The 224,904-nt window shown below is 69.9% G+C and carries 211 protein-coding genes, 5 tRNA genes and 4 pseudogenes (1 of these 220 only partly in view); 153 read left to right on the top strand and 67 right to left on the bottom strand.

Going from position 1 to position 224,904, the window contains the following annotated elements; translation table 11 throughout:
- Positions 1-863, bottom strand: partial view of a signal recognition particle-docking protein FtsY gene (gene ftsY / locus AC06E6_RS03995; RefSeq protein WP_104938684.1) — the 5' portion only. 382 nt of this gene lie to the left of the window's left edge; the window shows 863 of its 1,245 coding nt (coding positions 1-863); it begins with the start codon at positions 861-863; its stop codon lies off the left edge, out of view.
- Between the two features lie 111 nt (positions 864-974).
- Here ftsY and AC06E6_RS03990 point away from each other — a divergent pair, with 111 nt between their 5' ends.
- Positions 975-1,274 carry a hypothetical protein gene (locus AC06E6_RS03990; protein ID WP_104938685.1) on the top strand — a complete coding sequence of 100 codons (300 nt, stop codon included), beginning with the start codon at positions 975-977 and terminating at the stop codon, positions 1,272-1,274.
- Positions 1,275-1,388: 114 nt separating this feature from the next.
- Here the strand turns inward: AC06E6_RS03990 and htpG are convergent, their stop codons facing one another.
- Positions 1,389-3,287: a molecular chaperone HtpG gene (gene htpG / locus AC06E6_RS03985; protein WP_104938686.1), complete on the bottom strand. Its 1,899-nt coding sequence runs from the start codon at positions 3,285-3,287 to the stop codon at positions 1,389-1,391.
- A 146-nt stretch (positions 3,288-3,433) separates the two neighbouring features.
- Between htpG and rsmD the strand changes: the two genes are divergently transcribed.
- The 5 genes from rsmD to ggt all read left to right on the top strand — a co-directional run bounded on the left by rsmD (position 3,434) and on the right by ggt (position 7,270).
- Positions 3,434-4,078, top strand: a complete 645-nt coding sequence (gene rsmD / locus AC06E6_RS03980; protein WP_240212690.1) for a 16S rRNA (guanine(966)-N(2))-methyltransferase RsmD — start codon at positions 3,434-3,436, stop codon at positions 4,076-4,078.
- Entirely contained in the window at positions 4,075-4,581 is a 507-nt protein-coding gene (gene coaD / locus AC06E6_RS03975) for a pantetheine-phosphate adenylyltransferase (protein ID WP_104938688.1), read from the top strand. The genes rsmD and coaD overlap by 4 nt, the downstream gene beginning before the upstream one ends.
- A 44-nt stretch (positions 4,582-4,625) precedes the next feature.
- Positions 4,626-5,117, top strand: a complete 492-nt coding sequence (locus tag AC06E6_RS03970) for a hypothetical protein (protein ID WP_104938689.1) — start codon at positions 4,626-4,628, stop codon at positions 5,115-5,117.
- A gap of 126 nt (positions 5,118-5,243) precedes the next feature.
- Positions 5,244-5,528, top strand: coding sequence for a YfhL family 4Fe-4S dicluster ferredoxin (locus AC06E6_RS03965; protein WP_104938690.1), 285 nt, complete (start codon positions 5,244-5,246; stop codon positions 5,526-5,528).
- Complete coding sequence (ggt, locus tag AC06E6_RS03960; protein WP_478060388.1) at positions 5,525-7,270, top strand: gamma-glutamyltransferase; 1,746 nt, start codon at positions 5,525-5,527, stop codon at positions 7,268-7,270. The genes AC06E6_RS03965 and ggt overlap by 4 nt, the downstream gene beginning before the upstream one ends.
- 75 nt (positions 7,271-7,345) lie before the next feature.
- On the opposite strand, the gene pdxR is transcribed toward ggt, so the two are convergent.
- Entirely contained in the window at positions 7,346-8,821 is a 1,476-nt protein-coding gene (gene pdxR, locus AC06E6_RS03955; protein ID WP_478060386.1) for a MocR-like pyridoxine biosynthesis transcription factor PdxR, read from the bottom strand.
- A gap of 136 nt (positions 8,822-8,957) precedes the next feature.
- On the opposite strand from pdxR, the gene AC06E6_RS03950 reads away from it, so the two are divergent.
- The 5 genes from AC06E6_RS03950 (at position 8,958) to AC06E6_RS03930 (ending at position 14,264) form a co-directional block, all read left to right on the top strand.
- A complete protein-coding gene (locus tag AC06E6_RS03950) occupies positions 8,958-10,157 on the top strand; it encodes a benzoate/H(+) symporter BenE family transporter (protein ID WP_478060384.1) in 1,200 nt (399 codons plus the stop codon).
- The gene (locus AC06E6_RS03945) at positions 10,154-10,945 is read left to right on the top strand and encodes a YggS family pyridoxal phosphate-dependent enzyme (RefSeq protein ID WP_478060382.1); all 792 of its coding nucleotides are present in this window, start codon (positions 10,154-10,156) and stop codon (positions 10,943-10,945) included. The genes AC06E6_RS03950 and AC06E6_RS03945 overlap by 4 nt, the downstream gene beginning before the upstream one ends.
- A gap of 68 nt (positions 10,946-11,013) precedes the next feature.
- Positions 11,014-12,279 carry a serine hydroxymethyltransferase gene (glyA, locus tag AC06E6_RS03940; protein WP_104938694.1) on the top strand — a complete coding sequence of 422 codons (1,266 nt, stop codon included), beginning with the start codon at positions 11,014-11,016 and terminating at the stop codon, positions 12,277-12,279.
- A gap of 96 nt (positions 12,280-12,375) precedes the next feature.
- Complete coding sequence (locus AC06E6_RS03935) at positions 12,376-13,266, top strand: MBL fold metallo-hydrolase (RefSeq protein WP_104938695.1); 891 nt, start codon at positions 12,376-12,378, stop codon at positions 13,264-13,266.
- A 161-nt stretch (positions 13,267-13,427) separates the two neighbouring features.
- Positions 13,428-14,264 (top strand): alpha/beta hydrolase family protein, encoded by an 837-nt coding sequence (locus AC06E6_RS03930; protein WP_478060379.1) that lies wholly within the window; start codon positions 13,428-13,430, stop codon positions 14,262-14,264.
- Positions 14,265-14,322: 58 nt separating this feature from the next.
- On the opposite strand, the gene AC06E6_RS03925 is transcribed toward AC06E6_RS03930, so the two are convergent.
- Both AC06E6_RS03925 and upp read right to left on the bottom strand, forming a co-directional pair.
- Positions 14,323-14,610 carry a PsiF family protein gene (locus AC06E6_RS03925; protein WP_409476795.1) on the bottom strand — a complete coding sequence of 96 codons (288 nt, stop codon included), beginning with the start codon at positions 14,608-14,610 and terminating at the stop codon, positions 14,323-14,325.
- A gap of 96 nt (positions 14,611-14,706) precedes the next feature.
- Positions 14,707-15,339, bottom strand: a complete 633-nt coding sequence (gene upp / locus AC06E6_RS03920) for a uracil phosphoribosyltransferase (protein ID WP_104938697.1) — start codon at positions 15,337-15,339, stop codon at positions 14,707-14,709.
- 198 nt (positions 15,340-15,537) lie between these two features.
- Here upp and AC06E6_RS03915 point away from each other — a divergent pair, with 198 nt between their 5' ends.
- The 6 genes from AC06E6_RS03915 to AC06E6_RS03890 all read left to right on the top strand — a co-directional run bounded on the left by AC06E6_RS03915 (position 15,538) and on the right by AC06E6_RS03890 (position 24,972).
- Positions 15,538-18,051, top strand: a complete 2,514-nt coding sequence (locus AC06E6_RS03915) for a TonB-dependent receptor (RefSeq protein WP_478060495.1) — start codon at positions 15,538-15,540, stop codon at positions 18,049-18,051.
- Positions 18,051-19,166 carry a phytase gene (locus AC06E6_RS03910; protein ID WP_478060378.1) on the top strand — a complete coding sequence of 372 codons (1,116 nt, stop codon included), beginning with the start codon at positions 18,051-18,053 and terminating at the stop codon, positions 19,164-19,166. Before AC06E6_RS03915 ends, AC06E6_RS03910 begins: the two co-directional genes overlap by 1 nt.
- A 14-nt stretch (positions 19,167-19,180) precedes the next feature.
- Positions 19,181-20,530 (top strand): purple acid phosphatase family protein, encoded by a 1,350-nt coding sequence (locus tag AC06E6_RS03905; RefSeq protein WP_478060493.1) that lies wholly within the window; start codon positions 19,181-19,183, stop codon positions 20,528-20,530.
- A 10-nt stretch (positions 20,531-20,540) separates the two neighbouring features.
- Positions 20,541-21,152, top strand: a complete 612-nt coding sequence (locus AC06E6_RS03900; protein ID WP_104938700.1) for an inorganic diphosphatase — start codon at positions 20,541-20,543, stop codon at positions 21,150-21,152.
- 251 nt (positions 21,153-21,403) lie between these two features.
- Positions 21,404-21,994: an ECF-type sigma factor gene (locus AC06E6_RS03895; protein ID WP_478060377.1), complete on the top strand. Its 591-nt coding sequence runs from the start codon at positions 21,404-21,406 to the stop codon at positions 21,992-21,994.
- Complete coding sequence (locus AC06E6_RS03890; protein ID WP_478060376.1) at positions 21,991-24,972, top strand: serine/threonine-protein kinase; 2,982 nt, start codon at positions 21,991-21,993, stop codon at positions 24,970-24,972. Before AC06E6_RS03895 ends, AC06E6_RS03890 begins: the two co-directional genes overlap by 4 nt.
- 34 nt (positions 24,973-25,006) lie before the next feature.
- On the opposite strand, the gene AC06E6_RS03885 is transcribed toward AC06E6_RS03890, so the two are convergent.
- The 7 genes from AC06E6_RS03885 to AC06E6_RS03855 all read right to left on the bottom strand — a co-directional run bounded on the left by AC06E6_RS03885 (position 25,007) and on the right by AC06E6_RS03855 (position 29,483).
- Positions 25,007-25,399 (bottom strand): hypothetical protein, encoded by a 393-nt coding sequence (locus AC06E6_RS03885; RefSeq protein ID WP_104938703.1) that lies wholly within the window; start codon positions 25,397-25,399, stop codon positions 25,007-25,009.
- A gap of 55 nt (positions 25,400-25,454) precedes the next feature.
- On the bottom strand, positions 25,455-26,081 hold the full coding sequence (locus AC06E6_RS03880) for a DUF6348 family protein (protein WP_104938704.1): 627 nt from the start codon (positions 26,079-26,081) through the stop codon (positions 25,455-25,457).
- A gap of 220 nt (positions 26,082-26,301) precedes the next feature.
- Positions 26,302-27,006: a hypothetical protein gene (locus AC06E6_RS03875; RefSeq protein WP_321990383.1), complete on the bottom strand. Its 705-nt coding sequence runs from the start codon at positions 27,004-27,006 to the stop codon at positions 26,302-26,304.
- Positions 27,003-27,962, bottom strand: coding sequence for a hypothetical protein (locus AC06E6_RS03870; RefSeq protein WP_104938706.1), 960 nt, complete (start codon positions 27,960-27,962; stop codon positions 27,003-27,005). The genes AC06E6_RS03875 and AC06E6_RS03870 overlap by 4 nt, the downstream gene beginning before the upstream one ends.
- 82 nt (positions 27,963-28,044) lie before the next feature.
- Complete coding sequence (locus tag AC06E6_RS03865) at positions 28,045-28,275, bottom strand: hypothetical protein (RefSeq protein ID WP_104938707.1); 231 nt, start codon at positions 28,273-28,275, stop codon at positions 28,045-28,047.
- A gap of 207 nt (positions 28,276-28,482) precedes the next feature.
- The gene (locus tag AC06E6_RS03860) at positions 28,483-28,968 is read right to left on the bottom strand and encodes a hypothetical protein (protein ID WP_104938708.1); all 486 of its coding nucleotides are present in this window, start codon (positions 28,966-28,968) and stop codon (positions 28,483-28,485) included.
- A gap of 35 nt (positions 28,969-29,003) precedes the next feature.
- Entirely contained in the window at positions 29,004-29,483 is a 480-nt protein-coding gene (locus tag AC06E6_RS03855; protein WP_478060375.1) for a DUF2628 domain-containing protein, read from the bottom strand.
- Positions 29,484-29,814: 331 nt separating this feature from the next.
- Between AC06E6_RS03855 and AC06E6_RS03850 the strand changes: the two genes are divergently transcribed.
- Positions 29,815-30,246 carry a hypothetical protein gene (locus AC06E6_RS03850; protein ID WP_430543620.1) on the top strand — a complete coding sequence of 144 codons (432 nt, stop codon included), beginning with the start codon at positions 29,815-29,817 and terminating at the stop codon, positions 30,244-30,246.
- Positions 30,247-30,319: 73 nt separating this feature from the next.
- Here the strand turns inward: AC06E6_RS03850 and AC06E6_RS03845 are convergent, their stop codons facing one another.
- Entirely contained in the window at positions 30,320-31,342 is a 1,023-nt protein-coding gene (locus AC06E6_RS03845) for a LysR family transcriptional regulator (RefSeq protein WP_478060374.1), read from the bottom strand.
- 125 nt (positions 31,343-31,467) lie between these two features.
- Here AC06E6_RS03845 and AC06E6_RS03840 point away from each other — a divergent pair, with 125 nt between their 5' ends.
- The 5 genes from AC06E6_RS03840 (at position 31,468) to AC06E6_RS03820 (ending at position 38,631) form a co-directional block, all read left to right on the top strand.
- Entirely contained in the window at positions 31,468-31,695 is a 228-nt protein-coding gene (locus tag AC06E6_RS03840; RefSeq protein WP_240212703.1) for a hypothetical protein, read from the top strand.
- 267 nt (positions 31,696-31,962) lie between these two features.
- Complete coding sequence (locus AC06E6_RS03835; protein WP_478060491.1) at positions 31,963-33,123, top strand: efflux RND transporter periplasmic adaptor subunit; 1,161 nt, start codon at positions 31,963-31,965, stop codon at positions 33,121-33,123.
- 112 nt (positions 33,124-33,235) lie between these two features.
- Positions 33,236-36,406: an efflux RND transporter permease subunit gene (locus AC06E6_RS03830; RefSeq protein ID WP_478060373.1), complete on the top strand. Its 3,171-nt coding sequence runs from the start codon at positions 33,236-33,238 to the stop codon at positions 36,404-36,406.
- Between the two features lie 63 nt (positions 36,407-36,469).
- Positions 36,470-37,207 carry an SDR family oxidoreductase gene (locus tag AC06E6_RS03825; RefSeq protein WP_478060372.1) on the top strand — a complete coding sequence of 246 codons (738 nt, stop codon included), beginning with the start codon at positions 36,470-36,472 and terminating at the stop codon, positions 37,205-37,207.
- Entirely contained in the window at positions 37,201-38,631 is a 1,431-nt protein-coding gene (locus AC06E6_RS03820) for an efflux transporter outer membrane subunit (protein WP_478060371.1), read from the top strand. The genes AC06E6_RS03825 and AC06E6_RS03820 overlap by 7 nt, the downstream gene beginning before the upstream one ends.
- Positions 38,632-39,180: 549 nt before the next feature.
- Here AC06E6_RS03820 and AC06E6_RS03815 read toward each other — a convergent pair.
- A complete protein-coding gene (locus tag AC06E6_RS03815) occupies positions 39,181-40,677 on the bottom strand; it encodes an aminotransferase class III-fold pyridoxal phosphate-dependent enzyme (protein WP_293758026.1) in 1,497 nt (498 codons plus the stop codon).
- A gap of 116 nt (positions 40,678-40,793) precedes the next feature.
- On the opposite strand from AC06E6_RS03815, the gene AC06E6_RS03810 reads away from it, so the two are divergent.
- The 7 genes from AC06E6_RS03810 to fabV all read left to right on the top strand — a co-directional run bounded on the left by AC06E6_RS03810 (position 40,794) and on the right by fabV (position 48,528).
- Positions 40,794-41,225, top strand: coding sequence for an Lrp/AsnC family transcriptional regulator (locus AC06E6_RS03810; protein WP_478060370.1), 432 nt, complete (start codon positions 40,794-40,796; stop codon positions 41,223-41,225).
- A gap of 101 nt (positions 41,226-41,326) precedes the next feature.
- Positions 41,327-42,361: a tRNA preQ1(34) S-adenosylmethionine ribosyltransferase-isomerase QueA gene (gene queA, locus AC06E6_RS03805; protein WP_104938715.1), complete on the top strand. Its 1,035-nt coding sequence runs from the start codon at positions 41,327-41,329 to the stop codon at positions 42,359-42,361.
- Positions 42,362-42,428: 67 nt separating this feature from the next.
- Positions 42,429-43,559, top strand: coding sequence for a tRNA guanosine(34) transglycosylase Tgt (gene tgt, locus AC06E6_RS03800; RefSeq protein ID WP_104938716.1), 1,131 nt, complete (start codon positions 42,429-42,431; stop codon positions 43,557-43,559).
- 239 nt (positions 43,560-43,798) lie between these two features.
- Positions 43,799-44,128, top strand: a complete 330-nt coding sequence (yajC, locus tag AC06E6_RS03795; RefSeq protein ID WP_104938717.1) for a preprotein translocase subunit YajC — start codon at positions 43,799-43,801, stop codon at positions 44,126-44,128.
- 60 nt (positions 44,129-44,188) lie between these two features.
- Positions 44,189-46,030 (top strand): protein translocase subunit SecD, encoded by a 1,842-nt coding sequence (gene secD / locus AC06E6_RS03790; RefSeq protein ID WP_104938718.1) that lies wholly within the window; start codon positions 44,189-44,191, stop codon positions 46,028-46,030.
- A 61-nt stretch (positions 46,031-46,091) separates the two neighbouring features.
- Complete coding sequence (gene secF, locus AC06E6_RS03785; protein ID WP_104938719.1) at positions 46,092-47,060, top strand: protein translocase subunit SecF; 969 nt, start codon at positions 46,092-46,094, stop codon at positions 47,058-47,060.
- Between the two features lie 205 nt (positions 47,061-47,265).
- Positions 47,266-48,528, top strand: coding sequence for an enoyl-ACP reductase FabV (gene fabV / locus AC06E6_RS03780; RefSeq protein WP_104938720.1), 1,263 nt, complete (start codon positions 47,266-47,268; stop codon positions 48,526-48,528).
- Positions 48,529-48,598: 70 nt separating this feature from the next.
- On the opposite strand, the gene AC06E6_RS03775 is transcribed toward fabV, so the two are convergent.
- From AC06E6_RS03775 to AC06E6_RS03760, 4 genes are all read right to left on the bottom strand, one after another.
- Positions 48,599-50,674 (bottom strand): EAL domain-containing response regulator, encoded by a 2,076-nt coding sequence (locus AC06E6_RS03775; RefSeq protein WP_104938721.1) that lies wholly within the window; start codon positions 50,672-50,674, stop codon positions 48,599-48,601.
- A gap of 93 nt (positions 50,675-50,767) precedes the next feature.
- Positions 50,768-51,952: a BaiN/RdsA family NAD(P)/FAD-dependent oxidoreductase gene (locus tag AC06E6_RS03770; RefSeq protein ID WP_478060369.1), complete on the bottom strand. Its 1,185-nt coding sequence runs from the start codon at positions 51,950-51,952 to the stop codon at positions 50,768-50,770.
- Positions 51,953-51,978: 26 nt separating this feature from the next.
- Positions 51,979-52,527 carry a YaeQ family protein gene (locus AC06E6_RS03765; RefSeq protein WP_104938722.1) on the bottom strand — a complete coding sequence of 183 codons (549 nt, stop codon included), beginning with the start codon at positions 52,525-52,527 and terminating at the stop codon, positions 51,979-51,981.
- Between the two features lie 60 nt (positions 52,528-52,587).
- Positions 52,588-53,061 carry a YaiI/YqxD family protein gene (locus AC06E6_RS03760; protein WP_240212714.1) on the bottom strand — a complete coding sequence of 158 codons (474 nt, stop codon included), beginning with the start codon at positions 53,059-53,061 and terminating at the stop codon, positions 52,588-52,590.
- A 316-nt stretch (positions 53,062-53,377) separates the two neighbouring features.
- Here AC06E6_RS03760 and AC06E6_RS03755 point away from each other — a divergent pair, with 316 nt between their 5' ends.
- The 3 genes from AC06E6_RS03755 (at position 53,378) to AC06E6_RS03745 (ending at position 55,902) form a co-directional block, all read left to right on the top strand.
- Positions 53,378-53,587 carry a cold-shock protein gene (locus tag AC06E6_RS03755; RefSeq protein ID WP_054665293.1) on the top strand — a complete coding sequence of 70 codons (210 nt, stop codon included), beginning with the start codon at positions 53,378-53,380 and terminating at the stop codon, positions 53,585-53,587.
- Positions 53,588-53,794: 207 nt separating this feature from the next.
- Positions 53,795-55,348 carry a protein adenylyltransferase SelO gene (locus tag AC06E6_RS03750; RefSeq protein WP_104940183.1) on the top strand — a complete coding sequence of 518 codons (1,554 nt, stop codon included), beginning with the start codon at positions 53,795-53,797 and terminating at the stop codon, positions 55,346-55,348.
- Between the two features lie 23 nt (positions 55,349-55,371).
- Complete coding sequence (locus tag AC06E6_RS03745; RefSeq protein ID WP_161614376.1) at positions 55,372-55,902, top strand: adenine phosphoribosyltransferase; 531 nt, start codon at positions 55,372-55,374, stop codon at positions 55,900-55,902.
- A 143-nt stretch (positions 55,903-56,045) separates the two neighbouring features.
- On the opposite strand, the gene dbpA is transcribed toward AC06E6_RS03745, so the two are convergent.
- A complete protein-coding gene (gene dbpA, locus AC06E6_RS03740; RefSeq protein WP_240212716.1) occupies positions 56,046-57,422 on the bottom strand; it encodes an ATP-dependent RNA helicase DbpA in 1,377 nt (458 codons plus the stop codon).
- Between the two features lie 62 nt (positions 57,423-57,484).
- A complete protein-coding gene (locus tag AC06E6_RS03735) occupies positions 57,485-58,540 on the bottom strand; it encodes a YeiH family protein (RefSeq protein ID WP_104938724.1) in 1,056 nt (351 codons plus the stop codon).
- Between the two features lie 97 nt (positions 58,541-58,637).
- On the opposite strand from AC06E6_RS03735, the gene AC06E6_RS03730 reads away from it, so the two are divergent.
- From AC06E6_RS03730 to AC06E6_RS03720, 3 genes are all read left to right on the top strand, one after another.
- On the top strand, positions 58,638-59,543 hold the full coding sequence (locus AC06E6_RS03730) for a LysR family transcriptional regulator (RefSeq protein WP_104938725.1): 906 nt from the start codon (positions 58,638-58,640) through the stop codon (positions 59,541-59,543).
- 24 nt (positions 59,544-59,567) lie between these two features.
- Complete coding sequence (locus tag AC06E6_RS03725; protein ID WP_240212717.1) at positions 59,568-61,469, top strand: ATP-binding cassette domain-containing protein; 1,902 nt, start codon at positions 59,568-59,570, stop codon at positions 61,467-61,469.
- A 157-nt stretch (positions 61,470-61,626) separates the two neighbouring features.
- A complete protein-coding gene (locus AC06E6_RS03720) occupies positions 61,627-62,052 on the top strand; it encodes a VOC family protein (RefSeq protein WP_104940184.1) in 426 nt (141 codons plus the stop codon).
- 10 nt (positions 62,053-62,062) lie between these two features.
- Here AC06E6_RS03720 and AC06E6_RS03715 read toward each other — a convergent pair whose 3' ends face one another.
- Positions 62,063-62,506 carry a barstar family protein gene (locus AC06E6_RS03715; RefSeq protein WP_104938726.1) on the bottom strand — a complete coding sequence of 148 codons (444 nt, stop codon included), beginning with the start codon at positions 62,504-62,506 and terminating at the stop codon, positions 62,063-62,065.
- A complete protein-coding gene (locus AC06E6_RS03710) occupies positions 62,503-62,961 on the bottom strand; it encodes a guanyl-specific ribonuclease (protein WP_240212718.1) in 459 nt (152 codons plus the stop codon). The genes AC06E6_RS03715 and AC06E6_RS03710 overlap by 4 nt, the downstream gene beginning before the upstream one ends.
- 276 nt (positions 62,962-63,237) lie before the next feature.
- Here AC06E6_RS03710 and AC06E6_RS03705 point away from each other — a divergent pair, with 276 nt between their 5' ends.
- Entirely contained in the window at positions 63,238-63,849 is a 612-nt protein-coding gene (locus AC06E6_RS03705; protein WP_161614384.1) for a superoxide dismutase, read from the top strand.
- Between the two features lie 90 nt (positions 63,850-63,939).
- Here the strand turns inward: AC06E6_RS03705 and AC06E6_RS03700 are convergent, their stop codons facing one another.
- Positions 63,940-64,749, bottom strand: a complete 810-nt coding sequence (locus AC06E6_RS03700; RefSeq protein ID WP_104938728.1) for an endonuclease/exonuclease/phosphatase family protein — start codon at positions 64,747-64,749, stop codon at positions 63,940-63,942.
- Positions 64,750-64,896: 147 nt separating this feature from the next.
- Here AC06E6_RS03700 and AC06E6_RS03695 point away from each other — a divergent pair, with 147 nt between their 5' ends.
- Both AC06E6_RS03695 and AC06E6_RS03690 read left to right on the top strand, forming a co-directional pair.
- On the top strand, positions 64,897-66,492 hold the full coding sequence (locus AC06E6_RS03695) for a POT-type proton-dependent oligopeptide transporter (RefSeq protein WP_104938729.1): 1,596 nt from the start codon (positions 64,897-64,899) through the stop codon (positions 66,490-66,492).
- Between the two features lie 2 nt (positions 66,493-66,494).
- Positions 66,495-67,115 (top strand): rhomboid family intramembrane serine protease, encoded by a 621-nt coding sequence (locus tag AC06E6_RS03690; RefSeq protein WP_104938730.1) that lies wholly within the window; start codon positions 66,495-66,497, stop codon positions 67,113-67,115.
- Positions 67,116-67,207: 92 nt separating this feature from the next.
- On the opposite strand, the gene AC06E6_RS03685 is transcribed toward AC06E6_RS03690, so the two are convergent.
- Entirely contained in the window at positions 67,208-67,375 is a 168-nt protein-coding gene (locus tag AC06E6_RS03685) for a hypothetical protein (protein WP_202626399.1), read from the bottom strand.
- Between the two features lie 202 nt (positions 67,376-67,577).
- Here AC06E6_RS03685 and AC06E6_RS03680 point away from each other — a divergent pair, with 202 nt between their 5' ends.
- From AC06E6_RS03680 to cfa, 3 genes are read left to right on the top strand one after another with little or no spacing between them, the layout of a single operon-like run.
- Positions 67,578-67,871: a GNAT family N-acetyltransferase gene (locus AC06E6_RS03680; RefSeq protein WP_478060368.1), complete on the top strand. Its 294-nt coding sequence runs from the start codon at positions 67,578-67,580 to the stop codon at positions 67,869-67,871.
- 57 nt (positions 67,872-67,928) lie between these two features.
- Positions 67,929-68,762 carry a DUF3298 and DUF4163 domain-containing protein gene (locus AC06E6_RS03675; RefSeq protein ID WP_104938731.1) on the top strand — a complete coding sequence of 278 codons (834 nt, stop codon included), beginning with the start codon at positions 67,929-67,931 and terminating at the stop codon, positions 68,760-68,762.
- 16 nt (positions 68,763-68,778) lie between these two features.
- Entirely contained in the window at positions 68,779-69,894 is a 1,116-nt protein-coding gene (cfa, locus tag AC06E6_RS03670) for a cyclopropane fatty acyl phospholipid synthase (RefSeq protein ID WP_240212721.1), read from the top strand.
- 110 nt (positions 69,895-70,004) lie between these two features.
- Here cfa and AC06E6_RS03665 read toward each other — a convergent pair whose 3' ends face one another.
- Positions 70,005-72,173, bottom strand: a complete 2,169-nt coding sequence (locus AC06E6_RS03665; RefSeq protein WP_240212722.1) for a M3 family metallopeptidase — start codon at positions 72,171-72,173, stop codon at positions 70,005-70,007.
- A gap of 151 nt (positions 72,174-72,324) precedes the next feature.
- Here AC06E6_RS03665 and AC06E6_RS03660 point away from each other — a divergent pair, with 151 nt between their 5' ends.
- Entirely contained in the window at positions 72,325-72,807 is a 483-nt protein-coding gene (locus AC06E6_RS03660; RefSeq protein ID WP_478060367.1) for a glutathione peroxidase, read from the top strand.
- Between the two features lie 12 nt (positions 72,808-72,819).
- Here the strand turns inward: AC06E6_RS03660 and AC06E6_RS03655 are convergent, their stop codons facing one another.
- From AC06E6_RS03655 to AC06E6_RS03625, 7 genes are all read right to left on the bottom strand, one after another.
- Positions 72,820-75,231, bottom strand: a complete 2,412-nt coding sequence (locus AC06E6_RS03655; RefSeq protein WP_478060366.1) for an AAA family ATPase — start codon at positions 75,229-75,231, stop codon at positions 72,820-72,822.
- A 109-nt stretch (positions 75,232-75,340) separates the two neighbouring features.
- Positions 75,341-76,123, bottom strand: coding sequence for a ferredoxin--NADP reductase (locus tag AC06E6_RS03650; RefSeq protein WP_161614391.1), 783 nt, complete (start codon positions 76,121-76,123; stop codon positions 75,341-75,343).
- A gap of 134 nt (positions 76,124-76,257) precedes the next feature.
- The gene (locus tag AC06E6_RS03645) at positions 76,258-78,123 is read right to left on the bottom strand and encodes an ABC transporter ATP-binding protein (RefSeq protein ID WP_478060365.1); all 1,866 of its coding nucleotides are present in this window, start codon (positions 78,121-78,123) and stop codon (positions 76,258-76,260) included.
- Between the two features lie 50 nt (positions 78,124-78,173).
- Positions 78,174-78,491, bottom strand: a complete 318-nt coding sequence (locus AC06E6_RS03640; RefSeq protein WP_240212725.1) for a BON domain-containing protein — start codon at positions 78,489-78,491, stop codon at positions 78,174-78,176.
- Between the two features lie 61 nt (positions 78,492-78,552).
- Complete coding sequence (locus AC06E6_RS03635; protein WP_240212726.1) at positions 78,553-79,197, bottom strand: trimeric intracellular cation channel family protein; 645 nt, start codon at positions 79,195-79,197, stop codon at positions 78,553-78,555.
- A gap of 93 nt (positions 79,198-79,290) precedes the next feature.
- On the bottom strand, positions 79,291-79,737 hold the full coding sequence (locus AC06E6_RS03630) for a carboxymuconolactone decarboxylase family protein (protein ID WP_240212727.1): 447 nt from the start codon (positions 79,735-79,737) through the stop codon (positions 79,291-79,293).
- Between the two features lie 38 nt (positions 79,738-79,775).
- Positions 79,776-80,675 carry an RNA polymerase sigma-70 factor gene (locus AC06E6_RS03625; RefSeq protein ID WP_240212728.1) on the bottom strand — a complete coding sequence of 300 codons (900 nt, stop codon included), beginning with the start codon at positions 80,673-80,675 and terminating at the stop codon, positions 79,776-79,778.
- A 232-nt stretch (positions 80,676-80,907) separates the two neighbouring features.
- Here AC06E6_RS03625 and AC06E6_RS03620 point away from each other — a divergent pair, with 232 nt between their 5' ends.
- The 3 genes from AC06E6_RS03620 (at position 80,908) to AC06E6_RS03610 (ending at position 83,557) form a co-directional block, all read left to right on the top strand.
- Positions 80,908-82,425 carry a fumarate hydratase gene (locus AC06E6_RS03620; protein WP_161614397.1) on the top strand — a complete coding sequence of 506 codons (1,518 nt, stop codon included), beginning with the start codon at positions 80,908-80,910 and terminating at the stop codon, positions 82,423-82,425.
- A gap of 76 nt (positions 82,426-82,501) precedes the next feature.
- Positions 82,502-82,822 carry a hypothetical protein gene (locus tag AC06E6_RS03615; protein WP_240212730.1) on the top strand — a complete coding sequence of 107 codons (321 nt, stop codon included), beginning with the start codon at positions 82,502-82,504 and terminating at the stop codon, positions 82,820-82,822.
- A gap of 99 nt (positions 82,823-82,921) precedes the next feature.
- Complete coding sequence (locus tag AC06E6_RS03610; RefSeq protein WP_104938743.1) at positions 82,922-83,557, top strand: glutathione S-transferase family protein; 636 nt, start codon at positions 82,922-82,924, stop codon at positions 83,555-83,557.
- Between the two features lie 66 nt (positions 83,558-83,623).
- Here AC06E6_RS03610 and AC06E6_RS03605 read toward each other — a convergent pair whose 3' ends face one another.
- From AC06E6_RS03605 to AC06E6_RS03590, 4 genes and pseudogenes are all read right to left on the bottom strand, one after another.
- Positions 83,624-84,733, bottom strand: a complete 1,110-nt coding sequence (locus AC06E6_RS03605; RefSeq protein ID WP_161614399.1) for a sterol desaturase family protein — start codon at positions 84,731-84,733, stop codon at positions 83,624-83,626.
- A gap of 158 nt (positions 84,734-84,891) precedes the next feature.
- A complete protein-coding gene (gene arsC / locus AC06E6_RS03600) occupies positions 84,892-85,239 on the bottom strand; it encodes an arsenate reductase (glutaredoxin) (protein ID WP_104938745.1) in 348 nt (115 codons plus the stop codon).
- Between the two features lie 5 nt (positions 85,240-85,244).
- Positions 85,245-86,081 (bottom strand): annotated as a pseudogene (locus AC06E6_RS03595) (phospholipase A); the annotation flags it as partial.
- Between the two features lie 416 nt (positions 86,082-86,497).
- Positions 86,498-86,983 carry a DUF456 domain-containing protein gene (locus AC06E6_RS03590; protein WP_240212731.1) on the bottom strand — a complete coding sequence of 162 codons (486 nt, stop codon included), beginning with the start codon at positions 86,981-86,983 and terminating at the stop codon, positions 86,498-86,500.
- Between the two features lie 232 nt (positions 86,984-87,215).
- On the opposite strand from AC06E6_RS03590, the gene AC06E6_RS03585 reads away from it, so the two are divergent.
- Complete coding sequence (locus AC06E6_RS03585) at positions 87,216-87,425, top strand: cold-shock protein (RefSeq protein WP_054665365.1); 210 nt, start codon at positions 87,216-87,218, stop codon at positions 87,423-87,425.
- 79 nt (positions 87,426-87,504) lie between these two features.
- Here the strand turns inward: AC06E6_RS03585 and AC06E6_RS03580 are convergent, their stop codons facing one another.
- Positions 87,505-87,993: a glycine zipper 2TM domain-containing protein gene (locus AC06E6_RS03580; protein ID WP_104938746.1), complete on the bottom strand. Its 489-nt coding sequence runs from the start codon at positions 87,991-87,993 to the stop codon at positions 87,505-87,507.
- A 109-nt stretch (positions 87,994-88,102) separates the two neighbouring features.
- Positions 88,103-88,534, bottom strand: coding sequence for a cytochrome c (locus tag AC06E6_RS03575; protein ID WP_161614401.1), 432 nt, complete (start codon positions 88,532-88,534; stop codon positions 88,103-88,105).
- A 74-nt stretch (positions 88,535-88,608) separates the two neighbouring features.
- On the opposite strand from AC06E6_RS03575, the gene AC06E6_RS03570 reads away from it, so the two are divergent.
- Positions 88,609-89,400, top strand: a complete 792-nt coding sequence (locus tag AC06E6_RS03570) for a tRNA threonylcarbamoyladenosine dehydratase (RefSeq protein ID WP_104938747.1) — start codon at positions 88,609-88,611, stop codon at positions 89,398-89,400.
- Positions 89,401-89,463: 63 nt separating this feature from the next.
- On the opposite strand, the gene AC06E6_RS03565 is transcribed toward AC06E6_RS03570, so the two are convergent.
- Complete coding sequence (locus AC06E6_RS03565) at positions 89,464-90,234, bottom strand: TatD family hydrolase (RefSeq protein WP_240212732.1); 771 nt, start codon at positions 90,232-90,234, stop codon at positions 89,464-89,466.
- A 3-nt stretch (positions 90,235-90,237) separates the two neighbouring features.
- Entirely contained in the window at positions 90,238-90,468 is a 231-nt protein-coding gene (locus AC06E6_RS03560) for a DUF6116 family protein (protein WP_161614403.1), read from the bottom strand.
- Positions 90,469-90,627: 159 nt separating this feature from the next.
- Between AC06E6_RS03560 and AC06E6_RS03555 the strand changes: the two genes are divergently transcribed.
- The gene (locus tag AC06E6_RS03555; RefSeq protein ID WP_275692545.1) at positions 90,628-91,452 is read left to right on the top strand and encodes a glycine zipper 2TM domain-containing protein; all 825 of its coding nucleotides are present in this window, start codon (positions 90,628-90,630) and stop codon (positions 91,450-91,452) included.
- 214 nt (positions 91,453-91,666) lie between these two features.
- Here the strand turns inward: AC06E6_RS03555 and ppsA are convergent, their stop codons facing one another.
- The gene (gene ppsA, locus AC06E6_RS03550) at positions 91,667-94,045 is read right to left on the bottom strand and encodes a phosphoenolpyruvate synthase (protein ID WP_161614404.1); all 2,379 of its coding nucleotides are present in this window, start codon (positions 94,043-94,045) and stop codon (positions 91,667-91,669) included.
- A gap of 194 nt (positions 94,046-94,239) precedes the next feature.
- Between ppsA and ppsR the strand changes: the two genes are divergently transcribed.
- The 10 genes from ppsR (at position 94,240) to AC06E6_RS03500 (ending at position 102,758) form a co-directional block, all read left to right on the top strand.
- Positions 94,240-95,061, top strand: coding sequence for a posphoenolpyruvate synthetase regulatory kinase/phosphorylase PpsR (ppsR, locus tag AC06E6_RS03545; protein WP_104938752.1), 822 nt, complete (start codon positions 94,240-94,242; stop codon positions 95,059-95,061).
- Positions 95,062-95,107: 46 nt separating this feature from the next.
- Positions 95,108-95,590: a DUF1249 domain-containing protein gene (locus tag AC06E6_RS03540; RefSeq protein WP_104938753.1), complete on the top strand. Its 483-nt coding sequence runs from the start codon at positions 95,108-95,110 to the stop codon at positions 95,588-95,590.
- A gap of 70 nt (positions 95,591-95,660) precedes the next feature.
- On the top strand, positions 95,661-96,149 hold the full coding sequence (locus AC06E6_RS03535) for an NUDIX hydrolase (protein ID WP_104938754.1): 489 nt from the start codon (positions 95,661-95,663) through the stop codon (positions 96,147-96,149).
- A 113-nt stretch (positions 96,150-96,262) separates the two neighbouring features.
- Positions 96,263-96,877, top strand: a complete 615-nt coding sequence (locus tag AC06E6_RS03530) for a CDP-alcohol phosphatidyltransferase family protein (RefSeq protein ID WP_240212734.1) — start codon at positions 96,263-96,265, stop codon at positions 96,875-96,877.
- A gap of 61 nt (positions 96,878-96,938) precedes the next feature.
- A complete protein-coding gene (gene phaE / locus AC06E6_RS03525; RefSeq protein ID WP_240212735.1) occupies positions 96,939-98,012 on the top strand; it encodes a class III poly(R)-hydroxyalkanoic acid synthase subunit PhaE in 1,074 nt (357 codons plus the stop codon).
- Positions 98,009-99,076 (top strand): class III poly(R)-hydroxyalkanoic acid synthase subunit PhaC, encoded by a 1,068-nt coding sequence (gene phaC, locus AC06E6_RS03520; RefSeq protein ID WP_478060364.1) that lies wholly within the window; start codon positions 98,009-98,011, stop codon positions 99,074-99,076. Before phaE ends, phaC begins: the two co-directional genes overlap by 4 nt.
- Positions 99,073-99,447 (top strand): YfeK family protein, encoded by a 375-nt coding sequence (locus AC06E6_RS03515; protein ID WP_240212737.1) that lies wholly within the window; start codon positions 99,073-99,075, stop codon positions 99,445-99,447. Before phaC ends, AC06E6_RS03515 begins: the two co-directional genes overlap by 4 nt.
- 8 nt (positions 99,448-99,455) lie before the next feature.
- A complete protein-coding gene (locus AC06E6_RS03510; protein ID WP_478060363.1) occupies positions 99,456-99,941 on the top strand; it encodes a hypothetical protein in 486 nt (161 codons plus the stop codon).
- A 129-nt stretch (positions 99,942-100,070) separates the two neighbouring features.
- The gene (locus tag AC06E6_RS03505) at positions 100,071-100,286 is read left to right on the top strand and encodes a hypothetical protein (RefSeq protein ID WP_104938758.1); all 216 of its coding nucleotides are present in this window, start codon (positions 100,071-100,073) and stop codon (positions 100,284-100,286) included.
- Positions 100,287-100,400: 114 nt separating this feature from the next.
- Positions 100,401-102,758 (top strand): Tex family protein, encoded by a 2,358-nt coding sequence (locus tag AC06E6_RS03500; protein WP_240212739.1) that lies wholly within the window; start codon positions 100,401-100,403, stop codon positions 102,756-102,758.
- 116 nt (positions 102,759-102,874) lie between these two features.
- Here the strand turns inward: AC06E6_RS03500 and AC06E6_RS03495 are convergent.
- Positions 102,875-102,961 (bottom strand) — tRNA-Leu (locus tag AC06E6_RS03495).
- A gap of 120 nt (positions 102,962-103,081) precedes the next feature.
- Here AC06E6_RS03495 and AC06E6_RS03490 point away from each other — a divergent pair.
- Positions 103,082-103,450: a response regulator gene (locus AC06E6_RS03490; protein WP_240212740.1), complete on the top strand. Its 369-nt coding sequence runs from the start codon at positions 103,082-103,084 to the stop codon at positions 103,448-103,450.
- Between the two features lie 82 nt (positions 103,451-103,532).
- Here AC06E6_RS03490 and AC06E6_RS03485 read toward each other — a convergent pair.
- The 4 genes from AC06E6_RS03485 to AC06E6_RS03470 all read right to left on the bottom strand — a co-directional run bounded on the left by AC06E6_RS03485 (position 103,533) and on the right by AC06E6_RS03470 (position 104,075).
- Positions 103,533-103,608, bottom strand: a tRNA-Glu gene (locus AC06E6_RS03485).
- Between the two features lie 47 nt (positions 103,609-103,655).
- Positions 103,656-103,731, bottom strand: a tRNA-Ala gene (locus tag AC06E6_RS03480).
- Positions 103,732-103,871: 140 nt separating this feature from the next.
- Positions 103,872-103,947, bottom strand: a tRNA-Glu gene (locus AC06E6_RS03475).
- Between the two features lie 52 nt (positions 103,948-103,999).
- A tRNA-Ala gene (locus tag AC06E6_RS03470) sits at positions 104,000-104,075 on the bottom strand.
- Between the two features lie 229 nt (positions 104,076-104,304).
- Between AC06E6_RS03470 and AC06E6_RS03465 the strand changes: the two genes are divergently transcribed.
- Together AC06E6_RS03465 and AC06E6_RS03460 are read left to right on the top strand one after the other, a co-directional pair.
- Positions 104,305-104,667, top strand: a complete 363-nt coding sequence (locus AC06E6_RS03465) for a hypothetical protein (RefSeq protein ID WP_104938759.1) — start codon at positions 104,305-104,307, stop codon at positions 104,665-104,667.
- 1,179 nt (positions 104,668-105,846) lie between these two features.
- Positions 105,847-106,848, top strand: a complete 1,002-nt coding sequence (locus AC06E6_RS03460) for a DNA topoisomerase IB (RefSeq protein WP_478060362.1) — start codon at positions 105,847-105,849, stop codon at positions 106,846-106,848.
- Positions 106,849-106,940: 92 nt separating this feature from the next.
- On the opposite strand, the gene AC06E6_RS03455 is transcribed toward AC06E6_RS03460, so the two are convergent.
- On the bottom strand, positions 106,941-107,114 hold the full coding sequence (locus AC06E6_RS03455) for a hypothetical protein (RefSeq protein ID WP_478060361.1): 174 nt from the start codon (positions 107,112-107,114) through the stop codon (positions 106,941-106,943).
- Positions 107,115-107,224: 110 nt separating this feature from the next.
- Here AC06E6_RS03455 and AC06E6_RS03450 point away from each other — a divergent pair, with 110 nt between their 5' ends.
- The 5 genes from AC06E6_RS03450 (at position 107,225) to ligD (ending at position 113,020) form a co-directional block, all read left to right on the top strand.
- Positions 107,225-108,271, top strand: coding sequence for an SDR family oxidoreductase (locus tag AC06E6_RS03450; protein WP_478060360.1), 1,047 nt, complete (start codon positions 107,225-107,227; stop codon positions 108,269-108,271).
- A 16-nt stretch (positions 108,272-108,287) separates the two neighbouring features.
- Positions 108,288-108,863, top strand: coding sequence for a cysteine hydrolase family protein (locus AC06E6_RS03445; protein ID WP_104938763.1), 576 nt, complete (start codon positions 108,288-108,290; stop codon positions 108,861-108,863).
- 79 nt (positions 108,864-108,942) lie between these two features.
- Positions 108,943-109,842, top strand: coding sequence for a non-homologous end joining protein Ku (gene ku / locus AC06E6_RS03440; protein WP_161615104.1), 900 nt, complete (start codon positions 108,943-108,945; stop codon positions 109,840-109,842).
- Between the two features lie 50 nt (positions 109,843-109,892).
- Positions 109,893-110,501: a GIY-YIG nuclease family protein gene (locus AC06E6_RS03435; protein ID WP_478060358.1), complete on the top strand. Its 609-nt coding sequence runs from the start codon at positions 109,893-109,895 to the stop codon at positions 110,499-110,501.
- Positions 110,498-113,020 carry a DNA ligase D gene (gene ligD, locus AC06E6_RS03430; RefSeq protein WP_478060356.1) on the top strand — a complete coding sequence of 841 codons (2,523 nt, stop codon included), beginning with the start codon at positions 110,498-110,500 and terminating at the stop codon, positions 113,018-113,020. The genes AC06E6_RS03435 and ligD overlap by 4 nt, the downstream gene beginning before the upstream one ends.
- Positions 113,021-113,191: 171 nt before the next feature.
- On the opposite strand, the gene AC06E6_RS03425 is transcribed toward ligD, so the two are convergent.
- A complete protein-coding gene (locus AC06E6_RS03425) occupies positions 113,192-113,539 on the bottom strand; it encodes a BON domain-containing protein (protein WP_478060354.1) in 348 nt (115 codons plus the stop codon).
- A gap of 289 nt (positions 113,540-113,828) precedes the next feature.
- Here AC06E6_RS03425 and AC06E6_RS03420 point away from each other — a divergent pair, with 289 nt between their 5' ends.
- The 3 genes from AC06E6_RS03420 (at position 113,829) to AC06E6_RS03410 (ending at position 115,831) form a co-directional block, all read left to right on the top strand.
- Entirely contained in the window at positions 113,829-114,080 is a 252-nt protein-coding gene (locus AC06E6_RS03420) for a hypothetical protein (RefSeq protein WP_161615100.1), read from the top strand.
- Between the two features lie 138 nt (positions 114,081-114,218).
- Complete coding sequence (locus AC06E6_RS03415) at positions 114,219-114,821, top strand: hypothetical protein (RefSeq protein WP_240212748.1); 603 nt, start codon at positions 114,219-114,221, stop codon at positions 114,819-114,821.
- Between the two features lie 2 nt (positions 114,822-114,823).
- Positions 114,824-115,831, top strand: a complete 1,008-nt coding sequence (locus tag AC06E6_RS03410) for a magnesium transporter CorA family protein (RefSeq protein WP_240212749.1) — start codon at positions 114,824-114,826, stop codon at positions 115,829-115,831.
- 66 nt (positions 115,832-115,897) lie between these two features.
- On the opposite strand, the gene AC06E6_RS03405 is transcribed toward AC06E6_RS03410, so the two are convergent.
- Entirely contained in the window at positions 115,898-116,077 is a 180-nt protein-coding gene (locus tag AC06E6_RS03405; RefSeq protein ID WP_104938769.1) for a hypothetical protein, read from the bottom strand.
- Between the two features lie 208 nt (positions 116,078-116,285).
- Here AC06E6_RS03405 and AC06E6_RS03400 point away from each other — a divergent pair.
- A pseudogene (locus AC06E6_RS03400) lies at positions 116,286-116,732 on the top strand (DUF6766 family protein); the annotation flags it as partial.
- A gap of 194 nt (positions 116,733-116,926) precedes the next feature.
- A complete protein-coding gene (locus tag AC06E6_RS03395; protein WP_240212750.1) occupies positions 116,927-117,982 on the top strand; it encodes an NAD(P)-dependent alcohol dehydrogenase in 1,056 nt (351 codons plus the stop codon).
- A 70-nt stretch (positions 117,983-118,052) separates the two neighbouring features.
- On the opposite strand, the gene AC06E6_RS03390 is transcribed toward AC06E6_RS03395, so the two are convergent.
- Positions 118,053-118,310, bottom strand: coding sequence for a hypothetical protein (locus tag AC06E6_RS03390; RefSeq protein WP_240212751.1), 258 nt, complete (start codon positions 118,308-118,310; stop codon positions 118,053-118,055).
- On the bottom strand, positions 118,307-119,590 hold the full coding sequence (locus AC06E6_RS03385; protein ID WP_478060350.1) for an amidohydrolase: 1,284 nt from the start codon (positions 119,588-119,590) through the stop codon (positions 118,307-118,309). Before AC06E6_RS03385 ends, AC06E6_RS03390 begins: the two co-directional genes overlap by 4 nt.
- A 539-nt stretch (positions 119,591-120,129) precedes the next feature.
- On the opposite strand from AC06E6_RS03385, the gene AC06E6_RS03380 reads away from it, so the two are divergent.
- From AC06E6_RS03380 to AC06E6_RS03365, 4 genes are all read left to right on the top strand, one after another.
- Complete coding sequence (locus AC06E6_RS03380) at positions 120,130-120,720, top strand: sigma-70 family RNA polymerase sigma factor (RefSeq protein WP_478060348.1); 591 nt, start codon at positions 120,130-120,132, stop codon at positions 120,718-120,720.
- A complete protein-coding gene (locus tag AC06E6_RS03375; RefSeq protein WP_240212754.1) occupies positions 120,717-121,358 on the top strand; it encodes a DUF1109 domain-containing protein in 642 nt (213 codons plus the stop codon). The genes AC06E6_RS03380 and AC06E6_RS03375 overlap by 4 nt, the downstream gene beginning before the upstream one ends.
- A 230-nt stretch (positions 121,359-121,588) precedes the next feature.
- A complete protein-coding gene (locus AC06E6_RS03370; protein WP_313249520.1) occupies positions 121,589-122,044 on the top strand; it encodes a thioredoxin family protein in 456 nt (151 codons plus the stop codon).
- Positions 122,045-122,056: 12 nt separating this feature from the next.
- A complete protein-coding gene (locus AC06E6_RS03365; RefSeq protein WP_104938785.1) occupies positions 122,057-122,785 on the top strand; it encodes a cytochrome c biogenesis CcdA family protein in 729 nt (242 codons plus the stop codon).
- Positions 122,786-122,931: 146 nt separating this feature from the next.
- Here the strand turns inward: AC06E6_RS03365 and AC06E6_RS03360 are convergent, their stop codons facing one another.
- Complete coding sequence (locus tag AC06E6_RS03360) at positions 122,932-123,702, bottom strand: class I SAM-dependent methyltransferase (protein WP_478060345.1); 771 nt, start codon at positions 123,700-123,702, stop codon at positions 122,932-122,934.
- Between the two features lie 542 nt (positions 123,703-124,244).
- Between AC06E6_RS03360 and AC06E6_RS03355 the strand changes: the two genes are divergently transcribed.
- Complete coding sequence (locus AC06E6_RS03355; RefSeq protein WP_478060343.1) at positions 124,245-125,651, top strand: serine hydrolase domain-containing protein; 1,407 nt, start codon at positions 124,245-124,247, stop codon at positions 125,649-125,651.
- Between the two features lie 257 nt (positions 125,652-125,908).
- On the top strand, positions 125,909-126,304 hold the full coding sequence (locus tag AC06E6_RS03350) for a serine hydrolase domain-containing protein (RefSeq protein ID WP_478060341.1): 396 nt from the start codon (positions 125,909-125,911) through the stop codon (positions 126,302-126,304).
- Between the two features lie 156 nt (positions 126,305-126,460).
- Here the strand turns inward: AC06E6_RS03350 and AC06E6_RS03345 are convergent, their stop codons facing one another.
- The 7 genes from AC06E6_RS03345 to AC06E6_RS03315 form a co-directional block, all read right to left on the bottom strand.
- Complete coding sequence (locus AC06E6_RS03345) at positions 126,461-127,198, bottom strand: copper homeostasis protein CutC (RefSeq protein WP_478060339.1); 738 nt, start codon at positions 127,196-127,198, stop codon at positions 126,461-126,463.
- Complete coding sequence (locus AC06E6_RS03340; RefSeq protein ID WP_478060337.1) at positions 127,195-128,199, bottom strand: glycosylasparaginase; 1,005 nt, start codon at positions 128,197-128,199, stop codon at positions 127,195-127,197. Before AC06E6_RS03340 ends, AC06E6_RS03345 begins: the two co-directional genes overlap by 4 nt.
- Entirely contained in the window at positions 128,196-129,239 is a 1,044-nt protein-coding gene (locus tag AC06E6_RS03335; RefSeq protein WP_104938802.1) for a glucokinase, read from the bottom strand. The genes AC06E6_RS03340 and AC06E6_RS03335 overlap by 4 nt, the downstream gene beginning before the upstream one ends.
- A gap of 53 nt (positions 129,240-129,292) precedes the next feature.
- Positions 129,293-129,679 (bottom strand): fluoride efflux transporter CrcB, encoded by a 387-nt coding sequence (gene crcB / locus AC06E6_RS03330; protein WP_161614414.1) that lies wholly within the window; start codon positions 129,677-129,679, stop codon positions 129,293-129,295.
- Between the two features lie 68 nt (positions 129,680-129,747).
- Positions 129,748-131,052: a replication-associated recombination protein A gene (locus tag AC06E6_RS03325; protein ID WP_275692559.1), complete on the bottom strand. Its 1,305-nt coding sequence runs from the start codon at positions 131,050-131,052 to the stop codon at positions 129,748-129,750.
- 140 nt (positions 131,053-131,192) lie between these two features.
- Positions 131,193-131,831: an outer membrane lipoprotein periplasmic chaperone LolA gene (lolA, locus tag AC06E6_RS03320; protein ID WP_104938805.1), complete on the bottom strand. Its 639-nt coding sequence runs from the start codon at positions 131,829-131,831 to the stop codon at positions 131,193-131,195.
- A gap of 91 nt (positions 131,832-131,922) precedes the next feature.
- Positions 131,923-134,283 (bottom strand): DNA translocase FtsK, encoded by a 2,361-nt coding sequence (locus AC06E6_RS03315; protein ID WP_478060335.1) that lies wholly within the window; start codon positions 134,281-134,283, stop codon positions 131,923-131,925.
- Between the two features lie 287 nt (positions 134,284-134,570).
- Between AC06E6_RS03315 and trxB the strand changes: the two genes are divergently transcribed.
- Genes trxB through AC06E6_RS03300 form a run of 3 tightly spaced genes read left to right on the top strand, consistent with a single transcriptional unit; the run spans position 134,571 to position 137,602 of the window.
- Positions 134,571-135,548, top strand: a complete 978-nt coding sequence (trxB, locus tag AC06E6_RS03310; RefSeq protein WP_104938807.1) for a thioredoxin-disulfide reductase — start codon at positions 134,571-134,573, stop codon at positions 135,546-135,548.
- 24 nt (positions 135,549-135,572) lie between these two features.
- Positions 135,573-136,466: a metallophosphoesterase gene (locus tag AC06E6_RS03305; RefSeq protein ID WP_478060332.1), complete on the top strand. Its 894-nt coding sequence runs from the start codon at positions 135,573-135,575 to the stop codon at positions 136,464-136,466.
- Positions 136,463-137,602, top strand: coding sequence for a GNAT family N-acetyltransferase (locus tag AC06E6_RS03300; RefSeq protein WP_478060330.1), 1,140 nt, complete (start codon positions 136,463-136,465; stop codon positions 137,600-137,602). The genes AC06E6_RS03305 and AC06E6_RS03300 overlap by 4 nt, the downstream gene beginning before the upstream one ends.
- A 400-nt stretch (positions 137,603-138,002) precedes the next feature.
- On the opposite strand, the gene AC06E6_RS03295 is transcribed toward AC06E6_RS03300, so the two are convergent.
- On the bottom strand, positions 138,003-138,560 hold the full coding sequence (locus AC06E6_RS03295) for a carboxymuconolactone decarboxylase family protein (RefSeq protein WP_409476769.1): 558 nt from the start codon (positions 138,558-138,560) through the stop codon (positions 138,003-138,005).
- Between the two features lie 101 nt (positions 138,561-138,661).
- Between AC06E6_RS03295 and AC06E6_RS03290 the strand changes: the two genes are divergently transcribed.
- The 3 genes from AC06E6_RS03290 (at position 138,662) to infA (ending at position 141,341) form a co-directional block, all read left to right on the top strand.
- Positions 138,662-139,504, top strand: a complete 843-nt coding sequence (locus tag AC06E6_RS03290) for an AraC family transcriptional regulator (RefSeq protein ID WP_313231920.1) — start codon at positions 138,662-138,664, stop codon at positions 139,502-139,504.
- Between the two features lie 772 nt (positions 139,505-140,276).
- A complete protein-coding gene (aat, locus tag AC06E6_RS03285; RefSeq protein ID WP_409476770.1) occupies positions 140,277-141,035 on the top strand; it encodes a leucyl/phenylalanyl-tRNA--protein transferase in 759 nt (252 codons plus the stop codon).
- An 87-nt stretch (positions 141,036-141,122) separates the two neighbouring features.
- Positions 141,123-141,341, top strand: coding sequence for a translation initiation factor IF-1 (gene infA, locus AC06E6_RS03280; protein WP_005409596.1), 219 nt, complete (start codon positions 141,123-141,125; stop codon positions 141,339-141,341).
- 185 nt (positions 141,342-141,526) lie between these two features.
- Here the strand turns inward: infA and clpA are convergent, their stop codons facing one another.
- Together clpA and clpS are read right to left on the bottom strand one after the other, a co-directional pair.
- Entirely contained in the window at positions 141,527-143,806 is a 2,280-nt protein-coding gene (gene clpA, locus AC06E6_RS03275; protein WP_104938812.1) for an ATP-dependent Clp protease ATP-binding subunit ClpA, read from the bottom strand.
- Between the two features lie 298 nt (positions 143,807-144,104).
- Positions 144,105-144,425, bottom strand: coding sequence for an ATP-dependent Clp protease adapter ClpS (clpS, locus tag AC06E6_RS03270; protein WP_161614421.1), 321 nt, complete (start codon positions 144,423-144,425; stop codon positions 144,105-144,107).
- Positions 144,426-144,531: 106 nt separating this feature from the next.
- Here clpS and AC06E6_RS03265 point away from each other — a divergent pair, with 106 nt between their 5' ends.
- The 6 genes from AC06E6_RS03265 to AC06E6_RS03240 all read left to right on the top strand — a co-directional run bounded on the left by AC06E6_RS03265 (position 144,532) and on the right by AC06E6_RS03240 (position 148,787).
- Positions 144,532-145,008 carry a type III secretion system chaperone family protein gene (locus AC06E6_RS03265; protein ID WP_478060326.1) on the top strand — a complete coding sequence of 159 codons (477 nt, stop codon included), beginning with the start codon at positions 144,532-144,534 and terminating at the stop codon, positions 145,006-145,008.
- 11 nt (positions 145,009-145,019) lie between these two features.
- Positions 145,020-145,472 (top strand): NUDIX hydrolase, encoded by a 453-nt coding sequence (locus AC06E6_RS03260; RefSeq protein ID WP_237723511.1) that lies wholly within the window; start codon positions 145,020-145,022, stop codon positions 145,470-145,472.
- Positions 145,469-146,653 (top strand): tRNA 2-thiouridine(34) synthase MnmA, encoded by a 1,185-nt coding sequence (mnmA, locus tag AC06E6_RS03255; protein ID WP_104938816.1) that lies wholly within the window; start codon positions 145,469-145,471, stop codon positions 146,651-146,653. The genes AC06E6_RS03260 and mnmA overlap by 4 nt, the downstream gene beginning before the upstream one ends.
- Positions 146,650-147,273 carry a high frequency lysogenization protein HflD gene (hflD, locus tag AC06E6_RS03250; RefSeq protein WP_104938817.1) on the top strand — a complete coding sequence of 208 codons (624 nt, stop codon included), beginning with the start codon at positions 146,650-146,652 and terminating at the stop codon, positions 147,271-147,273. The genes mnmA and hflD overlap by 4 nt, the downstream gene beginning before the upstream one ends.
- Before the next feature lie 52 nt (positions 147,274-147,325).
- Complete coding sequence (locus tag AC06E6_RS03245) at positions 147,326-148,516, top strand: methyl-accepting chemotaxis protein (protein WP_104938818.1); 1,191 nt, start codon at positions 147,326-147,328, stop codon at positions 148,514-148,516.
- 79 nt (positions 148,517-148,595) lie between these two features.
- The gene (locus tag AC06E6_RS03240) at positions 148,596-148,787 is read left to right on the top strand and encodes a hypothetical protein (protein ID WP_478060322.1); all 192 of its coding nucleotides are present in this window, start codon (positions 148,596-148,598) and stop codon (positions 148,785-148,787) included.
- A 543-nt stretch (positions 148,788-149,330) separates the two neighbouring features.
- Here AC06E6_RS03240 and AC06E6_RS03235 read toward each other — a convergent pair.
- Entirely contained in the window at positions 149,331-152,117 is a 2,787-nt protein-coding gene (locus tag AC06E6_RS03235; RefSeq protein WP_478060320.1) for a bifunctional diguanylate cyclase/phosphodiesterase, read from the bottom strand.
- A gap of 398 nt (positions 152,118-152,515) precedes the next feature.
- Between AC06E6_RS03235 and AC06E6_RS03230 the strand changes: the two are divergent.
- A pseudogene (locus tag AC06E6_RS03230) lies at positions 152,516-153,241 on the top strand (sensor histidine kinase); the annotation flags it as partial.
- A gap of 2 nt (positions 153,242-153,243) precedes the next feature.
- A complete protein-coding gene (locus AC06E6_RS03225) occupies positions 153,244-154,989 on the top strand; it encodes an EAL domain-containing protein (protein WP_478060318.1) in 1,746 nt (581 codons plus the stop codon).
- A gap of 45 nt (positions 154,990-155,034) precedes the next feature.
- On the opposite strand, the gene AC06E6_RS03220 is transcribed toward AC06E6_RS03225, so the two are convergent.
- From AC06E6_RS03220 to flgA, 4 genes are all read right to left on the bottom strand, one after another.
- Positions 155,035-156,186 carry an ATP-binding protein gene (locus AC06E6_RS03220; RefSeq protein WP_104940192.1) on the bottom strand — a complete coding sequence of 384 codons (1,152 nt, stop codon included), beginning with the start codon at positions 156,184-156,186 and terminating at the stop codon, positions 155,035-155,037.
- A gap of 149 nt (positions 156,187-156,335) precedes the next feature.
- Positions 156,336-156,668: a flagellar protein FlgN gene (locus tag AC06E6_RS03215; RefSeq protein ID WP_199776821.1), complete on the bottom strand. Its 333-nt coding sequence runs from the start codon at positions 156,666-156,668 to the stop codon at positions 156,336-156,338.
- Positions 156,669-156,670: 2 nt separating this feature from the next.
- Positions 156,671-156,973 (bottom strand): flagellar biosynthesis anti-sigma factor FlgM, encoded by a 303-nt coding sequence (flgM, locus tag AC06E6_RS03210; protein WP_478060316.1) that lies wholly within the window; start codon positions 156,971-156,973, stop codon positions 156,671-156,673.
- A 65-nt stretch (positions 156,974-157,038) separates the two neighbouring features.
- On the bottom strand, positions 157,039-157,683 hold the full coding sequence (flgA, locus tag AC06E6_RS03205) for a flagellar basal body P-ring formation chaperone FlgA (RefSeq protein WP_104938825.1): 645 nt from the start codon (positions 157,681-157,683) through the stop codon (positions 157,039-157,041).
- 154 nt (positions 157,684-157,837) lie between these two features.
- Between flgA and AC06E6_RS03200 the strand changes: the two genes are divergently transcribed.
- From AC06E6_RS03200 to AC06E6_RS02900, 61 genes and pseudogenes are all read left to right on the top strand, one after another.
- Positions 157,838-158,782 (top strand): chemotaxis protein, encoded by a 945-nt coding sequence (locus AC06E6_RS03200; RefSeq protein ID WP_240212779.1) that lies wholly within the window; start codon positions 157,838-157,840, stop codon positions 158,780-158,782.
- Positions 158,783-158,982: 200 nt separating this feature from the next.
- A complete protein-coding gene (flgB, locus tag AC06E6_RS03195; RefSeq protein WP_161614430.1) occupies positions 158,983-159,381 on the top strand; it encodes a flagellar basal body rod protein FlgB in 399 nt (132 codons plus the stop codon).
- Between the two features lie 10 nt (positions 159,382-159,391).
- Complete coding sequence (gene flgC, locus AC06E6_RS03190; RefSeq protein WP_104938827.1) at positions 159,392-159,799, top strand: flagellar basal body rod protein FlgC; 408 nt, start codon at positions 159,392-159,394, stop codon at positions 159,797-159,799.
- A 23-nt stretch (positions 159,800-159,822) separates the two neighbouring features.
- A complete protein-coding gene (locus AC06E6_RS03185) occupies positions 159,823-160,497 on the top strand; it encodes a flagellar hook capping FlgD N-terminal domain-containing protein (protein ID WP_104938828.1) in 675 nt (224 codons plus the stop codon).
- 34 nt (positions 160,498-160,531) lie between these two features.
- Positions 160,532-161,809 carry a flagellar hook protein FlgE gene (gene flgE / locus AC06E6_RS03180; RefSeq protein WP_478060313.1) on the top strand — a complete coding sequence of 426 codons (1,278 nt, stop codon included), beginning with the start codon at positions 160,532-160,534 and terminating at the stop codon, positions 161,807-161,809.
- A 136-nt stretch (positions 161,810-161,945) separates the two neighbouring features.
- Positions 161,946-162,695 (top strand): flagellar basal body rod protein FlgF, encoded by a 750-nt coding sequence (locus AC06E6_RS03175; RefSeq protein WP_240212780.1) that lies wholly within the window; start codon positions 161,946-161,948, stop codon positions 162,693-162,695.
- 100 nt (positions 162,696-162,795) lie between these two features.
- Positions 162,796-163,581, top strand: coding sequence for a flagellar basal-body rod protein FlgG (gene flgG / locus AC06E6_RS03170; RefSeq protein ID WP_104938831.1), 786 nt, complete (start codon positions 162,796-162,798; stop codon positions 163,579-163,581).
- Positions 163,582-163,604: 23 nt separating this feature from the next.
- Positions 163,605-164,297, top strand: a complete 693-nt coding sequence (flgH, locus tag AC06E6_RS03165; protein WP_293758232.1) for a flagellar basal body L-ring protein FlgH — start codon at positions 163,605-163,607, stop codon at positions 164,295-164,297.
- Positions 164,298-164,308: 11 nt separating this feature from the next.
- Complete coding sequence (locus AC06E6_RS03160; RefSeq protein ID WP_478060310.1) at positions 164,309-165,502, top strand: flagellar basal body P-ring protein FlgI; 1,194 nt, start codon at positions 164,309-164,311, stop codon at positions 165,500-165,502.
- Positions 165,503-165,504: 2 nt separating this feature from the next.
- Positions 165,505-166,704: a flagellar assembly peptidoglycan hydrolase FlgJ gene (gene flgJ / locus AC06E6_RS03155; RefSeq protein ID WP_478060308.1), complete on the top strand. Its 1,200-nt coding sequence runs from the start codon at positions 165,505-165,507 to the stop codon at positions 166,702-166,704.
- Between the two features lie 11 nt (positions 166,705-166,715).
- Positions 166,716-168,599: a flagellar hook-associated protein FlgK gene (flgK, locus tag AC06E6_RS03150; RefSeq protein WP_478060307.1), complete on the top strand. Its 1,884-nt coding sequence runs from the start codon at positions 166,716-166,718 to the stop codon at positions 168,597-168,599.
- Positions 168,599-169,801, top strand: a complete 1,203-nt coding sequence (gene flgL / locus AC06E6_RS03145) for a flagellar hook-associated protein FlgL (protein ID WP_321988816.1) — start codon at positions 168,599-168,601, stop codon at positions 169,799-169,801. Before flgK ends, flgL begins: the two co-directional genes overlap by 1 nt.
- A gap of 62 nt (positions 169,802-169,863) precedes the next feature.
- Entirely contained in the window at positions 169,864-171,102 is a 1,239-nt protein-coding gene (locus tag AC06E6_RS03140) for a flagellin (RefSeq protein ID WP_161614439.1), read from the top strand.
- Between the two features lie 337 nt (positions 171,103-171,439).
- Positions 171,440-172,687 (top strand): flagellin, encoded by a 1,248-nt coding sequence (locus AC06E6_RS03135; protein ID WP_104938837.1) that lies wholly within the window; start codon positions 171,440-171,442, stop codon positions 172,685-172,687.
- Positions 172,688-172,926: 239 nt separating this feature from the next.
- Positions 172,927-174,288, top strand: coding sequence for a flagellar filament capping protein FliD (fliD, locus tag AC06E6_RS03130; protein ID WP_293758220.1), 1,362 nt, complete (start codon positions 172,927-172,929; stop codon positions 174,286-174,288).
- Positions 174,289-174,397: 109 nt separating this feature from the next.
- Positions 174,398-174,817, top strand: coding sequence for a flagellar export chaperone FliS (gene fliS, locus AC06E6_RS03125; RefSeq protein ID WP_104938839.1), 420 nt, complete (start codon positions 174,398-174,400; stop codon positions 174,815-174,817).
- Positions 174,818-174,822: 5 nt separating this feature from the next.
- Positions 174,823-175,131 (top strand): hypothetical protein, encoded by a 309-nt coding sequence (locus AC06E6_RS03120; RefSeq protein WP_104938840.1) that lies wholly within the window; start codon positions 174,823-174,825, stop codon positions 175,129-175,131.
- Positions 175,128-175,712 carry a PilZ domain-containing protein gene (locus AC06E6_RS03115; RefSeq protein ID WP_104938841.1) on the top strand — a complete coding sequence of 195 codons (585 nt, stop codon included), beginning with the start codon at positions 175,128-175,130 and terminating at the stop codon, positions 175,710-175,712. Before AC06E6_RS03120 ends, AC06E6_RS03115 begins: the two co-directional genes overlap by 4 nt.
- Before the next feature lie 85 nt (positions 175,713-175,797).
- A complete protein-coding gene (locus AC06E6_RS03110) occupies positions 175,798-176,430 on the top strand; it encodes a response regulator (RefSeq protein ID WP_104940194.1) in 633 nt (210 codons plus the stop codon).
- Between the two features lie 267 nt (positions 176,431-176,697).
- Positions 176,698-178,110, top strand: coding sequence for an RNA polymerase factor sigma-54 (rpoN, locus tag AC06E6_RS03105; RefSeq protein ID WP_240212787.1), 1,413 nt, complete (start codon positions 176,698-176,700; stop codon positions 178,108-178,110).
- A 13-nt stretch (positions 178,111-178,123) separates the two neighbouring features.
- Positions 178,124-178,507, top strand: a complete 384-nt coding sequence (locus AC06E6_RS03100; RefSeq protein ID WP_104938842.1) for a response regulator — start codon at positions 178,124-178,126, stop codon at positions 178,505-178,507.
- Entirely contained in the window at positions 178,500-179,948 is a 1,449-nt protein-coding gene (locus AC06E6_RS03095) for a sigma-54 dependent transcriptional regulator (protein ID WP_478060302.1), read from the top strand. The genes AC06E6_RS03100 and AC06E6_RS03095 overlap by 8 nt, the downstream gene beginning before the upstream one ends.
- 85 nt (positions 179,949-180,033) lie before the next feature.
- The gene (locus AC06E6_RS03090) at positions 180,034-180,486 is read left to right on the top strand and encodes an FAD synthase family protein (RefSeq protein WP_161614454.1); all 453 of its coding nucleotides are present in this window, start codon (positions 180,034-180,036) and stop codon (positions 180,484-180,486) included.
- Between the two features lie 83 nt (positions 180,487-180,569).
- On the top strand, positions 180,570-182,999 hold the full coding sequence (locus AC06E6_RS03085; protein ID WP_478060299.1) for an FkbM family methyltransferase: 2,430 nt from the start codon (positions 180,570-180,572) through the stop codon (positions 182,997-182,999).
- Complete coding sequence (locus AC06E6_RS03080; RefSeq protein ID WP_478060298.1) at positions 182,996-184,276, top strand: ATP-grasp domain-containing protein; 1,281 nt, start codon at positions 182,996-182,998, stop codon at positions 184,274-184,276. The genes AC06E6_RS03085 and AC06E6_RS03080 overlap by 4 nt, the downstream gene beginning before the upstream one ends.
- On the top strand, positions 184,273-185,787 hold the full coding sequence (locus tag AC06E6_RS03075; protein ID WP_478060296.1) for a glycosyltransferase: 1,515 nt from the start codon (positions 184,273-184,275) through the stop codon (positions 185,785-185,787). Before AC06E6_RS03080 ends, AC06E6_RS03075 begins: the two co-directional genes overlap by 4 nt.
- Before the next feature lie 80 nt (positions 185,788-185,867).
- The gene (locus tag AC06E6_RS03070; RefSeq protein WP_161614450.1) at positions 185,868-186,998 is read left to right on the top strand and encodes a DegT/DnrJ/EryC1/StrS family aminotransferase; all 1,131 of its coding nucleotides are present in this window, start codon (positions 185,868-185,870) and stop codon (positions 186,996-186,998) included.
- Between the two features lie 16 nt (positions 186,999-187,014).
- Positions 187,015-188,277 (top strand): CDP-glycerol glycerophosphotransferase family protein, encoded by a 1,263-nt coding sequence (locus AC06E6_RS03065; protein WP_478060294.1) that lies wholly within the window; start codon positions 187,015-187,017, stop codon positions 188,275-188,277.
- A gap of 5 nt (positions 188,278-188,282) precedes the next feature.
- Positions 188,283-191,795: a glycosyltransferase gene (locus AC06E6_RS03060; RefSeq protein WP_478060292.1), complete on the top strand. Its 3,513-nt coding sequence runs from the start codon at positions 188,283-188,285 to the stop codon at positions 191,793-191,795.
- A gap of 317 nt (positions 191,796-192,112) precedes the next feature.
- On the top strand, positions 192,113-192,475 hold the full coding sequence (gene fliE, locus AC06E6_RS03055; RefSeq protein WP_104938849.1) for a flagellar hook-basal body complex protein FliE: 363 nt from the start codon (positions 192,113-192,115) through the stop codon (positions 192,473-192,475).
- A 13-nt stretch (positions 192,476-192,488) separates the two neighbouring features.
- Positions 192,489-194,132, top strand: coding sequence for a flagellar basal-body MS-ring/collar protein FliF (gene fliF, locus AC06E6_RS03050; protein WP_161614453.1), 1,644 nt, complete (start codon positions 192,489-192,491; stop codon positions 194,130-194,132).
- 13 nt (positions 194,133-194,145) lie between these two features.
- Positions 194,146-195,132 (top strand): flagellar motor switch protein FliG, encoded by a 987-nt coding sequence (gene fliG / locus AC06E6_RS03045; protein WP_104938850.1) that lies wholly within the window; start codon positions 194,146-194,148, stop codon positions 195,130-195,132.
- Complete coding sequence (locus tag AC06E6_RS03040; RefSeq protein ID WP_240212793.1) at positions 195,129-195,776, top strand: FliH/SctL family protein; 648 nt, start codon at positions 195,129-195,131, stop codon at positions 195,774-195,776. Before fliG ends, AC06E6_RS03040 begins: the two co-directional genes overlap by 4 nt.
- On the top strand, positions 195,773-197,182 hold the full coding sequence (locus AC06E6_RS03035; RefSeq protein ID WP_104938851.1) for a FliI/YscN family ATPase: 1,410 nt from the start codon (positions 195,773-195,775) through the stop codon (positions 197,180-197,182). The genes AC06E6_RS03040 and AC06E6_RS03035 overlap by 4 nt, the downstream gene beginning before the upstream one ends.
- On the top strand, positions 197,179-197,631 hold the full coding sequence (gene fliJ, locus AC06E6_RS03030) for a flagellar export protein FliJ (protein ID WP_104938852.1): 453 nt from the start codon (positions 197,179-197,181) through the stop codon (positions 197,629-197,631). The genes AC06E6_RS03035 and fliJ overlap by 4 nt, the downstream gene beginning before the upstream one ends.
- A complete protein-coding gene (locus AC06E6_RS03025; RefSeq protein WP_478060289.1) occupies positions 197,628-198,818 on the top strand; it encodes a flagellar hook-length control protein FliK in 1,191 nt (396 codons plus the stop codon). The genes fliJ and AC06E6_RS03025 overlap by 4 nt, the downstream gene beginning before the upstream one ends.
- A gap of 133 nt (positions 198,819-198,951) precedes the next feature.
- A complete protein-coding gene (locus tag AC06E6_RS03020; protein WP_104938854.1) occupies positions 198,952-199,485 on the top strand; it encodes a flagellar basal body-associated FliL family protein in 534 nt (177 codons plus the stop codon).
- A gap of 10 nt (positions 199,486-199,495) precedes the next feature.
- The gene (fliM, locus tag AC06E6_RS03015; RefSeq protein WP_104938855.1) at positions 199,496-200,512 is read left to right on the top strand and encodes a flagellar motor switch protein FliM; all 1,017 of its coding nucleotides are present in this window, start codon (positions 199,496-199,498) and stop codon (positions 200,510-200,512) included.
- Positions 200,505-200,864: a flagellar motor switch protein FliN gene (gene fliN / locus AC06E6_RS03010; protein WP_104938856.1), complete on the top strand. Its 360-nt coding sequence runs from the start codon at positions 200,505-200,507 to the stop codon at positions 200,862-200,864. Before fliM ends, fliN begins: the two co-directional genes overlap by 8 nt.
- Positions 200,865-200,899: 35 nt before the next feature.
- Complete coding sequence (fliO, locus tag AC06E6_RS03005; RefSeq protein ID WP_161615587.1) at positions 200,900-201,286, top strand: flagellar biosynthetic protein FliO; 387 nt, start codon at positions 200,900-200,902, stop codon at positions 201,284-201,286.
- A 2-nt stretch (positions 201,287-201,288) separates the two neighbouring features.
- A complete protein-coding gene (gene fliP, locus AC06E6_RS03000) occupies positions 201,289-202,071 on the top strand; it encodes a flagellar type III secretion system pore protein FliP (RefSeq protein WP_240213479.1) in 783 nt (260 codons plus the stop codon).
- An 846-nt stretch (positions 202,072-202,917) separates the two neighbouring features.
- Positions 202,918-203,187, top strand: a complete 270-nt coding sequence (locus AC06E6_RS02995; RefSeq protein ID WP_054665837.1) for a flagellar biosynthetic protein FliQ — start codon at positions 202,918-202,920, stop codon at positions 203,185-203,187.
- Between the two features lie 8 nt (positions 203,188-203,195).
- Positions 203,196-203,987 carry a flagellar biosynthetic protein FliR gene (gene fliR / locus AC06E6_RS02990; RefSeq protein ID WP_240213480.1) on the top strand — a complete coding sequence of 264 codons (792 nt, stop codon included), beginning with the start codon at positions 203,196-203,198 and terminating at the stop codon, positions 203,985-203,987.
- A gap of 156 nt (positions 203,988-204,143) precedes the next feature.
- A complete protein-coding gene (locus AC06E6_RS02985; protein ID WP_478060286.1) occupies positions 204,144-206,228 on the top strand; it encodes a putative bifunctional diguanylate cyclase/phosphodiesterase in 2,085 nt (694 codons plus the stop codon).
- 110 nt (positions 206,229-206,338) lie between these two features.
- The gene (gene flhB / locus AC06E6_RS02980; RefSeq protein WP_478060285.1) at positions 206,339-207,469 is read left to right on the top strand and encodes a flagellar biosynthesis protein FlhB; all 1,131 of its coding nucleotides are present in this window, start codon (positions 206,339-206,341) and stop codon (positions 207,467-207,469) included.
- On the top strand, positions 207,466-209,571 hold the full coding sequence (flhA, locus tag AC06E6_RS02975; protein WP_478060284.1) for a flagellar biosynthesis protein FlhA: 2,106 nt from the start codon (positions 207,466-207,468) through the stop codon (positions 209,569-209,571). The genes flhB and flhA overlap by 4 nt, the downstream gene beginning before the upstream one ends.
- A gap of 163 nt (positions 209,572-209,734) precedes the next feature.
- Positions 209,735-211,474, top strand: coding sequence for a flagellar biosynthesis protein FlhF (flhF, locus tag AC06E6_RS02970; protein ID WP_478060282.1), 1,740 nt, complete (start codon positions 209,735-209,737; stop codon positions 211,472-211,474).
- Positions 211,461-212,345, top strand: coding sequence for a MinD/ParA family protein (locus AC06E6_RS02965; protein WP_161615654.1), 885 nt, complete (start codon positions 211,461-211,463; stop codon positions 212,343-212,345). Before flhF ends, AC06E6_RS02965 begins: the two co-directional genes overlap by 14 nt.
- Positions 212,342-213,088 carry an RNA polymerase sigma factor FliA gene (locus tag AC06E6_RS02960; RefSeq protein WP_161615655.1) on the top strand — a complete coding sequence of 249 codons (747 nt, stop codon included), beginning with the start codon at positions 212,342-212,344 and terminating at the stop codon, positions 213,086-213,088. The genes AC06E6_RS02965 and AC06E6_RS02960 overlap by 4 nt, the downstream gene beginning before the upstream one ends.
- Positions 213,089-213,101: 13 nt before the next feature.
- Positions 213,102-213,494, top strand: coding sequence for a chemotaxis response regulator CheY (gene cheY, locus AC06E6_RS02955; RefSeq protein WP_161615656.1), 393 nt, complete (start codon positions 213,102-213,104; stop codon positions 213,492-213,494).
- Positions 213,494-214,117, top strand: a complete 624-nt coding sequence (locus tag AC06E6_RS02950) for a protein phosphatase CheZ (protein ID WP_199776704.1) — start codon at positions 213,494-213,496, stop codon at positions 214,115-214,117. The genes cheY and AC06E6_RS02950 overlap by 1 nt, the downstream gene beginning before the upstream one ends.
- Positions 214,118-214,121: 4 nt before the next feature.
- Positions 214,122-216,101 carry a chemotaxis protein CheA gene (locus AC06E6_RS02945; protein ID WP_478060278.1) on the top strand — a complete coding sequence of 660 codons (1,980 nt, stop codon included), beginning with the start codon at positions 214,122-214,124 and terminating at the stop codon, positions 216,099-216,101.
- A gap of 121 nt (positions 216,102-216,222) precedes the next feature.
- Entirely contained in the window at positions 216,223-216,963 is a 741-nt protein-coding gene (locus AC06E6_RS02940; RefSeq protein ID WP_104938864.1) for a flagellar motor protein, read from the top strand.
- Between the two features lie 3 nt (positions 216,964-216,966).
- Complete coding sequence (gene motD, locus AC06E6_RS02935; RefSeq protein WP_104938865.1) at positions 216,967-217,920, top strand: flagellar motor protein MotD; 954 nt, start codon at positions 216,967-216,969, stop codon at positions 217,918-217,920.
- Positions 217,920-218,702 carry a ParA family protein gene (locus tag AC06E6_RS02930; protein ID WP_104938866.1) on the top strand — a complete coding sequence of 261 codons (783 nt, stop codon included), beginning with the start codon at positions 217,920-217,922 and terminating at the stop codon, positions 218,700-218,702. Before motD ends, AC06E6_RS02930 begins: the two co-directional genes overlap by 1 nt.
- A gap of 17 nt (positions 218,703-218,719) precedes the next feature.
- A pseudogene (locus AC06E6_RS02925) lies at positions 218,720-219,568 on the top strand (chemotaxis protein CheW); the annotation flags it as partial.
- A 149-nt stretch (positions 219,569-219,717) separates the two neighbouring features.
- Complete coding sequence (locus AC06E6_RS02920; RefSeq protein ID WP_104938867.1) at positions 219,718-220,026, top strand: STAS domain-containing protein; 309 nt, start codon at positions 219,718-219,720, stop codon at positions 220,024-220,026.
- Positions 220,023-220,388, top strand: a complete 366-nt coding sequence (locus tag AC06E6_RS02915) for a response regulator (RefSeq protein WP_104938868.1) — start codon at positions 220,023-220,025, stop codon at positions 220,386-220,388. Before AC06E6_RS02920 ends, AC06E6_RS02915 begins: the two co-directional genes overlap by 4 nt.
- 41 nt (positions 220,389-220,429) lie before the next feature.
- A complete protein-coding gene (locus tag AC06E6_RS02910) occupies positions 220,430-222,421 on the top strand; it encodes a chemotaxis protein CheA (RefSeq protein ID WP_104938869.1) in 1,992 nt (663 codons plus the stop codon).
- Positions 222,422-222,672: 251 nt separating this feature from the next.
- Positions 222,673-223,833 (top strand): OprO/OprP family phosphate-selective porin, encoded by a 1,161-nt coding sequence (locus AC06E6_RS02905; RefSeq protein WP_478060274.1) that lies wholly within the window; start codon positions 222,673-222,675, stop codon positions 223,831-223,833.
- Between the two features lie 201 nt (positions 223,834-224,034).
- Positions 224,035-224,904 (top strand): MCP four helix bundle domain-containing protein (locus AC06E6_RS02900; RefSeq protein WP_478060272.1); only part of this gene is annotated, 870 nt, incomplete at its 3' end.

Raw genomic sequence — 224,904 nt, 5'->3', positions numbered from 1 at the left:
GCCTTGCCGGCCTGCAGTGCGTCGAACGCCACCGATGCCGCGTCGGCGTTCTGGCCCTGGGCGATCACCGCCACGCCGTTGCGCTCGCCCCACACCTGCAACTGCGCCACCGCGGCGGCGCGGAAGGTATCGCCGGCGGCCAGCATCAGGCTGTGGCCCTCGTCCTTGAAGCGCTTGGCCAGCTTGCCGATGGTGGTGGTCTTGCCGACGCCGTTGACGCCCACGGTGAGGATCACGAACGGCCTGGCGTCGCGGTCGATGACCAGTGGCCGGGCCACGGGCTGCAGCAGCGCGATCAGGTCGGCGCGCAGCGCGGCGAGCAGCGCGTTGGCGTCGGCGAACTCGCGCGATTTCATGCGCCGGCGCAGGTCTTCGACCAGCGCGGTGGTGGCTGGCACGCCGACGTCGGCGGTCAGCAGCGCGGTCTCGATCTCGTCGAGCAGGTCGTCGTCCAGCCGCGGGTTGCGCGAGAACAGGCCGCCAAAGCTGCGGGCGAAGGCGCTGTTGCGCAGGCGGTCACGCCAGCCGGGCTTGCCCGCCGGGGCGGCCGGGGCGGCGTTGGCCGGGATCAGGCCCGCGTCGGTGGCATCCACGGCCGTCGTCGCTGCAGCGGTCCCGGCCGCCGCGGAGGGTGCGGTGCTGTCTGCGACAGGCGCGGGCGCGGTGATGGCGGGCGCGGGCGCCACGGGGTCCAGGGCCGGCGCCGGGTCAGCGGCGGGCGCCGCGTCGGCGGGGTCGGCCGCCGGCGCGGGCTGTTCGGCCGGCGCGGGCAGGGCGGAGGCCAGCTCCTCGGCGCTGAATTGCGGGGGCTTGCCGACCGCGGGGGCGTCCTGCGGCTTCTTGCGACGGAAAAAACTGAGCATGGATGAGAAAAACCGGGGCAGGGCCACATGCTACCACCGGCGCTGGCGGCGGCCGGTCCGCAGCGGCGGAAAACGGGCTAAAGTCGGCGCCTGGCAGGCCGATGACAAGGCATGAACGCGATTCCCTCGATTGCCGCCTCCGGCATGCGCGTGGCCGTGATGGGCGTGCGCGTGGCGGCGCAGAATATCGCCGTGCAACCGGTGCAGCCGGTGGGGCCGCGGCAGGTGCTGGCGGTGCAGACCCTTGCCGGTGGCGGCGCCAGCGCGCGGGTGTCCGCGGGCGAGGGGGCGCCGGACCTGGCCGCCGACCTGCTGGCGGCCAGGACCTATGAAGTGGCCTTTGCCGCCAACGCGGTGGTGATCCGGCGCAACAGCGAAATGCTGGGGACGCTGTTCGACGCGTTCGCCTGACCACCCGGCTTGCGCCGCGTGCGGGTGGCGCGGCCGGCGTCACGCCCGCGGGCAGGGCGCGGATGGACGCCCTGCCGCGACCGGCCCCCTCCGCCGCGGAGGGGGCGCCCGGCCTCAGGCCGACAGTTCCAGCAGCAGCTTGTTGAGCCGGCGCACGTAAGCGGCCGGGTCCTTCAGGCCGTCGCCGGCGGCCAGCGCGGCCTGGTCGAACAGCACCCGCGCCAGGTCGCTGAAGCGGTCCATGTCCGGCTCGGCGTCCAGCTTCTCGATCAGCGGGTGCGCCGGGTTGAACTCGAACACCGGCCTGCTCTCGGGCACCTTCTGCCCGCTGGCTTCCAGGATCTGCCGCATCTGCAGGCCCAGGTCCTGCTCGCCGATGGCCAGGATCGCCGGCGAATCGGTCAGGCGGTGGGAGACGCGCACCTCGGCCACGTCCTCGCCCAGCGCGGTCTTGATGCGCGTGGCCAGCCCTTCCTTGGCCTTGGCGGCTTCCTCCTGCGCCTTCTTCTCTTCCTCCGAGTCCAGCGTGCCCAGGTCCAGGTCGCCACGGGCCACGTCCACGAACGACTTGCCGTCGAATTCGTGCAGGTAGTTCATCAGCCACTCGTCGATGCGGTCGGTCATCAACAGCACCTCGATGCCCTTCTTGCGGAACACCTCCAGGTGCGGGCTGTCCTTGACCTGCAGGTAGCTCTCGCCGGTGAGGTAGTAGATCTTGTCCTGGCCCTGGACCATGCGGCCGACGTAGTCGGCCAGCGCCACGTCCTGCGCGCCGTCGCTGCCATGGGTGGAGGCGAAGCGCAGCAGCCCGGCGATCTTCTCGCGGTTGTTGAAGTCCTCGGCGGGGCCTTCCTTCAGCACCTGGCCGAATTCCTTCCAGAAGCGCTGGTAATCGGCCGGGGCGTCCTTGGCCAGCTTCTCCAGCATGTCCAGTGCGCGCCTGGTCAGCGCCGACTTCATCGAGTCGATCACCGGCCCGGACTGCAGGATCTCGCGCGAAACGTTCAGCGGCAGGTCGCTGGAGTCGACCACGCCCTTGATGAAGCGCAGGTACAGCGGCAGGAACTGCTCGGCCTGGTCCATGATGAAGACGCGCTGCACGTACAGCTTCAGGCCCTTGGCGGCGTCGCGGTGGTACAGGTCGAACGGCGCGCGGCCGGGGGTGTACAGCAGCGAGGTGTATTCCAGCTTGCCCTCGACCCGGTTGTGGCTCCACGCCAGCGGGTCGGTGAAGTCATGGGCGATGTGCTTGTAGAACTCCTGGTACTCGGCGTCGCTGACCTCGGACTTGGGCCGGGTCCACAGCGCGTTGGCCTTGTTGACCGCTTCCCACTCCGCCGCCGCCGGCGCCTCGTCGCCAGTGGCCTGCTTGTGCATTTCGATCGGCAGGCCGATGTGGTCGGAGTACTTCTTGACCAGGCTGCGCAGCTTCCAGCCATCGGCGAAGCCTTCCTCGCCGTCCTTGAGGTGCAGCACGATGCGGGTGCCGCGTTCGGGCTTGTCGATGGTGGCGACCTCGAACTCGCCTTCGCCGCGCGAGGACCAGTGCACGCCCTCGCTGGCCGGCAGCCCGGCGCGGCGGCTGTAGACGTCGACCTGGTCGGCGACGATGAAGGCCGAATAGAAGCCCACGCCGAACTGGCCGATCAGGTTGGCGTCCTTCTTCTGGTCGCCGGACAGGTTCTTCAGGAAGTCGGCGGTGCCCGACTTGGCGATGGTGCCCAGGTGCGCCACGGCTTCGTCGCGGCTCAGGCCGATGCCGTTGTCGTCGATGGTCAGGGTGCGCGCGGCCGGGTCGGCCTCGATGCGGATGCGCAGCGCGCCGTCGCCTTCCAGCAGTTCCGGCCGGGTCAACGCCTCGAAACGCAGCTTGTCGGCGGCATCGGCGGCGTTGGAGACCAGCTCGCGCAGGAAGATTTCCTTGTTCGAGTACAGCGAGTGGATCATCAGGTGCAGCAGCTGCTTCACCTCGGTCTGGAAACCGCGGGTTTCCTTGTGGGCTTCGGCGGTCATCGTCGGGTTCGCTCCATGGTTGCCAGGCCGCGCGCGGGCGGCCGATGGCCTCACGGATGTGGGCCGGGCGGCGGATTTCAAGTCCGCGGGCGCGGGAAGAGGGCGGGTTCGGCTTATCATGCGGGCCCGTTTCCGCCGCCATTCGCATGCCCCGTTCCCCGCGATCTCCCGCTCCGACCTCCCGCCGTCCCGCGCATGGCGGGGACGGGCAGGTGCGCATCATCGGCGGCCGCTGGCGCAATACGCGGCTGCAGGTGCCGTCGCTGGACGGCCTGCGCCCGACCAGCGACCGGGTGCGCGAGACCCTGTTCAACTGGCTGATGCCGAAACTGCCCGGTGCGCGCGTACTGGATCTGTTCGCCGGCAGCGGCGCGCTGGGGCTCGAGGCGGTGTCGCGCGGCGCCGCTTCGGCGCAGCTGGTGGAACGCGACCCCGCGCTGGCCGCGGCGCTGCGCGGCGTGGTCGAGCGGCTGGGCGCCGCTGCGCAGGTGCAGGTCGCCGCCGGCGATGCGCTGCGCTGGCTGGAAACCGCCGCGCCGATGCAGGCCGACATCGTGTTCATGGATCCGCCGTTCGCCGCCGGCCTGTGGGCGCAGGTGTTCGAGCGGCTGCCGCGGCACCTGGCCGCGGATGCGTGGCTGTACGTGGAGGCGCCCGCGGCCGCGGCGCCGCTTCCGCCCGCGGACTGGCGCCTGCACCGCGAGGGCGCCACCCGCGATGTCGGCTATGCCCTGTACGTTCGCGCCGCTGCTACACTCCGCGGTGACCTGAACGCGACTCCGTCCGCATGACCCCGTCCAACCCGCGCATTGCCGTCTATCCGGGCACGTTCGACCCGATCACCAATGGTCACATCGACCTGGTGCACCGGGCCGCGCCGCTGTTCGAGAAGATCGTGGTCGGCGTGGCGCAGAGCCCGTCCAAGGGGCCGACGCTGCCGCTGGCGCTGCGCGTGGAGCTGGCGCGCGAGGCGCTGGCCCGCCATGACAACGTCGAGGTGGTCGGTTTCGACACCCTGCTGGCGCATTTCGTGCGCTCGGTGCATGCCGGTGTGCTGCTGCGCGGCCTGCGCGCGGTGTCCGATTTCGAATATGAATTCCAGATGGCGAGCATGAACCGCCACCTGATCCCGGAGGTCGAGACCCTGTTCCTGACCCCGTCCGAACAGCACAGCTTCATTTCTTCCTCGCTGGTGCGCGAAATCGCCCGGCTGGGAGGCGACGTGTCCGGTTTCGTGCCGGCCACGGTGCTCGAAGCGCTGCGCAGGGCCCGCGAATCCCGCGCTGGCGCCTGACCCATCCCAACAGCCGTAACGAATCCAATAGAGGGAGACGATCCATGAAGAACACGATGCGCGTGATGCTGGCCGCTTCGCTGGTGCTGGGCTTCACCGCCTGCAAGAAGGAAGAGGCCGCACCGGCCGCCGAGGCGCAGCAGGCGCTGGTGGCCCCGGCCAAGGACGACGATGCCGGCTGGCGCAAGTACCTGCAGGCCGTGGCCGTGCAGAACATGGGCAACATCACCAACAACCCGTACCTGTACTACCTGGTGCCGGAGTCCGACCCGGAGTTCGCCGCCAAGTACGAGCGCCAGGTCGAAAGCGCCACCGCCGCCATCGGCCGCGGCGTGTCCCCCGGCAACATGCTGGCCTTCGGTTCGTCGGCCTCGTCGAAGATGGCCGATCTGATCGAGACCGCGTTCAAGGGCGTGCAGGCCGATTCCATGAAGGGCGTGCGCGTGGTGTACATCGGCGATGCCGCCGACAACGCCCGCGTGCAGACCATCGTGCAGCCGACCGGCGCCGATTACATCTTCGTTGAAGCCAAGTGACCCGTGCCCGGCCGGACGTGCCTTGCGCATGTCCGGCCGCTGCCGGCCCGGAAGCGGGCCGCATCGAGCCGGTGGCGCCGCGCGCCGCCGGCCTGCCGCCGGCAGGCGCGGGCATGGAGCCGTTCCATGTCTCTGAAAATCAATGAGCTCTGCGTCAACTGCGACGTCTGCGAGCCAGCCTGCCCGAACAAGGCCATTTCGATGGGCGAGACGATCTACGTGATCGATCCGGCCCGTTGCACCGAATGCGTCGGCCATTTCGATGAGCCGCAATGCGTGGTGGTGTGCCCGGTCGAATGCATCGACCCGGATCCGGACATTCCCGAAACCCACGACCAGCTGCTGGCCAAGCTGCATGCGCTGCAGCGCGACCACCCCGAACTGTACGAACCGGAGACCCCCTCGGCATGAAACGTTTCGCGCGTTCCTTCCTGTTGTTTGCGCTGGTGCTGGCACCGGCGGCGTGGGCGGCACCGACGCCGCCGCAGGCGCTGGCCGCGCACCCTGACGGCGCGGCGATCGCCAGCGGCCACGAACTGGCGACCAAGGCCGGCATGGAGATCCTGGCCAAGGGCGGCAATGCGTTCGACGCCGCGGTGGCGGTGTCATCCACGCTGGCGGTGGTCGAGCCGATCAGTTCCGGCCTGGGCGGCGGTGGCTTGTTCATGCTGCACGACGCGCGCACCGGCAAGGACGTGATGCTCGACGCGCGCGAGACCTCGCCGGCGTCGGCCACGCCGGAGCGCTTCCTGGACGCCAACGGCGAGCTGGACCGCGACCGTTCGGTCAACGGCCCGTGGTCGGCCGGCATCCCCGGGTTGCCGGCGCTGCTGGTGCAGGTCGCGCGCGAACACGGCCGGCTGCCGCTGTCCGAATCGCTGGCGCCGGCGATCCGCGTGGCCAGCGAAGGCTTCCCGGTGTACGCGCGCATGGCGCGTGGCTATGCCGCGCGGCGCGAGGTGATGGAGCGCTATCCCGGCACCCGTGAGGTGTACCTGCGCAACGGTCGTCCCATCGCCGAGGGCGACATCTTCAAGCAGCCGGAACTGGCGCATACCCTGCGGCTGCTGGCCGCCAGGGGCTTCGATGGCTTCTACCGCGGCGAGACCGCGAACAAGCTGCTGGCCGGGGTGAAGAAGGCCGGTGGCCAATGGACCGCCGCCGAGCTGGCCGGCTACACGGTCAAGGCGCGCGAGCCGATCGTGTTCGACTACCGCGGCTGGAAGATCACCACCGCGCCGCCGCCGTCCTCCGGGGGTATCGCGCTGGCGTCGATGCTGCAGATCCTGGAAGGCTGGGACCTGGCCGCCCTGGACGAGGCGCACCGCACCCACCTGGTGGTCGAGGCCATGCGCCGTGCCTACCGCGACCGCACCTTCTTCCTCGGCGACCCGGATTTCGTGCAGATCCCGCAGAAGGTGCTCACCAGCCGCGACTACGCCCAGGGCCTGCGCGCCACCATCCACCCGGACAAGGCCACCCCGAGCGACCTTCTGTCGGGCAACCCGACCCCGCTGGAGGATGACGAGACCACCCATTTCTCGATCATCGACAGCGAAGGCAACCGCGTCGGCGGCACCCAGACGGTGAACCTGCTGTATGGCTCGGGCTTCATCCCGGCCGGCACCGGCGTGCTGCTCAACAACGAGATGGACGATTTCGCGCTCAAGCCGGGTACGCCCAACGCGTTCGGCGTGATGGGCTACGAGGCCAACGCGCCGAAGCCGGGCAAGCGCATGCTCAGCTCGATGACGCCGACCTTCATGGAGAACGGCGAGAAGGTGATCGTGATCGGCACCCCGGGCGGCAGCCGCATCATCACCATGGTGCTGCTGGGCATCCTCGGCTACAACGCCGGGCTGGACGCGCAGCAGGTCGCCGCGCTGCCGCGCTACCACCACCAGTGGCTGCCGGACGAGATCTCGGCCGAGAGCGGCGCGTTCACCCCGGACGTGGCGCGGCAGCTGCAGGCCATGGGCCACAAGGTCGACCTGCCCGGCGACAGCGCCGACGGCGGGCGTGGTTCCAGCCACGTGTGGGGCAACCTGCAGACGGTGGAATGGGACCGCCGCAGCAACACCCTCAGCGGTGGCAGCGACCCGCGCAACCCGGTCGGCAGCGCCGAGGTGCGCAGGATGGGCAAGGGCGACTGAGCCGCCCGCGCATCCGGATGCCACACCGAACCCCGCCGCGTGGCGGGGTTCCGCGTTTTCGGACACGCCGCGCGCTCAGCGCTCGAGGTTGCGCAGCACGCTGGCCAGCCCGCGTACCGCCGCTTCCAGTTCGTCCGGCGCATGCGCGGCGAAACCCATCAGGAAGCCGGCCTGGTCAGCTTCCCCTGCGTAAAGCCCGCCCAGCCCCAGCAGGTCGATGCCCGCACGCCGTGCGGCGTCCACGGCGCGGGCCTCGGCGATGTCGCGGGTGAGCAGGCAGGGCATCTGCATGCCGCCGGCCGGCACCCGTGGCTGCAGGTAACCGCCCAGATGGCGCCGTACCAGCCGCGCCAGCAGGTCGCGCCGCTCGCCGTAGAGCTGGCGCATGGCGCGCACGTGGGCGCCGAAATGGCCGCCTTCGATGAAGCGCGCCAAGGTCAGCTGCGGAACCGGTGCGCTGTGCCCGTCCAGCAGCGTGCGCGCCACGGTCATCGGTTCCACCAGCGCCGGCGGCAGCAGCATGTAGCCGATGCGCAGGCCCGGGAACAGCGACTTGGTGAAGGTGCCGATGTAGATCGTGCGCTCGTGCGGGTCCAGCCCCTGCACGCAGGTGGTGGGTTTGCCGGCGTAGTGGAACTCGCTGTCGTAGTCGTCCTCGATGATCCAGGCGCCATGCCGCCGCGCCCATTCGATCACCGCCAGGCGCCGGTCCAGCGCCAGCGTGGCGCCGGTCGGGAACTGGTGCGAGGGGGTCAGGAACACCGCCCGCGCCGGTGCCGCGTCGTGCAGCTGCTGCACGCGCATGCCGTCGGCGTCCACCGGCACCGGCACGCAGTCCAGGCCGGCGGCCTCGAACGCGCGCCGCGCGCCATGGTAGGCCGGGTCCTCGATGAAGATGCGGTCGCCAGCGTCGAGCAGCACGCTGGCGCACAGCGCCAGCGCCTGTTGCGAGCTGGTCAGCACCAGCACGCGCTCAGGCGTGGCGCGGGCGCCGCGTTCGAGGTTGACGTAGTCGGCGATGGCCTGGCGCAACGCTTCCATGCCCTGCGGCGGACTGTGCAGCAGGGCGGCGCTGCCGTGTTGCCTGAGCACCTGCCGTTGCAGCCGCTCCCAGGTCTGCAGCGGGAAATGGCGGGTCTCGGGCAGGCCGGGCGCGAACGCGCGCGGGGCAAGGAAATCGCGCACCCCGCCGTCGCGGAACAACGCCGCGCCACGCCGGCTCAGCGCGGCGGCCAGCGGTGCCGGGCCGGCCCGGCGCGCCGCGCTGCGCCGCCGCCGCACGCGCTCTGACACGAAGCTGCCGCTGCCCACGCGGCGTTCGATGAAACCCTCGGCATGCAACTGGCCATAGGCGGCCTCCACCGTGTCGCGGGAAACCCCGAGCGAGTGGGCCAGCGCGCGCGACGCCGGCAATGGCCGGCCCACGTCGATCGCGCCCTCGAGGATCAGCTGGCGCAGGGCGCGCTGGATGCGTGCGTGCAGCGGCAGGCCGGCATGCGCCGGGTCGACCAGCCAGGCCTTGACCGATTCAAGTTGGGCATGACGGAACAATTGGCAGGTATCAAGCGAGAAAAATGGATGGGTAAATCAGTCCATTGCGCGGCTATAAAACAGCCCCGGGATCGCCCCGTCAACTGTCTGGAGCCCGCATCCGCCCATGCCATCGGTCCCTGTCCCTGCGCTGCGCATGCGCGACCTGCCGCACCCGGTCCTGGCCGGGCTGGTATCGGTCATCGTCAACTACGGCGGCACCTTCATCCTGGTGTTCCAGGCGGCCAAGGTGGCCGGCCTCGGGCCGCAGCTGACCGCCTCATGGGTTTGGTCGGTGTCCATCGGCGTGGGCCTGACCGGGCTGCTGCTGAGCTGGCGCTACCGTGCGCCGGTCATCACCGCGTGGTCGACGCCGGCCGCCGCGTTCCTGGTCACCGCGCTGGCGACCACGCCGTGGGCCGAAGCGGTCGGGGCGTTCGTGCTGTCGGCCGCGGGTTTCGTCGTGCTCGGGCTGTCCGGGCGGTTCGAACGGGTGATCCGGCGGGTGCCGCCGGGCGTGGCCGCCGGCCTGCTGGCGGGCATCGTGCTGCAGTTCGGGATCAAGGCGTTCGCGGGGCTGGACGTCGACCCGCTGTTGGCCGGGGCGCTGATCCTGGCCTACGTGGTGCTCCGGCGGGTGAGCGCGCGCTATGCGGTGGTCGGCATCCTGCTGGCGGGGCTGGGCCTGCTGCTGGTGCAGGGGCGCATCGACCTGCATGGTCTGGAGCTGCGCCTGGCCGCGCCGGTGTTCACGATGCCGGTGTTCACCGTCAATGCGCTACTGGGCGTGGCGCTGCCGCTGTTCCTGATCACCCTGACCGGGCAGTACATGCCGGGCATGCTGGTGCTGCGCAACGACGGCTTCCGCACGCCCGCCGATCCCATCGTCACCGCGACCGGGCTCGGCTCGCTGCTGATGGCGCCGTTCGGTTCCCATGCCTTCAACATCGCCGCGATCACGGCGGCGATCTGCACCGGACCCGAGGCGCACGAGGATCCGTCCCGGCGCTGGATCGCCGGCATCGCGGCAGGTGTGTTCTACATCCTTGTCGGTGTGTTCGGGGTAACCCTGGCGGCGGTGTTCCTGGCGCTGCCGGCGACCTTCATCACCACGCTGGCGGGGCTGGCCCTGCTGGGCACCCTGGGCGGCAGCCTGGCCACGGCGGTAGCCGATGCGCGCACCCGCGAGGCGGCGCTGATCACCTTCCTGGCGGCGGCCGCCAACATCACGCTGTTCGGTATCGGCGGCGCATTCTGGGGGCTGGTGATCGGGTTGCTCGCGCACCTGCTGCTCAACGGCCGGCTGCCGGACGGGCGCCCGGCATCGGTCGCCGACGCCGGAGCAACCCGTCCATGATCCCGGCCACCCCGACTTCGCACGACCGCCATGGCCGCTACCCGCAGGCGCTCACGGTCGATGATGTCCGCCGCAACCTGGCCGCGGTGCAGGCGCGCATCGCCGCCGCCTGCCAGCGTGCAGGCCGCGACCCGGCCAGCGTGCGCCTGCTGCCGGTGAGCAAGACCAAGCCAGAGGCGAGCCTGCGCCTGGCCTACGCCGCGGGCTGCCGCCTGCTGGGCGAGAACAAGGTGCAGGAGGCGCACCACAAATGGGAGGCGATGCAGGACCTGGGCGACCTGCACTGGTCGGTGATCGGCCACCTGCAGACCAACAAGGCCAAGCTGGTCGCGCGTTTCGCCAGCGAGTTCCAGGCACTGGACAGCCTGCGCCTGGCCCAGACCCTGGACCACCGCCTGCAGGTGGAAGGCCGCCAGCTGGACGTGTTCGTGCAGGTCAACACCTCCGGCGAGGACAGCAAGTACGGGCTGGCGCCGGCCGACGTGGCTGGTTTCATCGCCGCATTGCCGCGGTTCACGCATCTGCGCGTACGCGGGCTGATGACCCTGGCGCTGTTCTCCGAGGACGCGGCGCGGGTGCGCGCCTGCTTCGTGCGCCTGCGCGAACTGCGCGACCGCCTGCGCCCGCAGGCACCGGACGGCATCGGCCTGGACGAGCTGTCGATGGGCATGTCCGGCGACTTCGAGATCGCCATCGAGGAAGGCGCCACGGTGGTGCGCGTCGGCCAGGCCATCTTCGGCGGGCGCGATACGCCCGACAACCATTACTGGCCGGCCGCCGGCCCGTGAGCCACACGTTTGCCAATCCCCGCCGGGCCCACCGGCCCGGCCCCGATCCACGCCCAGGAGTTGCCCCCATGCATGACCCATCGTCGCGCCTTGCCGATTTCGATCCCGAACTGGCCGCGGCCATCCACGCCGAGGAATGCCGGCAGGAGGACCATGTCGAACTGATCGCCTCGGAGAACTACGCCAGCCCGCGGGTGCGCGCGGTGCAGGATTCGGTGTTCACCAACAAGTATGCCGAGGGCTATCCCGGGCGCCGCTACTACAGCGGCTGCGACAACGTGGACGTGGCCGAGCGCCTGGCGATCGAACGCGCGCGGCAGCTGTTCGGCTGCGACTACGCCAACGTACAGCCACACGCCGGGGCGCAGGCCAACGCCGCGGTGTTCCTGGCCCTGGCCAGCCCGGGCGATACGGTGATGGGCATGAACCTGGCGCAGGGCGGGCACCTGACCCATGGCAATCCGTCCAACTTCTCCGGCCGGCATTACCGCATCGTGGCGTACGGGGTGGATCCGCAGACCGGGCTGGTCGACTACGACGCGATGGAGCGCATCGCGCTGGAGACGCGGCCGCGGCTGCTGATCGGTGGCTTCTCGGCCTACTCGCGGCACAAGGACTGGGGGCGCATGCGGGCCATCGCCGACCGCGTCGGCGCGCTGTTCTGGGTGGACATGGCGCACGTGGCCGGGCTGGTCGCGGCGGGCGAGTATCCGGACCCGCTGCCGCATGCGCACGTGGTCACCAGCACCACGCACAAGACCCTGCGCGGCCCGCGTGGCGGCCTGATCCTGGCCCATGGGCAGGGTGCCGATTTCTATCGCAAGCTCGACTCGGCGGTGTTTCCCGGCGTGCAGGGCGGCCCGCTGATGCACGTGATCGCGGCCAAGGCAGTGGCCTTCAAGGAGGCCCTGCGGCCGGAGTTCAGGGCCTACCAGCGGCAGGTACTGGCCAACGCGCGGGCGATGGCGGCGGCGATCCAGCAGCGCGGTTACCGGATCGTGTCCGGTGGTACCGACAACCACCTGATGCTGATCGACCTGCGCGACCGCCGCTATACCGGCAAGGACGCCGACGCGGCACTGGACGCGGCCGGCATCACCACCAACAAGAACACGGTGCCGGGCGATCCGCGCCCGCCGTCGGTCACGTCGGGCCTGCGCATCGGCACCCCGGCGCTGACCACGCGCGGCTTCGGCGTGGCCGAATGCACGCAGCTGGCCGGCTGGCTGTGCGACGTGCTCGACGCGCTGGGCGAGGGCACGCAGGCCCAGGTCGGCGCACGCGTCCGCGAGCAGGTGGTGGCCTTGTGCCGGGCGCACCCGGTGTATCGCTGAGCCGCCCCCGGGGCCCCGGGAAGCGGCCCCCGGGGGCGGCGCGAGGGCGCGCGTCGCCTTGCGAATATTTAACGCGGCGGCGGTAGAATTTTTCATATGAAACTATGGTCGATCCGTGGCAACAGCCAGAAACTGGACGGTGGCGCGATGTTCGGCAACGCGCCCAAGGCCGTGTGGGAAAAATGGTCGCCGGCCGATGACCTGAACCGCATCGAGCTGGCCTGCCGCGCGTTGCTGGCCAGCCCGCTGGGTGGCAAGACGGTGCTGTTCGAAACCGGCATCGGCGCGTTCTTCGAGCCGAAGCTGCGTGAACGCTATGGCGTGCAGGAACCGCGGCATGTCCTGATCGATTCGCTGCGCGAGGCCGGTTTCGAGCACGAGGACATCGACGTGGTGGTGCTCAGCCACCTGCATTTCGACCATGCCGGTGGCCTGTTGGCGCCGTGGTCGGAAGGCCGCGGGCCGGAGCTGCTGTTCCCCAACGCGACCTTCGTGGTCGGTGCTTCGCACTGGGAGCGCGCCCGCCACCCGCATCCGCGCGACCGCGCCAGCTTCATCCCGGAACTGCCCGGCCTGCTCGAAGCCAGCGGCCGCCTGGAAATCGTGTCGGGCGAACACTCGCGGGCGCTGGGCGAATCGGTGCGTTTCAGCTTCAGCGACGGGCATACGCCGGGGCTGATGCTGGCCGAAATCGTCGGCCCCGAGCGCATCGACGGCCAGCCGCATGGCGGCCTGGTGTTCTGTGCCGACCTGATCCCGGGCCGCTCCTGGGTGCACGTGCCGATCACCATGGGCTACGACCGCAACGCGGAACTGCTGATCGACGAGAAGCGCGCCTTCCTCGAGGACAAGCTCGCCCGCAACGTGCACCTGTTCTTCACCCACGACCCGCAGTGCGCGATGGCGCAGGTGACGCGCGACGAGAAGGGCCGGTTCGGCGTCGCCCACGAAGTCGCCGAACTGCGCGCGCGTTCGCTGGCCGCATGAAGAAGTGACTTCCGGCACCCCGCACGGGTGACTGCCGGCTCCTGCCGGCCGCGGGCGCATCGCGGACACTGGTCCCGTCTTCCAACGCGGGATCTGGCATGAAGAACAACGAGACGACGGTTTTCCAGAGCGGAACTTCCCGAAAGGGCTCGCCGTGCGCCATGCACAGGCGCTCTTTCCTGCGGAGGGTGTTCGCCCTGGCGCTGGCGTCGCTGGCCCTTGCCCAGCACGCCTTCGCCGCGCCCAGCGCCAAGGTGCCGCTGCAGGTGTCGCCCGGACGCGCCACCACGCTGGCCATCTGGGAACCGGCGCAGGCGCGCGGGGTGGTGTTGTTCTCCAGCGGGCATGGCGCCTGGCCGGAACGCTACGAGCGCCTGTTGCAGGCCTGGGCCGATGCCGGTTTCGTGGTGCTGGCGCCGCTGCACGTGGACTCGCTCAAGTACCCGGGGCGCGAAGCGTTCTCGCTGCAGCAGGGGTTCGGCGAGCGCCTGGCCGACATGCGCGCGACCAGCGCCTACGCCCATGCGCATTGGCCGGATGTGCCGGTGGCCGCGGCCGGGCACAGCCTGGGCACGCTGATCTCGGCGATATTGGGCGGCGCCCTGGCCGGACTCGGGCCGCTGCGCGATCCCACGGTGGTGGCGGTGCTGGGCTATTCCTCGCCGGGCCGCATCGCGGGGCTGATCGGGCCCGATTCCTATGCATCGCTGGCGGTGCCGCTGCTGCTGGTGACCGGCGACGAGGACCGCGTGCCGGGCTTCGTCAGCGACCCGGCCGACCACCTGTACCCGGTGCAGACCGCGCCGGCCGGCGACAGGCAGGCGGTGGTGCTGGCCGGCGGCGGGCACAACCTCATCGGCGGCGAGCCGGAAGCGCTGTTCGAGCGCGCCCGGCAACTGGGCACCGCCTTCCTGCAGGCCGAGCTGCTGGACGACCCGCGGGCGCGGCAACTGCTCGAGGCACCGGCCGCGGCGGGCGAACAGCGGGTACGTCGCTGACGCGCGCCGCTGCCGGGGCGTCGACGACGGGCGACGATCCGCCGACCCCCATCCGTCGTCAGTGGCTGCGCAGGCAGTCGCTCATGAAGGTCTTGCGGGCATCCCCGCTCAGGTGTTTGGCCGAGGCATCGGCATTGCACCGGGTCATGCGCTGCTGCGGGGTCACCGCCGCCGTGGCAGCGGCGGGATGGCCGCTGAGGCAGGTGCGTTGGGCGTCCTTGTAGGCATCGCCCTTGAGGCCCTTGTTCTTGGCCGCGCATTCGGCCATGCGCTGTTGTTGCGGGGTGGGCGTGCCGGCGCCGGCCACGAACGGCACGGCGGTGGCCAACAGCAGGCAGGCAAGCAGGGCGGGACGGTACATGGCGCGGCTCCGGGGTGGGTGACGGGCGCAAGCATCCGCCCGCCGGGGAGCAAGCCGTCGTGAAGCCGCGATGTAGTTTTTTTAATGCACCCGGGTGCCGAAAATGCGGTCGCCCGCATCGCCCAGGCCGGGCAGGATGTAGCCCTTGTCGTTGAGTCGCTCGTCGATGGCCGCGGTGTAGATCTCCACGTCCGGGTGGGCCGCTTCGACCGCGCGCAGGCCTTCGGGCGCGGCCACCAGGAAAATGCCCTTGATGCGGCGGGCGCCGGCGCGCTTGAGCATGTCGATGGTGGCGATGAGGGTGCCGCCGGTGGCCAGCATCGGGTCCAGAATCAGCGCGTCGCGTTCCTCCAGGCGCCCGGTGAGGCGCTCGAAGTAGGGCACCGGCTGCAGGGTTTCCTCGTCGCGCTGCAGGCCGACCACGCTGACGCGCGCGGCCGGGATCAGCGACAGCACGCCGTTGAGCATGCCCAGCCCGGCGCGCAGGATCGGCACCAGGGTGATCTTGGCGCCGGCGATGCGCTGCACCGTGACCGGGCCGGCCCAGCCGTCCATCGTGCAGGGCTCGGTTTCCAGGTCGGCGGTGGCCTCGTAGGCGAGCAGGCTGCCCAGCTCGTCGGTCAGCTCGCGGAACTCCTTGGTGCTGAGCGAGGCCTGGCGCATCAGGCCGATCTTGTGCTGCACCAGCGGGTGGCGTACTTCGACGATCTTCATGGTCGGGCGTGCAAAGAGGGGAGGCCATCATTCTGCCGGATCGCCGGGTCGAACCCCAAGCCGGGCCGGGGAAACCGCACGCGTGTCACGGCCATGCAATTTTACGGACATACCGTGCAGACCCATTCTTAACAGGAATGGGGCTTACCAGTGCATATCAAGACTCCGTTGGCCGTTGCCATCACCCTGACCCTGGCGATGGGCGCGACGGCACCCCGGCAGGCGGCCGCACAGCCGGCGCTCACCGCTGCCGGCACCGCGACGGCCGACGCGATCGACCTGGACCGCGTCGAAGTGCGCGCCCAGCTCGAATCGCAGGTCCGCGCGGTCGATCTCAAGCGCAGCAGCGATGCCATCGAGGACGCAGTGTCCTCCGATGCCCTGGGCCAGTACCCGGACAAGAACGTGGCCGAATCGCTGCAGCGCCTGCCCGGCGTCAGCGTGACCCGCGACCAGGGCGAGGGCCGGTTCGTGGTCATTCGTGGCCTGGATGCCAATCTCAACAGCGTCAGCGTGGATGGCATCGCCGTGGGTACCCCGGAAGATTCCAGCCGCGCGGCGCCGCTGGACGTGATTCCCTCCGACTCCACCGAGCGCCTGCGCGTGGTCAAATCGCCGACCCCGGACATGCCCGGTGATGCCATCGGCGGTGCCGTGCTGGTGGAATCGGCCTCGGCCTTCGACCGCGAGGGCCGCAGCCTGCGCGGCAAGATCGAGGGCAGCCACCAGCAGCTGTCCGGCCAGACCAGTCCCAAGGCCGCCTTCAACTACAGCGAGGTGTTCAACGATACCTTCGGCGTAGCGCTGGGCGTGAACTACCAGAAGCGGAAGTTCGAGTCGGACAACACCGAAGTGGAGTACGACGGCGAGGACGATGCCGTCCCCGGTGACGTGACTGCGATCAACCTGCAGCACCGCAAGTACGAGATCGAGCGCAAGCGCATCGGTGCCAACTTCAACCTCGACTGGCGCCCGGACGAGGACAACAGGTATTACCTGCGCACGCTGTACAGCCAGTTCGACGATGCCGAGACCCGGCAGCGCGTGATCTTCAACTTCGACGACGCGGACATGGTCAGTACCGGTGCCGACCAGTACCGCCTGGACGACATGCCGGGCGATGCCATCGACAAGCGCATGCGCTACCGCACCAAGAAGGAGAACACCTTCGCGGCCAGCCTGGGTGGCGAGAACCGGCTGACCAACGCGGTGGTCGATTACAAGGTCGGCTATACCCGTACCGAAGAGCGGGTGAACGATGAAATGGAGGCGCGTTTGAAGCTGGATGGCGAGGATTTCAACGGCACGCTGGACCAGCGCGGCCGCCTGCCGGCCTACAGCTTCGACAACCCGCAGTGGCTGGACAACGGCAACTACGCCTTCGATCGTTTCGTGATCTCGCCCAAGCAGGTGAACGACAAGGAGCACAGCGCACAGGTCAACGTGCGCTTCGACGGCGACGGCAGCAGCATCAAGTTCGGCCTGCTGGGCCGCTGGCGCGACCGCGACGTGAATGTCGATGAGCGCGAGCTGCGGGTCGGCCCGAAGGTGGCGTTGTCGGACTGGACCACCGGCTCGCCCGACCACCGCCACGGCAACATGGGCGATGGCATGGATTCGGATGCGATGCGCGACTACTGGGCGGCCAACGGTGGCCAGTACGGCGCCCGCCCGCAGGATGTGGGCGACAACGCGATGACCTCGCTGGAAGAGGATTACGTGGCCAGCGAGGACATCTTCGCCAGTTATGCGATGGGTACCTGGGACGTGGGCGCGCTGCGCATCATCGGCGGCGTGCGCGTGGAGAACACCCGCTTCAAGGCGGTCGGCAACCAGGTGGACGTGGCTGCGAACGGCCGCAGTTTCACCGTCACCCCGCGCGTGGCCAACAGCAGCTACACCAACGTGCTGCCGGGCCTGCACCTGCGCTATGACGCGGCCGACGACTGGGTGCTGCGCGCCTCGGCCAACAAGACCGTATCGCGCCCTTCGTTCGGCGACGTCTCGCCGCGCGTGGGTTACAGCCGGGGTGACGAGGAAGTGCGCCTGGGCAATCCGGAACTCGATCCGTACGAGTCCAGGAACATCGACCTGTCGGTGGAGAAGTACATCGGCAGCAGCGGCATCGTTTCGTTGGGCCTGTTCCACAAGTCGATCGATGGCTACATCGTGGAAACCGTGCGTACCAATGATCCCGCCTACGGTGGTTTCGACGTGACCCAGCCGATCAATGGCCGCAAGGCCACCGTGCGTGGTGCGGAATTCAACTGGCAGCAGCAGCTGGCCTTCCTGCCGGACGGCCTGGATGGCCTGCTGGTCGGTGCCAGTGGCACCTGGCTGGACACCAAATTCGATGCCGGCATCAAGGATCGGGAGGGCGAGGACTTCACCCTGCCGCGCGCCTCCAAGCAGGTCTACAGCGCGCACATCGGCTATGAAAAATACGGTGTAAGCACGCGTCTGGCGGCGGTGTACCGCAGCGAGTACCTGGACAGCATCGGCAAGGGGCGCGCATTCGACATCTATGTGGCACCCAACACTCAGCTCGATTTCTCGCTGGACTACCGGTTCAGCCCGCGGGTGAGCATGTATTTCGAAGCGCAGAACCTGCTGGACAAGCCGCTTGAGCTGTACCAAGGCACCCGCTCGCGCACCCTGCAGATGGAAGAGTACGGCCGCACCTATGCGCTGGGACTGAAGGTGGCGCTGTGATGGGGCGTAACGTCACCGTCCTGGCCGCCGCGTTGGCGGCCACGCTGGTCGCCGGCTGTACGCCGGCCACCGGCAACGATCCGGTCGCGGGAGCGGTCGCGCCGGCCGCCAGCGGCGAGCGCGTGGTGACCACCATCGCCGAAGCCTTCCTCACGCCGATGACCCCGGCCGACAACATCGATTCGCCCGCGGCCTGGCGCGCGCCGGACGGCGCGCTGTGGCTGATCGCCACCGCCAAGGCCACCGACAAGCTGGTGGTCTACGACGGCAGCACCGGCCAGCACCTGCGTGACGTCGGCAGCAGCGGCACCGCACCGGGGCAGTTCGACCGCCCAAACGGCATCGCGGTGACCGACGACCTGCTGTGGATCGTGGAGCGCGACAATCACCGCGTGCAGGTGCTGGGCCTGCCGGACTTCACGCCGCTGGCGACGTTCGCTGCGGACGACCTGCGCAAGCCGTACGGGCTGTGGGTGGACCGCCGCGCCGATGGCTACAGCGTCTACGTCACCGACTCCTGGGACAACGGCGAGGATGCGCAGGGGCGTGACATCCTGCCGCCGCTGGCTGAGCTGGACAAGCGCGTGCGCCAGTATCAGGTGACCCGCAATGGTGAGAAGGTCGACGCGAAGCTGGTGGCCAGTATCGGCGATACCACCGAGGCGGGAGCGCTGCGCGTGGTCGAGTCGATCTGGGGCGACCCCGGGAACGACCGCCTGCTGATTGCCGAAGAGGACGAGAGCTACGCCAGCGAGTTCAAGGTCTACACCCTGGCCGGACGCTTCACCGGCACCACCTTCGGCCGCGACGTGTTCAAGGCCCAGGCCGAAGGCGTGACCCTGCGCACCTGCGGCAAGGACGGCTGGTGGATCACCACCGAGCAGGGCAAGCAACGCAGCGTGTTCCACCTGTTCGACCGGCACACGCTGAAGCCGGTCGGCGCGTTCCAGGGCAACACCGTGGCCAACACCGATGGCATCTGGATGATGCAGCAGCCCAGCGCGCGCTTCCCGCACGGTGCGTTGTATGCGGTGCATGACGACCAGGGCGTGGTGGCCTTCGACTGGGAGAGCATCGCCAGGCAGCTCGCGCTGCCGCTGGAGTGTGGCGCATGAGCGGGCAGTGTGTGATGCGTACGTTGGCGCTGGGCCTGCTGCTGGCGCTGCCGTCGCTGTCGTTCGCGGTGGCCGAACCGAATACCCAGGTGCCGGAGGGTAGCCGCCACTATGCGGCGACATCGGTGCCGGACCGTATCGTCGCCTCGCCCTCGGCTGATCCCAGCCACGGTTTTGCCGTGGCCTGGCGTACCGATGGCAGCGTGCAGGCGCCACTGCTGGAGATCGCGCTGGCCGCAGATTCGCCAGCCATCGAGGGCATCCGCCAGGTGCGTGCGACGACGCGCGCACTGCAGACCGAGAACGGGCTGTCGCACCACCATCGTGCCGACATCGGTGGCCTGCAGCCGGACACCCTGTACGTCTACCGCGTGCAGGGCAATGGCAGCTGGAGCGCCTGGAACCAGCTGCGCACGCTGGCCGGCGCCGACCAGCCGCTGACCCTGCTGTACTTCGGTGATACCCAGAACAAGAACGTCAGCCATGTCAGCCGCGTGGTGCGTGCCGCGCAGAAGGCTGCGCCGCAGGCGCGCATGAGCCTGTTCGCCGGTGATCTGGTCAGCGGCGGCGACAACATGGACGACAGCGAATGGGGCGAGTGGTTTGCCGCCACCGGCTGGTTGGCGCAGGAAACGCTGGTGGCCCCGGCGATCGGCAACCATGAGTACTTCGAGGAATTCGAGGACACCCCGCAGGAGCGGCGCGTGCTGGGCCGGCACTGGCCCGTGACCTTCGCGCTGCCGGGCAATGGCGCCACCGCCGCACGGCAGACCAGCTACTGGTTCGATGCACAGGGCGTGCGCGTGGCCGTGGTCGATGGTACCTCGGCACTCGACCTCGGCACGGCCAAGGCGCAGGCACAGTGGCTGGACAAGGTCCTGACCGGCAACCCGCAGCCATGGACCATCGTGCTGCTGCACCAGCCGTTCTACTCGCCGCGCGAAGGGCGCGAGAACGCCGCGCTGCGTGACGTGCTGCTGCCGGTGGTGCGCCGCCACAACGTCGATCTGGTGCTGCAGGGCCACGATCACACCTACGGCCGTCGTGGCGAAGGGCAGGCTGCGACGCCGCAGTACGTGGTGACCGTGGCCGGGCCGAAGCAGTACCGGCTCTCCGATGAAGCGCGCAGGACCATGGTCCCGGTGGCCGAGGACACCCAGCTGTTCCAGGTGCTGGACATCGACCCCCGGCGCCTCCGCTACGAAGCGCGCACCGTAACCGGGCGCCTGTACGACGCCTTCGAGCTGCGCCGCGATGCCGAGGGGCGCAAGGAACTCCGGGAGCTTGTCGAAGGGCGCATCGCCCCCCGCGACTGCCCGCGCGCGCAGACCGCCAAGGGCCGCGCCGACCGCTGCTGGGAATGAGGACGCACCGATGACCAGACACCGCCGCATCGTTCCGCTGGCCGCCATCGGCGCGTCCCTGCTGCTGGCCAGCGCAGCGGCCGCCACCGATGCCGTGCTGCATCCGTTCCTGGCCGCACAGCCGGCGCAGGCCCCGCAGGAGGCCAACCTGGCGGTGGAGATCCCGGCCGGCAGCTTCACCAAGTACGAGATCAAGGAGGACGGCCTGGTGCACGTGGACCGCTTCCAGTCGATGCCGGTGGCCTATCCGGCCAACTACGGCTCGATGCCGCGCACGCTGGCCGGCGACAACGATCCGCTGGATGCGCTGGTGCTGACCCGCGAGCCGCTGCACCCCGGGGTGATCGTGCGCTTCCGCCCGATCGGCTACCTGAAGATGATCGACGACGGCGAGCACGACGAGAAGGTGATCGGGGTGCCGACCGACAAGGTCGACCCGACCTATGCGCGCATCCGCGACCTGGCCGACCTGCCGGAAATCGAGCGGCAGCGGATCGAGGCCTTCTTCCGCGTCTACAAGGACCTGCCGCAGGGCCGCAACCCGGTGCAGCTCAACGGCTGGGGCAACGCGGCCGAAGCCCGGGCGCTGATCAGCGAGGCGATGCAGCGTTACGGCAGATAGACGCCGCATGCGCGGCTGGCCGGCCCGTCCGCCGTCGCCGCCCATGCTGGCTGGCGTGGCCGCTGTGCCGGACAAGGCGGGCCGCAGGCCGCGGATCGTTGCCGGCAGTGATGGGCCAGGGGGGACGCACGCACCACGGGCATGGCCGCCGCACCCGTGGCCGCGCGGGCAGTACGCAACCGCGCTGGACGGCAGGCTCCACCCTGGATGCTGTTACGCTTGGCGCGATGGCGGCAAGACGCGACTGGCGCATGGAATCCAGGGAAGACATCGAATACGAGGAGGAGATCGGCCAGCGGCTGCAAAGCCTGATCGGGGACCGGGTCGTGGACCTGTCGCGGCTGATGACCGACATGCAGGGGGAGCTGCGCCAGATCGCGCGCCACCGGCGCCGGCGTGGCTCGGTGGGCGAGACCCTGTCCACCACCGCCCTGGTCAACGAGGCCTACCTTCGGTTCGCCTCCTCGCCGGAACTGTTCGACCGCATCGACCGCAGCCATTTCCTCGCCATCGCCTCGCGGGCGATGCGCAACATCGTCATCAACCATGCGCGCGACCGGCTGGCGCAGAAGCGCGGCGGCGGCGCGGCGCATGAAACGCTGGGCGAGGACCTGCTGGAAGCGGACTTCGCCGAGGCCTCGCGGCTGCTGGAACTCGGCGACGCGCTGGAACGGCTGGAGAAGGTGCGGCCGAGGCTGGCCCAGGTCGTCCACCTGCGCTATTTCGCCGGCCTGAGCGAAGAAGAAACCGGCGAGGTGCTCGACATAGACCGCAGCACGGTGCGGCGCGACTGGCTGAAGGCGCGCGGCTGGCTGTACGAACGGCTGCACCCGGACGCATGAGCGAATCCACGCCCGACGACTGGCGGCGCCGTGAGGCCCTGCTCGATCGCCTGCTGGACCTGCCGGAAGGCGCACGCGCCGCCTTCATTGCCGAAGTGGCGTGCGGCGATGCCGCGGATGCGGCGGCGCTGCGTCGCTGGCTGGCCGGCATCGAACGGTCGGCCGATTATCTGGTGCCGAAATCCGCGTCCGACCCGATCGGCCACGAAGGCGAGGTCGCGGGCAACTGGCGGGCTCTGCGCCTGATCGGGCGCGGTGGCATGGGCGAGGTCTGGCTGGGCGAGCGCGCCGACGGGCTGTTCGACAGGAAGGTCGCCATCAAGTTCATCCGCGGCGACCGCCCGGCGCTGGCGCGCAACATCGAGTCCGAGCGGCGCGTGCTCGCCGGGCTGCAGCACCCGGGCATCGTGCGCCTGCTCGATGCCGGCACGCTCGCCGACGGCCATCCCTACCTGGTCACCGAGCATATCGACGGCTGCACGCTCGATGCCTGGCTCGCCCATGCCCGGCCCGGTCTCGACGCACGCTTGGCGCTTTTCCGGCAGGTCGCCACGGCCGTGGCCTATGCGCATGAGCGCCTGGTCGTCCACCGTGACATCAAGCCGGGCAATATCCTCGTCGACGCCGGGGCGAACGCGCACCTGCTCGATTTCGGCATCGCCCGGGTGCTGGCGGGCGACGCCGATCCGGACGCCGCGGCGACCCAGATAGCGCTGACGCCGGAATTCGCCGCGCCGGAGCTGATCGTCGACAACAGCGCCAGCGTGCGTTCGGACGTCTACGCGCTTGGCGCGGTGCTGTACTTCCTGCTGTGCGGGCGCCCGCCACTGGCGCTGCAGGGGCTGGCGCTGGGCGCGATGGTCGCCCGGGTGCGCGACGAACCGCCCGGGCCCGCCACGGCGCGCGCGCCCGGGGAAGTGGTGCGCGGCGCATCGCAGCCGCTGCTGTCCGACCTGGACGCCATCGTGGACAAGGCGCTGTCCAAGTCCCCGTCCGCGCGCTACGGCACGGTGGACGCACTGCTGGCCGACATCGCCGCGGCGTGCGAACGGCGCCCGGTCGCCGCGCGCGCGCCATCCGCGTTCGATCGCATGCGCCGCTACCTGCAGCGCCATCGCATCGGTGTCAGCGTGGCGGCGGCGCTGCTGCTCAGCCTGCTGGGCGGGATGGCCGGAACGCTGTGGCAGGCGCATGAGGCGCGACAGCAGCAGCAACGGGCCGAAGCGGAGGCGGCGCGCGCCACCGCGCAGGCGCTTACCGCCAATGCGGTGCGCGACTTCCTGATCAGCGTGTTCGAGTCGGCCAACCCCGAAGTCACGCTGGGCCGCACGCCGACCGCGCTGGACCTGGTCGACGCCGGCGTGCGCCAGGCCGGAAGCGGGCTTGCCGGGCAGCCGGCGATGCAGGCGCGGCTGTTCGAAGCACTGGGACGGACCTACATCGGCCTGGGCGAGTACGACAAGGCGAGAGCACTGCTGGAGAAGGCGCATGCCGGAGCGGCGGGACAACTGGGCACCCGCTCGGAGCCCGCCGTCGCGCTGGCGAGCGCGCTGGCCGTGGCGGCGGGCCATGGCGACGGTCCGTATGACGGCGTGATCGCCCTGCTGGAGGACATCGTCGCCGTCGACCCGGGCGCATCGCCGGGGGCGATGCGGCAGTCCGCCATCGCCACCTACCAGTTGGCGGCGCTGCAGAAGCGGGTGGGGCGCCTGGACGCGTCCGAGGCCCATTTCCGCCGCGCGGTGGAGGTCCTGCGCGGGCTGGGCGCACCCGCCCAGGCCGATCTCGCCGAGGCGCTGCACCAGTACGCGGGCCTGGACGAAGCACGCGGCAGGCGCAACGAGGCGATCGCGCGCCTGCGCGAGGCGATCGCGCTGCGCGAGCGCGCCGGGACCGGGTCGGTGGCCGAGATCGATCTGCTGCGCGAGGAACTGGCCAACCTGCTGGGCAGCGCCGGCCACAACGACGAGGCGGTGGCGCTGCTGCGCGGGGTGGTGGCCTCCAGCCATGGCATCTACGGCCAGACGCACCCGCGTACGTTGCTGAGCTCCAGCTGGCTGGCGCGCGCCCTGGTGCGCGAATCGGCCTACGCCGAGGCGGATGCGATCCTCGTGCGGGTCCTGGCGCTTTCGCGCGCGCAGTTCGGCGAGGATGCCGAGACCACGGCGGGCGCGCGGATCGCCCTGGCCGCGTCGAAATTCGCGCAGGGCGACATCGATGCGGCCATCGCCCACGGCGAACAGGTGCGCCGCTATGCCGCCGCGCACGATGGCGAGGACGGCTACCGCACCATCGTGACGACGCAGAACCTGGCGCGCCTGCGCCTGGCCAATGGGGAGTACGCCGCCGCCGGGCGGATCGCGGCCGACGTGCTGGCCGCCCTCGGGCGGATCGGCTCCGGGCAGACCGCCGACGCGCTGGAGCTGATGGGCAACGCGCACCTATACCAAGGCGACGCGGCGCGCGCGCGTGCGCGGCACCGCCAGGCGCTGCAGGTACTGCAGGACAACGGCGACGGCGCCGGCATCGATGCGCAGCTGCTTCGGATCGGGCTGGCCGAGGACGAACGCGACCTCGGCGATCTGGCTGCCGCGCGCGGCCACGCGCATGCGGCACTGGAAGGACTGGGGCGGCTGGACCCGGCAGCCACGGCCGACAGCGTGATCTTCGCGCGCTATCTGTTGGCGCAGTTCGACACCGCCGATGGCCGCTGCGATGTAGCCGGCGCCACGGCCATCCGCGCGCAGATCGCCGCGGCCGGCCGGCAGCCGCGGCTGCCGCCGCACGCGCGTTGGCGCGATGCGCACAGCAAGCTGGTGCTTGGCCTGTGCCTGCGCCAGCAGGGCAAGGCCACGGCCGACAGCGAGGCGCTGCTGGCCGGCAGCGCCCGGTGGCTGCGCCACTCGGCCATCGCCTCGCCGCACGCCCGGCGGCAGGCTGTGGCTGTCCTGCGCGCGCCAGCGCAGGGCGGCGCGTAGCAACACCACACGGCGCACCCGCGCGAGGCGGGCATCAGGCCTGCGCTGGACGCCCCGGGATCGTGCCGGACGCGTAGGCGGCCCACAGCCCGGCCAGGAACGGGGTGTCTATCCCGAGCAGCGCGGCCTTGCCCAGCAGTTCGAAATCGTCGCTGACGCAACCGGCTACCTCGTGCTGGCAGGTGGCGCGGGAGGTCGCCAGGAAGGCCACTCTGCGCAGCACCCTTACCGCGCGCCTTCCCTCCGGTGCCATGCTGCGCGCCGACCAGGCGTGTTCGATCGTATGCCAGCTGGTGACCCACGCATCGTCGAAGGACGCCGACTCGCGGCTGTCCAGGATCGCGTCCAGATCGAGTCCCGCCAAACGGTCCGCGGCAAGCAGTTCCTGATCAAGGATCGAGCGCGTGCATGCCGCGATCCACCGCATCGCGGCGGGTTGCCGCGACCCGGGCCCCGGGTGCGGCGGCCAGTGACGCCCGTCCTCAGCCACGCGCGGGTGCAGGACCGATCAGGACGTACTGCCGGCGTGATTCGAACCCCGCGCCGGGCCAATCGCGTACGTGGGCGCGCAATGCCTCCACGCCCGCCGGCCAGTCCTCGCCGTTGACCCGGCGGTCGGCCATGGGGCCGCCGTCCACGTCGCGGGCGGCATGGAGCCGCACGCCGAACGTGCCGGTGCCATGTAGCTGCGGCGCGAATGTGTTCATGGCCGCGGTGAACAGGCAGCCGTCGCATGCCGGATGCGCCTGCGGACCATTCCCGCAGGTTCCGCTGGCCATGACGCGGGTGACGGCGCCGAGCCGCACGCGGCGTACGGCCACGCCGGGGTTCTGCGCCGTGCCGGGAAAGGTGATGTCCATCCAGGGGCAATGGCCCGGGCCGGGACCGGCCAGGTCGACGAACACGTTCCAGTCGGTGCGGGCCCATTGCGCGAAGCCGTCGCGCAGCGCATCGCCGGCCGAATCCTCGCTGCGGGCATGCTGATACTCGAAGCAGGGCCGGGACAGCAAGGCCGGATGGGCGATGTCCACCGTGGTGGTGAGCAGGGCATCCTCGCCATGCACGTGCTCCACGAACCCGGGCCGCAGCCACAGTGCGTTGTCCGCCACGAGCCAGTCGCCCTGGCGCCGGGCGACGCAACCGGTGGCGGCGAGCGCATCGTGCAGCAGCTCGACCAGATCGATGTCCTCCGACCACCGCTCGATCCCGGCCCGGCTTGCTGAGGGCGTTCGAGGTCGAAGCGTACCCGGGAGGCCAGGCCCGGATTGGCCGGATGGCCGCGGGGCATGGCGCCAGCCGTGTCGGCGGCGCAGGGCGGGAGAGGCCCCGTCATGGCGTCGTTGGAGCGGTTGGAGGGACGTTGCCGGGATCGCCGCGTATCCAACGGAAGCAGCCGTCCATGGCGAACGAGGGCCGCATCGGGATCATCGCCTCCAGGTCGACGCCGAAGTATCGGTCCAGGCGATCGATATCGTCGATGACCCGGTCGCGGAAGTGCTGCCGGATCTGCTCGCGGGTATGGTTCGACCAGTCGTGGTTGCGGCCCGCTGACGGAAAGGCGAAGGCGTGGGCGATCTCCCGCTGCGGTGCGGTCAGCCGTGCGTGGCCCATCAGCATGGCCGTGTGCGCGATGGCCCGCCTGCCCGCGACCAGCGCCGTGCCATTGACGCAGCAGAGCTCGCCGACATCGAGCGTTCCCGCGCAGCCGACGGCGACGGGCAACCGGGCGAACCGTTCGCAGTAGAGGTTCCTTGCGCTCACGTCGCCCTCGACGCATCCATGGAAATAGAGCTCGTCGGCCACGATGTTCCCCAGTATCACCGGGTAGGCCCACATCGACCGGTCCCAGCCGACGCGCGGGAAGAAGTCGAGATCGAGCAGCAGCTTCCTTGCCTTCCTGTCGCCCCGGTAGACGAAGAATTTCCTGTCGCGCAGCGTCCTGCTGCGGCCGGCGGCGAGCCTGAGCGGTGATCCCTCGCTCAGTTCATCCTCGAACTCGGCGAACCGGAGCAGGCGCGGTGCCGGCGCGCTCATGGTTCACCCCGGCACAGGGCAAGGGAAAGCCGACCGGCGTCCTGGCGGCAGATCCAGAAGCGGGATTGACGGTGCTGCAGCAGCCGATAGGCGGACCTGCCACGCGGCATGGCCACCTCCTCCAGCGTCCCGTCGGAAATCGAGAACAGCCGCTGGCGGCCCCTCCACTCGTCGCCGGCGAACATCGGGCTCAGCAGCAGGTACCCGGCGCACGCCATGAAGGCCGCGCGGACGCCGCGTTTTCTGCCGTCGCCCGTGTCGCCGCCGCGCATCAGGACGCGCTCGACCCGGCCGGCGCGGTCGATCCGCGCCAGCGCCCAGTAGTCCATGCCCCACTTCTCGGCGGCCACGCTCTGGCTGCCGGGGACGAAGGCGTACAGGCCGCCATCGGCCGCCGACGCCAGGTGCCCCACCCGTGGAGACAGGCCCTGCGCCGAGGCCGGGCAATCGGCGCTGGGCTGGAGGGAGGCCAGGCCGCGCCACTGCGCGCTTCGTTCGTCCACGCGCCATCGCAGTTCGGCGAAATGCCGCGCCTGTCCCAGGTAGGCCGGCGCCCGTTCCACGCAGACGAACGCAGGGGACCCGGCAGTGGCGGCAACCGAGGCCGCGTGCTTGCGCGCATGCGGCGGGTAGACCTGATGCGGGTCGGCGATGCGCACGTGCAGGGCTTCGGCTTCCGGGTCGGCATGCAGGTGCAGGTCGTCGCGGCCGTCCAGCAGCGCCCAGGCCATGCCGCGGGTGAGCAGCACCGGCCTGTCTTCGCGGTCGTCGGGACGCACATGCGGCAATGGGCGCAGGTGTATCCGTGGCGAATCGGGATGCAGCTGCAGCAGGTTGTAGCCGCAGGTACGGCTTTCGACCAGGGCGATCAGCGTGCCATCGTCCAGCACCGCGGTATGCAGCACGGCGAAAGGAGCGGCGATGGCGGGCCACTCCCTGGCGAGGTGGAGCTTCATGCGCGGCGGGGACGGGCAGGGCGGCGGCATCGGCCGCAGGCGGGAGGAGCCGGAACCGGCGCCATGGGCATCACCGCCGGCGTCACAGGGTGCGCAGCCGCTTGAAGCCCAGCCAGGCGATGCGGCCGAACAGCAGCGCGCCCGCCAGGCCGATGGGGTAGGTGAAAAGTCCGCTGCGGAACAAGGCGAAACTACTGCGGGGGTTCGGGCCGCTGAACAGGATGTACAGCGAGCCGGCGCACAGCAGTACGAGGAACAGGCTCGAAAGGAGGACGACAGGCTTCGACTGGCTGCCCTGCGAGGTATCGGTCATGGTGACTCCAGTGGGTTCGGGATGGGGTGGGGCGCGCAGCGCGGTATGCTGCCGCGGGCGCGGGCAGGGGTGTCCAGTGGCGGATGCAGCTCGGCTGTCGGCAGCTTGCGTTCGCCGCCGGCGGTCGCGGTGGGGGCCTGCGCCGACGCAGGAGCCGCCGGGCGTTCCGGACCGCTGGCGACAGGTGTCGTGCCGGACCGGGGCGCGTCATGGCGTTGCCGGCCGGACGGCCGCGGACAGCGAACGCCAGGCACGGCGCAGCACGTACGCGTAGACCAGGTGTATGGCGCCACGGCAGCACAGGATCAGGACCACGCCGACGGCGAACGCCGCTGCTTCGTCCGGATCCATGGCCGCCATGCGCAGCTGCATCGCATGGAGCACCAGCGCCATGCTGGCGCCGACGAACGCCAGCGCCACGCAGGCCAGCCAGCAGCCGGCGCGACGGCGCCGCAGCAGCAGGACGTCGCCGAGGATGCCGAAGGTCGCGGTACCGTACTGGATCAGGGTTTCGGCGATTGCGTGGGTGCGGTCGTAGTCGCCGATCTCGCCCCGCAGCAGGTTGGCGGTGCCGATGAGGGCGGCCAGGCCGACGACGACGCACAGCGCCAGGTCGATGCCCAGCCACCACCTGACGAAGCCGGGGTACGGCGCGACAGCAGGCAGGGAGCTGGCTGCGTGGTCCGGAGGCATGGGGAAGGATGCTGTCATGGTGAGCGCTTGGACGGTCAGAACGGACGCGACGGCAGCCAGCCCCTGTCGCCGTCGACCATGAAGGCGTAGTAGTCGCGCGGCGCCATGTAGCAGAAGACCGCGCTGCCGAGGAAGTTGACCATGCTGGCGATGGCCTCGCCGCCGATCATGTACAGCACGATGCTGAGCACGAGGATCGACGGGATGAGGATGGCCAGCAGCACCAGCCCTTTCTTCCACATGCCCTTGGCCAGGTAGTAGAAGAAGCCGAACACGAAGGCCAGCACCATGCTGGCCGCCGGCGGCTGGATGTCCTTCATCGCGGCCCGGCGTTTTCCCACGCTCCGCGGCAGCGCCTTGAAGGCGGGAAGCTGCAGCCCTCCCCACCTCTGGATGCCTGCGAAATAGCGCTTCCAGCGCTCGGATACTTGCAGTGTGTCGATGTCGACGGCGCTGGTGCTGGCGACGGCGACGGCGATGGGGGCGGCGGGGGCGGCATAGGGATCGTGGTTCACGCTGGACTCCGGTTCGGGGGAAAGGGGCGGATGCATCGCCCATACGGGAGCAATCACGGAACCGGCGCCGTTTGCGTCATTTATTTCGCGCTGGCTGCCGGGGGGGCTTCGCCGGGTTGGCTGGGGCCTGCGCGGGTCGGGAACGGGCGCACGGCCGCGCGGCGAACGGCGTCGGCTTTCCGTGTTCGGGCGGGTGTGGCTGCCGCCCGCGCTGCCTATACTTGGCCCGGCCCGCCCACACCGCAGTGGCGCGGCGCAACCACCAGGGAGGAACGACATGCGCGCAGGCAGGATCAGGATCGTGACAGGGACAGCGCTGCTGCTGGCGGCCATGGCGGGGAGCGCGCTGGCGCAGCAGCCACCGCTGGAGGAGGAGCAGGTCAATCCTTCCGAGGTCGTGTTCGAGAACGGCCGCCCGTACGTGTACGCCGACGGCGCGATGCAGGCGCTGCGCACGCGCCGGCAGGACGGGGAGACCATTTACTACCGCATGGTCCGCTACGACCCGCAGGAAGGCTATGTGACCGGTGGCGACGGCGCGGCCGTGGCGAGCGCCGCCGCGCAGCCGTTCGCGGCGCCGCAGACGCCGATGCGCTACCACGGCGCCGGCCATCTGTACCGCCCGGATTTCTACAACAGCCCGTACAACCGCGATGCGCGCCAGCGCTACTCCGGCCCCGGTTACTTCGGCAGCTGCAGCCGCTACGACGGCTGCAGGGAAGTGCAGGTGGTGCCGCTGTGGCCCTACGGCCGCGGCAACTGATGCCAATTGGCGCAGGCAACAACGGCGGCCATCGGCCGCCGTTTCCGTTTCCGTCCCGCGACGCGTGCGCGGCTCAGGCGCTGAGCGCCTCCAGCACACGCAGCTCGGGCACTTCCAGGCCGCGCTGGCAGTACGCCGGCTCGCGCTCGACCAGGTGCTTGGCGTTGGGGCACTGCAGCAGCATGTAATTGGCGTCGAGGTTGAGCTTCTCCACCAGGAAATCGACGAAGGCGCGCACCTTGGGCGAGACCATGCCGCCGCCGGCGAACACCGCGCTGAAGTCGTAGTCCGGGCCGGTCCACCCGGCCAGTACCCGGCGCAACATGCCCGACTCGATGAATGGCTTGGCCATCACGTCGCTGCTGAGCATCAGCCCTTCGCCACCGACCAGCATCGAATTCAACGCGGCGGTGTCGTTGGCCACCATCAGCGGATTGACCGGGAACTCGCGCATCTGCCCGCCATCTTCGGCCAACGACCAGGCGAAACGGTTGTTCTGGCCCTGCTGGTGCTTGCGCAGCGCCAGCGTGCGGTGATGCTGCAGTTCGTCCGGATGCCGCGGTTCGCCGTGACGCCGGAGGTAGGCGGGGCTGGCGAATACCTGGGTGCGCAGGCTGCCGAGCTTGCGTGCGATCAGGTTGGAGTCGGGCAGCGGGCCGACGCGCAGCGCCAGGTCGGTCTCGCCGGAGATCAGGTCGAGCATCTCGTTGCCCAGGTGCATGTCAACGCGGATTTCCGGGTACTGCGCCTGGAACTGCCCCAGCAGCGGGGCGATCCAGTTGACCCCGACCGCGTACGGCACGGTGAAGCGCAGCCAGCCGCGCGGCCCGGACTGCAGCTGGCTGACCGCGCTCTCGGCCTGTTCGAGCTCGCGGGCGATGCGTTGGCAGTGCTCGTAGTAGACCGAGCCGGCCTCGGTCAGCCCCAGCCGGCGCGTGGTCCGGTGCAGCAGGCGCGCGCCGAGCCGTTCCTCGAGTTCCTGCACCTTGCGGCTGACCGTGGTCTTGGGCTGCCCGAGCAGGCGTGCGGCGGCGGTGAAACTGCCCTGTTCGACCACCTTGACGAAGATCAGCGTGTCGTTGAGATCGTTGGCCATGGGAGAGGTTCCTTCGGCAGCGGGATTGTGCCGGCGACGGGGCGATTATTCCCTTCAATCCGTACTAATCAAGTATGGATTAGAGGCGTAACTTGGCGGCCTCCGCCCAGATCGGACCTGCAGCCATGCGCCTGCGCCACCTTCCTGCCTTCCAGCCGACGCGCCGCCTGCCGGCGTTTTCCACGGTCGACCGCCGCGCCTGGCGGGACAACGGCTTGAATCCACAGCACTTCGCTGCGCTGCGCGGGATGCGCGCGCCGGCGTCCCTGGCGCCGTCGCGGACGCTGGGTCGGCGCCTGGCCGAATGCTTCGCGGCGGCGTTTGTCCCGCCAGCGGGAGAAAAATTTCCGTGAGCGGGACAGTGGAAATGCCGCTGACGAGCGGCGGCATGGGCGGCAACCGGGTGCGTGCGCGCAGGCCGCGTGCCACCCCGGGTTTCCCGCGCCGCCATCGGCGGCTGCTGACAGCCGCTGTCAGCAGCGCCTGCGCACACTGTCCCGCGCACCCGGCAACGGCCCCGTTCCCTGCCACCCAGCGGCCCCTCTTCCCCCTCCAGGATGCATGACATGAAAGGTATCTCCAGCCCCTCCCGGACCCCGCGACGCATTGCCCTGGCGGGCATGACGGCGCTGGCCATCGCCGTTCTCGCCGCGTGCAGCGGCGGCCACGCCCAGCAAGCCGGTGCGCCGCCGGCGCCGGAAGTCAGCGCGGCGCCGGTGCTGGTCAGGCAGGTCAGCCAGTGGGATGAATTCAGCGGCCGCGTGGAAGCGGTGCAGAGCGTGGAACTGCGCCCGCGCGTGTCCGGCTACATCGACAGGGTCAACTACACCGAAGGCCAGGAAGTGAAGAAGGGCGATGTGCTGTTCACCATCGACGCACGCAGCTACCAGGCCGAGTACGACCGCGCCCGCGCCGAGCTCGCCCGCGCCCGCACCCAGGCCGCATTGGCGCGCAGCGAGTCCGAGCGCGCGCGCCGCCTGGCCGAGCAGCAGGCCATCGCCGCGGAGACCGCCGAGCAGCGCCGTGCCGCCGCCGAGCAGGCCGGCGCCGCGGTGCAGGCGGCGCAGGCCGCGGTGGACGCGGCGCGCCTCAACCTGGAGTTCACCAAGGTGCGCGCGCCGATCGATGGCCGCGCCGGCCGCGCCATGGTCACCGCCGGCAACCTGGTCACCGCCGGCGACAGCGCCAGCGTGCTGACCACCCTGGTGTCGCTGGACACCGTGCACGTGTACTTCGACGCCGACGAGGGCACGTTCCTGCGCTACGCGCGGATGGCACGCAGTGGCGAGCGTCCGAGCGAGCGCGACCAGGCGCTGCCGGTGAAGGTGGCGCTGAGCGGCGAGGCGGGCTTCCCGCATGCGGGCAAGGTGGATTTCCTCGACAACCAGGTCACCCGCAGCACCGGCACCATCCGCGTGCGCGCGCTGCTGGACAACCGCGACCGCCAGTTCACCCCGGGCTTGTTCGCGCGTGTGCGGCTGCTCGGCAGCGGCGCGTTCGAGGCCATGCTGATCGACGACCGGGCGGTGCTGACCGACCAGGACCGCAAGTACGTGTACGTGGTCGACAAGCAAGGCAAGGCGCAGCGCCGCGATGTCCAGCTGGGGCGCAGCGCGGAGGGCCTGCGCATCGTCGAGGCCGGGCTGGCGCCGGGCGACAAGGTGATCGTCGATGGCGTGCAGAAGGTGTTCATGCCGGGCATGCCGGTGCAGGCCAGGGCAGTGGCGATGCAGTCCACGCCGACGCCCGGCGTGGGCCATGACGCCACCGCGCTGAACTGACCCCCCGTTTCAACCTGACGCCGGCCCGGCGGCCGGCCGCCTGGCCTTCGCCCGCATGGGCGGGGGCAGGCGGGCTGCATGCCGGCGCCCGGCCATTGCAAGGATTCCGCAGATGGATTTTTCCCGTTTCTTCATCGACAGGCCGATCTTCGCGGCGGTGCTGTCGATCGTGATCTTCGCCGCCGGCTTGATCGCGATTCCGATCCTGCCGGTCGGCGAATACCCGGAAGTGGTGCCGCCGTCGGTGGTGGTGCGCACGGTCTACCCGGGCGCCAACCCCAAGGTCATCGCCGAGACCGTCGCCACCCCGCTGGAGGAGGCGATCAACGGCGTCGAGGGCATGATGTACCTCAAGTCGGTGGCCGGCTCGGACGGCGTGCTGCAGATGACCGTCACCTTCCGCCCGGGCACCGACCCGGATGCGGCCGCGGTGAAGGTGCAGAACCGCGTGGCGCAGGCGCAGGCGCGCCTGCCCGAGGACGTACGCCGGCAGGGCGTGACCACGCAGAAGCAGTCGCCGACCTTCCTGATGGTGGTGCACCTGACCTCGCCGGGCGGCAAGTACGACACCCTGTACCTGCGCAACTACGCGCGCCTGCACGTCAAGGACGCGCTGGCGCGCATCCCGGGGGTGGGCGACGCGCAGGTCTTCGGCGGCGGCGACTACGCCATGCGCGCCTGGCTGGACCCGGGCAAGGTGGCCTCGCGCGGCCTGACCGCCAGTGACGTGGTGCGCGCGATGCGCGAACAGAACGTGCAGGTTTCAGCCGGCCAGCTCGGCGCCGAACCGCTGCCGGACAGCCGCTTCCTGACCCTGATCAACGCCCAGGGCCGGCTGAAGAGCGAGCAGGAGTTCGGCGACATCGTGCTCAAGAGCGGCGGCGACGGCGAGATCGTGCGCCTGTCCGACGTCGCCCGCCTGGAGCTGGGCGCCGGCGACTACACCCTGCGTTCGCAGCTGGACGGCAAGAACGCGGTGGGCATCGGCATCTTCCAGGCGCCCGGCGCCAACGCACTGGAGATCCGCGACCAGGTCATCGCCAGCATGGACGCCATGCAGAAGACCTTTCCGGCCGACGTGAAGTACGAGGCGGTGTACGACACCACCATTTTCGTGCGCGATTCGATCAAGGCGGTGGTGTCCACGCTGCTGGAGGCGATCGCGCTGGTGGTGCTGGTGGTGATCCTGTTCCTGCAGACCTGGCGCGCTTCGATCATCCCGCTGATCGCGGTGCCGGTGTCGGTGGTGGGCACGTTCGCCGCGCTGTACCTGCTGGGCTTCTCGATCAACACGTTGAGCCTGTTCGGCCTGGTGCTGGCGATCGGCATCGTGGTCGACGACGCGATCGTGGTGGTGGAGAACGTCGAGCGCAACATCGAGGAGGGCCTGTCGCCCACCGCCGCCGCGCACCAGGCGATGAAGGAAGTGTCCGGGCCGATCATCGCCATCGCCCTGGTGCTGTGCGCGGTATTCGTGCCGATGGCGTTCCTGTCCGGCGTCACCGGCCAGTTCTACAAGCAGTTCGCGGTGACCATCGCCATTTCCACGGTGATCTCGGCGATCAATTCGCTGACCCTGTCGCCGGCCCTGGCCGCGCGGCTGCTCAAGCCCCACGGCGCGCCGAAGGACGGCCCGAGCCGGTTGATCGAACGCCTGTTCGGCTGGGTGTTCCGCCCGTTCAACCGCTTCTTCAGGTCCAGCTCGGAAAAGTACGAGCGTGGCGTGGCCCGCATCCTCGGCCGCCGTGGCGCGGTGTTCGTGGTCTACGCGATCCTGCTGGTCGGTACCGGCGTGATCTTCAAGCTGGTGCCGCCGGGCTTCATCCCGACCCAGGACAAGCTGTACCTGATCGCCGGGGTGAAGCTGCCGGAAGGCGCGTCGATCGCGCGTACCGATGCCATGCTGCGCAAGGTGGCGAAGATCGCCCAGGAAACCGACGGCGTGGCCCACACCATCTCGTTCCCGGGCCTGAACGCGCTGCAGTTCACCAACACCCCCAATACCGGCGTGGCCTTCATCCCGCTCAAGCCGTTCAACGAACGCAACGGCCGCAGCGCCGCGCAGATCAATGCCGAGATCAACCAGAAGATCGCCGGCCTGCAGGAAGGCTTCGCGTTTTCGATGATGCCGCCGCCGATCCTGGGCCTGGGCAATGGCAACGGCTACCAGATGTTCATCGAGGACCGCGGCAACCTCGGCTACGGCGCGCTGCAGAACGCGGTGCAGGCGATGCAGGGCGCGGTGGCGCAGACCCCGGGCATGGCCTTCCCGATCACCAGCTACCAGGCCAACGTGCCGCAGCTGGACGCGGAGGTGGACCGGGTCAAGGCCAAGGCGCAGGGCGTGCAGCTGACCGAACTGTTCGACACCCTGCAGACCTACCTGGGGTCGGCCTACGTCAACGACTTCAACCAGTTCGGCCGCACCTGGCAGGTGATCGCCCAGGCCGACGGCCCGTTCCGCGAGAGCGTGGAGGACATCGCCCGGCTGCGTACCCGCAACGACCGCGGCGAGATGGTGCCGATCGGTTCGATGGTGACCATCAAGGAAACCTACGGCCCCGACCCGGTGCTGCGCTTCAACGGCTACCCGGCCGCCGACCTGGCCGGCGAGGCCGACCCGCGCGTGCTGTCCTCGGCCGAGGCGATGAACCGACTGACCGAGATCGCCGGCAAGGTGCTGCCGGTGGGCATGACCACCGAATGGACCGACCTGAGCTACCAGCAGGCCACGCAGGGCAAGGCCGCCTTCATCGTGTTCCCGGTGGCGATCCTACTGGCCTTCCTGGTGCTGGCCGCGCTGTACGAGAGCTGGTCGCTGCCGCTGGCGGTGATCCTGATCGTGCCGATGACGCTGCTGTCGGCGCTGTTCGGGGTATGGCTGAGCGGTGGCGACAACAACTTGTTCGTGCAGGTCGGGCTGGTGGTGTTGATGGGCCTGGCGTGCAAGAACGCGATCCTGATCGTCGAATTCGCCCGCGAGCTGGAAATGGGCGGCAAGCGCATCGTCGACGCCGCGCTGGAGGCGTGCCGCCTGCGCCTGCGCCCGATCGTGATGACCTCCATCGCCTTCATCGCCGGCACCGTGCCGCTGGTGCTGTCGCATGGCGCGGGCGCCGAAGTGCGCTCGGTCACCGGCATCACCGTGTTCGCCGGCATGCTGGGGGTGACCCTGTTCGGCCTGTTCCTGACCCCGGTGTTCTACGTGGCGCTGCGCACCTTCGTCACCCGCAACGGCGGCGGCCAGCTGGTGCGGCATGGCGAACCGACCCTGCACCACTGACCCGACCTTCGGCCGTCGCCTGACACCCTCGGGCGACGGCCCATCCAACCGAGACATGCATCCATGACTACCCAACACAACACGATCGCGCTGGTCACCGGCGCCACCCGCGGCATCGGCCTGGAAACGGTGCGCCAGCTGGCCCGCGCCGGCGTGCATACGCTGCTCGCCGGCCGCCAGCGCGACACCGCGCAGGCGCTGGCACTGCAACTGCAGGCCGAAGGGCTGCCGGTGGAGGCGCTGCAGCTGGACGTCACCGATGCCGCCAGCATCGCCGCGGCGGTGCGCGAGGTCGAACGGCACCACGGCCGGCTCGACATCCTGGTCAACAACGCCGGCGTGCTGCTGGAAGCCCCGGCGCTGCCGCCGTCGGCGCAGCCGCTCGATACCTGGCGCCGGACCTTCGACACCAACGTGCATGCGCTGGTGGCCGTCACCCAGGCGTTCCTGCCGCTGCTGCGGCGCTCGGCGGCCGGGCGCATCGTCAACGTGTCGAGCATCCTCGGCTCGCAGGCGCTGCATGCCGATCCCGGCTCGCCCATCTACGACTTCAAGGTGCCGGCCTACAACGCGTCCAAGGCGGCGGTGAACAACTGGACCCTGTCGCTGGCGTACGAACTGCGCGGCACGCCGATCAAGGTCAACACCGTGCACCCGGGCTACGTGCGGACCGACATGAACGCGGGCGCGGGCGAGATCGACGTCGCCGACGGCGCGCGCTCCAGCGTGCAGATGGCGCTGCTCGGCGCGGACGGGCCGAGCGGCAGCTTCACCCATCTCGGGCAGGTGCTGCCATGGTGAGGGCGGCACTGGCCGCGGCGCTGTCCGGCCTGCTGCTGGCCGGCTGCGTCAGTGTCGGCCCGGATTACCACGCCCCGGCGCAGCCGCCGGTGGTGCTGCGCGGCGCCGCCGCACCGGTATACAGCGCGCAGTCGCCGGTGGCGGGCTGGTGGGCGCAGTTCGATGATCCGGTGCTCGCCCAGCTGATGCATGCGGCGTTGTCCGACAACCTCGACCTCACGCTGGCACTGGCGCGCGTGCAGCAGGCGCGGGCGGTGTTCGTCGAGCGCCGGCTCGACCAGGCGCCGCACGTCACCGCGGCCGCCAGCCAGGAACGCCATCGGCAACCGGATCCGGCGCAGGGCGGCGCACGCGTGTCCGGCGAGCAGTACCAGCTTGGTTTCGATGCCGGCTGGGAGCTGGACCTGTTCGGACGCCAGCGCCGCGCCGCCGAAGCGGCGCGGGCCGACCTGGACGCCGAATGGGCCAACCTGGTCGACGCACAGGTGCTGGTGGCCGCCGAGGTCGCGCGCAATTACTTCGAGCTGCGCGGCACGCAGAAACGCATCGCGGTGGCCGAACAGACCCTGGTCAACCTGCGCGACACCCAGGCGCTGACCGAGACCCGCTGGACCCTGGGCGCGGGCAGCGAACTCGACGTGCAGAGCAGCCGTGCGCGGCTGAAGGCGATCGAGGCCGACATCCCACTGCTGGAACTGGCGCAGACCCAGTCACGGCACCGGCTGGCGGTGCTGCTGGGGCAGCGCCCCGGCACGCTGGATACGCTGTTGCAGCCGCGCCCGGTCCAGGCGTTCGCCCGGCCGCTGCCGCTGGGCGATACCACCGTGCTGCTGCAGCGGCGCGCCGACGTGCGCGCCGCCGAGCGCCGCCTGGCCGCGGCCACCGCGCGGGTCGGCGTGACCACCGCCGACCTGTTTCCGCGGCTGTCGCTGACCGGCTTCGTCGGTTTCCTCGGCGGCGATGCCGGCGGCCTGGTCAATGGCGCCAACAAGGCCTGGTCGCTGGCGCCATCGCTGCGCTGGAGCGCGTTCGACGTCGGCAGCGTGCGCGCGCGGCTGCGCGCCAGCCGCGCCCAGGCCGACGGCGCGGCGGCCGAGTACGAGAAGACCGTGCTGCTGGCGCTGGAGGATGCCGAGAACGCGCTGGCACGCTACGCCAGGCAGCAGGCGCGACTGCTGATCGTGGCCGAACAGGCCCAGGCCGCGCGTCGCGCGCAGGCGCTGGCGCAGGTCCGTTACCGCGAGGGCTCGGCCGATTTCCTGGCGCTGCTCGACGCGCAGCGCAGCCAGTTGGCGGCCGACGATGCGCTGGCCGACGCCGAGGCCGGGGTCAATGTCAGCGTGGTGGCGGTGTACAAGGCGCTCGGCGGCTGGGGCCAGGCCTCGGCCACCGCACCGTCGGTCGCGGTGGTCGAAACGCACTGACTCGCCCGGCAGATGCGCGGCTTGCCTGCATGCAGCCTTGCCGGCCGAGCGCCGTGCCGGGCAAGCCCGGCACCTACGGTGGGTTCTTGCAGCCTTCGCGTTTCCGTGGATGCGGGGCTCGCCCCGCATGGGCCTTCCCCATATGGAAAGAGGCGGCCAGGTGGCCGCCTCTTTCCGCTTTCCGTCTGTCATTTGCCTTGGGCGCACAGGTCTTGCCGGCCGAGCGCCGTGCCGGGCAAGCCCGGCACCTACGGGTGGGCTCCTGCAGCCTTCGCGCTTACGTAGATGCGGGGCTCGCCCCGCATGGGCCTTCCCCATATGGGAAGAGGCGGCCACGTGGCCGCCTCTTTCCGCTTTGCGTCTGTCATTTGCCCGGTGCGTGCAGGTCTTGTCGGCCGAGCGCCGTGCCGGGCAAGCCCGGCACCTACAGGTGGGCTCTTGCAGCCTTCGCGCTTCCGTAGATGCGGGGCTCGCCCCGCATGGGCCTTCCCCATATGGAAAAAGGCGGCCAAGTGGCCGCCTCTTTCCGTTCTCCATCCCTTGCGGCAATCAGGCCGCGTCGGCCTGCTCGCGGCGCGGGCCTTCGGCCAGCGCGCGGCCGACCATGTCCACCAGCAGGTCCAGCTCGGCTTCGTCCATGCCGAAATGCGGGGTGAAGCGCAGCGAGTTCTCGCCGCCATGGATCACGTTGACGCCGTGCATGCGCAGCCATTCCTCGGTGGAGTTGGCGCCATAACACTTGAACTGCGGGGCCAGTTCGCAGGAGAACAGCAGCCCGGTGCCCTGGACCTTGGTGATCAGCCCGCCCAGCCTGGCCTTGAGCGCCTCGAGCTTGCGCACCGCCTGTTCGCCGCGTTCGCGGATGTTGCGGCGTACCTCCGGGGTCAGCCGGGCCAGGGTGGCGCAGGCCACGTCCAGCGCGCGCGGGTTGGTGGTCATGGTGTTGCCGTACACGCCCTTGCGGTACAGGTGCGCGGCGTGTTCGGTGACGGCCAGCACCGACAGCGGGAACTGCGCGCCGTTCAGGGCCTTGGAGTAGGTCTCCATGTCCGGCGGGTCCAGGGTCTCGTAACCCGGGTAGTCGACGAAGGACAGGGTGCCATGGGCGCGCAGCGCGGCCTGGATCGAGTCGATCAGCAACAGGCTGCCGTGGGCGCGGGTCAGTTCGCGGGCCAGCTTGTAGAAGCTCACCGGCACCGCGCGGCCCGGGTCGCCTTCACCCATCACCGGCTCTAGGAACACCGCTTCGATGAACCAGTTGTGGGCCTTGGCGTCGTCGAACACCTTGCGCAGCGCCGCCTCGTCGTACGGGGCGATCGCGATCACGCTGTCCTCGCCGCGGTAGCTGGCCAGGAAGCGGTCGTAGGTCTTGCGGGTCGAGTCCGAATACAGCGCCGGGCGGTCGGTGCGGCCGTGGAAGCTGCCCTTGATGACCACGCGCTTGATCGTGGCGCCGGCGTGCGGCGCGCCCGGGTCGGTCTGCAGCTTGGCATTGATGTCGGCGATGCGCGCGGCCAGGCCGACCGCCTCGGAGCCGGAGTTCAGGCACATGAAGTGCGAGAACGGGCAGCCGCCGCGGGTATGGCCGATCTCCTTGCGCAGCGCCTGCACGAAGCGGCGCTGGGACAGGCTCGGGGTCATGATGTTGGCCATCACCTGCGGCTTGGCCGCGGCGGCCAGCACCTCGGGCGGGGTGTGGCCGAAGCCGAGCATGCCGTAGCCGCCGGCGTCGTACAGCACCGCGCCCTTGAGCGAGACCACCCACGGGCCGCAGGCGGCCAGTGCGATGTACGGCACCACCGCGTCATCGGCGTAGAAATTGACGAACCCGGACTGCATCGCGGCGATCTGGTCCTTCTCGTCCAGGTCCAGCAGGTCGGCCGCCTCGTCCTTGATGCGGGCGTATTCGCTGGCGGCCGCGGCGATCGCCGCGACCAGGTCGGGATGGGCGGCGGCCAGGCGTTCGACGGCGGCATCGTCCAGCCCCGTGGTCAGGCGGGCGCCGGCGTGCGCGCGGAGCGCGGCGAGGGGGCCGAGTACGGTCATGCTCATCTCCAGAAAGGTCTTGTATAGCCATTATCTGGAGATTCTGGTCATATGGCAGCTGTCATTCCGTCGAAAATCGGGTTAATTTCGTCGAATCGACGAAACCGGGCCAAGATGTGAAGACTTCCCCCGCCGACGAACGCCTGTTGTCCGTGCTGCGCGAGGACGCGCGCGCGTCCACCGCGCAGATTGCGCGCCGGCTCGGGCTGTCGCGCACCACCGTGCAGAGCCGCATCGACCGGCTCGAGCAGCAGGGGGTGATCGCCGGCTACACGGTGCGTACCCACGAGGATTACGAGCAGGGCCAGGTACGCGCGCACGTGCTGATCACCGTGTCGCCGCGCAAGATGCCGGCGGTGGTCAAGGCGCTGCGCGAGATCGCCGAGGTGCGCAGCCTGCATTCGGTCAGCGGCGCCCATGACCTGGTGGCGATGGTGGTGGTGGGCGGGGTCGGCGAGATGGACGTGGTCACCGACGCCATCGGCGTGATCGACGGGGTCGAGCGCACCACCAGCGCCATCATCCTGTCGACCAAGTTCGAGCGCTGACGCATCCGGGCGTCCACGCAGGTGCGGGGCAAGCCCCGCACCTGCGGGTATGCGGCGCGCGCCCGGTACAATGGCCGGCTCCCCCGTTCGATGTTCCGGCCTTGAAGAAGTCCGATTTCCACTACGACCTGCCCGAGGAACTGATCGCCCAGGCGCCGCTGGCCGAGCGCTCCGCCAGCCGCCTGCTGGTGGTGCCGCCGGCGCCGGCCGCCTACGACGACCGCCACGTGCGCGACCTGCCCGAGCTGCTGCAGCCCGGCGACCTGCTGGTGTTCAACGATACCCGGGTGATCCCGGCGCGGCTGTTCGGACACAAGGCCAGCGGTGGCCGGGTGGAGATACTGATCGAGCGCCTGCTCGGTGGCCAGCAGGCCCGTGCCCAGGTCGGCGCCAGCAAGTCGCCCAAGCCCGGCAGCCGCATCCAGCTCGACGCCGGTGGCGAGGCCGAGGTGCTCGGCCGCGACGGCGAGTTCTACCTGCTGCGCTTCGACCTGCCCGAGCCGCTCGAAGCCTGGCTGGCGCACGCCGGCCGGCTGCCGCTGCCGCCGTACATCCAGCGCGAGCCGGGCGCCGACGACCGCGAGCGCTACCAGACCGTGTTCGCGCGCGAGGTTGGCGCGGTGGCGGCGCCCACCGCCGGCCTGCATTTCGACGACGCCCTGCTGCAGCGGCTGCGTGCGCGCGGCGTGGCGTTCGGCCATATCACCCTGCACGTGGGCGCCGGCACCTTCCAGCCGGTGCGGGTGGACGACCTGTCGCAACACGTGATGCATCGCGAATGGCTCAATGTCGGTGCCGGGCTGGTGCAGCAGGTGCGGCGGACCCGCGCCGCCGGCGGTCGCGTGATCGGGGTCGGCACCACCGTGGTGCGGGCGCTGGAGAGTGCGATGCGCGAGGGCGAGCTGCAGCCGTTCGCCGGCGAAACCCAGATCTTCATCACCCCGGGCTACCGCATCCGCAGCGTGGACGCGATGGTCACCAACTTCCACCTGCCCGAAAGCACCCTGTTGATGATGATCTCGGCGTTCGCCGGCAGGCAGCGGGTGTTCGACGCCTACGCCCACGCCATCGCCAGCCGTTACCGGTTCTTCAGCTACGGCGACGCGATGCTGCTGTTCCCGCAGCCCGATGCCTGATCCCGCCTTTCCTGCGCCAGCGTCGCCGATCCGCGACAATGGACGGCAGACCGACCGAAGCACACCCATGTCCAGACTGCAGTTCACGCTCCAGGCCACCGACGGCAACGCGCGCCGCGGCCAGCTTTGCTTCCCGCGCGGCACCGTGCAGACCCCGGCGTTCATGCCGGTGGGCACCTACGGCTCGGTGAAGGGCGTGCTGCCCGAGCAGATCCGCGCGCTCGGCGCCGAGATCATCCTCGGCAACACCTTCCACCTGTACCTGCGCCCGGGCCTGGAGGTGATCGGCGACCATGGCGGCCTGCACGGCTTCTGCCGCTGGAACGGACCGATCCTGACCGACTCGGGCGGCTTCCAGGTGTTCTCGCTGGCGCACCGCCGCAAGATCACCGAGCAGGGCGTCACTTTCGCCTCGCCGACCGATGGCGCCCGCGTGTTCCTGGGGCCGGAGGAGAGCATGAAGATCCAGAAGGTGCTCGATTCGGACGTGGTGATGATCTTCGACGAATGCACCCCGTACCCGGCCACCGAGGACGTGGCGCGGCGCTCGATGGAACTGAGCCTGCGCTGGGCGCGGCGCTCGCGCGATGCGCATGACGCGCTGGGCAACGACGCGGCGCTGTTCGGCATCGTCCAGGGCGGCGTGCACCCCGACCTGCGCAGCCGCTCGGCCGAAGGCCTGCAGCAGATCGGCTTCGACGGCTATGCCATCGGCGGGCTGGCGGTGGGCGAGCCCGAGCACGAGCGCAACGCCATGCTCGAGCACATGCACCCGATCCTGCCGGCCGACCGCCCGCGCTACCTGATGGGCGTGGGCCGCCCCGAAGACCTGGTCGAGGGCGTGGCCCGCGGCGTGGACATGTTCGACTGCGTGATGCCGACCCGCAACGCGCGCAACGGCCATTACTTCACCTCGACCGGCACGGTGCGCATCCGCAACGCCCGCTACGAGCGCGACATGGACACCATCGAGCCGGGCTGCGGCTGCCATGCCTGCAGCAGCGGCTACACCCGCGCCTACCTGCGCCACCTGGACCGCTGCAACGAGATGCTGGCGCCGATGCTCGGTACCCTGCACAACCTCTATTACTACGAGAAGCTGATGGCCGACATGCGCGCGGCCATCGAGGCGGGAACCTTCCTGGCCTTCCGCGAGTCCTTCTATGCGGCGCGCGGGGCGCTCGCGCCGGCGCTGTAGCGTTTTTCCTGCCCCCACAGCAGGGTGGCCGCCGGGCCGGGCCGCGCCGGCAGGCCGTCGGCAGGGGCAGGGCGGGCGGACAGGCACGACACGGGCGCCCGGGAGTAGGGCCGTGCGGCAGTCAGCGGCAGGCCCCGCCTTGCAATTGGACCGGCCCGCCTCTATGGCATACTTCCACGCTTGAATCCGTTCCGCGGCGCCGGCCCCGGCAGGCACCGCCCGACAGTTAAGGACACACGATGAACCCGATGGCTATCCTGCTTCCCGTCGCCCAGGCCGCCCCGGCCGCCCCGGGCATGGGCACTTTCCTGCTGCCGATCGCCCTGATCGCGGTCATGTACTTCCTGATGATCCGCCCGCAGATGAAGCGCCAGAAGGAACACAAGGCGATGCTGGAGAAGATCGCCAGGGGCGACGAGGTGCTGACCAACGGCGGCATCGCCGGCGTGGTGACCGACATCGGCGACAACTTCATCACCGTCGAAGTGGCCGACAACGTCCGCATCCGCGTGCAGAAGGGCGCCATCGGCAACGTGCTGCCCAAGGGCACGCTGAAGTCCGCGGCCTGAGCCCGAGTTTCCCTTCCGTCATGACGCGGCGCCGGGACCGGCGTCGCGCAGGAACCCGCAATGCTTGAATTCCCACGCTGGAAGTACTTCCTGATCCTGGTCGTCCTGGCGGTCAGCGCGCTGTATGCGCTGCCCAACGTGTACCAGAAGGACCCGTCCGTGCAGATCACCGCCAACCGCGGCGGGCAGATCGACGATGCCCTCAAGCAGCGCGTCAGCGCGGCGCTGGGCGAGGCCGGGGTCACGCCCAAGTCGGTGGAGAAGGAAGGCGAGAGCCTGATCGTCCGCCTCGGTTCGCTCGATGCCCAGACCCGCGCCAACGACGTGCTGCGCGAGACGGCCGGCGAGAACTACACCGTCGCCCTGAACCTGGCCTCGACCGTGCCGGACTGGCTGGCCGGGCTCGGCGGCAAGCCGATGGTGCTGGGCCTGGACCTGGTCGGTGGCGTGCACTTCGCCCTGCAGGTGGACAAGAAGGCCGCGGTGGACAAGCGCTTCGACGCGTTCGCCGAGGACATCCGCACCACGCTGCGCGACAGCCGCGTGGGCTACCGCGCGGTCGAGCGCCGCGGCGAGAGCGACATCCAGGTGACACTGGCCAATGCCGCCGACGCCGACAAGGCCCGTGCCGCGCTGGTCAAGGCGCAGCCGACCCTGACCTACTCCGGCAGCGGCGAGCGCATCACCGTGACCGTGCCGCAGGCCGAGATGCTGCAGATCGCCTCCGGCGCCATCGAGCAGAACCTGACCACCCTGCGCAACCGCGTCAACGAGCTGGGCGTGGCCGAGCCGATCATCCAGCGCCAGGGCGACGACCGCATCGTGGTCGAGCTGCCGGGCGTGCAGGACACCGCAGAAGCCAAGCGCATGATCGGCGCCACCGCCACCCTGGAGTATCGCCTGGTGGTGGACGGCAACGCGCAGGACGCCATGACCAGCGGCCGCATCCCGCCGGAAGCGCGCCTGTACCGCGACCGCCGTGGCATGCCGGTGCTGCTGAACAAGCGCACCATCGTCACCGGTGACCAGATGGTCAAGGCCGAGGTCTCCACCGACCAGAACGGCCTGCCGGCGGTCGCGGTCACGCTCAACAGCGTCGGCGGCCAGCGCATGTTCGACGTCACCAGCGTCAACGTGAACAAGCCGATGGCCGTGGTCTACACCGAGCGCATTCCGCAGGTGACCATGGTCGATGGCAAGGAAGTGCGCAGCTTCCGGGTCAAGGAAGAAGTCATTTCCGTGGCCAACATCAACAGCCCGCTGGGCAAGAACTTCATCACCACCGGCCTGGAGAAGACCGAGGCCGACAGCCTGGCCAAGCTGCTGCGCGCCGGTTCGCTGGCCGCGCCGATGGACTTCGTCGAGGAATACGTGATCGGCCCCAGCCTGGGCGCGGAGAACGTGGCCCGCGGCGTCAAGGCGGTGGTGTTCTCGTTCGTGTTCACCCTGGTGTTCTTCACCATCTACTACCGCATGTTCGGCGCGATCACCTCGGTGGCGCTGCTGTTCAACCTGCTGATCGTGGTGGCGGTGATGTCGCTGTTCGGCGCGACCATGACCCTGCCGGGCTTCGCCGGCCTGGCGCTGTCGGTCGGCCTGTCGGTGGACGCCAACGTGCTGATCAACGAGCGCATCCGCGAGGAACTGCGGCTGGGCATGCCGGGCAAGGCCGCCATCGCCGCCGGTTACGAGAAGGCCTCGGGCACCATCCTCGACGCCAACCTCACCGGCCTGATCGTGGGCGTGGCGCTGTATGCGTTCGGCACCGGTCCGCTGAAGGGCTTCGCGCTGACCATGATCATCGGCATCTTCGCCTCGATGTTCACCGCGATCACCGTGTCGCGTGCGCTGGCGGTGCTGATCTACGGCCGTCGCAACAAGCTCCAGTCCGTGGCGATCTGACGCGAATCCCTTCGCGAAAGCCCGCACATGCGTGTGCGGGTTTTTTAAGGAAAATCCCTGCATGAAACTATTCCCGCTCCACATCGTCCCGAACGACACCAACATCGACTTCATGCGCCACCGCAGGCCGGTGCTCGCGTTGATGGTGGTGCTGCTGCTGGTGTCGCTGGCGATCATCGGCTTCAAGGGCTTCAACTACGCGCTGGAGTTCACCGGCGGCACGGTGGTGCGTACCCACTTCGAGAAGAGCGTCGACGCCGAAGCGGTGCGCGAGCGCCTGGCCGCGGCCGGCTTCGAGAACGCCCAGGTGCAGAGCGTGGGCGGCGGCAACGACCTGATGATCCGCCTGCCGCCCGATGGCGAGCACAACAACGCCGCCGACGCCGCGCAGAAGGTCGCCGAGAAGGTCCGCGCCGCGATCAGCCTGCCCGGCAACGCCGCTACCGCGCAGCCGGGCGAGTTCGTCGGCCCGCAGGTCGGCAAGGACCTGGTGATGAACGGCATCTACGCGACGCTGTTCATGGTGATCGGCTTCCTGATCTACATCGCCGCGCGCTTCGAGTGGAAGTTCGCGATGGTGGCCAGCATCACCGCGTTCTTCGACCTGATCCTGACCGTGGCCTACATGTCGCTGCTCGGCCGCGAGTTCGACCTGACCGTGCTGGCCGGCATGCTGTCGGTGATGGGCTTTGCCATCAACGACATCATCGTGGTGTTCGACCGCGTGCGCGAGAACTTCCGCAGCCTGCGCGTGGAGCCGCTGGAAGTGCTGAACCGCTCGATCAACCAGACGCTGTCGCGCACGGTGATCACCGCGGTGCTGTTCTTCCTGTCGGCGCTGGCGCTGTACCTGTACGGTGGCGAGTCGATGGAAGGCCTGGCCGAGACCCACATGGTCGGCGCGGTGATCGTGGTGGTGTCGTCGGTCATCGTGGCCGTCCCGCTGCTCAGCATCGGGCCGTTCAAGGTCTCCAAGCAGGACCTGCTGCCCAAGGCCAAGGACGTCGAGGAACTGGCGCGCCGCCCGTAAGGCCCGCCACCTCCCGACCGCGAAAGAGCCGCGCACCGCGCGGCTCTTTCCATTTGCGGCCTGCCCGCGATGACGCCGCCGGGGCGCCGGTTCCATGCGGTGGCGTCGGTTGTTTTCGCTGCGGGCGCACACTACGATCCTCGCGGTTCGGCGCCTGCCCGGCGTGTGCCGCGGCGCTGTTTTCCCGTATCCAACCGAGGTTTCCATGGTCATCAAACCGCGTGTGCGCGGCTTCATCTGCGTCACCACCCATCCGGCCGGCTGCGACGCGGCGGTCAAGGAACAGATCGACTACATCAAGGCGCAGCCCAGGCTCGCCCATGGCCCGAAGAAGGTGCTGGTGATCGGTGCGTCCACCGGTTACGGCCTGGCCGCGCGCATCAAGGCCGCCTTCGGCAGCGGCGCCGCCACGCTGGGCGTGTTCTTCGAGCGGCCGGGCAGCGAAAGCAAGCCGGGCACGGCGGGGTGGTACAACTCGGCTGCGTTCGAGAAGTACGCGCACCAGGCCGGCCTGTACGCGCGCAGCGTCAACGGTGATGCATTCTCCGACGAGGTCAAGGCCAAGGTCATCGAGATCATCAAGGCCGACCTGGGCCAGGTCGACCAGGTGGTCTACAGCCTGGCATCGCCGCGCCGCAAGCACCCGAAGACCGGCGAGGTGATCAGCTCCACGCTCAAGCCGATCGGCGCGCCGATCACGCTGCGCGGCCTGGATACCGACAAGGAAGTGCTGACCGAGACCACCCTGCAGCCGGCCAGCGCCGAGGAAATCGCCGGCACCGTGCAGGTGATGGGCGGCGAAGACTGGCAGATGTGGATCGACGCGCTGCTGGAAGCCGGGGTGCTGGCACCGGGCGCGACCACCACCGCGTTCACCTACGTCGGCGAGGAAATCACCCAGGCGATCTACTGGAACGGCTCCATCGGCGCCGCCAAGAAGGACCTGGACGCCAAGGTCAAGGACATCCGCGCCCGCCTGCAGGGCATCGGTGGCGACGCCCGCGTGTCGGTGCTCAAGGCGGTGGTCACCCAGGCCAGCTCGGCGATCCCGACCATGCCGCTGTACCTGTCGCTGCTGTTCAAGGTGATGAAGGACGAGGGCACCCACGAAGGCTGCATCGAGCAGCTCGACACCCTGTACGACATTCTCTACAACGGGCCGCAGGGCGGCGCCAACGCCGCCGACCACATCCGCCGCGACCTGGTCGACGGCAAGGGCCGCAGCGTCGCGCTGGTGGACGAGGAAGGCCGCCTGCGCGCCGACTACAAGGAAATGGCGCCGGAGGTGCAGGGCAGGGTGGTCGCGCTGTGGCCGCAGGTGACCAACGAGAACCTGTACGAGATCAGCGACCTGGCCGGCTACAAGGCGGACTTCCTGCGCCTGTTCGGTTTCGGCATCGACGGCGTGGACTATGACGCCGACGTCAACCCGGACGTGAAGATTGAGAACCTGGTTGACCTGACCTGATACGCAAAAGGCCGGCGTCCACGCCGGCCTTTTCGCATGCGACCCGGGCCGGCCGCTGGCCGGCGCGGTCTTACGCGTTGAACTCGAAGTTCATCTCCGGGCCGGCGGGGCCGACGAAGTCGCCCTGCACGTAATCCACGCCGGAGGTGAACAGCAGGCTCATCGTCGCCGCATCGGAGACGAACTCGGCGATGGTGCGGATGTCCTGCGACTGCGCGCGCGTGGTGATTTCCTGGATCTTGGGCAGCTGCTCGCGGGCCAGTGCCGGGTCCGCGGTGAAGCTGCTGTCCAGCTTGAGGAAACCCGGCTGGAAGTGGGCCAGCAGCTGGAACGAATCGAGCCCGGAACCGAACTGCTCCAGCCCGACCTTGCAACCCAGCGCCGAGGCCGCGGCCAGGAACTGCTGGGCATTGCGCAGGTGGGTGAACACCTTGGCCTCGGGGACCTGCAGCCACAGCTGGTCGCCGGACACCCCCTCGGCCTGCAGGCCGTCGCGGATCACCGCCAGCAGCTGCGGATCGGAGAACGATTCGGGCGTGATCCGCACCATCATGCAGGTGCGATGGCCGGCGCGGCGGCGTTCGCCCAGCGCCTGGATCGCATGCCCGACCACCCAGCGGTTGATCGGCGCCAGCAGGCCCTGGTCCTCGGCGATCGGCAGGAAGGTCGAAGGCCCGACCATCTCGTTGTTGTTGCGCAGCTGCAGCGAGGTGTCGTACAGCTGGATCGCCTCGCCCATGAGGTTGATGACCGGGCGGAAGCGCAGCTGGAAGCCCTCGCCCTCGAGCGCGCCGCGCATCAGCTCCACCCAGCGCTGGATGCGCTCTTCCTCGACGCGGTCGGCGGCCCCCGGGTCGAACACCTTGACCGTGTTGCCGCCCAGTTCGGTCGCGGTGCGGGTGCAGTCGCTGGCGCGGGCCAGCACCTGGCCGACGCTGGCGATCTTCTCGCCGACCTGCACGCCGCCGATGCTGACGGTGACCGTCGCCGAGCGTGCGCCGATGCTGAATACATGTGAGGCGAAGGCGCCGCGCACGCGTTCGGCCAGCCCCATGGTATGCGCGTAGTCGCCCTGGGCGAGGATGGCGAAGCTGTGCTCGCCGAAACGCGCCAGCGACAGGCCGTCGCCGAGCGTTGCGGCCAGATGCTGGCCGAGCGCGGCAACCAGTGCGTCGGCCGAGTCCAGCCCGATGTCGGGCAGCAGCCGCGCGTAGTGGTCCGGCTCCACCAGCAGGAAGCCGTACTGGCCGTCGCTGCGGCTGACCTGGGCCACGGCGTTTTCCAGGTGCACCATGAAGGTCGGGCGGTTGAGCAGGCCGGTGACCTGGTCGCGCTGGCGCAGCGCCTCGACCTCGCGCGCCAGTTCGGGGTCGAACTCCTCGCGGCGGCGGAACACCACCTGGAAGCAGGACTCGCCCTCGTAGGTGGCGGCGGTGAACTCCATCGTCGCCGGGAAGCTCTCGCCATCCTGGTTGCGCGCATGCACCTCGTACTGCGGCGGCGGCGGCTCGCCCTTGCCCAGCGCCTTGAGCAGCTGCTTGAAATCCTCCACATGCTGCGGCGCGACCATGTCCAGCAGCGAAATGCCTTCCACGTCCTCGAACGCGTCGTAGCCGAACATCTCCAGGTAGGCCTCGTTGGCGCGGATGTGCATGCCTTCGTGGATGTAGGCGATGGGGTCGCGCGAAGAGGCGATCAGCGCGTCGCAGCGGCGCTCGGTCTCGCGCATCTGCGCCTCGATGCGGCGCAGGCCGCGGCGGGCCTGCAGGTCGGTCCATTCGTCGCGCACCACGGCCAGCAGGTGCTCGGGCCGGTGGCGCAGGGCAATGGCGCGGATGCCATTGGCACCCGATTCCACCAGCGTCTGCTCGTCCACCTGCTCGGCCAGCGCGATCACCGGGATGTCCTTGCCGCTGGCGGCGATCTGCTGGCTGAGCAGCAGCTGCGGGATCACCTGCGACGGCGCGCACAGCACCAGGTCGATGGCCTGGCTGGACACGATGTCCGCCAGTTCCGCCGGTGCCTGCGGCCGGTATGGGCGGACGGCGATGCCGCTGTTGCGCAAGGTGCTGACGATCGCCTCTGCGTTCTCGGCGCTGTCATCGACGATCAGCAGGCGCAGGGTTGATTCTTTGCCGTTCTGCATTCAGGACTCCCCTCTGACCGGGTTTAATACAACATGGCCGCGGTGCCGTCCATGAGCCGATCGCTTGCCTGTGACGCGGTTCCTGTGCCGGGCTCAGGCCGCCTGTCCGGCCGCGTGCCCGGAGGCCCAGGCCCACTGGAAGTTGTAGCCCCCCAGCCAGCCGGTCACGTCCAGCACCTCGCCGACGAAATACAGCCCCGGCACCTGCCGCGATTCGAAGGTGGAGGACGACACCTGGCGCGTGTCCACGCCGCCCAGGGTCACCTCCGCGGTGCGGTAGCCCTCGGTGCCGCTGGCCACCAGCGGGAAATCGGCCAGCAATGCCGCCGCCTGTTTCAACTGCGGCTCGTCGAGCTGGCGCACCGGCCGGTCCGGCAGCCAGTGCTCGCACAGGCGCTGCGCCATCCGCTTGGGCATGACCTCGGCCAGCAACGTGCGCAGTTCGGAGGCGCCGCGCTCGCGTTTCATGCCGCGCAGCCATTGCAGTGCGTCCTGGTCCGGCAGCAGGTCCAGGCGCAGGTCGTCACCGGGCTGCCAGTAGGAGGAAATCTGCAGGATCGCCGGGCCGCTGATCCCGCGGTGGGTGAGCAGCATGAAGTTGCGGAACGCCTGCCCGTTGCAGCGCGCCTCCACCGGCAGCGCCACGCCGCTGAGGTCGGCCAGCCGTTCCTGGTGCCTGCCGCTGAGGGTCAGCGGCACCAGCCCGGCGCGGGTGGGCAGCACCGCGTGGCCGAACTGGCGCGCGACCTCGTAGCCGAAGCCGCTGGCGCCCATGCTGGGAATGGACAGGCCGCCGCTGGCGATCACCAGCGACGCGCAGTGGAACAGGCCGTGGCCGGTGCGCACGCGGAAGCCGTCGGCGCCACGCTCGATGCCCTCCACCGCGCAGTCGGTGCGGATCCGCACCGCGGCCTGCTGGCATTCGTCCAGCAGCATGCGCACGATCAGCTTGGAGGAGATGTCGCAGAACAGCTGCCCCAGCTCCTTCTCGTGCCAGGCGATGCGGTGGCGCTCGACCATGGCGATGAAATCGGCCGGGGTGTAGCGGGCCAGCGCCGATTTGCAGAAATGCGGGTTGGCCGAAATGAAGTTGGCGGCGGTGGTGCCGGTGTTGGTGAAATTGCAGCGCCCGCCGCCGGACATCAGGATCTTCTTGCCCGGCTTGTTGGCGTGGTCGATCACCTGCACCACGCGGCCGCGCTGGCCGGCGGTAAGCGCGCACATCAGGCCGGCCGCGCCGGCGCCGATCACCAGCACGTCGCAGTGCTGGGCAGCCATGCACTGGTTCATCGCAAGCGCGCCACTCAAGCCGCCGCGCGCTTGCGCCAGGCGGGGGTGACGTCGAGCTGGACCTGGTCGTTGAGGATCTGCAGCTCGCCGTCCTGGATCAGCACGCTCCAGCGCATCGCCCGCTGGATCTGCTGGCCCCAGCGCTCGACGAAGCCGGCGTCCAGGTCCACCACCGAGAGGTTGCCGAAGCGGGCCAGGCCCTTGCCCTGCTTCTGCCACCAGATGTCCGAGGCGTTGCCGCCGTAGTTGATCACCTGCACCTGGCGGCTGCGGTTGCACGCCTTACGCACCCGCGACTCGTCGGGGTGGCCCAGGTCGATCCACTGCAGGATGTCGCCGGTGTAGTCGTGCTGCCACAGGTCCGGTTCGTCGTCGGTGCTCAGCCCGCGGCCGAACTCCAGGCGGTCATCGGCGTTCAGCGCGAAGGCGAGCAGGCGCACCATCAGGCGCTCGTCGGTCTCGGAGGGGTGCTGGGCCAGGGTCAGGTGGTGGGTCGCGTAGTAGCCGCGGTCCATGTCGCTGATCTGCAGCTCGGCCTTGCGGATGGTGGCGGTAAGGGCCATGGGATCACGGGGCAAAGACCGCCATTCTACTGCGCGGGCGCAGCCGCGACGGGCCGCGCTTCAGCGCTGCCGCGCCAGCCACTGGTCCAGGCGCGCGGCGAAGGCCTGGCGGTCGCGCGCGTGCAGGCTGGGCGGGCCGCCGGTCTGCACGCCCGCGCCGCGCAGTTCGGCCATGAAATCGCGTATCGACAGGCGCTGGGCGATGCTGTCGGGGCTGAACGGCACGCCGCGCGGGTCCACGGCGGCCGCGCCCCTGGCCAGCACCCGTGCGGCCAGCGGAATGTCCTGGGTGACGACCAGGTCGCCGGCGGCCACGCGTTCGGCGATGGCGTCGTCGGCCACGTCCGGGCCACCGGCGACCTGCATGGCGCGGATGAAACGCGAGGGGGGCGTCTGCAGCCAGCGGTTGGCGACCAGGATCACCTCGATCCGGGTGCGCTCGGCGGCGCGGTACAGGATGTCGCGGATGACCGCCGGGCAGGCGTCGGCGTCCACCCAGATGCGGGGGGAGGGGGCGGCAAGGGTGGATTCCATGGCGCGCAGTCTAGCCGCTGCGCGGGCCCGGGACGGGCCGGAGCCGCCCGATGCGGGGCGCCAAGCCAATGAATTTAGCGGGATTGTTGCCGGGAGGTGGGGTTTCGGTGCGGATGAATGCGGTATTTGTCGCTTTTTGCTGGAAAGCCGCGTATCTTTCGCCCCACTGTGCTTGCAAGGGTCACCGTGAATCGTGGCCTGATGCAGCTGATCTCACCGATCCGCTCATCGTTCCGTTTTACCAACGCCTGCAACTCAGTCTCGGCCCCGATCCCCGGCGGCTGCGATTTCCAATCAATAGTTCCAGGAGTTTGTAATGTCTGAGCGTCAGACCGGCACGGTGAAGTGGTTCAACGATGCCAAGGGTTTTGGTTTCATCACCCCGGAAAGCGGCCCCGACCTGTTCGTGCACTTCCGTGCCATCCAGGGCACCGGCTTCAAGTCGCTGCAGGAAGGCCAGAAGGTGACCTTCGTCGCCGTGCAGGGCCAGAAGGGCATGCAGGCTGACCAGGTGCAGGCGCTGTAATCCAGCCCCCGCAACCGCAAGGTCGCCACGACGCCGGAAGCGAAAGCTTCCGGCGTTTTTGTTTATGGCGCCAGCGCTCCCGCCGGTTTTTGCGCCCGCCCTGCACGGCGGCCTCTCCGGGGCCTTCGGCCGGGGTGCCGGAAACCGGGCTGCCATCGCCGCCGTGCTTGTGACCCCGGGCCCAGCCCCCATCTGCTATCGATGACTATCCCGGTGCTGCATTTCGACAACCGTTTCCTGCGCGAACTGCCCGGCGACGCCGAAACCGGACCGCGCCGGCGCGAGGTGCCGGGCGCGGCCTGGTCGCAGGTCATGCCCAGCCCAGTGGCGGCGCCGCGCCTGCTGGCGCATGCGCCGGAGGTGGCGGCGATGCTGGGTTTCGACCGCGCGGCCGTGCAGGCGCCGGATTTCGCCGCGGTGTTCGCCGGCAATGCGTTGTACCCCGGCATGCAGCCATGGGCGGCGAATTATGGCGGCCACCAGTTCGGGCACTGGGCCGGGCAACTGGGTGATGGCCGTGCCATTTCGCTCGGCGAATTGCTGGCCGATGGCCGGCGCTGGGAGCTGCAGCTCAAGGGGGCCGGGCCAACGCCCTATTCGCGCGGCGCGGACGGCCGCGCGGTGCTGCGCTCGTCGATCCGCGAATTCCTGTGTTCGGAGGCCATGCATCACCTGGGCGTGCCGACCACGCGTGCGCTGAGCCTGGTCGCCACCGGCGAGACGGTGGTCCGCGACATGTTCTACGACGGCCATCCGCGCGGTGAGCCGGGCGCGGTGGTGTGCCGGGTGGCGCCTTCGTTCCTGCGCTTCGGCAGTTTCGAGTTGCCGGCGGCACGCGGCGACCGGGCGTTGCTGCGGCAGCTGGTGGATTTCTGCATCGACCGCGACTTTCCGCAGTTGCCGCCCGGCCCCTCGCGCCATGCCGACTGGTTCGCCGGGATCTGCACGCGCACCGCGGTGCTGGTGGCGCAGTGGATGCGGGTGGGCTTCGTGCACGGGGTGATGAACACCGACAACATGTCGGTGCTGGGCCTGACCCTGGACTACGGCCCGTATGGCTGGATCGAGGATTACGACCCGGACTGGACGCCGAACACCACCGACGCGCAGGGCCGCCGCTACCGTTTCGGTGCGCAGATGCAGGTGGCGTACTGGAACCTGGTGCGGCTGGCGCAGGCGCTGTCGCCGCTGTTCGCGGAGGCGGCGCCGCTGCAGGCGGGGCTGGATGCGTTCCAGGCGCGTTACGCGGCCGAAGCCCGCGGCCACCTGGTCGCCAAGCTCGGGCTGGGCGACTACCGCGAGGGCGACGAGGCGCTGATGGCCCGGTTCCAGGCACTGCTGCATGCCGGCGAGATGGACATGACCCTGGCGTTCCGGGCGCTGCTCGACGTCGACCCGCAGCGGCCGGACGTGGCGGCGCTGGAGGGTGCGTTCTATTCGCCCGCGCGCCGCGAGCGGGTGATGCCGGATCTGCTGGACTGGCTGCAGTGCCACGCCGCGCGCGTGCGCGGGGCCGGCCTGGATGCCGCCGCCCGGCGCCGGGTCATGCAGGTGGCCAATCCAAAATACGTACTGCGCAACTGGCTGGTGCAGCAGGCCATCGACCGCGCCGAGCAGGGCGACAGCGGCGGCATCGACGAACTGCTGGAGGTGATGCGGCGTCCCGGCGACGAGCAGCCCGGCCGCGAAGCGTTCGCCCGGCGGCGTCCCGACTGGGCGCGTACGCGCGCCGGCTGCGCCATGCTGTCGTGCAGTTCCTGATTCCTTCCCTTCCGAATGACCCGATGACGAACCCCTATCCCGACTGGTCCAGCACGATCCGCGACGTGGCCGACTTCCCGCGGCCCGGTATCCGCTTCAAGGACATCACCCCACTGCTGGCCGATGCCGATGGCTTCCGCGCGGCGATCGCGGCGATGGCCGAGCCCTGGCGCGCGGCCGGCGTGCAGGCGGTGCTGGGGGTGGAGGCGCGCGGCTTCATCCTCGGCGCCGCGCTGGCGCTGGAACTGGGCGCCGGCTTCGTGCCGGTGCGCAAGCCGGGCAAGCTGCCCGGCGCCACCCTGGCCCAGGAGTACGCGCTGGAGTACGGCAGCGACCGCATCGAGGTCTGCGCCGGTGCCATCGCCCCCGGCACTAGGGTGCTGCTGATCGACGACGTGCTCGCCACCGGCGGTACGCTGGCCGCGGCGCTGCTGCTGGCGCGGCGGCTGGAGGCCGAGGTACTCGGGGCGGCGGTGCTGGTGGAACTGGACGGGCTGGGCGGCCGTCCGCGCTGGCCGGCAGGGCTGCCGCTGCAGGCCACGCTGGTGTATTGAGTCCCGGCTTCGTGGTGAGGCGTCGGTAGGTGCGGGGCTTGCCCCGCACGGAACCTGCCGGTGGAGCCTCGGTGCGGGGCAAGCCCCGCACCTGCGGCCTCATGCCAGCCGGGTCCGCTGGAGGGGCAGGATCGTGTTCTGGCTTACAGCTTGCGCACGCGGAAGCGCCTGCCCTTGATCTTGCCCGCTTCCAGTCGTGCCACCGCCTTGCCGGCGTGCTCGCGGGCGATGGCCACATAGGAGCGGGTGGGGAAGATGTCGATCTTGCCGATGGTCTTGGCCGACAACCCGGCATCGCCGGTGAGCGCGCCGAGGATGTCCCCGGCGCGCAGCTTGTCGGTCTTGCCGCCATCGATCCGCAGCGTGGTCATCGCCGCCTGTGGCAGCTGTGCCGGGCGTGCGGTGGCCAGCGGGGTCTTCTGCCAGTCCAGCGCGCTGCCCTGGTCGGCTTCCAGTGCATCGGCGCGGTGGCGCTCGCGGCCGGCGACCAGGCTCAGCGCCAGGCCGCGGCGGCCGGCGCGGGCGGTGCGGCCGACGCGGTGGCGGTAGGTGTCCAGGTCGCTGGGCATTTCGTAGTTGACCACCGCGGCGAGCTCTTCCACGTCCAGGCCGCGCGCGGCCACGTCGCTGGCGACCAGCACGTTGCAGCTGCGGTTGGCGAACTGCAGCAGGACCTCGTCGCGGTCGCGCTGTTCCATGTCGCCATGCAGGGCCAGCGCCGAGAAGCCGAACTGGCGCAGTGAATTGGCCACCTCGTCCACGTCCTTGCGGGTGTTGCAGAACACCACCGCCGATTCGGGCGTGTACCTGAGCAGCAGCCCGGCCAGCGCCTTCTGCCGGTGCGTCGGCTCGACCTCGAAGAACAGGTGCTGGATCGCCGGGGCTTCCTGCTGGCCGTCGATGGTGACTTCCACCGGGTCATCAAGCAGGGCGCGCGCCAGTTCGCGGATGGCGTCGGGGAACGTGGCCGAGAACAGCAGGCTCTGCCGCTCCTTGTGGGTGCGCCCGGCGATCTCGCGGATGGGCTCCTCGAAGCCCATGTCGAGCATGCGGTCGGCTTCGTCGAGCACGAACGTGCGCACCTGGCCGAGGTTGAGCGCGCGCTTGCGCGCCAGTTCCTGCACGCGGCCGGGCGTGCCCACCACCACCTGCGGGTCGTGCGCCTCCAGCGACGCCAGCTGCGGGCCCAGCGGCACGCCGCCGGTCAGTACCAGCAGCTTGAGGTTGGGGATGCCGGTGGCCAGTTTGCGCAGCTGCCGGCCGACCTGGTCGGCCAGTTCGCGGGTAGGGCACAGCACCAGCGCCTGGGTACGCAGGGTGGCCGGGTCGAGCCGGTTCAGCAGGCCCAGGCCGAAGGCGGCGGTCTTGCCGCTGCCGGTGGGAGCCTGGGCGATCACGTCGCGCCCGTCCAGGATGGGCGGCAGGCTCTGTGCCTGCACCGGGGTCATGGCGGTATAGCCCAGCGCGTCGATGCCGGGTGCGAGGGCCGGGATCAGCGGCAACGAGGAGAAATCGGTCATGCCGTATTTTCGCAGATGCCGGCGGGCCGTGCCGCCCTGGTGGCCGCCGCGGCGCGCCCGATTCAGGACAGCGCACGTACCGCGAGGTTGATCAGCAGACCGCCGCCGAGCAGCCAGGCGGCCAGCAGCGCGGCCAGCAGCATCGGCCGCGGACCGGCCTGGCGCAGGGCCGAGACATGGGTGGTCAGGCCCAGCGCGGCCATCGCCATCGCCAGCAGCGCGGTGTCCAGCTCGACCAGGGCGGCGACCAGCCCGGCGGGCAGCAACTGCAGCGAGTTGAAGCCGACCATGCCGATGAAGCCGAACGCGAACCAGGGCACGGCGATCCTGGAGCGCGTGCCCTGGCGGTCGCGGCGGCCGCGTGCCAGCAGTGCCGACAGGCACACCAGGAACGGCGCCAGCATCATCACCCGCACCATCTTGGCGATGACCGCCGCGTCGGCGGCCGGCTGGCTGACCGCGCGGCCGGCGGCGACCACCTGGGCCACCTCATGCACGGTGGAGCCGGTGAATACGCCGTAGCCGGTTTCGTCCAGCGGCATCCAGCCGGCATGCAGGCCCCACTGGTACAGCAGCGGGTACAGGAACATCGCCAGGGTACCGAACACGACCACCGTGGCCACGGCGATGGCAACCTGCTCGGCGCGGCCCTTGACCACCGGCTCGGCGGCCATCACCGCCGCGGCGCCGCAGATGGAGCTGCCGGCGCCGATCAGCAGCGCGGTGTTGCGCTCCAGCCCAAGCACGCGGGTGCCCAGCCACCACGCCAGGGCGAAGGTGGAGCACAGCACCAGCGCGTCGATCAGCACCCCGGCGACGCCGACCTGGCCGATGTCCTGCACGGTCAGGCGCAGGCCGTAGAGGACGATGCCGGCACGCAGCAGGGTCGCCTTGGAGAAGCCCACGCCTGCCGCCGCGCGCGGCGCCAGCCTGCCGTAGGCGGTGTTGCCCAGGGCGATACCGAGCAGGATCGCCAGCGTCAGCGCACTGATGCCATGGGCCTGCAGCCACGGCAGGGTACCCAGCCACAGGGAAAGCATGGCGATGGCGGCGGTCAACAGCAGGCCGGGGAGGCGATGTGGGTGGGCCGGGGCGTGGCCCTGGAGGGCGGTGTTCATGACGGACGGTTATGAGGAGATGGCCCATCCTGCCGTCGCGCCAATAATCTGTAAAACAGATAATATTCGTATGGATAAACAATATTTCAGGTAAGTAATGCATCTCTCCCTGCGCCAGCTGCAGATTTTCTCCGCCGTCGCCGAGACCGGCACGACCACCGCCGCGGGCGAGGCCATCGGCCTGTCGCAGTCGGCGGTAAGTGCGGCCCTGGGCGAGCTGGAGAGCCTGCTCGGGCTGGCCGTGTTCGACCGCGTCGGACGCCGGCTGGTGCTCAACGGCCACGGCCGTGCGCTGCTGCCCGAGGCACGGGCGCTGCTGGCGGCCGTGGACGATATCGAGCGCCGCTACGGCCGGGCCGGGGAGGCCGCCGCGCCGGTGCGCTGGCGGGTCGGCGCCAGCACTACCATCGGCAACTACCTGATGCCGTCGCGCATCGCCGACCTGCGCGAGCGCAACGACCAGGCCCGGGTCGACCTGGTGATCGGCAATACCCGCGAAGTCGCCGCTGCGGTGCAGCGGCTGGAGGTGGACATCGGCCTGATCGAGGGCCCGTGTCACGAGCCGGGGCTGGACGTGGCGCCCTGGCGCGAGGACGAACTGGTCGTCGTGTTCGGCGATCGCCACCCGCACGCGGCGGCACTGCGGGCCGGTGCGGACATGGCGCGGCTGCGCGGTGCCTGCTGGTTGCTGCGCGAGCCGGGCTCGGGCACCCGCGAGGCGGCCGAGCAGGCGCTGCTGCCGCACCTGCACCGGTTCGCCGAGGTACTGCAGCTCGGCGGTACCGAGGCGATCAAGCAGGGCGCCGTCGCCGGGCTGGGCCTGGCCTGCCTGTCGCGGCACGCGGTGGCCGATCTCATCGCACTGGGCCGGCTGCACGTGCTGGCCACGCCGTTGCCGCCGCTGCGGCGGCAGCTGTGGGTGCTGCGGCACCCGGGCAGGCCGGTGGCGGCCAGCCTGCGGCGGCTGCTGGCGCTGGATCCGGGCACGTTCGCCGACGCCTGAGCGCGGCTCCCGTACAATGCGCGCATGCCTTTGATCACCCTGCAGAACGTCGACTACAGCGTCGGCGGCCCGTTGTTGCTGGAGAAAGCCGAACTGTCGATCGAAAGTGGCGAGCGCATCGCCCTGATCGGCCGCAACGGCGCCGGCAAATCCACCCTGATGAAGCTGATGGCCGGCGAACTGAAGCCGGACGACGGCGAAGTGCGCGTCCAGCAGGGCGTGCGCGTCACCCGCCTGGAGCAGGAGGTACCGCATGGCGCCGCCGGCAGCGTGTTCGACGTGGTCGCCGATGGCCTGGGTGAACTCGGCCACTGGCTGGCCGAGTTCCACCGGCTGAGCCATGCCGACGTGTTCGATGGCGATGCCATGGGCAAGGTGCAGGCCAGGATCGACGCCGCCGATGGCTGGGCGCTGGACCAGCGCGTGTCCGAAACCCTGACCAAGCTGGAGCTGGACGGCGATGCCGAGTTCGGGCGCCTGTCCGGCGGCATGAAGCGCCGCGTGCTGCTGGCGCGCGCGCTGGTCGCCGGGCCCGACGTACTGCTGCTGGACGAGCCGACCAACCACCTGGACATCGAGGCCATCGACTGGCTGGAAGGCTTCCTCAAGGGCTGGAACGGCTGCGTGGTGTTCGTCACCCATGACCGCCGCTTCCTGCGTGCGCTGGCCACCCGCATCGTCGAGATCGACCGCGGCCAGGTGACCAGCTGGCCGGGTGACTGGGACAACTACGCGCGCCGCCGCGAGGAACGGCTCAACGCGCAGGCGCAGGAGAACGCACGCTTCGACAAGCTGCTGGCGCAGGAGGAAGTGTGGATCCGGCAGGGCATCAAGGCGCGCCGCACCCGTGACGAAGGCCGCGTGCGCCGGCTCAAGGCCATGCGCGTGGAACGCAGCCAGCGCCGCGAGCTGGGCGGCAACGTCCGCCTGGAAGCGGCCTCGGGCGAGAACTCCGGCAAGAAGGTCATCGACGTCAGGGACGTCAGCTTCGCGTTCGGCGAGCGGGTGATGATCAAGGATTTCTCGACCACGATCCTGCGCGGCGACCGCATCGGCCTGATCGGCCCCAACGGCAGCGGCAAGACCACCCTGCTCAAGCTGCTGCTGGGCGAACTGCAGCCGGATGCCGGCGAGGTGCGCCAGGGCACCAACCTGCAGATCGCCTATTTCGACCAGTACCGCGCCACCCTGCGCGAGGACTGGAGCGCGATCGAGAACGTGGCCGAGGGCGCGGACTTCATCGACCTCAACGGCAAGCGCAAGCACGTGCACGCCTACCTGCAGGACTTCCTGTTCACCCCCGAGCGCGCGCGGGCGCCGATCACCCGCCTGTCCGGCGGCGAGCGCAACCGCCTGCTGCTGGCCAAGCTGTTCGCGCAGCCGTCCAACCTGCTGGTGATGGACGAACCGACCAACGACCTGGACGTGGAGACCCTGGAGCTGCTGGAGGAGCTGCTGGGCGACTACACCGGCACCCTGCTGCTGGTCAGCCACGACCGCGATTTCCTCGACAACGTGGTCACCTCCACCCTGGTGCTGGAAGGCGAGGGCAGGGTCGGCGATTACGTCGGCGGCTATACCGACTCGCTGCGCCAGCGCCCGGCGCCGGCGCAGAGCGGCATGGCCGTGGCCAGGGCCTCGGCCACGGCGGTACCGGCCGCGAAGCCGGCGACCACGCCGGCGGCCGCTGCCGAGCCGGCGCCGGCCAGGCGCAAGCTCAGTTTCAAGGACGCGCGCGAACTGGAACAGCTGCCGGCGAAGATCGAACAGCTGGAGCGCGACGTGGAAGGCCTGACCGGCGCGATGAACGACCCGGCGTTCTACACCCGTTCCAGCGCCGAGGTCAGCGCGCACACCCAGCAGTTGGCCCGGGTGCAGGCGGAACTGGATGCGGCCTACGCGCGCTGGGAAGAACTCGACGGCTGAGCCTGGCTGCCGCCCGGCCCACCGGTGCTCACGGGTGGGCGCAGCGCCGCGGCGTTCCTCCAGCGCCGCGCCAACCGCGGTTGCGGCCGTGTGACAATCGCCGTGCACGGGCGCCGGTCATCGACCCCGCTTCCCGGGTTTCTGCATGGAGCATGCGATGGAAATGCCGTTTTCGGTGCAGCGCATCGACCATGTGGTGTTCCGCGTGCGCGACCTGTCGCGCAGCACCGCCTTCTACCAGGCCGTGCTCGGCTGCGAGGTGGTCAGGCGGCGCGCGCACCTGGGCCTGGTACACCTGCGCGCCGGCGCGTCGATGATCGACCTGGTCAGCGTGGACGGCGCCCTGGGCGCCCGTGGCGGTGCCGCGCCGGGGCAGGGCGCGCGCAACGTGGATCACCTGTGCCTGCGGGTCGAACCATTCGACGAGGCGGGCATCGTCGCCCACCTGGGGCGCCATGGGGTCGCCGTGCCGGCCGCGGCGGAGGTCAACTTCGGCGCCGAGGGCGACGGACTGTCGCTGTATTTCAGTGATCCGGACGGCAACGTGATCGAGCTCAAGGGCCCCGCGCGGCCGCCGGGCTGACGGCGCCGGCTCAGAGGTCGTCCGTTGCTGCGGCCTCGCCGCCGTGCGGCAATTCGAAGAACGCCCAGAACGGCACGTTGTCCGCGGCCCAGCTGGCCGCGGCTTCGGAGAGGACGTCCAGCAGGGTGTCGAAATCCGCCGGGCTGGCGTCGCGCAGGTCGCCGGCATCGCCGAACAACAGCGCATACCCCCTGGCCGGCAGCCAGGACAGGTCGCGCAGCGCATCGGACAACGCATCCCAGTTGCGGCCGCGGCCCGCCGGGAAATCCAGTTGGGTGCCGATGCGCAGCAGCAGGGTGCGCTTGTCGGTGCATGATTCCAGGTCCACGCGCAGCACCTTGAGCCCGGCATCGCGCGCGGCCGCCGCCAGCCCGCCGAGATCGCCGTGGGCCACGCCATAGACCCCGGCCTGGCCCACGTCCTCCAGGCCCATGTCGAATCCGCTGTCGCTCATTGCGCGCCTCCGTTGGCCGGGACCTGGAAATCACGGAAGGTCTCGTAGTGGTCGTCGGTGTAGTACCAGACGTCGGGCGGATCGCCGCCGGTGACGATCCGCCGCGCGCCGCGGTGGCCGAGGTCGGGCGTGCGCACGGTGTACTCGCGGTAGTAGCCGCGCGGGCGCTGCGGCAGGCGCCGTTCGCGGTTGCCGAACACGCTGCCGTCCTGGCGGTGCGGGAACGGGCCGCCGCGCAGGATCAGCGCGATGGTGTCGTGCGCCTCCGCTGGCAGGAAGGCCGGCAGTGCGTCGCCCGCGCCGGACCGGCGCGGCTCGCCAGCGCGCTCCGACGCCACGGCCTGGCCCAGCGCCGGCGCGAACTGCGGGGGCGCTGGCTGCTGCAGCGTGCGCATGGCCCACAGGCCGGCCACCAGCACGACCACGGCGGTGAGCAAAAGCAACGGTTTGCGCATGGAGCGGGGCCTGTGTCGCGTGCAAAGGGCGATTATCGCGCCTGCGCGCGTTTTTTCTTGAACGCGGGCCATCGGCCGGCGGCGGCGGGCGCTGTGCCGTGCCGGCGCGTGGAACACGCGGATTTCGCGGCGCGCGTGAGGTTTGTACCCACGGCAGGACGAAGTTTCCTTTACATCGACCTTGGTAAGTTGCCGCTTCCTGCCTACCATTGCCGGTGCACTGCCCGGCATGCGCCGGGCCCCCGAACCCAGGCATCACACCCAAGGAGAATCCTCATGGCCTACACCCTGCCCAAGCTGCCCTACGCTTACGACGCGCTGGAACCGTACATGGATGCGGCCACGGTGGAGATCCACTACTCCAAGCACCACCAGACCTACGTCAACAACCTCAATGCGCTGGTCGAGGGCACCGAGTACGCCGACCTGCCCATCGACGACCTGCTGCGCAAGGTCAAGACCCTGCCGGAGAACCTGCAGCAGGGCGTCCGCAACCAGGGCGGCGGCCACGGCAACCACTCGCTGTTCTGGGACGTGATCGGCCCGAACGCCGGTGGCACCCCGGGTGGCGCGCTGGGCAAGGCGATCGACGAGCAGCTCGGCGGTTTCGACAAGTTCAAGGAGGCCTTCACCAAGGCCGCGCTGACCCAGTTCGGTTCGGGTTGGGCCTGGCTGAGCGTGACCGCCGACAAGAAGCTGGTGGTGGAGAAGACCGGCAACCAGGAAAGCCCGCTGATGGAGGGCCGTACCCCGGTGCTGACCATCGACGTGTGGGAACACGCCTACTACCTGAAGTTCCAGAACCGCCGCGCCGAGTTCATCGAGACCTTCTACAGCCTGATCAACTGGAAGGAAGTGGAACGCCGCTACGAGGAAGCCGTGGCCTGACCGGTCGCGGTGATCGACGCGGGCGGGGCAGTGCCCCGTCCCGCGCACGGATGACCAACGAAGCCGGGCGGAAACGTCCGGCTTCGCCGTTCACGGCGCCGATGGATCGGCCGGCGTTTCGCCGATCAGGCGCAGGGTGGTCATCACCCCCAGCACCAGCGGCGCCGGTTCCTCGCCGGTGGGTGCCAGCGCCACTGCCTGCTGGGCCACGTCGGCGAAGCTGCGCACCTGGTAGAGCACGTCCAGGCCATGCGGGCGGCCCCCGGACGTGCCGCCGGCGGCCGGCTGCCGCGCCGACGGGTTCCGCCGTGCCGGCTGGAAGCCCGGCAGTTGCCGGACCAGTTCGTCGGTGGGCGCGGAGAACTCGCCCACGACCAGCGATGGCTGGTCCGCGTCGGTCGCGCCGATCCAGGCGAGCAGGTCCGCCGCCTGCCGCGCCCGCACCTCCGGGTCGTTGCCCTCCGGGGCGATGCGCGCGACGTAGATGTTGACCGCCTGCCGCTGCAGGCGCGCACGCTGCATGCCGGCGGCGGTGAGCTGCCCCGGGCCATGCAGCAGGGTCAGCCCGTCCTCGATCACGTCCAGTCCGGCCAGCAGCGCGCTGCCGCGGCGCTGCGCATGGCTGGGCGGGTCGGCGGTGATGAAGTCGCAGCTGTAGCTGAGCCGGGTGGCCAGCCAACAGGCGGCGTTGGGTGCGCCCGGCGACTGCCGCACGTCCTGCACCGCGATCACGTCCGCGCGCAGGTCCGCCAGCAGTTCCAGGATCCGCCCGCGCTGGCGCTCCCACTGCGCGCTGTCCTGGGGCAGCCGCAGGCTGGCGATCCGCAGCACCGGCGGGGCGGGCTCGGCGGCCACGGCGAAAGACAAGGCGAGCAGCGCCAGACAGCCCCAGTGCTTCATTGCGACGACCAGTACGGACTGGCGGCCATGCTAGCGCGCGGCGCTGTCGAGGGCCCGTGCAGGCGCGGCGTCGTGCGCTGCCGCGCGCGCGCGGGCGGCCGCTTGCGTTACCCTTGCCCCCTTTGCATTCGCAGGATCGCCTTACAGATGACGAGCAACGACGTGGCAGCAGCCCCCGCCGGCAAGGCCGGCATGCCCCGCCAGATTCCCTACATCATCGGCAATGAAGCCTGCGAGCGCTTCAGCTTCTACGGGATGCGCAACATCCTGGTGCAGTTCCTGATCACCTCGCTGCTGCTGCAGGAGTTGACCGCCGACGGCCGTGCCGGCGAGGCCAAGGACATCATGCACAGCTTCATGATCGGCGTGTATTTCTTCCCGCTGCTCGGTGGCTGGCTGGCCGACCGCTTCTTCGGCAAGTACCGCACCATCCTCTGGTTCAGCCTGGTCTACTGCGCCGGCCACCTGTGCCTGGCGCTGTTCGAGAACAGCCGCGAGGGCTTTTTCCTCGGCTTGGGCCTGATCGCGCTCGGTGCCGGCGGCATCAAGCCGCTGGTGGCCTCGTTCATGGGCGACCAGTTCGACCAGGGCAACAAGCACCTGGCCAAGATCGTCTTCGATGCCTTCTACTGGATCATCAACTTCGGTTCGCTGTTCGCCTCGCTGCTGATCCCGCTGGCGCTGAAGAACCTGGGTCCGCAGTGGGCGTTCGGCATCCCCGGCATCCTGATGTTCATCGCCACGTTCGTGTTCTGGCTGGGGCGCAGGCGCTACGTGCTGGTGCCGTTGCCGCCGAAGGACCCGCATTCGTTCGCCAACGTGGTGCGCACCGCGCTGCTGGCGCGCGCACCGGGGCAGGGCAATGCCGGGCTGCTGGTGGCGCTGGCCGGCATCGCGCTGGCGTTGTGGGCGCTGGTGCTGGCGGCGCTGACCCTGGGCGGGCTGCATGAAGGCGGGCTGGGCGTGGTGATCTACCTGTGCCTGGCGCTGGTGGCACTGCTGGCCGGCATCGGCGGCGGCACCATGCTGCAGCTGGACCGCGCCCGCGGCGCGCATCCGGACAGCGCGGTGGAAGGCGTGCGCTCGGTGCTCAAGGTGCTGGTGATCTTCGCCCTGACCACACCGTTCTTCTCGCTGTTCGACCAGAAGGCCTCGACCTGGGTGCTGCAGGGCCAGCAGATGACCATGCCGGCCTGGTTCACCGCCTCGCAGATGCAGGCGATCAACCCGCTGCTGGTGATGATCCTGATTCCGTTCAACAACCTGGTGCTGTACCCGATGCTGCGTCGCTTCGGCTTCGAGCCGACCGCGCTGCGGCGCATGACCGCCGGCATCGCCTTCAGCGGCCTGGCCTGGGTGGTGGTGGGCGGCCTGCAGGTGGCGATGGACGGCGGCGACGCGTTGTCCATCTTCTGGCAGATCCTGCCCTATGCGCTGCTGACCTTCGGCGAGGTGCTGGTGTCGGCCACCGGCCTGGAGTTCGCCTACAGCCAGGCCCCGGCGTCGATGAAGGGCGTGGTCATGAGCTTCTGGAACCTGACCACCACCATCGGCAACCTGTGGGTGCTGCTGTCCAACGCGGCGGTGCGCAACGACACGGTGACCGCGCGCATCGCCGGCACCGGGTTGAGCGAGGCGGCGTTCCTGATGTTCTTCTTCGCCGGCTTCGCGTTCGTCGCGGCCCTGGCGTTCGGCCTGTACGCACGCCGCTACAGGATGGTCGACAACTACCGGGCAGCCTGACCATGCAAGGACCGATAACCCTGTTGCTGATCGCCGTCACCAGCCTGGTCTCGTGGCTGGCCTTCAGCAACCGCAAGCTCGCCGACCGGCTGATCCTGTGGCCGCCGGCGGTGGACCGCCATCGCCAGTACGACCGGCTGGTGACCTACGGCTTCATCCATGCCGATTTCGCCCACCTGCTGTTCAACATGGTCACGCTGTTCTTCTTCGGGCGGCTGATCGAACAGATCATGCTGCGCGTCACCGGCAACTGGTGGACCTACCCGCTGTTCTACGTGGCGGCGCTGGTGGTCTCGATCCTGCCCAGCTACCTGAAGAACCAGAAGAACCCGAACTACCTGAGCCTGGGCGCGTCCGGCGCGGTGTCGGCGGTGCTGTTCGCCTTCATCCTGATTTCCCCGTGGTCGCTGATCTTCGTGTTCTTCATTCCGGCGCCGGCCATCCTCTACGGGGTGTTCTACGTCGGTTACAGCATCTGGATGGACAAGCGCGGCAACGACAACGTCAACCACAGCGCGCACCTGGCCGGTGCCGCGTTCGGGGTGATGTTCATGCTGTTCATGGAACCGCAGGTGCTGCAGGTGTTCCTGGAGCAGCTGATGAACCCGCGCTTCGGGCGCTGACGCGCAGCGCCACCGGCCCGGGACGGTGCGGCGCCGTCACCGGGGCAGGGCCCAGGCGGGGCCGTGGCCAGCACCGGCCGCGGCCGGCCGTACTAGGCGGCGTAGGCCGCCAGCAGGCGGGCGTGCACTTCCTCGTCGATCTTCTTGAACTCCCAGCCCTGGGTCTCGCCGTTGAAAGCCAGTTGGAACAGGCCTTCAAGCAGCAGTGCATCGGGGTCGTCGGGGGGCAGCGGGTGCGAAGCGTCGAACGGTACGGGCATGGGACGGCGAGCGGAAAAACGTCCACGTCCCGCAGCAAACCGCGTGCCAGCCGCTCCGCCCGCGCGTGGCGAAGGGCGACCGGCCGCTGGGCGCCGGGTGGCCGGTCGGAAAGTGACGTCCCGCGGCGGTGCGCCGCGCCTTTCACGTCACACCGGCGCGTGACCGCGGCACAATGGGCTACCCCGTCCAGCGAGCCCTGCCATGAGCCATGATGACACCGCGCTTCCGCCGGTGGCGCACGATGCCGCCGCGTACCGCTTCAGCGTGGTCGTCGACGGCCACCCGGCGGTACTCGATTACCTGCGGCGCGGCGACGCGATGGTGATCACCCATACCGGCGTGCCCGGCGCCATCGGCGGCCGCGGCATCGCCGCGTGGTTGACCCGGGCGGCACTGGCGCATGCGCGCGCGGCCGGCCTCAAGGTGATCCCCGAGTGCAGCTATGCGGTGGCCTTCATGCAGCGTCATGGAGAATATGCGGACCTGCTGGGATAATCCGCGGCGGACGCGGCTCCGGGTGGAGCCGCGCGATCCATCCACAAGGGAAAGGACATGAAAAGGTCGGGACAGGGAGCCTGTGCGGCGGCATTGATCGCACTGGCGATGGCAGGATGCGGGAAACACGAGGCGCAGGCACCGGTGGCCGCGCCGGACGCGGCGCCGGTGGCGGAGGCACCTGCCGATGCCGCGCCGGTGGCGGTGGAGCTGCATGACGTGATCGACACCAATGCCCGCTACGTGCTGGGCATCAGCTACCCGCCTGCCGCCAACGCCTACCCCGGTCTTGCCAAGGCCCTGTCCGACTATGCCGAGCATGCCCGGTCCGAGCTGCTCAAGGCGGTGGACGAGCTTGGCAACGACACCCCTACCGCGCCCTACGAACTGTCGCTGGCCTTCGATATGGCCGTGAACACCCCGAAGGTGGTGGCGGTGTCGGCCGAAGGCAGCAGCTATACCGGCGGCGCGCACGGGCAGCCGCTGGTGGCGCGCTTCGTCTGGCTGCCGGAACGGCAGGAACTGCTGACCGCGCAGGCGCTGGTCGATTCGCCCAGGGGCTGGCAGGCGGTCAGCGACTACACCCGCGACAAGCTGCTGGAGCAGGCGATGGTCCGCGCCCAGGGCGAGGACATGACCCCGGAAGAGCAGCAGGCGCAGGTGCGCAACCTGTCCAAGATGATCGACCAGGGCACCACCGCCGATGCCGCCAACTTCGCGCAGTTCGAACCGGTGATGGACGCCGCCGGGCGCATCGCCGCGCTGCGCTTCGTGTTCCCTCCCTACCAGGTCGGTCCATACTCGGACGGCACCCAGACCGTGGACGTTCCGGCGTCCGTGCTGTTGCCGCACGTGGCCGCCGGTTACCGGGAGCTGTTCGCACACCCCTGAACCGTGGAGGCCAGCGATGGATGCAGGGCTGCAACGACGCGTCGAGGCACTGCTGCACGAGGCGGGCATCACCCCCGGCGGGGGACGCCCGCAGGACATCGACATCCTCGACCCGCGCTTCCACGCGCGGGTGCTGGCCGACGGCTCGCTGGGCCTGGGCGAGAGCTACATGGACGGCTGGTGGCGGGCGCGTTCGCTCGACGCGTTCCTGGCCCACCTGCTGGAGGCGCGGCTGGACGAGCGCGTGCATGGTGGCGGCGAGGTCTGGGACGCACTCAAGGCACGGCTGTTCAACCTGCAGGCCGGGCAGGGCAGCTATGAGGTCGGCAAGCGCCACTACGACCTCGGCAACGACCTGTACCGGGCCATGCTCGGCAAGCGCCTGGTCTACAGCTGCGGCTACTGGCGCGACGCCGGCAACCTCGATGACGCGCAGGCGGCCAAGCTCGACCTGATCTGCCGCAAGCTCGGCCTGCGCCCCGGGATGCGCGTGCTGGACATCGGCTGCGGCTGGGGCGAAGCGCTGAAATACGCCGCGCAGCACCATGGCGTGGAAGGCGTGGGCATCACCATCTCCCGGGAACAGGCCGAGTTCGCCCGCGGACTGTGCGCCGGCCTGCCGCTGGAGATCCGCCTGCAGGACTACCACGAGCTGGACGAACCGTTCGACGCGATCCTGTCGGTGGGCATGTTCGAGCATGTCGGGGTCAAGAACTACCGCGGCTACTTCGAGGTGGCGCAACGCTGCCTGCGCGAGGACGGGCTGTTCCTGCTGCACAGCATCGGCAGCAATGTCAGCCGCGAGCGCACCGACCCGTGGATCGCGCGCTACATCTTTCCCAACTCGATGCTGCCCTCGGCCGCGCAGATCACCGCGGCGATGGAAGGGCTGTTCGTGCTCGAGGACTGGCACAACTTCGGCACCGACTACGACCGTACGCTGCAGGCATGGCGGGACAACGTGGAGGCGGCGTGGGAGCAGCTGGATCCGCGCTATGACGAGCGTTTCCGGCGCATGTGGCGCTTCTACCTGGCGGCCTCGATGGCGAGCTTCCGGACCCGCCATGCGCAGCTGTGGCAGCTGGTGCTGTCGCCGCGCGGGGTGGCGGGCGGGTACGTCGCCCCACGCTAGCCGCCCCCGGCGCGCTCCCCGCCGCCGCGGTCATCGGCGTGCCAGCAGCGCGGCAAAAACAAAGCCGCCCGGCGGACCGGGCGGCTTTGCGCGGAGCGCGGCAGGAGGGCTTACTTGCCTTCGGCGCCGGTCAGGCCACGCTTCTCCAGCAGCGGCCCGATCTGCGGCTCGTGGCCGGCGAAGTTGCGGAACAGTTCCATCGCATCGACGCTGCCACCGCGCGACAGCAGGGTCTTGCGGAAATGGTCGCCGTTGGCGCGCGACAGGCCGCCGTTGTCGCGGAACCACTTCTGGGTGTTGGCGTCGAGCACCTCGGACCAGATGTAGGCGTAGTAGCCGGCCGAATAGCCGCCCATGATGTGGCTGAAGTACGTGGTGCGGTAGCGCGGCGGCACCGGCGCGTAGTAGATGCCGTCCTTGACCAGCGCCTCGTGCTCGAACTTGACCACGTCCTGCGGGGCCGGGACCTGGTCGACGCCGATCTGGTGCCAGCTCTGGTCCAGCATGGCCGCGCCGAGGTACTCGGTGGTGGCGAAGCCCTGGTTGAACTTGGACGCGGCGATCACCTTGTCCAGAAGCGCCTGCGGCATCGCCGAGCCGTTCTGGTAGTGCTTGGCGTAGTTGGCCAGGATGGTCGGTTCGTCGGCCCACATCTCGTTCACCTGCGACGGGAACTCGACGAAGTCGCGCGGCACCGCGGTGCCCGAGAAGTAGGGGTACTTCACGTTGGAGAACATGCCGTGCAGGGCGTGGCCGAACTCATGGAACGTGGTGGTCACCTCGTCCCAGGTCAGCAGCGTGGGCTTGCCGGCCGGCGGCTTGGGGATGTTCAGGTGGTTGGCCACCACCGGCTTGTCGCCGGTCAGGCCCGACTGCGATACGTAGGCGTTCATCCACGCACCGCCGCGCTTGGACTCGCGCGCGTATGGGTCGAAGATGAAGATCGCCAGCTGGCTGCCGTCGGCGTCGAACACGTCATAGACGGTGACGTCGTCGTGGTACACCGGCAGGTCGGTGCGCTGCTTGAAGCTCAGCCCGAACTCCTTGCCGGCGGCGAAGAACACGCCGTTCTCCAGCACGTTCTTCAGCTCGAAATAGGGCTTGAGCTGGGATTCGTCGAAGTTGTACTTGGCCTGGCGCACCTTCTCGCTGTAGAAGGCCCAGTCCCACGGCTGCAGCTCGAAGCCCGGCTTGCCGGCGGCCTTCTGCTCGGCGTCGATCATCGCTTGCAGGTCGGCGGCTTCGCGCTTGGCGTTGGCCACGGCGGCCGGGGCCAGCTGGCCGAGCATGGCGTTGACCGCTTCCGGGGTCTTGGCGGTCTGGTTGCCCAGGCCATAGGCGGCGTAGTTGGCGAAGCCCATCAGCGCGGCCTTCTGCGCGCGCAGGGTCATGATCCGCGAGACCAGCGCGGTGTTGTCGTATTCGCCGCCCTTGCTGCCGCGCGACACCGACGCCTCGTAGATGCGGCGGCGCAGGTCGCGGTTGGTCAGGTTGGTCAGCGCCGGCTGCCCGGTGGTGTTGAGCAGGGCGATGACGTACTTGCCGTCGAGCTTGCGCGCCTTGGCGGCTTCGGCGGCGGCGGCGATCTGCTCGGCCGACAGGCCATCGAGCTGCTTGGCATCGTCGACCACGATGTAGGAGGCGTTGACCTCGGCCAGCACGTTCTGGCTGAACTTGGTGCCCAGCCGCGCCAGCTCGGCGTTCATGTCCTTGAGCTTGGCCTTGTCCGCGTCGGACAGCTTGGCGCCGGCACGCACGAAGTTGTCGTGGTACTTCTCGACCAGGCGCAGGCCTTCGGCGTCCAGGCCGAGCTTGGCGCGGTTGTTGTAGAGGGTCTCGATGCGCGCGAACAGCTTGCCGTTGAGGTTGATCGCGTCGCTGTGGGCGGCGAAGCGGGCCGAGTAGTCGGCCTGCAGCTGCTTGCGCGCGTCATTGGTGTCGGCGCCGATCAGCGAGAAGAACACGGTGGTGGCGCGGTCGAGGATGGCGCCGCTCTTTTCCAGCGCGATCAGGGTGTTGTCGAAGGTCGGCGGCGCCGGGTTGTTGGCGATGGCCTCCACTTCCTCGAGCTGCTGCTTCATGCCGGCGTCGAAGGCGGGGGCGAAATCGGCGTCCTTGATCTTGTCGAACTGCGGGTAGTGCAGGGGCAGCGGACTCTCGGCGAAGAACGGGTTGGCCTGCTGGGCGGTTTGCCCGGTGGCGGCGTTCGCGGCCAGGCTGTAGGCCGGCAGGGCGACGCCCAGGGACACGGCCAGGGCGAGGGCAAGACGGGTGTTCAAGGTCGGAAACTCCGGAAAAATGCTGAACCTTCAGGGTAACCCGGCGGCCCCGCCGGCGGGTGTGTCGAATGGCAGGGTTGCGGCGGAATGCCTGCTGCTGCAAAGCCATGCCGGCGAATGGCGTACGCTGGAGCTCCGCCTGGAGCCTGCCGTGACCGTTGCCACCGATTTCGAACTCACCGCCCTGGACGGCACGCCGTTGCCGCTGTCTGCCTACGCCGGCAAGGTGCTGCTGGTGGTCAATACCGCCTCGCGCTGCGGCTTCACCCCGCAGTACGCGGGGCTGGAGCGGCTGTGGCGCCAGTACGCGGCGCAGGGGCTGGTGGTGCTGGGCTGCCCCTGCGACCAGTTCGGCCACCAGGAGCCGGGCGACGCGGCCGCGATCCAGGCGTTCTGCAGCCTCGATTACGGGGTCAGCTTCCCGATGTCGGCCAAACTGCAGGTCAACGGCGCCGGCGCGCACCCGCTGTGGCGCTGGCTGCAGCGCGAGAAGCGCGGCGCGCTGGGAATCGCCGCGATCAAGTGGAATTTCAGCAAGTTCCTGGTCGGGCGCGACGGCCGGGTGATCGCCCGCTATGCGCCCACCGCGCGCCCGGAGTCGCTGGAAGGCGATGTCCGGGCGGCGCTGGGCTGAGCCGCCGGCCGCTCAGGCCGGCGTCGCGTCGCCGGCGGCTTCCAGCAGGTCCTGGTGCTGCAGCCGGGTGCGGGTCGGGTCGCCATCCTCCGCCATCGCCCGTTGCAGGGCGCGACGGGTGGCGGCGGTGACCAGCGATTGCAGGTCGCGCCCGGAGCGGCCTTCGGTGGCCGCGGCCAGCGCATCCACCACCTCGTCGACGGCGAAGTCCAGCGGTTTGCCGGCCAGCTGCAGGCGCAGGATGGCGGCACGCGCCCCGGCGTCGGGCAGGCCGATCCGGATCTTCCGCTCCAGGCGCGAGAGCAGCGCGCTGTCGATGGCATCGGGGTGGTTGCTGGCGGCCAGCAGGAACACCTGGCCCTGGCGGGTGCCCACGCCATCCAGCTCCTGCAGCAGCTGTGCGACGATCTCGGCGTTGAGCTTGTCCGAACCTTCGCCGCCGCGTGGCGGGGCGATGGTGTCGATTTCGTCCAGGAACACGATGCACGGTGCCTGCGCGCGCGCTTTCTCGAACAGCTGCTTGACCCGTGCGCCGCCGTCGCCGAGGAACTGGCCCTTCACCTCGGTGGAGGACGCGGCGATGAACGACAGCCCGGACTGGCTGGCCAGCACGCGTGCGATCTGGGTCTTGCCGGTGCCCGGCGGGCCATAGAGCAGGATGCCGCGCGGCACCGGGATGTTCATCCGCGCCAGTTCCTCGGCGTGCAGCAGCTCCTTGCCCAGGCTTTCGAACTCGGCGCGGGTGGAGGCGGGCAGGATCACGTCGTCCCAGCCCAGCGCCTGCACCGAGGTCGAATTCTTGCCGCGCAGGCGCGCGATGGCGGCACTGAAATCCTCCGCCGTCGGGCGCCCGGCCGGGTGGGTGGAGACCACGCTGGTCACCAGCGTGGACAGGTCGCGCCCCGACATGCCGCTGGTCTCGCGCACCAGCGCCTCGGTCACCGGCAGCGCCAGCTGCGCCTTGCCGAACTCCGCCTGCAGGATGCGCTCGCGCGCGGTCGCGTCCGGGGCCGGCAGCTCGATGGACACGGTGAAGCGCGACAGCACCGCATCGTCGATCAGTTCGCGGCGATTGGTGGCGCCGATCACCAGCACGTTGCCACCGCCCTGGTTGAAACCGTCCCATTCGGCGATGAAGGTCTGCACCAGCTCGTTGCCGAAATTGTCGGTGTCGCGGCTGCCGCGGCGCGCGAACGCGCTTTCGCACTCGTCCACGAACAGGATCGTCGGCCCCTTGGCGCGCGCCTGCTCCCACAGCTTCTTGACCTTGGGGCCGGTGTGGCCGATGTGCTCGCCCTTCAGGTCGGCGATGGTGACGGCGACGAAGTTGCAGTCCACGTGCCGGGCCAGCTTGCGCGCGATCAGGGTCTTGCCGGTACCCGGCGGGCCCCACAGCAGCATGCCCTTGGGCAGCGGCGGCTGGCCGGCGGCGAACCGGTCCACCAGCTTGACCACCTGCTCCAGGGTCGCCTCGGGAATGGCCACGTCCTGCCAGTTGGCTTCCATCTTGTCCAGCGAACCCAGGCGGGTGAGCAGCGACTGCAGCACCTGCTGCTCGCGTTCGTGCGGCGCGCTGAGCTGCTGCAGCTCGACGATGGCCGGGGCGAACGGCGCCAGCAGCGGCGCCAGCGTGGCGGCCAGCGGCTCCCAGACGGCACGGTGGCCGTCGACTTCGGCACGGACCCGTACGAAACCGCCTGGATGGCCGTTGAGCGGCAACCGGATGAAGATGTCCGGGTCCTTGTCGGCGGCGATGTCGGTACCCAGGCCGACCATCACCGCGTGGGAATTGTCGTGCTTGTCGGCCAGCTGCCAGCTGATGCCCAGCTTCTCCGCCGACGGTGCCGGTGCGCGCACCACCGGGTAGGGATGCGCGCGGCCGTCCTCATGCTTCCTGCCGAAGGCGTTCAGCTGCAGCTGGCGCTTGCCCAGTTCGTCGATCGAGGCCAGCACCGGGGCGGCGTTGCGTCGTACCAGCCGGCGCCGGCCCAGCCACACCAGCGCGGCGTACAGCGGCAGCGCCGGCGGCACCACGGCGCACAGGCCGAACAGCAGGCTCACCGGGAACGGGAAGCGATAGCTGTACAAAGTGAAGATCTGGCTGAGCTGGAAGTACAGCAGCAGGCTGCCGAGCAGGCCCAGCCAAACCAGCAGCCGGAAGCCACCGGTGCCCAGCGCCGCCTTCAGGCTCAGCGCCGGGCCCAGAGTGCCCTTGCGCGCAGCCTGCAGCGCGTCGCGGCGGGCCTGCGCCAGGCCCTGCTCGAATGCCGGGCGCATGGCCTGGGCGGCCTGGCAGGCGGCAGGGTAGGCAGTGCCGAGCGCCTGCTTGGCGCTGTCGAGGCGTTGCCGGCACTGGGCCAGTTCTTCAAGCAGCACGGTGCGCTGTCGGTCGATGAAGCTGCTGCGTGAAGCGACTGGATCCATGAACTGTGTCCTGTAAAGAAAACGGCCGGATCTTCGTGATCCGGCCGGTACGTTAAACGATCGACAGGACGCTTCAAAGGCGCCGGCTGTCGGTGAATTCCCTACAGCCTCACTTCTCCACGAACGCGCGCTCGAACACGTAGTGCCCCGGCGAACCGATCCGCGGCGAGACCTCGAAGCCGCGTGCGTCCAGCACCGTGCGCAGGTCGGCCAGCATCTGCGGGCTGCCGCAGATCATGAAGCGGTCGTTGGCCGGGTCGAACGCCGGCAGGCCCAGCGTGCGCGGCATCTCGCCGGTTTCGATCAGCGTGGTCAGGCGGCCCTGGTTGCGGAACGGCTCGCGCGTGACCGCCGGGTAGTACAGCAGTTTGTCGCGGACGATGTCGCCGAGGATCTCGTCCTCGAACAGCGCCTTCTCGAAGTACTCGCGGTAGGCCAGGTCGCGCTCGTAACGCACGCCATGGCAGACGATGACCTTCTCGAAGCGCTCGTAGGTCTCCGGGTCCTTGACGATGCTCAGCCACGGCGCCAGGCCGGTGCCGGTACCCAGCAGGTACAGGTGCTTGCCGGGGTGCAGGTCGGAGATCAGCAGGGTGCCGGTGGGCTTCTTGCCGACCAGGATGGTGTCGCCGGGCTTGAGGTGCTGCAGCCGCGAGGTGAGCGGGCCGTCCTGCACCTTGATGCTGAAGAAGTGCAGTTGCTCTTCCCAGTTGGCGCTGGCGATGGAGTAGGCGCGCATCAACGGCCGGCCGCCCTCGTTTTCCAGGCCGATCATCACGAACTGGCCGTTCTCGAAGCGGAAGCCATTGTCACGGGTGGTGGAAAAGCTGAAGTAGGCGTCCGTCCAATGACGGACTTCAAGCACCGTTTCGGTGCCGTAAGCGGAAGACATGCCGGGATTCTTCGGGGGGATGTAAACCTGCACATTCTAGCAAACCGCCCCCGGGCGGCCGTAATGCGACCGTTTGTCGCCCCTGCCGGCGGGGGGCGCTGCTGCCGGCAGGGGCGCCGGCGCGCTGCGCGCGCTCAGCGGTAACCGGCGGCCTGCAGCTCGAACAGTTCGGCGTAGCGCCCGCCCTGGGCCATCAGTTCGGCATGGGTGCCGCTGGCCTCGATGCGGCCGTCGGCCAGCACCAGGATCCGGTCGGCCATGCGCACGGAGGAAAAGCGGTGCGAGATCAGCACCGCGGTGCGCTGTTCGGATAGCTCCTTGAAGCGCTGGAACACCTCGAACTCGGCGCGCGCGTCCAGCGCCGCGGTGGGTTCGTCCAGGATCATCACCTGCGCGTCGCGCATGTAGGCGCGGGCGATGGCGATCTTCTGCCATTGGCCGCCGGACAGGTCCACGCCGTTCTTGAAGCGGCGGCCGATCAACTGCCCATACCCTTCGGGCAGGGCATCGATCACCTCGTCGGCCAGCGCCCGCCGCGCGGCATCGCGGATGCGCGCCGTGTCCGGCATCGCATCGACCTGGCCGACGCCGATGTTCTCGCCCGCCGTCAGGTGGTAGCGCACGAAATCCTGGAAGATCACCCCCATGTTGGCGCGCAGGTCGTCCAGGTCGTAGTCGCGCAGGTCGCGCCCGTCGAGCAGGATGCGGCCTTCGTCCGGGTCGTAGAGCCGTGCCAGCAGCTTGACCAGGGTGGTCTTGCCGGCGCCGTTCTCGCCGACCAGGGCGATCACCTCGCCGGCCCTGAGCTGGAAATCGAGATGCCGCACCGCCCAGCGCTCGGCATCGGGATAGCGGAAGCCCACGTTCTCGAACACGAATCCCTGGCGGATCGGGCGCGGCACCGGCAGCGCATCCGGGCGTGAGCGGATTTCCGGCTCGATGGCGAAGAACGAGAACAGGTCGTCCAGGTACAGCGCCTGCCCGGCGACCTGCGAAAAGCCGGTCAACAGGCCTTCCAGCAGCTGCCGCAGGCGCAGGAAGCTGCCGGACAGGAAGGTCAGGTCGCCGATGCTGAAATCGCCGCGGATCGTGCGCCAGGCGATGTAGGCATAGGCGGCGTAGTAGCCCAGCGTGCCCAGCGCCGCCAGCACCGTGCCCCAGAGCGCACGCTTGCGCGCCAGCCTGCGGTTGGCCTGGTAGAAGCGCCCGGCCAGCAGTTTGTAGCGGTCGATCAGGAACCGGTGGAGGTTGAAGATCTTCACCTCCTTGGCGGTTTCCACGCTGGCGCCGACCTGGCGCAGGTAGTCGAGCTGGCGCCGCTCCGGGGTCCAGCTGTAGTTGAGCGAATAGCCCAGCGTGTTGAAGTGCGACTCGCCCAGGAACGCCGGCACCAGCCCCAGCGCCAGCAGGGCGATCAGCCACGGCGCATAGGCGACCAGGCCGGCGGCGAAGCTGATCACGGTGACCATGTCCTGCGCCTGCCCGAGCAACTGGCTCATCAGGTTCATGCGGCCCATGGTCTGGCGCCGGGCGCGGTCGAGCTTGTCCTGCAGCTCCGGGTCCTCGAAATCCTCCAGGTCCAGTTCGGCGGCGTGTTCCATCAGGCGCACGCTGGTGGCGTTGGTGAACAGCTCCGACAACAGGGTGTCGGCATAGCTGACCACCCGCCCCAACAGGTCCGAGGCGATGGCGATGCCCAGCTCCAGTGCCAGCAGCTCCAGCAGCGTGTCCAGCTGGCCGCTGGCCAGCGCCTCGCCCAGTGGCGGCATGGCACCGGCGCCGGCCAGGCGCACCGCCTCGTCGATGATCAGCTTGCCGACGTACAGCATCGCCACCGGCAGCAGCGCGCGCAGCAGGCGCAGGCACAGGCTGGCCAGGGTCAACCCCGGGCTGGTCTGCCATACCTGCCGCAGGAACGGCGGCAGGTTGCGCATGGCGTTCATGCGCTCGCGGAAACTGGGGCGTTTGCCGGAGGCGGAAGCGGGCGACGCGGGCGGCATGCGGGGCTCGTGCGAGGGGGCCGGCTCAGGTTAACCGTTGCCGCCGGGGTTCAGCCGTTCCCGTCCTGGCCGGTGGCGCCGCCGTGCGCGGCACCATCGCCGTCCGGGTCGTCGCGCACCGCACGGCCGTGCGGGCCGAAGGAATGGCTGCCGCTGTCGATGTTGAGGTGGCTGCGTACGCCGCGGACGCCGTCGATCGCCGCCACCGTGGCTTCCACCTGCCGCCTGGTCGCCGCGTCGGGTACGTCGCCGGAGAGCGTGACGTGGCCCTCGCTGACCTGTACCAGCACCTGCGAAAAACGGCCCTGGGCACCCAGCGTGCGCACTACTTCGTCACCGATCAGCGTATCGGAACGTTCCGCGGCCATGGCCGTCTCCTGCGGGAAGGGGGTTCCACCATGGCGCAGGCGGCGTGAGCGCGCCGTCACCTCAGCGGCGTGGGCCTTCCGGCGGCGGCGGGTCGGAGGACTGCAGCGCGACCGGCAGGTGCCAGCCATAGTGCATGGCCATCATCCGCAGCCCGAAGCACAGGCCGGCGCCGGCCAGCGCACACGGCAGCGGCGGCAGCCCGAGCCAGTAGCCGAGCGCCACCACCGCGGCGCCGGCCAGCGCGGCCACGGCGTACAGCTCGGCCTGCAGCACCAGCGGTACCTGCGCCAGCAGCACGTCGCGGGCGATGCCGCCGCCGATGCCGGTGAGCATGCCCAGCGCTGCGGCCATCGGCGGGGCGATGCCGAAGGCCAGCGCCTTCTGCGTGCCGGCCACCGCGAACAGCGCCAGGCCCATCGCGTCGAACATGCGCACCGGGTACTGCAGGCGTTCGATCAGCGGCGCCCAGAAAAAGGTCACGATGCCAGCGGCCAGGGTGATGGCCGGGTAGCGCCAGTCGCTGATCGCCGCCACCGGGGTGGCGCCGATCAGCAGGTCACGGGTGATGCCACCGGCCAATGCAGCAGCGAACGACAGCACCAGCACGCCGAAGATGTCCAGCCGCCGGCGTACCCCCATCGTCGCCCCGGACAGGGCGAAGACGAAGGTGCCGATGAGGTCGAGGATCAGTACCAGGGTTCCCATGCGGCGGTATTGTGCGGCCTGCCGCCGGCGGCGGCCATCGGCAGGGGGCGCGGGCGGAAGCGCCGCCCCTCCGCGGGAAGCGGCCGGGGCCGGTCAGGGCAGCGGCGGCAGCAGGCCGGCGCCGAGACGGTTCCAGGCATTGATGACGGCCACGGCCATGCTCAGGTCGCTGATGCCCTTGGCATCGAAATGCGGCGCCAGCGCGTCGAACGCAGCCTGCGACGGTGCGCCGTCGGGCAGGCGGGTCAGGGCTTCGGCCCAGCCCAGCGCGGCGCGCTCGCGTTCGTCGAAGAAGCGGCTTTCGTGCCAGGCCGGCAGGGTGTCCAGCTTGCGCGGCTCGATCCCGGCCTTGCGCAGCGAGGTGGCGTGCATGTCCATGCAGTAGCCGCAGCCGTTGATCTGCGAGACGCGCAGGAACACCAGTTCCAGCAGGTCGTGCTCCAGCGACGCCGAGTGCACGGCCTGGCTGGTCGCCAGCAGGGCCTTGAACGCATCGGCGGCCAGGCGGGTGTAGGGAACGCGGGGGGAAGTGCTGCTCATCGTGAGGGGTTCCAGTTGGCGGTCGGCAGTGGCCGCCTTCATTGCAAGGACGCGCCCGCGTCGCCGGCCGTGACAAGGGCGCGCAGTTTGTGCGGGTTGAGCACGCTGTAGATGCGCGCGATGCGGTCGCCATCGACCACGATGGTGGTGACCGAATGCAGGTGGTCGCCCTCGAAACGCAGGATCGCCGGCTCGCCGTTGACGCTGCCCAGACGCGCCGGATGGGCGCTGCCGCGGCGCGCGATGGCCCAGAACAGCTGGCCGATGCGCTCGGCGCCGAGCAGCGGCCGGATCGCCGCGGTGACCACCCCGCCGCCGTCGGAGATCAGCTGCGCGTTGGCGTGCAGCAGGGCCTGGATGGCGGCGTTGTCGCCCTGCTGCGAGGCCTCCATGAACCGCGCCAGCAGCCGCCGGTGCTGGCCGGCATCGGCGCAGAAGCGCGGCCGCCCTTCCTGCAGGCGCCTGCGCGCGCGGTGCACCAACTGGCGGCAGTTGGCTTCGCTGTGGCCGAGCAGGCCGGCGATGACCGCATAGTCGTGGTCGAACGCCTCCTTGAGCAGGAAGGCAGCGCGCTCCTCCGGGCCAAGCTGCTCGAGCAGGGCCAGGAAGGCCAGCGACACGTCCTCGGCCAGGGCGTGGACCTGGGCGGGATCGGGTGCGGGTGGAAGGTCGGCGGCGATGTGCAGCGGTTCGGGAAGCCAGGGCCCCACGTAGTCCAGGCGCTGGCGCGTGGCCGCGCGCAGCCGGTCCAGGCCGAGCCGGGTGGTGGCGGTGACCAGCCAGGCCTGCGGATCAGCGATGGCGGTGGCATCGGCCCCGGCCCAGCGCAGCCAGGCGTCCTGGACCACGTCCTCGGCGTCGGCGCGGCTGCCGAGCAGGCGGTAGGCCAGCGCCAGCAGGCGCGGGCGGTGGTGCTGGAAGGTGTCGGTCATGTCCATGCGGCAAGGACGCGGCAGCGCGCGCCGGCGTGACAGCGGGAGCGGTTACTTTGCCTCACCGGCCGGCCGGCGGCCGCGGACGGTGCGTTGCAGAGCCGCCATGGCCCGCAGGGCGGACAGGAAACCGCCGGGAGCGGTTTCCAACATCGCGCGGCGATGGCCCGCAGGGCGCCCGCCATGGATGGCAGGGCGTAAAATGCCCGGCTCAACCCCCGCCAGCCTCGAGCAAGCCGTGACATCGATCAAGCAGGAAGACCTCATCCAGTCCATCGCCGACGCGCTGCAGTACATCTCGTACTACCACCCGGTCGACTACATCAAGAACCTGGCCGCGGCCTACGAGCGCGAGGAGTCGCCGGCGGCGAAGGAGGCGATGGCGCAGATCCTGATCAACTCGCGCATGTGCGCCGAGGGCCACCGCCCGATCTGCCAGGACACCGGCATCGTCACCGTGTTCCTGGAAATCGGCATGAACGTGCGCTGGGACGACGCCACCATGGGTGTGGAGGACATGGCCAACGAGGGCATCCGCCGCGCCTACGCCTACCCGGACAACAAGCTGCGCGCTTCGGTGCTGGCCGACCCGGCCGGCAAGCGCACCAATACGAAGGACAACACCCCGGGCGTGGTCAACGTCAAGGTCGTGCCTGGTGACACCGTGGAGGTGATCGTCGCGGCCAAGGGCGGCGGTTCGGAGGCCAAGAGCAAGTTCGCCATGCTCAACCCGTCCGACTCCATCGTCGACTGGGTGCTCAAGACCGTGCCGACCATGGGCGCGGGCTGGTGCCCGCCGGGCATGCTCGGCATCGGCATCGGCGGCACCGCCGAGAAGGCGATGCTGCTGGCCAAGGAGGCGCTGATGGAGCCGATCGACATCAACGAGCTCAAGGCCCGCGGCCCGTCCAACCGTGCCGAGGAGCTGCGCCTGGAGCTGTACGACAAGGTCAACGCGCTGGGCATTGGCGCGCAGGGCCTGGGCGGCCTGACCACGGTGCTGGACATCAAGGTCAAGGACTACCCGACCCACGCCGCCAACCTGCCGGTGGCGATGATCCCGAACTGCGCCGCCACCCGCCACGCGCACTTCACCCTGGACGGCAGCGGCCCGGTGATGCTGGATCCGCCGTCGCTGGAAGACTGGCCGCAGATCACCTACGACGCCTCCAAGGGCACCCGCGTCGACCTGGACACCATCACCCCGGAAGAAGTGGCCAGCTGGAAGCCGGGCCAGACCCTGCTGCTCAACGGCAAGCTGCTGACCGGCCGCGACGCCGCGCACAAGCGCATGGTCGACATGCTCAACAGGGGCGAGCCGCTGCCGGTGGACCTGAAGGGCCGCTTCATCTACTACGTCGGCCCGGTCGATCCGGTGCGCGACGAGGTGGTGGGCCCGGCCGGCCCGACCACGGCGACCCGCATGGACAAGTTCACCCGCCAGATCCTGGAGCAGACCGGCCTGCTGGGCATGGTCGGCAAGGCCGAGCGCGGCCCGGCCGCGATCGACGCGATCCGCGACAACAAGTCGGCGTACCTGATGGCGGTCGGCGGTTCGGCCTACCTGGTGTCCAAGGCGATCAAGGCCTCGAAGGTGGTCGGGTTCGCCGACCTGGGCATGGAGGCGATCTACGAGTTCACCGTGCAGGACATGCCGGTGACGGTGGCGGTCGATTCCACCGGCGAGTCGGTGCACACCACCGGCCCGCGCGAATGGCAGGCCCGCATCGGCAAGATCCCGGTGGTCGTGGAGTAAGGTGCGGCCGCCCTGGCGGTGTCTTCGAAGCGGCCCGGGCGTATGCTCGGGCCGTTTCTCTTTGAGGCGTGCAGACATGCGTAAAGGGCTGTGGGCGGTGCGGGTGGGCGTCACCCTGCTGATGGCGGGGTGCTCCAGTGACGGCGGGTGGCGCGATCCACCGCGCGACGACCCGGCCGCATGCGTGAACCACTGCCAGAGCGCCTATCAGCGCTGCAACGCCAATCCACGCGGCTACGGCGATTGCGGCCAGGCCAGCCGCGACAACCAGTGCGACACGATCACCAACCCCGAACTGCGCGGCGCCTGCCAGACCTCGCAGGCGTTCTGCCAGAACCGCTCGGCGGCCGCGGTCTGCGGCGAGCGGCTGAACAGCTGCATGGCCGGCTGCAACTGAGCGGCCACCCGCCGCCGCGGGCCTGGGCGGGCGGGGGGCAGTCGCGGCGCGGCGGCCGCGGCGACGCTAAGATGGCGCACCACTGCCAGGGAGAGCCGCATGTCCGTCGTCCTGTATGGATCGCAAAGTACCGCTTCACTGGTGGTGCACTGGTTGTTGATCGAACTGGGCATCGAGCATGAGCTGCACCAGCTCGATTTCGAGCGGCGCGAGCAGAAGTCGCCCGGTTACCTGGCGATCAATCCGGCCGGCCGGGTGCCGACGCTGCTGATTGATGGCCAGGTGCTGACCGAGTCGGCCGCCATCGCCATGCACCTGGCCGACCTGCACCCGCAGGCGGGCCTGGCGCCGGCCCCCGGCACCGCGGCGCGCGGCGCGTACTACCGCTGGATGTGTTTCTGCGTCTACACCCTGATGCCGGCCTACCGGGCGTGGTTCTATCCGCATGAACCGGCCGGCGAGGGCAACATCGACGCGGTGAAGGGGCGTGCCCGGGTGCAGCTGGAGGCGGCCTGGCAGCAGGTGGCCGATCACCTGCAGGACGAGGGGCCGTACATGCTCGGCGCGCAGCTCTCGGTGGTGGACTTCATGATGACCATGCTGATGCGCTGGTCGCGCAACATGCCGTGCCCGAGCGACGCCTGGCCGGTGCTGGCCGCGCATGCGCGGCGGATGAAGGACCGCCCCGCGCTGGCCGAGGTCTACCGCCGCGAGGGTATCAGCGACTGGACCTGAACCCGCGCCGCGGCCGTTGCCCGCCCATGTGGGCGCGCTGCCGGGCACGGGCCTGCCGGGAGCGGCTCAATCCACGTAGTCGTCGAATTTGCGGCCGCCCTGGAACGGCATCAGGTGCTGGCGCACGATGCCCTTGGGCACCGTTTCCAGTTTCATCACGCCGTACTCCTGCGGCCACTGCGCCGGGTCGCGCGGCAGCTTGAAGGTGCCCATCAGCATGTCCACCAGCGGCAGGTGGATGGCGTAGTTCACGTCCACGTATTCCCGCTGCCGGGCGTGGTGCCAGTGGTGATAGCGCGGCAGCACCACCAGGTATTCCAGCCAGCCGAAGCGGAGCCCGAGGTTGGCATGGGCCAGCACCGCCTGCAGCCCGACCAGGATCACGTAGGCGTTCACCGCCGGGGTCGAGAAGCCCAGCACCAGCAGTGGCAGCAGCACCGCGCTGCGGGTCATCACGATCTCGACGATATGGATGCGCGAGCCGGCCAGCCAGTCCATGTGCCGGCTGGAATGGTGCACGGCGTGGAAGCGCCATAGCCACGGGATGTTGTGGTACGCGCGGTGCAGCAGCGCCTGCGCCATGTCGGCCACGAACACCGCGATCAGGAACTGTGCCCAGACCGGCAGCGACTGGATCGCCGCCTTCAGCGCCGGGAACGCGGCCAGCCCGGCGAGGGTGGAGGTGGAGGCGGTGACCAAGATCAGGATGAACTGCACCAGCACGTGGCTCATGAAGAAATAGGCCACGTCGGTGCGCCAGCCCGGGCGCAGCGGCGACAGCATGCGCTTGCCCAGGTAACGCTCCAGCGGCACGAACACCAGCGCCGAGAAGAACAGCGACAGCACGAACCAGTCCAGTCCCAGCGAATAAGGGGTTTGTCCGATCGCGTCGAACTGCACGTTGGTGCCGCCCAGCAACACCGCGAGGGTCGCGCTGCCGACGCCGATCGTGGCGATGCGCTTGTTGCGGTCGCGCAGGATGGCCAGCGTGCCCAGCACGAACGCGGCGGCCAGGCCGACCAGCAGCAGGTGGCGGGCGAACTGTTCGTTGTAGACGGCGCGGAACTCGCGGCTGGTCAGCAGTTCGGGAAAGTGGAAGCAGGCCACCGCCATCAGGCTCAGCAGCCCCAGCAGCGCGGACGCGTGGGCGAAGAAGGAGCGGTGCGGTCGGGCCATGCGCGGACTTCCTGTCGAGGGGCCGCGCGATTCTGCCTGTACCCGGCGAAGGGCCACAAGCCCGGCCCTGCCGGGTGCAGGGCGCGCGCTGGCGGCAGGCGGCGGCATTGCCCGCCGCCGCGGAGGCCTGCGCCGTTGCCGGCGCGTGCCCGCGAGGACTACAGCAGCGTGCGCACCGTCTCCGGCGGGCGGCACAGCGCGGTGCCCTTGGGCGTGCGCACGATCGGCCGGTTGATCAGCGCCGGGTGCATCGCCATCGCCTCGACCAGCGCCGCCTCGTCGTCGAGCCGGTCGGCCAGCCCCAGTTCGGCATAGGCGGGCTCCTTGCTGCGCAGCAGCGCGCGCGCGGGGATGCCCATCTCATCGAGCAGCTGGCGCAGGGTGGCCGGGTCGGGCGGCGTGGCCAGGTAGTCGATGACCTCGATGTCGGCGCCGGCCTGCTGCAGCAGGGCCAGCGCGCCGCGCGAATTCGAACAGCGGTTGTTGTGCCAGATCGTTGCTTTCATTGCCTTCAGAACCATTCCAACAGCGAGACGCCAACGCCGACATAGGTGGCGCGGTGGTTGTAGTCGATCATGCTTTCGCCATAGCCGTCGAACACCTGGACGTGGCCGCGCAGCAGCCGGCTGAGCGGGAAGCCATAGTCCAGCTGTACCGAACCGTGCGAGCGGTCGCCACCGCGCAGCGAATGGCGCGCGGTCACCGAGAACTCGTGGCCGTTGCGGTTGTAGACCACGGTGGCGTCGCCGCGGCCGATGTAATCCTCGATGTCCGGGTTGTTGTCGTCGCGGCCGTTCTCCGGGATGCGATACCAGGGCCGCAGCATGATCGCCCAGTTGTCACGGTCCAGGCCGACGTTCAGGATCACCCGGTTCCAGCTGCGCGACAGCGGGTCGCTGCGGCCATTGGACTGGTGGTTGAGGCTGATGCCGGTCATGCGCCCGTTCCAGCCGAACAGCGAATAGCCGTTGCGGAACACCAGCATGGCCTCGGGCTCGTAGTTGGTCTCGCGGAACGGGCGCGAGATCTCGCTGTTGTAGGCCTGCCAGCGCGAACTCTGGGTATAGCCGACCCAGATGTCGCCGTTGTCGCCGAACAGGTTCTCGGCGACCTTGGTCTTGAAGCTGAGCTGGAACTTCAGTTCGGTGGCGTCCAGGTCCTCGGCCTCGGTCGCGGTGTTGGCCGGGTTGGGCGAGTGCGGCAACCGGTTCGGCTTGCTGCTCCAGAACGCGGGCAGCAGGTACACCGGCTTGTAGGCGCGCAGCTGGAACAGGCCGAGCTTGGAGTCTTTCGCCAGCTCCCAGCGGCTGTCCAGCATCGACCCCCGGCCAGCGTTGGCCACGGCCGAGGCCAGGTCGTCATGGGCGAACAGCTCGTTGCGTCGTGGCAGCGGCTGCTCGGCCTCGCGGGCGCTGGCCTTGGCCTCCTTGAGCGTCTGCTGCGCGGCGCTGGCCGCGGCGTCCGCGGCCCGGGTATCGGCCGGGGTGCGGCCGAGCGCGCTGTCGTAGCAGCTCAGGCGGGCAGCGTCCGAATCCAGGGCGAAACAGGCCTGCGGCGAAGCGGGCGTGGTGATCGACTCCTGCGCCAGGACGGCGGCGGAGCAGCCCGACAGGGCCAGCAGCAGGGCGGGGCGGGCGCGGGAGATGTGCATGCGGGAACGGTCCATCGGTACAAAGGGCAGGCGCCCTGCGGCCAGGGCGTGATCCAGGGGGATTGTCGGTCATCCCCGTGTGCAGCGGGAGTCATGGGTGCCGTACCCGCGGTTCAGACGAACCAGGCGACGGCGAATACCCCGAGCATGGCCACCGCCAGCCCGAGCTTGAGCGCGACGCCCAGCACGATGCCCAGCCAGGTGCCCAGGCCCACCCGGGCAGCCTGGCCCAGCCGGCGGCCATGCAGGTATTCGCCGAGCAGGGCGCCCACGAAGGGGCCGGCGAACAGCCCGACCGGCATGAAGAACAGCCCGACGACGGTGCCCAGCACCGACCCGGCCAGCGCCAGCCGGCTGGCGCCGAGCCGTTGCGCCCCCAGGGTGGTGGCGAGTACGTCGATCACGATGGACAGTGCGGTCAGGGCGCCCAGCACCACCAGCGGCAGCCAGCCGACGTGGGCAAACCCGTCGGTCCAGGCCGCCACCAGCAGGCCGGCGAAAACCAGCGGCAGCCCGGGCAGCGCGGGCAGGATCACGCCGGCCAGGCCGACGAGAACGAGCACGGCCGCTAGCAGATACAATATGAATGAATAGTCCATGCAGGTTCCGGGGGAGGACCAAAAGGGGTTGACAAGATTGTCTTTCCCCGATTGATTTTTGGTTATGGTCGGGTTAAGTTTCAGCCGCTGAGCTTGGCAAGGTCACCGTGAATCGTGGCCTGATGGGTAGATCGCATGATTTGCTGCATCGTTGCACCTCGCTTCCTCCTTGCAGTCAGCCGCCTTCCGGGGCGTATCCATCAAACGAGAGAGCAACAGGGAGTCAGTCGAGATGTCCGATCGCGAAACCGGCATTGTCAAGTGGTTCAATGACGCCAAGGGCTTCGGCTTCATCAGCCGCGAGAATGGCGAAGACGTGTTTGTGCACTTCCGCGCCATCCAGACCCAGGGCTTCAAGAGCCTGAAGGAAGGCCAGAAGGTCACCTTCACCGTGGTGCAGGGGCAGAAGGGCCTGCAGGCTGACGCCGTGCAGCCGGTCTGATACCACACGCGGTACCGCAGAAAGGAAAAGGCCCGCGGATGCGGGCCTTTTCCGTGCGCTCCATGCGGGTGGGCCGGGCTCAGCGCAGCACCACGCGGCCGTTGACCACGCGCACGTAGGTGTTCTCGCGGATGCCGCCCAGGTCCTTCTGGTTGACCACGATCACCCGGCCGTCGTCCATCCGCACCTGGATGTCGTAGGAATTGCCGGTGACGTTCTGCTGGATCTTGTTGCCGGCCAGCGCACCGGCCGCCGCGCCGGCCGCCGCGGAGATGTTCTGGTTGCCCTTGCTGCCGCCGGTGTGGCTGGAGATTTCATGGCCGGCCACGGCGCCGACGATGCCGCCGAGGATGGCGCCGGTGGCCGAGGGTGCGGTGCGGCCCGAGGCCACCGTGTCGATGCGGGTGACGATGCCGCAATCGGCGCAGCGGGTGGTGTTGTAACCGCCGTTGTTGTAGCCGCCATTGTTGTAGCCACCGCCATAGCTGCCGCCATAGCCCGGGGAGGTCGCGCAGCCGGCCAAGGCCAGGCTGGCGATGGCGCCCGCAGCGATCAACTGGATCTTCATGGTGATTCTCCTTGCCAGATGGGTAGCGGGTATGGCCATACCCGGCACGGTGAATCCTCCCTTTTCACGCGTGAATGGCGAGCCAACCACGCGTGAAACCCGGGTCGAATCACCTGAAATCCTGGTGGCAGGCCTTGCAGTCGTTTCCAAGCTGTTCAGTGACCGCGGCCAGTGCGGTGCAGTCGGCCGGGGGCGCGGCCAGGGCGTCGTTCAAGGTCGCGCGGAAGCGGCTTGCATGCTGCTGGAAGCGCGCATCGTCGCGCAGGCCGGGGAAGGCCAGGTCCAGGTCGTTGGTCAGCAGGCGCAGGGTCTGCAGGCGCGGGGTCGAGTCGTTGATCGTGCAGCGGTTCTGCTTGCGGCTGTCGCCCAGCAGCTGGGACTGGCGTGCCATGACATTCATCAGGCTGTGCGGGAACGGATCCTGCCGCGCCTGGATGGCCCGCATCGCCATCACGGTGGCGACCCCGCCGATCAGCAGGCCGGCGATCAGCACGAACAGGTAGCGGGATGCGTTGGACTGGGTGCGGCTGGGTTCGGTCATGGGCCCGGGCTCCTTGGGGAATGCACCGATGGTACGACGCACGGCACGTTTGCGGCCACGTTTAGAATGCGCGGATGAAAGCACAACTGCGCGAACGTTTCGCCGGCATCGACCGGCTGTATGGCGCCGGCGCCATCGAACGGCTGTCCGCCAGCCGGGTGGCGGTGATCGGCATGGGCGGCGTCGGGTCCTGGGTGGTGGAGGCGCTGGTGCGTTCGGCGGTCGGCCACCTGACCCTGATCGACGCCGACGACATCTGCGTGTCCAACACCAACCGGCAGCTGCCGGCGATGGCCGGCCAGTACGGGCGCAACAAGGCGGTGGCGATGGCCGAGCGCTGCCGTGCGATCAACCCTGATGCCAGCATCGAACCGGTGCAAGCATTCCTGACCGCAGCCAACATGGCCGAGCTGCTGGATCGCGGTTTCGACCTGGTCATCGACGCCTGTGACAGCTTCCGGGTGAAGGTGGAGGCCATCGCCTGGTGCCGGCGCCGCAAGCTGCCGTTGATCACGGTGGGCGCGGCGGGCGGCCGCACCGACCCGACCCTGGTGCGGGTGCGCGATGTGTCGCGCACCGAGCACGACGCGATGCTGGCGCTGATCCGCAAGAAGCTGCGCGGCGAATTCAACTTCCCCAAGAACCCGCAACGCTATTTCGGCGTACCGGCGGTGTATTCGCTGGAGAACGTGAAATACCCGCAGGCCGATGGCAGCGTCTGCGGGCTGCGCCCCAACCTGGGTGCCGACGCGGCGCTGAAGCTCGATTGCGGTGCCGGCCTCGGCGCGGCGACCCACATCACCGGCGCGTTCGCTTTCGCCGCGGTCGGCAAGGCCCTGGAAATGCTGCTCAAGCCGAAGGCCTGATCACGCCGTGGCGCGGCAACCGGCATCGGCCCGCGCCGTTGTCATGGTCGCCGGCGCCGCGGATCATGCAGGCGGCAGCTTGAACAGGCGCCGCGCGTTCTCGCTGGTGCGAGCGGCGATCTCCTCCACCGTTTGCCCGCGCAGGCCGGCGATGGCCGCGGCCACGGCGGGCAACCGCGCCGGTTCGTTACGCTGGCCGCGGATGGCGGCATCGGGCTGGTCGGGCGCGTCGGTTTCCAGCAGCAGGAACTCCAGCGGCATGGTCGCCACCAGCGTGCGCAGGCGGTTGGCGCGCGGGTAGGTGAGCGGCCCACCCAGGCCGACCAGGAAGCCCAGGTCCCACAGTTGCCGCGCCTGTTCCGGGCTGCCGGAGAAACTGTGGACGACCCCGCGCAGGCCGCCCACGCGGCGCAGGGTGTGGATCACTTCCTCGGTGGCACGGCGGGCATGCACGATCACCGGCAGCCCGGTCTCCCGCGCCAACTGCAGCTGCGCGTGGAAGTACTGGCGCTGGGTGTCGGCGTCCAGGCCTTCGACGAAGAAGTCGAGCCCGCACTCGCCGATGGCACAGGGCGCCTCGCGCTCCACCCAAGCGCGCAGCGCATCCAGATGCGGCGGGCGATGCTCGGCCAGGAACATCGGGTGCAGGCCGTAGGCCGGATGCAGTGCGGGGTTGGCGGCGCAGGCCTGGCGCAGCCCGGGCCAGCCCGCCGCGGTGACCGCCGGCACCACCATCGCCGCCACGCCGGCGGCGCCGGCGCGCGCCAGCACCGCGTCACGGTCGCCATCGAACGCCGGGGCGTCCAGGTGGCAATGGCTGTCCACCAACTGCATGGTTCAGCGCTTGCGCGGCAGCGCGGGCGGCTCGACGGCGGCAACCGGGTTCTTGCGCCGCTTCCAGTTGGCCAGCAGCAGGGTACCCAGGCCGAACAGGATCTCGTCGATGAAGGGCACCGGGTCAGGCAGCAGCAGGCTCAGCACGAACAGGCCGGCCGTGATCTTGAACAGGGTCGGGTAGCGCAACTTGCGCGCCCATTCCATGAAGGGCAGCAGCAGGGGACTGGACATGGGGGGATCCTTGGCGGCGGGGCGGGGGCGGCAGGTGCAATATTGCGACAGCCGGCCGGCATTTCACGAGCGGCCGGGTCCGTGCGATGCCTTCGTTCAGGTTTATCGTGCTGGAATTGCGCGCAGGTCAACAGGCGGACGACCCGCTGGGAGCAGACGATGAAGAGCAACACGACTACTGTTCTGGTGGCTGCCGGTGCCCTGCTGGTGGGAGGCATCGCCACGGCGGCGTTCATGAGCACCCGTGACAAGGCCTTACCGCTGGCGCCGGGCCAGGCGCCGGTACTGGACAACACCCCGCTGGCCGATGACGCCGCGGCCGGCAACGCGCTGGCGCCGCAGCAGGGCATGCTGGAGTACGCCGACGTACTCAAGGTCGAGCCGGTGACCCGCAGCGAACCGGCCTACGCCACGGTCATCGGCAGCGAGCCGGTCCGCGAAACCTCCACCACCACGGTGCCGCGCGAGGTGTGCGAGGACGTGGTGGTGCAGGAGCGCCTGCCCGAGCGCGATGGCAACGTCGGCGGCACCGTGGCCGGCGCGGTCATCGGCGGCCTGCTGGGCAACCAGGTGGGCAAGGGCGACGGGCGCAAGGCGGCGACCGCGGCCGGCGCCGTGGCCGGTGGCGTGATCGGCAACCAGATCGACAAGCGCCATGTCGGCGGCCGCGTGGTGCAGCGTACCGAGCGCCAGTGCCATACCGAGCAGACCGCGTCGGAATCGTCGCGGGTCACCGGCTACAACGTCACCTACCGCAAGGCCGACGGCAGCACCGGCAGCATGCGAATGGACAAGCAGCCGGGCAGCCGCATCGCCCTGGGCAATGCCAGCCGCACCGTCGGCTATGACGTCACCTACCGTTTCAACGGCCAGGAAAAGAAGGTGCGGATGGATGACAAGCCGGCCAGCGACCGCCTGCCGGTGATCGACGGCCAGGTGGTGACGCAGACCGCCGCGGTGGATGCCGCGGCCGCCCGCCGCTGAGTTCCCCGCGGGAAGGCGTCCGCTTCCCACACCCGCACGCTTCAGGCAGCGCCCCGCATCGGGGCGCTGTTTTCATCTGCCATCGGCGGCGGCAATTCGGCGGCGGCAAGAGTGGCAGTGCAGAGCACGGCGGGGCGGCGAGAAGCCGTAAAAAAAACAGGCCCCGGTTTCCCGGGGCCTGTCATGGATCACGCGGTCGCCCGACGGGCGCGGCTCAGGAGGCGGCCTTGCTCTTGGCCAGCCGCAGCCAGGTATCGACCACGGTGTCCGGGTTCAGCGACACCGACTCGATGCCTTCCTGCATCAGCCATTCGGCCAGGTCCGGATGGTCGGACGGGCCCTGGCCGCAGATGCCGACATACTTGCCCTTGGCACGCGCGGCCTTGATCGCCATCGACAGCAGCTTCTTGACCGCCGGGTTCCGCTCGTCGAACAGGTGGGCGACGATGGAGGAATCGCGGTCCAGGCCGAGCGACAGCTGGGTCAGGTCGTTCGAGCCGATCGAGAAGCCGTCGAAGATCTCCAGGAACTCATCGGCGAGCAGCGCGTTGGACGGCACCTCGCACATCATGATGATCTTCAGCCCGTTCTCGCCCTGCTTCAGGCCGTTCTGCGCCAGGACCTCGACCACCTTGCGGCCTTCCTCCAGGGTGCGCACGAACGGGATCATCACCCACAGGTTGTCCAGGCCCATTTCGTTGCGCACGCGCAGCACGGCCTGGCACTCCAGGGCGAACGCGGCCGAGAAGCTCGGGTCGACATAGCGGCTGGCGCCGCGGAAGCCGATCATCGGGTTCTCTTCATGCGGCTCGTAGTTGCTGCCGCCGATCAGGTTGGCGTACTCGTTGGACTTGAAGTCCGACAGGCGCACGATCACCGGGTTCGGCGCGACCGAGGCGGTGAGGGTGGCGATGCCCTCGGCCAGGCGGTCCACGTAGAAGCTCACCGGGTCCTTGTAGCCGGCGATCTTCTCGTCGATCTTGTTCTTCGTTGCCGCGTCCTGGCGGTCGTATTCGAGCAGCGCGTTCGGGTGCACGCCGATGTGGCTGGCGATGATCATTTCCAGGCGGGCCAGGCCGATGCCGGCGTTCGGCAGCTGGCCGAAATCGAAGGCGCGTTCCGGGTTGGCCACGTTCATCATGATCTTCAGCGGCGCCGGCGGCATGTTGCCCAGGTCGGTGGTCGCGCGCTCGAAGCCCAGCTTGCCCTCGTAGATGAAGCCGGTATCGCCCTCGGCGCAGCTGACGGTGACCAGCTGGCCGTCCTCGATCACCTGGGTGGCGTTGCCCGAGCCGACCACGGCCGGCACGCCCAGCTCGCGGGCGATGATCGCCGCGTGGCAGGTGCGGCCACCGCGGTTGGTGACGATGGCAGAGGCACGCTTCATCACCGGCTCCCAGTCGGGGTCGGTCATGTCGGCGATCAGCACGTCGCCCGGCTGCACGCGGTTCATGTCGTCCAGGGTCTTGACCACGCGCGCCACGCCGGCACCGATCTTGGCGCCGACCGCACGGCCTTCGGCCAGTACCTTGCCGCCCTTCTCGGTCAGCGCGAAGCGCTCGATCTGGGTGGCGTGGCTGCGCGATTTCACCGTTTCCGGGCGTGCCTGCACGATGAACAGCTTGCCGCTGACCCCGTCCTTGGCCCACTCGATGTCCATCGGGCGGCCATAGTGCTTCTCGATGGTCAGTGCCTGCCGGGCCAGCTCGTGCACGTCTTCGTCGCTGATGGAGAAGGTGTTGCGCAGCGCGGCCGGGGTGTCCTCGACCTTGACCCGCTCGCCGGGGACGTCCGAATACACCATGCGGATCGCCTTGCTGCCGAGCGCGCGGCGCAGGATCGCCGGCTTGCCGGCCTGCAGCGTGGGCTTGTAGACGTAGAACTCGTCGGGGTTGACCGCGCCCTGCACGACCATCTCGCCCAGGCCGAACGAGGAGGTGACGAACACCACGTCGCGGAAGCCGGACTCGGTGTCCAGGGTGAACAGCACGCCGGAGGAACCCACGCCCGAGCGCACCATCAGCTGCACGCCGGCGGACAGGAACACGTCCTCGTGCTTGAAGCCGTGGTGCACGCGGTAGGCGATGGCGCGGTCGTTGTACAGCGAGGCGAACACTTCCTTGACCTTGCGCACGACGTCGTCGGCGCCGGTGACGTTGAGGAAGGTTTCCTGCTGGCCGGCGAAGGAGGCATCGGGCAGGTCTTCGGCGGTGGCCGACGAGCGCACCGCCACGGCCACCTCGCCGCCGCCATTGTCGGCGCACAGGCGGGCGTAGGCGTCGCGGATGTCCTTGTCCAGCGCCGGCTGCAGCGGGGCGTCGATCACCCAGCCGCGGATCTCGCCGCCAGCGGCGGTCAGGGCGTTCACGTCTTCGACGTCGAGCGTGGCCAGGCGGTCGAAAATGCGCTTGGACAGGTCGTTGTGGGCGATGAAATCCTTGAACGCCTCGGCCGTGGTGGCATAGCCGCCCGGCACCGAGACTCCCAGGCCGGCAAGGTTGCCGATCATCTCGCCGAGCGAGGAATTCTTGCCCCCCACGCGGGCCAGGTCGGCCAGGCGCAGTTCATGCAACCACAGGATGTTCTCGTTCAAGCGCGATGCTCCGTTGAGGCCATCGCCCGAGGCGGGCTGGTATGGCCACGTCCGTAGGAAGAAGCCAATATGATGCAGTGCACACCTAAGCGGCACAAGCTTGTGACATTACTTTGTCTTGTGCTTGTCTTTCCCGGGACAGCGACGGGTCATCCGCCGCCCCCCGTGCCATCCCCCCTCCAAAGGAGTCCTGCATGACGGCGATCCGGCCGGTGTTCTATGTCTCGGACGGTACCGGCATCACCGCCGAAACCGTGGGCCACAGCCTGTTGACCCAGTTCTCCGGCTTCAGTTTCGTGACCGATCGCATGTCGTTCGTCGACGATGTGGACAAAGCGCACGAGGCCGCGCGCCGCATCCGTGCCGCCGGCGAGCGCTACCAGGTGCGCCCGATCGTGGTCAGCTCCTGTGTGGACTCGGCGCTGGGGCGGATCCTGGAGGAGAGCGGGGCGCTGGTGCTGGACGTGTTCGCGCCGTTCATCGGCCCCCTGGAACAGGAGCTGGAGTCGACCCGGCACTCCAGGATCGGCCAGGCCCACGGCATGGTGGATTTCGACACCTACCACCGCCGCATCAATGCGATGAACTTCGCGCTGAGCCATGACGACGGCATCGCGGTGAACTACGACGAGGCCGACGTGGTGCTGGTGGCCGTGTCGCGCGCGGGCAAGACGCCGACCTGCATCTATCTGGCGCTGCACTATGGCATCCGCGCGGCCAACTATCCGTTGACCGAGGAGGACCTGGAAAGCGACCGCCTGCCGCCGCGCCTGCGACCCTACCGCAACAAGCTGTTCGGGCTGACCATCGACCCCGAGCGGCTGCAGCAGATCCGCCAGGAACGGCGGCCCAACTCCCGCTATGCCAGTGCCGAGGTCTGCCGGCGCGAGGTGGCCGCGGCCGAAACCATGTTCAGGATGGAACGCATCCCGACCCTGAGCACCACCCATACCTCGATCGAGGAGATCTCCAGCAAGGTGCTGGGCACGCTGGGACTGCAGCGGGAGATGTTCTGAACCCGGGGCGCATGCCGCGGCCGGGGGCGCCGTGTAGGATCGGCGCATGAACCAGGCTCTTTCCCGCGTCGATCGCATTCCCCGGCTGGGCCGCCTCGGCTGGCTGATGGGGCTGTACGCGGAAAACTACCAGCACCTGATGCGGCTGTTCGCGCCGGACCGCCTGCACCCGGGGCGTTACGCCTCGTCCATCGGCGACGGCCTGGACCTGTACCTGGACGTGATCGAGTGCCACCGCTACACGGTCGAACTGCGCATGACCTACGGCATCCTCGACCCGCTGACCGGCGAGCCCGATCCGTCGGCCTACGTGCGCCTGTACCGGGATGCGCGGCAGGTGGAGACCACGCACTGCTATGTCGGCCGGCGCTGGCAGGACGTCATGGGCATGTACCCGCCCGCGGACGAACTGGTCAGCCACCGCCTGCGCATGAACACATTCCTCGGCAAGTGGCTGGAGTACCTGGCGGAACGCGGGCATGGCGTGGCCACGCTGCGCCGTCTCGACGAGGCCGGCGTGCTGGTCTAGGACCGGCGCGGCCGTCGCGCCGCGGGGCGATCGGTCATACTGCGGGTTTTCGCCGCGCGCTCCGAGTCCGATGCCTTATACCCCGATTCTCGCCACCCTGGGTTACGTGTTGTCCAAGGACGGTACCCAGGCCCTGATGATCCATCGCAACACCCGTCCCGGCGACATGCACCTGGGCAAGTACAACGGACTGGGCGGCAAGATGGAGCCGCAGGAGGACGCGCTGGCCTGCATGCACCGCGAGATCCGCGAGGAAGCCGGGATCGAATGCGGCACCACCCGCCTGCGCGGCACGCTCAGCTGGCCGGGCTTCGGCAAGCAGGGCGAGGACTGGTTCGCGTTCGTGTTCGTGATCGACGACTGGACCGGTACCCCGTTGCAGTCCAACCCCGAAGGCACGCTGGAGTGGGTGCCGGTGGACCAGCTCGAATCGCTGCCGCTGTGGGAAGGCGACCGCCATTTCCTGCCGCTGGTGTTCGACGCCGATCCGCGGCCGTTCCATGGGGTGATGCCGTATCGCGACGGGCGCATGCAGTCGTGGAGCTATACGCGGCTGTAAGCCGCCGCCGCTCACATGGGCTCACCTGGCCGCACCGGCGCCGTGCGCATCCGACATGGCCGTATTCACGGCAATCGCGCTAGGCTGACGCCGCCATGATCCGGAAACCCGACATGAAACGCCATTTCTCGATGCTGCGCGAGTTCCGGCTCGCGGACTGGTTCACCTTGGGCAACGCCTTCTGCGGCACCGGCGCGGTGTTCGCGGCGATGCGCTTCCTGCAGGACGGCCAGCGCGGTTTCCTGCTGTTCGGCATGGCGCTGATCCCGCTGGCGTTCGTGTTCGACGCGCTCGACGGCCGCATCGCCCGCTGGCGGCAATCGTCCTCCACCCTGGGGCGCGAACTGGATTCGCTGGCCGACGTGATCTCCTTCGGCGTCGCACCCGCCGCGCTGGCCTACGCCTGCGGCATGCAGGGCGGCTGGGACTGGCTGGTGCTGAGCTACTTCGTCTGCTGCGGCGTCAGCCGGCTGGCGCGCTACAACGTCACCGCCGAGGAAATCGCCGGCGACTCGGACAAGGTCCCGTACTTCGAGGGAACCCCCATTCCCACCAGCCTGGCGCTGGTGATCCTGCTGGCGGTGGCGGCGCATTTCGGCGCGATCGGCGCCAACCTGTGGGGCGGCGTCTGGCAGCTGGGACCGTGGCAGCTGCATCCGCTGGTCCTGCTGTTCGCACTGTCGGGCTCGCTGATGATCAGCAAGACCCTGCATATTCCCAAACCCTGACCGCGGCGACGCGGCCGCGTTGCTATCATCGCCGCGACAACGGCGGAGCAGGGCAAGGGCAGTGGCCGACGACAACGACAGCACGGGGTTCGACGCCGGCCTGAAGCGCGCCTGGGAGGCATGGCAGCAGGCCGTGGGCCAGGGCGGCGCGGGCGCCGCCGATGCCTTTCCCTGGCAGGAGGGCATCGCGCAGTGGGCGCGGCTGGTCGGCACCGGCGCCGCGCCACAGGTGCATGAACTCGGCGCGCGCTTCCAGCAGCAGGCCGGCGACTGGCTGGGCACGATGCAGCAGGTCGCGGCGCGTTTCGCCGGCCGCGACAGCAGCGCCGCCGAAGTCGCCGGCGCCTGGCGCGACGCCGTCGAGGGCCAGGGCGACGCCATGATCCGCTGGATGCTCGATGCGGCCCGCGGTGGCAACGCGCTGGGCGACCAGCCCTGGATACGCGATTTCGTCCACGCGCTGCAGGCCGGTCATGGCGAGGACGGTTGGCTGAACGCCCCGGCGTTCGGTCCCGCGCGCGAACACCAGGCGCGCTGGCAGGCCCTGCTGCGCGCGCAGCAGGAACACCAGGCCCGCATGCAGGCCTATGTCGGCTCCATCCGCGGGGTGCTGGACGACGCCTTCCACCGCTTCGAGGCCAAGCTGGCCGAACACGAGGCGCCGGGCAGCCAGCTCACCAGCGCCCGCGCGATGTTCGACCTGTGGATCGACGCCGCCGAAGAGGCCTACGCCACGGTTGCCATGTCCGAGGATTTCCAGCGCATCTATGCCGATCTGGCCAACACCCAGATGCGCCTGCGCGCCGCCACCCAGCAAGAGCTGGAGCGCGCCTGCGAGCTGATGGGGGTACCCACGCGTACCGAGATGGATGCGGCCCATCGCCGCATCGCCGAACTGGAGCGCTGGATGCGGCGCATGGCTGCCGGCAATGCCGCGGCCGCCCCGCCGCCGGCGCCCGCACCCGCGACGCCCCGGGCCAGGGCGAAGTCCGCGCGCAGCGCCGGCACCGCGCCGCAGGACCGGCCCGCGGCAACCAAGGCCAGGAAAGCCGGCAAGGCGGCCGCACCCGGCAGTGCCGGCGCACCCAGCAGTGCGTCCAGCCCGGCCAGGTCGCGGCGTGGAGGCGGGCCATGAAGGGACCGCTCGGGTTCGGCATGGACGACCTGCTGCAGGAAACGCTGCAGCTGCAGCAGAAGCTGGCCGACGGGCTGAAGCTGTTGCCGGGCGTGGAGGACGTCGACTATGGCGTCACCGAACGCCAGCCGGTGTGGCGCGACGGCAAGGTCACGCTGTACCGCTTTGTCGGTGGCGCGGCGCCGTCCGGGCAGCGGCCGCCACTGCTGATCGTCTACGCGCTGGTCAACCGGCCGTACATGGTGGACCTGCAGGATGGCCGCTCGCTGGTGCAGAAACTGCTCGCCGTCGGCCAGGATGTGTACGTGCTGGACTGGGGCTACCCGGACCGTTCCGAGCGGTTCTTCACCCTGGAGGACTACCTGCTGCGTTTCCTCGATGGCGCCGTCGACCACCTGCAGGCGCAGCACGGCGGCCCGCCCAACCTGCTGGGCATCTGCCAGGGCGGGGTGTTCTCGCTGTGTTACGCCGCGCTGCGTCCGCACAAGGTGCGCAACCTGGTCACCATGGTCACGCCGGTGGATTTCCACACGCCCGACAACATGCTCTCGCACTGGGCGCGGCACGTCGACGTGGACCTGTTCGTCGATACGCTGGGCAACATCCCGGCCGACCTGATGAACGCCAGCTACCTGATGCTCAAGCCGTTCCGGCTCAACGTGCAGAAGTACGTGGGGCTGGTGGACATCCTGGACGACCGGCAGGCGCTGGAGGATTTCCTGCGCATGGAGAAATGGATCTTCGACTCGCCCGACCTGGCCGGCGAGGCGTTCCGCGAGTTCGTCAAGCAGTTCTACCAGGGCAATGGTCTGATGCATGGCGGCATCCGCATCGGCGCCGAGGCGGTGGACCTGGAAAAGCTGCGGATGCCGGTGCTCAACATCTACGCCGAACAGGACCACCTGGTGCCGCCGGCGGCGTCGCGGGCGCTGCGCGGACGCACCGGCAGCAGCGACTACACCGAAGTGGGCTTCCGGGGTGGCCATATCGGCATTTACGTGTCGGCGCGGGCGCAGCGCGAAGTGCCCGCCGCCATCCACGACTGGCTGAGCGCGCGGACATGAGCCACGGCCCGCTGCTGGCGGTGTTGCTGGGGCTGGGACTGGCGGCGGTTCCCGCTACCCTGCCGGCCGCGCCGGACGCCACCGCCCGGCAGGAGATCGACGGGCTGATGCAGGCGCTGGCCGGTTCCGGATGCCGCTTCCAGCGCAATGGCAGCTGGCACGATGCCGGCGAGGCGCGCAGCCACCTGCAGCGCAAGTACGATTACCTGCTCAAGCGTGGCCTGGCCGACACCGCCGAGCAGTTCATCGAGCGTGCCGCCAGCCGCAGCAGCCTCAGTGGCAAGCCCTACCGGGTGGCCTGTCCCGGCCACGCCGAGCAGGACGCCGCGCCCTGGTTCCGGCAGCAGTTGCTGCGGCTGCGCGGCGGTTGACGGTTCCAATGCATCTTCCAGGCGGCGCGGCCGCGGGCAGGCACGGGCGCGTGGCGGCATGGGCGCCGCGCCTGGCATGCGTGCTGGGCGCGCTGTGGACGGCGCCCAACACCCTGTTCGGGCTGGTGGCGGGCCTGGCGGGCATGCCGGCCGGAGCGCGGCCGCGCTGGAACCGCCGCGACTGCGCGCTGGTATTCCACCGCTGGCCGTGGGGCCCGGGCGGCGCGATCACGCTGGGCATGGTGATCCTGCACACCGGCGACAGCCTGGACGTGGCCTGCGCGACCTACGAGCACCGCGCCGGCCGCTGCCTGCATCCGCCGGTGCGGCTCGGCGACCATGAGCGCGCGCATGTGTTCCAGTACATGGTGCTGGGGCCGCTGTTCCTGCCGGTCTACCTGGCCTGCGGCGGGGTCAGCGTGCGCAACCCGTTTGAACGCGCCGCCGACCGCTATGCGCTGCAAGGGCGCGGCTGGTGGCCGCGCCTGCGATGAGCGGTGGCCGGCGCCTGTCTTCGGCATGCAACCGGCGCGTCATGGCGCATCAACTTTTTTTGTACATCCTGGTAACGCCCGCCCACCTAGAGTGGGCCCGTTACAGACGCAACAGGAGTACCGGTCACCATGGCAGTCGTTCTTTATATCGGTGGCAGCAAGGATGGCGAGAAGGGCGTGGTGCCCTATGGCTTCAGCAAGACCCGCAGGGATACCGAGGCAGGCCCCGAGATCTACGTGGAACGGGTGATGGACGTCAGCGGCCGCGGCCGCATGCGGGTGATGGTGCTGGAAAGCCTGCGCGACGATATCGCGTTCCAGCGCCTGAGCCGGCACCTCGGCTAGCCGCCGGTCGCCGCGCCGCGAAGCAATCCCGGGCCGGGCTGTCAATGGCTTTCCCCTCCCGGGACGCGCTGCCAGAATGCGGGCTTCCCCAGTAGCGGTAGCCCCCTGGAATCCATGCAAGACAGCAAGCTCGCGCAGCAGATCGCGCAGACCATCGCCGACGAGATCGGCGCCCAGCCCGCGCAGGCCAAGGCCGCCATCGCGCTGCTCGACGAAGGTGCCAGCGTCCCGTTCATCGCCCGCTACCGCAAGGAAGTCACCGGCGGCCTGGACGACACCCAGCTGCGCAACCTGGAAGTGCGCCTGACCTACCTGCGCGAGCTGGAAGACCGCCGCGCCGCGGTGCTGGCCAGCATCGCGGAACAGGGCAAGCTGAGCGACGAACTACGCAACGAGATCCTGGCCGCCGACACCAAGTCGCGGCTGGAGGACCTGTACCTGCCGTACAAGCCCAAGCGCCGCACCCGCGCGCAGATCGCCCGCGAGGCCGGGCTGGAACCGCTGGCCGACGGCCTGCTCGCCGACCCGACCCGCGATCCCCAGGCCTTTGCCGCCGGCTTCGTGGATGCCGGAAAGGGCGTGGCCGATGCCAAGGCCGCGCTGGAAGGCGCCCGCGCGATCCTGATGGAGCGCTGGGGCGAGGACGCGGCACTGGTGGGTGAGCTGCGGCAGTGGCTGGGCGAGGTCGGGGTGATCCGCGCCCGCGTCGCCGAAGGCAAGGAAACCGAAGGCGCCAAGTACCGCGACTACTTCGAGCATGCCGAGCCGTTGGCGAAGATTCCCTCGCACCGGCTGCTGGCGCTGTTCCGCGCGCGCCGCGAGGAAATCCTGTTCCTGGAACTGGACCCGGGCAGCGACGCCGACGCCGGCCACCACTACGCCGAGGGCCGGGTGGCGCGCAGTGCCGGCGTCGCCGACCAGGGCCGTGCCGCGGACCGCTGGCTGCTGGATGCGTGCCGCCTGACCTGGCGCGCCAAGCTGCACATGCACCTGTTGCTGGACCTGTTCAACCAGGCCCGCGAAAAGGCCGAGGCCGAGGCCATCGCCGTATTCGGCGACAACCTCAAGGACTTGCTGCTGGCCGCGCCGGCCGGCCCGAAGACCGTGCTGGGGCTGGACCCGGGCATCCGTACCGGCTGCAAGGTCGCCGTGGTCGACGCCACCGGCAAGCTGCTCGCCACCGAAACCATCTATCCGCACGAACCCCGGCGCCAGTGGGAGCAGTCGCTGCAGACGCTCCGCCACCTGTGCGCCAAGTACAACGTCGAGCTGATCGCCATCGGCAACGGTACCGCCAGCCGCGAGACCGACAAGCTCGCCGGCGAGGTCATCAAGGCCTGCGACAACCCGAAGCTGCAGAAGGTGGTGGTCAGCGAGGCCGGCGCTTCGGTGTACTCGGCCTCCGAGTTCGCCGCGCGTGAGTTCCCCGATCTGGATGTGTCGCTGCGCGGCGCGGTATCGATCGCGCGGCGGCTGCAGGATCCGCTGGCCGAACTGGTCAAGATCGAGCCCAAGGCGATCGGCGTCGGCCAGTACCAGCATGACGTGGACCAGTTCCGCCTGGCCCGGGCGCTGGACGCGCGCGTCGAGGACTGCGTCAACGCCGTGGGCGTATTCGTCAACACCGCCTCGGCCGCGCTGTTGTCGCGGGTGTCGGGGTTGTCGTCGACGGTGGCCGAGAACATCGTCCGCCATCGCGACGAGAACGGCCCGTTCCGGCGCCGTCGCGACCTGCTGAAGGTGCCGCGCCTGGGCGACAAGACCTTCGAACAGTGCGCCGGCTTCCTGCGCATCGCCGATGGCGACGAGCCGTTGGATGCCTCGGCCGTGCATCCCGAGGCCTACCCGGTGGTCGAGCGCATCGTCGCCGCGGCGCAGCGGCCGATCAAGGCGCTGCTCGGCGACGGCAGCTTCCTGCGCGGGCTCAAGGCCGAGCAGTTCACCGACGAGACCTTCGGCGTGCCGACCGTGCGCGACATCCTGAAGGAACTGGAGAAGCCCGGCCGCGACCCGCGCCCCGAGTTCAAGGCGGCGCGCTTCGCCGACGGCGTGGAAGACATCAAGGACCTGCGCGAGGGCATGGTGCTGGAGGGCGTGGTCAGCAACGTGGCCGCCTTCGGCGCGTTCGTCGACATCGGCGTGCACCAGGACGGACTGATCCACATCTCCGCGCTGTCGGATACTTTCGTCAAGGATCCGCGCGACGTGGTCAAGGCCGGCGATATCGTCAAAGTGAAGGTGCTGGAGGTCGACGTCGCCCGCAAGCGCATCGCATTGACCCGGCGCCTGGACGACAGCCCGGCCCCGGCCCGGCGCCCGGACAGGGGCGCGGACCAGGGGGCGGGGCAGGGCGCGGCCGGGCGCCGCGACGGGGGGCGTGGTGCGCCCGCGCGGGGCGCGCGTTCCGGCAGCGCCGCGCCACCGGCCAACAACGCATTGGCCGAGGCGTTCGCGCGCGCGCGTCGCGGTTGATGCGGCGCTGATCGCGCCCATGGCGGAGGGCCTGTCGCCCGGCCTTCCGCCATGCACCCGCGCCAGGGCCAGGAACGCAAAAAAGCCAGGCATCGCTGCCTGGCTTTTTGCTGTGCTGGTGCCGAAGGTGGGACTCGAACCCACACGCTTTTAAGGGCGGCGGATTTTGAGTCCGCTGCGTCTACCGATTCCGCCACTTCGGCTGGCAGGGGCGCAAGTATAACGGAGGGCCTTCGGGTTGGGCAGGTCCGGGCGGCTGTTTTCGCAAAGTGGGCGCGGGTGGCGCTGGCTATACTTCCCGCATCCGAGACCAAGGGATGGCGATGGATCCGCTGCACTCGATGCGTGTGATGATCGTGGAGAACGACGATTTGAACGCGACCCTGCTGCAACTGCAGCTCGAGCGCGAGGGCATGCACGTGGTCGGCGTAGCCGCGACCGTGCAATCGGCGCTGGCCATGATCGACGCACTGCAGCCGCAGGTGGCGTTCCTCGATTTCTGCCTGGCAGACGACGAGGACAGTACGCCGGTTGCCGAGGTGCTCGCGGCGCGCGGCATTCCCTTTCTGGTCGCCACCGGCATGGATGCGGCACGGTTGCCGCGGATATTCGATGCGGGCGTGAAGCTGATCAAGCCCTATGCCGGAAGCGACCTGCGTCAGGCCCTGCACAGGGCCGTGCGGCCGCAGTGAGCCGTCCGGCAGGCCGGCAGCGGCGCGCAGGTCTTTTCCCGAGGCAACAAAAAAGCCCTGCCTAGGCAGAGCTTCCTTGAATTGGCGTCCCCACGGGGATTCGAACCCCGGTCGCCACCGTGAAAGGGTGATGTCCTAGGCCTCTAGACGATGGGGACGCGTATGCTTCGTTTTCATTCAACCCGGACGGCCTAATGTCCGGATTTGGTGGAGCCAAGCGGGATCGAACCGCTGACCTCCTGCATGCCATGCAGGCGCTCTCCCAGCTGAGCTATGGCCCCGTATCCAAATTTTCGAGCGCGGAATACTACCGGACTCTTCGTTGGAGTGGAAGCTTTTTCTTCCTCATTGCCTGTTGGGCAGGGCAATGACTCCAACAAAAAAGACCCTGTGACTGCCTGGGTCTTTGTTTTTCGATGAATGGCGTCCCCACGGGGATTCGAACCCCGGTCGCCACCGTGAAAGGGTGATGTCCTAGGCCTCTAGACGATGGGGACGCGTAAACTTCATCAAATTTTTTCGGCTTCCGGACGGCCTAATGTCCGGATTTGGTGGAGCCAAGCGGGATCGAACCGCTGACCTCCTGCATGCCATGCAGGCGCTCTCCCAGCTGAGCTATGGCCCCGTTGTTGCGTTGTTGCCGAGAACGAAATGATAGCCCGGCTTTTCGGGCCGAGCAAGCCATTTGTGAAAAAAAAATTGCATGCGCGCATCGGCGGGTTGCCTGACCTCGAACCGGGTATCGCGCCGACCCCAGGCGAGGCCGGAAGGCGATGTTTCCGCCGCGTTGCCTGCCTCAGCATTGCCCCGGAAATGGCTGAACGGAGTCGGCGATGGCGACCCTTGGAATCCCCATGGGCATCCTGTTCCTGCTGGCGGCGGCCGGGCCACCCCGGGCAGTGCCGATGCAGGTGTTCAAGTGTCTCGACGACGGCCAGGTGTCGTACCAGTCGTTGCCGTGCGCAGGACCGCCTGCCAAGGCATGGACCGTCCTGCGCCTGCCGCCGGCGGCGCCCTCCGTGGTGGTGCCGCCAGCGGCGAGGGGCGAGCCGCGATCGCGCCGCCTGGCTCCGGCACGGCGCAACGCCCGCGCGGTGGAGAGCGCATGCGCCAAAGCCAGGCGGCAGCGGGAAGCGGCCTTCCGCAAAGCGGGGCTGAAGCGTGGGTTCGCGCTTTCCAGTGAATGGGACAACAAGGTCCACGAGGCCTGCTGGTAGGTCCGCCTGGCAAGGCCGGTACTGCAGCCCGGCCACCGGTGCTGCCTGCAGGCGCCTGCACGTGGCGGTGCGCGCGCCCCGGCAGTAAGCGCAGGGGAGAGGCAGGGCACCACGATGCCGGCGGCGGGAGGAGGGCGCGGGCGGCGTGGCATGCGGCCCGCGCCGGATGCGGGACACGCCGCGGCCCGTGAAAGGGGCGCTCAGTCGCGTGCACAGGCGCAGCGCAGGTGCGTTCCGCGCAGACGACGCCATGCGCGCCGTGGCGGGCGCAACCACCGCCCGCGTGGCGCCGCCACGCCAGGTTGGGCGCCGGTGTTTCGTGGTGGGAATGTCATGGGCGTGATACTGGCGGCCGCGGTCAAGCGGAGGCATTCACGGCACCTGCACCGATCTTCCCGCGCCGGTCACGTCACGGGCGCTATGACAGTGCTCCCGCCGTACCGCAGGAGAAGGGTGATGAAGCGCTTGCTCTCGCGCAGCTTTTCAGCCGTTGTCTACATGTCGCTCGGCGCGCTTGCGGCGATCATGGCGCAGTCGATCTGGTCCAGTGCCGTGGCGGCGTATTGAGCAGCGTACGCGTCACGATGGGGTGGGGATCACCCTGCTGCGCCCTTGGCGGCGCGGATCCGCGTGGGTTGCGACCTGCCTGCCGGCGCCATCATTGCGTGATCCACGTGGGCACCCATCCATGCTTGCCGCCGAGCCGCACCCGCGCCCGGCCACGCTGCCGCAATGGCGGTGCCGCCGCCGGCATCGGGTGTGGTCAACGGTGCATGCAGCGCCCGGAGCCCGCGACGTGCGCGCGGCAGACCTTGGCGCAACACCGGTGTCGCGCGCCACGCCCGCGGCTCCGACGGCCCACGCCGGTACCGCGTGGGCTGCGCGCTGCACCGCGCCGGGTCTGTCGCAGGTCTGCCCCTTCCCGGAGGCGGGCACATCGCGTGCCGACGAACGCCGACGGCCGTGTGTCGCGCTGTCGCCGGCGCGAGCCCCGTATCCGTTGACCTAATGTCATGCCGAGGTGATTCAACAATGAAACGAAGCCACTGGATGTTGCTCATAGGCGCCGTCGTGTTGGCGCTGGTGCTGATGCTCGTCATCCCGCCGTGGTGACCGGCATGCGGCAGCCGCATTGGCCGGGAGCGGTATCGCGGCGTCCGCCGATGGTCCGGCGCGGCGATGGCTGAGGCAGGGCTGCGCCATGTCCACGACCGGCAGCCGGGCATCGCCCGGTTGCGCGTGGGCAAGGGTTTCCGCTACGTCGACGCGGACGGCAGGCCGGTGCGCGATCCCGCGGTGCTGCGGCGGATACGCCAGCTGGCGGTCCCGCCGGCATATACCGACGTCTGGATCTGTGCCCGCCCGGAGGGGCACCTGCAGGCGACCGGCCGCGATGCGCGGGGCCGCAAGCAGTACCGCTATCACCCGGACTGGATGCGGCAGCGCGGTACCGACAAGTTCGACCGCATCCTGGCCTTCGGAAAGGCATTGCCGGCATTGCGCAGGCAGGTGCGCCGGCACCTGGCGCTACCCGGCATGCCGCGCGACAAGGTCCTGGCGCTGGTCATTTCGGTCATGGGCCGCACCTATGCGCGGGTAGGCAACGCGGCGTATGCCCGCAGCAACCATTCCTACGGCCTGACCACCCTGCGCGCGCGGCACGTGAGCCTGCCGGGCAAGCGCGCCGCGCAGATACGGTTCGCTGGAAAGTCCGGCCGCCTGCAGGTGCTGCACATAGACGATCCCCGGCTGGTGGCGTTGATCCGGCGCTGCCACGACCTGCCCGGGAAAATGCTGTTCCAGTACCAGGATGACGACGGGCAGGTGCGGCCCATCGATTCGGGCGACGTCAACCACTACCTGCGGCAGGCCGCAGGCGACGATTTCAGTGCCAAGGATTTCCGCACCTGGGGCGCGACCCTGACCGCGTTGATGGCGCTGGCACGGTTGCCGGTGCCCGATGACGCCAGTCCGGCCCGGTGCCAGTCACTGCAGAACGAGGTCATCGGCGCGGTGGCCGCCATGCTCGGCAACACCCCGGCGGTATGCCGCAGGTCGTACATCGACCCGTGTGTGTTCGACGCCTGGCGCGCCGGACGGCTGCAGCCGCTGGCGGCGCTGCGCGGCATCCGCCAGATGGAGGCGGCGGCGCTGCGGCTGTTGCGTTCCTGCCACCGCTGACCGCACGCCATGGCCGCTGCTGCGGCGCCGTGTACATCGCGTCCACGTTCTTTCACGGTTGACCCGCAGGGGGGCATCCAACAATCCGTGCATCACCCGGCAACCACGAGCAAGGAGTCCGTCATGGCAACCTGCGATGTCTGCGGCAATGCATACCGGAACAGCTTCACGGTCACCCAGGGCGCGGTAACCGGCACCTTCGATTCCTTCGAATGCGCGATCCACGCCATGGCGCCCCGTTGCGGGCACTGCCAGTGCGCGGTCATCGAACACGGCGCTGAGCGCGGCGGCGTGGTGTACTGCTGCGAGCACTGCGCACGCCATGCGCGGGGGTGAGGCGATGACCGGCACGCAGACCCGCGCGGAGGCATGACCGATGGCAACCAGCAGAAAGACGACATCCAGGAAGGCGCCGCCGCGTGCCACCACGCCTGGCGCAACGTCCCGTGGCCAGGCGGCGGGACGGCAGGCGGAACGCACCGCCGAGCGCCAGCGCGACCTGCAGGCGCAGGCCGGCGGGCGCAAGACGAAGAAGCCCGAAGCGAAGCGCGGCGGTGTACAGGCCGGCGCGCGGCGGCAGCCGGCAAAGATGCCGGCGCAGCATCTGGACAAGCCGGGCAACGAACATGAACTGCAGCTGCCACCGCGCTACCAGGCGCCGGACTACCGTGGCAGCGGCAAGCTGCAGGGCATGCGTGCCCTGGTGACCGGCGGCGACTCCGGCATCGGTCGCGCGGTGGCCGTCCTGTTCGCGCGCGAAGGGGCCGACGTGGCGATTCTGTATCTGGACGAGCATGAGGATGCGCAGGTGACCCGGGCGGCGGTGGAGGCGGAGGGCAGACGCTGCCTCGCCATCAGCGGCGACGTACGCGACCCGGTCTTCTGCGACCAAGCGGCACGGCAGGTGCGCGAGGCGCTGGGCGGCATCGACATCTTGGTCAACAACGCCGCCTTCCAGCTGCATTGCCATCGCCTTGAGGACCTGCAGGACGCGCACCTGCAGGAAACCCTGCAGACCAACATCGCCGGTTATGTGCACATGGCGCGGGCGGTGCTGCCGCATCTCGGCCAGGGTGCCAGCATCATCAACACCGGCTCGGAGACGGCGCTGTTCGGCAGCCCGTCGCTGGTCGACTATGCGGCCACCAAGGGCGCGATCCATGCCTTCACCCTGTCCTTGGCGGCGCAGCTGTTGCCCCGCGGCATCCGCGTCAACTGCGTCGCGCCGGGGCCGGTGTGGACGCCGTTGAACCCGGCGGACAAGGCGGCTGCGGACGTGGCCACGTTCGGCAAGGACAGCGACATGGGCCGGCCCGCGCAGCCGGAGGAGCTGTCACCGGCGTATGTGTTCCTGGCATCGCCGGTCACCGCCAGCTACATCAGCGGCGTGATCCTGCCGGTGATGGGCGGCCCCCGGGGTTGAGTCCGGGACCGCGGGCATGGCATCGCGCAAGGCAAACGCGACCGCGTTGATCATCCTGGACATGGTCAACCTGTTCGACTTCGAGGGAGGCGACGCGCTGGGTGCGCGGGCAGTGGCGATCTGCGCCCCCATCGCGCGCCTGCGCCAGCGCTTCGACGCGGCGGCGCAGCCGGTGATCCACGTCAACGACAACTTCGCCCGCTGGCAGGGCCAGTTCAGCGACCTGGTGGACGCCTGCCTCGCGGCCGGCGGCGATGCCGCGGCCACGGTGAGGCGTCTGTCGCCGCGCCGGCATGATTATCACGTGCTCAAGCCGAAGCATTCGGCGTTCCACGCCACGCCACTGGCGATCCTGCTGCACAAGCTGGGCGTGCGGCGGCTGGTGTTGACCGGGGTGGCGGCAGATTCGTGCATCCTGGCGACCGCGCAGGACGCCAAGATGCACGAGTTCGGGCTGTGGGTGCCGGCCGACTGCGTGGCCGCCATCAGTCCGCGGCGCAAACGCGATGCGCTGGCGGTGGTCGCGCAGTCGCTGCTGGTGCCGGTGGTGCGCTCGCGCGACGTGCGCGGTGTGTTCCCGGCGCAGCCGTGAACGCGCCCGGGCGGTTCTTCACGCCTGCTTTAGCCGTGATTGGCGAGCGTTGCCGGCAATCCACCACGGGAGGCACGCCATGGCGCGTCCGATCTGGACGGGAACCCTGTCTTTCGGCCTGCTGAATGTCCCGGTGTCGCTCATGAGCGGCGAACGCCGGGTGGACATCAGCTTCCGCATGCTCGATTCGCGCGACCGCAAGCCGATCCGCTTCGAGCGGGTCAATGCCGAGACCGGCGAGGAAGTGCCGTGGAAGGACATCGTGAAGGCCTTCGAGTACGACAAGGGCAGCTATGTGGTGGTGGACAAGGAGGACATCGCCTCGGCCGCGCCGCAGACCCATGATTCCATCGACGTCGAAGCGTTTGTCGAGCGCGGCGAGATCAGCCTGCGCTTCTACGAGAAACCCTATGTGATCGTGCCCGGGAAAAAGGCGGAGAAGGGCTACGTGCTGCTGCGCGAGACCCTGCGCGACACCGGCCGGGTCGGCATCGCGCGGGTGGTCATCCGCACCCGCGAGTACCTGTGCGCGGTGGTGCCCGAGGGCGATGCGCTGCTGCTGCTGATGCTGCGCTACCCGCAGGAGTTGGTGGACCCGGCCGAGTACCGGCTGCCGGAAGGCAAGCCCGCCGACTACCGCATTTCCAGGCGCGAAGCGGAGATGGCCGCCAGCCTGATCGAGTCGATGTCGGTGGCCTGGCGCGCGGACGATTACCAGGACGAGTTCCGCGGCCGGCTCGAGGCCATCATCCGCAAGCGCCTGAAAGCCAAGGGTGCCACCACCCGGATCGTCGACGAGCATGCCGAGCCGGAGGACGCCGCCACCAACGTGGTCGACTTCATGGCCCTGCTGCAGAAGAGCCTGGACGAGAACAAGCGCACGCCCGCCGGCAAACGTGCGCCGGCCAGGAAGACCGCCGCACGCAAGACGCCGGCGAAGAAGCCCCGCAAGAGCACGCGGCGCACGGGCGCGTCCTGACGATGGCCGGTGGTCGACGCATCGTTCCGCTGGGCAGCATGGGCCGCCGCATGCGGGGCCACACCTGCCTCTACGTGCTGCCCTGCGCCAACGAGGACCACGTGAAGCTGGGCATCGCCGGAGACCCGATGACGCGGATGCAGGCGTTCTCCTCGCGTTACTTCGAGTTCTTCGACCTCGATGCAGGCTGGCTGCTGGAGGCGGGCAGCGAAGCCGAGGCAAGGGGTTGGGAGACCGCGTTGAAGCGGCAGTTGCGCGCCCATGCCGCGCCGCCGCCGCTGCTGGTGCCGGCGCGTGCCGGCGGGCGTACCGAATGGCTGCGTGGAGCGGGCGCGCTGCTCGCCGCCTGGCGCGACGGGCAGGTGGCGCGGGGATTCGTGGCGCACGCTCCACTGCGTGGCTGGGTGCGCCAGCGCCTGATCCAGGCGCATGAGCGGTGGCACCACGACGTGCAGGCGCTGCTCGACCGCTTCGGTCCCGCCGGGGATTGGCCGGCCGCCGACGGCAGCGCGCCGCTAAGGCAGCTGCGCGATGCGATGGATGCACAGGTGCTGCTGGATGCGCGGCCGCCGGACGACGATATTCCCGGCCTGCGCGCATGGCATGCACGCAACCGCCTGGTGGCAGCGCCCGCCTGCCCGGTCCAGGAGCACGCATGAGCCTGCACGAGTACCGCCGCAAACGGCAGTTCGAACGCACCCCGGAGCCATCCGCCAAGGTCCGCCGCGCACCGGCCGCGCAGCCGATCTTCGTGGTGCAGCTGCACCACGCCAGCCACCGCCATTACGATTTCCGCCTGCAGGTGGGCGCTGTGCTGCGCAGCTGGGCGGTGCCCAAGGGACCCAGCCTCGATCCCACGGTGAAACGGCTGGCGGCCGAGGTGGAGGACCACCCGCTTGATTACGCGCGGTTCGAGGGCGACATCCCCGCAGGGCAGTACGGCGCCGGCCATGTCGCCATTTTCGACCACGGCGTGTGGAGCAGCGAGGGTGACCCGGAAGAACAGCTGGCCAAGGGCCACCTGCGTTTCGAACTGTTCGGCGGCAAGCTGAAGGGCAGCTGGCACCTGGTGCGCTCCGGTGGCCGTGGGCGCAAGCCGCAATGGCTGCTGTTCAAGGCGCGCGACCGCTACGCCGCGAAGCAGGAGGCAGACGACCTGCTGGACCAGCCCGCGCCGGCGGCGCAGCACGCCGCGGGCAAGCGGCGGCGGCTGGCCGCGGCGACCGCGCGGATCCGGCGCCTGCTCGACAGCGTCGCGACGCTGCCCGGCGCCCGCCGCACCCGCCGCGCGCCGGCGTTCCATGCGCCGCAGCTGGCCACGCTGGCAACGGCGGTTCCGGCCGGCGAGGGCTGGCTGCACGAGGCGAAATGGGACGGCTACCGGTTGCTCGCCCAGCTCGACGGCGGCAAGGTGTGCCTGTGGTCGCGCAACGCGCTGGAATGGACCGCACGCCTGCCGGCGATCGTGCAGGCGCTGCAGGCACTCGGCGTCGAGGCGGTGCTGGACGGCGAGCTGGTCGCCGGCGCAGGCCGCCAGCAGGATTTCGGCCTGCTGCAGGCCACCTTGTCCGGCGAACGCGCCGCCCCGCTGTCCTACGTGCTGTTCGACATCCTGCAGCTGGGCGACGTCGACCTGTGTGGTTGCCATCAGGAGGCGCGCAAGAGCGTCCTGGCCACGCTCCTGGGGCAGCCGGAGCCGCCGCTGGTGTACAGCTCGCACGTGAGCGGGGACGGCGAGCGCGCCCTGGCCATGGCGGTGGAACGCGGGCTGGAAGGCATCATCTCCAAGCGGGCCGCGGCACCGTACCGTGGCGGCCGGGGCGACGACTGGCGCAAGATCAAGCAGCGCGCTTCGGAGGAGTTCGCGGTAGTGGGTTACACCGCGCCCAAGGGCAGCCGCAGCGGCCTGGGTGCACTGCTGCTGGCGGCACCGCAGGGACGCCACGGCTGGCGTTATGCCGGGCGCGTCGGCAGCGGCTTCGACCAGCACACGCTCGCCGACCTGGTGCGGCGCCTGCGGCCGCTGGCCCGTGACACACCCACGGTGGCGACCGGCGCGGCGGTTACCACCGTGGGCCAGGTGCAGTGGGTGAAGCCGGCCATGGTGGTCGAGGTGTTCCACCACGGCACCGGCAACCAGGGCCTGCTGCGGCAGGCGTCGTTCAAGGCCATTCGTGCCGACAAGACGGTCGCCGACCTGCGCGCGGCCGGGTCGGCCCCGCCACCGGAGGTTCCCGTGCCGCACACGCCCGCCCCATCCGCCCCCCGCGCCAGCGCCGCCGCGGTGGTGCTGAGCAGTCCGACCCGGGTCGTGTACCCGGATGCGGGCATCCGCAAGCAGGACGTATATGCGTATTACGACGCGATGCTGCCGTGGCTGCTGCCGGAGATCGCCGGCCGGCCGTTGTCCGTGGTCCGTTGCCCGCAGGGCATCGCGCGCCCGTGCTTCTTCCAGAAACACCTGCCGGCCGGCATGCAGCATGTCGATGCGGTCGCGATCGAGGAGGAGGACGGCACCCGCGCCGATTACATCGTCGTGCGCGACGGCACCGCGCTGCTGGAACTGGTGCAGTTCAACGCACTCGAGTTCCACCCGTGGGGCGCGCACGCCGAAACCCCGGACAGCGCCGACCGTATCGTGTTCGATCTCGACCCGGGCGCGGGCGTGGCCTGGACACGGGTGGTGGCCGCGGCACGCTGGGTGCGCGACCGCCTGGACGAGCTCGGCCTGGCATCCTTCGTCCGCACCTCCGGCGGCAAGGGATTGCACGTGGTGGTACCGCTGCGACCGGCCTGCCCGTGGCCGCGGGTGAAGGCGTTCGCGCGCGCTTTCGCCGAATCCATGGCCGCGTCCGACCCGCTGGCCTACGTGGCCACGGCCAGCAAGCGCGTGCGCAAGGACCGCATATTCGTCGACTACCTGCGCAACGGCCGTGGCGCCACCAGCATCGCCTCGTTCTCGTTGCGTGCCCGGCCCGGTGCACCGGTGGCGATGCCGCTGCGCTGGGAGGAATTGTCCAGGGTGCGGCGTGGCGACGCCTACGACATCGTGTCGGCGCCACGCCGGATGAAGCGGTTGAAAGGTCACCCGTGGGGCGACATCGAGCGTATCCACCAGGACCTGGGCCAGGTCACCGCACAGCTGGCCGGGCGCAGCCCGCGCGGTCGCAGGCGCTGAGCCGGCGGGCGCCGGGTATCCCGCGCATGCCATGCCGGGCGTCGCCCGTGCGTCGATCCCATGGGCACGCGCGCCGACCGCGCTGGCTGCAGGCGGCCTGCGGCCCGAGCGCGCCCTGCAGCGCGCAAAGGCGGCCGTCTGCCCCGTGGGCCGAGCGGCCGCCCGGGGCGGTTACCTGGCGCCGCGGACCATCAGCCGGTTATCCACGCGGCTCACGCCCTTGATGCCCTTGGCGACGGCCACGGCCTTGTCCGCCTCGGTCTGGCTGTCGACGTCGCCGCTCAACGACACCACGCCGTTGACGGTCTCCACCTTGATCGCCATGCCGGGGATGTCCTTGCTGGCGAGCAGGTCCGCCTTGACCTTGGTGGTGATCCAGGTGTCGCTGCCGGGCTGCGCCGAATCATGCCCCTGGGTGCCGTGCGCCTGTGCGCTGGCAGGGCCGGTGGCGAGGGCACCCGCGCAGGCGGTCGCGACGATGCCCAGGAGCAGGAGATGCTTCATCTTGCTGGTGTCCATGTCGATTCTCCACGCGGAGCGGAAGTGCTCCGGGGGTCATCCTCGCCGGCCGGGAATTAAGAGCGTGCAGCAGGTCGGTGACGGCCACGTACACGGCGATCACCGCGCGCGGTACGTGATGCGGCGCCGCGCCGCACCCGAAGCATGTACGCCGCGGGCGCAGGCACCGGCATCGGCGTGATCCACTTCATAGTTTCACGCCGCGTCCGCATGGTGCAGGCAACGGCTTCACCCCGCGCGCGCTAAAGCAGGCATGCCGGGGCGGGAATAACCATGAGGAAATCTTGCTGTGAAAGGTGTTCAACTCTATCTGGTGGGACCGGGACAAGAGCGTCGCCCGGTCAGGCGCATCGCCACGGAGCTGGCCGACATCAAGACCATGGGCATTCCCATCAGGAGCGCGCCTGCGGCCGCCAACACACTGATCGAGGTCAGCACGCTGGCGGACGACCAGGGCAACCTTGCCCGGCAGGTCGACTGCGAAGGATTCCGCTACAAGTTCACTGGCTCGGAGATTCCCTGGTCCCTGGTGGTCGGCTGATGTGCGCGGCAGGCCTCCCCGCGCGGGAGGCCTGCCGCGCCGGCCACGCGCCGATACGTGCGCTTCACACCCGATCACGCGCTCGTTTCGATTGCCTGCCTATACCGGTGGACCCTCATCCCACCAGGAGCACTGTCCATGACCTCGAAGCCCAACGCCGCGCATGTCCGCGAACTGCTGCTGCAGGCACTGGAAACCGAACGCGGTGGCATCCAGGTGTACGGCGCGGCGATCCGCGCGGCCTGCAACAAGGACCTGAAGCACGAGTGGGAGGGCTACCTCGAGGAGACGCGCAACCACGAGCGGATCCTGACCCGCGTGTTCGAGGCGATGGGCCTGGATACCGAGATGTCCAGCCCTGGCCGTGAGGTGGTGGCCCACCAGGGCGCATCGCTGGTGGCGGCGATCGAGATGGCCATGGCCAACGCCAAGCCGGCCGACGCCGAGCTGGTCGCGGCTGAATGCGTGGTGCTGGCCGAGACCAAGGACCACATGAACTGGGAGTTGATCGGCCAGGTTGCAGAGCAGGGCGGGCCGCACGCCGAGGTGCTGGCGCAGGCGCACGCCGCGGTGGAGACCCAGGAGGACCATCACCTGTACCACACCCGCGGATGGGCGCGGGAGCTGTGGATCCAACGCCTGGGCATGCCCGCGGTGCTGCCGCCGCCGGAAGAGCAGAAGGACGTGCAGACCGCCATCGGCGCGGCGCGTGCGGAAAAGGCCCGGCAGGACTACCTGTAACGATGGAAGCCGGCAACGACGGCGCGGCGGAGGACGCGACCGGCACCGGGGCCGCGTTCTTCTGCCGCCTGTTCGACGCCCGTGGCCAGTCGCAGGTGGTCAGCCGGTGCGCGCTGGGCGCCTGCCAGCCGGCGCGCGACACCCTGGCGTGGGTGGACCTGTGCGACCCGTCCGACGCGGACATCGACGCGGTGTGGGCGGCGTGGCAGTTGCCGCCCGCCGCGCGTCTTTTCCTGGACGGCGGCACCGTGCCGGAGGTCGGGCAGAGCGAGGCATTCTTCTGGGTGCGCGCGGTGGTTGCCGGCGGCGGCGACAAGGACCGGATCAACGGCGTGGTGCTGGTGTGCGTGGCGGGTGCCGACCGGGTGGTCACCTTCCGCCGCGAGCAGGTCGCTTTCCTGCAGGACATGCGCGTGCAGCAGCCCGGCAGGGTCGGCGTGCTGGGCGCGGAGAGCTTCGTGGCCACCGTGCTCGACCGGCTGCTGGGCAGCTACTTCAAGGCCATCGACGAACACGAACTGGCGATCGAGCGGCTCGAGGTCAGCATCCTGGGCAAGGGCGCATGCGATGCGCTCAAGGAACTGCAGCGCCTGCGCCGCTGGGCGTCGCGCCTGCGGCGCATGCTGGCGCCGCACCGGGTCGTGTTCGGTGCCATGTCGCGCCCGGATTTCCGCCCGGACGAAGGGCGCGAGGCGGGCCGCCACTTCACCGCCCTGAACATGCGCTTCGAACGCGCCCTGGACATGGTCGAGAATGCGCGCGACCAGGTACTGGGGAGTTTCGAACTGTTCAGCAACCAGACCGCGTTGCGCACCAACGAGGCGATGCGGGTGCTGACCTTCGTCACCGTGGTGACCGGGTTGATGGCGACCATCGTCGGCGCGCTCGGCATGAACTTCGGCGCAGGCCTGTTCGACAGCGGCGACGCCGGCTTCTATGGGGTGATCGCCGGGCTGCTGGCGATGGCGCTGGGCGCGTTCGCGCTGGGCCGCCGCCAGCACTGGTTCTAGCAGAAGTGACACCGTGGCCACGCGGGGCAGGGCGGCGCAGTAGCGCCGCACCCGCCACGGCGGCGTTCACTCCGGGGTCTTGGCCGGTACGAACGGGGACACCGGATCGCTGGCCGGGAACGTCTCTTCCAGCGCCTCGTCGTGGTTGTCGCTCTCGTGCCGTTTGCGTTCGCGGCGCTCCTGCGGGGTTTCGGTGCAGTCGCGGTCTTCGCCCGGATCGGGCGGGTCCTTCCGGTCTCGGTTCATCGCATGGCCCTCGCTGGGGAGATGTGCTGGAGCGCCGATTGTTGTCGGGGTGGTTTGCTGCCGGCGTGAAGCGGCTGCATGCGTGATGCATGGCGCTGGCCGGATGTTCATCGATGTGAGCCGGCCGGGCGCGTGGCAGGGCGATCGTTGACGTCGACTTTCGCTTGCGCCGACCAACGTGCTGCCCGCACCGGAGGGAGGAACACCCATGACAAGCAAGCAGACATCCTTCATCTACCGCAACCGACTCTCGCTGGTGCTGCTGGCCTTGTTTGCCGTCTCGCTGGCCGGGCAGGTATGGACCGGGTTGCGCGCATTCAATGACGAACGCGCCGACCAGGGCGCAGCCCCGGTGACGCTGGCCCGCTACCTGCACAGCGGCCACTTCCTGTCGGCCACGTTCGAGAACTGGGAAAGCGAGTTCCTGCAGATGGGCATGTATGTGCTGCTGACCGTCGGGCTGCGTCAGCGTGGTTCGGCCGAGTCGCGCCAGCTGGAGCCGGCCGCCGAGGTGCAAGATATCGCGCCCGGCACCCCGCCGTGGCCGGTGCGCAGGGGCGGTGTATGGAAAACCCTGTACGCCAATTCGCTGTCGTCGGCTTACCTGGCGCTGTTCCTGTTGACGTTTGCAGGCCATTCCTACGGAAGCTGGCGGCACGCGAACTGATCGCAGAATGGGCGGATGCGCCGTCCGGCACGCCCGCATCCGGTCGTGCCGGCGGCGTACACGATGCCGGCATGACGCGCCGGATCGATTGGAAAATTCAATGGTGCGCGACGGCGTCGCCCGGCTGATCATCGCCATCCAGACGGTGCAGAATGCATCACCTTCCACCGGATGCTGCCGATATGAACCAGACCGTCAAAGCCTATGGCGCCCACGCCGGCGACCGCCCCCTGGAGCCGCTGGACATCACCCGCCGCGCGCCTGGCGCGCACGACGTGCAGATCGAGATCGCCTATTGCGGCATCTGCCACTCCGACCTGCACCAGGTGCGCGCCGAGTGGCATGGCACCCACTTCCCCTGCGTGCCCGGGCATGAAATCGTCGGCCGCGTCTCGGCGGTCGGCGCCGAGGTGACCGGCTTCGCGCCGGGCGATCTGGTCGGCGTGGGCTGCATCGTCGACAGCTGCCGCCACTGTGACGACTGCGCCGAAGGGCTGGAAAACTACTGCCACGGCATGGTTGGCACCTACAACGGCAAGACCGCCGACGCCCCGGGCTGGACGCTGGGCGGTTACTCGGAGCGCATCGTCGTCCACCAGCGCTACGTGCTGCGCATCCGCCACCCCGAGGCACAGCTGGCCGCGGTGGCGCCGCTGCTGTGCGCCGGCATCACCACCTGGTCGCCGCTGCGCCACTGGCACGCCGGCCCCGGGCGCAAGGTCGGCGTGGTCGGCATCGGCGGCTTGGGCCACATGGGCATCAAGCTGGCCCACGCGCTGGGCGCGCGGGTGGTCGCCTTTACCACGTCCGAATCCAAGCGCGAGGCGGCGCTGGCGCTGGGCGCCGACGAAGTAGTGGTCTCGCGCGACCGCGCGGCAATGGCGGCCCATGCCGGCAGCTTCGACCTGATCGTCAACACCGTGGCCGCACCGCACGACCTCGACGCCTTCCTGGCGCTGCTGCGTCGCGACGGCGCCATGGTGCTGGTCGGTGCGCCGGCCACGCCGCACCCGTCGCCGAACGTGTTCAACCTGATCACCCAGCGCCGCACCCTGGCCGGCTCGATGATCGGCGGCATTCCCGAGACCCAGGAAATGCTCGATTTCTGCGCCGAGCACGGCATCGTCGCCGACATCGAGCTGATCGCCGCCGGGCAGATCAACGACGCCTACGAGCGCATGCTGGCTGGCGACGTGAAGTACCGTTTCGTCATCGACAACGCCACCTTGGCCGACTGAAGCCGGGGGAACCCGGGGGGCCGGGGCGCAGCGCGCCGGCACCCCGGGCGGGCGTTGCACGCCCTGCGCCTCAACGGGTGTGCTTGCCGGGCGGAATGGTCAGCAGGATCGAGGCGATGGCGCCGACCACCATCAACCGGTTGAACCCCGGCGCCACGAGTGCTGCCTCGCGCATGGCCAGCTCGTCCTTGACGCGCGGGGCGGTGTCGAGCGTGGTCTGCGCGAACAACCAGAACGTGACCACGCCCAGGATCATGCCGTACAGCAGGCGGTCGATGCCGTGGAATGCGGTACCCGCGGTATCCGCGGTGCGCGTGGTGGCGTTCATGCGTTCCCGTCCCGGGGGCCTTCGGGCGGCGCGCACAACCAGGCCGCGGCCGCGCTGAGCATCGCCTGCAGCCCGGTTTTCAGCGTCGGCTCGAGCACCGGTGCGAAACGCGGCGAGTGGTTGCTCGGCAGCGTATTGAGGGTGCCTTCGGCCCGGGCCTTGGCGTACGCCCGCGGATCGGTGCCGCCGACGAACCAGAACACGTAGGGCACGCCCCAGGTGCGGCCGAACACGCTGAAGTCCTCGCTGGCGGACATCGGCTTGCTCTGCAGCGCGTTGTCGCCGAACTGGGCATGGAACGCCGCCGCCACGCGTGCGGTGGCGTCGTGGTCGTTGTCGGTCATCGGGTAGCTGCTGAGCGTGGTGAACTCCGGCGGCCGCGGCGCGCCCGAGGCGTCGCACTCGGCGCAGCAGATGCGCCTGACCGCCTGCAGCATGTGCGTGCGCACCGCCTCGTCATAGGTGCGCATGTTGAGCTTCAGGGTGGCATCGTCGGGAATGATGTTCTCCTTGGTGCCGGCCTGCAGCGCGCCGATGGTGAGCACCGCGCTGTCCAGCGGTGCCACTTCGCGCGAAACGATGGTCTGCAGGCGCATGACGGTGGCCGCGGCCATCACCACCGGATCCACCGCGGTCTGCGGTTGCGAGCCATGCGACCCGCGCCCGAACAGCGTGACCTTGAGGCTGTCGGCTGCCGACAGGATCACCCCGGGCCGATAGCTCACCGTGCCGGCCGCGCCGACCATCACATGCTGGCCCAGCACCACCTCGGCACGCGGCAGGCCCAGACGCTCCCAGTCGGCGATCATCGCGTTGGCCCCCTGGGCGGTTTCCTCGCCGGGCTGGAACACCACCATCAGCGTGCCACGCCATGCGCCAAGCGCCGCGGCGAGCACCTGGGCGGCCCCCATCAACCAGGTCACGTGCAGGTCGTGGCCGCAGGAATGGGCTACGCCCACCGTGCGCCCGTCGTCGTCGGTGGCTGTGGCGGTGCTGGCGTAGGGCAGGCCGGTCTGCTCGGCCATGGGCAGTGCATCCATATCCGCGCGCAGCATGACCGTGGGCCCGTCGCCGTTGCGCAGCAGCCCGACCACGCCGGTGCCCCCGACGCCGCGGGTCACGACATAGCCGAGCCGTTGCAGGTGGTCGGCGGCGATGCCGGCGGTGCGCTGTTCCTGCATCGACAGTTCCGGGTGCTGGTGCAGGTCCTGGTAGATCTCCACGAGGCGTGGCTGCAGTTGCGCGAAGAGCGGTTCCAGTGCGGCGGTCAGCGGGTTCATGGTCGATCCTCCGGAAAGCTTGCATCACGCTGCGCCTGCGACTGTTACCGGTGCGAAAAGAACCGGGCTTCCACCGCGTCCGGCGGAAACCGGGGCAGGGTCGGCTTCCGCCCCCGGGCGCGGGGCGGCATGCGCCTCCCGCCGCACCCCGCGGGCGAAGGTGGTACGTTCGGCTGCAGCAGCAGGCATCGGCTGGTGGCGGTGCCGGGCAGGCCCGGGCTCGCGCCGGCGCCCCATGACGGATGACGCGCCGGGTGCCGGATCGCGGGCGACCGCGGCGCGGGGGCAAGGGCGCGCGGGATCGGCACCATGGCGGTGCCGGGGACGCCCGCCGCGCAGCACCGATGACCAGCGTCCAACAATCATGGCGCTGGCTGTAACCGGAATGCCCCGCGCAGCGAAACCCTTTGGATGACCGACTTTTCGCCAAACACGCCCGTGTCCCTCCCGCCAGCCCCGTGCGCACTGCGCTGGCGCTGCGTCGCGGGAATGGGTGGGTGGCGCGCCTGTCCGGGCCCCGGGGCATGGAAGGGTGGCCGGTGAGCAGCCCCGTGTCCACGCCGGCGTCCGCGGCGCCGCCACCCGCCGACCCGATCGAGACCGTGCTGCGTGCGCAATTCGAGGCCGGGCTGGGCGGCGACACGGCGGCGCACCGGCGCTTCCTGGACGCGTTGAGCGCACGCCTGCGTGCGTTCCTGCGTCGGCGGCTGGGTGCGGCGCCGGATGACGTCGAGGACATCCTGCAGGAGACCCTGCTGGCCATCCACAACAGCCGCCACACCTACCGCAGCGGCGAACCCCTGACCGCGTGGGTCTATGCCATCGCCCGCTACAAACTGATGGACTTCCATCGCAGCCACCACCGGCGCGAGGCGCTGAACCTGCCGCTGGAGGCAGCGCAGGACGTGTTCGCCGCCACCGACACCGAATCGGCCCAGGCCCGGCATGACCTCGGACAACTGCTGCAGGCGCTGCCCGACCGCCATCGCCTGCCGATCCTGCACGTCAAGCTTGGCGGCCTGTCCGTCAGCGAAACCGCGCGGCTCACCGGCATGTCCGAATCGGCGGTGAAAGTGGGCATCCACCGCGGCCTGAAGGCACTGGCATTGAAAATACGGAGTGCGGCATGAAAACCCATGATCTGATCGACCTGCTGGCCAGCGACCCGGTGCCGGTGCAGCGGCACGCGGCCGCGCGCCGCTTCGGCCTGGCGCTGCCGGCGGGAGCGCTGCTGTCGCTGGGCCTGATGCTGGCCGGCTATGGGCTGCGGCCCGACCTGGCCGAGGTCTCGGTCCAGCCGCTGTTCTGGGCCAAGGCCGGGTTCGCGCTGGCGATGTTGTGCGGGGCACTGTGGGTGACCGCGCGATTGTCGCGCCCGGGCCGGACGGTGGCGGCGGCCTGGTCGGGACCGGGCATTCCGCTGCTGCTGCTGTGGGGCGCCGCCGCGGCCGCGCTGTGGTTGGCACCGGGCGACGAGCGCGTGGCGATGCTGCTGGGGCGCAGCTGGCGCAGCTGTGCCTTCAGCATCGCCGGCCTTTCGCTGCCCTTGATGGCAACGACCTTCTGGGCGCTGCGTGGACTGGCGCCGACGCGCCTGCGGCTGGCCGGTGCCGCAGCCGGGCTGCTGTCGGCCGCCGTCGCCGCCGTGGTCTACAGCCTGCATTGCCCGGAGATGGACGTGCCGTTCTGGGCGGTGTGGTACGTGCTGGGACTGTCGCTGCCCACCGCCGCCGGCGCACTGCTGGGGCCGCGCCTGCTGCGCTGGTGAGCCGCGCCCGGGGCGGCGCCGGACCCACCTCGATGGCGGCAGCGCATTGGCCCGGCGGATGCCGCGGCGCGCGCCGGTTCCGCCCGTCGCCAGGCCGCAACGGCCGGATGCTGGAGCGGCGCCGGCCGCCGGCGCACTGCGCATGAATGCAGCAGCACGCGGTTGCGGTGGCGTGTAACCGCCGGCCCGCATCGCGCGAATGGATATCCACCCACCCACTGGAGATTCCCATGCATTGCTTCCGTTCCCTGCTTGCCGTTGCCGTCCTCGCCGCTGCCGGCGTGCCCGCCACCAGCGCGCTGGCCGCCGACCCGCCGGCCGCCGCGCCGGCCATGGCCATGGCGATGACGCCCAGCGTGGCGGTACGCGCCTATGACCAGATGGCATTCGACCAGGCGCAGGCGGCCAACAAGCCGATCCTGGTGTGGGTGCACGCGCCGTGGTGCCCGGTGTGCCGCGAACAGGAAAAGGCGATCAAGCAGATCACCGCCGATCCCGCCTACCGCGACCTGCTGGTGCTGCGCATCGATTTCGATACCCAGAAGCCGCTGTGGCAGAAGTTCGGCGCGACCATGCAATCGACCCTGATCGGGTTCCATGGCAAGCGTGAAACCGGCCGGGTGGCGCACGAGAGCGATGTGGCGCGGGTCGCGCCCGTGCTGCGCTCGACCCTGTCCGGCAGCTGAGGCCGGCGCTGCATGAGCCTGGGTTTGAATCCGGCACTGGCCTACGTGGCCGGTGCCCTGACCATCCTGTCACCGTGCGTGCTGCCACTGGTGCCGATCGTGCTGTCGTCGGCGGCGCAGCGCCACCGCCTGGCGCCGCTGGCGCTGTCGGCGGGCCTGGTGCTGGCGTTCACCGCCACCGGTTTCGTGGTGGCGGCGTTCGGCCAGTCACTGGGCATCGACACCCTGGCGGTACGCGCCGCGGGCGCGGTGATCCTGTGCCTGGCCGGGCTGGTACTGCTGTTGCCGCCGCTGCAGCGCCTGCTGACCCGCGTGGCCACGCCGCTGGCCAGCTGGGCGGGCCGCACCCAGCTCGCCGTCGACGCGCGGGGAGGGCTGTGGGGCCAGGCCCTGGTCGGGATGCTGTTGGGCGTGGTGTGGGCCCCCTGCGTCGGGCCGACGCTGGGGGCCGCCATCGCGCTGGCGGCGGCAGGCCAGAGCCTGGGCGCCGCCCTGCTGGTGATGGCGGCGTTCGGCCTGGGCATCGCCAGCGTGCTGCTGGTCATCGCCTTCGCCGCACGCGGTGCCCTGGACCGCTGGCGTGGCCGGCTGATGGGCGCCGGCAGCCGCGGCAAGCAACTGCTGGGCGTCCTGCTGCTGCTCGTCGGCGGGCTGATCCTCAGCGGTGCGGACCGCCGGATCGAAGCCTTCGCGCTGGACCACCTGCCGGACTGGATGACACGCCTGTCCACCGCGTTCTGAGGACGGGCTGCGCGCTGTGCCCGGGATGCGGCCCGCATGGCCGCATCCCGGTTGCGCACCGTGCCGCTGCGGTCACGGCGGAGGGGCCATGCCCTGCAGGGAGGCCGTGGCACGACAGGGCATGCGGGCCATCGCGGAGGTCGGGCTCAGGCCGTTCCGCCTGCCGGGCGCGTCGCTTCAAAGGTGACGACCTGGTCGCCCTTCCGGGGGCGGCGACCGCGCTGGTAATTGCCTGAAACGACCACGTCCGTGAAACCGGCCGCGTACAAGGCCAGAGCGAACTCCTCGACTCCCCACCAGCGCAGCTTGAACAGGTCGAGCTCGGTCGCTGCCAGGTTGCCGTTCCGCCAGTGCTCATAGCGCAGGTGGGACAGGGTCGTCTGCGCGATGTAGTCGGTCTCGACCCGATGATCCGTCAGCGTCAACAGTTCACCTTCCCCGGTGGTCCAGCTGCGCAATGTGCCGGACGGGCCCAGGAAGCCGTCGATCGCGTCGAGGTCGAGGACCAGCTTGCCACCCGGCAGCAGATGCTGATGGAACCGCCTGAGCACGGCGCAGGCCGCCGCGGCATCCGTGATCAGCTGCAGGGAGCCGGCCGGGATGATGATCGCGGCGAACTTCCTGTCATAGGCGAAGTCCTCGAAACCGCGGCGCGTCAGGTTCGCGGGTACGCCATGCGTCCGGCATGCCGCGCGACAGTAGCCCAGCATTTCCTCGGAGGTGTCGAACCCTTCGACCGCGAATCCAGCCTTGAGCAGCGGTACCAGAACCCGCCCGTTGCCAACCGCAGGTTCCAGAACCGGGCCTGCGCACCCGCCAAGCAACTGCTGGTAGTACTCCACATCACCGAACGACCGGCCGACCGGCTTGTCCAGGTTGTAGACCCATGACGCGAGCCTTCCGTAACGATTTTCCATGCCACTCCCGTGCAGCCGCGCTGCGCTCCCGTTCGCATCTGGCCGCGCAGCATACCGTCGGGCAAGCGCGATTGCGCCCCTGCCGCGTCTGCGGGGCCACCGGCGCGGACCGGATTGAAACGGCAGGCAGGCGACAGGTGTGTCGAGATATGAAGGGGCCGCGTGCGCGTCCGGTGGTATGTGCTGGCTGTCTGATGCGGTGGCCGGCGTGGCGGACTCCGGCGTCCATGGCATGGGGCGGGGCGGTCTCACGCCCTGGTGCCTCCGCAGCGCAGCCATCCGCTGCGAACAGGTCCGCGATCGCAAGCAGCGATGGAGTGGAAGACGATCGGCCGCGCCGGCCGCCCCGTTGCCAGGCGCCAGCACTACGCCATGGCATCGTTCAGGGCGGATCATTCGACCGCCGTGCCGGCCTGCGGGTGCGGCCCCCAGCCGATGTCGAGCAGGGTGGGCGAGCCCGTCATGGGCGCAGGGGCGGGCAGGTTGATGGCACCGGACTTCTCACCCAGTATTGGGCAAGACGAGAAACGGATTGAAAGCGCATGGCAGGTACGGCAAGGCATCTTTCGACCCATCGCATCGGCGTGGCGGCCGCTCTCCTTCTCATCGCCTCGAACGCCGCTGCCACGTTGCCTGCCGAAGGGGCATTCGACGAATGGCTGGCGGCGTTCAACAGCGGCGACCGGGCCACGCTCCGCGAGTTCAATGAACGTCGCTTCGCCGACCCGGATCACAACCTCGACCATCTCCTCGATAGCCGCGAAGAGACCGGCGGGCTGGACGTGATCAGGATCGAGCGCAACGAGCCGACGGTCTTCGTGGCAATGGCGCAGGAGCGCAGCTTTCCGGCTTACCGGCGGATCACGGTCACCTTCGGCAAGGCCGGGGACGCGTTGCTGAAGGAAGTCAGGCAGGACCCGCAGCCGCTGCCGCAGGACAGGGCGCTGGAAGCACTGGATGCCTTCGCGGAACGTCTTGCGGACACCGACCGCTTCTCCGGCGTGCTGGTTGTCGAACAGAACGGAAGGCGGCTGTACGGCAGGGCATTCGGGCTGGCCGATCGCGAGAACAACGTGCCGGTCCAGCTCGACACCCCGTTCCTGTTCGCCTCCCAGGGCAAGATGTTCACGGCCGTCGCAGTACTGCAGTTGATCCATGCGGGCAAGATCAACTTCGATGATCCTGTCGGAACGTATTTGACCGACTACCCGAACAGGGAGATGGCGAAAGTCACCGTGCGGCAGTTGCTTTCACATCAGGGCGGAACCGGCGATATCGGCGTGTTGCAGCCGGAAGAGGCGGGCAATCGGGCCTGGGTCCGCACAATCGACGATCTCATGACGCTCAACGGCGATCGTGGCCCCTCTTTTCCCCCGGGATCGGCATTCGACTATTCGAACTACGGTTCCGTGCTGCTCGGTGCACTGGTGGAAAAGGTCAGCGGCCAGAGCTATTACGCTTACCTCGCCGAGCATGTCTTTGGTGCCGCCGGCATGACTGCGACTGGCTTCCCGGACATTGCGCACCTGTCCGGTGTCGCCAACGGCTACACCCGGGGCGCCGATGGAAAGCTGGTCTCCAGCGCCAGTCTGCTGCCATGGAGGGGGACGCCTGCGGGTGGCGGGATTTCCACCGCCAACGACCAGGTACGCTTCGTGGATGCCCTCAAGAGTGGCAGGCTGATCCCGCCGTCCCTGTTGAACCAGGCCATCAAGCAGCAGACTGCATGGTATGGCTATGGCTTCGTTTCATCCGGGCCCGAGGAGTTTCCTCACTGGGGCCATGGTGGCGGAGCGGCCGGCAACAGCACGGCTTTGTCGGTCTATCCTTCCAACGACATGACCATGGTGTGCCTGAGCAACCGCGATCCTCCCGCTTGCGACCGACTCCTTACCCATCTGCATTGGCATTTGTCTCCGCCACCAACAACGCCAGAACAGCTGCGCTGACTGGCGTACGGGAGACGGTGGAAGCCCTGTGTCGCTGCGCCGGCCAGCGATGCGTGGGGACGCGTACTTCGGGGGGCTGTCGCACTTCATCCAGATCGCGAAGCTGACGGTGACTCGAACGCTACGTCTGGGCGCGTGCAGCCGTAACTCCCGACCCGGAGCTGGCAGTAAAAGAGGAGGGGGCTTGCACTTCGCGAAGCCAGTAGGCCTCAACTGCATCACGCATTAATGCCCATTTACGGAGTCCAAGCCACACCATGAAAGCAAAGAACATCGGCATCTTCCTGGCCGTGTTGTGGTCGATCCTGCCGGCGGTGGCCTGGGCCGCCAGGCCGCAGACGTCCGCGGATATCGCGGAGCTCAGCCGATGGCTGGCGCAGCGCCAGCGGGACAGCGGCGTGGTGGGTGTGTCGGCCGCGTTGGTCGTGGATGGAAAGATCGTGTGGAAACAGGGCTTCGGCTATGCGGACAAGAACGCCGGCATTGCCATGACCCCGGGCACCCAGGTCGGCATCGGCTCGGTGACCAAGACCTTCACCGCGTTGGAGGCCATGCAGCTGCAGGAGCAGGGCGTGGTCGATATCGACCAGCCGTTGTCCCGCTACCTGAGTGAGAGATCGGCGGGCCCGTTTAGATGTGTAGTTACGCCATAAGAAGTACAGATTTAGATGGCGCAAAAGTACAGATCTAGTTGTCCCGTCAGGGGAACAGGGCTGCGGCCACGCCCAGCACGATCAGGAGTGGTCCTGCATTTCGCATAATGTATATTATGTAAAATTCAGAGCAGCGATACAGGTCAGCCCGCATGCTCACACCTGCTGGTCCAATGCCCGCCGCAATGCACTCACCTGTTCCGCATCGGATTGTATCCAGTCGCTTTCTAGGCCGGTCAGCGCCGGGTTGTGGTGGCGCATGGTCGAGCGGCGTAGCGCCTTCGCCGAGGCATGGAGTTCGTTGCAGCCGCTGTGTCCGGCGATCGTCGCGATGTTCTGCGCATCCAGGCCGGCGCCGGCCATCAGCCCGATGCGTCCACCAGCGTGGGTGACCAGTTGCCGCAGCACCTGGCGGCCGGCCATGGCGCTGGCGGCGCCGCCGGAGCTGAGGACGCGCTGGCAGCCCAGGCCGATGATCGTTTCCAGGGCCGCCGGCAGATCACGGGCGGCGTCGAAGGCACGATGGAACGTGGTGCCCAGCGGTCCTGCCGCCGCGACCAGTTCCCGGCAAAGCGCGACGTCGACATCGCCGTCAACGGTGAGCGCGCCGATCACCACGCCATCGCAGCCCAGCTGCCGGCAGCTTTCGATGTCGCGCAGCATGATCTCGGCTTCCTGGGTGTCGTAATGGAAATCGCCCGGTCGCGGCCGGATCAGGACGAACAGCGGAATCCGCAGGCGGTCGCGGGCCACGGCGACACTGCCGCGCGACGGCGTGGTACCGCCCTGGGCCAGGTTGTCGAACAGTTCGATGCGGTCGGCGCCGCCGGCCTGCGCGGCCAGCGCCGAGGCGACCGAGTTGCTGGCGATCTCCAGCAGGCGGCGCCCGCTCATGTCTGCTCGCTGGTGTAGACCGAACGGGAATCCAGCAGCGTGTCCTGCCTGCGCGCATCGCAGACCGCGTACACGAAGCCGCGATGCAGGGCGTAGGCGCCGACGTCGCCGTTCCTGCCAATGGCAAGAAAGCACACCTGCAGGGTACGGCTGGCTTCGGGGCGCTTGTGCACTACCCGCTCGATGGCTTCGCGGCAGGCGTCGGCCGGCGAGCGTCCCTGGCGCATCAGTTCCACTACCAGGAAGGAGGCCGCGTTGCGGATCATTTCCTCGCCCATGCCCGACGCCGTGGCCGCGCCGACGTCGTTGTCGACGTACAGCCCGGCACCGATGACCGGGCTGTCACCCACGCGGCCGTGCATCTTGAAGGCCATGCCACTGGTGGTGCAGGCACCGGCCATGTGGCCGTTGCCATCGATGGCGAGGATGCCGAGGGTGTCGTGGTTGTCCTTGTCGCCCGGGCGCCCGCGACGCTCGGCGTTGATCTGCGGCGCGTAGTGTTCGGTCTTCAGCCATTCGCGCCAGGCGTGTTCGGCTTGCGGGGTGAGCAGCCTGCGCCGCTCGAAGCCCTGCTGCACGGCGAACTGCTGCGCGCCCTCGCCCACCAGCATCACGTGCGGGGTCTGTTCCATCACCCGGCGCGCGACCGATACCGGGTGCAGGATGTCGCTCAGCGCCGCGACCGATCCGCAACGGCCATCGCCGGCCATGATGCTGGCATCCAGCGTCAGCACGCCATCGCGGTCCGGGTTGCCGCAGCGGCCCACGGTGGGGTTGCACAGGTCGCTTTCGGCCCAGCGGGCGCCCGCCTCCACCGCATCCAGCGCGCTGCCGCCGGCCGCCAGCATCTTCCACGCGGCCTGGTTGGCGCCGACGCCGAAGTCCCAGGTGGAGACCACGCGCGCGCCATTGGCGGCCGTGGGCGATGCCAGCATGCGTGGCGCGGCGCCGGCGGTGGCCAACAGCAGCGAGGTCTGCAGGAACTGCCTGCGGTTGCTCATAACGTCTCTCCCGTGGGAATGCGGCCGCGGCCGCTGGTGTCCGCATGCCAGGCCAGCGCGCCGAGCACGCCGAGTTCGCCGTCGTCGATGCGCCACACCGGCACCCGCTGCAGCGTGGACGACAATGCGCCCTTGGCCAGGAAGCGCTGCTGGAACCCGCCTTCGTGCAGCCACGGGGCGAGATGCCCGGTGATGCCGCCGGTGAGGTAGACCGAGCGGGCGCCGAAGGTGAGCGCGAGGTCGCCGGTGACGCTGCCCAGCCACGCGCAGAACGCGCGGATGCTGGCCAGTGCGAGCGGGTCATCGGCGGAACGCGCCGCCTGCACCAGCTCGGCCGGCGTCTGCCAGCGCGGTGCCACGCCTTCGCGCTCGCAAAGGCAGGCGTGAAGCGTCATCAGCCCGGGGCCGGACAGGATGCGCTCGCAGTCCACATGCCCATGGCGCTGCAGCAGCATGCGCAGCACGTCCAGCTCCAGCGCGTTGCCGGCGCTCAGCGCGGCGTGCCCGCCTTCGCTGGCCAGTACCGGCGGCTGGCTGTTCTCAAGGCGCAGCGCCACACCCAGCCCGGTGCCGGGGCCAAGCACCAGGGCCGGGCTACCGTGGTCATGGGCGGGGTCGCCGGACAACGGGTGCAGCGCATCGCGCGCGACGTGGGGGATGGCCTGGGCCACCGCCACGAAGTCGTTGATCAGCTCCAGTTCGCCCAGCCCCGACTCACGGCGGGTGGCGGCCAGCGAAACCGGCCACGCCAGGTTGGTGTTGAGCAGGCGGTCGCCCTCCAGCAGCCCGGCGATGGCCACCACCACGCGGCCAACCGGCGGCAGCGCAGGATCGGCGCGCAGGCCGCTGGCGTAATCCTGCAGGATCGCCGCCAGGCTTGGATGTTCGGCACAGGCGTAGCGGCGGAAACCGTTGATGCGGATCGGCTCGCCTGGTCGCAGGGTGGCCCAGCCCAGCCGGGCGTAGGTTCCGCCGACGTCGGCACCGATGATGGTCGTTGCCGGTACCGGCTCGCTCACTCTACCCTGCTCTACCGGCATGTCGTCTTTCGATCGCTACAGATGGAAAGCGGATCATGCGTTGGAAAGCCGGTTCACGCCAAGGGGCGCAACAGTCGCCAGGTGGCCCAGCCCAACGCGGTCATCGACAGCGAGCCGGCCAGGTGCAGGCCCATGGTCGCCAGCGCCCAGCCCAGTTGCTGGCGCAGGAACAACTGCACCACCTCGGCGGAGAAGGTGGAGAACGTGGTCAGACCGCCGAGCAGGCCGGTCACCACGAACAGGCGCCACTGCGGCGCGATGTCCGGGCGTACCGCGAACCATGCCAGCGCCAGGCCGATGGCGTAGCCGCCGAGCAGATTGGCGGCCAGCGTGCCCAGCGGAACGGTGGAATGGAGCGGATTGAGCCATACGCTTAGGCCGAACCGCAGCCATGCCCCGATGGCCGCTCCGACGCCTATCGCCACAAAGGAAAGCCACATCGGCTGATGTCTCCTGTTGCTGTCATGGAATGCCGCGCAAGGTTGCCGGGCGCGGCACGGGGCGCCGCTCAGTCCTTTGTCGAGTCGCCGCCCCTGGCCTGTTCGCGTGCCGCGCGGAGCCGGTCGAGCTTTTCCTTGAGCTTGATTTCCAGCCCGCGCTCGACCGGCCGGTAATACACGCGCTCGCCCATCTCGTCGGGGAACGCGGTCTGGTCCAGGGCGATGCCGCCGGCGACGTCATGGTCGTACTGGTAGCCCTTGCCGTAGCCGAGGGTCTTCATCAGCCGCGTCGGCGCGTTGCGCAGGTGCAGCGGTACCGGCAGCGACCCCAGTTCGCCGACGTCGGCGCGGGCGGCGTTCAGCGCCGCATAGGCGGCGTTGGACTTGGCGGTACTGGCCAGATAGACCACCAGGTTGGACAGGGCGATATCGCCCTCCGGCGCGCCGATGCGGTCGTAGGCGTTCCAGACGTTGATCGCCATTTCCAGGGCGCGCGGGTCGGCCAGCCCGATGTCCTCCACCGCCATGATGGTCAAGCGCCGCAGCAGGTAGGACGGGTCGCAGCCACCATCGAGCATGCGCGCCAGCCAGTAGATCGCGCCGTCCGGGTTGGAGCTGCGCACCGACTTGTGCAGCGCCGAGATCTGGTCATAGAACTGCTCGCCGCCCTTGTCGAAGCGGCGGGTGCGGTCGGCCAGCACCTGCAGCAGGGTTTCGGGGGTGATCCGCCCGCCCTCGCCCGCCGCCAGCTCGGCGGCGATTTCCAGCAGGGTCAGCGCACGCCGCACGTCGCCATCGGCGGCGCGGGCGATCTCCAGCAGCGATTCGCGGGAGACCTGGATGACCTCGCCGCCGAGTCCACGCTCGCCATCGTCCAGGGCGCGCTGCAGCGCTTCGGCCACATCCTCGGGCGACACCGCCTCGAGCACGTGCACCCTGCAGCGCGAGAGCAGCGCGGAGTTGAGCTCGAACGATGGGTTCTCGGTGGTGGCGCCAACGAAAATGATGGTGCCGCGCTCGATGTGCGGCAGGAAGGCATCCTGCTGCGACTTGTTGAAGCGGTGCACCTCATCGACGAACAGCACCGTGCGCCGGCCTTCGGCAAACCGCTGCGCGGCCTCGGCCAGCACCTGGCGCACGTCGGGCAGGCCCGACAGGACCGCCGAGATCGCGCGGAACTCGGCATCGGCATAGCGTGCCAGCAGCAGCGCCAAGGTGGTCTTGCCGCACCCCGGCGGCCCCCACAGCACCATGGAGTGCACCCGGCCGGACTCGATGGCCCGGCGCAGCGCGGTATTGGGCGCCAGCAGGCGCTTCTGCCCGACCATTTCGTCGAGCGTGCGCGGGCGCATGCGTTCGGCGAGCGGGCGCATGCCCTCTCGATCCGCGCTCAACAGGTCGGCAGGAGGGTCGGAGAACGTGTTTCTGGATCTGGCCACGCCGGCATTCTAGCGTGGCCGCAGGTGACGGCGACCGTCATTGCGCCGCTCGCTATCGGGGCTGGCTGCGGCGCTCAACGCTCGCCGATGACGTCCACGTTGCTGGCCGGGGTGAAGCGGAAGGTGCCGGCGGCGAAGCCCGGGTTCTTCTTCCAGCCGCTGAAGTCGATCACCGTGCGCTGGCCGACCGCATCGACCACTTCCATGCGGCTCAGTCCGCCTTGGCCGAAGCCGAGTGCGGCGTACTGGAAGCTGGCATCGGTTTCGCGCTTGGGGCTCAGCGACAGCCACTGCAGACCATCGCGCGGAGCCGCCTCTTCGCTGACGTCGTACTGGCGTTCCAGCTGCGCCGGGTTGATCAGCGCGGTCAACGGGCTGTTCTGCTCCTCCTCGCCCTGGCTGCGCACGGTGGCCTGCTCCAGGTCGGGTTCGTAGACCCACACCTTGCTGCCGTCGGCGACGATCAGCTGCGGATGCGGGCGGGTGTATTCCCAGCGGAACAGGCGCGGCGCGGACAGCGCGACGCGGCCGCTGGACGACTCCTTGAGCTTGCCGCGGGCGTCGAACACCTGCTGGCTGAACTGCCCGTCCAGGCCGCGCAGGCCGTTGGTGAAGGACTTCAGGTCGTCGCGCGCGCCGGCATGGGCGTCGGCGGCGAGACCGGCCGCGGCCAGGGCGACGGCAATCAACGTGGGACGCAGGAAGACGTTCATGGCGGTAGTCATCGATGGACGGGGGAATGGGCAGAGTCTGCCCGGCATAAACTGAATGGGCGGCAATCGCGATCGAATGCCGCCGCGGCACTCACTTGGGCGGCGGCGGTGCCAGCACGCTGCGGTCGCCGTTGTGCTCCGGCGCGCTGACCACGCCGGCCGCTTCCATCGCTTCGATCAGGCGCGCGGCGCGGTTGTAGCCGATCTTCAGCCGCCGCTGCACGCCGGAGATCGAGGCGCGCCGGGTCTCGGTGACGATGCGCAGCGCCTCGTCGTACAGCGGATCGGATTCGTCGCCACCGCCGCTGGATTCGGGCAGGCCGGTGGCGCCGACCACCACCCCGTCGCCCATGGTCTGGACCTCGTCCAGCACGCCCTCGATGTAGTCGGCCGGGCCGCTGGCCTTGAGGTGCTCGACCACCCGGTGCACTTCCTCGTCGGAGACGAACGCGCCGTGCACGCGGTCCGGCATCGCCGTGCCCGGCGGCAGGTACAGCATGTCGCCGTTGCCCAGCAGCGCTTCGGCGCCGGACTGGTCGAGGATGGTGCGCGAGTCGATCTTGGAGCTGACCTGGAACGCGATGCGGGTCGGGATGTTGGCCTTGATCAGGCCGGTGATCACGTCCACCGACGGACGCTGGGTGGCCAGGATCAGGTGGATGCCGGCGGCGCGCGCCTTCTGCGCCAGGCGCGCGATCAGTTCCTCGACCTTCTTGCCGACGATCATCATCATGTCGGCGAATTCGTCGATGAAGATGACGATGAACGGCAGCGGCTCCAGCGGGCGCGGCGCCTCGCCCATTTCCGGGTTGGGCTTGAACAGCGGGTCCATCAGCGGCTGGCCGGCGTCGATGGCGTCCTTGATCTTCTTGTTGAAGCCGGCCAGGTTACGCACGCCCACCGCGCTCATCAGCTTGTAGCGGCGCTCCATTTCGGCCACGCACCAGCGCAGGCCGTTGGCGGCCTCCTTCATGTCGGTGACCACCGGCGCCAGCAGGTGCGGGATGCCTTGGTAGACGCTGAGCTCCAGCATCTTCGGGTCGATCATGAGCATGCGCAGGTCTTTCGGGCTGGCCTTGTACAGCAGGCTCAGGACCATGGCATTGACCGCCACCGACTTGCCCGAGCCGGTGGTGCCGGCCACCAGCAGGTGCGGCATGCGCGCCAGGTCGGCCACGGTCGGGCGGCCGGCGATGTCCTTGCCCAGCGCCAGGGTCAGCACGCTGGCCGACTTGTCGTATTCCTTCGAGCGCAGCAGCTCGGACAGGAAGATCATCTCGCGGGTGACGTTGGGGATTTCCAGGCCGATCACCGACTTGCCCGGGATCACGTCGACCACGCGCACCGATTTCACCGACAGCCCTCGGGCGATGTCCTTGTCCAGCGAACTGATCTGGCTGACCTTGATGCCCGGCGCCGGTTCGATCTCGAAACGGGTGATCACCGGGCCCGGATAGGCGCCCACCACCTGGGCGTCGATGCGGAAGTCCTTGAGCTTGAACTCGATCTGCCGCGACAGCGCTTCCAGGGTCTGCTCGTCGTAGCCCTTGGGCTGCGGCTTGGGGTCGTCCAGCAGCGCCAGTGGCGGCAGGTCCGAGCCGTCGCCATTGACGCCCTGGAACATCGGGATCTGGGTCTCGCGCTTGGCGCGCTCGCTCTTCTCGATGACCGGCACCGGGCGCGGCTCGATCTTCACCGGCTCGCGCCTGGCGCGCACTTCGGCATCGACCTTGCGCACTTCCTCGCGTTCCTCGCGCAGCGCCCGGGTCTGCTGCCAGGCGCTGGCCTGTTCCTTCTTGCGGTCCAGCAGCGGGCCCAGCGCCAGCACCCACTTGCCGATCTTCTCCATCACCCAGAACCACGACAGGCCGGTAGCCAGGGTGATCGAGGTCAACAGCAGCACCAGCAGGAACAGGTTGCTGCCGACCGGGCCGAAGCCGCTCTGCAGCGACTTGCCCACCAGCACGCCGAGGCCGCCACCGGCGCGGGCGACATCGCCCGGCGGCAGGCGCAGGTAAAGGAAGCCGGTGGCGCCGATCAGGAAGCCGACGATGCCGACCAGCCGCAATGCCGGGCCGAGGTCGTCGTTGTTGCCGCGGTCCTCGCGGTTGAGCCCGAACATGGCGATCCAGGCCACCGCCGCCAGCATCAGCGGAATCAGGTAGGCCACGTAGCCGAACAACTGCCGCAGCACGTCGGCGATCCACGCCCCCACCCGGCCGCCCATGTTGTGGATCGGGGCGACCACCGAGCCGGCCTGCGACCAGCCCGGGTCCGCCGGCGAATAGGTGAACAGGCTGGCCAACAGGTACAGCAGTGCCGGCGCGATCGCGATCAGCGCCAGGTCACGCCACAGCCTGTTGCGACGTGGATTGTCCGCGGCGGCCGCCTGCTTGCGCGCGTTGCCGCTCGGGCCAGCGCCCTTGTCACGTTCCGGGACCTGTTTCGCCACCTTGGACCAGACCTTAGAAATGCAGGGTTAGTGATTGATATTAAACGACACGCGGCCCCGTTTCATCCGCCCGATGCAGCGGGTGACGGGCACGGCAGCGAAAGGACATCGGCACGCATGCGGAGCGTCGGCGACGGGGGCGACCGTGGGTGCGGGCGGTCCGGTGGGCCGCGCAGTTCCATCACTGCGCCTTGATTCACCGGAGCCCGGTCTCCACTCTATGAGCGGTCCGGACGGTCGCCATGCAGCGCGATCGCGCCGCCAATCCCGACTTCCCGCGAGTATACATGAGCACTTCCAGCGCCCCGTCCCTGCCCACCCGCCACCACAAGCTCGTCATCCTGGGCTCCGGCCCCGCCGGCTGGACCGCCGCGGTGTATGCCGCGCGCGCCAACCTCAAGCCGGTGGTGATCACCGGCCTGCAGCAGGGCGGTCAGCTGATGACCACCACCGAAGTGGACAACTGGCCAGGCGACGCCCATGGCCTGATGGGGCCGGACCTGATGGCGCGCATGCAGGCCCACGCCGAGCGCTTCGATACCGAGGTGGTGTTCGACCATATCCACACCGCCGACCTGTCGCAGCGTCCGTTCACGCTCACCGGCGACAGCGCGCAGTACACCTGCGACGCGCTGATCATCGCCACCGGCGCCACCGCCAAGTACCTGGGCATCCCGTCCGAAGAGGCGTTCAAGGGCCGTGGCGTGTCAGCCTGCGCCACCTGCGACGGCTTCTTCTACAAGGACCAGGACGTGGTCGTGGTCGGTGGCGGCAACACCGCCGTGGAAGAGGCGCTGTACCTGTCCAACATCGCCCGCAAGGTCTACCTGGTGCACCGCCGCGACACGCTCAAGGCGGAAAAAATCATGCAGGACAAGCTGTTCGCCAAGGTCGCGGCGGGCAAGATCGAAACCGTGTGGCACCACCAGGTCGACGAAGTGCTGGGCAACGAGATGGGCGTGACCGGGGTGCGGGTGAAGTCCACCCAGGACGGCAGCACCCGCGACATCGCCGCGCATGGCTTCTTCGTGGCCATCGGCCACCACCCGAACACCACCCTGTTCGAGGGCCAGCTGGCGATGAACAACGGTTACCTGGAAATCCGCTCAGGCCTGGGCGGCAATGCCACCCAGACCTCGGTGGAGGGCGTGTTCGCCGCCGGCGACGTGGCCGACCAGCATTACCGCCAGGCCATCACCTCGGCCGGCTTCGGCTGCATGGCCGCACTCGACGCCGAGCGTTTCCTCGACGCCCAGGGCCACTGAGCCCGGCCGTTCCGGCAGCCGGGCATGGACATGGTGTTCGCCAAGCAACTGCTGTTCCACGGCAGCTGGCTGGTGTTCCCGGCCATCGCCTGGCTGCTGTGGCAATGGCGCCGCCGCCGCCGATACCGCGCCGTGCTCGCGATCCTGCTGCTCGGCTGCGGCCTGTTCACGTGGGCCCGCTTCATCGAGCCGCAGTGGATCCGCGTCGCCCATACCGAGCTGCGCGGTACCGGCATGCACGTGCGCATCGCCCTGGTCAGCGACATCCACCTCGGGGTCTACAAGGACCGCCGCTTCCTCGAGCGGCTGGTGGCGCGGCTGGATGCGCTACCGGTGGATGCGGTGGTCATTGCCGGCGACCTGACCTATGAACCGCAGCGGCTGGTGCTGTCCGAAGCGTTCTCGCCGCTGTCGGCGCTGCGGGTGCCGGTCTACGCCGTGCTCGGCAACCACGACCAGCAGGCGCCGGGCCCGGACATCGATGCCGCGCTGCGTGCGGCTTTGCGCGCCAATGGCGTGCGCATCATCGAAGGCATGCGCCTGGTCGATGCCGCCGGCATCCGCTGGGCCGGCCTGGGCGACCGCTGGGCCGGCAAGGATGCTCCGGACTTCCTGCATCGGCCGCCCGGTCGCGCGCCGGCGATCGTCGTCGCGCACAACCCCGACAGCGCCATGGACCTGCTGCCGGGCGATGCCGCCATCGTCCTGGCCGGGCATACCCACGGCGGGCAGATCCGCATCCCCTGGCTGTACCGCAAGGTGATCCCCAGCGCCCACGGGTTCGACCGCGGGGAACAGGTGGCAGCGGCGGCGGCCGGTCCGGTGCGGGTGTTCACCACCCGCGGCGTGGGCGAAGTCGGCCTGCCCCTGCGCCTGTTCAACCCGCCGACCATCGACGTGCTGCAACTGCGGCCATGACGTCTTCCCTGCAACTGCGGGTGCTGCCGTCCCTGGCCCAGGTAGGGGCGGCACAGTGGGATGCCCTGCACGACCGGCGCAACCCGTTCGTCAGCCACGCCTTCCTTGCCGGCCTGGAGCAGCACGGCTGCCTGCGCCCGGAATGGGGCTGGCAGCCCTGCCACATGACCCTGTGGCGCGGCGATGAACTGGCCGCCGCGGTGCCGGGCTACCTGAAGCACAACTCGCACGGCGAGTTCGTGTTCGACCATGCCTGGGCCGATGCGTATGCACGGCATGGGCTGGCTTACTTTCCCAAGTGGCTCGGCGCGGTGCCCTACTCGCCGGTCACCGGCCCGCGCCTGCTGGCCCGCGACGCCGCCGACCGGCGCCTGCTGCTGGAAGCGATCGCCGCGCATGTGCGCGCGCAGGGGCTGTCCTCGGCCCATGTCAATTTCCATGCCGCGGCCGAGGACACGGCCTTCGATGCGGACTGGCTGCGGCGCGCGGACGTGCAGTTCCAGTGGCAGCGCCGGCCCGGCTGGCAGGATTTCGACGGCTTCCTCGCGTCGATGGACCACAAGCACCGCAAGAACATCCGCCAGGAGCGCGCGCGGGTGGCGCGCAGCGGCATCGGCTTCCGCGTGGTCCACGGCGACGAGGCAAGCGCGGCCGACCTGGACGCGATGCATGGCTTCTACCTGCAGACCTTCGTCGGGTACGGCAATGCGCCGGCGCTGACCCTGCCCTTCCTGCGGCATCTGGCCACCGCCATGCCGCGGCACCTGGTGATCTTCCTGGCCGAACAGGATGGCGAGCCGATCGCTGGCGCGCTGTGCCTGCGCGGTGGCGACACGTTGTACGGTCGTTACTGGGGCGGCGCCGCCCTGCCCGGCCTGCATTTCGAGACCTGCTATTACCAGGGCATCGACTATTGCCTGCGCGAGGGGCTGCAGCGCTTCGAGCCGGGGGCGCAGGGTGAACACAAGCTCGCGCGCGGGTTCCTGCCGACCCTCGTGCGCAGCCGGCACTGGGTCGCCGATGCGCAGTTCCGCCAGGCGCTGCGCGAGTGGTGCGCACGCGAGGAGCGCGATGTCGCCGGTTATGCGCAGGCGCTGCGGCGGCACTCCCCGTTCCGCGACGGCGACGGCGCATGAGCGGGGCAGCGCCTGCGTTCGTGCGTCCCGCGCCGCTTTGCGCGGCATTCCCGCCGGCGTAACCGGCGCTGGCCGGGCGGCCATTGGCGGGGACAGGTCGCCGCGCACACGACGCGGACACACCGGTGGAGCGTGGCGTTGCGTTGGCCGCTACGCCACGCCAGCGACCTGCGGCAGGCATCCGCCACGCATCGTGCCAACGGCTCGCGCTGCACGCCGAACCCACGCTGGCCGCGCGTGATGGCCAGGATTTCCCGCCTGCGACGATGCGAGCGGCGCAGCCGCCTGCGCGGCCTCGGGCTTCTGTTCCGGCATGCGCCTGGGCCGGGCCGAACGACCACCGGGCGCAGACGCGGGACGCGCCTGCAGGCGCGCCCCGCAGTACCGCGGCGGGCCTCGCTCAGCCCGCGATTTCCAGCGGCACCGACGGGAAGTCAACCGCCGTCCCGGCCAGGTGGTTGGTGTAGTTGGTCAGCGTGTTGAGCGCGACCAGCGCCACCACTTCCAGCGCGGCGGCGTCATCGAAGCCGGCGCGGCGGAATGCCGCCAGGTCGTCGTCGCCGACAACCCCGCGCTGTTCGGTCAGGCGCCGCGCGAAGTCCGCCAGCGCGGCGTCGCGCGGGTCGGCGCCGCCGCCGGTGCGCGCCGCACGGATATCCGCTTCGGACAGGCCGGCGCCCTTGCCGATCAAGGTGTGCGCGGCCAGGCAATAGCCGCACTGATTGGCCTGCCCGACCGACAGCGCGACGATTTCGCGCTGGCCGGCGCTCAGGCCGCCATTGGCGAGGGCATCGGACAAGGCCAGGTAGCCGTCGAGCGCGACCGGCGCCCGGGCGAAGGTGCGGATCAGGTTGGGGACCACGCCGAGCTTGGCCTTGACCGCGGCGAGCGTCGCGGCGACGGCCGGGGTGGCCGAGGCCGGGTCGAGGGGGGCGATGCGGGGGGATGCGGCAGACATGGTGGGCTCCTTGGAAGCCGTGGTTGGGAGTCGCCACTGTGCCCGCCCGGCCGATACGATTGGTATCATTTCGTCCAGAATAACGCACGGATCGTCTCGACATGCAGGACCGACTCAGCGCACTGCTCGATTGCTTCCGCCTGCGGGCCCGGGTCTTCCACACCGGCAGCCTGTGCGACACCGCCGATTTCGACGCCCGCGACGGCGTCGGCCACCTGCACGTGCTGCGCGGGGGGGCGCTGCGGATCGGCGATGCGGTCGCCGGCGAAACCGTGGTCGACGCGCCCAGCCTGATCTTCTATCCGCGACCGGCGCCGCACTGGATCCGTGGCGAGGGGGCGAGGGGCGCGGAGCTGGTCTGCTCGTCGATCGAACTCGGCGCCGATGCCGGCAATCCACTGACCCGCAGTCTGCCGGCGCGGCTGGTGCTGCCGCTGCGCGACCACCCGCTGCTGCACGGCACGCTGACGCTGCTGTTCGAGGAGGCGTTCGCCGAACACTGCGGACGACAGGCGGCGCTGGACCGGCTCAGCGAACTGATGATCCTGCAACTGCTGCGCCACTGCATGACCGCAGGCGTGGTCGCGCAGGGTGTGCTCGCGGGCCTCGCCGACCCGCGCCTGGCCAAGGCCCTCAACGCGCTGCATGGCGCCCCGGGCGAGGCCTGGAGCCTGGACGGCCTGGCGCGGGTCAGCGGCATGTCGCGCGCGCGGTTCGCCGCGCACTTCCACCATGTCGTGGGCATGCCGCCGGGCGAGTACCTGGCCGAGTGGCGGCTGAGCGTGGCGAAGACGCTGCTCAAGCGGGGGCAGCCGCCAAAACAGGTGGCGCTGGAGATCGGCTATGCAAGCGCATCGGCGTTCGCGCGCGCCTTCGCCGCGCGGCATGCCGGGGTCTCGCCGACCGCCTGGCTGTCGGCGTCGCGCGCATCGCCCGCACAGTGAACGCGGACGCCGGACCCGGCCCTGGAGCGGAATAGTGCCCCGGCATCACGCCTTCCGGGCGTCCTCCGGGCCGGCGGATCGCCGGACGCGGCACGCAGGTGGCAGGGCCCGGGCCGCGGGCGTCCGGCTTCATTCCCGGACACGACCGGCCGTCGCGTCGAGCAGGCGACCTGCGGCGCGCATCGTCCACCGGCCGGAGGGTGCGCGCTGTTCGATGATGCCCGGGCATCGCTCAAACGCCGGCCGGCATCGGCAGGCTGGCGCCGCAGGCCCAGGCCGGCCCGACGCGCGGATGGAAGATGGCCGGCAAGGCATGAGCGGACGCGTTCCGGGCCGATCGGCTGCCGGCTTGGGACGATGTGTCCATCGCCGTGTACCGGCGCCAACCGTCCAATCGGGCATCGGCATGCCGCAGCACGCCGGAAAGCCATTTATGATGCCGATCCGCACCGGGGCGACTGCGTGCCCGGGATTGCGAACAGGCACAGGTCAACCTACTCAGGATGCGCACTCCCCCTACTTCGTGTCCGGCGTCTGCCACGCAGGCGGCGGCTTCGCCTGGCCCTGCAGCGACGGCCGCTGCGGGGTCATCCCGATCAGCGGGCCGGACAGGGTCGCCCCGGCCCTGCCGCGATCATCCGGTGAACCGTGTCGTGCTAGCCGCAAAGGTCCCGTGCACGGCGTTGCTGCCGTACCCGCGTATGGCGCTGCGCTCCAGGCGCTGCCGGCCGGTGCCGCGGCAGCATCCCCGATTCCTTGACGGCGACGGCACATGAGCCGCGCAGCGCATCCGTTTCTGCTTGCCGAGTCAGCGGACGCGGCGTTCCCGCCGGCGGAGCTTGCGCTGGCCGAGCCCGATGGCCTGCTGGCCGTCGGCGGCGATCTGTCGCCGGTGCGCCTGCTCAACGCCTATGCCGGCGGCATCTTCCCGTGGTTCTCCGAAGGCCAGCCGATCCTGTGGTGGTCACCGGACCCGCGCATGGTGTTCCGCACCGATGGCGTGCATCTGTCCTCGCGCTTCCGCCGGGCACTGCGCTCCAGCCCCTGGACTGTCACCGCTGACACCGCATTCGCCGAGGTGATGCAGGCCTGCGCCAGCGCGCCGCGGCCGGGCCAGGATGGCACCTGGATCACCGCCGGGATGCTCCGCGCTTACGTGGAACTGCACCGGCTCGGGCATGCGCATTCGGTGGAGGTGTTCGACGGGCCGCACCTGGTCGGCGGCATCTATGGCGTGGCCATCGGCCGCATGTTCTTCGGCGAAAGCATGTTCAGCGGGCGCAGCGGTGGTTCCAAGGTCGCGCTGGCGGCACTGGCGCACGTCCTGCACGGCTGGGGCTGGCCGCTGATTGATGCCCAGGTCGAGAACCCCCACCTGCTGCGCATGGGTGCCGTGCAGCTGCCACGCGCCCTGTTCCTGGCCCAGGTGCGGGCGCTGGTGCGGGAGCCCGGTGACCCGCCGCCGGGAAGCTGGACCCGCCGTTTCGGCCACTGGCCGGCCGCCCGGCTGGGCAGCACGGGCGCGGCTTAACGCAAACTTTGCATGATTCCGCGGCGCGGGGTAAAATGCTTGGCTTCCGGGCCTGAAAAGGCCATCCGCAGAACCGCACAGGATTACATGTCGAAAGACGACTCCATCGAGTTCGAGGGCACCGTCAGCGAGACGCTGCCGAACACCACTTTCCGCGTTCGACTGGAAAACGGGCATGAGATCATCGCCCACATTTCCGGCCGCATGCGCAAGAACTACATCCGCATCCTTACCGGCGACCGCGTCAAGGTTGAAATGACGCCGTACGACCTGACCAAGGGCCGCATCACCTACCGCATGAAGTAAGCGCGGTAGCCGGGCACCCCGAAAGCCAGCCCTGGGCTGGCTTTTTTGCGTGTCCGTGACAGTGGTATCGGGGAAGCGGAGCGCACCCGTGACCGGCGGCGGGCGCGACCCCGCCGCCTCCTGGCGGAGCGGCTCCATGCCCTGCCCGCCTTCCGCACGCCTGCCCGCGCCTGGCCGTCGCCACCTCAGACCGTGGCCGGCAACAGGTGCTCCGGTTCGGCTTCGGTTTCGACCACCAGTTCGCCGTCGCGCACGTCGATGCTGACCCGGCCGCCGCCCACCAGCTTGCCGAACAGCAGTTCGTCGGCCAGCGGGCGCTTGATCTGGTCCTGGATGACCCGTGCCATCGGCCGCGCGCCCATCTGCGGGTCGAAGCCGTGGCGGGCCAGCCAGTCGCGTGCGGCCGGGGTCGCCGACAGCGAGACGTGCTTGTCCTGCAGCAGCATTTCCAGTTCGATCAGGAACTTGTCCACCACCCGCAGGATGTGGTCCAGCCCCAGCGCCTGGAACTGCACCACCGCGTCGAGGCGGTTGCGGAATTCCGGGGTGAAGCTCTTGCGGATCACTTCCATCGCGTCGGTGGCGTGGTCCTGGCGGGTGAAGCCGATCGAGCGCCGCGACGCCTGCGCCGCGCCGGCGTTGGTGGTCATCACCAGGATCACGTTCTTGAAATTGGCTTCGCGGCCGTTGGTGTCGGTGAGGATGCCGCGGTCCATGACCTGCAGCAGGATGTTGAAGATGTCCGGGTGCGCCTTCTCGACTTCGTCCAGCAGCAGCACGCAGTGCGGCGTCTTGACGATCTTCTCGGTCAGCAGCCCGCCCTGGTCGAAACCGACGTAGCCCGGGGGCGCGCCGATCAGGCGGCTGACCGAATGCGGCTCCATGTACTCGCTCATGTCAAAGCGCACCAGCTCGATGCCCAGCTGCAGCGCCAGCTGGCGGGTGACCTCGGTCTTGCCGACGCCGGTGGGGCCGGCGAACAGGAAGTTGCCGATCGGCTTCTCCGGGTTGCCCAGCCCCGAACGCGACAGCTTGATCGCCGAGGCCAGCGATTCGATCGCCGGGTCCTGGCCGAAGATCACCATCTTCAGGTTGCGCTCCAGGTGCCGCAGCACGTCCTTGTCGGTGGCGGTGACCTGCTTGGCGGGAATGCGCGCCATCTTGGCGACGATGGCCTCGACTTCCTCGACGTCGATGGTCGCCTTGCGCTGGCCCTCGGGCAGCAGCCGCTGGCGCGCGCCGGCCTCGTCGATGACGTCGATCGCCTTGTCCGGCAGCAGGCGGTCGCCGATGTGCTTCACCGACAGGTCCACCGCCGCCTGCAGCGCGTCGTCGGCGTAGGTGACGCTGTGGTGCGCCTCGTACTTCGGGCGCAGGCCCTTGAGGATCTCGTAGGCTTCGCCCACGGTGGGCTCGACGATGTCGATCTTCTGGAAGCGCCGCGCCAGCGCCCGGTCCTTCTCGAAGATGCCGCGGTATTCCTGGAACGTGGTCGAGCCGATGCAGCGCAGCTCGCCGGACGCCAGGGCCGGCTTGATCAGGTTGCTGGCGTCCATGGTGCCGCCGGAGGCGGAACCGGCGCCGATGATGGTGTGGATCTCGTCGATGAACAGCACCGCGTTGGGCACCTTCTTCAACGCGCCGATCACGCCCTTCAGGCGCTTCTCGAAATCGCCGCGGTACTTGGTGCCGGCGACCAGCGCACCGAGGTCGAGCGAATAGATGACCGCATCGGCCAGCACCTCCGGCACTTCGCCGTCGACGATGCGCTTGGCCAGGCCCTCGGCGATCGCGGTCTTGCCGACCCCGGCCTCGCCCACGTACAGCGGGTTGTTCTTGCGGCGGCGGCACAGCACCTGGATGGTGCGCTCGATCTCGTCGCGGCGGCCCACCAGCGGGTCGATGCGGCCGGCGCGCGCCTGCTCGTTGAGGTTGCTGGCGTACTCGGCCAGCGCGTCGCCCCTGGCCTCGCCCTCGCCGCCCTCGGCGCGGCCCTCGCCGTCGATCGACGGCGAGGCGTCGCCCTCTTCGCCGGACTTGGCGATGCCGTGGGACAGGTAGTTGACGATGTCCAGCCGGGTCACGTCCTGCTGGTTGAGGTAGTAGACCGCGTGCGAATCCTTCTCGCCGAAGATCGCCACCAGCACGTTGGCGCCGGTGACCTCTTTCTTGCCGGAGGACTGCACGTGGTAGACGGCGCGCTGCAGCACCCGCTGGAAACCCAGGGTGGGCTGGGTGTCGCGGCCATCATCGTCGGCCAGCCGCGAGACCGACGTCTCCACGGCCTGTTCCAGGTCCCGGCGCAGGCGGTCCAGGTCGGCGCCACAGGCCTTGAGCACGGCCTGGGCGGAGGGGTTTTCGAGCAGGGCGAGCAGCAGGTGTTCGACCGTCATGAACTCATGACGTGCCTCGCGGGCGCGCTTGTAGCACTGGCCAATCGTCTGTTCGAGGTCTTTGCTGAACATGGGGGACTCCGACTGCGGTTGGAGACAATATGCGGCCTGACTGCACGTTTTCCATCACCCTACCGGATGCCGGTGTTCAGACGGCGTTAGCAGTGGCCGGACGGGGATGGCAGCGGCCGGTTGCCACGCCGGAAAGCGGCAGCCACCGGGGGGGATGCCAGCCGCCGGGGCGACCATTGCAAACAATGGATGCGCGGTGGGCGCCAACCAATACGGCCGACATCGCCATGCCCGGAACAGTGCGGGCCGCCGGTGGCGCGACCGGCGCGCGGTGCCGGTCGCGCCGGCGCGGCGTGGATCAGGCCCGCTCCATCGTGCACAGCAGCGGGTGCTGGTTCATGCGCGAGTACTCGTTGACCTGGGCGACCTTGGTCTCGGCGACTTCGCGGCTGTAGACCCCGCAGATGCCGCGGCCGCGGGTATGGACATGCAGCATCACCTGGGTGGCCTTGTCCAGGTCCATGGCGAAGAAGTTCTGCAGCACGGCCACCACGAAATCCATCGGGGTGTAGTCGTCGTTCAGCAGCATCACCTGGTACAGCGGCGGCGGCGCGATCTCGGGCTTGCCGGGTTCCACCAGCAGGCCATGGTCGTTGTCGTGTTGGAGCTTGCGGGGCATGCCCGGAATTATAGCGGCTGGCCCGGCGCCGCTGCGCCGAATTGGACGTGAACACCCCCGCCGCCGCACAATTTGCACCTGTTCAACCACTCCCCGCAGGGAACGCATGAAGAAGTACGTGGCGGCAATGATGGTGGCGGGCCTGTGGGCCGGCATGGCTGGCAACGCGCGGGCCGGCGAGCCCGATGCGGCGGTCGGCCGGCTGCTCGATTCGCTCGAATACAAGTATGAGATCGACGAGGACGGCGATTACCGCCTGGTGTTCGACATGGACGATGACCGCACCCAGCTGGTGTTCGTGCGCTCGACGGTGGAGACCTACGGCGCGCATCGCGTCCGCGAGATCTGGTCGCCCGGCTACAAGGCCGCGGGCCCGCAGTTGCCGGCGCTGGTCGCCAACCGCCTGCTCGAGGATGCCAACGACTCCAAGCTCGGCGGCTGGGTCAAGCAGGGCGACATGGCCATGTTCGTGGTCAAGATCGATGCGAACGCCAAGGCCGACGTGCTCAGCGACGCCATCGACGCGGCGATCAAGAGTGCCGATGCGATGGAACTGGAACTGACCGCGAAGGACGAGTACTGAGGGTGGATGCGTTGAGCTCCCGGCGCTGGGCACCCCACGTCACCGTGGCCACCGTGGTGTGCCGCGCCGGGCAGGTGCTGCTGGTGGAAGAGGAGAAGGACGGACGGCGGGTGCTGAACCAGCCGGCCGGCCACCTCGACCCCGGCGAGAGCCTGGTCGAGGCGGCCGTGCGCGAAACCCGCGAGGAAACCGGCTGGGAAGTGCGGCCGACCGCGTTCATCGGCGCCTACCAGTGGAACGCGCCCGACGGCACCCCGTTCCTGCGCTTCGCCTTCGCCGCCGAGCCGCTGCGGCATCACCCGGACCAGGCACTGGACAGCGGCATCGTGCAGGCGCTGTGGCTGACCCCGGCCGCGTTGCAGGCGGACATGGCCCGGCTGCGCAGCCCGCTGGTCTGGCAGACGGTGTCGGACTGGCTGGCCGGGCAGCGCCACCCGCTGTCGATCCTGAGGCAGGTGCCATGAGCCGCCCGGACGTGGTGGTGGGCGTGTCCGGCGGCGTGGACTCGTCCGTCGCGGCGCTGCTGCTGGTGCGGCAGGGGCTGGATGTCGCCGGCCTGTTCATGCAGAACTGGGCCGACGATGGCGATGCGCAGGACAGCGCGAGTGCCGCTGAAGGCGGGATGCCGAAAGCGGCCAAAGGTCATTGCCGCGCCGAGGAGGATCGCCGCGACGCCGTGGCCGTCTGCGGCCGCCTGGGCATCCCGTTCCATTTCCGCGATTTCTCCGCCGAGTACTGGCAGGGCGTGTTCGAGCACTTCCTGGCCGAGTACGCGGCCGGGCGTACCCCGAACCCGGACGTGCTGTGCAACCGCGAGGTCAAGTTCAAGCACTTCCTGGACGCCGCCCGCGAGCTGGGCGCCGGGCGCATCGCCACCGGCCACTATGCGCGGGTGGAGCAGGCGGGCGGACGCTGGCGGCTGCTGCGCGGTGCCGACCGCGGCAAGGACCAGAGTTACTTCCTGCACCAGCTGGGCCAGGCGCAGCTGGCCGCCACCGTGTTCCCGATCGGCCACCTGGAAAAGAGCCAGCTGCGCCGCATCGCCCAGGAAGCGGCGCTGCCGACCCATGCCAAGAAGGATTCGACCGGCATCTGCTTCATCGGCGAACGCGATTTCCGCCAGTTCCTGGGCCAGTACCTGCCCGCGCGCGAAGGCGAGATCCGCGATCCGCACGGGCAACCCATCGGCCGCCATCCCGGCGTGTTCTATTTCACCCTGGGCCAGCGCGAGGGGCTGAACATCGGCGGCGTGCGCGGCCGGCCGGCGGCGCCCTGGTACGTGGTCGGCAAGGACGTGGCGGCCAACATCCTGTATGTCGACCAGGGCCACGACAGCCCGTGGCTGCAGTCCCGGCACCTGCGCACCGAAGCCATGCACTGGATCGGCGGCAGCGCACCCGCCAGCACCTTCAGCTGTACCGCGCAGACCCGCTACCGGCAGCCGGACGAGCCCTGCCAGGTGCGCGTGGGCGACGACGGCACCGTGCAGGTACGCTTCGAGCGCCCGCAGCGGGCGGTCACGCCCGGGCAGTCGCTGGTGCTGTATGACGGCCCCGAATGCCTGGGTGGTGCGGTGATCGCCGCCACCGACGCGCCGCTGGAGCAGCGTGCGCCCTGGCCCGTTTTCCCTGAGAGGCAAGCATGAGTTTTTCCTTCGACGACCGTGTCCTGGCGCTGGCCGGCATCGCCCAGGCCCTGCAGCAGGTGCGGCGCATCGCCGAAACCGGCCATTCCGACGGCGCCGTGGTCCGCACCGCGATGGACAGCGTGATGCGCATCGACGCCCCCTCCCCCGCCGCGGTGTACGGCGACAGCCACCAGCTGGAACCGGGGCTGCGCCTGCTGCGCGACTATTTCGGCAACCAGGGCAAGGACGAGCTGCTGCCGCGCCTGGCGCTGTCGGTGATGCAGCTGGAACGCCGCTTCGTGCGCGAACGCGCCACCGTGGACAAGGTCCAGGCCGGCATCGCGCGTGCCGCCGCCCAGGCCCGCGAGCTGGGCGACCCGGCACATCCGGAGGTGCTGGGCGCGATGGGCGGCCTGTACGCGGACACCATCAGCCAGCTCAAGCCGCGGATCATGGTCCAGGGCAACCCGCACTACCTGGGACAGGCCGGAGTGGTCGCCGAGATCCGTGCGCTGCTGCTGGCGGCGGTGCGCTCGGCGGTGCTGTGGCGCCAGCTCGGCGGCAGTTACTGGGACTTCCTGTTCTCGCGCCGGGCCATGCTCGAAGCGATCTCGCGCAGGTTGCGCGGCGGCGGCTAAAGACCGGACCGGCACGGCCGATACTGCAATCGTGACTCTCCCGAGAACGTCCATGTATTCACGCATTGCAATCCGCCTGGCCGCCCCGCTGGCCCTGACCTTCCTGCTGGCATTGGCGCTGGCGTTCGCCTGGCCCGCGGCCGTGGTATGGGCGATCCTGACCACGATGGCGCTGAGCTGGCTGGTGTTCGCCTACTGGAGCGCGTACAGCCAGTCGCAGCGTTCGCCAGAACACGCCCGCGTGCTCAAGGAGCAGGACCAGCTGCTCAACGAGCTGCGCAGCTTCGTCAGCAACGAGATCGATGGCTCGCGTGGCGAGATCGAACGCGCCCGCGAACTGATCCGCCAGGCGGTCGCCGGGCTGGGCAGCAGCTTCGATGCGATGAACCGCAAGTCGCGCCAGCAGAGCCAGGCGCTGGCCCGCATCGTCGACCGTGCCGGCGAGGATGGCGGTGGCGGCGTGGACGTGGCGCGTTTCGCCCAGCATGCCAGCCACCAGATGGAGCAGCTGGTCGAGGCGCTGGAGCAGGTCAGCGGCCAGAGCAGCAACACCGTGCAGCACATCGACCAGATGGCGCAGCACCTGGACGGCATCTTCGCCTTGCTGGAAGACGTCAAGTCGATCGCCGACCAGACCAACCTGCTGGCGCTCAACGCCGCCATCGAGGCCGCCCGTGCCGGCGAGGCCGGTCGTGGCTTCGCGGTGGTCGCCGACGAGGTGCGCAACCTGTCCGAGCGCTCCACCACCTTCAACGAGCAGATCCGCAAGCTCGCGCACAGCTCCAAGGACGCCATCGCCAAGGTCCGCGAGACCGTCTCGCACATGGCCTCGCGCGACATGGACCGCTCCCGCGAGGCGCGCCACGAAGCGGCCGCCATGCTCGAGAACGTGGCGGCGATCAACAACTCGCTGGGCGAAGGCATGCGCGAGATTTCCGAGTGCGGCCGCGCGATCGACAGCAGCGTCGCCGAAGCCGTGCGCGCCCTGCAGTTCGAGGACATCGCCACCCAGGCCCTGGGCGGCGTGCACACCCACCTGGACCGCCTGACCGCGATCAACCGCGAGGCGGTGGCGCTGCAGGAACTGCTGCACCGCAGTGGCGGCGCGCTCGACGGCGAACTGGTGCTGGCGCTGCAGCGTACCGGCAGCCGCCTGCGCGAGATGCGCAGCGAGTGGGAGCGCCCGCCGCACAAGCCGGTGGCGCAGCAGAGCATGGGCGCGGGAACGGTTGAGCTGTTCTGATTCCCGCCACGAGGCGACAACGACCCCGGCCACGGCCGGGGTTTTGTCGTTGCCGGCCGGCTGGGCCGAGGCCGCCGCAATGGTGGGCCCGCAGGCCGCGGAGCCGGCGTCCGGCAGCCCCCACGTCCGCGACCGCCTGGTGGCGCTCGAGGCGCTGGCGCAGCAGGAGCTGGCACGCACCGCGCCGCTGCCGATGCCGGACCTGCCCGCGCACGATGATCCGGCGGCGATCCTGGTGGCCTGGGACCTGAACTTCTGCCGGTGCCGCTGACGCCCGGCCAGCAGGTGCCGGCGATGGGCGGTGGGCCACGCCGACCGCGACGCCAACCCGGCGCAGCGGCGCGGGCGATGGGCGGGTAACGGTGCCGGCGACAGCGGCCGGAAGCGGCCGCGGAGGCATGCGCCACCGCTGGCATTGCAGCGCATTCCGCAGCCCGCGCGGGCCCGACTGCCCTGCCCGCCGGGCGATGGCGATGGCGATAGTGATGGCGATGACGACGGCGTGGCGCTGCGCGGGCAGCGCGCCCTGCGGCCTGCGGCGCTGACAAGCTTCGTATCGGTTTACGCCCTGCGCCACTGCGGCGGCGCCAATAGCGGGATTCAGGCCGCCGGTACCGGAGGTTGCCGCAGGACGCGCCATCGGCGGCAGCCACTGCGCCCGTCGCCGACGGTCGCCGTCGACAGGCGGGCGCGGGGTTCAGGCGTGGGGGCGAGGGGGCGTGAAGCGCGTGCCCGGTGCCGGCGATCCGCGGGCCGGCGCGTGGCGGTCACGCCGCAGACGAGCGGGAGCGACGCGCGTTGAGGACGCCGGGGCTCAGGTGACCGCGGCGGGGATGTCCGCGGCGGCAGCGGCCGCCGCGCCGGGGCCGCCGCGTTCGTCGCAGCGGCGCAGCCACTGCGCCATGTCCCGCGACGGCAGCGGCCGCGAGTACAGATAGCCCTGGATTTCGTCGCAGCCCTGGCGCAACAGCATCGCCTCTTCCTGGCGCGTCTCCACGCCTTCGGCCACCACCTGCATCCCCAGCGCATGGCCGAGGTGGACGATGGCCTGGGTGACCTCGGCGGTGCCGGCATCGTGCAGCATGCGCTGGACGAAGCTGCGGTCGATCTTCAGCCGCTGCACCGGGAAGCGGTTGAGGTAATGCAGGTTGGAGAAGCCGGTGCCGAAATCGTCAACGGCCAGCAGCACACCGTTGCGCTCGAAGGTGTCGAAGCATTGCCGCAGCGCGTCGCTGTCGCGGATCAGGGCCGATTCGGTCAGCTCCAGCTCCAGCCGTTGCGGTGGCCAGCGGTGGCGTTCGCAGATGGCGATCACCTGTTCGGCGAAGCCGCGCTCGCGCAACTGCATGGCCGACACGTTGACCGCCACCCGCTCGAACATCAGCCCCGCGGCATGCCAGGCGGCCGCCTGGCGGCAGGCCTCGTTCAGCACCCACTCGCCGATGCGCGCGATCTCGCCGCATTTCTCCGCCACCGGGATGAACTCGGCCGGGCTGCAGGGCCCGAGCTCCGGGCAGGTCCAGCGCAGCAGCGCCTCGATCGCCGGCGGCCGGGTGGCGTCGACATTGACCAGCGGCTGGTAGACCAGCTGGAACTCCTCGCGTTCGAGCGCGCCGTGCAGCGCGTGCTCGATCTGCAGGCGCCGCTGGATGCCGGCCAGCACGTCCTGGCTGTAGTACTGGTACGTGTTGCGCCCGGCTTCCTTGGCCGCGTGCATGGCGGCGTCGGCCGCGCGCAGCAGGGTGTCGAAATCGCGATGGCTGTCGTCGGCCAGCGCGATGCCGACGCTCGCCCCCACCTTCAAGGTGGTGTCGCCGCGGTGCAGCGGCGAGGCCAGCGAAGCGATCAGCTTGCGCGCGACATGGCCGGCATCGGCCGGGTCGGCGAGGTCGCGCAGCACCACCACGAACTCGTCGCCGTTGAAGCGGCCGAACAGGTCGGCGTTGCGCAGGTTCTGGTGCAGCCGCGCCGCGGCGGCCTTGAGCAGCATGTCGCCGGTGGCGTGGCCGAAGGTGTCGTTGATCGACTTGAAACCGTCCAGGTCGACGAACAGCATCGCCAGGATCTTGCCGTTGCGGCGCGACTCGGCCAGGGCGTCCTCGGTCTGTTCGCGCAGCAGGATGCGGTTGGGCAGCCCGGTCAGCAGGTCGTAATGGGCCAGCAGCTCGATGCGCTCGTTGGCCTCGCGCTCGCGGGTGATGTCGCGGAACAGCACCACGAAGCGTTCCGGCAGGCCTTCACGGCGGTCCAGTTCGACCTGTACCTGCACCCACACCCGCTGCCCGGAATGCCGGTAGAAACACAGGTCCAGCTGTTCCGGCAGGCCGCCTTCGGCGATGCGGGTGAGCGCGGCCTCGAAGCCGTCGCGCGAATCGGGGGTGTACAGCGCCAGCGCCTGTTCCAGCGTCACCGGTTCCTTGCGCAGGCCGTGGATGCGGTAGCACTCGTCGGTCCACAGCATGCCGCGGGTGGCCACCTCGATCTCGCAGCCGCCGATGCGGCCGAGCGCCGAGACCCGGTTGAGCAGTTCGGTGCGCCAGCGGATCAATGCGTCGGTCTGGCGCTGCTCGGTCACGTTCTGCAGTTGCCCGGCCACGCGCCGTACGCGCCCGCTGGCATCGTGCCGGGGATGCATCCAGACCCGCACGTGGATGCCGGGGGCGTCCATCGGTCCGGCCGCGAGCACCAGCTCGAATGCATGCGGCTGGCCCTCGCGGTGCAGCCGCCGCCATGCCGCCAGTACCTGGGCGCGGGCGTCGGCGTCGAGCCGCTCCAGCCAGCGCCGGCCCGACGGCAGACTGCCCGCGGGCAGGCCGATGGCGGCGTGCAGTTCGTCGGACCAGGAAAAGCCGCCGTCGCGTTCCCACGACCAGGTCCCCAGTCCGGCGATGCGCTGCAGGTGGCGCAGCTGCGCCTGTTGCTCCTGCGCTTCGGTATCGGCGGCGTCCGCCGTGGCGGTGGCGATGCGGATGCCGGCCATGCGCAGCGGCTGGCCGTCGGCCGTCCACGCCACCACCTGGCCATGATCGTGCACCGTCTGCCATCCGCCATCGGCGCGTCGCACGCGCAGCCGGCAGTCATAGGCGCTGGTGGCATCGCCCAGGTGCGCGCGCAGGGCGGCCTGCTGCGCGGCGCGGTCATCGGGATGGGTGTGCCCGAGCCATGCCTGCACGCTGCCGCTGGCGGTCCCGCCTGCGCTCGGCCCCGACTGCGCCAGCAGGTGTGCCGGCACGTCCCACTCCCAGACCTCGTGCCCGGCGTCGTGCAGCAGCCGCGGCCAGCGCCCGTCCGCCAGCGGCGCGGCCGGGGTGGCGCTGTAGATATAGGCGCAGACGGCGCCGTCCCGGGTGCGGGCGGCGCTCAGGAAACCATCCACGCGCTGCTCCCCGGTGGGCACCGAGCATGGCAGCAGTCCCTGCCCCTGGCCGGCAACCCGGTCGCGCACCCCCTGCAGCGCCTGACGATGCGCCTGCAGGCCGCGCGGCAGGTCGAGGGTACGGGCCGTGGCATTGGCGGCCAGCGGCTGGCCCTCCGGATCGAGCAGCACGATCGCCCCCTCCAGCGGGTGGCCCATCATGCTCGCAATGACGCCCTGATCCACGCGCTACCGCTCCAGTCAAACACCCGAGGTCCGGGAACTCTATGGATAACGGCCGGCCTTCACGGAAATTGAGTACTGCGTCATCACGGTTTGCGATGGCCCGTTAAGATGTCCACGGATCGAACACGCCCCCCCCGCCACGGCACATGCACAACGGCTCCCCCCCTTCGCCGCACCCGGCCCCCACCAAGTCGGCAATGGCCAGCCTGCAACGCACCACATACGGTGTGGTGGTGGCAGGCGGCGGCCTGATCCTGCTGTGCGGCCTGCTGCCCTGGGCCTGGACGGCGATCCCGGCCCATGCGCTGGCCTGGAGTGTGACCTCCGTCATCCTGGTGGCCGCCTATGTGGGTATCGCCCTGCTCCTGCTGCTGCCGCGGCTGGCCCGGGTGCGGCGCCTGGCCGCGCGCGACGTGGCCGAGCTGGAGGCCAGCCGCAAGGCGCTGGAGACCGGCAACCGCGAATTGCAGGCCCTGGCCGGACGCCTGTTCTCGGTGCAGGAGGACGAGCGCCGGGCGATTTCCCGCGACCTGCACGACGATATCGGCCAGGCGGTCACCGCGATCAAGCTGGCCGCGCATGCGGCGATGGACGAGGACGATGCCCGGCGCCGCCGCGAGGACCTGGGGCAGATCGTGGAGCTGGTCGACAGCACCGTGGTGCGGCTGCGCAACCTGTCGATGCTGCTGCGCCCGCCGCAGCTCGATGCGCTCGGGCTCGAGGCGGCGCTGCGCTGGCAGGCCGGGCAGCTCTTCCGCTCCTCGGCGGTGGAGTTGCGGATGGAGGTCGAAGAGCTGCCGCAGCGCCCGGACAACGACGTCGAGCAGGCCTGTTTCCGCATCGCCCAGGAGAGCCTGACCAATGCCCTGCGGCATGCGCTGGCCAGCCAGGTCCGGCTGTGCCTGGAGGACGCTGGCGATGGCCGGCTGCGGTTGCGCGTGAGCGACGACGGCGAAGGCTTCGACCCCGATGGCCCGCGCGGCCTCGGGCTGGTGGTGATGCGCGAGCGCGCGCAGAGCGCCGGCGGCTGGCTGCGCATCCATACCGCGCCGGGTGAAGGCACCCAGGTCGAGCTGCACCTGCCCTACCGCATGCCGCAGGCGAGCGCCTGCCAGGGAGCCTGAGGATGTGGAACCCCGCCCCGCAGGCGGCCGCCGCGATGCCCGCCCCGCCGCGCCTGGGCGCCGGCAACCCGGAACTGGCGGCGATGGTCGCCGAGGCCGCCGGCGGCGGCACGCCGCTGATGCTGCTGCACCTGGACATCGACCACTTCGCGTCGGTCAACGAGAACATGAGCGCGGAGGTCGGCGACCAGGCGCTGGTGCTGGTCGCGCAGCGCCTGGCCGACCACCTGCGCGGCCGCGGCCGGCTGTGGCGGCACGGCAGCGACGAGTTCGTGCTGGCGATCCCGCGCGCGGACGGAGTGCCGTTGCCGGAGGACATGGCCGAACAGCTGCGCCAGCAGATGGAGCTGCCGCTTTCGGTGCTGCCCTACACCCTGTTCCTGACCGCCAAGATCGGGGTGTCGCTGAGCCCGGAGCACGCCACCGACCCGAGCCGGCTGCTCGACCTGGCCGAGGATGCGCTGCACCAGGCCGGCCGCGAGGGCGGCAACGTCGTACAGGTGCACATGCTGCACAAGCCGCTCAGCGCGCACAGCGAGAGCATCATTTCCCGGCAGCTGGTGGACGCCATCGACAACGGCGAGCTGCGCCTGCGCTACCAGCCGCTGGTCAGTGCCCGCGACGGCCATGTCGTGGGCATGGAGGCGCTGTTGCGCTGGCAGTCGCCGACGCTGGGCATGCTGGTGCCGGAACGCTTCATGCGTACCGCCGAACGGCTCGGCATCATCGTCCAGATCGGCGCCTGGGTGCTGGAGATGACCCTGCGCCAGGCACGCATCTGGCGCGACCAGGGCTTCGACGATTTCAACATCGCGGTCAACGTGTCCACGCTGCAGCTGCTGCGGCCGAGCTTCTTCGCCGAGACCATGGCGATGCTGCAGTCCACCGGGGTGCCGGCACGCATGCTGACCCTGGAAATCAACGAAAGCGCGCTGACCAACAACGTCAACTTCGTCTACGAGACCCTGGCCAACCTGCGCAACGAAGGCATCAGCCTGAGCCTGGACAATTTCGGCACCGGCGACTCCAGCCTCAGCGCGCTGGTGCGCTACCCGGTGGACAAGCTCAAGATCGACCGCAGCTTCATCAAGAGCGCACCGGCGGCCAACCGCGAGGCGGCCATCTCCCGCGCGATCATCGCCATGGGCCACCAACTGGGCATGACGGTGATCGCCAACGGGGTCGAGTCGCAGGCGCAGCTGGGCTTCCTGCGCCGCAACGACTGCGACGTGTTCCAGGGCTATCTGTTCGGCGAGCCGATGTCGGCCGAAGCCGCCGGCATGACCCTGCGCCGTCGCTACCTGCGCCCGGAGGCGTTCGCCGAGACCCGCCCGGACCGCACCCTGCTGCTGCTGGACGACGAGGAGAACGTGCTGCGCTCGCTGGTGCGCCTGTTCCGCCGCGACGGCTACCGCATCCTCGCCGCCGGCAACGTGCGCGACGCCTTCGACCTGCTGGCGATCAACGACGTGCAGGTGATCCTGTCCGACCAGCGCATGAGCGACATGAGCGGCACCGAGTTCCTGGGGCGGGTGAAGATGCTCTACCCGGACACCATCCGGCTGGTGCTGTCCGGCTACACCGACCTCAATACGGTCACCGACGCGATCAACCGCGGCGCGATCTACCGCTTCCTGACCAAGCCGTGGAACGACGACGAGCTGCGCGAGCACATCCGCCAGGCGTTCCGCACCCACGACGAGAAGCGCGGCGGCAGCCAGGGCCGGGCGATCAACGGCCTGGAGTGAGGCCCGTCGGCGCGCCGGCACGGCGGCGCCGGCGGTGGCCGGCGCTCAGCCCTTCGGCTGGCGGATCGGCAGCACGATGCGGAAACGCGAGCCCTCGCCCACCGTGCTGTCCAGGTCGATGCGGCCGTGGTGCTTGTTGACGATGCCGTAGGAGATCGACAGCCCCAGCCCGGTACCGCTGCCCACCGGCTTGGTGGTGAAGAACGGGTCGAAGATGCGCTGGCGCAGTTCCGGGGAAATGCCCGAGCCGTTGTCCTGGAACTCGATCCAGACCTCGTCGCCGTCCACCCCGGTGCTGACCACGATATGGCCGCGGTCGGCGATCGCATGGCCGGCGTTGAGCAGCATGTTCATGTACACCTGGTTCAACTCCGAGGGCAGGCACTCGACCATCGGCAGCTCGCCGTAGCGACGCTCCAGGGTGACCTTGTACTTGAGCTCGTTCCAGATGATGTTGATGGTCGATTCCAGCCCCGCGTGCAGGTCGGCCAGCTTCCACGACTCGTCGCGCCCGGAGTACGAGAAATCCTTCAGGTCGCGCACGATGCGCGTCACCCGCTCGATGCCCTCGCGCGATTCGGCCATCAGCTGCGGCAGGTCGCGGCTGATGAAGTCGATGTCCAGGCGGTCGCGGATATCGTCGATCTCCGGGATCAATGCCTTCGGATCCGGCGCGCGCAGGGCGCGCTCGTAGGCCTCGATCACGGTGAACAGGCTGCGCAGGTATTCCTGCAGGCTGCCCAGGTTGGAATGCACGTAACCGATGGGGTTGTTGATCTCGTGGGCCACGCCGGCCGCCAGCTGGCCGATCGAGGCCATCTTTTCCGACTGCAGCAGCTTCTCCTGGGCGCCGTTGAGCCGCAGGTAGGCCTGGCGCAGCTCGGCATGGCGGCGCTGCAACTCGTGCTCGTAATCCTCCTGCCCGTCGATGTGGCGGAACAGCGCCAGGCAGGCGTGTTCGCCCGCGTGCTCGTGGTGGTAGAGGTGGACGATCACCGCGCGCGCGCCCAGCGGCAGGCTGCCGCTCCAGCAACCGGTTTCGCGCGCCTGGCCCAGCGCCGCCGCGGGCAACAGGTCGGCCAGGCGCCGCGCGAGCCCGGCCACCTCGCCAGGCGCCACGCCGAACAGCTCGCGCACGACCGCGTTGGCCAGGGCAACCTCGCCCCGGTCGTTGAACAGCAGCATGCCGTCGCCCATGCGGTCGCTCAGCGCACGCAGCACGACGGGAGACGGAAAGGTCGCGAACGGGGGAGAGGCGGTATCGGCCACGGGGCTGCGGGTCGGTGGAACGGTCGCCCACTATAACCGCGGATGCGCAGGCGCCAAGCGCCCGGCGGGGGCTGCGCTCAGGCGACGGCGAGCGGCTTGCGGGTGTGCAGCAGGTGCGCCTGGCCCTTGGCGTCGTAGGCCGACGAAGCCTCGCTGCGGCCCAGCTGGCGCAGCGCCCAGCTGACCTCGCGGCGGCGGCGGGCCAGCAGCACGCCGTTGGCGCGGTTGCGCTCGGCCAGTTCGCGCAGGCGTTCGGCGTGTTCCAGCGGCGGGCGCGCCTCGAGGATGCGCAGCGCTTCCAGTTTCAGGCTCGTGGCCGCCACCAGCGCCTGCACGTCGTGCTCGACCAGCGCCTGGCGCTCGCCATCGAGCGCGTCGCTCAACTGCTGCAGGGGATCGGCCACGCCCAGCTTCATGCCTTCAGCTGTCCGTCCAGCTCCAGCATGCGCTGGGCAATGGCGTCCGGGTTGATCCGGTAGCTGCCGTTCTCCAGCGCTTCGCGGACGGCCTGCACGCGTGCGCTGTCGATCGCCGGGGCGGCGGACAGCTCCCGCTGCATGGCCTGCAGGCTGGTGGCCTCGCCGGTCAGGCGCACGCTGTCGGCGGCCTCGACCGGACGTGCCTCGCCGCTGCCGGCGGGGGTAGCCTTGGCGGGCGTGGCGACCGGGCGCAACGGGGCGCTTGCCGTGATCCCGCCGTCGATTTTCTGGCTCATGTGATGGAAGTCCTGATTCGGTACACAAGGGTTAACGGCAACGGCGCACTGATCTTTAGTGGAATCTAACGGGAAACCAGCACATCGCCGCTGGCCGTGGCCACGCCCTGCACCACCCGCCGCGAGGACAGGTTCTCGACCGGCACCCGGTCGGCCTCGCCGGCATCGGCGAGCGCCTTGCCGGCCACCCGCACCTCGACCCCGCCGCGCCGCGACACTAGGGCGACACTGTCGCCGCGGCGGATGATCCGCGGGGCGACTAGGTCGTTGGCCGACAGCAGGGTGCCGGCGCCCATTGCCCGCCGCGCCACCCGGCCGATGGCCGCCTGCGGGTCGGACAGTACCGCACCGGCGATGCGCGCGGTGTCACGGCGCACACTGCCGATATCGGCGGCGGACAGCACTTCTCCAGCGGCGATGCCGCGGGCCAGGACCAGCACGTCCTGCTCGCGCCGCACCGTCACCGGCACGAACAGCTTCCAGCCGCCGGCCTGGGGACATGCCACTTCCACGGTGCGGTTGCCGGTGGCCCGGGCCTGCAGGGGCGCCGGGCACGCCGGCAGGCGCAGGCCGGCATCGACACTGGCCTCGGCCTCGGTGGCCGGGTCCAGGGTGGACAGCGCGGCCGCACGGATCGAGGCCACCGACTGGAAATCGGCGGCCTGGACCGGAAGGGCCAGCAGCAGGCATAACAGGGCCGTCAGGCGCATGGGCGAACTCCGCCACGGGAACAATGGCCATTGCCCTGCAAGCGGCGTGCCGGAACCGCCGCAGGCGGTGCCCGGACACGATGCATGGCGCAAGGTGCGGCCATCGCCCGCGCCGGCCCTCAAGTCCCGCCCCCGCCCTGCCGATACCGGCTGCATGTCACATGACCTGCTCAACCGCATCGACCAGCGCACCCGGCTGGCCGGCCACAACCGACTGGCCCTGCTGCTGTTCCGCCTCGGCGGCCGTCAGCTTTTTGGCGTCAACGTCTTCAAGGTGCAGGAAGTGCTGCGGCGCCCGCCCCTGTTCCAGGTGCCCGGCCTGCCCGCCCAGTTCTCCGGGGTGGCCGACGTGCGCGGCCGCTCGGTACCGGTGCTGGACCTGGGGCTGGCGATCGGCCACCCGGAGCGCGAGCCCAACGCCGACACCTCGCCCGGCTACCTGGTGGTCACCGAGTTCAATCGCTCGGTGCAGGGCTTCCTGGTCAGCGGCGTGGAACGGATCGTCAACATCGCGGTGGAGGACATCCAGCCGCCGCCGGAACTGGGCGCCGAGGCCAGCTACCTGACCGCGGTCACCCGCTTCCAGGGCGAGCTGATCCAGGTGATCGACGTGGAGAGCGTACTGGCCGACATCGCCCAGATCAGCAAGGATGCGGTGCTGGACCCGTCGATGGTCCTGCCGCCCGGCGCGCCGCCGATGCAGGTGCTGGTGGTGGACGACTCGCGCGTGGCCCGCCAGCAGATCCGCAGCGTGCTCGACCAGCTCGGGGTCACCGCCACCCTGCTGTCGGATGGCAAGCAGGCGCTGGACCACCTGCTGCAGATCCACGCGGCCGGGGAGAACCCGGCCGAGCGCTATGCCATGGTCATCTCCGACATCGAGATGCCGGCGATGGATGGCTACACCCTGACGACGGAAATCCGCCGCCACCCGGGGCTGGCCGGGTTGTTCGTGCTGCTGCACACCTCGCTGTCGGGCGTGTTCAACAACGCCATGGTCGAGCGCGTGGGCGCCAACGCCTTCGTGCCCAAGTACAGCGCCCACGAACTGGCCGATTTCGTGCTGCAGCGCCTGCGCCAGGTGGCCGAAGCGGCCTGACCCCGGGACGCGTGGAGGCGGGCGCCTTGCGCTGAAGCAAGGGGGCCGCCCCGCCCCGCCGGCGCCCCGATCCCGATCCGGCAGGCCCGCCACCGGGGGACCGGCGCCCTCCCCCGGGCTCCCCGCGCCTCCCCTGCGTTTCCCGCGTTCTGGCACACCGCTTGCAGCCTTCCGGGCATCGTTCCCCCGGGAGGTGCGCCATGCCCAACCTGATTTCCAATTACCTGGGCATCCACGCCCAGGCCATGCCGTTGCGCGAACAGCGCATGAAGCTGATCGCCGGCAACCTGGCCAACGCCGACACCCCGGGCTACAAGGCCCGTGACCTGGATTTCGACGCCGCCCTGCGCAACGCCAGTGGCGCCGACGGCAACGGCCTGCTGGCCACCACCGCCGAACAGCATTACCGCATCGGCGGCGACGGCCTGAACCCGTTCCAGGTACTGCGCCCCGGCGTGCAGCCGAGCCTGGACGGCAACACCGTCGATCCGGATGCCGAACGCGCCGCGTATGGCCGCGCCGCGCTGGAGTACCGCGCCTCGCTGAGCTTCGTCGAGTCGAAGGTGCGCACCCTGACCACCGCCATCACCGGCCAGTAAGGGGAGCGCCATGAGCAACCTGCCCATCTTCGACATCGCCGGCTCGGCGCTGCAGGCGCAGTCGGTGCGCATGAGCACCATTGCCTCCAACCTGTCCAACGCCGACTCCGTGGCCGGCTCGGCCGAAGCCGCCTACAAGCCGCTGGAGCCGATCTTCCAGGCGGTCACCAGCCGCGAGGATCCGCGACTGACCCGGGTGGAGGTCAAGCAGGTCACGCAGAGCGAGGCGCCGCCGATCAAACGCTACGAACCCCACCATCCGCTGGCCGACGGCGACGGCTACGTCTACTCGCCGGACATCGACCCGGTGGCGCAGATGGTCAATCTCATTTCCACCTCGCGCAATTACCAGGCCGGCGTGGAAATGCTCAACACGGCCAAGGAACTGACCCTGGCCACCCTGACCATGGGCCGCTGAGCCGGCCGCCACAGGATCCCGTCATGAGCAGCATCAACACCAATACCGACCTGTTCGGCGCGCTCGGGCTCAACGCCCCGGCCGCGAAGAGCACCAAGAAGAAGGACGCGCTGGACCAGGCCGATTTCCTGCGGCTGATGACCACCCAGCTGCAGCACCAGGATCCGCTCAAGCCGATGGACAACAGCCAGATGGTCGCGCAGATGGCGCAGCTGTCCACGGTGCAGGGCATCAGCGAATTGAACAAGAGCGTCACCGGCTTCCAGGAATCGATGGCCGGCGACCAGATCCTGCGCGGCGCGGCCATGGTCGGCCACGACGTGCTGGTGCCGTCGACCAAGTTCATGCTCGGCGACGAGGGCGCGACCGGCGGCACCTTGGCCGCGCCCGGCGCGGGCACCATCGTCGTCGACATCACCGACGCCAACGGCAACAAGGTCGACCAGATCAGCGTCGCGGCCGACGCCTCTGGCGAAGTGCCGTTCCAGTGGGACGGCACCGACGCCAATGGCAAGCGCATGCCGGCCGGCGCCTACACCATCGCCGCCACCTACACCGACGCCAGCGGCAAGCAGACCAAGCTCAGCACCTACGTCGAGGCCGAGGTGGAGAGCGTGACGGTCGGTTCCGACGGCCTCTACCTGAACCTCAAGGGGCTGGGCGCGGCCCCGCTCGACTACGTGCTCCGCGTCAGCTGAGCCCCCTCTTCCACGGATTCCCAGGAGTATCGCCATGGGCTTCAATGCCTCCCTGTCCGGCATCAGCACCGCCAACGCCGACCTGAGCGTCACCGCCAACAACATCGCCAACGTCAACACCGTCGGCTTCAAGGAATCGCGCGCCGAGTTCGCCAACGTCCTGACCGCGACCGGCTATGGCCTGCAGAACAACGCCATCGGCTCGGGCGCGCGCCTGACCAACGTGGCCCAGCAGTTCTCGCAGGGCAACATCGACCAGACCGGCCGCAGCCTGGACCTGGCGATCGCCGGCGAAGGCTTCTTCACCCTGAACATGAACGGCTCGCGGGTGTATTCGCGCGCCGGCAACTTCCAGGCCGACAAGAACGGCTACGTGGTCAACCCGCAGGGCGCGCGGCTGCAGGTCTACGCGCCGAGCGCCGACGGCACCCGCTTCGACGGCGCCCTGACCGACCTGCGCCTGCTGTCCGGCGACAGCGCGCCGCGCCCGACCAGCCAGCTGCAGCTGGCCTTCACCCTGCCGGCCAACGCCAAGGAACCGACGATCACGCCGTTCGATCCGGCGGTCAGCAACAGCTACAGCCACTCCAGCGGCGGCATCACCGTGTTCGATTCGCTGGGCGTCAGCCACATCCAGACCTCGTACTTCGTCAAGACCGCCAATCCCAACGAGTGGGCGGTGTACAACTTCGTCGACGGCGTGCCGGTCAACAACGGCAGCGTGCCCGGCGATCCCACCGCCACCCCGCCGGTACCGGCGGTCATCGGCACCCCGACCCTGCTGCAGTTCTCCGACAGCGGCGCACTGACCGCGCCGGCCGACGGCAAGATCACCCTGGGCACCTTCACCCCGAGCACCGGCGCCGGCCAGCTGGCGATGAGCCTGGACGTGTCCGGCTCCACCCAGTACGGCGAGAAGTTCAACCAGCACAACACCGGCCAGGACGGCTATGCCTCGGGCAAGCTCAACGAGATCAACATCTCGGAAAAGGGCGTGGTGTATGCGCGCTACTCCAACGGCGTGGACGTCGCACTGGGCCAGGTCGCGCTGAGCAACTTCAACAACCCGCAGGGACTGCTGGGCGAAGGCAACAACCTGTGGTCGGAAACCTATGCTTCGGGCACGCCGCGCACCGGTGCGCCGGACAGCTCCGACCTGGGGCAGATCCAGGCCGGTTCGCTGGAGGCCTCCACCGTCGACCTGACCCAGCAGCTGGTGAACATGATCACCGCGCAGCGCAACTTCCAGGCCAACGCGCAGATGCTCTCGACCCAGGACCAGATCACCCAGACCGTGATCAACATCCGCTGAGGCAGCACCCCGGGCAAACGGGAGCGGGCAATAACACGGCGCGCACTGCCCGCGCCGTTCCCCGCGCCTGGCCCCTCGCCCTGCATCGCCGGCATTCCGTCGTTCCCTTCTTCCCGCTTCCCGGTCCCCCTTGCCCATGGACAAAGCCCTCTACGTCGCCATGACCGGCGCCCGCGCCTCGCTGCAGGCGCAGGCCACCGTTTCCCACAACCTGGCCAATTCCGACACGCCGGGTTTCAAGGAAGCCCTGGCCAACACCGAGGCGTTCCCGGTCCAGGGCCAGGGCTACGCTTCGCGGATCGACGCGCTCCACGTCGATGCCGGCTTCAACCGTCGCACCGGCGCACAGCAGATCACCGGCAACGCGCTGGACCTGTCGCTGCAGCCGGGCAACTGGCTGGCGGTGCAGTCGCGCGATGGCAGCGAGGCCTATACCCGCGCCGGTGCGTTGACGCTCACCCCCAACGGCCAGCTGGTCACCGCCGACGGCAATGCGGTGCTGGACGAGAACGGCAACCCGGTGGCGGTGCCGCCGCACCAGGCCATGGAGATCGGCCACGACGGCACCCTGTCGATCATCCCGCTGGGCGAAGGCCCGCAGACCATGGCCATGATCGGGCGGCTGCGCGTGGTGCAGGCGCCCGACGCGCAACTGCAGCGCGGCCTCGACGGGCTGATGCGCAACAGCAACCCGCAGCAGCCGTTCGCCCAGGTCCAGGGCAAGGCGCTGGACAGCGGCATGCTCGAGTCCAGCAACGTCGACGCGGCCGGCGCACTGGTGCAGATGATCCAGCTGCAGCGCCAGTTCGAGATGCAGGTCAAGGTCATCAAGCACGGCGACGAGAACGCGCGCAGCGCCAACACGCTGCTGCGCCTGAACGGCTGACGCCGCCGCGCCGGCCGATTGGCGCGCGGGTCTGGCACAGGCCATGCATTACATCCTGCAACGGCCCTGAGGGCCGGCACCCGTCGCAGAGGAACCGCTCATGAATCAGGCACTGTGGGTCGCCAAGACCGGCCTGGATGCGCAGCAGACGCGCATGTCCGTTGTCTCCAACAACCTCGCCAACACCAACACCACCGGCTTCAAGCAGGACCGCGCCAGCTTCGAGGACCTGCTGTACCAGCAGGTGCGCCAGCCCGGCGGCTCGTCCTCGGCGCAGACGCAGTTGCCGACCGGCCTGCAGCTGGGCACCGGCGTGCGCGTGGTGGCCACGTCCAAGAATTTCCAGCAGGGTGGCCAGCAGCAGACCGGCCGCGCCCTGGACGTGATGGTCAACGGCCGCGGCTTCTTCGAAGTAATGCTGCCCGATGGCAGCTCGGCCTACACCCGCGACGGCAGCTTCCAGATGAGCCCGCAGGGCGAGCTGGTGACCAACAGCGGCTACCCGGTGCAGCCGGGCATCCAGATCCCGGAAGGGGCGCAGTCGCTGACCATCGGTGCCGACGGCACGGTCAGCGTGAAGATGGCCGGTGACGCGGCTTCGGTCGAGATCGGCTCGCTGACCCTGACCGACTTCATCAACCCCGCCGGCCTGCAGGCCAAGGGCGAGAACCTGTACCTGGAAACCACGGCATCGGGCCCCGCGCAGAACGGTACCCCGGGCCTCAATGGCCTGGGCGGCATCGTCCAGGGCGCGCTGGAAGGCAGCAACGTCAACGTGGTCGAGGAGCTGGTGGCGATGATCGAGACCCAGCGCGCCTACGAGATGAACGCCAAGGCCATCTCCACCACCGATTCGATGCTCGGCTACCTCAACAACAACGTCTGATCGTGCCGCTTACGGAACCCGCCATGGCCTGCCTGTCCAACGTCCTCCGTCTTTCCTGCGCCGCGGCCAGCCTGGTGCTGCTGGGCGGCTGCGTGGTCGCCGGCGACATCCGCCCCTACCCGGCCATGGCGCCGGTGGTGCCGGTGGTCGCGCCCGCGGCCGAGGCCACGGCCGGCGCGATCTACGCCGCCGGTCCGGGCCTGAACCTGTACGGCGACCGCCGCGCCCGCGACGTCGGCGACCTGCTGACCATCACCCTGGTCGAGAGCACCTCGGCCACCACCAGCGCCAACACCGCCATCGGCAAGAAGTCGAGCATGGACATCGGCTCGCCGAGCCTGTTCGGCGCACCGGTCACCCTGGGCGGCAAGGACGTGCTCGCCGCCAGCGCCAAGGGCGAACGCGACTTCACCGGCAAGGGCAGCAGCGCGCAGAGCAACCGCCTGCAGGGCAGCGTGACCGTGACCGTGATCCAGCGCCTGCCCAACGGCAACCTGGTGGTGCAGGGGCAGAAGAACCTGCGCCTGAACCAGGGCGACGAACTGGTGCAGATCCAGGGCATCGTGCGCGCGGCCGACATCGCCACCGACAACACCATCCCGTCCAGCAAGGTCGCCGACGCGCGCATCGCCTATGGCGGCCGCGGCGCGGTGGCCCAGTCCAATGCCATGGGCTGGCTGGGCCGGTTCTTCAACTCGCGCCTGGCGCCGTACTGAGGAGAAGAACGATGACCGGTACTTTGTCCACGGCGGCCAGTGAAGCGCGCTTGCGCCTGCCCGATTGCCTGCGCGCGGGCTTCGCCGCGCTCCCCCGTCCGCGGGCCACCGGCCTGTGGGCGCTGGCGGTGCTGGCGTTCGCGTTCGCGCTGCCGGCGCACGCCGAACGCATCAAGGACCTGGCCCAGGTCGGCGGCGTGCGCGGCAACGCGCTGGTCGGCTACGGCCTGGTGGTCGGCCTGGACGGCAGCGGCGACCGTACCAGCCAGGCGCCGTTCACCGTGCAGAGCCTGAAGAACATGCTCGGCGAACTGGGCGTCAATGTTCCGCCGAACGTCAACCCGCAGCTCAAGAACGTCGCCGCGGTGGCGATCCACGCCGAGCTGCCGCCGTTCGCCAAGCCCGGGCAGACCATCGACATCACCGTGTCCTCCATCGGCAACGCGGTCTCGCTGCGCGGCGGCTCGCTGCTGATGGCGCCGCTCAAGGGCGCCGACGGCCAGGTCTACGCCATCGCCCAGGGCAACCTGGTGGTCGGTGGCTTCGGCGTGCAGGGCAAGGACGGTTCGCGGGTATCGGTGAACGTGCCCAGCGTCGGCCGCATCCCCGGCGGCGCGACCGTCGAACGTGCCCTGCCCGACGTGTTCGGTGCCAGCGGCGAGATCACCCTGAACCTGCACCAGAACGACTTCACCACGGTCGCGCGCATGGTCGCGGCACTCAACAACGCGTTCGGCGAAGGTGCCGCGCGCGCGGTCGACGGGGTCACGGTCGCGGTGCAGGCGCCGAGCGACCAGGGCGCGCGCATCGGCCTGCTGGCGCGCATCGAGAACATCGAACTGTCGCCGGGCGCCGCGCCGGCGCGGGTGGTGGTCAACTCGCGCACCGGCACGGTGGTGATCGGCGCGCAGGTCCGGGTCAGCCCGGCGGCGATCGCGCACGGCTCGTTGACGGTGACCGTCAGCGAGGCCACCCAGGTCAGCCAGCCCAATGCCTTCGGCGGCGGCCAGACCGTGGCCGCGCCGCAGTCCACCATCAGCGCCAGCAACGAAGGCAGCCGCATGTTCCGCTTCGAGGGCGGCACCACGCTGGACGAGATCGTGCGCGCGGTGAACGAGGTCGGTGCCGCGCCCGGCGACCTGATCGCGATCCTGGAAGCCCTCAAGCAGGCCGGTGCGCTCAGCGCCGAGCTGGAGGTGATCTGAGCATGCGCATCGCCGCCCCGTCACTGGAACTCAACCCGGTCGCCGGCAACGACCCGGCGAAGATCGACAAGGTCGCGCGCCAGCTCGAAGGCCAGTTCGCGCAGATGCTGATCAAGAGCATGCGCGCGGCCAGCTTCGGCGATTCGCTGTTCCCCGGCGAAAACCAGATGTTCCGCGAGATGTACGACCAGCGCATTGCCGAGGCCATGACCCAGGGCCGCGGCCTGGGCCTGTCGGCGATGATCGCGCGCCAGCTCGGCGGCGCCGGCCAGGCGACCCCGCCGCTGGACACCGCGCTGGTCCCGGCGGCGAAGGCTGCGCAGGCCTACCGTGAAGCCCTGCCTGGCGCAGCGGCCGGGGGGGCGCGGCCGGCCGGCGCGGTGGAAAGCCCGCTGCCGGGCATGCCCGGCGGCCATGACGCCTTGAGCGGCAATGTGCCGGCCATGCCGGAAGAACAGATGCTGGACCTGATCGCCGGCCGCGACAGCGGCAGCCTGCACGCGGCCATCGGCGGCCGCGGCGCAGCACCGGACGCGGCGCCGGCAGCCACCGACTGGGCCCTGGCCAACGACCGCTGGAGTGGCGTCGGCCCGGCCGCCCCGCGTACCGATGGCGTGGACATGGCCACCGCCAACGCCGCCGCCGACCAGCTCGGCAAGCACACCCCGGAAGGCTTCGTCGCCAGCATCTGGCCGCATGCCGAGAAGGCCGCGCGCGAGCTCGGCGTCGATCCGCGTGCGCTGGTCGCGCAGGCCGCGCTGGAGACCGGCTGGGGCCGCCGCCACATCAAGCGTGACAACGGCGGCAGCAGCCACAACCTGTTCGGCATCAAGGCCAGCGGCTGGAAGGGCGAAAGCGCCAGCGCCGCCACCCATGAGTACGTCGACGGCCAGCGCCAGAGCCAGACCGCGCGCTTCCGTGCCTACGGCTCGCCGGCCGAGAGCTTCGGCGACTACGTACGCATGCTCAAGAACAGCCCGCGCTACCAGGCCGCGCTCAAGGCCGGCAGCGACGTGCGCGGTTTTGCACAGGGCTTGCAACGTGCCGGGTATGCCACCGATCCGGGCTACGCCGCCAAGATCGCCGCCATCGCCGCCGGCCCGACCATCGACCGCGCGGTGGCCGCCATCGGCCAGGCCGGCGCCCGCCTCGGCCAGTCCTTCGCCCACGCCGCCGGCCTGTCCGGCCTCACCCGCCGTTGAGATAGAACCCGATGTCCAGTGTCCTCTCCACCGGTAGCAGCGCCCTCATCGCCTTCCAGCGGGCGCTGGCCACCGTCAGCCACAACGTGGCCAACATCAAGACCGACGGCTACAGCCGGCAGAAGGTCGACTTCGCCACGCGCAACCCCACCGACGTGGGCTATGGCGACGTCGGCAACGGCACCCGTATCACCGACATCCGCCGCGTGGCCGACCAGCTCGCGATCTCGCGCCTGCTCGACAGCAGCGGCGAATTGGCCCGGCTGAAGCAGCTTTCCGGGCTGGCCGACCGGGTGGATGCGCTGTTCTCCGACAGCGCGACCAACCTCAACGGCATCTGGTCCAACTTCTTCGACTCGGTCAGCGGGCTGTCGGCCAACGCCGCCGGCACCGCCGACCGCCGCAGCATGCTCGACAACGCCAACGACCTGGTCAACCGCTTCAAGCAGTTGAACGGCAACCTGGACACCCTTGGCAACGAGGTCAACAACGGCCTGATCGCCGGCACCGGCGAGATCAACCGCCTGGCCCGGGAAATCGCGCAGATCAACAGCGCGATCGGCGCCGACATCACCGGCGTCGCGCCGGACCTGCTCGATCGCCGCGACCAGCTGATCACCCAGCTGGTGGGCTATACCGGTGGCACCGCCGTGATCCAGGACGGCGGCATCATGAACGTGTACTCGGCCGGCGGCCATGCGCTGGTGGTCGGCGGTACCGCCTCGCAGGTCACCACCGTGGCCGACCCGTACCAGCCCGAGCGCCTGCAGCTGGCACTGAAGACCCAGGGCCAGACCATCGTCCTGGACGGCAAGGCGCTGGGCGGCAGCATCGGCGGCCTGCTGGAGTTCCGCGACACCGTGCTGACCCCGGCACAGGCCGAACTCGGACGCATCGCCGTCGGCCTGGCGCAGGCGTTCAACGAAAGCCACCGCGAAGGCATGGACCTGTATGGCGACATGGGCGTGGACTTCTTCAGCCTCGCCCCGCCCAAGGTCGCCGCGCACAGCGGCAACAGCAGCACCAGCACCGCCACCGTCAGCGCCAACTACGGCGACGTCGCCGCGCTCGACGGGCAGAACCTGCAGCTGCGCTTCAACGGCAGCGCCTGGGTGGCCACGCGCACCGACACCGGCGCGCAGGTGCCGATGAGCGGCAACGGCAGCGCCGCCGATCCGTTCGTGGTCAACGGCATCGAACTGGTGGTCGGCGGTACCCCGGCGCTCAACGACCGCTTCCTGGTGCAGCCCACCGCGGCCGCCCCCGGCGGGCTGGCGGTGGCGATCACCGACCCGTCGCGCATCGCCGCGGCCAACCCGGTGCGGGCCAAGGCCGATCTGGGCAACGTCGGTACCGGCGTGGCCGGCAAGCTCGACATCACCGACGCCGCCAACGGCGCCCTGCTCGACCCGGTCAGCATCGACTTCATCGATGCCAACAACTACACCATCAATGGCGGCCCGCCGCTGCCGTACACGCCCGGCCAGACCATCGCCGCCAACGGCTGGAGCCTGGTACTCGACGGCAAGCCCGCCGCGGGCGACACCTTCACCGTGTCGCGCACCCCGGCCGGCTCCAGCGACAACGGCAACGCTGCGCGCATGGCCGCGGTCGAGGACGCCAAGGCCTTCAACGGCGGCACCGTCACCCTCAACGGCGCGCTGGGCGGGCTGACCACGCAGATCGGCGCGGCCGCGCGCGCGGCCGACTACTCGCTGCAGGCGCAGCAGGTGATCAACGAGAACGCGCAGGCCACCCGCGATTCGATCTCCGGGGTGAACCTGGACGAGGAAGCGGCGGACATGCTCCGCCTGCAGCAGGCCTACCAGGCCGCCTCGCAGCTGATCTCCACCGCCGACACCATGTTCCAGTCGATCCTGCGGGCGGTGGGCTGATGAACAACCGCATCTCCAGCAGCATGATGTACGACCAGTCGGTGTACCTGATGCTCGCCAAGCAGAGCAAGCTCAACCACCTGGAGCGCCAGCTGGCCACCGGGCAGAAGCTGGTCTCGGCCAAGGACGACCCGGTCGCCTCCGGCACCGCCGTGGGCATGGACCGGATCCTGGCCGAGCTGGACCAGCTGGGCGCCAACGCGGCGAACGTGCAGAACCGGCTGGGTCTGCAGGAAAACGCGCTGGCGCAGGCCGGTGAGCTGCTGCAGCGCGTGTCCGACCTCACCATCCAGGCCAACAACGCGGCGCTGTCGGCCGAGGACCGCAAGAGCGTTTCGGCCGAGCTGCGCTCGATCCGCGAATCGCTGCTGTCGCTGGCCAACAGCACCGATGGCAACGGTCGCTTCCTGTTCGGCGGCACCGCCGACGGCGTGCCGCCGTTCGCGGCCAACAACGGCACGATCCTCTACAACGGCGACCAGACCCAGCGCCAGGTCGAGGTCGCGCCCGGCAGCTTCGTGCAGGACGCCCTGCCCGGCAGCGAGATCTTCATGCGCATCCGCACCGGCGACGGCACCGTCGACGGCAGTGCCGCGGCCGGCAACACCGGCCAGGCGGTGCTGACCGGCGCCAGCCGCGACGGCAGCGCGGCGTGGAGCGGCGACAGCTACACGGTGCGCTTCACCGGCCCCGGCGCCTACGACATCCTCGACAGTGGCGGTGCCATGGTCGGCAGCGGCACCTATGCCGAGGGCGACGACCTCGTCTTCCAGGGCCTGCGCGTGCGCATGAGCGGCGTGCCGGCGGCCGGCGACGAGTTCACGGTCGGCCAGGCCGGCAACCGCGATGTGTTCTCCACCATCGACCGTCTGTCCCAGGCGCTGCAGATGGACACCTCCACCCTCGCCGGCCGCACCGCGCAGCAGAACCTGCTGCAGTCCAGCCTGCGCGACGTGGCCCGCGCCGCGGAGAAGATGATCGATTCGCGCGCATCCGGCGGCGCGCAGCTCAGCGCCATCGACAACGCCGCCTCGCTGCGCGAGGCCAACGCCATCACCCTGAAGGATTCGCTTTCGCAGCTGCGTGACCTCGATTACGCCGAGGCCATCGGCCAGTACAAGCTCGAAGGCGCCGCCCTGCAGGCCGCACAGACCGTGTTCACGCAAATGCAGTCCATGTCGCTGTTCAACATGATCCGCTGATCCAGACAAACGCAAACCGCCTTCCCATATCACGCAAGACCCGAGCACAACGGAGAAGTCCCATGGCACAAGTCATCAACACCAACATCATGTCGCTGAACGCCCAGCGCAACCTGAACACCAGCGGCAGCAGCCTGGCGACCAGCATCCAGCGCCTGTCCTCGGGCCTGCGCATCAACAGCGCCAAGGACGACGCCGCGGGCCTGGCGATTTCCGAGCGCTTCACCACCCAGATCCGCGGCCTGGACGTGGCCACCCGCAACGCCAACGACGGCATCTCGCTGGCGCAGACCGCCGAAGGCGCGATGGTCGAGATCAGCAGCAACCTGCAGCGCATCCGCGAACTGGCGGTGCAGTCGGCCAACGCCACCAACTCCGGCAGCGACCGTGACGCGCTCAACGCCGAAGTGCAGCAGCTGCTGAGCGAGATCGACCGCGTCGCCAACCAGACCAGCTTCAACGGCACCAAGCTGCTGGACGGCAGCTTCACCGGCGCGCTGTTCCAGGTCGGCGCCGACGCCGGCCAGACCATCGCGGTCAACAGCATCGTCGATGCCAACATCGACCAGCTGGGCCGCGCCGGCTTCGCCGACACCGTCGCCGGCGCCGGCGTCGGCGGCACCGCGGCGACCGCCTCAGGCGCGATCAAGGGCATCGCCGTGTCGATCCGCGCCGCCGGCGCGCCGGCCGGCGCCGCCGGCCTCACCACCATCACCCTGGACGACGTCAAGATCGAAGTGGGCGACGACGCGGCGGCCGTGCAGAAGAAGATCGCCCAGGCGTTCAACAACAAGCTGGACCAGACCGGCCTGTACGCCGAGGTCAGCGGCGGCAACATCAAGCTGACCTCGCTCAAGGCCGGCCAGGACTTCGAGGGCGTGAGCAACGGCACCCTCAGCGGCGGCACCGGCATCACCCTGTCGCTGGCCGCCGACCTGCCGGCGTCGCTGGCCGCGGCCGGCACCGCGGCGGCCGGCGGCGGCATCAACCACCTGGAGAACCTGGACATCTCCAATTTCGCCGGCGCCCAGCGCGCCCTGGAGATCGTGGACAAGTCGCTGACCGCGGTGAGCGGTTCGCGTGCGGAGATGGGCGCGATCCAGAACCGCTTCACCTCGACCATCGCCAACCTGTCGACCACCTCGGAAAACCTGTCGGCCTCGCGCAGCCGCATCCGCGACGCCGACTACGCCAAGGAAACGGCGGAAATGACCCGCACGCAGATCCTGCAGCAGGCCGGTACAGCGATGCTGGCGCAGGCCAACCAGGTCCCGCAGAACGTGCTCAACCTGCTCAAGTAAGCCGGCACCGAAAGCGGCAGGAACCAGAGCCCCGGCCTGCCCGGGGCTCTGTCGTTGCGGGGGCGCCCGCCCCCTGGCGGGGCGGCCAGCCGCGGCGGCGATGTAAAAAAACAACGGCGCTGGAACCCTGCGGTTCCAGCGCCGTTTCCATATGACGCCATGCATCCGGACGCATCGGCGGATCGTGCGATCCGTTTTTCCAGGCGGCCCTAAAGCTGCCCGGGATGCTGCCGTTATTGGTATCAGCAGCGGTACTGCGGCGCCCTACGCCACTCCACTGCACTCAGTACCGGTCAGGTTGAGCTGCCGGATCAAACGCCAAAAAGGAATCCGAATCATGGCACAAGTCATCAACACCAACATCATGTCGCTGAACGCCCAGCGCAACCTGAACACCAGCGCCACCAGCCTGGCGACCAGCATCCAGCGCCTGTCCTCGGGCATGCGCATCAACAGCGCCAAGGACGACGCCGCCGGCCTGGCGATCTCCGAGCGCTTCACCACCCAGATCCGCGGCCTGGACGTGGCCACCCGCAATGCCAACGACGGCATCTCGCTGGCGCAGACCGCCGAAGGCGCGATGGTCGAAATCGGCAACAACCTGCAGCGTATCCGCGAACTGGCCGTGCAGTCGGCCAACGCCACCAACTCCGGCACCGACCGCGACGCGCTGAACGCCGAAGTCAACCAGCTGCTGAAGGAAATCGACCGCGTCGCCAACCAGACCAGCTTCAACGGCACCAAGCTGCTGGACGGCAGCTTCACCGGCGCGCTGTTCCAGGTCGGCGCCGACGCTGGCCAGACCATCGGCATCAACAACATCGTTGATTCGCGCACCGCCAACCTGGGCAAGATGAATTTCGCCTCCGACACCACCGCCGTCAACGTGGTTGCCGCGACCGCTTCGGGCGTCGCCGCCGCCGCCGGCAAGATCTCCGGCGTGAAGATCAGCGTGCAGCAGGTCGGTGCCAGCGCGGCGCAGACGATCAACATCGACGACGTCAAGTTCAACGCCGGCGACAGCGTGAAGACCATCAACCAGAAGGTCGCCACCGCCATCAACGACAAGATGGACCAGACCGGCGTCTACGCCACCCTGGACAGCGCCGGCGCGGTCAAGCTGCAGGCGGTCAAGGGCAACCAGTACACCACCGGCTTCACCTTCGGCACCATCACCGACGCCGTCACCGGCCAGGCCACCGGCATCACCGCCGGCGCCACCGCCTTCACCGCGCAGACCGCCGCCGCGGTGACCGCCCCGGCCCAGGAAACCGTCGCCGGCAAGATGGACATCTCTTCCTTCGTCGGCGCCCAGCGCGCCCTGGAAGTGGTGGACAAGGCGCTGACCGCGGTCAACAGCTCGCGCGCCGACATGGGTGCGATCCAGAACCGCTTCAGCTCCACCATCGCCAACCTGGCCACCACCTCGGAAAACCTGTCCGCTTCGCGCAGCCGCATCCGCGACGCCGACTACGCCAAGGAAACGGCGGAAATGACCCGCACGCAGATCCTGCAGCAGGCCGGTACCGCGATGCTGAGCCAGGCCAACAGCTCGACCCAGAACGTGCTCAGCCTGCTGCGCTGATCCGTCGGGGTCAGCCCGACCAGGCCACGACCCGGAGCCCCCGCCAGCAATGGCGGGGGCTTCATCCATTTGCGGCCATGCAAAGCGGCCGCCGTCGCCGGCACCGGCGGCGCCGGGGATCCCGGCACGGGACTTGCACCCCAGGCGTGACCCGCGCGGTCCCGTGGCTAAAGAAGCCGGGGAACGTGCCGATATCCGGGATGCCTGCAAGGGCGTCCATTTGCGCACAAGGAATCCAGATGGCCTCGTCCTCCCTTTCCGTCGTCGGCTCCGGCCTGGACATCCCCACCCTCGTTTCGCAGCTGGTCGCCAACGAGCGCAAGCCGGCCGCCGACCGCATCAACACCCAGGGATCGACGGTCACCGCCAAACTTTCGGCGCTGGGCAGCATCAAGAGCTCGCTGAGCGGCCTGCAGTCATCGCTCGATGCGCTGGTCAAGGGCGCCAGCAACCAGGCCTACAAGACCTCGGTGCCGGAAGGCAGCGGCTTCGGCGCGACCGTGGTGACCGACGCCACCACCGGCAAGACCCAGGCGGTGGCCGGCACCTACAACGTGGAAGTGCTGAGCCTGGCGCAGCCGCAGAAGCTCAGCTCCGGCGCGTTCGCCGCCGATGCGGCGGTCGGTGACGGCAGCCTGAAGATCGCCTGGGACGACAAATCCATCGACGTCGAGATCAAGCCGGGCAGCACCCTGGCCGAAATCGCCGCGGCGATCAACAAGACCGCCAACGGCAAGGGCGTCAATGCCACCGTCATCACCGCCAGCGACGGCCAGCACCTGGTGCTCAATGCCGTGGACGCCGGCACCAAGGGCGCCCTGACCGTCTCGGCCAGCGGCGGCAACGGAGGGCTTTCCGCCCTGACCTGGGACGGCACCGGCGGCGGCCTCACCCAGACCGTGGCCGCCAGCAACGCGCGGGTGCGGGTGGACGGTTTCGAGCGCGAATCCAGCAGCAACAGCATCAGCGACCTCATCCCCGGCATCACCCTCACCCTGAACAAGGCCGAGGAAGGCACCACCAAGACCCTGACGGTCAGCCAGGACAACGCGCCGCTGAAGATCAACCTGCAGGCCTTCGTCAGCGCCTACAACGCCTCGGTCAACCTGCTCAAGAACTCCAGCGCCTACGATGCCACCAACAAGCGCGCCTCCACCCTGACCGGCGACTCGCTGGTGCGCGGCCTGCAGCAGCAGCTGCGCGGCCAGCTCAGCGCCAACGTGGTGGACATGAAGGCGCTGGGGCTGACCATCAACACCGACGGCACCCTGGCGCTGAACAGCAGCACCTTCGACAAGACCCTGGCCGAGAACCCGAACGCGGCCGCGCGCCTGCTGGGCAAGGACGGCACCCTGTCCGACGGCCTGTCCAAGCTGCTCAAGAGCAACCTGGACACCGGCACCGGCACCCTGACCCTGCGTACCGACGCGCTCAACAAGCAGATCAAGAAGCTGGAAAAGGACCTGGACGACCTCGACGCGCGCATGGAGAAGGTGTCGGCGCGCTATACCCGCCAGTTCACCGCCATGGACTCGCTGGTGGCGCAGATGCAGGGCACCAGCAACTACCTGGCGCAGCAGCTTGCCGCACTGCAGAAATAACCGTCCGACATTCAAGTAAACGGCCATGACGGCCGATACACGGATACCACCCCATCATTGCCGACGCTGCCCGGACCGCGCGCCGGACAGGTCCCAGGAGACTCTCACCATGTACGGTTCCAGCCGCAACTACGCCGAGCAGTACCGCAAGGTCGGCGTGTCCACCAAGGTTGTGGATGCCGATCCGCACAAGCTGGTGGCCCTGCTGTTCGAAGGGGCCGGCGAGCGCATCCGTCGCGCCGAGGCGTTCCTGGCCCAGGGCGACCAGGCGATGAAGGGCAAGGCCATCGGCGAGGCCTGCGCCATCATCGGCCACCTCAACGGCTCGCTCGACCACGAGGCCGGCGGCGAGATCGCCGGCAACCTCTCGGCGCTGTACGACTACGTCATCCAGCGCCTGACCGAGGCCAACCTCAACAACGACGTGGCGGCGCTGCAGGAGTCGCTGTCGCTCATGGGCGAGATCGAATCGGCCTGGAACGCGATCCCGCCCGACCAGCGCCAACGCCCCGCCGTCACCGGAGCCTGAGGACCATGATGGACCCCGATCACACCCTCAAAGCCCTGCACGATGACCTGGAAGCGCTGCGCGTGGCGGTGGAACAGGAAGACCACGCCCAGGCCGAGCGCATCGCCAGCGGCCACGACCGCCGCCTGCGCGAGTTCGTGGAGGCCTGCGGCGCGCAGTCCGCGGCCAACGGCCTGCGCAACCTGCTGGCGCTGCAGCAGTCGCTGATGGCCGACATGCTGGTACGCCGCGACATCGCCGCGGCGCGGCTGCGCGCCGGGCGCCAGTCGGTGCGCGCCGCGCACGCCTACCAGCAGGCCGAATCGCTGGCATGAACACGCCCGGCGCCAGCATCGTGCACCACCCGGCGGAGGTCGAGCTGTTCGAGGACACGCTGACCTGCGATGTCTCGCTGCCGGCGGTGTTCGAGCCGGGCAGCGGCGCGATCCGCGCCGGCGCGGCGGAAATGCTGTTGCGCAGCGTGGCGCTGGTGGAAGACTCGCGCGGCGCCGACGACAGTGACGAGCGCGGCGCCGACGGCAGCCAGCAGCTGGCACGGCTGGAGGCGCGCATGGACCTTGCCCTGGTATTGCTGGGGCGCCTGCTGCGGCAGTCCACCCAGGCGCTGCCGCTGCGCCCGGTGCGCTGGTCGCGGCGGGGCCTGCGGCTCGAGCTGGGCCAGCGCAGCGGCGCGGTCCAGGGCAGCGCCGGCATCGTGCGCCTGCAGCCGGCCGACTGGCTGCCCGACCATATCGAACTGCCGGTGCAGGTGCTGGGCGAAGCCGCCTCGGGCAACGGCGGGCTCTACCTGTGGCTGCGCCTGCAGAGTACCGGCGAGGCGCTGGACACCGCGCTGGAACGCCACCTGTTCCGCCTGCACCGGCGCCAGATCGCCGACAGCCGGCGCCCGCGTTGAAGCGGCCGGTGCATGACCTTTGCCGCTTGGCGCGCGCGCGCGCGCTCGGCTAAGGTGCGGCCATTCCCAAGCGATGCCCGTGCCCGTGCGTGTCCTGATCGTCGATGACCATACGCTGGTGCGTGCCGGCCTGTGCCGCCTGCTGCAGACGTTCGGCGGTGTGCTGGTGGTCGGCGAAGCCAGCAACGCCGACCAGGCGCTGGAGCTGGCGGTGCTGCACCGCCCCGAAGTGGTGCTGATGGATCTTTCCCTGCCCGGCCGCAGCGGCCTGGAGGCATTGTCCGACATCCGCCGGCGGGTGCCGCAGGCGCGCGTGGTGATGATGTCCATGCACGACGACACCGCGCATGTGCGCGATGCGCTGGACCGCGGCGCGGTCGGGTTCGTGGTCAAGGATGCCGCCCCGCAGGAGCTGGAGATCGCGCTGCGCGCGGCGCATTCCGGGCAGGTGTTCCTGAGCCCGCAGATCTCCACCCGCATGCTGGCGCCGATGCTCGGGCGCGAACGCCCCACCGGCATCGCCGCGCTGTCGCCGCGCCAGCGGCAGATCCTGCGCCAGCTCGGCAACGGCCGCACCACCAAGGAAATCGCCGCCGAACTGGGCATCAGCGTGAAAACCGTCGAGACCCATCGCGCGCGCATGATGGAAGCGCTGGGCTGCCGCCGCGCCAACGACCTGCTGCTGCTGGCGGTGCGCCACCAGCAGGAGCTCGCCTGAGCCCCCGCCCGCGGACCGACGTTGGCAACGCGTCACAGATTCGGAAATCCGTCGCGTGGCGCGTCAGAATTCCGTAAGTCATTGATAGTCCAATCTCCGCCCCCGCCGCGGCGACGGATTAATGGCGAAATGTAGGAAAAACCCCTACACCCACTCAGGGGACTCCCGGATGGCGCCGGGTTTTCTCCTATTCATTCCCTGACACCCCCTACGCAAGATGTGTTCCATCACGGTCGCTTCACGCAGCGGTCACGGGGACCAGACGCCATGAAAGCCACGCTCGCCACCCAGCTCGGGCAGCAACTCCACCTCACGCCCGCCCTGCTGCAGTCCATCCGCCTGCTGCAGCTCAACGGCCTGCAGCTGGAGCAGGAAATCCGCCAGGTGCTGGAGAACAACCCGCTGCTGGAGATCGAGGAAGAGGCCTCCGCCAGCGCCGCCGAAACCGCCGGCGCCGGCGACCCGCAGCTGGAGACCGCGGCGTTCGACGAGCTGCCGGAGAGTTCGATGTGGGACGTGCCCGGCGCCAGCTGGAACGACGCCGACGAGGACCGCACCGCGCGCCTGGCGATGGGCGAATCCAGCGACCCGCACCTGCGCATCCTGCAGGCGCTGTCGCTGGACCTGGACGAGGGCGACCTGGCGATCGCCGGGTTCTGGCTGGAGCATTGCGACGACGCCGGCTACCTGCAGGCGCCGCTGGCGCAGCTGACCCTGCTGGCCAGCGCCCGCTTCGACCGCGACGGCGCGCACGTCGAGCGCATCCGCCAGCGCCTGCTGCAGGGCGAGCCGGCCGGCATGGCCGCGCGCGACCTGCGCGAGTGCCTGCAGGCGCAGCTGGCCGCCCTGCCCGGCACGGTGCCTGCCCGGCACCTGGCCGCGCGGCTGCTGGACGGCGACCTGAACCTGCTCGCCAGCCACGACTACGCCGCCATCGCCACCGGCCTGGACGCCGAACACGCCGACGTGCTGGAGGCGTTCCGGCTGGTGCTGTCGCTACAGCCCCGCCCCGGCGACACGCTGCAGCCGCAGGCCGACGACGCGGTCATCCCGGAAGTGGTGGCCTGGCGCGCCGATGGCCAGTGGCGGGTGGCGCTGAACCCGGCCACCACGCCGCGGGTGAGCCTCAACACGGTCTACGAGCGCGCCCTGGGCGCCAGCGAAGGCAGCGCCGCCCAGCCGATGCGCGAACTGCTGCAGGAGGCGCGCTGGTTCACCCGCGGCCTGTCCATGCGCTACGACACCCTGCTGCGCACCGCGCGGGTCATCGTCGAGCGCCAGGCCGCGTTCCTGGCCGAGGGCGAAGAAGCCATGGCGCCGCTGACCCTGAAGGAAGTGGCCGACGCCATCGGCATGCACGAATCCACCGTCTCGCGCATCACCTCGGGCAAGTTCATGCAGACCCCGCGCGGCACCTTCGAGCTGAAACACTTCTTCGCCGTGCGCCTGGACGGCGCCAGCATCTCCGGGCAGGCGGTCAAGGCAATGGTGCGGCGGCTGATCGAATCCGAACCGCCGGCGCGCCCGCTGGCCGACGAGGCCATCGCCGAACTGCTGGCGCGGCAGGGGGTCAACATCGCCCGCCGCACCGTGGCCAAATACCGCGAACAGCTGGACATCGCCCCCGCGCGCGAGCGGAAGCGGCACAATGCGCGTCCGTTGCTGGCCCGCGCAGGCTGATCCGAGGAAATCCATGAGCAAGCTCACCGTTCTGCTGGTCGACGACCACGAAGGCTTCATCAACGCGGCCATGCGCCACTTCCGCAAGGTCGACTGGCTGCAGGTGGTCGGCAGCGCCGCCAATGGCCTGGAGGCGATCGAGCGCTCCGAGGCGCTGCGCCCGCAGGTGGTGCTGATGGACCTGGCGATGCCGGAGATGGGCGGGCTGCAGGCCACGCGCCTGATCAAGACCCAGGACGAGCCGCCCTACATCGTGATCGCCAGCCATTTCGACGACGCCGAGCACCGCGAGCACGCCCAGCGTGCCGGCGCCGACAACTTCGTCAGCAAGCTGTCCTACATCCAGGAGGTCATGCCGATCCTGGAGCACGTCAGGCAGGAACAGGGCCATGAGTGAATCGCGCATCCTCGTGATCGACAGCGAGGGCGTCCGCGCCGAACGCACGGTGGCGCTGCTGGAGTTCATGGACCTCAACCCGCGCTGGGTCACCGACGTGGGCGACATCGATACCAGCCGCCACCGCGTCAACGACTGGATGGCGCTGGTGGTGGGCACCATCGAGGACCCGGCGCGCGCCATGCCGTTCTTCCACTGGCTGGCCGGCACCGGCATGCCGCCGGTGCTGCTGGCCGAAGGCGACCCGCTGGCGTTCGCGCGCCACTACGCCCTGCACGAGGCCAACGTCTGGCCGCTGGAGCAGCCGATGCGCCACGCGCAGATGGAGGCGCTGCTGCGCCGCGCCAGCCTCAGGCGGCTGGACGCCGAGCACCATGCCGGCGGCGGCGAGGACACCGGCCCCACCGGCACCAGCCCGGCGGTGACCGAGCTGCGCCAGCTGATCGAGCAGGTGGCCGGGTTCGACACCACCGTGCTGGTGCTGGGTGAGTCGGGCACCGGCAAGGAAGTGGTGTCGCGCGCCATCCACCAGCGCTCGCCGCGGCGCGACGGCCCGTTCGTGGCCATCAACTGCGGCGCGATCCCGCCGGACCTGCTGGAAAGCGAGCTGTTCGGCCACGAAAAGGGCGCCTTCACCGGTGCGCTGAGCGCGCGCAAGGGCCGTTTCGAGATGGCCGAGGGCGGCACCCTGCTGCTGGACGAGATCGGCGACATGAGCCTGCCGATGCAGGTCAAGCTGCTGCGCGTGCTGCAGGAGCGCAGCTTCGAGCGCGTCGGCGGCAACCAGACCATCCGCTGCAACGTGCGGGTGATCGCCGCGACCCACCGCAACCTGGAAACGCGCATCGCCGAAGGCAAGTTCCGCGAGGACCTGTTCTACCGCCTGAACGTGTTCCCGATCGACGTGCCGGCGCTGCGCGAACGCATCGCCGACATCCCGGCGCTGGTGGAAACCATCGCCGCGCAGCTGGCGCGCACCGGCCGTGGTGAGGTCCGCTTCGCCGCCGAAGCGCTGCAGGCGCTGGCCGCCTACCGCTGGCCGGGCAACGTGCGCGAACTGACCAACCTGGTCGAACGCCTGGCGGTGCTGCACCCGGGCGGGCTGGTGCGGGTGCAGGACCTGCCCGCGCGCTACCGCAGCGAGGCAGCGCCGCCGCCGGTGGCGCTGGACGACGAGCGGCCGCTGGCCAGCCTGTCCGCCAGCCCGGCGCCGGCATCGCCGCCCGCCGCGGCCGCCGCGCCGGTGCCGGTGCAACTGCCCGACGACGGCCTGGACCTGCGCGACCACATGGCCGGCATCGAGCTGAAGCTGATCAACGAAGCCCTCGAGCGCACCCAGGGCGTGGTCGCCCACGCCGCGCAGCTGCTCGGCCTGCGCCGCACCACCCTGGTGGAGAAACTGCGCAAGTACGGGATCGACCGCGAGCAGGCGGCGGACTGAGGCCGCCGTCCGCGCGGGCCGGCAGCGGCAACGGCACGGAACTTGCCTGATGCAGGCCGACCATGGCTGCCTGGATTCCCCGCTCATGACGCTTGTTCTGACCTACGGCACGTTCGACCTTCTGCACGTGGGTCACGTCAATCTGCTGCGTCGCGCCCGCGCATTGGGCGACCGGCTCGTGGTCGGCCTGTCCTCGGACCGGTTCAACGCCATCAAGAACAAGACGGCCACCCAATGCTATGCGGACCGCGAGGCGGTGCTTCGCGCCATCCGCTACGTCGACGATGTGTTTCCCGAGGACAGCTGGGAACAGAAGGCCGCCGACATCCGCCGCCATGGCGCGGCGATCCTGGTGATGGGCTCGGACTGGACCGGGCATTTCGACGCCCTGTCGTGCCACTGCGAGGTCCGCTACCTGCCCCGCACCGAGGACATCTCCAGTTCCTCGCTGAAGGCCAGGATCCGCCGTGACCCCGCAGAGGCGGCCGTCGCCGGGGCGCCGCGGATCGGCAGTCCGCTGCTGGGCGGTGCGCGCTGATGCGCCCGGTGTTCGACATCCGCCCCGCGGCCGGAGACGCGGAACATGGGCTCCTGCTTTCGCTGCAGCCCGGCCCGCCGCGGATGAGCGGGCTGCGCCTGCGTTCGCGTGACGGTGCTCGGGTCCTGTCCCTGCATTTCCACCGCGAGGGCGACACGGTCCGGGCGGAGCTGCCGGTCGCCCCGCTGCTGGAAGATCGCCCGCTGCGCTGGGATGTCCAGGCCGAGCTGGACGGCAACGGCGTGTTCGAGCCGTTGATCGGCACGACCGGCACGACCATCCCCCGCCATTTCTTCCAGCAGGCGATCGGTGAGCACGGGATCTCGGCCTACCTGAGCGACAGCGTCAGTTCGCTGGCGCTGTTCACCGCGCCGTCGCAGCAGCACGCCTACACCGTGGACGCCGAGAACACGCGTGCCGCGTTCCCCATGCTGCTGGAGGAGCTGCCGCTGCAGGAGGACCTGGTCCTGTTCGAGAGCTTCCTGGGCAAGGCATACGCGGGCAATCCCCGCTATATCCATGAAGCGCTGCGGCGGATGCGTCCGGACCTGCGCTGCGTCTGGGCCTACAACGGCGACACGCCCATCCCCGGCAATCCCGCGCGCGTGCGCCGCGGCTCGGCCGCCTACCACCGGCTGCTTGCCCAGGCCAGGTACCGCGTCAACAACATCCTGTTCACCGCGCATGGCCGCAAGCCGGACACCCGCTACCTCCAGACCTGGCACGGCACCCCGCTCAAGCGGCTGGGATACGACATCGACGTCGCCGGCCCCGAGGTCGACGCCCGCGACAACCTGTACCGCGAGTCGCGCGCCTGGACCCACCTGCTGAGCGCCAACAGCTACTCCAGCGCCGTGCTGCGCCGTGCCTTCCGCTACGAGGGCGACGTGCTGGAAACCGGCTATCCGCTGACCGACCCGCTGGCCGCCGTGGACGGCGGACGCACGGACGTCCTCCGCCGCCTGGATCTCCCGCTCGATCGCCGTTACGTGCTGTACGCCCCGACCTGGCGCGACGACCGCCAGGTCGGCCACTGGCAGTTCGACCTCGACCTGCGGCTGGACGTCGCCCGGGTGGCCGCGGCACTGGCGCCGGACCAGATGCTGCTCGTCCGTGCGCACCACCTGGTGAGCGGCGGCCTCGGGGACCGGCCACTGCCGGCCAACGTCCGCGACGTGTCGCACGTGGATGATGCGACCGACCTGTGCGTCATCGCCGACGTGCTGGTGACCGACTATTCGTCGATCTTCTTCGATTTCGCCACCAGCGGCCGCCCGATCCTGTTCTACTGCTACGACCTCGACCAGTATGCGCAGCGGATCCGCGGCTTCTACCTGGACATGGAGCAGGACCTGCCGGGCCCGATCGCGCGCAGCACCGACGCGCTGATCGCCCTGCTGGCCGACCTGCCCGCGGTCCAGGCCGCCCACGCCGAACGGTATGCCGCGTTCCGCCAGCGCTTCTGCGCGCTCAACGACGGCAGGGCCGCCGCGCGCGTGGTCGATGCGTTCTTCGGCCCGTTCCCGGCGACAAACCGCTTCATGACCGACCTGGTGGCGCTGGGCATCGGTGGCGCGGCGGACGACGACGCCCGCCTGCAACGCCTGATCCAGCGCTACCTGGCTGATTCGGATGCGATCTCAACGCTGCTCTACGAACGCCTGCAACCGGCCGAGCAACAGCGTTTCCTGGTGTGGTTCCTCAAGCGCTGGGCCGGCATTGATCGCATCGACCCGGCCGAGATGGCGTTCTACAACGCCGAGGTGGAGCGCATCCGGCAGGCGGAGCGGCCCCCGGTCGAGATCGACGGCGGCCACTACGTGCTGCAGGACATGCGCCCGCAGGGCCATGATTTCCGCCTGGCCACCTATGCCTGGGCGCTGAGCATCCATGACGTGCTGTTCGACCAGTACCAGGACGAAGGTTTCCGGGTGCAGCCGGGCGACGTCATCATCGATGCCGGCGGCTTCATCGGCGACACCGCCGCACTGTTCTGCGCCAAGACCGGCGGCGACTGCCAGGTGCACGCATTCGAACTGCTGGACGAGAGCATCGCCCTGTTCCGCTACAACAATGCGCTGAACGGTATCAGCGACCGCGTCGTGCTCAACAAGCTGGCCCTGTCCGACCACAGCCAGGGTTCGCTGGTGATCAAGCAGGCCAGGCTGCAGGGCGCGACGTCGGTCGAGCCCGGCGACGGGCCGGGCGAGCGCATTCCAACCATCACCCTTGACGACTATGTCGCCCGGCACGGGCTGCAGCGGGTGGACCTGATCAAGATGGACATCGAGGGGTCGGAGATCCCGGCCCTGTACGGGGCCGTGCAGACCATCCGCCGCTTCCGCCCCAAGCTGGCGCTGTGCCTGTACCACAAGTGGGACGACGTGCTGACCATCCCGCGCTTCATCGCCGGGCTCGGCATCCCCTACCGCTTCAACTTCAAATGGGTGCAGCTGCCACAGGGCTGGGAGGCCGTCCTGCTGGCCCAGCCGTGCGAGGACGCAGGCCCATGACGGTGAACGTGCTGGTGTTTCCGTGCGGGTCGGAGATCGGCCTGGAGATCCATGCCGCCCTGCGCCATGCCAAGGACATCTGCCTGCATGGCGCGTCCTCGGTATCGGACCATGGTGAGTTCGTCTATGCGCGTTACCGCCAGATCGCGGCGCAGGCCGGTTCGGCCGAGCTGGTGCCCCAGCTCAACGCGCTGATCGATGCGTGGGACATCGACCTGGTGGTGCCGGCGCACGACAGCGTGATCCCGGTACTCGCCGACAACCAGCAGCAGCTGCACGCCCCGGCGATGGTGCCCGACCCGGCCATCGCCGCCATCTGCCGCAACAAGAACCGGACCTATGCACGACTGCAGCACCTGGGCATCGTGCCGCGCGGCGTCGAACCGGGCACCGCCGATTACCCGATCTTCGCCAAACCGGCGGTCGGCCAGGGCAGCCAGGGCGCCGAGCGGGTGGACGATGAAGCACGCCACCGGCAACTGGCCGGCAGCGGCGTCGAGTACGTCTTCAGCGAATACCTGCCCGGTACCGAGTACACCGTGGACTGCATCTCCAGCGCCGAGGGCACCCTGCTGCACGCCGCCGCCCGCGTCCGCGGCCGGGTGAAGTCCGGGATCAGCGTACGCACCGAACCGGCGGCGGCCGATCCCGGGCTGGAGGCGATGGCGCGGGCCATCGCCGCCGAACTGCGCCTGAAGGGGGCCTGGTTCTTCCAGGCCCGGCGCGACCGCCACGGCGTGCCCAAGCTGCTGGAGGTCGCCCCCCGCATCGCCGGGTCCATGGCATTGAACCGCATGCGCGGCATCAACTACCCCCTGCTGGGCATCTACGCCTACCTGGGAAAGCCCTTCAGCGTGCTGCCCCAGCACTACCCGCTGGTCATGGACCGCGCGCTGGGCAACCGCTGGCGGGCGCAGCTGGCCTACGAGCGGGTCTATCTGGACCTGGACGACACCCTGCTGGTGCGCGGCACCCCGGAGCCGCAGGTGATGGCGCTGCTGTACCAGTGGAGCGCCCACGGCATCCCGGTGGTACTGGTCACCCGCCATGCCTCCGCACCGGAGCAGACGCTCGCGCGGCACCGCATCTGCGCCGACCTGTTCGAGCGGATCGTGCACCTGCGCGACGGTTCGCCCAAGAGCGCCGTGATCCCGCCCGGCGAAGCGGCCATCTTCATCGACGATGCCTACCGCGAACGCGCCGACGTGGCGTCCACCCGCGGCATCCCGGTATTCGACGTGGATGCGCTGGAACAGTTGAGGGAGCTTCGCGCATGAGCCTGGAACGCATCGTCGACGCCGACCAGGCGCCCCTGCTTTCCATCGTGGTGCTGGTCTACAACACCGCGCCGTACCTGTCCGAATGCTTCGACTCGCTGCTGCAGCAGGACTACCGCGACATCGAGATCATCGCCATCGACGACGGCAGCAGCGACGACAGCCTGGCGATCTGCCGCGACTACGAGGCGCGCCACCCGAACTTCCGCTGCATCGGCAAGCACAACGAAGGTGGCGCGGTTTCAGGCAACCTCGGCGTGTCGCTGGCGCGCGGGCGCTACGTGGCGCTGGTCGACTCCGACGACGTGGTCACCCGCGATGGCTACCGCCTGCTGATGGAACAGGCGCTGCAGGCCGACGCCGACATCGTCATCGGCCGTGCGGCACGACTGCAGGATGGCAGGCTCTCGTCGGTGGCCTTCCTGTATGAGCCGTATGTCTGGTCGCGGCGCCGCCGCTTCGATTCGGTGAACGAGTTCCCCGACGTCATCCACGACTGCTTCTACTGGAACAAGGTATTCCGCACCGCGTTCCTGCGGGAGCACGGACTCGGCATGGTGCCGGGCCTGCTGTATGCGGACCGCCCGTTCGTGCACCGCGCCTACTGGTACAGCCGGCGCACGGTGATCATTCCCGAGCTGGTCTACCACTGGCGGCGGCGCCCGGAAGGCGCCACGGCCTCCATTTCGCAGAACATCCGCCAGGCCGACAACTTCATTGATCGCATTCATTCGATGAAGCTGGAGTGGCATGACTTCGACGACGTTCCCGCAGCAGCCGGTTACCGCCGTGCGATCGCCGTGGCCAACCTGCAGCGTGCGCTGCACGCCGCGCCGGGCATCGTGGCATCTCCAACCTTTCGCAAGGTATTCATCGAGCAGATGCAGGCACTGCTCGCACTGTATGGCGAGCTGGACTGCAGGTCGCTGGGGGCCAGGCGCTGCCTTTACCTGGAGCTGATCAGGCGCGGCGAGGTCGAAGCCCTGTGCTTCCTGCTCGGCGTGACCAGTGAACGGGGCTGGATCGCGGAAATCGACGGCGCCTGTTACTGGAAGCAACCGTTCCTGGACAACCCGGAGGTCCCGCTGCCGCGGGCCGCCATGCGCCTGGAGTTCCCCAACATCGGCTTCTTCCGCCTGCGCGACATCTGCCTGGGCGAGGACAGCCTGGACCTGACCCTGGACCTTCATGACCGCATCATGGAAGGCTGCGCGGTCTGGTTCGAGCTGCATTCGATCCAGGGCGAAGGCAGCTGGGAGTTCCAGCCGGAAGGGCGGATCGGCGAGCACCGCTGGCGCTACCGGCTGGACCTGCGGGGCCGCGAATGCAGGCCAGGCAGCCTGTACGGGCTGGTCCTGCACTATCGCACAGGCGACGGCATCCACGGCCGCTACCGCATCGGTCCGGCGATGGTCCCGCCCGGATGGCCCGCCTCGCTGCCGCTGCGCTCATCGCTGGGCAGCCTGATGTTCTCGCCGGAGGCCGGCGGCCTGGGCCTGGCCGTCAACTGACCGGCGCCGCCCCCGGCACGGGAGTTGCATGTTCCCGCACGCCGGCATTCCGCCGACGCCATGCCCCCGGCCCGCCCGCGATGATCCCCAAGAAGCCGACCCCGGTCACCAGCCCGCTGCTGCCCCCGCTGGAAGAGTTCGTGCCCTACCTGGAGCGGATCTGGGAGAGCCGCATCCTGACCAACGGCGGCAGCATGCACCAGGCGCTGGAGAAGGCGCTGTGCGCCTACCTCGGGGTCGAGCACATCGCGCTGTTCGCCAATGGCACGCTGGCGCTGGTCACCGCCCTGCAGTCGCTGCGCATCACCGGCGAGGTGATCACCACGCCGTACTCGTTCGTGGCCACCGCCCATTCGCTGCTGTGGAACGGCATCAAGCCGGTGTTCGTGGACGTCGACCCGGTCACCTTCAACCTCGATCCGGCCCGGATCGAGGCCGCGATCACGCCCCAGACCACGGCCATCATGCCGGTGCACTGCTATGGCACGCCCTGCGACGTGGACGCCATCGGCCGCATCGCCGACAACTACAACCTGCGGGTGATCTACGACGCCGCGCATGCCTTCGCGGTCGGCGACACCCGCGGCAGCGTGCTGCGGCACGGCGACCTGTCGGTGCTCAGCTTCCATGCCACCAAGGTGTTCAACACCTTCGAGGGTGGCGCCATCATCTGCCCGGACGCGCGTACCAAGCAGCGCATCGACCACCTGAAGAACTTCGGCTTCGTCAACGAGACCACCGTGGTGGCGCCGGGCATCAACGGCAAGATGAACGAGGTCAGCGCCGCGTTCGGCCTGCTCCAGCTCAAGCACATCGACCGTGCGCTGGAACGTCGCGCCGCGATCGACGCGCTGTACCGCCAGCGCCTGGCGGGCATCGCCGGCATCCGGTGCCTGGCACGGCCCGCGGACGTGCGCCACAACCACGCCTACTTCCCGGTGCTGGTGGGCGACGACTACCCGTTGCAGCGCGACGAGCTTTACCACCTGCTTCGCGCCGAACACATCCTAGTGCGGCGCTACTTCTACCCGCTGATCAGCGAGTTCCCGATGTACCGCGGCTTCGCGTCCGCGGCGCCGGACAACCTGCCGGTGGCGCACGCCGCCGCCCGCCAGGTGCTGTGCCTGCCGATCCACCCGGACCTGTCCGATGCCGAAGTCGGCCGGATCTGCGAGCTGCTGACCGCACATGCGCGGGTTCGCGCCGCGTGATGCGAGGCCGGCCGTGATGCCTGCGTGGCTGGGGGTGCCGCTGCTGCTGGCGTGGCGGCTGCTGGACCTGCTGGTGCCCAAGCGCCGCGACCATTGGGCGTTCTTCGACCATCCGCTCAAGCCGGGCCAGTTCATCGAGAACGCACGCGCGGTCTTCGAGCAGGTAAAGGACGACCCGCGGGTGCACTGCCGGGTGTTCGTGCGCGGTGGCCAGCGGCCCCTGGACGTGAGCGAGCACGCGCACGTGCGCGTGCTCCGCCTGGACTCGCCGCGGGGGCTGTGGGCGCTCGCCCGCTGCGGCGTGCTGCTGCTGACCAACTCCACCGCGCTGGACATGTCGCTGGCCTGGCGCAACGGCGGCTACGCCGCGCCACGGCCGTGGCTCCGGCGGCGCGTCACCGTCAACCTCTGGCATGGCATTCCGCTGAAGCGGCTGTTCGCGCTGGCCAACCCGGACCAGCGCCAGCATGGCGACCGCGACCGGCACCGGCGCCGCGAACGCCGCTTCTACACCGGGCTGGTCGCGTCCTCGACCATCGACGCGCACGCGATGGCGGCGATCTTCCATCCGCTGCCCCCGACCAACGTCTGGGTTACCGGGCTGCCGCGCAACGATTTCCTGCGCATCGCCGAGGACGCACTCCCCGCCGGCCTGCGCGACGAGCTCGCGCGCGTGCGGGCGCTGCGCGGCCGTCGCCGGCTGGTGCTGTACGCCCCCACCTACCGCGATGCCAGCGTCGCCGCCGAGCGCAGCTACCGCTTCAGCGATGACGAGGTCGTCCAGCTGCGCCAGGTCCTGCAGCGCCATGGCGCGGTGTTGGGGCTGCGCAGCCACTATCTGGTCAACGGCCCGGCGGCGCTGGACCCGGTGCGCCACCTCGATGGCGAGGTGCTGCTGGACCTGGGCCACGCGCAGTTCCAGGAGATCGCGCCGCTGCTGCGCGAAAGCGCGCTGGTCATCACCGACTACTCCTCGGTCTACATCGACGCGCTCTACCTGGGCCTGCCGGTACTCGGCTTCGCCTACGACCTGGAGCACTACCGCACCCGCCAGAATGGGCTGCTGTATGACCTTGACCTGGCGTTTCCGGGGCCGATGACCACGACCTTCGCGGCGCTGCTGGCCGCGCTGGATGCCGTGCTGGCGCAGCCGCAGTACCACCCCGACGAACGCTACCTCACCGCCCGCCGCCTGTTCTTCCAGCACCTGGACGCCGACAACTCGCGGCGCGTGGTGCAACGGATCCACGCCGCGGTCGCCGAAAACCACCCCGCCTGATGCCCATGAACCCACCCCCTTCCACTGCTCCGCTGGTCAGCGTGGTGATACCGGCCTACAAGGCCCGCTGGCTGCCGCAGGCGCTGGAAAGCGTGCGCCGGCAGACCCATCGCCCGCTGGAGGTCGTGGTCTGCGACGATTCGGCAACGGGCCACGTGCAGGCCGCGGTGGAGGCCTTCGCCGCGCGCGCGGACTTTCCGGTGCGCTACGCGCGCAACCCCGAGCGGCTGTGGGAAATGCGCAGCACCGCGCGCGCGATCGGCCTGGCCGAGAGTGAGTACATCAAGTTCCTGCACGACGACGACGTGCTGCACGAGGACTGCATCGCCACCCTGCTGGAGTCGTTCGCGCAGGTTCCCGGCCTGGCGCTGGCGACCGCCCGCCGGCGGCTCGTCGACGAGGCCGGGATGCCGCTGCCCGATGAACTGCCCACGGCGTTCCCGGCCGACCATGACGTATGCATCGACGGCCGCGACCTGATCGATTTCTTCGCCGACCACACCCTCAATTTCCTCGGCGAGCCCAGCGTGGCCCTGTGCCGGCGCGCGCCCCTGCTGGCGATGGGCGACCAGCTGGCCGTCCTCGACGGCGTCCGCATCGCCTGGCTCGCCGACCTGTCGCTGTACGTCAAGCTGCTGCGGCACGGCGCGGTGGCGATCAGCGCCCGGCCGCTGGTCGACTTCCGCATTTCCCGCCAGCAGTTCAGCCAGCGCGGGCGTGACCAGCCGGGTATCGCCGACGACTGGCACGAGACGTTCCGCCAGGCGCTGCGGCGGCTTGGCTGGTACCGCGGGGGCGACACCCGGCAGGTGGCCCTGGCACCGCTGGACGGCAGCCAGCCCGCGCGGAAGGTCGATCTGCCGCAGGCACTGGAACAGGCCTTGGCCATCGCCCAGGCGCGCTGGCCGCTGCTGGACTGGCAGGCACGGCGCCGGCTCACCGCCGCGCAGTGGCGGGCACTGCAGGCCAGCCTGCGCCGCCTGCCCCGGCCCTGCCTGGAGATCGCCATCCGCGCCGGCGGCCAGTCCGCCGCCGACCTGCGGCGCACGCAGGCCAGCGTGGCCCGATACGCCACCGCCGACGATGCGATCCGCGGCTGCGTGATCGGCGCGCCGCCGTCCGCGGCGGCGGGTCGCATGGGCACCCGCTACCTTGCCGCGGACACGCCGATGGACGAGGTGCTGCGGACCAGTCCGGCCCAGTGGGTCCTGTTCGTGGATGCCGGCACAGAGTTCCATGTTTTTGGACTGGACCGGCTGCTGGTCGAACTCGCGCGCAGCGACGCGGCGGTGCGCGCCCTCTACGCCGACGAGTGGCACCAGGATGCACGCGGCGACCTGGCACCGGCGCTGCGCCCCGACCTCAACCTCGACCTGCTGCTCGGCAACCCGGCGATGCTGGCCGGGCACTGGGTGTTCCGTCGCGAGGCGGTGCTCGCCGCCGGCGGTTTCGACGCCGGGGCCGGCGACGCCGCGGAACTGGACCTGATCCTGCGCCTGGTCGAGCACGGCGGCCTGGACGGCATCGCCCACCTGCCCGAGCCGCTGCTGACCTGCGCGCCGCCGCGCCTGGACCGGCTTGCGCAGCAGCGCGCCATCCGCCGCCACCTGCACGCGCGCGGCTATCCCGGCGCAACACTGGAAAGCGCCGGCGACGGGCTGTACCGCATCGACTATGGCCACGACCGGCAGCCGCCGGTTTCGATGGTGCTGGCGGTCGCGGCGGACACCGCGCTGGCCACGCTGGAACGCTGCGTGGTGTCGTTGCTGGAAAAGACCGCGTATCCGAACTACGAGCTGCTGCTGGTCGACAACGGCGCCGGCGCCGACGTCCGCCAGTGGATGCAGCAGGTGGAGGCGCTGGCCGCCGGCCGGGTGCGCGCGTTCGCCTTCGATCCGCCGCTGGCCCATGCCGCCGCCTGCAACCTGGCCGCCAGCCAGGCCGCCGGCGAGTTCCTGCTGTTCCTGCGTCCGCAGGTAGCGGCGCTGCAGCCGCAGTGGCTGCACGCGCTGCTCAACCACGGGCTGCGTCCGGAAGTCGGCATCGTCGGCGGCAAGACCATCTCCGCCGACGGCACGGTCACCCACGCCGGGCTGGTGCCCGGGCTGCTGTGCAGTGGCGGCCGCGCCTTCGCCGGCTCGCCGATGGACGCGCCCGGCTACATGCACCGGCTGCAGGTGGCGCAGGACTATTCGGCGGTCGCCGACAGCTGCCTGCTGGTCGGCACCGCGCTGTTCGCCGAACTCGACGGTTTCGACCATGCCGCCTTCGCCGACGAAGGCGCCGACGTCGACCTGTGCCTGCGCGCGCGCCAGCGCGGTTACCTCACGGTATGGACGCCGCACGCGCTGCTGCTGCATTCGGTGGCGGCCGCACCGCTGCCGGCTACCGCCACCGATGCGCTGCTGGAACGCTGGCTGCCGGCGCTCGCGCACGACCCGGCCTACAACCCCAGCCTGCGGCTGGACGTGGCCGGCGGCTTCCGCCTGGGCGAATCGGACTTCTCCTGGCAACCGCTGCCGTGGCGGCCGATGCCGCGCGTGCTCGCGCACCCGGCCGATCCCTGGGGCAGCGGCCAGTACCGGGTGATCCAGCCGTTCGAGGCGCTGCGCGCCGCCGGCCATGCCGAGGGCGCGCTCTACGCCACGTTGCTGGACCCGGTCGAACAGGCCCGCATCGATCCCGACGTGGTGGTGCTGCAGCGCCGGATTTCCGACGAGGACCTGGAACGGATGCGGCGCATGCCGCGCTTCTCGAAGGCGCTCAGGATCTACGAACTGGACGACTACCTGCCGAACCTGCCGGCCAAGAGCGCGCACCGCGAACACATGCCGCGCGACATCCTGCGCACCCTGCGCCAGGCGTTCGCGCGGGTCGACCGGGTGGTGGTCTCCACCCCGGCGCTGGCCGAGGCCCTGGCCGGCCTGCACCCGGACATCCGCATTGCCGGCAACCGGCTGCCGCCGGGCTGGTGGCGGGGACTGCCGGCGCCGCGCCGCGGCAGCGGCCCGCGTCCGCGGGTGGGCTGGGCCGGTGGCGTGGGCCATACCGGCGACCTGGAGATGGTCGCCGACGTGGTGGCCGAACTGGCACGCGAGGTGGACTGGGTGTTCTTCGGCATGTGCCCGGAACGCCTGCGTCCGCACGTGGCCGAGTTCCATCCCGGCGTCGACATCCAGGCCTACCCGCGCTACCTGGCCCGTCTCGACCTGGACCTGGCGATCGCGCCGCTCGAGCAGAACCGCTTCAACGAATGCAAGAGCAACCTGCGCCTGCTGGAGTACGGCGCCTGCGCGGTGCCGGTGGTGTGCAGCGACGTCGGCCCCTACCGCGACGACGCGCTGCCGGTGACCCGGGTGCGCAACCGCCACCGCGACTGGGTCGGGGCGATCCGCGAGCAGCTGGCCGACGCCGGCGCGCGTGCCGCCGCCGGCGACGCGCTGCGCGCGGTGGTGCACCACGACTGGATGCTGGCCGATGCCGGGCTGGCGCAGTGGCAGGCGGCCTGGCTGCCCTGAACTGCATTCCCCCTGCCCGGCGCCGGTTTCCCGGCTGCTGATGCCCGCCGCCGGGCGGCACACCGGCGGGCTCTCCCGCGCCTCGACGGCAGCGGCCAACGGGCGGCCCGCGGTGGCGGCATCCGCCGCCCCGGGCCCGCCATCGCCCCGGCCCCTGGCCCAGCGTCACCATTCCCGGCGTCACCGACGGAAAACCGTCGCCGGGGCCGCGGCCCGCCCCGCCGTCACAGGCTTCCCACGGGTTTTCCCGCCGTTCCGGTTCCGGCACGCGACTTGCACATGAACAGGCAGTTCTCCCCTGTCCCGGAACCTTGTCGATGTCCCACTCCGTCAATTCCATCCTTTCCCAGATCCGCAGCTACCAGACCCAGGCGAGCCAGTCGTTGCCGGCCGCCGACGTCGCGCGCAGCAACGCCATCGACGGATTGGCCGGGGTCCGGCCCGCCACCGCCCCGGTGGCCAGCTTCACCGACACCCTGCAGGGTGCGCTGGCCGACGTGAATCGCGCCCAGCAGGTCTCCGGCGCGCTGGCCGCTGCGTTCGAGCGCGGCGAACCCGGCGCCGACCTGGCCAAGGTCATGGTCGCCTCCCAGCAGTCCCAGCTGGCGTTCCGCGCCACCGTGGAAGTCCGCAACCGTCTCGTCCAGGCTTACCAGGACGTGATGAACATGCCGCTGTAAGGAACCGGTCGCCATGGCACTCGCGCTGTCCAAGGATTCACTCAATTCGGAAAAGGCCGGGGCCTGGTTCGACCGGCTGCAGAGCCTGCAGATCACCCGCCGGCTGGGGTTGATGGCGATGATCGCCATTGCCGTGGCGGCCGGCCTGTTCGTGTTCTTCTGGGCGCAGAAGCCGCCGATGGCGCCGCTGTACACCGGTCTGGACCAGAAGGCGACCGCCGAGGCGACCGACCTGCTGCGCGCCGCGCAGATCCCGTTCGAGCTGGACGCGGCCACCGGCGCCATCAGCGTGCCGGAAAAGAACATCCACGACGCCCGGCTCAAGCTGGCCGGCTCCGGCCTGACCGACAGCGGCCGGCTCGGCTTCGAGCTGATGGAGCGCGACCCCGGCTTCGGCGTCAGCCAGTTCATGGAAAACGCGCGCTACCAGCACGCGCTGGAAACCGAGCTGGTGCGCACCATCACCACCCTGCGTCCGGTGCGCGACGCGCGCGTGCACCTGGCCATTCCCAAGCCCAGCGCATTCACCCGCCAGCGCGACGTCGCCAGCGCCTCGGTGGTGCTGGAACTGCGTCCGGGCCAGCAGCTGGAGCGCAACCAGGTCGATGCGATCGTGCACATGGTCGCCTCCAGCATCCCGGACCTGGCCCCGGAGCGGGTCACCGTGGTCGACCAGAGCGGGCGCATGCTGACCATCGCCGACCCCAACAGCGATGCGGCCCTGAACGCGGCGCAGTTCGACCAGGTGCGGCGCCTGGAGACCTCCTACAACCAGCGCATCCGCGAGCTGCTGGAGCCGATGACCGGCCCCGGCCGGGTCAACCCGGAAGTCAGCGTGGACATGGATTTCTCGGTCACCGAGGAAGCGCGCGAGCTGTACAACGGCGAGCCGCAGAAGGTGCGCAGCGAGCAGATCAGCGAGAACACCACCACCACCCAGGGCCCGCAGGGTGTGCCCGGCGCGGCCAGCAACACCCCGCCCGGCCCCCAGGCCGCGCCGGCCACCGCCGCCACCCCGAGCGAAAGCAGCAAGAACGCCACCCGCAACTACGAGCTGGACCGCACCCTGCAGCACACCCGGCAGCCCGCCGGGCGGGTCAAGCGGGTGTCGGTGGCGGTGCTGGTCGACCACGTGCCGCGTGCCGGCAGCAACGGCAAGATCAGCGACCAGGCGCTCAGCGCCGCCGAGTTGACCCGGGTCGAGGCGCTGGTCAAGCAGGCGGTCGGCTTCGACACCGCGCGCGGCGACACGGTATCGGTGATGAACGCGCCGTTCGTGCGCGATACCACGCCGGACGAACCGATCAAGTGGTGGGAACTGCCGCAGGTCCGCGACGGCCTGCGCCTGGTGCTGGGTGCGGTCGTGGTGCTGGCACTGCTGTTCGGCGTGCTGCGCCCGGCGCTGCGCCAGATCGCCGGCCCGCCCAAGGCGTTGCCCGGCCCGGACGAGGATCCGCTGCGCGCCGACGTGCACCTGGTGGACAACGCCGACGGCCTGCCCGGGCTGGCCAACGACCACCTGCAGCTGGGGGGCGCCGCGCCGCTGGCGTTGCCGCTGGACGCCTACGAGGAACGCCTGCGCATGGCGCGCGAGGCGGTGCGCTCCGATTCCAAGCGCGTCGCCCAGGTGGTGAAGGGATGGGTGGCCAATGACTGAGTCCGTCGTTCCCATGAATGGCGTGCAGCGCGCCGCGGTGCTGCTGCTCTCGCTGGGCGAAGCCGACGCGGCCGAGGTGCTGCGCCACATGGAGCCCAAGGAGGTGCAGAAGATCGGCATCGCCATGGCCACCCTGACCGACGTCAGCCGCGAGCAGGTGCAGCAGGTCATGGACGAGTTCAGCAGCGAACTCGGCAACAAGACCTCGCTCAGCGTCGGCTCGGACGACTACATCCGCAACATGCTGGTGCAGGCGCTGGGCAACGAGAAGGCCAACAACCTGATCGACCGCATCCTGCTGGGCCGCAACACCACCGGCCTGGACACGCTGAAGTGGATGGACCCGCGCGCGGTCGCCGACCTGGTGCGCAACGAACACCCGCAGATCATCGCCATCGTCATGTCGCACCTGGAAAACGACCAGGCCGCCGAAGCGCTGAAGCTGCTGCCCGAACGCACCCGGGTCGACGTGCTGCTGCGCATCGCCACCCTCGACGGCATCCCGCCCAATGCGCTGAACGAACTCAACGAGATCATGGAGCGCCAGTTCGCCGGCAACCAGAACCTGAAGTCGTCCAACATCGGCGGCGTGCAGTGCGCGGCCAACATCCTCAACTTCATGGACGGCGGCCAGGACCAGGCGATCCTCAGCGCGATCGCGCAGGTCGACGCGCCGCTGGGCAGCCGCATCCAGGACCTGATGTTCGTGTTCGACGACCTGGTGGACCTGGACGACCGCGAGATGCAGCTGGTGCTGCGCGAAGTCAGCGGCGAGCGCCTGGGCCTGGCCCTGCGCGGCGCCGACATCAAGGTGCGCGACAAGATCACCCGCAACATGTCCCAGCGTGCCGCCGAGATCCTGCTGGAGGACATGGAGGCGCGCGGCCCGGTCAAGCTGTCCGACGTGGAAGCCGCGCAGCGCGAGATCCTGGCCATCGTCAAGCGCATGGCCGATGAAGGCACCGTCACCATCGGTGGCAATGCGGAGACCATGCTGTGAGTCCGGTCGTGCGCTGGATGGCCCCCGATCTGACCGCCGCGCTGGAACCGGCGCCGGCGCTGTCCGACGACCATCCCGGCGATGCCGCGGAACTGCCGCCGGAGCCGTTGCCGCAGCCGCCGACGCTGGAGCAGATCCAGGCCATCCAGGACGCCGCGCGCCAGGAAGGGCTGGAACAGGGACACGCCGAGGGCCATGCCGAAGGCCTCGCCCAGGGCCAGGCCGAAGTACGCCGGCTGGTGGCGCAGATCGAAGGCATCCTGGACAACTTCAGCCGCCCGCTGCTGCGCCTGGAAGGCGAAGTGGTGGCCGCGCTGGGCGAGTTGTCGGTGCGCGTGGCCGGGCAGTTGCTCGGCCGTGCCTACGAAGCCGAACCGGCGCTGCTGCAGGAGCTGGTCAACGAGGCGCTGGAAGCGGTCGGCGGCAGCAGCCGCGAGGTCGAGGTGCGCCTGCACCCGGATGACATCGCCGCGCTGGCGCCGCTGCTGAAACTGGCGCCGGGCCAGCGCCTGAGCCCGGACCCCGGCCTGAGCCGCGGCGACCTGCGCGTGCACGCCGAAAGCGTGCGCATCGACGGCACCCTCGAGGCGCGCCTGCGCGCGGCGCTGTCCACGGTGATGCGCAAGGCCGGAGCCACCCAATGAACCCCACCCACCCCGACACCGCGCCGCCCGACCGCCCGCCACCGGCGCCCGCCGCCTGGTCGGCCGCGCGCAACCTGCGCCTGGCCGCCCGGCTGGACGCCATCGACATCGAGCCGGGGCACGGCCGCGGCCTGATCCGCGAGGGCGTGCTGCGCCGCGCGGTGGGCCTGACCCTGGAAGCGGTCGGCTGCGAGGCGCCGATGGGCGCCACCTGCAAGGTCGAGGTCGACGGCGGCTGGGTCGACGCCGAGGTGGTCGGCTTCGCCAGCGACCGCACCTACCTGATGCCCAGCGCCGAACTGCACGGCCTGCTGCCCAACGCACGCGTGGTGCCGTCCTACCGGCGCGGCGGGGTGGAGGTCGGCGAAGGCCTGCTGGGCCGGGTCATCGACAGCGACGGCGTGCCGCTGGACGGCAAGGGCCCGATCCGCGCCGAAGGCAGCGCCAGCATGGCCGGGGTGTCGATCAACCCGCTCGCGCGCGAACCCATCACCCAGCCGCTGGACGTGGGCGTGCGCGCGATCAACGCACTGCTGCCGATCGGCCGCGGCCAGCGCGTGGGCCTGTTCGCCGGCTCCGGCGTCGGCAAATCGACGCTGCTGGGAATGATGACCCGCTTCACCTCGGCCGACGTGATCGTGGTCGGGCTGATCGGCGAGCGCGGCCGCGAAGTGCGCGACTTCGTCGAGACCACCCTGGGCGAGGAAGGCCTGCGCCGGGCGGTGGTGGTGGCCGCGCCGGCCGACCGCCCGCCGCTGGCGCGCCTGCATGGCGCCTATCGCGCCACCGCGATCGCCGAGTGGTTCCGCGACCAGGGCCTGAACGTGCTGCTGCTGATGGATTCGCTGACCCGCTTCGCCCAGGCGCAGCGCGAGATCGGCCTGTCCGTCGGCGAACCGCCGACCACCCGTGGTTACCCGCCCAGCGTGTTCGCCAAGCTGCCGGCGCTGGTGGAACGCGCGGGCAACGGCGCCAAGGGGCGCGGCTCGATCACCGCCTTCTATACCGTGCTCACCGAGGGCGACGACCCGCAGGACCCGATCGCCGACGCCGCCCGCGCCATCCTTGACGGCCACATCCTGCTTTCGCGCCGGGTCGCCGATTCCGGCCTGTACCCGGCCATCGACGTCGAGTCGTCGGTCAGCCGCGTGGTCCAGGACATTGCCGACGACGCCTGGCGCCTGCGCATCCGCAAGCTCAAGCGGCTGGTGGCGGCGTATTCGGCCAACCGCGACCTGATCGCCATCGGCGCCTACCAGCGCGGCAACGACGCGGCCACCGACGAAGCGCTCGAGCGCTGGCCGGAAATCCTCGAATTCCTCGGCCAGGACGTGAGCCTGGCCGCCGACCTTCCCCACAGCCTTGCCGCCCTGAAACGCCTGGTCGAAAGCGAGAACGTCCCATGAACCAATCCCGTCGCCTGGACCCCCTGCTGCGCCGTGCGCAGGACCACGAGGACGCGGTCGCCCGCGCCCTGGCCGAGCGCCAGCAGGCGCTGGACATGCACCTGTCGCGGCTGGAGGAACTGCGCCGCTACGCCGAGGAATACGCCGGCGCGCAGATGGCCGCCACCAGCCCGTCGCAGCTGATGAACCGGCGCGCGTTCCTGGATCGCCTGGACAGCGCCGTGCAGCAGCAGAGCCAGACCGTGGACCGCAACCGCGAGCGGGTCGATGCCGAGCGCGCACGCTTGCTGCTGGCCAGCCGCGACAAACAGGTGCTGGAGCAGCTGGCGGCCAGCTACCGTGCCCGCGAAAAGCAGGTGGAAGAACGCCGCGACCAGCGCGAGATGGACGACCTGGGCGCGCGCCGCGCCCGCCAGGCCCAGCTGTCGGGCGAGGACGACAGCCCATGACGCTGCTGTCGCTGGGCGCGGCGAGCGCCAGCCAGGCGCCGGGCGCGGCTTCCCTGCCGCGCGCCGGCAGCGGCGCCGACAAGGACGCCGCTGGATTCGACGCGCTGCTGCAGTCCGCGCCGCAGCCGCCGGCGGCAGCCACGCCGCGGCCGAAACCCGCGGCCCGCCCGGCCGCGGACGACCCGGGGCGCGGGAACGCCGACCCGGCGGCCGCGCCGGCGCCGGCCGATGCCGCCGGCGGCGGCGAAACCGCCGCGGCCAGCGACGCCGGGAAACCGGCGGCCGCCGCTGAGGGGGGGGGCGACCAGGACGACAGCGACGACGACGCGCCGCAATGGCCGCCGGCCGGCCTTGCCGGGCTGTTGCCGGCAACCACGACGGCCCCGGCCGTGGCCGACGCCGCTCCGCTGGCCACCCGCGATGGCGGCGCCCTGCCCCGCTCCAGCGGCGCAGCGTCGCCGGCCGCGTCCACGGCGGCTGCCGCGGTGCCGACCGCGCTGGCGCCACCGCCCGCCCCCGTCGCGTCGACGGCGGCCACCACGGCCACGGCCATGGCCGCTGCGGCGGCGCTCGCCGCCGACGCCGAGGCCCTTGCACAGCCGCTGCCCGGCGGCGACGCTGCGCCGGTGCTGCCCGGCGCCCCGGCCGGCAACGCGCCGGCGGCCACCGATCCAGGCGCCGGCGCGGCGCTGTTCGGGCCGCTGCTGCAGAACCTGGCCAGCGTGGCCGAAGCCCGTCCGGCACCGGCCTTCCCGCCGGCGCTGTCGGCGCCGGTCGACATGCAGGCAGCCGACTTCGACGACGCCATCGGCGCCCGCGTCGGCTGGCTGGCCGACCAGAAGATCGGCCATGCGCACATCCGCGTCACCCCGAACGACCTCGGGCCGGTGGAGGTGAAGCTGCAGCTGGACGGCGACCGGGTCCACGCGACCTTCTCAAGCGCGCATGCCGAGGTCCGCCAGGCGCTGGAAAGCGGCCTGCCGCGGCTGCGTGAAATGCTGGGCGAACAGGGCCTGCAGCTGGCCCAGGCCGATGTCGGCCACCGCCAGTCCGAGCCGGGTTCGTCGAACACCGGCGGCAGCGGCACGGGCACGGGCCACGACGGCGAGCCGGGCGAGGCCGGCGCCCTGACCGGGCGCGATGTCCGTCCCCTGCGCCTGCGCGGCCTGCTCGACGCCTACGCCTGAGACGTAGGCGCGGCCCACGGCTGGCGCGCGCCGCGCGTCGTGGCCAGCCCCGTCAACTTTCCGTCATCACCACCGGCCCACACTGCGGCACGCGTTTTGCATATTCAGGGACAGCAACCCTGAGGAGCACAACGTGGCAGCCGCCGCCGACAAATCCCGCAAGCCAGACACTTCCAAGGACAAGGACAAGGATGCCGCGGCCAAGCCGCGCCGTTCGCTGCTGGCGACCCTGCTGATCGCCGTGGTCGCCGCCGGCGGCGCCGGTGGCGCCGTCTGGTATTTCACCCAGGGCCGCGCCGACGCCGCGCCGTCCAAGGCCAAGGCCGCGGCCCCGGCCACGCCGGCCCCGGCGCAGTACTTCGCGCTGGACCCGGCCTTCGTGGTCAACCTCAACGGACGCGTGGACGGCCCGCGCTACCTGCAGGTCGAGGTGCAGCTGATGACCCGCGACCCGGAGGCGCTGCCGGCGCTGCAGACCCACGCCCCGGCGATCCGCGCCAAGCTGCTGATGCTGTTCTCCCAGGTCGAGCCCGAACAGATCGCCGACCGTGCCGGCAAGGAGCGCCTGCAGGCCGCGGCGCTGGCCGAGGTGCAGAAGCTGATGCAGGCCGAGACCGGCAAGAAGACCGCCGACGACCTGCTGTTCACCAGTTTCGTCACCCAGTAAGGCGACGCCGATGAGCATCAACGACCTGCTGTCCCAGGATGAGATCGACGCCCTGCTGCACGGCGTCGATTCCGGCACGGTGGACACCGCCGAGCCCGAGCCGCCGCCGGGCGAGGCGCGGCCCTACGATTTCGCCAGCCAGGACCGCATCATCCGTGGGCGCATGCCCACCCTGGAGATGGTCAACGAGCGCTTCGTGCGGCTGTGGCGCATCGGCCTGTTCAACCTGATCCGGCGCTCGGCCGAGATCTCGGTGCGCGGCATCGAACTGATCAAGTTCGGCGACTACCTGCACTCGCTGTACGTACCCACCAACCTCAACCTGGTCCGCTTCAAGCCGCTGCGCGGCACCGGCCTGATCGTGTTCGAGCCGACCCTGGTGTTCGCGGTGGTGGACAATTTCTTCGGCGGCGACGGGCGCTACCACACCCGCATCGAGGGCCGCGAGTTCACCGCCACCGAGATGCGCGTGATCCAGCTGATGCTCAAGCAGGCCTTCGTCGACCTGCGCGAGGCCTGGAGCCCGGTGATGAACGTCGATTTCGACTACATCAATTCGGAAATCAACCCGCACTTCGCCAACATCGTCAGCCCGCGCGAGTACGTGGTGGTGTGCCGCTTCCACGTCGAGCTGGAAAGTGGCGGCGGCGACATCCACATCACCCTGCCGTACTCGATGCTGGAGCCGATCCGCGAGCTGCTCGACGCCGGCATCCAGAGCGACCGCAACGACCGCGACGAGAGCTGGGCGATCATGCTGCGCGAGCAGCTGGACACCGCCGAGGTGGAGCTGTCCAGCGTGATCGCGCGCCGGCGCATGAGCCTGCGCGAGCTGAGCCGGCTCAAGGTCGGCGACATCCTGCCCATCGAGATGCTGAAGGAAGTGCCGTTGTGCGTCGAAGGCATCCCGGTGTTCACCGGCGAGTTCGGCATCGCCCGCGACCGCAACGCCATCAAGATCACCGCTACCCATCCGCCGGGCAGGCCGCCACGCCCGTCCGCGTCCCAGGAAAACTCCCATGACTGAGCACGACCCCACCGAGATCCCCGCCCCCGCCGCGCCCGCCGCCGAGCCGGCGCAGTTCGCCAACCTGCAGGCCGAGGGCGACGGCAACGCCGACCTCAACCTGGACGTGATCCTGGACGTGCCGGTGACGCTGTCGCTGGAAGTCGGGCGCGCGCGGGTGCCGATCCGCAACCTGCTGCAGCTCAACCAGGGCTCGGTGGTGGAGCTGGAACGCGGCGCCGGCGAATCGCTGGACGTGTTCGTCAACGGCACCCTGATCGCGCATGGCGAGGTGGTGGTCATCAATGACCGCTTCGGCGTGCGCCTGACCGACGTGGTCAGCCCCAGCGAGCGCATCCGGAGACTGCGTTGAGCCTGCTGCCGGCCACCGCCCTGGCCGTCGCCGCGATGGCCCAGGGCCATCCGCAGGCGGCGCCGGTCGGGCAGCACGCGGCCGCCGCGCCGGGCCTGTTCGGCGCGGTGCTGGCGCTGCTCGCGGTACTGGCGCTGATCGTCGGCCTGGGCTGGCTGCTCAAGCGGCTGCCCGGCGCCGGCTTCCGCCCGGCCGAGGGGTTGAAGCTGGTGGCCAGCCTCAACGTCGGCGCCAAGGAACGCGTGGTGGTGGTCGACGTCAACGGCCAACAGCTGCTGCTGGGCATCACCGCCGGCGGCATCAGCGCGCTGCACGCACTGCCCGAACCGCTGCCGGCGCCGGCGCCGGCCACGCTTCCCCACCTCAAACACCTACCGAATTTCGCGCAGCTGCTGCAACAGAAGCTGCGCAAGGACGCCTGAGCATGCTGCCGCACCGCATCAATTCCCGTTTCTGCTGCCAGCTGGCGGTCGTGTTCGCGCTGCTGGCGCTGCCGCTGCTGGCCTGGGCAACCCCCGCCGCGCCGCAGCTGCCGGCCCTGCCCGACGTGAACGTCGGCAAGATCGGCGGCGCCCCGGTCAGCCTGCCGCTGCAGACGCTGCTGCTGATGACGGCGATCACCCTGCTGCCGTCGCTGCTGCTGGTGCTCACCGCCTTCACCCGCATCATCATCGTGCTCGGCCTGCTGCGGCAGGCGATGGGCACCGGGCAGACGCCCTCCAACCAGGTACTGCTCGGGCTGGCGCTGTTCCTGACCGCGATGATCATGATGCCGGTCTGGGACAAGGCCTGGTCCACCGGCATGGCGCCCTACCTGGACGGCAAGATCGACTTCCAGACCGCGTGGACCCTGACCACCCAGCCGCTGCGCGCGTTCATGCTGGCGCAGGTGCGCGAGACCGACCTGATGACCTTCGCCGGGCTGGCCGGCCAGGGCCCCTATGCCGGTCCGGACGCGATCCCGTTCCCGGTGCTGGTGGCCTCGTTCGTCACCAGCGAACTGAAGACCGCGTTCGAGATCGGCTTCCTGATCTTCATCCCGTTCGTGATCATCGACCTGGTGGTGTCCAGCGTGCTGATGTCGATGGGCATGATGATGCTCTCGCCGATGCTGATCTCGGCGCCGTTCAAGATCCTGCTGTTCGTGCTGGTCGATGGCTGGGTGCTGGTGGTGGGCACGCTGGCGGCGAGCTTCAACGCGATGTGAGCCGCCACTCATGAATTCATTGCACGAAGCCGCGATCAACTCGCGGCTTCGTTGTTTCCGGCCCAGCAACTGACGGAGGCTGCCCCCGCTTTGGCCGCTTTCGCCTTTGACCTTGCTGTTGCTGCCGTTGCTGCCGTTGCTGCCGTTGCCAATGGATTTTGACTTGCCGGGTTCCCTTCCGTAGCAACGGAGCTGACGGACAAGACCCCGAAGGGGCGGCGTGCATGGGTTCGGCGGAAAAAGGCGAAGCACTGCTTCGCCCCGCCGGACGGGCAGGCGCCGTGCGGCGACTGCCCCGGACTCGACCGCGAAGCGGACGAGCACGTCGTTTTTCGACGAGACAGGGATGTCTCGTCGAAAAATCCCGGCAGCGCAGTGGACCTGGAGCGCGCAGCGCGGAGGGTGCGCAGGCAGGGCGTGCTTTCTTTTGGTTAGCCTTTCTTTGCACGAGCAAAGAAAAGTAACTCGCTCCCCGAAGGGGAGTGAAAGCTCTCGCTCTGACTTTGACTTTGGCCCTTTCAGAAGCAACTTCAGAAGCAGAGGCTTTCGTGCCCCTGAAGGGGCCCGAGCCACCTTTCTTTGCTTGTGCAAAGAAACCTGGCGCAAATAAAGCACACCCTGCCTACGCGCCCACGATGCTGCGCATCGCGGGTCCACTCCGTCGGCAGGATTTTTCGACGAGACATCCCTGTCTCGTCGAAAAACGCCGCACATCCTTGTGCGGCGCCCCGGGGTCTTGTCTGCCGCCTCCGTCGCTACGGAAGGGAACCCGGCAAGTCAAAATCCACGGCAACCGCAACGTCGGAAACCTTGCCCCTCTGGCACCAACCTTGCATCCACCCCGGCATGAGTCCCGAACTTGCCCTTACCGAACTGCGCGGCGGCCTGGTCGCCACCCTCTGGATCGCCGGCCCGCTGCTGGTGGTGGTGCTGGTGGTCGGCGTGGTCATCGGCATCATCCAGGCCGCCACCCAGCTCAATGAGCCGACCATCGCCTTCATCGCCAAGGCCGCGGCGCTGACCGCGGCGCTGTTCGCGCTGGGCAGCCTGCTGCTCGGCCACCTGGTGGAGTTCACCACCCTGCTGTTCCAGCGCATCCCGCATCTGATCGGCTAGGCGGCGCCATGGACCCGATCACCCGGATGATGATCGATGGCCAGCAGGCCTTCGCCATCATCGGCACCACCCTGTGGGTCATGCTGCGCATCGGCGCGATGCTGATGGCCATGCCCATGGTGGGCTCGCGCGCGGTGCCGGCGCGGGTGCGGGCGCTGCTCGCCGTCGCGCTGTCGGTGGCGCTGGCACCGGTACTGCCGCCGGTGCCGGTCTGGAACGGCTTCGACGCGGCCACGGTGCTCAGCATCGCCCGCGAGCTGGCGGTCGGGGTGAGCATCGGCTTCCTGCTGCGGCTGATCTTCGAGGCCGGCGCGATGGCCGGCGAACTGGTCGCGCAGGGCACCGGCCTGGCGTTCGCGCAGATGAGCGATCCGCTGCGCGGTGGCAGCTCCGGCGTGGTCGGGCAATGGTTCTACCTGCTGTTCGGGCTGCTGTTCTTCACCAGCAACGGCCACCTCGCACTGATCTCGCTGCTGGTGGACAGCTACAGGGCATTGCCGATCGGTACCGCGCTGCCCGACCCGCACGCGATGGCCGCACTGGCACCGACCCTGTTCCTGCAGGTGTTCCGCGGCGCATTGAGCCTGGCGCTGCCACTGGTGGTGGCGATGCTGGCGGTGAACCTGGCGTTCGGCGTGCTGGCACGCGCGGCGCCGGCGCTGCACCCGATGCAGCTGGGCCTGCCGGTGTCGCTGCTGCTGGGGCTGGTCCTGCTGGCACTGCTGGCCGGGGAAATGGCCGCGCCGGTGCAGCGCCTGCTCGACAGCGCGTTCGACGCCGCGCGGCAGGTAACGGGCTGAGCCGGAATCGCCGCGCCCACCGTGCGCGGCGGCGAACCGCTTGCCCGGCGTGCGCCGGCCCGGGATAGTCTGCAGGCGGGACCGGCAGGGATCGGGCCGGCCGCCGCCGGATGCGTGGCACGCCCTGCGTGCCATCGGGTGCAAAGGGAGGATGCCATGCTTGCAGGAAGCTATAACCCGTCGCTGGTCGCGCTGTCGGTCCTGGTCGCGATGCTTGCTTCGTTCACCGCGCTGGACATGGCCTCGCGGGTATCGGCCTGGCGCCATCGCGGCGCCGCCGGCGGCTGGCTGCTGGCGGGCGCCGTCGCCATGGGCACCGGCATCTGGTCGATGCACTTCGTCGGCATGCTCGCCTTGCGCCTGCCGATCCCGCTCGGCTATGCGCTCTGGCCGACCCTCGAATCGCTGCTGGTGGCCATCGCCACCTCGCTGTTCGCGCTGTGGCTGGTGTCGCGTCCCGCCCCGGCGCCGGCGCGGCTGGCGCTGGGCGCGCTGCTCATGGGTTTGGGCATCGCCTGGATGCACTATGCGGGCATGGCCGCGCTGCGCATGCGCCCGGCCATCGACTACGCGCCATCGTGGGTCGCGCTTTCCATCGTGATCGCGGTGGGCGCCTCCTGGGCCGCGCTGTTCATCGCCCTGCGCATGCGCAGCCGCGCGCGGCCGCTGGCGCAGCGCCTGGCCGCCGCCGCGGTGATGGGCCTGGGCATCGTCGGCATGCACTACACCGGCATGGCCGCGGCGCGGTTCGCGGCCGGCTCGGTGTGCACCGCGGCGACCGGCGGCGGCATCGGCGCCGAATGGCTGGCGGCCGGGGTGCTGCTGCTGGCCGTGGCGATGATGGCGGTGGTGCTGGTCATTTCGCTGTTCGAGCAGCGCCTGCAGGCGCGCCTGCTGCGGCGGCGCAACACCACGCTGTCGGCCTCGCTGGACGGTGCGCGCAAGGAGCTGTTCCATGCCAGCCGCCACGATCCGCTCACCGGCCTGCCCAACCGCCAGCTGTCGCACGAACGCATCGAACAGCTGCTGCAGCACTGCCGCGCGACGCGGCTCGGGTGCGCGGTGATGACCCTGGACCTGGATGAGTTCCGCCACATCAACAGCGCCTTCGGCCCGCAGGCCGGCGACGCGGTGATGGTCGACGTGGCCGAACAGCTGCGCCGGCAGCTGCCGGACGGCGGCCTGGTCGGGCGCCTGGGCGGCGACCAGTACGTGATCGCGCTGCCGCTGGCCGACGATGCCGCCGCGGCGCCGCTGGCCGAGCGCATTCTCATGGCGGTCAACACGGTGCGCGTGGACGAGCGCGACATGCGCGTCACCGCCAGCCTGGGGCTGGCGCTGTACCCGGCACAGGGCGCCACCGCGCCACAACTGTTGGCCCATGCCGAGACCGCCACCCGCCATGCCAAGCAGGCCGGCCGCAACCGCCACGCCCGCTTCGCCGCCTGGATGAACGCCGACGCCGAGCAGGACCGGCGCCTGCTGGAGGACCTGCGGCAGGCGCTCGCCGCGGCGCAGCTGAGCCTGCATTACCAGCCCCGGGTGCATGGCGACAGTGGCCTGGTCACCGGCGCCGAGGCGCTGCTGCGCTGGCGCCATCCGGTGCACGGGCCGGTGCCCAGCGCACGCATCATCCGCCTGGCCGAACAGCACGGACTGATCGACGTGATCGGCCGATGGGTGCTGGACGAGGCCTGCCGGCAGATGCGCTGCTGGCACGATGCCGGCCACCCCGGCTGGCAGGTGTCGGTGAACCTGTCGGGGCTGCAGCTCGGTTCGCCGTGCCTGGTCGAGGAGGTGCGGCGGGTGCTGCAGCGGCATGAACTGGCGCCGTCGCGGCTGGTGCTGGAAGTGAGCGAGAACGCGGTCACCCGCGACGCCGACGCCGCGATCGCGGTGCTGCGCGCCGTCGCCGCGCTGGGCGTGGGTATCTCGATCGACGATTTCGGCACCGGCTTCTCCAGCCTGCTGCAGCTGCGGCGGCTGCCGGCCACCGAGATCAAGATCGACCGCGCCTTCGTGATGGCGCTGGAGGACAGCGACGAGGACGTGGTGGTGGTCTCGGCGATCGTCGCGCTGGGCCACGCGCTGGACATGGAAGTCGTGGCCAAGGGCATCGAGACCCCGGGCCAGCGCACCTATGCCGAGCGCCTGGGCTGCGACCACCTGCAGGGCTACCAGCTGGGGCGACCGGTCGGCCCGGAGAGCTTCATGCGCCTGTACGCCAGCGGCGGCCTCTGAGCGCGGCGCCCGGCGGCCCCGGGCCATGACCCCGGCCACACCCGCCGGCCGCGGCGGCGCTGGCCCGGTTCTTGCACGGCCGATGCCGGATCCAGTACCCGCGCCAGGCCATGGCTGAGAACGAAGACGGCACCGAAAAAACCGAACAACCTACCGGCAAACGGCTGCGCGACGCCCGCGAGAAGGGCGACATCCCGCGCTCGCGCGAACTGGCCACCGCCGCGGTGTTCGGCGCCGGGGTGATCGCCGTGGCCACCCTGTCCGGGGTGATCGGCGGCAATACGCGCGCCTGGATGCGCACGGCGCTGGCGCCCGAGCCGGGGCTGTTCCAGACCCCCGACGCGCTGTTCGGCCACGCCGGGATGCTGCTGCTGCGGCTGCTGCTGGCGACCTGGCCGCTGTTGCTGGCCTGCCTGCTGGCCAGCTTCGTCGCGCCGCTGGTGATGGGCGGGTTGCGGGTGTCGTCCAAGGCGCTCATGCCCGACCTCAACCGCATGAACCCGATGAGCGGGATCAAGCGCATCTACGGCATGCAGTCGCTGGCCGAACTGGCCAAGTCGCTGCTGCGCATGCTGTTCGTCGGCGCCGCCGCCGGGCTGTGCATCTGGCACGGCTTCGATGCCCTGCGCGTCCTGCCGCAGCTGCCGCTGGAACGGGCGGTGCTCGATGGCCTGGGCTTCACCCTGCGGCTGCTGCTGGCCACGGCCGGCGCGCTGGTGCTGCTGGCGGCGATCGATGCGCCGTACCAGCACTGGAACTGGCTGCGCAAGCTGAAGATGACCCGCGACGAGGTCCGCCGCGAAATGAAGGAAAGCGAGGGCAGCCCGGAGGTCAAGGGCCGCATCCGCCAGATGCAGATGCAGCTGTCGCAGCGGCGGATGATGGAGGCCGTGCCCAATGCCGACGTGGTCGTGGTCAACCCCACCCACTACGCGGTGGCGCTCAAGTACGAGGCCGGGCGCATGAACGCACCGACCGTGGTGGCCCGCGGCGTGGACGAACTGGCCCTGCGGATCCGCCAGGTGGCCGACGGCAACCGGGTGGCGATCGTGTCGGCACCGCCGCTGGCACGCGCCTTGTATAGGGAAAGCCAACTCGGCAAGGAAATCCCCGTGAGACTGTATTCGGCCGTCGCCCAGATCCTGTCCTACGTCTACCAGCTGCGTGCCTGGCGCGGCGGGCCGATGCCGCAGCAGCCGGCCATCGACATCGACGAGTTCGGCAAGGGGGCCCGCCCATGAGCGCCCAGCCCATGCCCACCACCGCGCGCCGCCTGCTGGATGCGATCCGCCAGGGATTCGGCGCGCCGCTGATCGTGCTGGCGCTGCTGGCGATGGTGGTGGTGCCGCTGGCCGCGCCGGTGCTGGACGCGCTGTTCACCTTCAACATCGCCATCTCGCTGATGGTGCTGCTGGCGGTGGTGTACGTGAAGCGGCCGCTGGACTTCACCATCTTCCCGATCGTGCTGCTGGTCACCACCATGCTGCGGCTGGCGCTGAACGTGGCCTCCACCCGCGTCATCCTGCTCAATGGCCAGAACGGCCACGAGGCCGCCGGCAAGGTCATCGCCTCGTTCGGCGAATTCGTGATCGGCGGCAACTACGCGGTCGGCATCGTGGTGTTCGCGATCCTGGCCATCATCAACTTCGTGGTCATCACCAAGGGCGCCGGGCGCGTGTCGGAAGTGACCGCGCGCTTCATCCTCGACGCCATGCCCGGCAAGCAGATGGCGATCGACGCGGACCTCAACGCCGGCCTGCTGACCCGCGAGGAAGCCAAGGCGCGGCGCGAGGAAGTGCGCGAGGAAGCCGATTTCTACGGCGCGATGGACGGTGCCAGCAAGTTCATCCGCGGCGACGCCATCGCCGGCATCCTGATCCTGTTCATCAACCTGCTCGGCGGCCTGGCGGTGGGCGTGCTGCAGCACGGCATGCCGTTCGCCGACGCAGCCTCCACCTATACCCTACTGTCCATCGGCGACGGCCTGGTGGCGCAGCTGCCGGCACTGCTGGTGTCCAGCGCGGTGGCGATGCTGGTCACGCGCGCCTCGCGCGCCCAGGACATGAGCCAGGCGATGATGGGCCAGGTGTTCGGCCAGTACCGGGCCCTGGCCATCGCCGCGGCCATCATCGGCCTGGTCGGGCTGGTCCCGGGCATGCCCAACCTGGCGTTCCTGATCCTGGCCGCGATCCTCGGCTTCCTGGCCTGGAAGCTGTGGAAGCGCGACATGGCCGCCGCCGCGGCCGGCACCGAGGCCGGCGCGGCCGCCGCCGGCGAGATCCCGGGGCTGCTCGGCGCGCCGCCGGCGCCGACCGCCGAGCTGAGCTGGGATGAGCTGCGTCCGGTCGACCCGCTGGGGCTGGAGGTCGGCTACCGGCTGATCCCGCTGGTGGACAAGGCCCAGGGCGGCGAACTGATGGCACGCATCAAGGGCGTGCGCCGCAAGCTCACCCAGGACGTGGGCTTCCTGATCCCGTCGGTGCACATCCGCGACAACCTGGAACTGGCGCCCACCACCTACCGGGTGCTGATCCACGGCGTGCCGGTGGCCAGCGCCGAGATCCACCCCGACCGCGAGCTGGCGCTGGACCCCGGCAGCGCGATGGGCCAGCTGGACGGCATTCCCGGCAAGGATCCGGCGTTCGGCCTGGACGCCACCTGGATCCAGCCGCACCAGCGCGCCCACGCCGAGTCGCTGGGCTACACCGTGGTCGATCCGGCCACGGTGGTCGCCACCCACCTGTCGCACCTGATCCGCGAACACGCGCCGGAACTGCTGGGCCACGAGGAAGTGCAGCAGCTGCTGGCGACCCTGGCCAAGAGCGCGCCCAAGCTGGTCGAGGACCTCACCCCCAAGGCGCTGCCGATCTCGGTGGTGGCGCGGGTGCTGCAGAACCTGCTGATCGAGCGCATCCCGATCCGCCAGCTGCGCAAGATCGCCGAGGCGCTGGTGGAGAACGCCGCGCTCAGCCAGGACCCGACCGTGCTCACCGTGGCGGTGCGCAACGCGCTGGGCCGGTTCATCGTGCAGGAAATCGCCGGCATGTCGCCGGAACTGCCGGTGTTCACCCTGAACCCGCAACTGGAACGGGTCTTGCAGGAATCCACGCAGGGCAACGGTGCCGCACTGGAACCCGGTCTCGCCGAGCGCCTCCACCAGAGTCTTGCCGAATGCGTCGGCAAGCAGGAGGCGCGCAACGAGCCGGCCGTGGTGCTGGTACCGGGCCCGGTCCGCGCCGCCCTCGCGCGGATGGTCCGCCACAGCGTCCCCTCGCTGTCGGTGCTGGCCTACAGCGAGGTACCGGAAGACAAGCGCCTGAAGCTGGTCGGCACGATCAGCTGAGGACAGCCTGGAAACCGGCGGCGGCGCAGGACGACGTCAAAGAACGGACACCAGGCCGGCCACCGCCACACACGAAGGACGAGGAGCACGCACCGCCATGCACGACACCGTCAACGCTACTGCTCCCGCGTCGCACCCGCACACGAATTCCCGGTACTCCAGCATGAAGATCAAACGTTTCGTCGCCGCCGACATGCGCACCGCCATGAACCTGGTGCGCAAGGAACATGGCCCCGACGCCGTCATCCTGTCCAACCGCCGGATCGAGGAAGGCGTCGAGATCGTGGCGGCCGCGCACTACGACGAGAGCGTGGTGCAGCGCGCCCTGGAGGCCGCCCGCCCGGCACCGCCGCCGGCGCCCAAGCCGCGCAGCGCCGCCGAGGCGATCATCGCCGCGGTGACCCGCCGCAAGGCGCCGGAGCCCGAACCGGTGGTGGCCACCGCCTCGGCCGTGGCCGCCCTCGCCCGCTCGGCGGTCGGCGCCACCGGGCGCTCGATCGACAGCAGCCTCGAGCTGGCCCCGGGCAGCCGTTTCTCGTCGCTGCTCAAGCCGCAGCCCGCGCCGGCGGCGGTCGCTACGCCCCCGCCGGCGCTGCCGGAACAGATCTTCGCCACCTTCCCGGCGCTGCAGGACGATGCGCCGGTGGTGCCGGCGTTCCGTCCCGAAGGCTTCGCCGTCGCCGCGGCGGCGCCGGTACCAGCCGCCCGCAACCGTGCCCACTTCGCGATCGATCCGCCGCTGGACGCGCCGGCCACGGCGCTGCCCGCAGCCGCCGCGCCCAGCGAACCGGTGCTGGCGGTGCCGCCCGTGGCGGCCGCGGCCGTGGCCGCGCCGGTCGTGGGTGCGGAACCGGCACTGCCCGCCCCCGCCCCCGCCATCGCCGCGCCGGCACCGGCCCCGGCATCGACGCCGCTCAGCGTCAATGTTCCGGCACCGGCGGCCGACCCCGCCGTCGCCGCGCCCGCGCTGAGCGTGGTCCCGGCGGTACCGCGCGATGACCGCCAGCTGGCCGAACTGCGCCAGGAAGTGGCCGGCATGCGCCAGCTGATCGAGCGCGAGATGAACCGCTTCACCGACGAGCGCCTGCGCGGCAGCCCGGTGCGCGCCAATGCGCTGGACCTGATGGACGAGTACGGCTTCGACGCCGGCCTGGCCCGCGACGTGGCGGTGCAGATGCCGGCCGATACCGACCCGGCGCGCGCCCGCGGGCTGATGCTGGGCCTGATCTCCAAGAAACTGCCGATCGCCCCGGTCGACCCGATCGAGGCCGGCGGCGTGATCGCCCTGGTCGGCCCGACCGGCGCCGGCAAGACCACCACCATCGCCAAGCTGGCCTCGCGCTTCGCCGAGGCCCATGCCGCGCGCGACGTGGCCCTGGTCACCACCGATACCCAGCGCATCGGCGCCCGCGAGCAGCTGTACGGCTTCGGCCGCCAGCTCGGCATCGCCGTGCACGAGGCCAGCAGCGGCACCAACCTCAACCAGCTGCTGGAGCGCCTGGCCGATTACAAGCTGGTGCTGATCGACACCGCCGGGCTCGGCCAGCGCGACCGCGCCCTGACCGCGCAGCTGCAGTGGCTGCGTGCCGCCGGCCAGATCCGCACCCTGCTGGTGCTGCCGGCCAACACCAGCTTCCAGGACATGGACGAGGTGGTGCGCCGCTTCGGCGCGGCCAACCCGCAGGGCGTGGTGCTGACCAAGCTGGACGAGACCGGCCGCTTCGGCTCGGCCCTGTCGGTGGCCGTGGACCACCGCCTGCCGATCACCTGGGTGACCGACGGCCAGGACGTGCCCGAAGACCTGCACCGCGCCTCGGCGGCCAATCTGGTGCTGCGCCTTGAAGATTTGCGCCGCGCGGCCGATATGCCCTGCAATCCGGAGTTGAACCATGCCGTCGCGTGAGTACGCCAAGCTGACCAATGCCTTCCCGCTGTCGGCCACCCGCCGCCAGCCCGCGGGCCCCGTGCGCACCATCGCGGTGACCGGGGGCAAGGGTGGCGTGGGCAAGACCAACGTCTCGGCCAACCTGGCCGTGGCGCTGGCCGGCATGGGCAAGCGCACGCTGCTGCTGGACGCCGACCTCGGCCTGGCCAACATCGACGTCATCCTCGGGCTGCAGCCCAAGCACACCCTGGCCGACCTGGTCGCCGGGCGCTGCACCCTGGAGGACGTGATCATCGAAGGCCCCGACGGCCTGCTGGTGGTGCCGGCCGCGTCCGGCCGCCGGCACATGGCCGAACTGCAGCCGGCCGAGCACGTCGGCCTGGTCAACGTGTTCTCCGAGCTGGAACGCGACCTGGACGTGATGATCATCGACACCGCCGCCGGCATCACCGACAGCGTGTTGACCTTCTGCCAGGCCGCGCAGGACACGGTGGTGGTGGTGTGCGACGAGCCGGCCTCGATCACCGACGCCTACGCGCTGATCAAGGTGCTCTCGCGCGAGCGCGGGGTGGACCGCATCCAGGTCGTGGCCAACATGGCCCGCGACCCCAACGAAGGCCGCATGCTGTACGAGAAGCTGGTGCGGGTGTGCGAGAAGTTCCTGGCCGACGTTTCGCTCAACTACCTGGGCTGCGTGCCGCAGGACGACTGGCTGCGGCTGTCGGTGCAGCGCCAGCAGCCGGTGGTCAAGCTGTACCCGTCGGCGCCGGCGGCGCTGGCGCTGCAGGAGATCGCCCGCCGCACCGCCCGCTGGCAGGCGCCGACCGAGCCGCGCGGCGGCGTCGAGTTCTTCCTGGAGCGCATCATCCAGCGCGGGGTGGCGACATGAACCCGGCCGCCCATTACCGCGAAGTCCAGCGCGCCAGCGCCAACGACTGCATCGCCCGCCATTCGGACCTGGTGCGGCGCATCGCCCACCACCTGGCGGCGCGCCTGCCGGCCAGCGTCGAGATCGACGACCTGATCCAGGCCGGCATGATGGGCCTGATCGAAGCCTCGCGCAGCTACGACGCCGAACAGGGCGCCTCGTTCGAGACCTACGCCTCGATCCGCATCCGCGGTTCGATGATCGACGAGATCCGCCGCGGCGACTGGGTGCCGCGCTCGGTGCACCGCCGCGCCCGCGACGCCGCCGCCACCATCCGCCGCATCGAGCAGGCCACCGGCCGCGCCGCCAGCGCGACCGAGGTGGCGCAGGCCATGGACATGCCGCTGCCCGAGTACATGCGGCTGATCGAGGACGCCGCGCGCGGCCAGGTGCTGAGCCTGGAATCGCGGATCGAGGACCAGGGCGAACTGGACACCCCGGCCACCGGCGGCCCGACCCCGCAGCAGGTGCTCGAGCGCAGCCAGTTCGGCGAGGAACTGGGCAAGGCGATCGGCCAGCTGCCCGAACGCGAACAACTGGTGCTGTCGCTGTACTACGAGCAGGAGCTGAACCTGAAGGAGATCGGCGCGGTGCTCGGGGTCAGCGAGTCGCGGGTATGCCAGATCCACGGCCAGGCCATGCTGCGGCTGCGTGGCCGGTTGAAGATTTTCGAGGCGGCCGACGCCGGCCTCGTCGAACCATGAAGAGGAACACCTTTTGAACAAGAACATGCGGATCCTGATCGTCGACGACTTCTCGACCATGCGGCGCATCGTCAAGAACCTGCTGGGCGACCTGGGCTTCACCAACACCGCCGAAGCCGAGGACGGGCATGCCGCGCTGGCGCTGTTGAACAGCCAGCCGTTCGATTTCGTGATCACCGACTGGAACATGCCGGTGATGACCGGCATCGAACTGCTCAAGGCGATCCGCGCCGATGCCAAGCTCAAGACCCTGCCGGTGCTGATGGTCACCGCCGAGGCCAAGCGCGAGCAGATCATCGAGGCCGCGCAGTGCGGCGTGAACGGCTACATCATCAAGCCGTTCACCGCGCAGACCCTGGAGGAAAAGCTGGGCAAGATCTTCGAGCGGCTGGCGGCGAGCGCCTGATGACCATGCCCAGCGGAACTCCGAGCGAAAAATCGATCCTGGTGCAGCACCTGCAGGACGCGCTGGCGGCGCTGGAAAGCGGCGACGAACACGGCTGGCGCCGGGAAATCGACGCGCTGGCGGCATTGCGCACGCAGCCGATGATGGCCGGGCTGGGGCGGCTGGCGCGCGAGCTGGGCCAGGCCCTGGGCGAGCTGCCAACGGTGCCCACCGAGGCCGGCGAGCTGGACGACGCCTGCGCGCGCCTGGACCACGTGGTGGAGATGACCGAAAAGGCCACCCACCGCACCCTGGACCTGGCCGAGCAGTGCCGCGAGCTGGTCAGCGGCCTGCGCGAGGGCAGCGTGCCGGCGATCGAACACGAGCAGGCGCTGGAGCGCATCCGCCACAACCTCACCGAGATCGCCCTGACCCAGAGCTACCAGGACCTGACCGGGCAGATCATCCGCCGCGTGGTCGGCATCGTGCGCCGCGTGCACGAGGGCTTCGGCGCGCTCGGCCTGCCGCCGCCGGAAGACGAGGCCCGTGGCCGCGGCCTCGCCGGCCCGGCGCTGGAAGGCATCGACCGCCACGCCGTCAGCCAGAACGACGCCGACGACCTGCTCTCCAACCTGGGGCTGTGATGCCATGAGCGCCTTCGCCGACGACATCGCCGCCGATTTCATCATCGAGGCCCAGGAAATCCTGGATCGCCTCGGCGAACAGCTGGTCGCCCTGGAGCAGTCGCCCCGCGACAACGACCAGCTCAACGCGGTGTTCCGCGGCTTCCACACGCTCAAGGGCGGCGCCGGCTTCCTCGGCATCAACGCCATGGTCGAGCTGTGCCACGCCGCCGAGGAAACCCTGGGCATGGCGCGCTCGGGCAAGGCGGTGCTGCAGGCGCACCACTTCGACGCCGCGCAGCAGTCGCTGGACTGGCTGCAGGCGATGCTCGACGCGGTGTCGGCCGGCACCGATCCGCAGCACGCGCCGCCGTCGCTGATCGCGCTGTTCGACGTCGATGCGGCCCCGGCCCCGGCGGCACCGGTCGCGGTGGCCGCTCCGGCGACGGCCGGCGACCTGATCACCGAAGACGAGTTCGAGAACCTGCTGGACCAGCTGCACGGCGGCGCCGCGCCCGGCACCCGCCCGGCGCCGGCCAGCGCCGCGCCCGCCGCCAAGGGCAGCGACGAGCTGATCACCGAGGACGAGTTCGAAAGCCTGCTGGACCAGCTGCATGGCGGCGCCGCACCCGGCAGCCGCCCCGTCGCGGCCAGCGCCGCGCCCGCCGCCAAGGCCGGCGGCGACCTGATCACCGAAGACGAATTCGAAAGCCTGCTCGACCAGTTGCACGGCGGTGCCGCGCCCGGCGCCCGCGCCCTGCCGGCCATCGCGCCGGCCGCGCCCGCGCGCGTCGCGCCCCCGGCGCCGGCATCGACGCCGGCACCGGCACCGGCCGCGGCCAAGGCCGCGGTCGAACCGGAACAGACCGTGCGCGTGGACACCAAGCGCCTGGACGCCATCGTCAACCTGATCGGCGAACTGGTGCTCTCGCGCAACCGGCTCAAGACCCTGCGCACGCGCCTGAAGGACGAGGAACTGGACCGCGCCGTCTCCACCCTGGACATCGCCACCGCACGCCTGCAGTCGGCGGTCATGCGCACCCGCATGCAGCCGGTGGGCAAGGTGTTCTCGCGCTTCCCCAAGGTCGCCCGCGACGTCGCCCGCAGCCTCAAGAAGGAAGTGGACCTGGAGCTGATCGGCGCCGAGACCGAGCTCGACCGCAACCTGGTCGAGGCGCTGGCCGATCCGCTGGTGCACCTGGTCCGCAACGCCATCGACCACGGCGTGGAAATGCCCGACCTGCGCGAAGCGCAGGGCAAGCCGCGCATGGGCCGGGTACGGCTGTCGGCGCAGCAGGAAGGCGACTACGTCAGCATCGAAGTGCAGGACGACGGCGCCGGCATCGACCCCGAGCGGCTGCGCGCCAAGGCCCGCGAGAAGGGCCTGCTGGACCCGGAAGCGGCGGCTCGGCTGAGCAGCGAGGAGTGCCTGCACCTGGTGTTCCTGCCGGGCTTCTCGACCAAGCAGCAGGTCACCGACATTTCCGGCCGCGGCGTCGGCATGGACGTGGTGCAGTCGCGCATCCGCGAGCTGAGCGGGCAGATCCAGATCCAGTCGGAACTGGGCCGCGGCAGCCGTTTCCTGATCCGCGTGCCGCTGACCCTGGCGATCCTGCCGACCCTGCTGGTGCAGGCCGGCGAGGACATCTACGCGCTGCCGCTGGCGCGGGTGATGGAAGTGCTGCACGCGCCGCGCACCTCGCTGGGCTGGTTCGACGGCCGCGCCGTGCTCGACCGCAAGTCGCACACGCTGGCGCTGGTCGACCTGCGCCAGTGGCTGGACGTGGAACCGGCGCAGTCGACCCTGCTCACCATCGTGGTGCTGCAGATCGGCGAGGCCCGCTTCGGCCTGGTCGTGGACCAGGTGCGGGGCCGCGAGGAAGTGGTGATCAAGCCGCTGCCCAAGGCCCTGCGCGGGCTCAAGGGCTATGCCGGCGCCACCCTGATCGGCGACGGCCGCATGGCGCTGATCCTGGACGTGGACGGGCTGCGCAGCCAGGAGTAAGCCCACCGGTCGCGCCGGTAGCGGCGCATGACCGCCGCAGCCCGCGGCCACACCCGCCCGCCGCGCCCGCGGCCGCCCCCCACCCGTTCAAGTACCCCGCGCAAACGCCGATATCCGTTAAATGGACAGACTCAGCATCATCGGACTCTTCCTCGCACTGGCCTCGCTGGTGGGTGGCAGCATACTCAAGGGAGCCGGCCTGTCCTCGCTGTGGTCGCCGGCCGCCTTCGTCATCGTCATCGTCGGCACCGTGGCGGCGATCCTGCTGCATACCTCGCCGGCGATCTTCCGCCATGCCTTCAGGATCGTGCGCTGGGTGGTGCAGCCGCCGGCCAGCGACCGCCAGGCGCTGATCCGGCAGATCGTGGAATGGAGCAACATCGCCCGCCGCCAGGGCCTGCTCGGGCTGGAGCCGCAGGTGGAGATGCAGGACGACCCGTTCCTGCGCAAGGGCCTGCAGCTGGTGGTGGACGGCGTCGAGCCCGACGCGATCCGGCACATGCTGGAAATCGAACTCAGCGGCCAGGAACACCGCGACCTGGCCGCGGCCAAGGTATTCGAGGGCATGGGCATCTACGCCCCGACCCTGGGCATCATCGGCGCGGTGCTGGGCCTGATCGCGGTGATGAAGAACCTGGCCGACCCGAGCAAGCTCGGCCACGGCATCGCCGCCGCGTTCACCGCCACCATCTACGGCATCGCCTCGGCCAACCTGCTGTTCCTGCCGGTCGCGGCCAAGCTCAAGAGCGTGATCGCGCACAACAGCCGCGAGCGCGAGATGATCATCGAAGGGCTGATCGCCATCGCCCATGGCGAGAACCCGCGCAACATCGAAACCAGCCTGGCCGGCTTCGTGGGCTGAACCATGGCACGCCGCAAGTCCCACGAAGAGCACGCCAACCACGAGGCATGGGCCATCCCCTATGCCGACCTGATGACGCTGCTGCTGGCCTTCTTCGTGGTGATGTACGCCATTTCCTCGCTCAACGAAGGCAAGTACCGGGTGATGGCCGACGCCCTGACCACCGCCTTCGGCGGCGCGCCGCGCACCATCACCCAGGTCCAGGTCGGCCACCAGCAGCTGCAGGGCGGCGGCCACGACACGCCGGCGGTGATCCGCGCGCCAAGCATGACCGGCGGCGCGGTTTCCGACCCGACGCGGCTGCCGTCGATGGCGTCGCAGATGACGCGCCCGGTATCGCTGCGCGACCGCGAGCAGTTGCAGCGCGCCGAACGCCAGCTCGGGCAGATCGCCGAAAAGCTGACCCGGGCGCTGGCGCCGCTGGTCAGCCAGGGCGTGATCAGCGTGCGCCGCACCGAACTGTGGATCGAGGTCGAGATCAACAGCGACATCCTGTTCGCCACCGGGTCGGCGGCGCTGGACGCCGACGCGCGGCAGACCCTGGGCAAGCTGGCCGACGTGCTGCGCGACGTACCCAACGGGGTGCGCGTGGAAGGCCATACCGACGACATGCCGATCGCCACCGCGCAGTACCCGTCCAATTGGGAACTGTCGGCCGCGCGTGCCGCCAGCGTGGTGCACCTGTTCGCCGACCACGGCGTGCAGCCGCAGCGGCTGGCGATGATGGGTTACGGCCAGTTCCGCCCGCGCGAGAGCAACGCGCTGGCCGAGGGCCGCAACCGCAACCGCCGGGTCATGGTCATCATCCTGGCCGATTCGGCCGCCAGCGCCGAGGCGCTGGCCGACGGCGCGACCACGGTCGACGCCGCACAACCCACCCGCGATGCCGCCGGCGCCGAGGCGCCCGCGCGCACGTCCGGACCGGCCTTGCCGGCAGCAATAGAAGGAGTGCACTGATGCGTATCTGGGCCATTGCCAACCAGAAGGGCGGCGTCGGCAAGACCACCACGACGCTGGCGTTGGGGCGCGGCCTGGCCGCGCTGGGCCAGCGCGTGCTGTTGATCGACCTCGACCCGCACGCCTCGCTGACCCGGGCCTTCGGGGTACCGCTGGACCCGCCGCCGCCGGGCGTGCTGGAACTGTTCGCCACCCCGCCCGGCGAGATCGCCGCGCTCGCGCGTGGCAGCGCCATCCCCGGGCTGGACTACCTGTGCGCGCAGGCCGCGCTGGCCACCCTGGAGCGGCGCAGCGCCAACCAGCCGGGCCTGGGCCTGGCCCTGCAGCATGCGCTGGCGCAGCACGGGCAGCGCCACGACTACATCCTGCTCGACTGCGCACCGACCCTGGGGCTGCTGATGATCAACGCGCTGGCCGCGGCCGACCGGCTGATCATTCCCACCCAGGCCGAACCCCTGGCGCTGCACGGGCTGGAAGGCATGGTGCGCACCGGGCAGATGGTCGAGCGCTCGCGCGGCCGGCCGCTGCCGGTGTCGATCCTGCCGACCCTGTTCGACCGCCGTACCCGCACCGGCAACGAAACCCTGCGGCAGATGCAGGACCGGCATGGCGAGCGCGTGTGGGAAGACGCGATTCCGATCGACACCCGCATCAGCACCCCGGCCACCCTCACCGCCCCGGCGCACGACGACGCCTACCCGGGCCGCGGGCTGTCGGCCTACCGGCGCGCGCTCGAATGGCTGCGCGCCGAGGACGCCGCGCAACTGGAGCGCGCGGCATGAACGGCACCGACGTACTGGACGACTACCTGGGCGAGCTGCTGCTCGACGCGATCCCTGCGCCGGCACCGGCAGCGGCGCCGGTCGCCGTCGCCGTGGCGCCGGCCGCGGCTGACGCGCCGGTGGCCGTACCCGCGCCCGTCCCGGCCGCGCCGGTCCCGGCCCGCGCCGACCCGGTCATCCCCACCCCGGCACCACCTGCAGCGGTGGTGGCGCCAGCGGTGACCGCGCCGGCCGCGGCCGCCCCGATCCCGGCCCCGATCCAGCCCCCGGCCCCGGCCGCCACGCCTGCGCTGGCGCGGACCGCCGCCCCGCCCGCGGCCAGCGAATCCAGCCCCGCGCCTACGGCCACGCCCACGGCGGCGGACGGCAACAACGTCTGGGCCGCGTTGCAGGCGCAGGCACGCGAGCCGCAGCGCCCGCAGCGCCGCGCCAGCGAGCGCACCTCGCGCTGGCTGCGCCTGCGCTGCGGCGCCCAGGCCTATGCACTGGAGCTGCTCAAGGTGCAGGAAGTAGTGCTGCCGGTGCCGCTGCTGGGCCTGCGCGGCACCGCCGCCTCGATGCTCGGCATCATGAACCTGCGCGGCCAGGTGGTACCGGTGATCGACCTGGGCCTGCACCTGGGCTTCGCCGCGGTCGGCGAAGGCAGCCAGACCCGCATCGTGGTGCTCGAGGAAAAGGGCGAGGTGCTCGGCCTGCGGGTGTCCGCGGTCGAGGACGTGGCCAACCTGACCGAGTCGCAGATCGAGCCGCCCGACACCGCCCGCATCTGCCAGATCTCCAACACCCTGTTCCGCGGCGTGGCGCGCATCGGCCAGCAGCCGATGATCCTGCTCGACGCCTCGGAACTGCTGCAGTGCGAGCGCTGAAGACGCATGCGCGCCGGCAGCGGACACCCGCCTGGCGCGGCCGCCGTTCCGTGCGCCAGTTCACGAATTCACGCGCCTGTGTCCGCGCCCCTTAAAGATCGTTACAGCGCTGCCGTTAACTGGTCCAGTACCGTCTCTCCGGAGCAACGATGAGCACTGTGGCACTGGCGCAGGACCTGGGCATCGAGTCCACCAGCGACCTGAAGCAACACCTGGCCCCGCACCTGGGCCAGAGCGGCGCGTTGCGCGTGGATGCCAGCCAGGTGGGGCGGGTGCACACCGCCGCCATCCAGGTGCTGTGCGCCTTCGTCCAGGCCCGCCGCCAGGCCGGCCATGCCACCGTCTTCGACGACGCTACCGACACTTTCCGCGACGCCGCGCGCCTGCTCGGCGTCCTCCAGGCCCTGGGCCTGGACGCAACCCCTGACAAATCGAATTCTGTGGAGAACGTTGCATGAGCGCTCGAATCCTGGTGGTGGACGACTCGGCGTCGATGCGCCAGATGGTGGCCTTCGCCCTCACCTCGGCCGGCTTTTCCGTCGAGGAAGCCGAGGACGGCGCCATCGCCCTGGGCCGTGCCAAGGGCGCCAGGTTCAACGCGGTGGTCACCGACGTGAACATGCCCAACATGGACGGCATCTCGCTCATCCGCGAACTGCGCCAGCTGCCGGACTACAAGTTCACCCCGATGCTGATGCTGACCACCGAGTCGGCCGCCGACAAGAAGTCCGAGGGCAAGGCCGCCGGCGCGACCGGCTGGCTGGTCAAGCCGTTCAACCCGGAACAGCTGGTCGCCACCGTCCAGAAAGTCCTGGGCTGATCGCCCACCCACCGCCCCGAACCCGACCGGATAGCGCGCCCATGAGCATGGACCTGCAACGTTTCCACGCCACCTTCTTCGAGGAAAGCCGCGAAGGGCTGGACGCCATGGAGGCCGGGCTGCTGGCACTGGAGGACGGGCAGCAGGATCCGGAAATCATCAACTCGGTGTTCCGCGCCGCGCATTCGATCAAGGGCGGCGCCGGCACCTTCGGCTTCGAGGCCATCGCCGGCCTGACCCACGTGCTGGAAACGCTGCTGGACGAGCTGCGCGCCGGCAAGCGTGCGCTGGAAAGCGCCGCGGTCGATGCCATGCTGTCCTCGGTGGACGTGCTGCGCGCGCTGCTGCGCGAGGCCGAACACGGCCAGGCGGCCGACCCGGCGCTGGTCGCCGCGGTCAAGGCACGCCTGGAAGCGGTGTTGTCCGGCGCGGCCGCCGCGCCGGCCGCGGCCCGCCAGGAAGCCCCCGCGACCGAGCCGGACGGCTGGCAGATCGGCTTCGTGCCGGCGCCGTCGCTGTTCATGAGCGGCAACGATCCGCTGCGCATCATCCGCGAACTGGAAACCCTGGGCACGCTGCAGGTCCAGGCGCGCATGGAGCGGCTGCCCGGCTTCGAGCAGATGGATCCGCTGGAAGCCTACATCGCCTGGGACCTGGGCCTGACCGGGCGCATCCCGCGCAGCAAGATCGAAGACACCTTCGCCTGGGTGGTGGACGACTGCGAGCTGGACATCCAGCCGATCATCGCCCCGCCAAGCCTGGCCACGCATGCACCGACGCCGGCGCAGGAAGTGGCCGCCGAGGTGGTCGCCGCCGCGCGCCCGGCGGCAGCCGCGGCGCCCGCCGCCGCGGGCGGCCACGAGGCCGAGAGTTCGATCCGGGTCAGCGTCGACAAGGTCGATGCGCTGATCAACCTGGTCGGCGAGCTGGTGATCACCCAGGCGATGCTCAAACAGGTGTCCGGCGGCCTGGATCCCTCGCACGCCGAACGCCTGCTGGCCGGGCTGGACCTGCTCGAACGCAATACCCGCGACCTGCAGGAAGCGGTGATCGGGGTGCGCATGCTGCCGGTGGACGCGGTGTTCCGCCGCTTCCCGCGGCTGGTGCGCGACCTGTCCTCGCGCCTGGGCAAGCAGGTGCGGCTGCGCACCATCGGCGAAGGCACCGAACTGGACAAGGGGCTGATCGAGAAGATCGCCGATCCGCTGGTGCACCTGGTGCGCAACTCAATCGACCATGGCCTGGAAATGCCCGACGTGCGCCGCCAGGCCGGCAAGGACGAGATGGGTACCATCACCCTGGCCGCCTCGCACCAAGGCGGGCACATCGTCATCGAGGTCAGCGACGACGGCCGCGGCCTGAACCGCGACAAGATCCTGGCCAAGGCCCAGGAGCGCGGGCTGGCGGTGCCCGACAACCCGACCGACACCCAGGTCTGGGACCTGATCTTCCAGCCGGGCTTCTCCACCGCCGATGCGGTCACCGACCTGTCCGGCCGCGGCGTCGGCATGGACGTGGTCCGCCGCAACATCCAGGCGCTGGGCGGCGAAGTGCAGCTGGAAAGCCAGACCGGCGCCGGCACCCGGGTGCTGATCCGGCTGCCGCTGACCCTGGCCATCCTCGACGGCATGACCGTTTCGGTCGCCGGCGAGACGCTGATCCTGCCGCTGGCCTACGTGCTCGAGGCGCTGCAGCCCAAGGCCGAGGACATCCGCACCATGGCCGGCGAAGGCCGGGTGCTGCGCGTGCGCGGCGAGTACCTGCCGATTCTGTCGCTGGGCCAGTACTACGGCTACCGCCAGGACAGCCACGCCGACCCGTTGGTGGTGGTGGTCGAGGGCGACGGCCAGAAGATCGCCCTGGAAGTGGACGAACTGCTCGGCCAGCAGCAGGTCGTGGTCAAGAACATCGAGAACAACTACCGCCGCATCGGCGGCGTCTCCGGGGCCACCATCCTGGGCGATGGCCGGGTCGCGCTGATCGTCGACGTCGGCGGGCTGGTGCGCTCGCTGCGGCTGCCGCAGGCCGCCTGATCGGCCCACCGCGTCGCGCCATGGCCTGGCATGCACGCCAGGCCGCGCGGCGGTGCCGGGGTGCTTGTGCCGGGGTGCCTCCAGCGCCGGCCCCCTGCCGTTGCCGCCGCATCCTCCTCCTCCCCGCCACCCGCTCCGCCGCGCGCCGCATGGCGTACGGATCCGGCATCCCGCGCCACCAGCGGCGCGGGATGCCCCACCGAACCCGGCCCACGCCCCGGCGTGCCGCCCCCTCGCTCCAGGACACCCACATGCATCGCCTCGCCCCGCTCGCCCTGCTCACCCTCGCCGCCCCGGCCCTGGCCGGCACGCAGGCCGACGCATGGCCCCCCCGGCTCGCCCTGGCCAACGGCACCGAGGCCACGCTCACCGGCAACGTCGCCTGGGACGTCAACCGCTTCGACGCCGATGGCGCCGCCCTCGACAACGACCAGGACTGGCGCCGCAAGGAGTTCGGCGTCGCCATCAAGCGCAAGGGCCTGTACGACTTCACCGCCTCCTACGACTTCCAGTCCGACACCTGGTTGGACGTGGCCCTGCGCCTGGAGAGCAAGGGCCTGACCGGCCGCGACCTCGGCAAGTGGCGCATCGGGCAGATGAAGCTGCCGCTGGGCTTCGAAGGCAATACCGCCACCCGCAGCGGCGCCTTCATGGAGAACGCACTGCCGACGCAGGCGTTCTACGAAGGCCGCCGCATCGGCGTGGACTGGGCGCTGGAGCGGCCGCGCTGGCTGTTCAACGCCGGCGCCTACAGCCACGACCTGCAGGGCAACAACCGCGGCGACAGCCTCGCCGCGCGGCTGGCCTGGACCCCGCGCAAGCAACCCTCGCACGTACTGCACCTGGGCGTTTCCAGCACCCGCGAGCGTCCCGACGCCGAAACCAACGGCCTGGGCGTGGAGGTCGCGCCGAGCGTGCGCTGGCGGGCCAGGCCGGAGGCGTCGCTGACGTCGCTGCGGCTGGTCGACTCGGGCACCCTGCGCGAGGTCGAGCGCATCGACCGCCGCGGCCTGGAGGCACTGTGGATCGAAGGCCCGTGGTCGCTGCAGGGCGAGTACCTGCAGCAGACCACCCGCCGCCACGCCCTGCCGCACTACCGGAGCGACGGCTGGTACCTGGCCGGCAGCTGGCTGCTGACCGGCGAATCGCGCACTTACAGCGGCGGCAACGTCGCCAATCCGCGCCCGGCCGGCAGGCACGGTGCCGTCGAGCTGCTGGCGCGTTACAGCCGCATCGACCTGGACGATGGCCTGATCCGTGGCGGCCGCGAACACAACTGGACCGTGGGCGCCAACTGGTACCTGGGCAACCACCTGAAGTTCCAGGCCAACTACGTCCACGCCGACGCCCGCCGTGGCACCGCGCACTGGCAGCCCGAAGTGGTGCAGCTGCGCGCGCAGCTGCATTTCTGAGGCCACCGGCGGGCCGCCCTGCCGTTCGTCCGGAACCCGCCGCCGGCGGCTGCACGGACGTCAAGAAGCGGACGCCAGCGCCGATACCGCAAATGTGCACCCCGGGGTGCAGGCCTCCCGTCGCGGCCCTTCCATATTGATGACGTCATGCAGGCGCGCCGGGCCTGCCCGTCGCTGAGCCTGTCACTGGAGATATCTGCGATGAAATGGTTCCAGAACCTTTCGATCACGCGGAAACTTGCCCTCGCCTTCTGCATCACCTGCATGATCACCCTGTTGATGGGGGGCTTCTCGCTGTGGCGGATGATGCTCGCCAACACCCAGATCGAGCAGATCAACAACAACTGGATGCCGGCGGTGCAGCAGCTGGGCGAAATGCGCGCGCAGCTGGGCGAATTCCGTACCTATGAGCAGGCGCAGCTCAGCTACCAGGGCAACCCCGAGCAGCTGGCCGACTACGACAAGCGCCTGGCCGACACCCGCGGCCTGATCGAGGCCGCCGAGAAGGCCTACGACGACATCGGCACCGACTACACGCCGGAAGAACTGGCGATGTACGAGAAACTCAAGCAGCACCGTGCGGCGTACTTCGCCGCGCACGAGCGCATTGCCGCGGCCATCGCCGCCGACGATTTCGACACCGCGCGGAGCATCTCCTCGGACGAATCGCGCAAGCAGCGCCGCCTGCTGTTCGACCAGCTCAAGCAGATGTCCCAGTACAACCAGGAGCAGCTGGCCCGGGATGTGGCCGCGTCCCGGCAGGCCTACCAGCGTTCGCTGATGGCGGTGGCCGCCGGCATGGCGCTGTCGCTGCTGCTGGCCGCCCTGCTGGGCTGGGCCATCATCCGCTCGATCACCCAGCCGCTGGGCGAAGCCGTGCGCGTGGCCGACGATGTCGCCGCGGGCAAGCTCGACCGCCGCATCGACGCCTCGCGCCGCGACGAAGTCGGCAAGCTGCTGTCCTCGATGCAGCGCATGCAGGCGCAGCTGCAGGCAGTGATCGCCGCGCAGCAGGAAATGGGCCGCCAGCACGACGCCGGCATCATCAGCTACCGCATGGACCAGGCCGCC

It is taken from the genome of Stenotrophomonas sp. Steno-Z10-HUANG (assembly GCF_056393075.1).
This window is presented reverse-complemented; position numbering and strand designations above follow the sequence as displayed.

Excerpts from the sequence above, each read along its gene's own strand:
- cfa (WP_240212721.1), top strand. The coding sequence starts at position 68,779 with ATGGATGCAGGGCTGCAACGACGCGTCGAGGCACTGCTGCACGAGGCG.
- AC06E6_RS03970 (WP_104938689.1), top strand. The coding sequence starts at position 4,626 with ATGAAGAACACGATGCGCGTGATGCTGGCCGCTTCGCTGGTGCTGGGC.
- AC06E6_RS03090 (WP_161614454.1), top strand. The coding sequence starts at position 180,034 with ATGACGCTTGTTCTGACCTACGGCACGTTCGACCTTCTGCACGTGGGT.
- AC06E6_RS03695 (WP_104938729.1), top strand. The coding sequence starts at position 64,897 with ATGACGAGCAACGACGTGGCAGCAGCCCCCGCCGGCAAGGCCGGCATG.
- AC06E6_RS03425 (WP_478060354.1), bottom strand. The coding sequence starts at position 113,539 with ATGGACACCAGCAAGATGAAGCATCTCCTGCTCCTGGGCATCGTCGCG.
- AC06E6_RS03035 (WP_104938851.1), top strand. The coding sequence starts at position 195,773 with ATGAACCCCACCCACCCCGACACCGCGCCGCCCGACCGCCCGCCACCG.
- AC06E6_RS03565 (WP_240212732.1), bottom strand. The coding sequence starts at position 90,234 with ATGCAGTTGGTGGACAGCCATTGCCACCTGGACGCCCCGGCGTTCGAT.
- flgJ (WP_478060308.1), top strand. The coding sequence starts at position 165,505 with ATGCGCATCGCCGCCCCGTCACTGGAACTCAACCCGGTCGCCGGCAAC.
- glyA (WP_104938694.1), top strand. The coding sequence starts at position 11,014 with ATGCATGACCCATCGTCGCGCCTTGCCGATTTCGATCCCGAACTGGCC.
- flgK (WP_478060307.1), top strand. The coding sequence starts at position 166,716 with ATGTCCAGTGTCCTCTCCACCGGTAGCAGCGCCCTCATCGCCTTCCAG.
- flhF (WP_478060282.1), top strand. The coding sequence starts at position 209,735 with ATGAAGATCAAACGTTTCGTCGCCGCCGACATGCGCACCGCCATGAAC.
- AC06E6_RS03070 (WP_161614450.1), top strand. The coding sequence starts at position 185,868 with ATGATCCCCAAGAAGCCGACCCCGGTCACCAGCCCGCTGCTGCCCCCG.
- AC06E6_RS03645 (WP_478060365.1), bottom strand. The coding sequence starts at position 78,123 with ATGCCGCCCGCGTCGCCCGCTTCCGCCTCCGGCAAACGCCCCAGTTTC.
- AC06E6_RS03530 (WP_240212734.1), top strand. The coding sequence starts at position 96,263 with ATGAAACGCCATTTCTCGATGCTGCGCGAGTTCCGGCTCGCGGACTGG.
- AC06E6_RS03630 (WP_240212727.1), bottom strand. The coding sequence starts at position 79,737 with ATGAGCAGCACTTCCCCCCGCGTTCCCTACACCCGCCTGGCCGCCGAT.
- AC06E6_RS03290 (WP_313231920.1), top strand. The coding sequence starts at position 138,662 with ATGCAGGACCGACTCAGCGCACTGCTCGATTGCTTCCGCCTGCGGGCC.
- AC06E6_RS03830 (WP_478060373.1), top strand. The coding sequence starts at position 33,236 with ATGGATTTTTCCCGTTTCTTCATCGACAGGCCGATCTTCGCGGCGGTG.
- AC06E6_RS03895 (WP_478060377.1), top strand. The coding sequence starts at position 21,404 with ATGGAATCCAGGGAAGACATCGAATACGAGGAGGAGATCGGCCAGCGG.
- AC06E6_RS03500 (WP_240212739.1), top strand. The coding sequence starts at position 100,401 with ATGCAAGACAGCAAGCTCGCGCAGCAGATCGCGCAGACCATCGCCGAC.
- AC06E6_RS03445 (WP_104938763.1), top strand. The coding sequence starts at position 108,288 with ATGGCATCGCGCAAGGCAAACGCGACCGCGTTGATCATCCTGGACATG.
- AC06E6_RS03570 (WP_104938747.1), top strand. The coding sequence starts at position 88,609 with ATGAAAGCACAACTGCGCGAACGTTTCGCCGGCATCGACCGGCTGTAT.
- AC06E6_RS02965 (WP_161615654.1), top strand. The coding sequence starts at position 211,461 with ATGCCGTCGCGTGAGTACGCCAAGCTGACCAATGCCTTCCCGCTGTCG.
- AC06E6_RS03705 (WP_161614384.1), top strand. The coding sequence starts at position 63,238 with ATGGCCTACACCCTGCCCAAGCTGCCCTACGCTTACGACGCGCTGGAA.
- AC06E6_RS03560 (WP_161614403.1), bottom strand. The coding sequence starts at position 90,468 with ATGTCCAGTCCCCTGCTGCTGCCCTTCATGGAATGGGCGCGCAAGTTG.
- dbpA (WP_240212716.1), bottom strand. The coding sequence starts at position 57,422 with ATGACCGATTTCTCCTCGTTGCCGCTGATCCCGGCCCTCGCACCCGGC.
- AC06E6_RS03900 (WP_104938700.1), top strand. The coding sequence starts at position 20,541 with ATGACCAGACACCGCCGCATCGTTCCGCTGGCCGCCATCGGCGCGTCC.
- AC06E6_RS03465 (WP_104938759.1), top strand. The coding sequence starts at position 104,305 with ATGGGCATCCTGTTCCTGCTGGCGGCGGCCGGGCCACCCCGGGCAGTG.
- AC06E6_RS03690 (WP_104938730.1), top strand. The coding sequence starts at position 66,495 with ATGCAAGGACCGATAACCCTGTTGCTGATCGCCGTCACCAGCCTGGTC.
- fliF (WP_161614453.1), top strand. The coding sequence starts at position 192,489 with ATGGCACTCGCGCTGTCCAAGGATTCACTCAATTCGGAAAAGGCCGGG.
- AC06E6_RS03640 (WP_240212725.1), bottom strand. The coding sequence starts at position 78,491 with ATGGCCGCGGAACGTTCCGATACGCTGATCGGTGACGAAGTAGTGCGC.
- clpS (WP_161614421.1), bottom strand. The coding sequence starts at position 144,425 with ATGCCCCGCAAGCTCCAACACGACAACGACCATGGCCTGCTGGTGGAA.
- AC06E6_RS03450 (WP_478060360.1), top strand. The coding sequence starts at position 107,225 with ATGGCAACCAGCAGAAAGACGACATCCAGGAAGGCGCCGCCGCGTGCC.
- fliN (WP_104938856.1), top strand. The coding sequence starts at position 200,505 with ATGACTGAGCACGACCCCACCGAGATCCCCGCCCCCGCCGCGCCCGCC.
- fliM (WP_104938855.1), top strand. The coding sequence starts at position 199,496 with ATGAGCATCAACGACCTGCTGTCCCAGGATGAGATCGACGCCCTGCTG.
- arsC (WP_104938745.1), bottom strand. The coding sequence starts at position 85,239 with ATGAAAGCAACGATCTGGCACAACAACCGCTGTTCGAATTCGCGCGGC.
- clpA (WP_104938812.1), bottom strand. The coding sequence starts at position 143,806 with ATGTTCAGCAAAGACCTCGAACAGACGATTGGCCAGTGCTACAAGCGC.
- fliG (WP_104938850.1), top strand. The coding sequence starts at position 194,146 with ATGAATGGCGTGCAGCGCGCCGCGGTGCTGCTGCTCTCGCTGGGCGAA.
- fliE (WP_104938849.1), top strand. The coding sequence starts at position 192,113 with ATGTCCCACTCCGTCAATTCCATCCTTTCCCAGATCCGCAGCTACCAG.
- AC06E6_RS02905 (WP_478060274.1), top strand. The coding sequence starts at position 222,673 with ATGCATCGCCTCGCCCCGCTCGCCCTGCTCACCCTCGCCGCCCCGGCC.
- AC06E6_RS03735 (WP_104938724.1), bottom strand. The coding sequence starts at position 58,540 with ATGAACACCGCCCTCCAGGGCCACGCCCCGGCCCACCCACATCGCCTC.
- AC06E6_RS03025 (WP_478060289.1), top strand. The coding sequence starts at position 197,628 with ATGACGCTGCTGTCGCTGGGCGCGGCGAGCGCCAGCCAGGCGCCGGGC.
- AC06E6_RS03120 (WP_104938840.1), top strand. The coding sequence starts at position 174,823 with ATGATGGACCCCGATCACACCCTCAAAGCCCTGCACGATGACCTGGAA.
- AC06E6_RS03885 (WP_104938703.1), bottom strand. The coding sequence starts at position 25,399 with ATGCGGTGGATCGCGGCATGCACGCGCTCGATCCTTGATCAGGAACTG.
- AC06E6_RS03305 (WP_478060332.1), top strand. The coding sequence starts at position 135,573 with ATGGACATGGTGTTCGCCAAGCAACTGCTGTTCCACGGCAGCTGGCTG.
- AC06E6_RS03535 (WP_104938754.1), top strand. The coding sequence starts at position 95,661 with ATGCCTTATACCCCGATTCTCGCCACCCTGGGTTACGTGTTGTCCAAG.
- AC06E6_RS03085 (WP_478060299.1), top strand. The coding sequence starts at position 180,570 with ATGAGCGGGCTGCGCCTGCGTTCGCGTGACGGTGCTCGGGTCCTGTCC.
- AC06E6_RS03950 (WP_478060384.1), top strand. The coding sequence starts at position 8,958 with ATGCGCGACCTGCCGCACCCGGTCCTGGCCGGGCTGGTATCGGTCATC.
- AC06E6_RS03700 (WP_104938728.1), bottom strand. The coding sequence starts at position 64,749 with ATGAAGCACTGGGGCTGTCTGGCGCTGCTCGCCTTGTCTTTCGCCGTG.
- AC06E6_RS02960 (WP_161615655.1), top strand. The coding sequence starts at position 212,342 with ATGAACCCGGCCGCCCATTACCGCGAAGTCCAGCGCGCCAGCGCCAAC.
- AC06E6_RS03815 (WP_293758026.1), bottom strand. The coding sequence starts at position 40,677 with ATGACCGTACTCGGCCCCCTCGCCGCGCTCCGCGCGCACGCCGGCGCC.
- AC06E6_RS03355 (WP_478060343.1), top strand. The coding sequence starts at position 124,245 with ATGGCAGGTACGGCAAGGCATCTTTCGACCCATCGCATCGGCGTGGCG.
- fliD (WP_293758220.1), top strand. The coding sequence starts at position 172,927 with ATGGCCTCGTCCTCCCTTTCCGTCGTCGGCTCCGGCCTGGACATCCCC.
- AC06E6_RS03605 (WP_161614399.1), bottom strand. The coding sequence starts at position 84,733 with ATGGCCCGACCGCACCGCTCCTTCTTCGCCCACGCGTCCGCGCTGCTG.
- flhA (WP_478060284.1), top strand. The coding sequence starts at position 207,466 with ATGAGCGCCCAGCCCATGCCCACCACCGCGCGCCGCCTGCTGGATGCG.
- AC06E6_RS02985 (WP_478060286.1), top strand. The coding sequence starts at position 204,144 with ATGCTTGCAGGAAGCTATAACCCGTCGCTGGTCGCGCTGTCGGTCCTG.
- AC06E6_RS03580 (WP_104938746.1), bottom strand. The coding sequence starts at position 87,993 with ATGAAGATCCAGTTGATCGCTGCGGGCGCCATCGCCAGCCTGGCCTTG.
- AC06E6_RS03375 (WP_240212754.1), top strand. The coding sequence starts at position 120,717 with ATGAAAACCCATGATCTGATCGACCTGCTGGCCAGCGACCCGGTGCCG.
- AC06E6_RS03345 (WP_478060339.1), bottom strand. The coding sequence starts at position 127,198 with ATGAGCGGGCGCCGCCTGCTGGAGATCGCCAGCAACTCGGTCGCCTCG.
- AC06E6_RS03590 (WP_240212731.1), bottom strand. The coding sequence starts at position 86,983 with ATGGACTATTCATTCATATTGTATCTGCTAGCGGCCGTGCTCGTTCTC.
- AC06E6_RS03825 (WP_478060372.1), top strand. The coding sequence starts at position 36,470 with ATGACTACCCAACACAACACGATCGCGCTGGTCACCGGCGCCACCCGC.
- AC06E6_RS03220 (WP_104940192.1), bottom strand. The coding sequence starts at position 156,186 with ATGGGCGACGGCATGCTGCTGTTCAACGACCGGGGCGAGGTTGCCCTG.
- AC06E6_RS03930 (WP_478060379.1), top strand. The coding sequence starts at position 13,428 with ATGCACAGGCGCTCTTTCCTGCGGAGGGTGTTCGCCCTGGCGCTGGCG.
- AC06E6_RS03675 (WP_104938731.1), top strand. The coding sequence starts at position 67,929 with ATGAAAAGGTCGGGACAGGGAGCCTGTGCGGCGGCATTGATCGCACTG.
- AC06E6_RS03845 (WP_478060374.1), bottom strand. The coding sequence starts at position 31,342 with ATGGCCAACGATCTCAACGACACGCTGATCTTCGTCAAGGTGGTCGAA.
- AC06E6_RS03680 (WP_478060368.1), top strand. The coding sequence starts at position 67,578 with ATGAGCCATGATGACACCGCGCTTCCGCCGGTGGCGCACGATGCCGCC.
- ku (WP_161615104.1), top strand. The coding sequence starts at position 108,943 with ATGGCGCGTCCGATCTGGACGGGAACCCTGTCTTTCGGCCTGCTGAAT.
- AC06E6_RS03840 (WP_240212703.1), top strand. The coding sequence starts at position 31,468 with ATGCGCCTGCGCCACCTTCCTGCCTTCCAGCCGACGCGCCGCCTGCCG.
- rpoN (WP_240212787.1), top strand. The coding sequence starts at position 176,698 with ATGAAAGCCACGCTCGCCACCCAGCTCGGGCAGCAACTCCACCTCACG.
- AC06E6_RS02995 (WP_054665837.1), top strand. The coding sequence starts at position 202,918 with ATGAGTCCCGAACTTGCCCTTACCGAACTGCGCGGCGGCCTGGTCGCC.
- AC06E6_RS03415 (WP_240212748.1), top strand. The coding sequence starts at position 114,219 with ATGACCTCGAAGCCCAACGCCGCGCATGTCCGCGAACTGCTGCTGCAG.
- AC06E6_RS03460 (WP_478060362.1), top strand. The coding sequence starts at position 105,847 with ATGGCTGAGGCAGGGCTGCGCCATGTCCACGACCGGCAGCCGGGCATC.
- AC06E6_RS03510 (WP_478060363.1), top strand. The coding sequence starts at position 99,456 with ATGCATCTTCCAGGCGGCGCGGCCGCGGGCAGGCACGGGCGCGTGGCG.
- motD (WP_104938865.1), top strand. The coding sequence starts at position 216,967 with ATGGCACGCCGCAAGTCCCACGAAGAGCACGCCAACCACGAGGCATGG.
- AC06E6_RS03755 (WP_054665293.1), top strand. The coding sequence starts at position 53,378 with ATGTCTGAGCGTCAGACCGGCACGGTGAAGTGGTTCAACGATGCCAAG.
- AC06E6_RS03615 (WP_240212730.1), top strand. The coding sequence starts at position 82,502 with ATGCGTAAAGGGCTGTGGGCGGTGCGGGTGGGCGTCACCCTGCTGATG.
- AC06E6_RS03435 (WP_478060358.1), top strand. The coding sequence starts at position 109,893 with ATGCGGGGCCACACCTGCCTCTACGTGCTGCCCTGCGCCAACGAGGAC.
- AC06E6_RS03365 (WP_104938785.1), top strand. The coding sequence starts at position 122,057 with ATGAGCCTGGGTTTGAATCCGGCACTGGCCTACGTGGCCGGTGCCCTG.
- AC06E6_RS03160 (WP_478060310.1), top strand. The coding sequence starts at position 164,309 with ATGACCGGTACTTTGTCCACGGCGGCCAGTGAAGCGCGCTTGCGCCTG.
- flhB (WP_478060285.1), top strand. The coding sequence starts at position 206,339 with ATGGCTGAGAACGAAGACGGCACCGAAAAAACCGAACAACCTACCGGC.
- AC06E6_RS03715 (WP_104938726.1), bottom strand. The coding sequence starts at position 62,506 with ATGAGCGACAGCGGATTCGACATGGGCCTGGAGGACGTGGGCCAGGCC.
- secF (WP_104938719.1), top strand. The coding sequence starts at position 46,092 with ATGAAACTATTCCCGCTCCACATCGTCCCGAACGACACCAACATCGAC.
- AC06E6_RS03730 (WP_104938725.1), top strand. The coding sequence starts at position 58,638 with ATGCATCTCTCCCTGCGCCAGCTGCAGATTTTCTCCGCCGTCGCCGAG.
- AC06E6_RS03075 (WP_478060296.1), top strand. The coding sequence starts at position 184,273 with ATGAGCCTGGAACGCATCGTCGACGCCGACCAGGCGCCCCTGCTTTCC.
- AC06E6_RS03245 (WP_104938818.1), top strand. The coding sequence starts at position 147,326 with ATGTATTCACGCATTGCAATCCGCCTGGCCGCCCCGCTGGCCCTGACC.
- AC06E6_RS02910 (WP_104938869.1), top strand. The coding sequence starts at position 220,430 with ATGAGCATGGACCTGCAACGTTTCCACGCCACCTTCTTCGAGGAAAGC.
- fliS (WP_104938839.1), top strand. The coding sequence starts at position 174,398 with ATGTACGGTTCCAGCCGCAACTACGCCGAGCAGTACCGCAAGGTCGGC.
- AC06E6_RS02940 (WP_104938864.1), top strand. The coding sequence starts at position 216,223 with ATGGACAGACTCAGCATCATCGGACTCTTCCTCGCACTGGCCTCGCTG.
- AC06E6_RS03060 (WP_478060292.1), top strand. The coding sequence starts at position 188,283 with ATGAACCCACCCCCTTCCACTGCTCCGCTGGTCAGCGTGGTGATACCG.
- hflD (WP_104938817.1), top strand. The coding sequence starts at position 146,650 with ATGAGTTTTTCCTTCGACGACCGTGTCCTGGCGCTGGCCGGCATCGCC.
- AC06E6_RS03360 (WP_478060345.1), bottom strand. The coding sequence starts at position 123,702 with ATGGAAAATCGTTACGGAAGGCTCGCGTCATGGGTCTACAACCTGGAC.
- AC06E6_RS03455 (WP_478060361.1), bottom strand. The coding sequence starts at position 107,114 with ATGACCGCGCACTGGCAGTGCCCGCAACGGGGCGCCATGGCGTGGATC.
- AC06E6_RS03175 (WP_240212780.1), top strand. The coding sequence starts at position 161,946 with ATGGACAAAGCCCTCTACGTCGCCATGACCGGCGCCCGCGCCTCGCTG.
- AC06E6_RS03340 (WP_478060337.1), bottom strand. The coding sequence starts at position 128,199 with ATGAGCAACCGCAGGCAGTTCCTGCAGACCTCGCTGCTGTTGGCCACC.
- AC06E6_RS03140 (WP_161614439.1), top strand. The coding sequence starts at position 169,864 with ATGGCACAAGTCATCAACACCAACATCATGTCGCTGAACGCCCAGCGC.
- AC06E6_RS03870 (WP_104938706.1), bottom strand. The coding sequence starts at position 27,962 with ATGAAGCTCCACCTCGCCAGGGAGTGGCCCGCCATCGCCGCTCCTTTC.
- AC06E6_RS03720 (WP_104940184.1), top strand. The coding sequence starts at position 61,627 with ATGGAAATGCCGTTTTCGGTGCAGCGCATCGACCATGTGGTGTTCCGC.
- AC06E6_RS03685 (WP_202626399.1), bottom strand. The coding sequence starts at position 67,375 with ATGCCCGTACCGTTCGACGCTTCGCACCCGCTGCCCCCCGACGACCCC.
- AC06E6_RS03390 (WP_240212751.1), bottom strand. The coding sequence starts at position 118,310 with ATGAACGCCACCACGCGCACCGCGGATACCGCGGGTACCGCATTCCAC.
- AC06E6_RS02920 (WP_104938867.1), top strand. The coding sequence starts at position 219,718 with ATGAGCACTGTGGCACTGGCGCAGGACCTGGGCATCGAGTCCACCAGC.
- AC06E6_RS03515 (WP_240212737.1), top strand. The coding sequence starts at position 99,073 with ATGAGCCACGGCCCGCTGCTGGCGGTGTTGCTGGGGCTGGGACTGGCG.
- AC06E6_RS03100 (WP_104938842.1), top strand. The coding sequence starts at position 178,124 with ATGAGCAAGCTCACCGTTCTGCTGGTCGACGACCACGAAGGCTTCATC.
- AC06E6_RS03890 (WP_478060376.1), top strand. The coding sequence starts at position 21,991 with ATGAGCGAATCCACGCCCGACGACTGGCGGCGCCGTGAGGCCCTGCTC.
- flgC (WP_104938827.1), top strand. The coding sequence starts at position 159,392 with ATGAGCAACCTGCCCATCTTCGACATCGCCGGCTCGGCGCTGCAGGCG.
- AC06E6_RS03225 (WP_478060318.1), top strand. The coding sequence starts at position 153,244 with ATGTGGAACCCCGCCCCGCAGGCGGCCGCCGCGATGCCCGCCCCGCCG.
- flgL (WP_321988816.1), top strand. The coding sequence starts at position 168,599 with ATGAACAACCGCATCTCCAGCAGCATGATGTACGACCAGTCGGTGTAC.
- AC06E6_RS03760 (WP_240212714.1), bottom strand. The coding sequence starts at position 53,061 with ATGGAATCCACCCTTGCCGCCCCCTCCCCCCGCATCTGGGTGGACGCC.
- secD (WP_104938718.1), top strand. The coding sequence starts at position 44,189 with ATGCTTGAATTCCCACGCTGGAAGTACTTCCTGATCCTGGTCGTCCTG.
- AC06E6_RS03325 (WP_275692559.1), bottom strand. The coding sequence starts at position 131,052 with ATGCGCCCGCTCGCCGAACGCATGCGCCCGCGCACGCTCGACGAAATG.
- AC06E6_RS03725 (WP_240212717.1), top strand. The coding sequence starts at position 59,568 with ATGCCTTTGATCACCCTGCAGAACGTCGACTACAGCGTCGGCGGCCCG.
- fabV (WP_104938720.1), top strand. The coding sequence starts at position 47,266 with ATGGTCATCAAACCGCGTGTGCGCGGCTTCATCTGCGTCACCACCCAT.
- AC06E6_RS03385 (WP_478060350.1), bottom strand. The coding sequence starts at position 119,590 with ATGAACCCGCTGACCGCCGCACTGGAACCGCTCTTCGCGCAACTGCAG.
- AC06E6_RS03185 (WP_104938828.1), top strand. The coding sequence starts at position 159,823 with ATGAGCAGCATCAACACCAATACCGACCTGTTCGGCGCGCTCGGGCTC.
- AC06E6_RS03710 (WP_240212718.1), bottom strand. The coding sequence starts at position 62,961 with ATGCGCAAACCGTTGCTTTTGCTCACCGCCGTGGTCGTGCTGGTGGCC.
- ppsR (WP_104938752.1), top strand. The coding sequence starts at position 94,240 with ATGACGGCGATCCGGCCGGTGTTCTATGTCTCGGACGGTACCGGCATC.
- AC06E6_RS02930 (WP_104938866.1), top strand. The coding sequence starts at position 217,920 with ATGCGTATCTGGGCCATTGCCAACCAGAAGGGCGGCGTCGGCAAGACC.
- AC06E6_RS03540 (WP_104938753.1), top strand. The coding sequence starts at position 95,108 with ATGAACCAGGCTCTTTCCCGCGTCGATCGCATTCCCCGGCTGGGCCGC.
- AC06E6_RS02945 (WP_478060278.1), top strand. The coding sequence starts at position 214,122 with ATGAGCGCCTTCGCCGACGACATCGCCGCCGATTTCATCATCGAGGCC.
- flgH (WP_293758232.1), top strand. The coding sequence starts at position 163,605 with ATGGCCTGCCTGTCCAACGTCCTCCGTCTTTCCTGCGCCGCGGCCAGC.
- trxB (WP_104938807.1), top strand. The coding sequence starts at position 134,571 with ATGAGCACTTCCAGCGCCCCGTCCCTGCCCACCCGCCACCACAAGCTC.
- AC06E6_RS03650 (WP_161614391.1), bottom strand. The coding sequence starts at position 76,123 with ATGTCTTCCGCTTACGGCACCGAAACGGTGCTTGAAGTCCGTCATTGG.
- phaC (WP_478060364.1), top strand. The coding sequence starts at position 98,009 with ATGAAGGGACCGCTCGGGTTCGGCATGGACGACCTGCTGCAGGAAACG.
- AC06E6_RS03575 (WP_161614401.1), bottom strand. The coding sequence starts at position 88,534 with ATGACCGAACCCAGCCGCACCCAGTCCAACGCATCCCGCTACCTGTTC.
- aat (WP_409476770.1), top strand. The coding sequence starts at position 140,277 with ATGAGCCGCGCAGCGCATCCGTTTCTGCTTGCCGAGTCAGCGGACGCG.
- AC06E6_RS03135 (WP_104938837.1), top strand. The coding sequence starts at position 171,440 with ATGGCACAAGTCATCAACACCAACATCATGTCGCTGAACGCCCAGCGC.
- AC06E6_RS03505 (WP_104938758.1), top strand. The coding sequence starts at position 100,071 with ATGGCAGTCGTTCTTTATATCGGTGGCAGCAAGGATGGCGAGAAGGGC.
- AC06E6_RS03875 (WP_321990383.1), bottom strand. The coding sequence starts at position 27,006 with ATGAGCGCGCCGGCACCGCGCCTGCTCCGGTTCGCCGAGTTCGAGGAT.
- rsmD (WP_240212690.1), top strand. The coding sequence starts at position 3,434 with ATGCCCCGTTCCCCGCGATCTCCCGCTCCGACCTCCCGCCGTCCCGCG.
- AC06E6_RS03910 (WP_478060378.1), top strand. The coding sequence starts at position 18,051 with ATGGGGCGTAACGTCACCGTCCTGGCCGCCGCGTTGGCGGCCACGCTG.
- upp (WP_104938697.1), bottom strand. The coding sequence starts at position 15,339 with ATGAAGATCGTCGAAGTACGCCACCCGCTGGTGCAGCACAAGATCGGC.
- tgt (WP_104938716.1), top strand. The coding sequence starts at position 42,429 with ATGTCCAGACTGCAGTTCACGCTCCAGGCCACCGACGGCAACGCGCGC.
- crcB (WP_161614414.1), bottom strand. The coding sequence starts at position 129,679 with ATGTGGCTTTCCTTTGTGGCGATAGGCGTCGGAGCGGCCATCGGGGCA.
- AC06E6_RS03115 (WP_104938841.1), top strand. The coding sequence starts at position 175,128 with ATGAACACGCCCGGCGCCAGCATCGTGCACCACCCGGCGGAGGTCGAG.
- AC06E6_RS03350 (WP_478060341.1), top strand. The coding sequence starts at position 125,909 with ATGAAAGCAAAGAACATCGGCATCTTCCTGGCCGTGTTGTGGTCGATC.
- yajC (WP_104938717.1), top strand. The coding sequence starts at position 43,799 with ATGAACCCGATGGCTATCCTGCTTCCCGTCGCCCAGGCCGCCCCGGCC.
- AC06E6_RS03200 (WP_240212779.1), top strand. The coding sequence starts at position 157,838 with ATGTCACATGACCTGCTCAACCGCATCGACCAGCGCACCCGGCTGGCC.
- AC06E6_RS03935 (WP_104938695.1), top strand. The coding sequence starts at position 12,376 with ATGAAACTATGGTCGATCCGTGGCAACAGCCAGAAACTGGACGGTGGC.
- AC06E6_RS03905 (WP_478060493.1), top strand. The coding sequence starts at position 19,181 with ATGCGTACGTTGGCGCTGGGCCTGCTGCTGGCGCTGCCGTCGCTGTCG.
- fliO (WP_161615587.1), top strand. The coding sequence starts at position 200,900 with ATGGCCCAGGGCCATCCGCAGGCGGCGCCGGTCGGGCAGCACGCGGCC.
- AC06E6_RS03300 (WP_478060330.1), top strand. The coding sequence starts at position 136,463 with ATGACGTCTTCCCTGCAACTGCGGGTGCTGCCGTCCCTGGCCCAGGTA.
- AC06E6_RS03945 (WP_478060382.1), top strand. The coding sequence starts at position 10,154 with ATGATCCCGGCCACCCCGACTTCGCACGACCGCCATGGCCGCTACCCG.
- AC06E6_RS03370 (WP_313249520.1), top strand. The coding sequence starts at position 121,589 with ATGCATTGCTTCCGTTCCCTGCTTGCCGTTGCCGTCCTCGCCGCTGCC.
- AC06E6_RS03405 (WP_104938769.1), bottom strand. The coding sequence starts at position 116,077 with ATGAACCGAGACCGGAAGGACCCGCCCGATCCGGGCGAAGACCGCGAC.
- AC06E6_RS03065 (WP_478060294.1), top strand. The coding sequence starts at position 187,015 with ATGCCTGCGTGGCTGGGGGTGCCGCTGCTGCTGGCGTGGCGGCTGCTG.
- AC06E6_RS02950 (WP_199776704.1), top strand. The coding sequence starts at position 213,494 with ATGACCATGCCCAGCGGAACTCCGAGCGAAAAATCGATCCTGGTGCAG.
- fliJ (WP_104938852.1), top strand. The coding sequence starts at position 197,179 with ATGAACCAATCCCGTCGCCTGGACCCCCTGCTGCGCCGTGCGCAGGAC.
- AC06E6_RS03965 (WP_104938690.1), top strand. The coding sequence starts at position 5,244 with ATGTCTCTGAAAATCAATGAGCTCTGCGTCAACTGCGACGTCTGCGAG.
- ggt (WP_478060388.1), top strand. The coding sequence starts at position 5,525 with ATGAAACGTTTCGCGCGTTCCTTCCTGTTGTTTGCGCTGGTGCTGGCA.
- AC06E6_RS03770 (WP_478060369.1), bottom strand. The coding sequence starts at position 51,952 with ATGGCTGCCCAGCACTGCGACGTGCTGGTGATCGGCGCCGGCGCGGCC.
- AC06E6_RS03095 (WP_478060302.1), top strand. The coding sequence starts at position 178,500 with ATGAGTGAATCGCGCATCCTCGTGATCGACAGCGAGGGCGTCCGCGCC.
- flgB (WP_161614430.1), top strand. The coding sequence starts at position 158,983 with ATGCCCAACCTGATTTCCAATTACCTGGGCATCCACGCCCAGGCCATG.
- AC06E6_RS03915 (WP_478060495.1), top strand. The coding sequence starts at position 15,538 with ATGGGCGCGACGGCACCCCGGCAGGCGGCCGCACAGCCGGCGCTCACC.
- AC06E6_RS03395 (WP_240212750.1), top strand. The coding sequence starts at position 116,927 with ATGAACCAGACCGTCAAAGCCTATGGCGCCCACGCCGGCGACCGCCCC.
- AC06E6_RS03610 (WP_104938743.1), top strand. The coding sequence starts at position 82,922 with ATGTCCGTCGTCCTGTATGGATCGCAAAGTACCGCTTCACTGGTGGTG.
- AC06E6_RS03775 (WP_104938721.1), bottom strand. The coding sequence starts at position 50,674 with ATGCAGAACGGCAAAGAATCAACCCTGCGCCTGCTGATCGTCGATGAC.
- AC06E6_RS03990 (WP_104938685.1), top strand. The coding sequence starts at position 975 with ATGAACGCGATTCCCTCGATTGCCGCCTCCGGCATGCGCGTGGCCGTG.
- ligD (WP_478060356.1), top strand. The coding sequence starts at position 110,498 with ATGAGCCTGCACGAGTACCGCCGCAAACGGCAGTTCGAACGCACCCCG.
- AC06E6_RS02915 (WP_104938868.1), top strand. The coding sequence starts at position 220,023 with ATGAGCGCTCGAATCCTGGTGGTGGACGACTCGGCGTCGATGCGCCAG.
- AC06E6_RS03490 (WP_240212740.1), top strand. The coding sequence starts at position 103,082 with ATGGATCCGCTGCACTCGATGCGTGTGATGATCGTGGAGAACGACGAT.
- AC06E6_RS03655 (WP_478060366.1), bottom strand. The coding sequence starts at position 75,231 with ATGGATCCAGTCGCTTCACGCAGCAGCTTCATCGACCGACAGCGCACC.
- AC06E6_RS03765 (WP_104938722.1), bottom strand. The coding sequence starts at position 52,527 with ATGGCCCTTACCGCCACCATCCGCAAGGCCGAGCTGCAGATCAGCGAC.
- mnmA (WP_104938816.1), top strand. The coding sequence starts at position 145,469 with ATGAGCCGCCCGGACGTGGTGGTGGGCGTGTCCGGCGGCGTGGACTCG.
- AC06E6_RS03585 (WP_054665365.1), top strand. The coding sequence starts at position 87,216 with ATGTCCGATCGCGAAACCGGCATTGTCAAGTGGTTCAATGACGCCAAG.
- fliP (WP_240213479.1), top strand. The coding sequence starts at position 201,289 with ATGCTGCCGCACCGCATCAATTCCCGTTTCTGCTGCCAGCTGGCGGTC.
- AC06E6_RS03240 (WP_478060322.1), top strand. The coding sequence starts at position 148,596 with ATGGTGGGCCCGCAGGCCGCGGAGCCGGCGTCCGGCAGCCCCCACGTC.
- AC06E6_RS03410 (WP_240212749.1), top strand. The coding sequence starts at position 114,824 with ATGGAAGCCGGCAACGACGGCGCGGCGGAGGACGCGACCGGCACCGGG.
- flgG (WP_104938831.1), top strand. The coding sequence starts at position 162,796 with ATGAATCAGGCACTGTGGGTCGCCAAGACCGGCCTGGATGCGCAGCAG.
- AC06E6_RS03835 (WP_478060491.1), top strand. The coding sequence starts at position 31,963 with ATGACGGCGCTGGCCATCGCCGTTCTCGCCGCGTGCAGCGGCGGCCAC.
- htpG (WP_104938686.1), bottom strand. The coding sequence starts at position 3,287 with ATGACCGCCGAAGCCCACAAGGAAACCCGCGGTTTCCAGACCGAGGTG.
- flgM (WP_478060316.1), bottom strand. The coding sequence starts at position 156,973 with ATGAGCCAGAAAATCGACGGCGGGATCACGGCAAGCGCCCCGTTGCGC.
- lolA (WP_104938805.1), bottom strand. The coding sequence starts at position 131,831 with ATGAACGTCTTCCTGCGTCCCACGTTGATTGCCGTCGCCCTGGCCGCG.
- fliR (WP_240213480.1), top strand. The coding sequence starts at position 203,196 with ATGGACCCGATCACCCGGATGATGATCGATGGCCAGCAGGCCTTCGCC.
- AC06E6_RS03860 (WP_104938708.1), bottom strand. The coding sequence starts at position 28,968 with ATGCCTCCGGACCACGCAGCCAGCTCCCTGCCTGCTGTCGCGCCGTAC.
- AC06E6_RS03745 (WP_161614376.1), top strand. The coding sequence starts at position 55,372 with ATGACGAACCCCTATCCCGACTGGTCCAGCACGATCCGCGACGTGGCC.
- infA (WP_005409596.1), top strand. The coding sequence starts at position 141,123 with ATGTCGAAAGACGACTCCATCGAGTTCGAGGGCACCGTCAGCGAGACG.
- AC06E6_RS03850 (WP_430543620.1), top strand. The coding sequence starts at position 29,815 with ATGGCGGGGAGCGCGCTGGCGCAGCAGCCACCGCTGGAGGAGGAGCAG.
- AC06E6_RS03820 (WP_478060371.1), top strand. The coding sequence starts at position 37,201 with ATGGTGAGGGCGGCACTGGCCGCGGCGCTGTCCGGCCTGCTGCTGGCC.
- AC06E6_RS03865 (WP_104938707.1), bottom strand. The coding sequence starts at position 28,275 with ATGACCGATACCTCGCAGGGCAGCCAGTCGAAGCCTGTCGTCCTCCTT.
- coaD (WP_104938688.1), top strand. The coding sequence starts at position 4,075 with ATGACCCCGTCCAACCCGCGCATTGCCGTCTATCCGGGCACGTTCGAC.
- AC06E6_RS03265 (WP_478060326.1), top strand. The coding sequence starts at position 144,532 with ATGAAGAAGTACGTGGCGGCAATGATGGTGGCGGGCCTGTGGGCCGGC.
- AC06E6_RS03555 (WP_275692545.1), top strand. The coding sequence starts at position 90,628 with ATGAAGAGCAACACGACTACTGTTCTGGTGGCTGCCGGTGCCCTGCTG.
- flgE (WP_478060313.1), top strand. The coding sequence starts at position 160,532 with ATGGGCTTCAATGCCTCCCTGTCCGGCATCAGCACCGCCAACGCCGAC.
- AC06E6_RS03080 (WP_478060298.1), top strand. The coding sequence starts at position 182,996 with ATGACGGTGAACGTGCTGGTGTTTCCGTGCGGGTCGGAGATCGGCCTG.
- AC06E6_RS03625 (WP_240212728.1), bottom strand. The coding sequence starts at position 80,675 with ATGGACATGACCGACACCTTCCAGCACCACCGCCCGCGCCTGCTGGCG.
- AC06E6_RS03635 (WP_240212726.1), bottom strand. The coding sequence starts at position 79,197 with ATGGGAACCCTGGTACTGATCCTCGACCTCATCGGCACCTTCGTCTTC.
- AC06E6_RS03335 (WP_104938802.1), bottom strand. The coding sequence starts at position 129,239 with ATGCCGGTAGAGCAGGGTAGAGTGAGCGAGCCGGTACCGGCAACGACC.
- flgA (WP_104938825.1), bottom strand. The coding sequence starts at position 157,683 with ATGCGCCTGACGGCCCTGTTATGCCTGCTGCTGGCCCTTCCGGTCCAG.
- AC06E6_RS03295 (WP_409476769.1), bottom strand. The coding sequence starts at position 138,560 with ATGTCTGCCGCATCCCCCCGCATCGCCCCCCTCGACCCGGCCTCGGCC.